The 230,686-nt window shown below is 65.6% G+C and carries 197 protein-coding genes, 4 tRNA genes, 2 rRNA genes and 5 pseudogenes (2 of these 208 running past the window's edge); 134 read left to right on the forward strand and 74 right to left on the reverse strand.

The window, feature by feature from the left end; translation table 11 throughout:
- The 5 genes from JYG32_RS01355 to JYG32_RS01375 form a co-directional block, all read left to right on the forward strand.
- Window positions 1-1,379 (forward strand): 23S ribosomal RNA (locus tag JYG32_RS01355) (it extends 1,503 nt beyond the left edge of the window).
- A gap of 152 nt (window positions 1,380-1,531) precedes the next feature.
- Window positions 1,532-1,644 (forward strand): 5S ribosomal RNA (gene rrf, locus JYG32_RS01360).
- Between the two features lie 248 nt (window positions 1,645-1,892).
- Entirely contained in the window at window positions 1,893-2,297 is a 405-nt protein-coding gene (gene cueR / locus JYG32_RS01365; RefSeq protein WP_174382325.1) for a Cu(I)-responsive transcriptional regulator, read from the forward strand.
- A 217-nt stretch (window positions 2,298-2,514) separates the two neighbouring features.
- Window positions 2,515-2,661 (forward strand): DUF3563 family protein, encoded by a 147-nt coding sequence (locus tag JYG32_RS01370; protein WP_072445473.1) that lies wholly within the window; start codon window positions 2,515-2,517, stop codon window positions 2,659-2,661.
- 113 nt (window positions 2,662-2,774) lie between these two features.
- Window positions 2,775-3,143 carry a hypothetical protein gene (locus tag JYG32_RS01375; protein WP_174382352.1) on the forward strand — a complete coding sequence of 123 codons (369 nt, stop codon included), beginning with the start codon at window positions 2,775-2,777 and terminating at the stop codon, window positions 3,141-3,143.
- Window positions 3,144-3,158: 15 nt separating this feature from the next.
- On the opposite strand, the gene JYG32_RS01380 is transcribed toward JYG32_RS01375, so the two are convergent.
- Together JYG32_RS01380 and JYG32_RS01385 are read right to left on the reverse strand one after the other, a co-directional pair.
- On the reverse strand, window positions 3,159-4,004 hold the full coding sequence (locus JYG32_RS01380) for a 23S rRNA (adenine(2030)-N(6))-methyltransferase RlmJ (protein ID WP_174382326.1): 846 nt from the start codon (window positions 4,002-4,004) through the stop codon (window positions 3,159-3,161).
- A 111-nt stretch (window positions 4,005-4,115) separates the two neighbouring features.
- Complete coding sequence (locus tag JYG32_RS01385) at window positions 4,116-5,087, reverse strand: potassium channel beta subunit family protein (protein WP_213264421.1); 972 nt, start codon at window positions 5,085-5,087, stop codon at window positions 4,116-4,118.
- A gap of 164 nt (window positions 5,088-5,251) precedes the next feature.
- Here JYG32_RS01385 and JYG32_RS01390 point away from each other — a divergent pair, with 164 nt between their 5' ends.
- Window positions 5,252-6,040: a 3-hydroxybutyrate dehydrogenase gene (locus tag JYG32_RS01390; protein WP_213264422.1), complete on the forward strand. Its 789-nt coding sequence runs from the start codon at window positions 5,252-5,254 to the stop codon at window positions 6,038-6,040.
- A gap of 122 nt (window positions 6,041-6,162) precedes the next feature.
- Here JYG32_RS01390 and JYG32_RS01395 read toward each other — a convergent pair whose 3' ends face one another.
- A complete protein-coding gene (locus tag JYG32_RS01395; protein WP_213264423.1) occupies window positions 6,163-7,362 on the reverse strand; it encodes an amino acid aminotransferase in 1,200 nt (399 codons plus the stop codon).
- Between the two features lie 251 nt (window positions 7,363-7,613).
- Between JYG32_RS01395 and uvrB the strand changes: the two genes are divergently transcribed.
- The 5 genes from uvrB (at window position 7,614) to JYG32_RS01420 (ending at window position 13,156) form a co-directional block, all read left to right on the forward strand.
- Window positions 7,614-9,704, forward strand: a complete 2,091-nt coding sequence (gene uvrB, locus JYG32_RS01400) for an excinuclease ABC subunit UvrB (RefSeq protein ID WP_174382330.1) — start codon at window positions 7,614-7,616, stop codon at window positions 9,702-9,704.
- A 218-nt stretch (window positions 9,705-9,922) separates the two neighbouring features.
- A complete protein-coding gene (locus JYG32_RS01405) occupies window positions 9,923-10,474 on the forward strand; it encodes an iron transporter (RefSeq protein ID WP_213264424.1) in 552 nt (183 codons plus the stop codon).
- Window positions 10,475-10,529: 55 nt separating this feature from the next.
- Entirely contained in the window at window positions 10,530-10,862 is a 333-nt protein-coding gene (locus tag JYG32_RS01410) for a cupredoxin domain-containing protein (RefSeq protein WP_047898577.1), read from the forward strand.
- Between the two features lie 57 nt (window positions 10,863-10,919).
- The gene (locus JYG32_RS01415; RefSeq protein ID WP_174382333.1) at window positions 10,920-11,762 is read left to right on the forward strand and encodes an FTR1 family iron permease; all 843 of its coding nucleotides are present in this window, start codon (window positions 10,920-10,922) and stop codon (window positions 11,760-11,762) included.
- Entirely contained in the window at window positions 11,759-13,156 is a 1,398-nt protein-coding gene (locus JYG32_RS01420) for a 4Fe-4S binding protein (RefSeq protein WP_213264425.1), read from the forward strand. Before JYG32_RS01415 ends, JYG32_RS01420 begins: the two co-directional genes overlap by 4 nt.
- 314 nt (window positions 13,157-13,470) lie before the next feature.
- Here the strand turns inward: JYG32_RS01420 and hemP are convergent, their stop codons facing one another.
- From hemP to JYG32_RS01435, 3 genes are all read right to left on the reverse strand, one after another.
- Window positions 13,471-13,716 carry a hemin uptake protein HemP gene (gene hemP, locus JYG32_RS01425; RefSeq protein ID WP_174382335.1) on the reverse strand — a complete coding sequence of 82 codons (246 nt, stop codon included), beginning with the start codon at window positions 13,714-13,716 and terminating at the stop codon, window positions 13,471-13,473.
- 138 nt (window positions 13,717-13,854) lie between these two features.
- A complete protein-coding gene (locus JYG32_RS01430) occupies window positions 13,855-14,340 on the reverse strand; it encodes an SRPBCC family protein (RefSeq protein ID WP_174382336.1) in 486 nt (161 codons plus the stop codon).
- A 100-nt stretch (window positions 14,341-14,440) separates the two neighbouring features.
- Window positions 14,441-15,313, reverse strand: a complete 873-nt coding sequence (locus JYG32_RS01435) for a pirin family protein (RefSeq protein ID WP_174382337.1) — start codon at window positions 15,311-15,313, stop codon at window positions 14,441-14,443.
- Between the two features lie 122 nt (window positions 15,314-15,435).
- Between JYG32_RS01435 and JYG32_RS01440 the strand changes: the two genes are divergently transcribed.
- Window positions 15,436-16,410, forward strand: coding sequence for a LysR family transcriptional regulator (locus JYG32_RS01440; RefSeq protein ID WP_174382338.1), 975 nt, complete (start codon window positions 15,436-15,438; stop codon window positions 16,408-16,410).
- A 396-nt stretch (window positions 16,411-16,806) separates the two neighbouring features.
- On the opposite strand, the gene JYG32_RS01445 is transcribed toward JYG32_RS01440, so the two are convergent.
- The 9 genes from JYG32_RS01445 to JYG32_RS01485 form a co-directional block, all read right to left on the reverse strand.
- Window positions 16,807-17,235, reverse strand: coding sequence for an ExbD/TolR family protein (locus tag JYG32_RS01445; protein ID WP_006478310.1), 429 nt, complete (start codon window positions 17,233-17,235; stop codon window positions 16,807-16,809).
- Window positions 17,236-17,248: 13 nt separating this feature from the next.
- On the reverse strand, window positions 17,249-17,980 hold the full coding sequence (locus tag JYG32_RS01450; RefSeq protein ID WP_174382339.1) for a MotA/TolQ/ExbB proton channel family protein: 732 nt from the start codon (window positions 17,978-17,980) through the stop codon (window positions 17,249-17,251).
- A 36-nt stretch (window positions 17,981-18,016) separates the two neighbouring features.
- The gene (locus tag JYG32_RS01455) at window positions 18,017-18,751 is read right to left on the reverse strand and encodes an energy transducer TonB (protein WP_174382340.1); all 735 of its coding nucleotides are present in this window, start codon (window positions 18,749-18,751) and stop codon (window positions 18,017-18,019) included.
- Window positions 18,752-18,969: 218 nt separating this feature from the next.
- A complete protein-coding gene (locus JYG32_RS01460) occupies window positions 18,970-19,206 on the reverse strand; it encodes a (2Fe-2S)-binding protein (protein ID WP_039370093.1) in 237 nt (78 codons plus the stop codon).
- 150 nt (window positions 19,207-19,356) lie between these two features.
- Window positions 19,357-20,220 carry a glutamate racemase gene (gene murI / locus JYG32_RS01465; protein WP_213264426.1) on the reverse strand — a complete coding sequence of 288 codons (864 nt, stop codon included), beginning with the start codon at window positions 20,218-20,220 and terminating at the stop codon, window positions 19,357-19,359.
- A 28-nt stretch (window positions 20,221-20,248) separates the two neighbouring features.
- Window positions 20,249-20,725 (reverse strand): bacterioferritin, encoded by a 477-nt coding sequence (bfr, locus tag JYG32_RS01470; RefSeq protein ID WP_174382342.1) that lies wholly within the window; start codon window positions 20,723-20,725, stop codon window positions 20,249-20,251.
- 193 nt (window positions 20,726-20,918) lie between these two features.
- A complete protein-coding gene (locus tag JYG32_RS01475; protein WP_174382343.1) occupies window positions 20,919-22,442 on the reverse strand; it encodes a fumarate hydratase in 1,524 nt (507 codons plus the stop codon).
- Between the two features lie 34 nt (window positions 22,443-22,476).
- On the reverse strand, window positions 22,477-23,085 hold the full coding sequence (locus tag JYG32_RS01480; RefSeq protein WP_174382344.1) for a TIGR00645 family protein: 609 nt from the start codon (window positions 23,083-23,085) through the stop codon (window positions 22,477-22,479).
- 113 nt (window positions 23,086-23,198) lie between these two features.
- Window positions 23,199-24,107 (reverse strand): DMT family transporter, encoded by a 909-nt coding sequence (locus JYG32_RS01485; RefSeq protein ID WP_213264427.1) that lies wholly within the window; start codon window positions 24,105-24,107, stop codon window positions 23,199-23,201.
- 303 nt (window positions 24,108-24,410) lie between these two features.
- On the opposite strand from JYG32_RS01485, the gene acs reads away from it, so the two are divergent.
- From acs to JYG32_RS01500, 3 genes are all read left to right on the forward strand, one after another.
- Window positions 24,411-26,393 (forward strand): acetate--CoA ligase, encoded by a 1,983-nt coding sequence (gene acs / locus JYG32_RS01490; RefSeq protein ID WP_213264428.1) that lies wholly within the window; start codon window positions 24,411-24,413, stop codon window positions 26,391-26,393.
- Window positions 26,394-26,478: 85 nt separating this feature from the next.
- A complete protein-coding gene (locus JYG32_RS01495) occupies window positions 26,479-26,832 on the forward strand; it encodes a DUF4212 domain-containing protein (protein WP_174382347.1) in 354 nt (117 codons plus the stop codon).
- Window positions 26,826-28,841, forward strand: a complete 2,016-nt coding sequence (locus JYG32_RS01500; protein WP_213264429.1) for a sodium:solute symporter family protein — start codon at window positions 26,826-26,828, stop codon at window positions 28,839-28,841. Before JYG32_RS01495 ends, JYG32_RS01500 begins: the two co-directional genes overlap by 7 nt.
- A gap of 88 nt (window positions 28,842-28,929) precedes the next feature.
- On the opposite strand, the gene JYG32_RS01505 is transcribed toward JYG32_RS01500, so the two are convergent.
- Window positions 28,930-29,020: transfer RNA gene (locus JYG32_RS01505), tRNA-Ser, on the reverse strand.
- Between the two features lie 336 nt (window positions 29,021-29,356).
- On the opposite strand from JYG32_RS01505, the gene JYG32_RS01510 reads away from it, so the two are divergent.
- From JYG32_RS01510 to JYG32_RS01545, 8 genes are all read left to right on the forward strand, one after another.
- Window positions 29,357-29,986, forward strand: coding sequence for a LysE family translocator (locus JYG32_RS01510; RefSeq protein WP_213264430.1), 630 nt, complete (start codon window positions 29,357-29,359; stop codon window positions 29,984-29,986).
- A 45-nt stretch (window positions 29,987-30,031) separates the two neighbouring features.
- Entirely contained in the window at window positions 30,032-30,448 is a 417-nt protein-coding gene (locus tag JYG32_RS01515) for a hypothetical protein (protein WP_213264431.1), read from the forward strand.
- A gap of 353 nt (window positions 30,449-30,801) precedes the next feature.
- The gene (locus JYG32_RS01520) at window positions 30,802-31,890 is read left to right on the forward strand and encodes a toxic anion resistance protein (RefSeq protein ID WP_213264432.1); all 1,089 of its coding nucleotides are present in this window, start codon (window positions 30,802-30,804) and stop codon (window positions 31,888-31,890) included.
- 10 nt (window positions 31,891-31,900) lie between these two features.
- Window positions 31,901-32,647: a VWA domain-containing protein gene (locus tag JYG32_RS01525; RefSeq protein WP_174384518.1), complete on the forward strand. Its 747-nt coding sequence runs from the start codon at window positions 31,901-31,903 to the stop codon at window positions 32,645-32,647.
- 44 nt (window positions 32,648-32,691) lie between these two features.
- Window positions 32,692-33,708 (forward strand): DUF475 domain-containing protein, encoded by a 1,017-nt coding sequence (locus JYG32_RS01530; protein ID WP_174384519.1) that lies wholly within the window; start codon window positions 32,692-32,694, stop codon window positions 33,706-33,708.
- A gap of 100 nt (window positions 33,709-33,808) precedes the next feature.
- Window positions 33,809-34,465, forward strand: coding sequence for a TerD family protein (locus JYG32_RS01535; protein ID WP_213264433.1), 657 nt, complete (start codon window positions 33,809-33,811; stop codon window positions 34,463-34,465).
- Window positions 34,466-34,516: 51 nt separating this feature from the next.
- Window positions 34,517-35,383: a hypothetical protein gene (locus JYG32_RS01540; protein ID WP_213264434.1), complete on the forward strand. Its 867-nt coding sequence runs from the start codon at window positions 34,517-34,519 to the stop codon at window positions 35,381-35,383.
- A 136-nt stretch (window positions 35,384-35,519) separates the two neighbouring features.
- Window positions 35,520-36,140 carry an HAD family hydrolase gene (locus JYG32_RS01545; protein ID WP_213264435.1) on the forward strand — a complete coding sequence of 207 codons (621 nt, stop codon included), beginning with the start codon at window positions 35,520-35,522 and terminating at the stop codon, window positions 36,138-36,140.
- Between the two features lie 49 nt (window positions 36,141-36,189).
- Here the strand turns inward: JYG32_RS01545 and JYG32_RS01550 are convergent, their stop codons facing one another.
- On the reverse strand, window positions 36,190-37,299 hold the full coding sequence (locus JYG32_RS01550; protein ID WP_213264436.1) for a fatty acid desaturase: 1,110 nt from the start codon (window positions 37,297-37,299) through the stop codon (window positions 36,190-36,192).
- Window positions 37,300-37,502: 203 nt separating this feature from the next.
- On the opposite strand from JYG32_RS01550, the pseudogene JYG32_RS01555 reads away from it, so the two are divergent.
- Window positions 37,503-38,541, forward strand: a pseudogene (locus tag JYG32_RS01555) (AraC family transcriptional regulator).
- 61 nt (window positions 38,542-38,602) lie between these two features.
- Here the strand turns inward: JYG32_RS01555 and JYG32_RS01560 are convergent.
- The 5 genes from JYG32_RS01560 to cysD all read right to left on the reverse strand — a co-directional run bounded on the left by JYG32_RS01560 (window position 38,603) and on the right by cysD (window position 45,407).
- Complete coding sequence (locus JYG32_RS01560) at window positions 38,603-39,652, reverse strand: lactonase family protein (protein ID WP_213264437.1); 1,050 nt, start codon at window positions 39,650-39,652, stop codon at window positions 38,603-38,605.
- The gene (locus JYG32_RS01565) at window positions 39,639-41,006 is read right to left on the reverse strand and encodes an MFS transporter (protein ID WP_213264438.1); all 1,368 of its coding nucleotides are present in this window, start codon (window positions 41,004-41,006) and stop codon (window positions 39,639-39,641) included. Before JYG32_RS01565 ends, JYG32_RS01560 begins: the two co-directional genes overlap by 14 nt.
- Window positions 41,007-41,300: 294 nt before the next feature.
- Entirely contained in the window at window positions 41,301-42,488 is a 1,188-nt protein-coding gene (locus JYG32_RS01570) for a helix-turn-helix transcriptional regulator (protein WP_213264439.1), read from the reverse strand.
- 130 nt (window positions 42,489-42,618) lie between these two features.
- Window positions 42,619-44,511: a sulfate adenylyltransferase subunit CysN gene (cysN, locus tag JYG32_RS01575; RefSeq protein ID WP_213264440.1), complete on the reverse strand. Its 1,893-nt coding sequence runs from the start codon at window positions 44,509-44,511 to the stop codon at window positions 42,619-42,621.
- Window positions 44,511-45,407, reverse strand: coding sequence for a sulfate adenylyltransferase subunit CysD (cysD, locus tag JYG32_RS01580; protein ID WP_213264441.1), 897 nt, complete (start codon window positions 45,405-45,407; stop codon window positions 44,511-44,513). The genes cysN and cysD overlap by 1 nt, the downstream gene beginning before the upstream one ends.
- Window positions 45,408-45,621: 214 nt before the next feature.
- Between cysD and JYG32_RS01585 the strand changes: the two genes are divergently transcribed.
- The 4 genes from JYG32_RS01585 to JYG32_RS01600 are packed head-to-tail and all read left to right on the forward strand — an operon-like array spanning window position 45,622 to window position 49,752.
- Entirely contained in the window at window positions 45,622-46,731 is a 1,110-nt protein-coding gene (locus JYG32_RS01585; protein WP_213264442.1) for a DUF1214 domain-containing protein, read from the forward strand.
- The gene (locus JYG32_RS01590; RefSeq protein ID WP_213264443.1) at window positions 46,728-47,921 is read left to right on the forward strand and encodes a sulfotransferase family protein; all 1,194 of its coding nucleotides are present in this window, start codon (window positions 46,728-46,730) and stop codon (window positions 47,919-47,921) included. The genes JYG32_RS01585 and JYG32_RS01590 overlap by 4 nt, the downstream gene beginning before the upstream one ends.
- 41 nt (window positions 47,922-47,962) lie before the next feature.
- Window positions 47,963-48,754, forward strand: a complete 792-nt coding sequence (locus JYG32_RS01595) for an SDR family oxidoreductase (RefSeq protein WP_213264444.1) — start codon at window positions 47,963-47,965, stop codon at window positions 48,752-48,754.
- Window positions 48,755-48,771: 17 nt separating this feature from the next.
- Window positions 48,772-49,752, forward strand: a complete 981-nt coding sequence (locus JYG32_RS01600; RefSeq protein ID WP_213264445.1) for an acetyltransferase — start codon at window positions 48,772-48,774, stop codon at window positions 49,750-49,752.
- A gap of 103 nt (window positions 49,753-49,855) precedes the next feature.
- On the opposite strand, the gene JYG32_RS01605 is transcribed toward JYG32_RS01600, so the two are convergent.
- From JYG32_RS01605 to JYG32_RS01620, 5 genes are all read right to left on the reverse strand, one after another.
- On the reverse strand, window positions 49,856-50,308 hold the full coding sequence (locus tag JYG32_RS01605) for a nuclear transport factor 2 family protein (RefSeq protein WP_213264446.1): 453 nt from the start codon (window positions 50,306-50,308) through the stop codon (window positions 49,856-49,858).
- 13 nt (window positions 50,309-50,321) lie between these two features.
- Window positions 50,322-50,801 (reverse strand): SRPBCC domain-containing protein, encoded by a 480-nt coding sequence (locus tag JYG32_RS01610; protein ID WP_213264447.1) that lies wholly within the window; start codon window positions 50,799-50,801, stop codon window positions 50,322-50,324.
- Between the two features lie 293 nt (window positions 50,802-51,094).
- Window positions 51,095-51,217 (reverse strand): hypothetical protein, encoded by a 123-nt coding sequence (locus JYG32_RS39425; protein ID WP_006478335.1) that lies wholly within the window; start codon window positions 51,215-51,217, stop codon window positions 51,095-51,097.
- Window positions 51,208-52,440 (reverse strand): MFS transporter, encoded by a 1,233-nt coding sequence (locus tag JYG32_RS01615; protein ID WP_213264448.1) that lies wholly within the window; start codon window positions 52,438-52,440, stop codon window positions 51,208-51,210. Before JYG32_RS01615 ends, JYG32_RS39425 begins: the two co-directional genes overlap by 10 nt.
- A gap of 186 nt (window positions 52,441-52,626) precedes the next feature.
- Window positions 52,627-53,568, reverse strand: a complete 942-nt coding sequence (locus JYG32_RS01620) for a LysR substrate-binding domain-containing protein (RefSeq protein ID WP_174384321.1) — start codon at window positions 53,566-53,568, stop codon at window positions 52,627-52,629.
- A 169-nt stretch (window positions 53,569-53,737) separates the two neighbouring features.
- Here JYG32_RS01620 and JYG32_RS01625 point away from each other — a divergent pair, with 169 nt between their 5' ends.
- Together JYG32_RS01625 and JYG32_RS01630 are read left to right on the forward strand one after the other, a co-directional pair.
- Complete coding sequence (locus JYG32_RS01625; protein ID WP_213264449.1) at window positions 53,738-54,778, forward strand: alpha/beta hydrolase family protein; 1,041 nt, start codon at window positions 53,738-53,740, stop codon at window positions 54,776-54,778.
- 183 nt (window positions 54,779-54,961) lie between these two features.
- On the forward strand, window positions 54,962-55,717 hold the full coding sequence (locus JYG32_RS01630) for a 4'-phosphopantetheinyl transferase family protein (protein ID WP_213264450.1): 756 nt from the start codon (window positions 54,962-54,964) through the stop codon (window positions 55,715-55,717).
- A gap of 21 nt (window positions 55,718-55,738) precedes the next feature.
- On the opposite strand, the gene JYG32_RS01635 is transcribed toward JYG32_RS01630, so the two are convergent.
- A complete protein-coding gene (locus JYG32_RS01635; RefSeq protein WP_213264451.1) occupies window positions 55,739-56,659 on the reverse strand; it encodes a glutamate/aspartate ABC transporter substrate-binding protein in 921 nt (306 codons plus the stop codon).
- A gap of 215 nt (window positions 56,660-56,874) precedes the next feature.
- Here JYG32_RS01635 and hutH point away from each other — a divergent pair, with 215 nt between their 5' ends.
- From hutH to JYG32_RS01685, 10 genes are all read left to right on the forward strand, one after another.
- Window positions 56,875-58,398, forward strand: coding sequence for a histidine ammonia-lyase (gene hutH / locus JYG32_RS01640; RefSeq protein ID WP_174382892.1), 1,524 nt, complete (start codon window positions 56,875-56,877; stop codon window positions 58,396-58,398).
- Between the two features lie 4 nt (window positions 58,399-58,402).
- Window positions 58,403-59,098: a histidine utilization repressor gene (gene hutC / locus JYG32_RS01645; RefSeq protein WP_047898531.1), complete on the forward strand. Its 696-nt coding sequence runs from the start codon at window positions 58,403-58,405 to the stop codon at window positions 59,096-59,098.
- 39 nt (window positions 59,099-59,137) lie between these two features.
- Window positions 59,138-60,826, forward strand: coding sequence for a urocanate hydratase (gene hutU, locus JYG32_RS01650; RefSeq protein ID WP_213264452.1), 1,689 nt, complete (start codon window positions 59,138-59,140; stop codon window positions 60,824-60,826).
- Window positions 60,827-60,828: 2 nt separating this feature from the next.
- Window positions 60,829-61,452 carry a HutD/Ves family protein gene (locus JYG32_RS01655; protein WP_213264453.1) on the forward strand — a complete coding sequence of 208 codons (624 nt, stop codon included), beginning with the start codon at window positions 60,829-60,831 and terminating at the stop codon, window positions 61,450-61,452.
- Window positions 61,453-61,456: 4 nt separating this feature from the next.
- A complete protein-coding gene (hutI, locus tag JYG32_RS01660) occupies window positions 61,457-62,680 on the forward strand; it encodes an imidazolonepropionase (protein ID WP_213264454.1) in 1,224 nt (407 codons plus the stop codon).
- A 153-nt stretch (window positions 62,681-62,833) separates the two neighbouring features.
- Window positions 62,834-64,210 carry a formimidoylglutamate deiminase gene (locus JYG32_RS01665; protein WP_213264455.1) on the forward strand — a complete coding sequence of 459 codons (1,377 nt, stop codon included), beginning with the start codon at window positions 62,834-62,836 and terminating at the stop codon, window positions 64,208-64,210.
- 59 nt (window positions 64,211-64,269) lie between these two features.
- Window positions 64,270-65,067: an N-formylglutamate deformylase gene (hutG, locus tag JYG32_RS01670; RefSeq protein ID WP_174382887.1), complete on the forward strand. Its 798-nt coding sequence runs from the start codon at window positions 64,270-64,272 to the stop codon at window positions 65,065-65,067.
- Window positions 65,068-65,817: 750 nt separating this feature from the next.
- On the forward strand, window positions 65,818-66,624 hold the full coding sequence (locus JYG32_RS01675) for a gamma-glutamyl-gamma-aminobutyrate hydrolase family protein (protein ID WP_213264456.1): 807 nt from the start codon (window positions 65,818-65,820) through the stop codon (window positions 66,622-66,624).
- Window positions 66,625-66,636: 12 nt separating this feature from the next.
- Window positions 66,637-67,974 (forward strand): glutamine synthetase family protein, encoded by a 1,338-nt coding sequence (locus tag JYG32_RS01680; RefSeq protein WP_213264457.1) that lies wholly within the window; start codon window positions 66,637-66,639, stop codon window positions 67,972-67,974.
- A gap of 28 nt (window positions 67,975-68,002) precedes the next feature.
- Window positions 68,003-69,409, forward strand: coding sequence for an aspartate aminotransferase family protein (locus tag JYG32_RS01685; protein WP_213264458.1), 1,407 nt, complete (start codon window positions 68,003-68,005; stop codon window positions 69,407-69,409).
- A 126-nt stretch (window positions 69,410-69,535) separates the two neighbouring features.
- On the opposite strand, the gene JYG32_RS01690 is transcribed toward JYG32_RS01685, so the two are convergent.
- Window positions 69,536-69,610 (reverse strand) — tRNA-Val (locus JYG32_RS01690).
- Window positions 69,611-69,692: 82 nt separating this feature from the next.
- Window positions 69,693-70,175, reverse strand: coding sequence for an Lrp/AsnC family transcriptional regulator (locus tag JYG32_RS01695; protein ID WP_174382883.1), 483 nt, complete (start codon window positions 70,173-70,175; stop codon window positions 69,693-69,695).
- A gap of 191 nt (window positions 70,176-70,366) precedes the next feature.
- Between JYG32_RS01695 and JYG32_RS01700 the strand changes: the two genes are divergently transcribed.
- The 4 genes from JYG32_RS01700 to JYG32_RS01715 all read left to right on the forward strand — a co-directional run bounded on the left by JYG32_RS01700 (window position 70,367) and on the right by JYG32_RS01715 (window position 74,651).
- Complete coding sequence (locus tag JYG32_RS01700; protein WP_213265353.1) at window positions 70,367-71,581, forward strand: amino acid aminotransferase; 1,215 nt, start codon at window positions 70,367-70,369, stop codon at window positions 71,579-71,581.
- A 31-nt stretch (window positions 71,582-71,612) separates the two neighbouring features.
- Entirely contained in the window at window positions 71,613-71,999 is a 387-nt protein-coding gene (locus JYG32_RS01705; RefSeq protein ID WP_213264459.1) for a RidA family protein, read from the forward strand.
- Window positions 72,000-72,070: 71 nt separating this feature from the next.
- Window positions 72,071-73,141, forward strand: coding sequence for a porin (locus JYG32_RS01710; protein ID WP_433960838.1), 1,071 nt, complete (start codon window positions 72,071-72,073; stop codon window positions 73,139-73,141).
- Window positions 73,142-73,232: 91 nt separating this feature from the next.
- On the forward strand, window positions 73,233-74,651 hold the full coding sequence (locus tag JYG32_RS01715; protein WP_213264460.1) for an amino acid permease: 1,419 nt from the start codon (window positions 73,233-73,235) through the stop codon (window positions 74,649-74,651).
- A gap of 18 nt (window positions 74,652-74,669) precedes the next feature.
- Here the strand turns inward: JYG32_RS01715 and JYG32_RS01720 are convergent, their stop codons facing one another.
- On the reverse strand, window positions 74,670-75,572 hold the full coding sequence (locus tag JYG32_RS01720; protein WP_213264461.1) for a LysR family transcriptional regulator: 903 nt from the start codon (window positions 75,570-75,572) through the stop codon (window positions 74,670-74,672).
- Between the two features lie 179 nt (window positions 75,573-75,751).
- On the opposite strand from JYG32_RS01720, the gene JYG32_RS01725 reads away from it, so the two are divergent.
- The 3 genes from JYG32_RS01725 to JYG32_RS01735 all read left to right on the forward strand — a co-directional run bounded on the left by JYG32_RS01725 (window position 75,752) and on the right by JYG32_RS01735 (window position 80,223).
- Window positions 75,752-77,503, forward strand: a complete 1,752-nt coding sequence (locus tag JYG32_RS01725) for an acyl-CoA dehydrogenase family protein (protein ID WP_213264462.1) — start codon at window positions 75,752-75,754, stop codon at window positions 77,501-77,503.
- Window positions 77,500-78,708 carry a CaiB/BaiF CoA transferase family protein gene (locus JYG32_RS01730; RefSeq protein ID WP_213264463.1) on the forward strand — a complete coding sequence of 403 codons (1,209 nt, stop codon included), beginning with the start codon at window positions 77,500-77,502 and terminating at the stop codon, window positions 78,706-78,708. Before JYG32_RS01725 ends, JYG32_RS01730 begins: the two co-directional genes overlap by 4 nt.
- 102 nt (window positions 78,709-78,810) lie before the next feature.
- A complete protein-coding gene (locus JYG32_RS01735; protein ID WP_213264464.1) occupies window positions 78,811-80,223 on the forward strand; it encodes an MFS transporter in 1,413 nt (470 codons plus the stop codon).
- Between the two features lie 108 nt (window positions 80,224-80,331).
- Here JYG32_RS01735 and JYG32_RS01740 read toward each other — a convergent pair whose 3' ends face one another.
- The gene (locus JYG32_RS01740; protein ID WP_006478357.1) at window positions 80,332-80,607 is read right to left on the reverse strand and encodes an oxidative damage protection protein; all 276 of its coding nucleotides are present in this window, start codon (window positions 80,605-80,607) and stop codon (window positions 80,332-80,334) included.
- A 51-nt stretch (window positions 80,608-80,658) separates the two neighbouring features.
- The gene (gene argA / locus JYG32_RS01745) at window positions 80,659-82,038 is read right to left on the reverse strand and encodes an amino-acid N-acetyltransferase (RefSeq protein WP_174384374.1); all 1,380 of its coding nucleotides are present in this window, start codon (window positions 82,036-82,038) and stop codon (window positions 80,659-80,661) included.
- A 23-nt stretch (window positions 82,039-82,061) separates the two neighbouring features.
- Between argA and hrpA the strand changes: the two genes are divergently transcribed.
- From hrpA to JYG32_RS01770, 5 genes are all read left to right on the forward strand, one after another.
- A complete protein-coding gene (hrpA, locus tag JYG32_RS01750; RefSeq protein WP_213264465.1) occupies window positions 82,062-86,264 on the forward strand; it encodes an ATP-dependent RNA helicase HrpA in 4,203 nt (1,400 codons plus the stop codon).
- Window positions 86,265-86,444: 180 nt separating this feature from the next.
- Window positions 86,445-87,434, forward strand: a complete 990-nt coding sequence (locus JYG32_RS01755; RefSeq protein WP_174383350.1) for a beta-propeller fold lactonase family protein — start codon at window positions 86,445-86,447, stop codon at window positions 87,432-87,434.
- A gap of 16 nt (window positions 87,435-87,450) precedes the next feature.
- A complete protein-coding gene (locus tag JYG32_RS01760) occupies window positions 87,451-88,425 on the forward strand; it encodes a sterol desaturase family protein (protein WP_174383349.1) in 975 nt (324 codons plus the stop codon).
- A gap of 111 nt (window positions 88,426-88,536) precedes the next feature.
- A complete protein-coding gene (locus tag JYG32_RS01765; protein ID WP_174383348.1) occupies window positions 88,537-89,364 on the forward strand; it encodes an EI24 domain-containing protein in 828 nt (275 codons plus the stop codon).
- Window positions 89,361-90,176, forward strand: a complete 816-nt coding sequence (locus JYG32_RS01770) for a competence/damage-inducible protein A (RefSeq protein ID WP_213264466.1) — start codon at window positions 89,361-89,363, stop codon at window positions 90,174-90,176. Before JYG32_RS01765 ends, JYG32_RS01770 begins: the two co-directional genes overlap by 4 nt.
- A gap of 103 nt (window positions 90,177-90,279) precedes the next feature.
- Here JYG32_RS01770 and JYG32_RS01775 read toward each other — a convergent pair whose 3' ends face one another.
- The gene (locus JYG32_RS01775; protein ID WP_174383346.1) at window positions 90,280-90,744 is read right to left on the reverse strand and encodes a rhodanese-like domain-containing protein; all 465 of its coding nucleotides are present in this window, start codon (window positions 90,742-90,744) and stop codon (window positions 90,280-90,282) included.
- A 406-nt stretch (window positions 90,745-91,150) separates the two neighbouring features.
- Here JYG32_RS01775 and glnA point away from each other — a divergent pair, with 406 nt between their 5' ends.
- From glnA to JYG32_RS01795, 4 genes are all read left to right on the forward strand, one after another.
- Complete coding sequence (gene glnA / locus JYG32_RS01780) at window positions 91,151-92,566, forward strand: type I glutamate--ammonia ligase (protein ID WP_047898511.1); 1,416 nt, start codon at window positions 91,151-91,153, stop codon at window positions 92,564-92,566.
- 161 nt (window positions 92,567-92,727) lie between these two features.
- On the forward strand, window positions 92,728-93,870 hold the full coding sequence (gene glnL, locus JYG32_RS01785) for a nitrogen regulation protein NR(II) (RefSeq protein ID WP_034183539.1): 1,143 nt from the start codon (window positions 92,728-92,730) through the stop codon (window positions 93,868-93,870).
- Between the two features lie 46 nt (window positions 93,871-93,916).
- The gene (ntrC, locus tag JYG32_RS01790; protein ID WP_213264467.1) at window positions 93,917-95,434 is read left to right on the forward strand and encodes a nitrogen regulation protein NR(I); all 1,518 of its coding nucleotides are present in this window, start codon (window positions 93,917-93,919) and stop codon (window positions 95,432-95,434) included.
- An 89-nt stretch (window positions 95,435-95,523) separates the two neighbouring features.
- Entirely contained in the window at window positions 95,524-97,641 is a 2,118-nt protein-coding gene (locus JYG32_RS01795; RefSeq protein WP_213264468.1) for a prolyl oligopeptidase family serine peptidase, read from the forward strand.
- Between the two features lie 19 nt (window positions 97,642-97,660).
- On the opposite strand, the gene xth is transcribed toward JYG32_RS01795, so the two are convergent.
- Complete coding sequence (gene xth, locus JYG32_RS01800) at window positions 97,661-98,437, reverse strand: exodeoxyribonuclease III (RefSeq protein ID WP_213264469.1); 777 nt, start codon at window positions 98,435-98,437, stop codon at window positions 97,661-97,663.
- Window positions 98,438-98,620: 183 nt separating this feature from the next.
- Here xth and JYG32_RS01805 point away from each other — a divergent pair.
- A tRNA-Met gene (locus JYG32_RS01805) sits at window positions 98,621-98,697 on the forward strand.
- Window positions 98,698-98,804: 107 nt separating this feature from the next.
- On the opposite strand, the gene JYG32_RS01810 is transcribed toward JYG32_RS01805, so the two are convergent.
- The gene (locus tag JYG32_RS01810; protein ID WP_174383342.1) at window positions 98,805-99,497 is read right to left on the reverse strand and encodes an aspartate/glutamate racemase family protein; all 693 of its coding nucleotides are present in this window, start codon (window positions 99,495-99,497) and stop codon (window positions 98,805-98,807) included.
- 150 nt (window positions 99,498-99,647) lie between these two features.
- Here JYG32_RS01810 and dinB point away from each other — a divergent pair, with 150 nt between their 5' ends.
- Window positions 99,648-100,811, forward strand: coding sequence for a DNA polymerase IV (gene dinB / locus JYG32_RS01815; protein ID WP_213264470.1), 1,164 nt, complete (start codon window positions 99,648-99,650; stop codon window positions 100,809-100,811).
- Between the two features lie 63 nt (window positions 100,812-100,874).
- Here the strand turns inward: dinB and JYG32_RS01820 are convergent, their stop codons facing one another.
- The 4 genes from JYG32_RS01820 to fixL form a co-directional block, all read right to left on the reverse strand.
- A complete protein-coding gene (locus tag JYG32_RS01820) occupies window positions 100,875-102,962 on the reverse strand; it encodes a M3 family metallopeptidase (protein WP_213264471.1) in 2,088 nt (695 codons plus the stop codon).
- A 256-nt stretch (window positions 102,963-103,218) separates the two neighbouring features.
- On the reverse strand, window positions 103,219-104,079 hold the full coding sequence (folD, locus tag JYG32_RS01825) for a bifunctional methylenetetrahydrofolate dehydrogenase/methenyltetrahydrofolate cyclohydrolase FolD (protein WP_213264472.1): 861 nt from the start codon (window positions 104,077-104,079) through the stop codon (window positions 103,219-103,221).
- Window positions 104,080-104,306: 227 nt separating this feature from the next.
- Window positions 104,307-104,945, reverse strand: a complete 639-nt coding sequence (gene fixJ / locus JYG32_RS01830) for an oxygen response regulator transcription factor FixJ (RefSeq protein ID WP_006493245.1) — start codon at window positions 104,943-104,945, stop codon at window positions 104,307-104,309.
- A complete protein-coding gene (gene fixL / locus JYG32_RS01835; protein ID WP_174384035.1) occupies window positions 104,942-107,458 on the reverse strand; it encodes an oxygen sensor histidine kinase FixL in 2,517 nt (838 codons plus the stop codon). Before fixL ends, fixJ begins: the two co-directional genes overlap by 4 nt.
- Here fixL and JYG32_RS39555 point away from each other — a divergent pair.
- From JYG32_RS39555 to lpdA, 4 genes and pseudogenes are all read left to right on the forward strand, one after another.
- A pseudogene (locus JYG32_RS39555) lies at window positions 107,378-107,595 on the forward strand (hypothetical protein); the annotation flags it as partial. The gene fixL and the pseudogene JYG32_RS39555 sit on opposite strands and share 81 nt — an antisense overlap.
- A gap of 136 nt (window positions 107,596-107,731) precedes the next feature.
- Entirely contained in the window at window positions 107,732-110,428 is a 2,697-nt protein-coding gene (aceE, locus tag JYG32_RS01840; protein ID WP_174384036.1) for a pyruvate dehydrogenase (acetyl-transferring), homodimeric type, read from the forward strand.
- A gap of 68 nt (window positions 110,429-110,496) precedes the next feature.
- Window positions 110,497-112,146 (forward strand): dihydrolipoyllysine-residue acetyltransferase, encoded by a 1,650-nt coding sequence (gene aceF, locus JYG32_RS01845; protein WP_213264473.1) that lies wholly within the window; start codon window positions 110,497-110,499, stop codon window positions 112,144-112,146.
- Window positions 112,147-112,420: 274 nt separating this feature from the next.
- The gene (gene lpdA, locus JYG32_RS01850; protein WP_213264474.1) at window positions 112,421-114,169 is read left to right on the forward strand and encodes a dihydrolipoyl dehydrogenase; all 1,749 of its coding nucleotides are present in this window, start codon (window positions 112,421-112,423) and stop codon (window positions 114,167-114,169) included.
- A gap of 201 nt (window positions 114,170-114,370) precedes the next feature.
- Here lpdA and JYG32_RS01855 read toward each other — a convergent pair whose 3' ends face one another.
- Window positions 114,371-114,937, reverse strand: coding sequence for a phasin family protein (locus JYG32_RS01855; protein WP_174384400.1), 567 nt, complete (start codon window positions 114,935-114,937; stop codon window positions 114,371-114,373).
- Window positions 114,938-115,590: 653 nt separating this feature from the next.
- On the opposite strand from JYG32_RS01855, the gene pbpG reads away from it, so the two are divergent.
- Complete coding sequence (gene pbpG, locus JYG32_RS01860) at window positions 115,591-116,757, forward strand: D-alanyl-D-alanine endopeptidase (protein ID WP_213264475.1); 1,167 nt, start codon at window positions 115,591-115,593, stop codon at window positions 116,755-116,757.
- A gap of 102 nt (window positions 116,758-116,859) precedes the next feature.
- On the opposite strand, the gene JYG32_RS01865 is transcribed toward pbpG, so the two are convergent.
- Entirely contained in the window at window positions 116,860-117,669 is an 810-nt protein-coding gene (locus tag JYG32_RS01865) for an IclR family transcriptional regulator (protein WP_166960293.1), read from the reverse strand.
- 183 nt (window positions 117,670-117,852) lie between these two features.
- Here JYG32_RS01865 and JYG32_RS01870 point away from each other — a divergent pair, with 183 nt between their 5' ends.
- The 12 genes from JYG32_RS01870 to iscX all read left to right on the forward strand — a co-directional run bounded on the left by JYG32_RS01870 (window position 117,853) and on the right by iscX (window position 127,079).
- Complete coding sequence (locus JYG32_RS01870) at window positions 117,853-118,575, forward strand: (Fe-S)-binding protein (protein ID WP_213264476.1); 723 nt, start codon at window positions 117,853-117,855, stop codon at window positions 118,573-118,575.
- A gap of 35 nt (window positions 118,576-118,610) precedes the next feature.
- The gene (locus JYG32_RS01875) at window positions 118,611-120,023 is read left to right on the forward strand and encodes a lactate utilization protein B (RefSeq protein ID WP_213264477.1); all 1,413 of its coding nucleotides are present in this window, start codon (window positions 118,611-118,613) and stop codon (window positions 120,021-120,023) included.
- A 129-nt stretch (window positions 120,024-120,152) separates the two neighbouring features.
- Entirely contained in the window at window positions 120,153-120,380 is a 228-nt protein-coding gene (locus tag JYG32_RS01880; protein WP_043190346.1) for a hypothetical protein, read from the forward strand.
- A gap of 101 nt (window positions 120,381-120,481) precedes the next feature.
- Complete coding sequence (locus tag JYG32_RS01885) at window positions 120,482-120,964, forward strand: low molecular weight protein-tyrosine-phosphatase (protein ID WP_213264478.1); 483 nt, start codon at window positions 120,482-120,484, stop codon at window positions 120,962-120,964.
- Window positions 120,965-121,078: 114 nt separating this feature from the next.
- Complete coding sequence (gene iscR, locus JYG32_RS01890) at window positions 121,079-121,618, forward strand: Fe-S cluster assembly transcriptional regulator IscR (RefSeq protein ID WP_122945788.1); 540 nt, start codon at window positions 121,079-121,081, stop codon at window positions 121,616-121,618.
- A gap of 65 nt (window positions 121,619-121,683) precedes the next feature.
- On the forward strand, window positions 121,684-122,907 hold the full coding sequence (locus JYG32_RS01895) for an IscS subfamily cysteine desulfurase (RefSeq protein ID WP_213264479.1): 1,224 nt from the start codon (window positions 121,684-121,686) through the stop codon (window positions 122,905-122,907).
- A 68-nt stretch (window positions 122,908-122,975) separates the two neighbouring features.
- A complete protein-coding gene (iscU, locus tag JYG32_RS01900) occupies window positions 122,976-123,383 on the forward strand; it encodes a Fe-S cluster assembly scaffold IscU (protein ID WP_006481982.1) in 408 nt (135 codons plus the stop codon).
- A 170-nt stretch (window positions 123,384-123,553) separates the two neighbouring features.
- A complete protein-coding gene (gene iscA / locus JYG32_RS01905) occupies window positions 123,554-123,877 on the forward strand; it encodes an iron-sulfur cluster assembly protein IscA (protein WP_011885413.1) in 324 nt (107 codons plus the stop codon).
- A gap of 94 nt (window positions 123,878-123,971) precedes the next feature.
- Complete coding sequence (hscB, locus tag JYG32_RS01910) at window positions 123,972-124,499, forward strand: Fe-S protein assembly co-chaperone HscB (protein ID WP_213265355.1); 528 nt, start codon at window positions 123,972-123,974, stop codon at window positions 124,497-124,499.
- A gap of 54 nt (window positions 124,500-124,553) precedes the next feature.
- Window positions 124,554-126,422, forward strand: a complete 1,869-nt coding sequence (gene hscA, locus JYG32_RS01915) for a Fe-S protein assembly chaperone HscA (RefSeq protein WP_213264480.1) — start codon at window positions 124,554-124,556, stop codon at window positions 126,420-126,422.
- A gap of 88 nt (window positions 126,423-126,510) precedes the next feature.
- Complete coding sequence (fdx, locus tag JYG32_RS01920; RefSeq protein WP_047898490.1) at window positions 126,511-126,852, forward strand: ISC system 2Fe-2S type ferredoxin; 342 nt, start codon at window positions 126,511-126,513, stop codon at window positions 126,850-126,852.
- A 17-nt stretch (window positions 126,853-126,869) separates the two neighbouring features.
- A complete protein-coding gene (gene iscX / locus JYG32_RS01925) occupies window positions 126,870-127,079 on the forward strand; it encodes a Fe-S cluster assembly protein IscX (protein ID WP_175961247.1) in 210 nt (69 codons plus the stop codon).
- 123 nt (window positions 127,080-127,202) lie between these two features.
- Here the strand turns inward: iscX and JYG32_RS01930 are convergent, their stop codons facing one another.
- The 5 genes from JYG32_RS01930 to JYG32_RS01950 form a co-directional block, all read right to left on the reverse strand.
- Window positions 127,203-127,928, reverse strand: a complete 726-nt coding sequence (locus JYG32_RS01930; RefSeq protein ID WP_213264481.1) for a glycine zipper 2TM domain-containing protein — start codon at window positions 127,926-127,928, stop codon at window positions 127,203-127,205.
- Between the two features lie 348 nt (window positions 127,929-128,276).
- A complete protein-coding gene (gene lysS, locus JYG32_RS01935) occupies window positions 128,277-129,803 on the reverse strand; it encodes a lysine--tRNA ligase (RefSeq protein WP_174383418.1) in 1,527 nt (508 codons plus the stop codon).
- Between the two features lie 72 nt (window positions 129,804-129,875).
- A protein-coding gene (prfB, locus tag JYG32_RS01940) for a peptide chain release factor 2 (protein ID WP_174383417.1) occupies window positions 129,876-130,980 on the reverse strand; the annotation gives its coding sequence in 2 pieces (ribosomal slippage) (window positions 129,876-130,898 and window positions 130,900-130,980; 1,104 coding nt in all).
- Window positions 130,981-131,132: 152 nt separating this feature from the next.
- Complete coding sequence (recJ, locus tag JYG32_RS01945) at window positions 131,133-132,830, reverse strand: single-stranded-DNA-specific exonuclease RecJ (protein WP_213264482.1); 1,698 nt, start codon at window positions 132,828-132,830, stop codon at window positions 131,133-131,135.
- A 14-nt stretch (window positions 132,831-132,844) separates the two neighbouring features.
- Window positions 132,845-133,921: a regulator gene (locus JYG32_RS01950; RefSeq protein WP_213264483.1), complete on the reverse strand. Its 1,077-nt coding sequence runs from the start codon at window positions 133,919-133,921 to the stop codon at window positions 132,845-132,847.
- 150 nt (window positions 133,922-134,071) lie between these two features.
- Between JYG32_RS01950 and JYG32_RS01955 the strand changes: the two genes are divergently transcribed.
- The 9 genes from JYG32_RS01955 (at window position 134,072) to ftsB (ending at window position 144,993) form a co-directional block, all read left to right on the forward strand.
- Window positions 134,072-135,325: a lipoprotein-releasing ABC transporter permease subunit gene (locus tag JYG32_RS01955; RefSeq protein ID WP_174384444.1), complete on the forward strand. Its 1,254-nt coding sequence runs from the start codon at window positions 134,072-134,074 to the stop codon at window positions 135,323-135,325.
- Complete coding sequence (lolD, locus tag JYG32_RS01960; protein ID WP_371287048.1) at window positions 135,318-136,076, forward strand: lipoprotein-releasing ABC transporter ATP-binding protein LolD; 759 nt, start codon at window positions 135,318-135,320, stop codon at window positions 136,074-136,076. Before JYG32_RS01955 ends, lolD begins: the two co-directional genes overlap by 8 nt.
- A 64-nt stretch (window positions 136,077-136,140) precedes the next feature.
- The gene (locus JYG32_RS01965; protein ID WP_213264484.1) at window positions 136,141-136,929 is read left to right on the forward strand and encodes a TatD family hydrolase; all 789 of its coding nucleotides are present in this window, start codon (window positions 136,141-136,143) and stop codon (window positions 136,927-136,929) included.
- 57 nt (window positions 136,930-136,986) lie between these two features.
- Window positions 136,987-139,470 carry a DNA internalization-related competence protein ComEC/Rec2 gene (locus JYG32_RS01970; RefSeq protein WP_213264485.1) on the forward strand — a complete coding sequence of 828 codons (2,484 nt, stop codon included), beginning with the start codon at window positions 136,987-136,989 and terminating at the stop codon, window positions 139,468-139,470.
- Between the two features lie 88 nt (window positions 139,471-139,558).
- Window positions 139,559-140,404 (forward strand): alpha/beta fold hydrolase, encoded by an 846-nt coding sequence (locus tag JYG32_RS01975; protein ID WP_213264486.1) that lies wholly within the window; start codon window positions 139,559-139,561, stop codon window positions 140,402-140,404.
- A gap of 182 nt (window positions 140,405-140,586) precedes the next feature.
- Window positions 140,587-142,245, forward strand: a complete 1,659-nt coding sequence (locus JYG32_RS01980; protein ID WP_174383859.1) for a CTP synthase — start codon at window positions 140,587-140,589, stop codon at window positions 142,243-142,245.
- Window positions 142,242-143,096: a 3-deoxy-8-phosphooctulonate synthase gene (gene kdsA / locus JYG32_RS01985; protein WP_174383860.1), complete on the forward strand. Its 855-nt coding sequence runs from the start codon at window positions 142,242-142,244 to the stop codon at window positions 143,094-143,096. The genes JYG32_RS01980 and kdsA overlap by 4 nt, the downstream gene beginning before the upstream one ends.
- A gap of 106 nt (window positions 143,097-143,202) precedes the next feature.
- The gene (gene eno / locus JYG32_RS01990) at window positions 143,203-144,486 is read left to right on the forward strand and encodes a phosphopyruvate hydratase (protein ID WP_011352544.1); all 1,284 of its coding nucleotides are present in this window, start codon (window positions 143,203-143,205) and stop codon (window positions 144,484-144,486) included.
- Between the two features lie 81 nt (window positions 144,487-144,567).
- On the forward strand, window positions 144,568-144,993 hold the full coding sequence (gene ftsB / locus JYG32_RS01995) for a cell division protein FtsB (RefSeq protein WP_174383861.1): 426 nt from the start codon (window positions 144,568-144,570) through the stop codon (window positions 144,991-144,993).
- An 86-nt stretch (window positions 144,994-145,079) separates the two neighbouring features.
- Here the strand turns inward: ftsB and JYG32_RS02000 are convergent, their stop codons facing one another.
- From JYG32_RS02000 to JYG32_RS02010, 3 genes are all read right to left on the reverse strand, one after another.
- Window positions 145,080-145,430, reverse strand: coding sequence for a hypothetical protein (locus JYG32_RS02000; RefSeq protein WP_174383862.1), 351 nt, complete (start codon window positions 145,428-145,430; stop codon window positions 145,080-145,082).
- Window positions 145,431-145,565: 135 nt separating this feature from the next.
- Window positions 145,566-146,516, reverse strand: coding sequence for an Hsp33 family molecular chaperone HslO (gene hslO / locus JYG32_RS02005; protein ID WP_213264487.1), 951 nt, complete (start codon window positions 146,514-146,516; stop codon window positions 145,566-145,568).
- Between the two features lie 25 nt (window positions 146,517-146,541).
- Window positions 146,542-147,066, reverse strand: a complete 525-nt coding sequence (locus JYG32_RS02010; RefSeq protein WP_034183575.1) for a gamma carbonic anhydrase family protein — start codon at window positions 147,064-147,066, stop codon at window positions 146,542-146,544.
- Between the two features lie 143 nt (window positions 147,067-147,209).
- Between JYG32_RS02010 and JYG32_RS02015 the strand changes: the two genes are divergently transcribed.
- From JYG32_RS02015 to JYG32_RS02060, 10 genes are all read left to right on the forward strand, one after another.
- A complete protein-coding gene (locus JYG32_RS02015; RefSeq protein ID WP_213264488.1) occupies window positions 147,210-148,067 on the forward strand; it encodes a ferritin-like domain-containing protein in 858 nt (285 codons plus the stop codon).
- A 186-nt stretch (window positions 148,068-148,253) separates the two neighbouring features.
- Window positions 148,254-149,144: an alpha/beta fold hydrolase gene (locus JYG32_RS02020; protein ID WP_213264489.1), complete on the forward strand. Its 891-nt coding sequence runs from the start codon at window positions 148,254-148,256 to the stop codon at window positions 149,142-149,144.
- 82 nt (window positions 149,145-149,226) lie between these two features.
- The gene (locus tag JYG32_RS02025; protein ID WP_213264490.1) at window positions 149,227-150,057 is read left to right on the forward strand and encodes a 3',5'-nucleoside bisphosphate phosphatase; all 831 of its coding nucleotides are present in this window, start codon (window positions 149,227-149,229) and stop codon (window positions 150,055-150,057) included.
- Between the two features lie 72 nt (window positions 150,058-150,129).
- Window positions 150,130-150,762: an L-threonylcarbamoyladenylate synthase gene (locus JYG32_RS02030; RefSeq protein ID WP_174383867.1), complete on the forward strand. Its 633-nt coding sequence runs from the start codon at window positions 150,130-150,132 to the stop codon at window positions 150,760-150,762.
- A 48-nt stretch (window positions 150,763-150,810) separates the two neighbouring features.
- Window positions 150,811-151,473 (forward strand): site-2 protease family protein, encoded by a 663-nt coding sequence (locus tag JYG32_RS02035; RefSeq protein WP_174383868.1) that lies wholly within the window; start codon window positions 150,811-150,813, stop codon window positions 151,471-151,473.
- 8 nt (window positions 151,474-151,481) lie between these two features.
- Window positions 151,482-152,684, forward strand: a complete 1,203-nt coding sequence (locus JYG32_RS02040; protein ID WP_174383869.1) for a tryptophan--tRNA ligase — start codon at window positions 151,482-151,484, stop codon at window positions 152,682-152,684.
- A 9-nt stretch (window positions 152,685-152,693) separates the two neighbouring features.
- Window positions 152,694-153,296: a class I SAM-dependent methyltransferase gene (locus JYG32_RS02045; RefSeq protein WP_213264491.1), complete on the forward strand. Its 603-nt coding sequence runs from the start codon at window positions 152,694-152,696 to the stop codon at window positions 153,294-153,296.
- 46 nt (window positions 153,297-153,342) lie between these two features.
- Entirely contained in the window at window positions 153,343-154,248 is a 906-nt protein-coding gene (gene dapA, locus JYG32_RS02050; RefSeq protein ID WP_213264492.1) for a 4-hydroxy-tetrahydrodipicolinate synthase, read from the forward strand.
- A gap of 111 nt (window positions 154,249-154,359) precedes the next feature.
- A complete protein-coding gene (gene bamC / locus JYG32_RS02055; RefSeq protein WP_174380464.1) occupies window positions 154,360-155,502 on the forward strand; it encodes an outer membrane protein assembly factor BamC in 1,143 nt (380 codons plus the stop codon).
- A gap of 4 nt (window positions 155,503-155,506) precedes the next feature.
- On the forward strand, window positions 155,507-156,283 hold the full coding sequence (locus tag JYG32_RS02060; protein ID WP_174380463.1) for an MBL fold metallo-hydrolase: 777 nt from the start codon (window positions 155,507-155,509) through the stop codon (window positions 156,281-156,283).
- Window positions 156,284-156,397: 114 nt separating this feature from the next.
- On the opposite strand, the gene JYG32_RS02065 is transcribed toward JYG32_RS02060, so the two are convergent.
- The 3 genes from JYG32_RS02065 to JYG32_RS02070 are packed head-to-tail and all read right to left on the reverse strand — an operon-like array spanning window position 156,398 to window position 158,113.
- Window positions 156,398-156,661: a hypothetical protein gene (locus JYG32_RS02065; RefSeq protein ID WP_174380462.1), complete on the reverse strand. Its 264-nt coding sequence runs from the start codon at window positions 156,659-156,661 to the stop codon at window positions 156,398-156,400.
- A complete protein-coding gene (locus JYG32_RS39655) occupies window positions 156,591-156,836 on the reverse strand; it encodes a hypothetical protein (RefSeq protein ID WP_011657350.1) in 246 nt (81 codons plus the stop codon). Before JYG32_RS39655 ends, JYG32_RS02065 begins: the two co-directional genes overlap by 71 nt.
- A gap of 56 nt (window positions 156,837-156,892) precedes the next feature.
- Window positions 156,893-158,113, reverse strand: a complete 1,221-nt coding sequence (locus JYG32_RS02070; RefSeq protein WP_213264493.1) for a cupin domain-containing protein — start codon at window positions 158,111-158,113, stop codon at window positions 156,893-156,895.
- 32 nt (window positions 158,114-158,145) lie between these two features.
- Between JYG32_RS02070 and JYG32_RS02075 the strand changes: the two genes are divergently transcribed.
- On the forward strand, window positions 158,146-158,688 hold the full coding sequence (locus tag JYG32_RS02075) for an FKBP-type peptidyl-prolyl cis-trans isomerase (RefSeq protein WP_213264494.1): 543 nt from the start codon (window positions 158,146-158,148) through the stop codon (window positions 158,686-158,688).
- On the opposite strand, the gene JYG32_RS02080 is transcribed toward JYG32_RS02075, so the two are convergent.
- The 5 genes and pseudogenes from JYG32_RS02080 to JYG32_RS02100 all read right to left on the reverse strand — a co-directional run bounded on the left by JYG32_RS02080 (window position 158,668) and on the right by JYG32_RS02100 (window position 166,707).
- Window positions 158,668-159,939 (reverse strand): hypothetical protein, encoded by a 1,272-nt coding sequence (locus tag JYG32_RS02080; RefSeq protein ID WP_213265356.1) that lies wholly within the window; start codon window positions 159,937-159,939, stop codon window positions 158,668-158,670. The two genes, JYG32_RS02075 and JYG32_RS02080, sit on opposite strands and share 21 nt — an antisense overlap.
- On the reverse strand, window positions 159,920-162,577 hold the full coding sequence (mutS, locus tag JYG32_RS02085) for a DNA mismatch repair protein MutS (RefSeq protein ID WP_213264495.1): 2,658 nt from the start codon (window positions 162,575-162,577) through the stop codon (window positions 159,920-159,922). Before mutS ends, JYG32_RS02080 begins: the two co-directional genes overlap by 20 nt.
- Window positions 162,578-162,640: 63 nt before the next feature.
- A pseudogene (locus JYG32_RS02090) lies at window positions 162,641-162,991 on the reverse strand (IS110 family transposase); the annotation flags it as partial.
- A 318-nt stretch (window positions 162,992-163,309) separates the two neighbouring features.
- Window positions 163,310-164,467 carry a DUF4382 domain-containing protein gene (locus tag JYG32_RS02095; protein ID WP_213264496.1) on the reverse strand — a complete coding sequence of 386 codons (1,158 nt, stop codon included), beginning with the start codon at window positions 164,465-164,467 and terminating at the stop codon, window positions 163,310-163,312.
- 617 nt (window positions 164,468-165,084) lie between these two features.
- On the reverse strand, window positions 165,085-166,707 hold the full coding sequence (locus JYG32_RS02100) for an NAD(P)/FAD-dependent oxidoreductase (RefSeq protein ID WP_213264497.1): 1,623 nt from the start codon (window positions 166,705-166,707) through the stop codon (window positions 165,085-165,087).
- Window positions 166,708-166,717: 10 nt separating this feature from the next.
- On the opposite strand from JYG32_RS02100, the gene JYG32_RS02105 reads away from it, so the two are divergent.
- Complete coding sequence (locus JYG32_RS02105) at window positions 166,718-167,014, forward strand: hypothetical protein (protein ID WP_213264498.1); 297 nt, start codon at window positions 166,718-166,720, stop codon at window positions 167,012-167,014.
- Window positions 167,015-167,193: 179 nt separating this feature from the next.
- Here JYG32_RS02105 and JYG32_RS02110 read toward each other — a convergent pair whose 3' ends face one another.
- A complete protein-coding gene (locus JYG32_RS02110; protein WP_174380458.1) occupies window positions 167,194-167,997 on the reverse strand; it encodes an inositol monophosphatase family protein in 804 nt (267 codons plus the stop codon).
- A gap of 280 nt (window positions 167,998-168,277) precedes the next feature.
- Here JYG32_RS02110 and JYG32_RS02115 point away from each other — a divergent pair, with 280 nt between their 5' ends.
- A complete protein-coding gene (locus JYG32_RS02115) occupies window positions 168,278-169,102 on the forward strand; it encodes an RNA methyltransferase (protein ID WP_213264499.1) in 825 nt (274 codons plus the stop codon).
- Between the two features lie 295 nt (window positions 169,103-169,397).
- Window positions 169,398-170,171, forward strand: coding sequence for a serine O-acetyltransferase (gene cysE, locus JYG32_RS02120; RefSeq protein ID WP_174380456.1), 774 nt, complete (start codon window positions 169,398-169,400; stop codon window positions 170,169-170,171).
- A 48-nt stretch (window positions 170,172-170,219) separates the two neighbouring features.
- Here the strand turns inward: cysE and JYG32_RS02125 are convergent, their stop codons facing one another.
- The 4 genes from JYG32_RS02125 to JYG32_RS02140 form a co-directional block, all read right to left on the reverse strand.
- Window positions 170,220-171,020 carry a UDP-2,3-diacylglucosamine diphosphatase gene (locus tag JYG32_RS02125; RefSeq protein ID WP_213264500.1) on the reverse strand — a complete coding sequence of 267 codons (801 nt, stop codon included), beginning with the start codon at window positions 171,018-171,020 and terminating at the stop codon, window positions 170,220-170,222.
- Window positions 171,021-171,043: 23 nt separating this feature from the next.
- Entirely contained in the window at window positions 171,044-171,535 is a 492-nt protein-coding gene (locus JYG32_RS02130) for a peptidylprolyl isomerase (protein WP_006478428.1), read from the reverse strand.
- 88 nt (window positions 171,536-171,623) lie between these two features.
- A complete protein-coding gene (locus JYG32_RS02135; RefSeq protein WP_213264501.1) occupies window positions 171,624-172,199 on the reverse strand; it encodes a peptidylprolyl isomerase in 576 nt (191 codons plus the stop codon).
- A 39-nt stretch (window positions 172,200-172,238) separates the two neighbouring features.
- Window positions 172,239-172,961 (reverse strand): tetratricopeptide repeat protein, encoded by a 723-nt coding sequence (locus JYG32_RS02140; protein WP_213264502.1) that lies wholly within the window; start codon window positions 172,959-172,961, stop codon window positions 172,239-172,241.
- A 234-nt stretch (window positions 172,962-173,195) separates the two neighbouring features.
- Here JYG32_RS02140 and cysS point away from each other — a divergent pair, with 234 nt between their 5' ends.
- The 6 genes from cysS (at window position 173,196) to JYG32_RS02170 (ending at window position 179,808) form a co-directional block, all read left to right on the forward strand.
- Window positions 173,196-174,593 carry a cysteine--tRNA ligase gene (gene cysS, locus JYG32_RS02145; protein ID WP_213264503.1) on the forward strand — a complete coding sequence of 466 codons (1,398 nt, stop codon included), beginning with the start codon at window positions 173,196-173,198 and terminating at the stop codon, window positions 174,591-174,593.
- A gap of 43 nt (window positions 174,594-174,636) precedes the next feature.
- Complete coding sequence (locus JYG32_RS02150) at window positions 174,637-175,464, forward strand: DNA-3-methyladenine glycosylase family protein (RefSeq protein ID WP_174380451.1); 828 nt, start codon at window positions 174,637-174,639, stop codon at window positions 175,462-175,464.
- 103 nt (window positions 175,465-175,567) lie between these two features.
- Entirely contained in the window at window positions 175,568-176,539 is a 972-nt protein-coding gene (locus JYG32_RS02155) for an acetyl-CoA carboxylase carboxyltransferase subunit alpha (RefSeq protein ID WP_006478433.1), read from the forward strand.
- A gap of 46 nt (window positions 176,540-176,585) precedes the next feature.
- Entirely contained in the window at window positions 176,586-178,007 is a 1,422-nt protein-coding gene (tilS, locus tag JYG32_RS02160) for a tRNA lysidine(34) synthetase TilS (RefSeq protein WP_213264504.1), read from the forward strand.
- Between the two features lie 343 nt (window positions 178,008-178,350).
- Window positions 178,351-179,601 carry an aspartate kinase gene (locus JYG32_RS02165; RefSeq protein WP_174380449.1) on the forward strand — a complete coding sequence of 417 codons (1,251 nt, stop codon included), beginning with the start codon at window positions 178,351-178,353 and terminating at the stop codon, window positions 179,599-179,601.
- A gap of 113 nt (window positions 179,602-179,714) precedes the next feature.
- Window positions 179,715-179,808, forward strand: a tRNA-Ser gene (locus tag JYG32_RS02170).
- A 203-nt stretch (window positions 179,809-180,011) separates the two neighbouring features.
- Here the strand turns inward: JYG32_RS02170 and JYG32_RS02175 are convergent.
- The 5 genes and pseudogenes from JYG32_RS02175 to JYG32_RS02190 form a co-directional block, all read right to left on the reverse strand.
- Window positions 180,012-180,338: a hypothetical protein gene (locus tag JYG32_RS02175; protein WP_433960839.1), complete on the reverse strand. Its 327-nt coding sequence runs from the start codon at window positions 180,336-180,338 to the stop codon at window positions 180,012-180,014.
- A gap of 74 nt (window positions 180,339-180,412) precedes the next feature.
- Window positions 180,413-180,871 (reverse strand): annotated as a pseudogene (locus JYG32_RS02180) (DUF4942 domain-containing protein); the annotation flags it as partial.
- Window positions 180,868-181,287: pseudogene (locus JYG32_RS02185) on the reverse strand (DUF932 domain-containing protein); the annotation flags it as partial. The pseudogenes JYG32_RS02180 and JYG32_RS02185, both read right to left, overlap by 4 nt.
- Window positions 181,288-181,805: 518 nt before the next feature.
- Complete coding sequence (locus tag JYG32_RS39430; RefSeq protein ID WP_283842723.1) at window positions 181,806-181,934, reverse strand: hypothetical protein; 129 nt, start codon at window positions 181,932-181,934, stop codon at window positions 181,806-181,808.
- A 119-nt stretch (window positions 181,935-182,053) separates the two neighbouring features.
- A complete protein-coding gene (locus tag JYG32_RS02190; RefSeq protein WP_249744568.1) occupies window positions 182,054-182,779 on the reverse strand; it encodes a complement resistance protein TraT in 726 nt (241 codons plus the stop codon).
- 787 nt (window positions 182,780-183,566) lie between these two features.
- On the opposite strand from JYG32_RS02190, the gene JYG32_RS02195 reads away from it, so the two are divergent.
- The 21 genes from JYG32_RS02195 to JYG32_RS02295 all read left to right on the forward strand — a co-directional run bounded on the left by JYG32_RS02195 (window position 183,567) and on the right by JYG32_RS02295 (window position 214,756).
- Window positions 183,567-192,974, forward strand: a complete 9,408-nt coding sequence (locus tag JYG32_RS02195; protein ID WP_213264505.1) for a hemagglutinin repeat-containing protein — start codon at window positions 183,567-183,569, stop codon at window positions 192,972-192,974.
- Entirely contained in the window at window positions 192,975-193,334 is a 360-nt protein-coding gene (locus JYG32_RS02200; RefSeq protein ID WP_249744569.1) for a hypothetical protein, read from the forward strand. It abuts the gene before it with no gap.
- 18 nt (window positions 193,335-193,352) lie between these two features.
- Entirely contained in the window at window positions 193,353-193,577 is a 225-nt protein-coding gene (bcpO, locus tag JYG32_RS02205) for a CDI system lipoprotein BcpO (protein WP_213264506.1), read from the forward strand.
- A gap of 24 nt (window positions 193,578-193,601) precedes the next feature.
- Window positions 193,602-195,362: a ShlB/FhaC/HecB family hemolysin secretion/activation protein gene (locus tag JYG32_RS02210; RefSeq protein WP_213264507.1), complete on the forward strand. Its 1,761-nt coding sequence runs from the start codon at window positions 193,602-193,604 to the stop codon at window positions 195,360-195,362.
- A 405-nt stretch (window positions 195,363-195,767) separates the two neighbouring features.
- Window positions 195,768-196,352 (forward strand): hypothetical protein, encoded by a 585-nt coding sequence (locus tag JYG32_RS02215; RefSeq protein WP_213264508.1) that lies wholly within the window; start codon window positions 195,768-195,770, stop codon window positions 196,350-196,352.
- Between the two features lie 87 nt (window positions 196,353-196,439).
- On the forward strand, window positions 196,440-196,826 hold the full coding sequence (locus JYG32_RS02220; protein ID WP_213264509.1) for a hypothetical protein: 387 nt from the start codon (window positions 196,440-196,442) through the stop codon (window positions 196,824-196,826).
- Between the two features lie 121 nt (window positions 196,827-196,947).
- Window positions 196,948-197,577, forward strand: a complete 630-nt coding sequence (locus JYG32_RS02225) for a CsgG/HfaB family protein (protein WP_213265361.1) — start codon at window positions 196,948-196,950, stop codon at window positions 197,575-197,577.
- A gap of 45 nt (window positions 197,578-197,622) precedes the next feature.
- Window positions 197,623-197,994, forward strand: coding sequence for a DUF4810 domain-containing protein (locus tag JYG32_RS02230; protein WP_213264510.1), 372 nt, complete (start codon window positions 197,623-197,625; stop codon window positions 197,992-197,994).
- A gap of 10 nt (window positions 197,995-198,004) precedes the next feature.
- Window positions 198,005-198,673 (forward strand): DUF799 domain-containing protein, encoded by a 669-nt coding sequence (locus tag JYG32_RS02235; RefSeq protein WP_213264511.1) that lies wholly within the window; start codon window positions 198,005-198,007, stop codon window positions 198,671-198,673.
- 247 nt (window positions 198,674-198,920) lie between these two features.
- Window positions 198,921-199,757 carry a CPBP family intramembrane glutamic endopeptidase gene (locus JYG32_RS02240; protein ID WP_213264512.1) on the forward strand — a complete coding sequence of 279 codons (837 nt, stop codon included), beginning with the start codon at window positions 198,921-198,923 and terminating at the stop codon, window positions 199,755-199,757.
- Window positions 199,758-199,851: 94 nt separating this feature from the next.
- Window positions 199,852-200,103 (forward strand): hypothetical protein, encoded by a 252-nt coding sequence (locus JYG32_RS02245; protein WP_213264513.1) that lies wholly within the window; start codon window positions 199,852-199,854, stop codon window positions 200,101-200,103.
- A 1,242-nt stretch (window positions 200,104-201,345) separates the two neighbouring features.
- A protein-coding gene (locus tag JYG32_RS02250) for an IS3 family transposase (protein ID WP_213264349.1) occupies window positions 201,346-202,556 on the forward strand; the annotation gives its coding sequence in 2 pieces (ribosomal slippage) (window positions 201,346-201,661 and window positions 201,661-202,556; 1,212 coding nt in all).
- A gap of 109 nt (window positions 202,557-202,665) precedes the next feature.
- Entirely contained in the window at window positions 202,666-204,036 is a 1,371-nt protein-coding gene (locus JYG32_RS02255) for an SWIM zinc finger family protein (protein WP_249744570.1), read from the forward strand.
- Window positions 204,033-205,616: a DUF5691 domain-containing protein gene (locus tag JYG32_RS02260; protein ID WP_213264514.1), complete on the forward strand. Its 1,584-nt coding sequence runs from the start codon at window positions 204,033-204,035 to the stop codon at window positions 205,614-205,616. The genes JYG32_RS02255 and JYG32_RS02260 overlap by 4 nt, the downstream gene beginning before the upstream one ends.
- 8 nt (window positions 205,617-205,624) lie before the next feature.
- Complete coding sequence (locus JYG32_RS02265) at window positions 205,625-206,704, forward strand: ATP-binding protein (RefSeq protein WP_213265363.1); 1,080 nt, start codon at window positions 205,625-205,627, stop codon at window positions 206,702-206,704.
- The gene (locus tag JYG32_RS02270) at window positions 206,704-208,989 is read left to right on the forward strand and encodes a DUF5682 family protein (protein WP_249744571.1); all 2,286 of its coding nucleotides are present in this window, start codon (window positions 206,704-206,706) and stop codon (window positions 208,987-208,989) included. Before JYG32_RS02265 ends, JYG32_RS02270 begins: the two co-directional genes overlap by 1 nt.
- Before the next feature lies 1 nt (window position 208,990).
- Window positions 208,991-210,154, forward strand: coding sequence for a vWA domain-containing protein (locus tag JYG32_RS02275; protein ID WP_213264515.1), 1,164 nt, complete (start codon window positions 208,991-208,993; stop codon window positions 210,152-210,154).
- Window positions 210,155-210,316: 162 nt separating this feature from the next.
- Entirely contained in the window at window positions 210,317-210,724 is a 408-nt protein-coding gene (locus tag JYG32_RS02280) for a hypothetical protein (RefSeq protein ID WP_213264516.1), read from the forward strand.
- Between the two features lie 198 nt (window positions 210,725-210,922).
- Window positions 210,923-211,498, forward strand: a complete 576-nt coding sequence (locus JYG32_RS02285) for a hypothetical protein (RefSeq protein WP_213264517.1) — start codon at window positions 210,923-210,925, stop codon at window positions 211,496-211,498.
- Between the two features lie 510 nt (window positions 211,499-212,008).
- Entirely contained in the window at window positions 212,009-212,512 is a 504-nt protein-coding gene (locus JYG32_RS02290) for a GNAT family N-acetyltransferase (protein WP_213264518.1), read from the forward strand.
- 291 nt (window positions 212,513-212,803) lie between these two features.
- Window positions 212,804-214,756 (forward strand): ATP-dependent nuclease, encoded by a 1,953-nt coding sequence (locus JYG32_RS02295; RefSeq protein WP_213264519.1) that lies wholly within the window; start codon window positions 212,804-212,806, stop codon window positions 214,754-214,756.
- 126 nt (window positions 214,757-214,882) lie between these two features.
- Here the strand turns inward: JYG32_RS02295 and JYG32_RS02300 are convergent, their stop codons facing one another.
- A complete protein-coding gene (locus JYG32_RS02300; RefSeq protein ID WP_213264520.1) occupies window positions 214,883-216,073 on the reverse strand; it encodes a tyrosine-type recombinase/integrase in 1,191 nt (396 codons plus the stop codon).
- A 364-nt stretch (window positions 216,074-216,437) separates the two neighbouring features.
- Between JYG32_RS02300 and JYG32_RS02305 the strand changes: the two genes are divergently transcribed.
- The 6 genes from JYG32_RS02305 to cyoD all read left to right on the forward strand — a co-directional run bounded on the left by JYG32_RS02305 (window position 216,438) and on the right by cyoD (window position 223,962).
- Window positions 216,438-217,826 carry a hypothetical protein gene (locus JYG32_RS02305; protein WP_213264521.1) on the forward strand — a complete coding sequence of 463 codons (1,389 nt, stop codon included), beginning with the start codon at window positions 216,438-216,440 and terminating at the stop codon, window positions 217,824-217,826.
- 497 nt (window positions 217,827-218,323) lie between these two features.
- Window positions 218,324-219,853: a complex I subunit 4 family protein gene (locus JYG32_RS02310; RefSeq protein WP_213264522.1), complete on the forward strand. Its 1,530-nt coding sequence runs from the start codon at window positions 218,324-218,326 to the stop codon at window positions 219,851-219,853.
- Between the two features lie 270 nt (window positions 219,854-220,123).
- Window positions 220,124-221,011 carry a ubiquinol oxidase subunit II gene (gene cyoA / locus JYG32_RS02315; RefSeq protein WP_213264523.1) on the forward strand — a complete coding sequence of 296 codons (888 nt, stop codon included), beginning with the start codon at window positions 220,124-220,126 and terminating at the stop codon, window positions 221,009-221,011.
- Between the two features lie 3 nt (window positions 221,012-221,014).
- Window positions 221,015-223,021: a cytochrome o ubiquinol oxidase subunit I gene (gene cyoB / locus JYG32_RS02320; RefSeq protein ID WP_213264524.1), complete on the forward strand. Its 2,007-nt coding sequence runs from the start codon at window positions 221,015-221,017 to the stop codon at window positions 223,019-223,021.
- A complete protein-coding gene (gene cyoC, locus JYG32_RS02325) occupies window positions 223,021-223,629 on the forward strand; it encodes a cytochrome o ubiquinol oxidase subunit III (protein ID WP_048248698.1) in 609 nt (202 codons plus the stop codon). Before cyoB ends, cyoC begins: the two co-directional genes overlap by 1 nt.
- Window positions 223,630-223,962 (forward strand): cytochrome o ubiquinol oxidase subunit IV, encoded by a 333-nt coding sequence (cyoD, locus tag JYG32_RS02330; RefSeq protein WP_011352504.1) that lies wholly within the window; start codon window positions 223,630-223,632, stop codon window positions 223,960-223,962.
- Between the two features lie 100 nt (window positions 223,963-224,062).
- Here the strand turns inward: cyoD and JYG32_RS02335 are convergent, their stop codons facing one another.
- On the reverse strand, window positions 224,063-224,359 hold the full coding sequence (locus JYG32_RS02335; RefSeq protein WP_072437048.1) for a DUF4148 domain-containing protein: 297 nt from the start codon (window positions 224,357-224,359) through the stop codon (window positions 224,063-224,065).
- Between the two features lie 217 nt (window positions 224,360-224,576).
- Between JYG32_RS02335 and JYG32_RS02340 the strand changes: the two genes are divergently transcribed.
- From JYG32_RS02340 to JYG32_RS02350, 3 genes are read left to right on the forward strand one after another with little or no spacing between them, the layout of a single operon-like run.
- Window positions 224,577-225,251 (forward strand): response regulator transcription factor, encoded by a 675-nt coding sequence (locus JYG32_RS02340; protein ID WP_072437049.1) that lies wholly within the window; start codon window positions 224,577-224,579, stop codon window positions 225,249-225,251.
- 11 nt (window positions 225,252-225,262) lie between these two features.
- Window positions 225,263-226,654 carry a sensor histidine kinase gene (locus JYG32_RS02345; protein WP_213264525.1) on the forward strand — a complete coding sequence of 464 codons (1,392 nt, stop codon included), beginning with the start codon at window positions 225,263-225,265 and terminating at the stop codon, window positions 226,652-226,654.
- A gap of 19 nt (window positions 226,655-226,673) precedes the next feature.
- Window positions 226,674-227,339 carry a response regulator transcription factor gene (locus JYG32_RS02350; protein WP_213264526.1) on the forward strand — a complete coding sequence of 222 codons (666 nt, stop codon included), beginning with the start codon at window positions 226,674-226,676 and terminating at the stop codon, window positions 227,337-227,339.
- 73 nt (window positions 227,340-227,412) lie between these two features.
- Here the strand turns inward: JYG32_RS02350 and JYG32_RS02355 are convergent, their stop codons facing one another.
- The 4 genes from JYG32_RS02355 to JYG32_RS02370 all read right to left on the reverse strand — a co-directional run.
- Window positions 227,413-227,658 (reverse strand): DUF4148 domain-containing protein, encoded by a 246-nt coding sequence (locus JYG32_RS02355; protein ID WP_433960840.1) that lies wholly within the window; start codon window positions 227,656-227,658, stop codon window positions 227,413-227,415.
- A 122-nt stretch (window positions 227,659-227,780) separates the two neighbouring features.
- Complete coding sequence (locus JYG32_RS02360) at window positions 227,781-229,196, reverse strand: efflux transporter outer membrane subunit (RefSeq protein WP_213264528.1); 1,416 nt, start codon at window positions 229,194-229,196, stop codon at window positions 227,781-227,783.
- Entirely contained in the window at window positions 229,189-230,364 is a 1,176-nt protein-coding gene (locus tag JYG32_RS02365) for an efflux RND transporter periplasmic adaptor subunit (protein WP_213264529.1), read from the reverse strand. The genes JYG32_RS02360 and JYG32_RS02365 overlap by 8 nt, the downstream gene beginning before the upstream one ends.
- Window positions 230,354-230,686, reverse strand: partial view of an efflux RND transporter permease subunit gene (locus tag JYG32_RS02370; protein ID WP_213264530.1) — the 3' portion only. 2,886 nt of this gene lie beyond the right edge of the window; the window shows 333 of its 3,219 coding nt (coding positions 2,887-3,219); its start codon lies beyond the right edge, outside the window — the gene reads right to left on this strand; the stop codon is at window positions 230,354-230,356. Before JYG32_RS02370 ends, JYG32_RS02365 begins: the two co-directional genes overlap by 11 nt.

Genomic DNA, 230,686 nt, shown 5'->3' on the forward strand with positions numbered 1-230,686 from the left:
CAAGGGTGTGGCGCGAGCTCCTTAGGGAGCGAAGCAATTGGAAGTGGTTCCAAGAAAAGCCTCTAAGCTTCAGTCTAACGATGACCGTACCGCAAACCGACACAGGTGGGCGAGATGAGTATTCTAAGGCGCTTGAGAGAACTCGGGAGAAGGAACTCGGCAAATTGGTACCGTAACTTCGGGATAAGGTACGCCCTTGTAGCTTGATGCCCCTGCGGGCAAAGGGTGAAGGGGTTGCAATAAACTGGTGGCTGCGACTGTTTAATAAAAACACAGCACTCTGCAAACACGAAAGTGGACGTATAGGGTGTGACGCCTGCCCGGTGCCGGAAGATTAAATGATGGGGTGCAAGCTCTTGATTGAAGTCCCGGTAAACGGCGGCCGTAACTATAACGGTCCTAAGGTAGCGAAATTCCTTGTCGGGTAAGTTCCGACCTGCACGAATGGCGTAACGATGGCCACACTGTCTCCTCCCGAGACTCAGCGAAGTTGAAGTGTTTGTGATGATGCAATCTACCCGCGGCTAGACGGAAAGACCCCATGAACCTTTACTGTAGCTTTGCATTGGACTTTGAACCGATCTGTGTAGGATAGGTGGGAGGCTATGAAACCGGAACGCTAGTTTCGGTGGAGCCGTCCTTGAAATACCACCCTGGTTTGTTTGAGGTTCTAACCTTGGCCCGTGATCCGGGTCGGGGACAGTGCATGGTAGGCAGTTTGACTGGGGCGGTCTCCTCCCAAAGCGTAACGGAGGAGTACGAAGGTACGCTAGGTACGGTCGGAAATCGTGCTGATAGTGCAATGGCATAAGCGTGCTTAACTGCGAGACCGACAAGTCGAGCAGGTGCGAAAGCAGGTCATAGTGATCCGGTGGTTCTGTATGGAAGGGCCATCGCTCAACGGATAAAAGGTACTCTGGGGATAACAGGCTGATACCGCCCAAGAGTTCATATCGACGGCGGTGTTTGGCACCTCGATGTCGGCTCATCTCATCCTGGGGCTGTAGCCGGTCCCAAGGGTATGGCTGTTCGCCATTTAAAGAGGTACGTGAGCTGGGTTTAAAACGTCGTGAGACAGTTTGGTCCCTATCTGCCGTGGGCGTTGGATATTTGAAGGGGGCTGCTCCTAGTACGAGAGGACCGGAGTGGACGAACCTCTGGTGTACCGGTTGTCACGCCAGTGGCATCGCCGGGTAGCTATGTTCGGAAGAGATAACCGCTGAAAGCATCTAAGCGGGAAACTCGCCTTAAGATGAGATATCCCTGGGGACTAGATCCCCTTGAAGGGTCGTTCGAGACCAGGACGTTGATAGGTCAGGTGTGTAAGCGCAGTAATGCGTTCAGCTAACTGATACTAATTGCCCGTAAGGCTTGATCCTATAACAAGTCTGCCTTGTAGATGAGCGCCGTGCGATGCACGTGCTGCCATCCGAGAGAGACGGGTTGGATTCTCGTGTGTGATACACACAACCCAAGATTACTGCTTCTTCCCGATTGGTCGCGCTGCGAAGCCGCGCGACACCCCTCTTTGCCTGATGACCATAGCGAGTCGGTCCCACCCCTTCCCATCCCGAACAGGACCGTGAAACGACTCTACGCCGATGATAGTGCGGATTCCCGTGTGAAAGTAGGTAATCGTCAGGCTCCCTAAGCCAAGAACCCCCGCCCGACCAGGCGGGGGTTTTTGCATTGGCGCGGCCAAATTGTAATCGAACCAAGTGGAGCACCGCGCTCAATCGTCGCATCCCGCCGGCACACGCCAGATCAGCTGTCTTTCATCCCGCGGCTCACCGCGGAACGAAACCGCGTGATTTGATACGATCGAAATGTCGTCGGCGATTGTGTTCGTCGACGTTCATGTTCGAAACCGGGGCTTGATGGAGGGGCGGGGAATGAATATCGGCGACGCGTCGCGCGAATCCGGAGTCAGCGCAAAAATGATCCGCTACTACGAGCAGGTCGGCCTTCTTGCGCCGAGCAAGCGTACCGACGCCGGCTACCGGATCTACGGTGCGGACGAAATCCACATCCTGCGCTTCATTCGTCAGGCGCGACGGCTTGGCTTTCTCGTCGAGGACATCCGCAAGCTGCTGATGCTCTGGCAAGACCGCTCCCGCGCCAGCGCCGAGGTGAAGTCGATCGCCCTCGAGCACGTGGCCGAACTCGACAAGCGCATCGCTGAACTGAGCGACATGCGCGATACGCTGGCCGACCTGGCCGCGCACTGCCATGGCGACGGACGGCCCGAATGCCCGATTTTGGCGCGCCTGGCCGACCCCGTCGGTGAACCAGATTAGTGCGTTTACTCAAGGCCCGAAATGGGCGCCCGATTCAACCTCTATACAAATCAATAGGTTACGCGAGATCGGCGCGCGTTCATTCCGGATTGGAATGGCTTCCATGCAAGCATTTCACTGGCATCTTGGTGCGGCGTCGTTATAATTCGGGAATACCCTATACGGGAAATCCCTGAATCTCGATTCGCCCAGGGGTCCCCCTTCCTTGGAGAACATCATGATCGCCTACATCGTCGAAAAGCTGAGCAACTGGTTCGAATCTGCAGAACGTGAGCGCCGTGAGGCTTACCTCGCCACGTCGTCGGACATCGTCCAGCTCGAGCACCGCATCCGCTCGCTCGAAACCAACGGCTACTCGCTGTAATCGGAGTCACCGTCAGGTGCTGTGTGGCACCGAACGACAAGCAAGCCCCGTATTGACGGGGCTTTGTTTTTTGTGCGCCGGATCTGGCGAAATCGTCGACGCGGCGTTATGGTATGGGCCTGTTTTTCATCGTGAAGGACACGATCATGCGTTTGCGTCTCGATGTGCGTCGCAGTACCCGCGCGCGTCTCGCTCTGGGCGCGGCCGTGCTTGTCCATGGCCTCGCGGCCGGTGCCGCGACTTCGTCCAAACCGCTGATTCTCGATACGCAACGCGGTATCCAGGACGGCAAGGGCGGGTTGGTGCTGCAGACAGCACCTTTGTCTTCCGAGCCGATCGTCGAGCCGGCGGGCATGCGGGCTCCGGCCGGGCAAGCGCCGAACACGTCGGTTCCGCTGTTCGTCGCGCCGTATATCAATGTGCCCGGCTGGGGCACGCCGCCGGCCAACCAGCCGAAACTCGCGCCGAGGCCGCAGCCGTAACGGCCGGTTGCCCGATCAGTTTCCGCGCTGCTCGATCTGGCAGCGGGCGCCGCTATCCTGCCCCAGCATCTCGACCAGATAGGGCAGTGCCTCATTCATGCTCTGCGCGAGCGTATACGGCGGATTCAGGATGAACATCCCGCTGCCGTAGAGGCCCAGTCCATCGTCAGGCGGATTCGATACCGTCAGCGTCAGGTGCAGCCAGTTGTTCGGTTGCAGGCGCTTCAACTGCTCGGGAAAGCGCTGCGATTCCGTTCGCGTGACCTGCGGATACCAGATCGCGTAGCAACCCGTCGCGAAACGCTTCAGGCATTCCGTCACGCAGCTTACCGTGCGCGCGTAATCCTTCTTGTCCTCGTAGGACGGGTCGATCAGCACGAGTGCGCGTCGCGGCGGCGGCGGCAGCAGCGCCTTGATGCCTTCGAAGCCGTCACCGGCGAAGATCATCGCGCGTCGCCCCGCGTCGCGGAAGTTGTGGCGCAGCACGTCGATTTCCGTCGTGTGCATTTCGAACAGGCGCATCCGGTCCTGCTCGCGCATCGATCGCCAAGCGATATACGGGGAACCCGGGTAGAAGCGCAGTTCGCCGTCGTCGTTCAGTGCGCGTACTTCGTCCACATAATCGCCCAGCGCTTCCGGCAGGTTCTTGTCGTTCCACAGCCGGCCGATGCCGGTGTCGAATTCTGCCGTCTTTGCCGCGTAGCCATCGCGCAGCGAGTACACGCCGGCACCGGCATGCGTGTCGATGTACCAGTACGACTTGTCTTTCTTGTTCAGGTAGCGCAGCAGTTGGACGACGACGGCGTGCTTGAGCACGTCCGCGTGGTTGCCTGCGTGAAAACCGTGACGATAACTGAGCATGGCGGGCTGCCTGAAACAGAAGGTGAATCGATGAAAGCGGTCGATCGGGCGCGGCCGTCAGGCCGGGTGCCGATGCGGCCGCGTATTGTACGCGAGTGGCCGTGAGTCGCCTTACTCGTATGCGTTGCCGACTACCTCCTCGATGCGTTGCTTCACATCCGGCGTCAGCATCGCGGCGACGTCGAGCGCGCGCATGTTGTCGCCGATCTGCTCGATCCGCGATGCGCCGGTGATAACCGAACTCACGCGCGGATTCGCGAGCACCCACGCGATCGCGAGCTGGCCGGTGCTGCAGCCGAGGTCGGCTGCGATCCCGCCGAGCCGTTCGACGATGTCGTTGCTGGCCTGATCGGTCAACCGGGCGCGCATCCAGTCGTAACCCTGCAACTGCGCGCGGCTGCCGGGCGGCACGCCGTTGCGGTACTTGCCGGTAAGCAGGCCCGAGGCCAGCGGGCTCCAGGTCGTGAGGCCGAGGCCGTAGTCGTCGTAGAGCCGCGCATATTCCTGTTCGACTCGCGTGCGGTGGAACAGGTTGTACTGAGGTTGCTCGACGACCGGCTTGTGCAGGTGATGCCGGTCGGCGATCTCGCACGCGGCGCGGATCTCGTCGGCGCTCCATTCCGACGTGCCCCAGTACAGCGCCTTGCCGCGCGCGATCATGTCGCTCATTGCCCAGACGGTTTCCTCGATCGGTGTGTTCGGATCGGGGCGATGGCAATAGACGAGGTCGACATAGTCGAGCTGCAGCCGGCGCAGCGAGCCGTCGATCGCGTTCAGCAGGTATTTCCGGTTCAGCGTGTGATACTGGTTCGGTGCTTCCGCGAGCCCCCAGAAGAACTTCGTGGACACGATATAACTGATGCGCGGCCAGTCGAGCGACTTGAGCGCCTGGCCCATGATTTCCTCGGATTTGCCGCCGGCGTACACCTCGGCGTTGTCGAAGAAATTGACACCCGCGTCGCGTGCCGCGGCGAGGCATTCGCGTGCGACCCGCTGGTCGACCTGGTTGCCGTAGGTGACCCACGAGCCGAGCGAGAGCGCGCTGATCTGCAGGCCGGAACGGCCTAGCCGTCGATAGTGCATGCGAATCTCCTGCGTGACAGAGCCGACCTTAAGCTTAGACGTTTTGCGCGCGAACGGCGGCGCCGATCGTGCACAATGACGGCTGGCCCGCCGGTACGGTCACGCGATGAAAGCGGATGCGGCGGGCGCGTGTTTTATCGATCCGATAACGGGAGGAGACGGACATGGCAGCAGATCTGAGCGGCAAGACCGCAGTCGTCACGGGCGCCGCGAGCGGCATCGGCAAGGAAATCGCACTCGAGCTCGCGAAGGCGGGCGCGGCCGTCGCGATCGCCGACCTGAACCAGGACGGTGCCAATGCGGTCGCCGACGAGATCAACAAGGCAGGCGGCAAGGCGATCGGCGTCGCGATGGACGTGACGAACGAGGAAGCCGTGAACGCAGGCATCGACAAGGTTGCCGACACGTTCGGCTCGGTCGACATCCTCGTGTCGAACGCGGGCATCCAGATCGTCAACCCGATCGAGAACTACTCGTTCTCCGACTGGAAGAAGATGCAGGCAATCCACGTCGACGGCGCGTTCCTGACGACGAAGGCCGCGCTCAAGCACATGTACAAGGACGATCGCGGCGGCGTCGTGATCTACATGGGTTCGGTGCACTCGCACGAAGCGTCGCCGCTGAAGTCGGCGTACGTGACGGCCAAGCACGGTTTGCTCGGCCTCGCACGCGTGCTGGCGAAGGAAGGCGCGAAGCACAACGTGCGCTCGCACGTCGTGTGTCCGGGCTTCGTGCGCACGCCGCTGGTCGACAAGCAGATTCCGGAGCAGGCGAAGGAGCTCGGGATCAGCGAAGACGAAGTGGTGAAGAAGGTGATGCTTGGCAACACGGTCGACGGCGTGTTCACGACGGTGCAGGACGTCGCGCAGACGGTGCTGTTCCTGTCGGCATTCCCGAGCGCCGCGCTCACCGGCCAGTCGGTCGTCGTCAGTCACGGCTGGTTCATGCAGTAACGCGGGGGCGCGGGCGGTGTAGCCTCCCGCCGCCGAACGGTACAAAAAAACGCGCTCCGGGGAGCGCGTTTTTCATTTCGGCAGGGCGGGGCCGGTGACGGCTGCCGCCCGCTGGCGCCGGGTTACTTCAGCACGGTTGCGATTGCGTTGGCGACCACGTCGAGGTTGCGCGTGTTCAGCGCTGCGACGCAGATCCGGCCCGTGCCGACCGCATAGATGCCGAACTCGTCGCGCAGGCGATCGACTTGCGCCGAGGTCAAGCCCGAATACGAGAACATCCCGCGCTGCGCGTTGATGAAGCTGAAGTCGCGATCGACGCCGCTTGCCTTCAGGCGCTCGACGAGACCGTTGCGCATTGCGCGGATGCGATCGCGCATTTCGCCGAGTTCCTGCACCCACGAAGCGTGCAGTTCCGGCGATGCGAGCACCGCTGCGACCACCGCGCCGCCATGGGTCGGCGGGTTCGAGTAGTTCGTGCGGATCACGCGCTTCAGTTGCGACAGCACGCGCGTGGCTTCTTCCTTGCTCGACGTGATGATCGACAGCGCGCCGACGCGCTCGCCGTACAGCGAGAACGACTTCGAGAACGACGACGACACGAACGCGTTCAGGTCGGCCGCGGCAAACAGCCGCACGGCGGCCGCGTCGGCCTCGATGTTCTCGCCGAAGCCCTGGTATGCCATGTCGAGGAACGGCACGAGGTTGCGCGCCTTCACGACGTCGACGATCTGTTGCCATTGCGCTTCGGTGAGGTCCACGCCGGTCGGGTTGTGGCAGCACGCGTGCAGCACGACAACCGTGCCTGCCGCATAGCCGGTCAGCGCCGACAGCATGCCTTCGAAGTTCACGCCGTTGGTGGCGGCGTCGTAATACGGGTACGCGACGACTTCGAAGCCGGCCGCTTCGAACAGCGCGCGGTGGTTTTCCCAGCTCGGATCGCTGATCGCGACCTTCACGTTCGGGTTCACGGTGCGCAGGAAATCGGCGCCGATCTTCAGTGCGCCCGTGCCACCCAGTGCCTGGGCCGTGACCACGCGGCCCGCTGCGATCAGCGGCGAATCGTTGCCGAGCAGCAGCTTCTGCACCGCCGCATCGTAGGCGGCGATCCCGTCGATCGGCAGGTAGCCGCGCGGCAGGCCAGCCTCGACACGCGCCTTCTCCGCTTCGCGAACCGCGCGCAGCAGCGGAATCTTGCCTTCTTCGTTCGTGTACACGCCGACGCCGAGGTTGACCTTGGTCGGACGCGCATCGGCGTTGAAGGCTTCGTTCAGGCCCAGGATCGGGTCGCGGGGAGCAAGCTGGACAGCGGAGAAGAGCGACATGATGATTCGGCAGTAGTGAAAATAGGGTCAGGCTTTCAGCCGGCGGGGCGGGCGCAGCGAACCGCGTGCCAACGGGCGCGACGCCGGAAAGCGCAGCAGCCCGATATTGTAGCGAATTCGCGCTGGCGGGGGTGGGCGATTCGGCGGCGAATCGCGATTTCGGGCGGCCGTCGCGCGGCAGGAGCCGACAGCAGTTCGCGCGGCCGCGAAGCGCTAGAATGCTTTCTTTGCCCTCGCTCCGGCCGCATTCCATGTCCGAACATCATGCCGAAGTCGGCGACGCGCTCGACGAATCCAAATTCGTCACCTTCGAAGGCTCGCCGTTCCAGTTGTACCAGCCGTATCCGCCCGCGGGCGACCAGCCGACCGCAATCGACACGCTCGTCGAAGGCATCGGCGACGGCCTTGCCTTCCAGACGCTGCTCGGCGTGACGGGTTCGGGCAAGACCTTCACGATGGCGAACACGATCGCGCGGCTCGGCCGCCCGGCGATCGTGTTCGCGCCGAACAAGACGCTCGCGGCCCAGCTTTATGCCGAGTTCCGCGAGTTCTTCCCGCGCAACGCGGTCGAGTACTTCGTCTCGTACTACGACTACTACCAGCCTGAGGCCTACGTGCCGCAGCGCGACCTGTTCATCGAGAAGGACTCGTCGATCAACGAGCACATCGAGCAGATGCGGCTGTCGGCGACGAAGAGCCTGATGGAGCGCCGCGACGTGGTGATCGTCGCGACGGTGTCGGCGATCTACGGTATCGGCAACCCGTCCGAATACCACCAGATGATCCTGACGCTGCGCACCGGCGACAAGCTCGGCCAGCGCGACGTGATCGCGCGGCTGATCGCGATGCAATACACGCGCAACGAGCAGGACTTCCAGCGCGGCACGTTCCGCGTGCGCGGCGACACGATCGACATCTTCCCGGCCGAACACGCGGAAATGGCGGTGCGCGTCGAACTGTTCGACGACGAGGTCGAGACGCTGCATCTGTTCGATCCGTTGACCGGGCGCGTGCGACAGAAGATTCCGCGCTTCACCGTGTATCCGTCGTCGCACTACGTGACGCCGCGCGACACCGTGATGCGCGCGGTCGAGACGATCAAGGACGAATTGCGCGAACGCCTCGAGTTCTTCCATCGCGACGGCAAGCTCGTCGAGGCGCAGCGCCTCGAGCAGCGCACGCGCTTCGATCTCGAGATGCTGCAGGAGCTCGGCTTCTGCAAGGGCATCGAGAACTACTCGCGGCATTTCTCGGGCGCGGCGCCCGGCGACCCGCCGCCGACGCTCGTCGACTACCTGCCGCCCGATGCGCTGATGCTGCTCGACGAATCGCACGTGCTGATCGGCCAGTTGAACGGCATGTACAACGGCGACCGCGCGCGCAAGGAAAACCTCGTCAATTACGGGTTTCGCTTGCCGTCGGCGCTCGACAACCGGCCGCTCAAGTTCCCCGAGTTCGAACGCAAGATGCGCCAGGTCGTGTTCGTGTCGGCCACGCCGGCCGACTACGAGAAGCGCGTGACGGGGCAGATCGCAGAACAGGTCGTGCGGCCGACGGGGCTCGTCGATCCGGAAATCGAAGTGCGGCCGGCGAGCTCGCAGGTCGACGACGTGCTGACCGAGATCAACGCGCGCGTGAAGGCCGGCGAGCGCGTACTGATCACCGTGCTGACGAAGCGCATGGCCGAACAGCTCACCGAGTTTCTGGCCGACCATGGCGTCAAGGTGCGTTACCTGCACAGCGACATCGACACGGTCGAGCGCGTCGAGATCATCCGCGACCTGCGGCTCGGCACGTTCGACGTGCTGGTCGGGATCAACCTGCTGCGCGAGGGTCTCGACATCCCCGAAGTGTCGCTCGTCGCGATCCTCGATGCGGACAAGGAAGGTTTCCTGCGCGCCGAGCGCTCGCTGATCCAGACGATCGGCCGCGCCGCGCGGAACGTGAACGGCAAGGCGATTCTCTATGCCGACACGATGACCGAGTCGATGAAGCGCGCGATCGGCGAAACCGAGCGGCGCCGCGCGAAGCAGATCGCGCACAACGAGCGAATGGGCATCACGCCGCGCGGCGTCGTGAAGCGCATCAAGGACATCATCGACGGCGTCTACAACGCCGACGAGGCGCGCGCGGAGCTGAAGGAGGCGCAGCAGCGCGCCAAGTTCGAGGACATGTCGGAAAAGCAGCTTGCGAAGGAAATCAAGCGTCTCGAGAAGCAGATGGCCGATTACGCAAAGAACCTCGAGTTCGAGAAGGCGGCCGCGACGCGCGACCAGCTTGCGCTGCTGCGCGAGCGCGTGTTCGGCGCGAACGTCGGCGACCACATCAGCGGCGGCCGGTAAATCTTTCCAAAAGTCACCCAACCTGTCTGTAACGGGTCTGTAAGCCTTGTCGGATCAGGGGTTTACACGGCATCCGGTTTGTTCCGGAACAGGTTAGGTGCTAAACTCCGCAATTATTGAGAATTGTTCGCATTAACGTTCGTCATTGCGTTAGTGTTTTCAGCGAGCCGTCCCGGTGGCGGCTCGGATGGTGTCAGATCAAATAACAAGGAGTGTCCATGTTGGGTTCTTCGTTCATCCGCACGACGGTTGCGGTAGCGGCGGCGCTTGCCGTGATGTCGGCCACGGCTGCCGAATATCCGATCGGCAAGCAGCAGATCCAGGGCGGCATGGAAATCGGCGTGGTGTACCTGCAGCCGATCACGATGGACCCGGAAGGGATGATGCGCAAGGCGTCGGATTCCGACATCCACCTCGAGGCCGACATCCATGCGGTCAAGAACAACCCGACGGGTTTCGCGGAAGGCGACTGGATGCCGTACCTGCAGGTCACGTACAAGCTGACGAAGCAGGGCGACACGAAGTGGAAGTCGGAAGGCGACCTGATGGGCATGGTTGCGAGCGACGGTCCGCACTACGGCGACAACGTGAAGCTGAACGGCCCGGGCAAGTACCACCTGACGATGGTCGTCAAGGCGCCGATGCAGTCGGGCCACATGGCATTCGGCCGTCACATCGACAAGGAAACGGGCGTGGGCGCGTGGTTCAAGCCCATTACGCTCGAGTACGACTTCCCGTTCGCCGGTATCGGCAAGAAGGGCGGTTACTGATCGGTGGCATCACGAACGGCGCGCTTCGGCGCGCCGTCGGCGTAGAGAACCCAGAATGAAAATTCCCCAGAAAATCGTTGCCGCAGCCGCTGCGTTGTGGCTTGCCGGCGCTGCGTACGCTGCCGATCTGCCGACGTTCAAGCTCGAGATGGCGGACGGCAAGCTGAATCCCGCCCGCATCGAAGTGCCGGCCGGCCAGCGTTTCAAGATCGAGATCAAGAACACCGGCAAGGGCGCCGCCGAATTCGAGAGCGTGCAACTGCGCAAGGAGAAGGTGCTTGCGCCGGGCGCCGATTCGTTCGTGGTCGTTGCTCCGCTGTCGCCGGGCGAATACAAGTTTTTCGACGATTTCCACCAGCAGGCACAGGGCGTGATCGTCGCGAAGTAACGCGTTTTATCTGCGTGCGGGCACATCTGTCCGTTGCCCGCGCGTCAGGAGGTATCGATGGGTCAGATCTTGTTCATCGTCTGGCGGGAGAGCGTCGAAGCGCTGCTCGTCGTCGGCATTCTCTACGCATGGCTGAAAAACGGCGACGACGACGCGCGCCGCGGCCTGCCGTTTCTCTGGGCCGGCGTCGGTGTCGGCTTGCTGATGGCGGTCGGCCTCGGTGCCGCGCTGGTCGGTTTCACCGAAGTGCTGTCCGGCGACGCGCAGGACTACTTCCAGACTGCCATGGTGCTGATCGCATGCGTGCTGATCGTGCAGATGGTGCTGTGGATGCGCCGGCACGGCCGCACGCTGAAGCGCGACATGGAGCAATCGCTGCAGCAGAGCACGCGCGATTCGAACTGGTGGGGCGTCGCCGTGCTGGTCGCGCTCGCGATCGCACGCGAAGGCAGCGAGACGGTGATCTTCCTGTACGGTCTCGGTTTCGGCCAGTCGGGCCACGTCGACGGCAACCAGATGCTCGCGGTGGTGATCGGCCTCGGTCTTGCGTTCCTCACGTTCTATTTGCTGCAGCTGGGCGGCAAGGTCTTCTCGTGGCGGCATTTCTTCCGGGTCACCGAAGTGATGCTGCTGTTCCTCGGCGCGGGCCTGTTCCAGACCGGCGTCGACAAGCTGATCGACAAGGAAATCCTGCCGCTCGGCATTTCGCAGGTGTGGGACACGTCCTCGATCCTCGATGACTCGGGCACGTTCGGCTCGCTCGTCGCGACGCTGACCGGCTATCGCGCACACCCGGCACTGACCAACCTGGTCGCCTATGCGGTGTACTGGGCGGTGGTCTGGCTGCTGATGAAGCGCGCAAGCCGTCGTCCGGCCATTGCCGCGGGCCGCGCGGCATGAGCGTTGTCGCCGCAGCCAAGCCGGGCTGGCTCGCGCAGGCCGGCCAGTGGATGCAGCGCCACGGTGCGCTGATCCGCGGCATCCAGTGGATCGTCGTCGCCGTCTACGCGTTCCTGATCATCGTGCCGGCGGTGTTGCCGCTGCCGGACGATTCCGCGCATCTGTGGAGCAACCTCACGCTGATCGCGCAATTCGCGTTCTGGGGCATCTGGTGGCCGTTCGTGCTGCTGTCGATGGTGATGCTCGGCCGCGTCTGGTGCGGCGTGCTGTGTCCGGAAGGCGCGCTCACCGAATATGCGAGCAAGTTCGGCCGCGGCGGCCCGATTCCGCGCTGGATCCGGTGGGGCGGCTGGCCGTTCGTCGCGTTCGGGATTACAACGATCTACGGGCAGATGGTGAGCGTGTACCAGTACCCGCTCGCGGTGCTGTTCGTACTCGGCGGCTCGACCGTCGGCGCGATCGTGATCGGCGTGCTGTACGGCCGCGAGAAGCGCGTGTGGTGCAAGTACCTGTGTCCGGTCAACGGCGTGTTCGGGCTGCTCGCGCGGCTCGCGCCGATGCGCTACAAGGTCGACGAGGATGCGTGGCGCCGTTCGTACAAGAACGGCGAGCACGGCCATCGCGTGATTCCGATCAACTGCGCGCCGCTCGTGCCGTTGCGCAGCATGAAGGGCGCAGCATCGTGCCATATGTGCGGCCGCTGCAGCGGGCACCGCGACGCGATCTCGCTGTCGTTGCGCTCGCCGTCCGACGAAGTCGTGAACCTCGGCGCGCAGCAGGCGAGCCCGTGGGATACCGCGCTGATCCTGTACGGCCTGCTCGGCGTCGCGATCGGTGCGTTCCACTGGACCGTCAGTCCGTGGTTCGTGCAGATCAAGCAATGGCTCGCGGGCTGGCTGATCGACCGCGACATCACGTGGCTGCTCGAAACCAATGCGCCGTGGTTCCTGCTCACGCATTATCCGGATCGCAACGACGTGTTTTCCTGGCTCGACGGCGGGTTGATCGTCAGCTACATCGTCGGCACGGGGCTCGTGTATGGCACGGCACTGCTGGTGCTGCTGGCCGGCGCCACGCTGATGCTCGGCCGCTTCGATCGCGTGCGGCTGCATCACCTCGCGCAGGCGTTGATCCCGATCGCGGGCGCGGGCGTGTTCCTCGGGCTGTCGGCGACGACGCTGTCGTTGCTGCGCGCCGAGCATGTGCCGCTCGGCTGGGCGACCGACGTGCGCATCGTGATCCTGGTCGGCGCCAACGCATGGAGTGCGTGGCTCGCATGGAAAGTGACCGGGCGCTATGCGGCCTGGCCGCGTCGGCTCGCGGCATTCGCGTGGTTCGCCGTCGGGCTTGCGGTCGTCGACAGCGCATGGTGGTTGATGTTCTGGGGTTTCTGAGGCGGCTTGTGTGCGGCTTCGGCTGCCGTGCGAGGCCGCGAGGAAACCAGCGAGGTTCAGCTTCCGGCATGCATTGAGCGACAATGAACGCGGGTGGCATGCTTCACGTATTGGCCGCCCAAACAAAAAGCGACACGTCGCTCGACGTGTCGCTTTTTTCTTCCTTGTGCGAGAACCAAAAAAAGTGGCTTGGCTTGCTGCAACGGCTGCTTGAGTGTGTTTGCACGAAGGGGTCTAGATCTCGCGTGCAAGCCGTTACGCTGGCTAATGCCCAACACCTCTCAGGGAGGTGGTCCCCACAATACTCTGTGTCGTTACTTCGTCAGGATCAGTTTGCCGAGCCGGGTGGCACGCAACTGATAGGTTTCTCCGTTATGTGCGATGCTGATGTGGCTGTGGCCTTGCAGCAGCGCATCGCTGTTGACGACCCGCGTGCCTGCATCGCGGTTGCCGGCGGGTTTCGCCGGCGTCGTGACCGCTGCCGTTTTCTGACGGCTGCTGCCTGCGGTGCCGGTTGTGTGGCGCAAGGTCAGCGTGGTCGGGCGCATGGTGTCGGTCATTCGGTTGATCGGTGACTGTCGATACGATGGAATGAATTCTAAATGATAACCATTCCCATTCGCAAAAACTCTTTATCGATCGAGATGACAGGCTTGATAGCTTGAGTCAAAGGGGCGGCCCGCAGGCCGCCGCCGGGTTCAGTGCAACGGATCGGGATCCTTGCGGCCCTGCGCGTATTCGCGGATCAGGCGGACCGTGTCGATATCCGACGTGCGGTACGCTTCCTTGACGATCCCGTGCGTCTGCCGGGCATCTTCGCTGTCGTCCGTGACGGTCAGCGTCGTGCGGTATTCGAAACGCAGGAACAGCTGGTGGTCGTCGTCGCGTTCCTCGATCGTCATCGTCAGCGAGCCGCCGATCTCGCCGTCGGCCGCGAGGATGTCGTAGCGGACCTGCTGGTTCGGCGTGAACGTGACGTGGTCGCGCACGGTCGCGTGGCCGTAGTGCAGTTCACGTTCGAGCGTCGTGTCCGTCCGTTCGTGGACGACGCAGCTGTCGAGGCCGAGCACGAACAGTTGCGGCTGTTCGGCGCGCAGCACGAGGCCTTCCCAGAGCTGGTCGCGGGTGAGGGTCGGCACGGCCGGATCGTCGGAGTTGATCTGGATCAGGTGTTCGAAGTTCAAGGGGACGGGTTCCTTCTGGTGGTGGGCGGCCACATGGTTCAAGAAGTTATTGTGACGCAAAACCATCCGTTTCGCGGTACCTGCCGCCCCCGATCGGGCATCACGCTTCGATGCGTCCCATGCGGCCGGTCTGGTAGTCGACGACGGCCTGCCGGATCTCTTCCTCGGTATTCATCACGAACGGGCCGTAGCGGACGATCGGCTCGTTGAGCGGCACGCCGCCGATCAGCAGCAGGTCGAGCGGCGTGTCGCCGGCGGCGAACGTGACCGTGTCGCCGTCGTCGCCGTAGACGATCATGTGCCGTGCGTCGACAGCCTGCCTGTCGGGCCCGTAGAGGCCCGTTCCGTCGATCGGATAGGCAAACACGCGATAGCCGGCCGGCACGGGCTGCGTGACCGTTGCGCCGGGTTCCAGCGTGAAATGCTGGTAGAGGATCGGCGTGCGCGTCTCGATCGCGGCCCGGACGCCGAACGCTTCGCCGGCGATGACGCGCACGCGCGCGCGGCCGTCCGGCGACGTCGCGGTCGGGATGCGGTCGGCCGGGATCTCCTGGTAGCGCGGCGCGATCAGCTTGTCGCGGCGCGGCAGGTTGACCCATAGCTGGAAGCCGTGGGAGCGGCCGCCCGCCTGCGCGAACGCCGGATCGGGCATCTCGCTGTGCACGACGCCCGCGCCGGCCGTCATCCACTGCACGTCGCCGGGGCCGAGCGTGCCGGCATGGCCGGACGAGTCGCGATGGCAGAAGCGCCCGTCGAGTGCGTAGGTCACGGTCTCGAAGCCGCGATGCGGATGGTCGGGCGCGCCCACGGCCTCGCCGGGGGCGTAGTCGACGGGGCCCATTTCGTCGAGCAGCAGGAACGGATCGAAATCCATCAGCAGCCGGGTCGGGAACGGGCGGTGAACCACGAAGCCGCCGCCTTCGGTCGTGCGAAGCGCGGGGTAGGTGCGGTCAAGCGAGCGAGCGGTCGTCATGGGGAAGCCCTCGAAATCATCGGAATAGCGTCATTTTTGAAACATAGGGCTATTATATTGGGCGTTTTCCCGTTCGATTTGCGACGGTTCGCAATGGATTGTTCTGAAATTGGAACGATGAGATGAATATCGATGCACATAACCTGAACGACCTCATGTACTTTTCGCAGGTCGTCGAACATGGCGGTTTCTCGGCTGCGGAGCGCGTGCTGGGCATCTCGAAATCGCGCCTGTCGCGGCGCCTGACCGAACTCGAGGCGGCGCTCGGCGTGCGCCTGCTGCAGCGCTCGACGCGCAAGCTCGCGCTGACCGAGGCGGGGGAACTGTTCTACCAGCATTGCCAGGCGATGCTCGCCGAGGCACAGGCCGCGATGAATGCGGTGCAGCAGTTGCGCGCGTCGCCGCGCGGCTCGGTGCGCGTCAGTGTGCCCGTCACGCTGTCGCAGACGATGCTGTCGCGCATCCTGCCCGAATTCCTGCGCCGCTATCCCGAGGTGAAGGTGCACGTGCGCGTGACGAACCGTGTGATCGACCTGTTCGAGGATTCGATCGACGTCGCGTTGCGCGTGCGCTCGGAGCCACCGCAGAACGCCAACATCGTCGTGCGGCCGCTGTGGCGCACCGAGCAGATGCTGGTCGGCGCGCCGAGCCTGCTGAGCCAGAATGCGCCGCCGCTGGTGCCGGACGACCTGACTTATTTCGAGACGCTCGATACGCCGAGCGTCGACGGGCGGCACGTATTCAACCTGATCGCGCCGGACGGCACGCGTCATGTGCACGAGCACGATCCGCGGCTCGTGACGGCCGACCTGATGACGATCCGCGAGGCCGTGCTCGACGGCCTCGGGATCGCGGCACTGCCGGAGATGATGTACGGCAACGCGCTGCGCGCGGGCCAACTATCGCCCGTGATGCCGGGCTGGACGCTGCCGGTACCGCAACTGTATGCGGTGTTCGTGTCGCGGCAGGGGATGCCGCCCGCGGTGCGTGCGTTCGTCGACTACCTGGTCGAGAAACTCGATCACGGCGCCTACAAGGAGCCGGGGTGCCCCGAGCGTGCGAAGAAGGAGGCGGCGACCGATGCTTCGGCGACCTGAACACAGCGTGCGCGACGACGCAAATTTGTTTTGTCATTGAAGCGTCGCCTGCAATCGCAAGTTTCAATCGCCGGAACCTTGAATGCGCGGGCGGGCGGGCCTATATTGAAATCCCATTTCGTGAAGGAAGTTCTGAGCGAAATCAGGTGGCCGCATATATTGTGAGCCAGATAGGGCAGAACGCGCAGTCCGTGCAGACCACGGTAGCCGCATTTGCGTTGCTCGAGGCGCAACCGATACCGCCGAAGAGCCCGCCGCCCGAAGGCGCCCGCGTGCGCATGAAAAAAGGCCTTCATCTGGCGATGAAGGCCTTTTACTTTGTGGACGCCCGGTTAGGGGCGGCCGGCTAGGTACGCCCGCTTAGGGGCGCCCGGCAAGGTGCGAAACGCGCGTGCGTTATTTCGCTTTCGCGCCCGGTTCCGTCACGAAACCGAGTTTGGTCAGGCCGCCGGCCTGCGCATCCGACATCACTTCGGCCACATGTTCGTATGCAACCTTGCGGTCTGCGCGCAGGTGCAACTCCGGCTGCGGCGTGCGTTTCGCGGCTTCCGCGATGCGCGCCTGCAACTGTTCACGCGTGACCGTGTGGTCGTCCCACAGGATCGTGCCGTCGCCCTGGATCGCGACGTCGACCGTCTGCGGCTTTTCATCGACGGGCTGGCTGCTGGCGTGCGGCAGGTCGATCTTCACCGCATGCTGCATCGCCGGGATCGTCACGAGAAAAATGATCAGGAGTACGAGCATGACGTCGACGAGCGGCGTCATGTTGATCTCGCTCATCACGGCATCGTCGTCATCGTCGCTGAAACCGGTGTTCATTGCCATGGTTCACCCCGTCTCAGCTGGCGCGCGTCGCGAGACGCAGGCCGTCGCGCGTCGACGACGATGCGAGGCTCGCACCGGTCACGAAGTAGGCGTGCAGGCCATGCGCGAAGCGGCGCAGCTTGCTGACGACACCCTTGTTTGCGCGGGTCAGTGCGTTGTAGCCGAGCACGGCCGGGATTGCGACGAACAGGCCGAAGGCCGTCATGATCAGCGATTCGCCGACCGGGCCCGCGACCTGGTCGATCGACGTCTGGCCGGTTGCGCCGATCACGAGCAGCGCGTGGTAGATCCCCCAGACCGTGCCGAACAGGCCGACGAACGGTGCCGTGCTGCCGATCGACGCGAGGATCGCGAGGCCGCTCTGCATGCGCGAGATGCCTTCGTCCATCGTGTCCTTCAGGCAGCGCGTGACCCAGTCCGACACGTCCATGCGGTCGTGCAGGTGCGGTTGCGTCTGGTGGTGATGGTCGGCTGCTTCCTTGCCCGACAGCGCGAGCGCGAGGAACGGGTTGTCGTTCGGCGTCGATGCGGTGAGCCCGAGCTTCTTGATGCCGTCGTCGAAATCGTCCGAATGCCAGAATGCCTGTTCGGCGTTCTTCGTGAGGCGGTTCAGGCGAACCACGTTCCAGCCCTTGATGACAATCACGATCCACGACAGGACCGACATCACGAGCAGCGTGATCGCAATGGCGCGCGTGACGAAATCACCTTGCGCCCAGACGTGCGCGATACCGTAGCTTTGCATTTTTTTGTTTCCTTTGAATCTTCCGGATGAGGCAGGTTAGTCGGTGAGCCCGAAGCTGTAGGGCTGTGTGCGGGCGGCGCGGATCGCCTGGCCGTTCTCGATGTACGGACGGCAGGTGGTCGAACGCATCGCGTCGAGTGCGGCATCGTCGAGGCGCGGGTAGCCGCTGCTCTTCTGCAGATCGATGCTTTCGATCTTGCCGGTCACGCCGACGACGAAATGAACATAGGCCGTGCCCGATTCGCCGCGGCGGCGCGACATCGACGGGTAGTCGGGCTTCACGAAGTTGCACTGCAGCGTCGGCACGTTCTTCGGCGCGCTGACCTGCATCGTTTCGCGCGCGGGGCCGGGCGTGGCGGCTGGTGCCGCGGGAGCGGGCGCGGCGGGTGCGGGCGTCGGATCGGCGGCTGCCGGCGCGGGCGTCGGCGACGGGGTCTGCGATTGTGCAACCGGCTGAGGTGTCGGCTTCGCCGTTTTCGGCACCGGCTTCGGCTCGACCTTCGGCTTCACGCGCGGCGTAGGCTTCGGCGGCGCCGGCTGCGGGATCGATTCTGCCGCGACCTGCTGGGCGATCGGCGCAGGCGTGATGAGCTGTGCGGTGATCGTCTGGACCTCGACCGATTTCGGCGGCGGCGCGTTGCGATGGAGCCAGGCGGCCGTCAGCATGATCGCGTGTGCGGCAAGCACACCGACCGCAACGACGATCACTCGGGGATTCATACGTGGTGCAGCCGGCAAGGCGCCGGCAGGAGCGAAATGCGAAGCCTGCATGTTAGCTTGAAAGATCGATGTCGCACCCGGGGCGCGGCGGGTGAATCGGCATCACTTGCGGAAGATCAGCAGCGAGATGCAAACGGTGGTCACAAATCCGATCAGCAATTCCATCACTGGCTCCTTGGCAGGTAAGCCGTTGGCTCGCGTAGACGGTGGCTTGCTGACGGTCAATACAAAAAATGCGGCCTGGGCCGCATGCGCACACTCGGCGCCGGTCAGGCGGCCTTGCGTTCGTAGAACGTGACCGGGATCGGGTGAGCGTGATGCTCGACGCCGCACCGGCTCGCGCAGACGCCTTGCTCGGCCATGAGGTCGCGTACGGACTCCTCGCACTTGCCGCAGCACGTGGCCACGCCGAGCTCGAACTGGAGTTCATCGAAAGAATTCACGCCCTCTGCGAGGGACGCGCGGATCTTGCGATCGGAAACAGACTTGCACACGCAGACGATCATGATGAGTTGCGATAGCTAACGTTAATGCGAATTATTATCATTAATTTTGCGGACGTTGACAAGCCTGGGTCGGGCTTTTTTTAAGGTCATCGGACCCTTGAAACGGCGGGCGCGGCGGAGCCGCGTCGGGATAGCGCGTGCCGGCCCGCGTCAGGCGGTCGCGCAGGCGCGCGCGTTGGGCGAGGAAATGGTGACGGATTCGACCGGCGCATCGAGGCCGAGCAGCGTCGACGCGAGTGCCTGCAATTGGCGGCCGTCGCCGGTCGAGCAGAAGCGGGGCGGTGCGACAGGCGTGCCGGCGGGCGCGCGCAGGCCGTGCTGGTCGAGCACGCGCACGAGCTGGTGCGCGATCGCATCGCTCGTGTCGATGATCGCCATGCGGTCGCCGACAATGTCACGAATCGTTGCGGTGAGGAACGGGTAGTGCGTGCAGCCGAGGACGACCGTATCGGCGCCGTCGTCGAGCATCGGCTGCAGATAGCTGTCGAGCAGCGCACGCAGCGCGGGCGAGCCCGTGTCGCCGCTCTCGATCGCCTGCACGAGCCCGTGGCCCGGCTGGCAGATGAAGCGGCAGCCGGCGCCATGACGTTCGAGCAGCGCCTGGAATCGCGCGCTGCGCAGCGTCGCCTGGGTGGCGAGCACGCCGGCGACACCGCTCGCGGACTGCTGGACGGCCGGCTTGATGCCCGGCTCGACGCCGACGAGCGGGATCGCGAGATGTTCGCGTACCGCCGCGATCGACTGGGCTGTCGCCGTATTGCAGGCGACGACGAGCGCCTTCGCACCCTGCCGGACGAACCATTCGCCGATCGCGAGCGTGCGTTCGGTGATGAATGCGTCGTCGCGTTCGCCGTACGGGATGTAGCGCGTATCGGCCGTATAGACGAACGACTCGCCGGGCAGGTGCGCGTTCACGGCGCGCAGCACCGACAGGCCGCCGAGCCCCGAATCGAAGATTCCGACAGGGGCGGCGGCGCGCATCGCGGTAGCGGCTGGCTGGTTCGTCATCGTCATGGGGACGGCGCGGCGGCGCGTGGGGCGATTACTCGGCGGAACCCATCATCGATTGCTGGTAGTTCTGCAGGCCGACCTTGCCGATCAGGTCGATCTGCGTTTCCAGCCAGTCGATGTGCTCTTCGGTGTCGTCGAGGATCTTTTCGAAGATCTCGCGCGACACATAGTCGCGAACCGATTCGCAGTAGGCGATCGCTTCCTTGCACGTGGCCTGCGAGATCTGCTCGAGCTTCAGGTCGCACTTCAGGATTTCTTCCGTTTCCTCGCCGACGAGCAGCTTGTGCAGGTCCTGCAGGTTCGGCAGGCCGTCGAGCATGAACACGCGCTCGATCAGCCAGTCGGCGTGCTTCATTTCGCCGATCGACTCGTCGTACTCGTGCTTGCCGAGCTTGTCGAGGCCCCAGTGCTTGTACATGCGCGCATGCAGGAAGTACTGGTTGATCGCCGTGAGTTCATTCTTCAGTTGGGCGTTCAGATATTCGATGACTTTCTTGTCGCCTTGCATGGCTGTTCCTTGTTCAGTGGGGCTTCAGAAACCGAACGATAATCGCTCGAACGAGAAAAGCCAAGCCTCGAAGCCTTGTCGGGCCTGCCTTTTGCGTGTAATGAGAATCAGCCTTGAATAACCGGCCGCGCACGATAACGAGAACGAGAAGCAAAAAGGCCGGACTCCCGTCCGGCCTTTCGTTCGATCGCGCTTAAGCGGTTGCGACCGGGATCTTGCCGATCTTCGCCTGCCACTCCTTCGGACCGGTCTGGTGCACCGACGTGCCCGACGAATCGACGGCGACCGTCACCGGCATGTCCTGCACGTCGAACTCGTAGATCGCTTCCATGCCGAGGTCTTCGAATGCGAGCACCTTCGCGCCGCGGATCGCCTTCGACACGAGGTAGGCCGCGCCGCCGACCGCCATCAGGTACGCCGCCTTGTGCTTCTTGATCGCGTCGATCGCGACGGGGCCGCGCTCGGCCTTGCCGACCATCGAGATCAGGCCCGTTTGCGCGAGCATCGTCTCGGTGAACTTGTCCATGCGCGTGGCCGTCGTCGGGCCGGCCGGGCCGACCACTTCGTCGCGCACCGGGTCGACCGGGCCGACGTAGTAGATCACGCGGTTCGTGAAGTCGACCGGCAGCTTTTCGCCCTTCGCGAGCATGTCGGCGATGCGCTTGTGCGCGGCGTCGCGGCCGGTGAGCATCTTGCCCGACAGCAGCAGCGTCTGGCCCGGCGTCCAGCTCGCGACTTGTTCCGGCGTCAGCGTGTTCAGGTCGACGCGCTTGCTGGTTTCCGTGTTCGGTTCCCACTGGACCTTCGGCCAGGCGTCGAGCGACGGCGCTTCAAGCTTGGCCGGGCCCGAACCGTCGAGCACGAAGTGCGCGTGGCGCGTGGCCGCGCAGTTCGGGATCAGCGCGACCGGCTTCGATGCCGCGTGCGTCGGTGCGGCCATGATCTTCACGTCGAGTACGGTCGCCAGGCCGCCGAGGCCCTGCGCGCCGATGCCGAGCGCGTTGACCTTCTCGTGCAGCTCGACGCGCAGTTCCTCGACCCAGTCCTGCGGGCCGCGTGCGATGATTTCCTGGATGTCGATCGGCTCCATCAGCGATTCCTTCGCCATCAGCATCGCCTTCTCGGCCGTGCCGCCGATGCCGATCCCGAGCATGCCGGGCGGGCACCAGCCCGCGCCCATCGTCGGGACCGTCTTCAGCACCCAGTCGACGATCGAGTCGGACGGGTTCAGCATCACGAACTTCGACTTGTTCTCCGAGCCGCCGCCCTTCGCCGCGACCTGCACGTCGACCTTGTCGCCCGGCACGATCTCGTAGTGGATCACGGCCGGCGTGTTGTCCTTCGTGTTCTTGCGGCCACCTTCCGGCGGGTTGACGATCGACGCGCGCAGCACGTTGTCCGGGTGCGTGTAACCGCGACGCACGCCCTCGTTGATCATGTCGGTGAGGCCCATCGTCGCGCCGTCCCAGCGCACGTCCATGCCGACCTTCACGAAGATCGTGACGATGCCGGTGTCCTGGCAGATCGGGCGCTTGCCTTCCGCGCACATGCGGCTGTTCGTGAGGATCTGCGCGATCGCGTCCTTCGCGGCCGGGCTCTCTTCCAGCTCGTACGCGCGGCCGAGTGCCTGGATGTAGTCGAGCGGGTGGTAGTAGCTGATGTACTGCAGCGAATCCGCGATGCTCTGGATCAGGTCTTCCTGTTTGATGACGGTCATGGCTGAGACTCTGTGGGGACAGTGGGGAATGCGTTTATGCGTTGACGGCTGCTTCGGCCGGCTTGCGGGACGCGGCCGCGGCGGGCGCATGCGTCTCGTGGAAATGGGCGGGATGCGTGTGCGTCGTCAGGCGGTCGACCCACGCCATCACGAGCGCCGACACGAGGAACGACACGTGGATGATCACCTGCCACATGATCGCGTGCATCGTGTGCTGGTCGGGGTTGATGAAGGTCTTCAGCAGGTGGATCGACGAAATGCTGATCAGCGCCATCGACAGCTTGACCTTCAGCACGCCCGCGTTCACATGGTCGAGCCATTCGGGTTCGTCGGGGTGGCCCTCGATGCCGAGGCGCGACACGAACGTTTCGTAACCGCCGACGATCACCATGATCAGCAGGTTCGAGATCATCACCACGTCGATCAGGCCGAGCACCGCGAGCATCACGCTGACTTCGTCGAGGCCGGCCGCATGCGACAGCAGGTGCCAGACTTCCTTCAGGAACAGGAACACGTAGACGGCCTGCGCGACGATCAGGCCCAGGTAAAGCGGAACCTGGAGCCAGCGGCTCATGAAAATCAGCGCGGGAAGCGGGCGAAGCGGGCGACGCGCGGGGCGGCCGGGCGAATGCGGGGCGGACATGATGGAGGGTCGGGCGCGGGGCGCAGGTATCGAGGGTAATCTTGAAAAGGCGCGCTATTGTAACGCGTCGGCCAGCGCGACTGCAGCGACGCGCCGGCACGGCCGGGGACCGATCAGGATGCGGCCGCCGGCACGCTTTTCACGCGCAGGCTCGCGAGCACGATGCCGGCGACGACGCACGCGAGCGCGATGCCGTGTGCCAGCGTCGGGCGCTCGCCGAGGAACGCGATCCCGTACGCGGCCGCGGCGATCGGCAGCACCGCGCTGAATACCCCGGCGAGGCTGCCCGGCACGTGCCGGATGCCCTTCATCCACAGCCAGAACGAGAAGATGCTGGCCGACAGGCCATACCAGACGACGAGCGCCCACGTGCCGGCCGGCACGCTCGCGTAATCGAAGTGCCACAGCGCCGTCGCGCCGAGCGGCAGCATCAGGAACAGGCCGAACAGGTGCGTGTATGCGCAGATGTCGATCGGCGCGAGCGTCTGCGTGAGCCGGCGCGACAGGATCACGTAGATCGATTCGCAGCACACGGCACCGAGGATCAGCAGGTTGCCGGTCAGCGAGCCGGACGCGTCGCCGTGCGCGCCATGCGCGGTTGCGCTGCCGTTGGCGAGGTTGATCGTCACGACGCCGGCGATCGCGAGTGCGATGGACACGAGCGCACGGCCGTTCGGTTTTTCGCGCAGGATCAGCCACGCGAACAGCGCGACGATCGCCGGGATCGTGCTCGTGATGACGCCGGCCGCCACCGCGCTCGTGCGCTGCACGCCGTTGAGCATCAGCAGCGTGAACATGAAGGTGCCGAAGAATGCCTGCAGGAACAGGTTCAGCCACTCGCCGCGCTTGACCGCGCGCATCTTCACGGGGCTGAACAGCGGCCACAGCACGACGATCGCGATCACGAAGCGCAGCGTGGCGAGGATGGCGACGGGAACGATTGCAACGATGGATTTACCGATACCGACGTTGCTGCCGACGAACAGCATCGACAGGATGAGGAAGAGGGCGTAGCGATTCAAGCTGGAATCCGGGAGGCGAGTTCAGTTAGGATTGTAGGGTCGCGGTTGTTACAGCGTAAAGCGCCGCCCGGCGGGCGAAACGGCCATGCCGCGTAAGTGACGGGTAAGTTGGAGCGCTTATCGTGGGAACCGCCGGGCCGCACGTTCACCGTCGCGTGACGTGGTGCGGTGCAGCATCGCGCGCAGCCTTCGTGGTCGTGCGCGGGTGGGTGGGAGACAGCGGCGCATATGCGCCGGCCAAGACGCGCGGCGCGCACGATCGCGCCGCCATGCAGAGGATTCATGTTCACCAAGGGGTAGTCGATGTCTGCGATTGAATCGGTTCTTCACGAAACCCGCCAGTTTGCGCCGCCCGCGGCGCTCGAACAGGCGGCGACCATTTCCGGCATGCCGGCCTATCGCGCGCTCGCCGCCGAGGCCGAGCGCGATTACGAAGGCTTCTGGGCGCGTCTCGCGCGCGAGGGCCTCGCGTGGCACAAGCCGTTCACGAACGTGCTCGACGAGTCCAACGCGCCGTTCTACAAGTGGTTCGACGACGGCGAGCTGAACGCGTCCTACAACTGCCTCGACCGTCACGTCGAAGCCGGCAACGGCGAGCGCGTCGCGGTGATCTTCGAGGCCGACGACGGCACCGTCACGCGCATCACCTATGCCGATCTGCTGGCGCGCGTATCGCGCTTCGCGAACGCGCTGAAGAAACGCGGGATCGGCAAGGGCGATCGCGTCGTCATCTACATCCCGATGTCGATCGAAGGCATCGTCGCGATGCAGGCCTGCGCGCGCATCGGCGCGACGCACTCGGTCGTGTTCGGCGGCTTCTCCGCGAAATCGCTGAACGAGCGGCTCGTCGACGTCGGCGCGGTCGCGCTCGTCACGGCCGACGAGCAGGCGCGCGGCGGCAAGACGCTGCCGCTCAAGAGCATCGCCGACGAGGCGATCGCGATGGGCGGCTGCGAAGCGGTGAAGAGCGTGATCGTCTATCGCCGCACCGGCGGCAAGATCGACTGGCATGCAGGGCGCGACCTGTGGATGCATGAGATCGCGGACGGCGAGTCCGACACGTGCGAGCCGGAATGGGTCGGCGCCGAGCATCCGCTGTTCATCCTGTATACGTCGGGCTCGACCGGCAAGCCGAAGGGCGTGCAGCACAGCACGGGCGGCTACCTGCTGTGGGCCGCGCAGACGATGAAGTGGACCTTCGACTGGAAGCCGACCGACGTGTTCTGGTGCACGGCGGACATCGGCTGGGTCACCGGTCACACGTACATCACGTATGGCCCGCTCGCGTGCGGCGGCACGCAGGTCGTGTTCGAGGGCGTGCCGACCTACCCGGATGCCGGCCGCTTCTGGAAGATGATCGGCGATCACAAGGTCAGCGTGTTCTACACCGCGCCGACCGCGATCCGTTCGCTGATCAAGGCCGCCGAAGCCGACGACAAGGTGCATCCGAAGAGCTACGACCTGTCGAGCCTGCGCATCATCGGCACCGTCGGCGAGCCGATCAATCCGGAAGCGTGGATGTGGTATCACAAGCACGTCGGCCAGGAGCGCTGCCCGATCGTCGATACGTGGTGGCAGACCGAGACGGGCGGGCACATGATCACGCCGCTGCCGGGCGCGACGCCGACCGTACCCGGTTCGTGCACGCTGCCGCTGCCGGGCATCATGGCTGCGGTGGTCGACGAGACGGGCCAGGACGTGCCGAACGGGCAAGGCGGCATCCTCGTCGTCAAGCGCCCGTGGCCGGCGATGATCCGCACGATCTGGGGCGACCCGGAGCGTTTCAAGAAGAGTTATTACCCGGAAGAACTCGGCGGCACGCTCTACCTTGCCGGCGACGGCACCGTGCGCGACAAGGACACCGGCTACTTCACGATCATGGGCCGGATCGACGACGTGCTGAACGTGTCGGGCCACCGGCTCGGCACGATGGAGATCGAGTCGGCGCTGGTGTCGCACGAGCTCGTTGCCGAGGCGGCCGTGGTCGGCCGCCCGGACGATACGACGGGCGAGGCGGTCGTCGCGTTCGTCGTGCTGAAGCGTTCGCGTCCGGAAGGCGAAGAGGCCGCGGCGCTCGCGAAGACGCTGCGCGACTGGGTCGGCAAGCAGATCGGGCCGATCGCGAAGCCGAAGGACATCCGTTTCGGCGACAACCTGCCGAAGACGCGCTCGGGCAAGATCATGCGGCGCCTGCTGCGCTCGCTCGCGAAGGGCGAGGCGATCACGCAGGACACGTCCACGCTCGAGAACCCGGCCATCCTCGACCAACTCGCCGAAGTGCGCTGATCGTACCTGTCGTGCATCACGCGCGCATGAGCCCCTGCGCGGCAATCCCGATTGCCCGCGCAGGGGCTTTTTGCTAAATAACGGCATGACCGTTCCGACCCGTCCGGCGCCTGTCGCGCCGCCGCCCGTTCCCGCGCCGCTCGCGCGTGCCCACGCGCGCTACTGGCGCTTCAACGTCGCGCTGATCGCGGTGCTGATGGCGATCGGCTTCTCGGTGTCGTTCATCGTGCCGTTCTTCGGGCCCGCGCTCGCCGGGGTCCGGTTCGCCGGCTTCAGCCTGCCGTTCTATGTCGGCGCGCAGGGCGCGATTCTCGTGTATCTCGTGCTGATCGTCGTCTACATCGGGCTGATGCAACGCGCGGACCGCACGCTGCGCCGCGCGTACGACGACCATGCGGCGCGCACGGCAATGCGCACGGCGGGCGCTGATTCATGCTGACGCATCGACTGATACGCGCATACGCGCTCTACACGCTGGGTTTTCTCGGGTTCGTGCTGCTGATGTGGCGGATCGAGCGCGCGACCGGCTCCGGTGTCTGGATCGGCTACGTGTTCCTGTTCGTGCCGATCGCCGTGTACGCGGTGATCGGGCTGCTGTCGCGCACGTCCGATCTCGTCGAGTACTACGTGGCCGGGCGGCGCGTGCCGTCTGCGTTCAACGGGATGGCGACCGCGGCCGACTGGCTGTCGGCCGCGTCGTTCATCGGCCTGGCCGGATCGCTCTACTCGACCGGCTACGACGCGCTGGCGTACGTGATGGGCTGGACGGGCGGGTTCTGCCTCGTCGCGTTCCTGCTCGCGCCTTATGTGCGCAAGCTCGCGCGCTACACGATTCCCGACTTTCTCGGTACGCGCTTCTCGAGCACGGCCGTGCGCGCGCTGGCGGCCGGCGCGGCGATCCTGTGTTCGTTCGTGTATCTGGTCGCGCAGATCCAGGGGATCGGCTTGATCGCGACGCGCTTCATCGGCGTCGATTTCGCGATCGGGATCTTCTGCGGGCTCGCGGGCATTCTCGTGTGCTCGTTTCTCGGCGGGATGCGCGCAGTCACGTGGACGCAGGTCGCGCAGTACATCATCCTGATCAGCGCGATCCTGATTCCGGTGTCGCTGATCGCGATGAAGAACGGGCTCGGCCCCGTGCCGCAGTTCAATTACGGCAAGCTGATGGAGCGTGTCGCGGCGCGCGAGGCGCAGGTGCGCGACGCGGCCGACGAGCAAAAGGTGCGCGACGCGTACCGTCGGCAAGCCGCGGACATCCAGACGCGGCTCGACCGCTTGCCGGCGTCCTATGCGGACGCGCGCAGGCATCTCGTCGACCAGCTCGCCGACTTGCGGCGCCACAACGGGCCGCTGCGCGAGATCAGCCAGCGCGAGCGCGAGCTGGCCGACTTCCCGCGCGATCCGGCGGCGGCGCGCGTCGCGTGGACGCAGGCGCGCGACGACATGCTTGCGCGCGCGGAGCCGCCCGTGCCGATGCACGAGCCGTTTCCCGCCGCGAGCGACGACGAACGCAAGCCGCGCGAGCGGAATTTCCTCGCGCTGCTGCTATGCCTGTCGCTCGGCACCGCGAGCCTGCCGCACATCCTGACGCGCTACAACACGACCACGTCGGTCGCGTCGGCGCGGCGCTCGGTCGGCTGGACGCTGTTCTTCATCGCGCTGTTCTACCTGAGCGTGCCGGTGCTCGCGGTGCTGATCAAGTACGAGATCCTCGCGAACCTCGTCGGGCGGCCGTTCGCCGAATTGCCTGCGTGGGTCACGCAATGGCATCACTTCGAACCCGATCTGATCAGCGTCGTCGAGGTGATTCGAGACGGCATCGTGCACTGGTCGGAAATCCAGATGCAGCCGGACATGGTCGTGCTGGCCGCGCCGGAGATCGCGGGGCTGCCATATGTCGTGTCGGGGCTGATCGCGGCCGGTGCGCTTGCCGCCGCGCTGTCGACCGCGGACGGGCTGCTGCTGACGATCGCGAACGCGCTGTCGCACGACGTCTATTACTGCATGGTCGCGCCTGACGCGTCGAGCCAGCGGCGCGTGACGATCTCGAAGGTGCTGCTGCTCGGTGTCGCGCTGTTCGCGTCGTATGTCGCGTCGCTCAATACGGGGAAGATCCTGTTTCTTGTCGGCGCCGCGTTCTCGCTGGCGGCATCGAGCTTCTTTCCGGTGCTCGTGCTCGGCGTGTTCTGGAAGCGCACGACGACGCGCGGCGCGATCGCCGGGATGGTGACGGGGCTCGCGGTGTGCGTGTACTACATCGTGTCGACCTATCCGTACTTCACGCAGTTGACGGGGTTCGCGGGGCGCACGTGGTTCGGGATCGAGCCGATCAGTTCGGGTGTGTTCGGCGTGCCGGCGGGGTTTGCGGTGGCGATTGCGGTGAGCTTGTGCGATCAGCGGCCGGATGAATATACGCGGGCGCTGGTGGATTACATTCGGCATCCGTGACGCGGAAGGCGGGCGGATGCGGGGCGTGTCGGTGCGCCAAAGGAAAAGCCCCTTGATTTATCGGGAAATCAAGGGGCTTCAGGCATTCTGGCGGAGAGAGGGGGATTCGAACCCCCGATAGGCGATTAACCTATACACGCTTTCCAGGCGTGCGACTTAAACCACTCATCCATCTCTCCGGAAGACCGAGAGTATAGCAAACTCTGACGGCGGCCCGCCACTCCCTTGCACGTCGGTCGGAAATCCGTCGTCATCGACAGCCACACCGACCGCGGATCGCCCTGCGTCAGATACCCGCCGATCGTCGACGACCGGTACGACTTGTTTGCGACATTACGCACGGTCGCGCGCCTGTACCGACGTTGCACAGCCGCCGAGCGGGCATCGGAATGAATGTGCGATCATCGACCGTCCGTATTCGTCGCAACAAATCGAGGGTGCCGGTTGCGACCCGCATAGCCGATGGAGACGATGCAATCCGTACGCACCGCTCCCTTCAGAAGGAACGCCCCGCCATGTCGCTCTCCGCCTTGTTCGCATTTGCCCTGATCCTGTCCGTCGGCGTCGCGACGCCCGGCCCGACGGTGTTGCTCGCGATGAGCAACGGGTCGCGGTACGGCTTGCGTCACGCGATGGTCGGCATGCTCGGCGCCGTCACGGCCGATGTCGTGCTCGTCGCCCTGGTCGGGCTCGGCCTTGGCGTGCTGCTCGACGCGTCGGAAACGGCGTTCGTGACGCTGAAGCTGCTCGGCGCGGCGTGGCTCGCGTATGTCGGCATCCGGATGCTGATGTCCAGCGGCCGTTCCACTGCAGCGCAGGAGTTCGAGCACGCGACGCCCGATCGCCGGACTGCGTTCCTGAAGAGCTTTTTCGTCGCGATGAGCAACCCGAAGTACTACCTGTTCATGTCCGCGCTGCTGCCGCAGTTCGTCGACCGGTCGCACGCGATCGCGCCGCAATACGCGATCCTCGCGGCGACGATCGTCGCGATCGACGTCATCGGGATGACCGGCTACGCGCTGCTCGGCGTGCATTCGGTGCGCGTATGGAAAGCGGCCGGGGAGAAGTGGCTGAACCGGGTCAGCGGGTCGCTGCTGCTGATGCTCGCGGGGTATGTCGCGCTGTATCGCAAGACCGCGAACTGACGCGGCGATGCATCGGGAAAGCGGCACGCCGACACCGGCGCGGCGATGAAACCGGTCGATCGCTTTACGCTCGAAACGCACGACGGTCCGTACGAATCGTGGCCGTCACGCACGCATGTGCTCGTGGGCGGCGTGCGCTCCGGTCTCGCCGTTTCCGGCTACGTGCTGCTGCGCCAGTTCGAGATGCCGGCCGCGTATCTGCTCGTCACCGACTATGACTGCCCGTTCGAGGAAGCCGTCACGTTCACGCTCGTGTCGAAGGATCCGCTGAAGGTGCGCGCGCAGCGCACGGTCGGCGCGATGTACGCGTCGTGCCATCTGGACGACATCACGTGGTCCGACGACCGGCATTTCAGCGCAACGTTCGTGGATATCGACGGGCGATGGGATTTCACGATTCGTAACCGATCCGTGCCGTTCATCCTGCCTCGGCTTGGCATGAATCGCGTGCAGGATCGGTAACGCGCGATCGGCGATCGTGAGTGTCTCGTCCGCGTGTGCGCGGCGCCTGAAATCCGTAAATACCGGCGATTTCATTTTTCTTTCGCATTGATCAGACATGTAAGTTTGGATGTGTCCGGATCTTGCGTGGCCAAGGCGCATGGCGGCAGGAGCGGCGACGTCCGTGCATCGCGTTCACACACTTCATTACAAAATGAATGGAAATTGAAAGAATTCCGTCCCTTGACGCACTGCACCGTCGCCATTTATTGTCCGTCTGCCGTCCGTGAGAGAGCACGGCGGTAATCGCGGATGCGCGCCTCGCGCGCACGACAACACGCAGCAAAAAGCAGAAAAGGAAACGTGGTAGCCACATGAAGCCGCTATTCGATGACAAGAAATCCGATGCGGTCAGCGATCGTCCTTCCACCCCGTCTTTGTCACCCGTCGCAGTGCCTGCCGACGCTGTCGTGCCGGCCGTGCAGCCGACGGAGCATGCGCGCCTGATCACCGTCGACGAGATCGACCAGCTCGGCGTGGCCCAAAGTACGCGCATCGCCGCCTTCTCCCAGCAGATTCTCGCCAGCGTCCGCGCGTCGGATGCCGACCAGTTCGGCGACAAGCTCAACGAACTGATTGCAACCGCGAAGGGGCTCGACCCGCGCGGCGCCGACAAGGGCGGGCTGCTCACGCAGGTCACGCGGCTGTTCCGCTCGACCAAGGAGAAGCTGCTGTCGCAGTACGAGTCCGTGAGCAAGCGGATGGACGCGCTCGTCGTCGAGCTGGAAAACCATGCGCAGCGCCAGAAGGCCGGCATCGACGAGCTCGAGCGGATGTACAACGACAACTACGCGCTGCACCAAGCGCTCGCGCAGTCGAAGGCGCATGGCGAAACGGCGCTCGCGACGCTGCGCGCGCATCTCGCGGCCGGCCAGCAGCAGCCGGACGACGCGTTCGGCGCGCAGCGCCTGCTCGACGTGAAGCGCAAGGTCGACGCGCTCGAGAGCAAGCTCGACGACCTCGACCGCGCGATGCTGATGTCGAAGCAGCTCGCGCCGCAGATCCGGATGGAGCAGGACCAGAAACGCACGCTGACGTCGAAATTCATGACGATCAAGACCGTGCTGATCCCCGCGTGGACCAACGCGTTCGCGCTCTACCTCGAGCAGCTCAGCACGAAGCGCGCGGCGGCGCTCGCGAACGCGACGTACGACGCGGCCGACGAGGCGATCCGCGCGCAGGCCGACCTGAATCGCCAGAACGCGCAGGAAGTCGCGAAGCTCGGCCAGCGCCCGGTGATCTCGACCGACACGTTCGAATATGCGCAGCAGCAGTTGTTCGGCGCGTTCGACGACATCACGCAGATCATCGCCGACGGCAAGCGCCAGCGCGAGCAGGACGCACCGCGCCTGCGCCAGCTCGAACAGGACCTGATCACCCGATTCGCTCCGAAGCACCATTGAGGAACACCGCATGATTACGCTTGAGAAACGCGCGGCGAAGGTCGCGATCGTCCTCGAAAAACGCCAGATCCTGAAGCCGCCCGTCGTGCGCGTCGGCGCGGCGCTCGACATCTCGGGCTCCGCGAAGCCGCTTTACCAGTCGGGCGTGATCCAGGAGACGCACGACCGGATCCTCGGCATTGCACTGAAGTTCGACGACAACGGCGAAGTCGACACGTGGACCTTCACCGAAGGCTACGACCGCCTGCCGACCGCGACGCCGGACAACTACGGCTCGTACATCTCCGACTACGTGCTCGAAGCGCGGATCGACAAGTGGGGCGGCACGCAGTACGCGCCGGTGATGAACGACATCGTCGACTTCTTCTTCCGCGCGCCGGAGCCGGCGCCGAAGCGCGAGGAAAAGCGCGGCTTCCTGAGCCGGCTGTTCGGCGGCGCGGACGAAACGCCCGCGCCGGCCGCATCCGCGCCGGCGAACGGCCATCTGCCCGCATGGGTGCTGTTCGTCACCGACGGCCAGAACCCGAAGAACGACCGCAAGCGCGTGCGCCAGTTGCTGGCCGAGTCGCAGCACTTCCCGCTGTACTGGTCGCTCGTCGGCGTCGGCGATCCGAGCGAATTCGGCTTCCTCGCGGAAGTCGCGGACGAGATGCCGAACGTCGGCTTCCTGCATCTCGAATCGCTCGACGTCAGCGACGAACAGATCTACGAGCAGTTGATCACGCAGGAATTCTGCGACTGGGTGCGCGCGAAGTAAGCGCGGCCCACACGCCCATTTTTCAGAACTCGATTACCCCCATCATGTTGAAAGATTTCAAGATCCCGCTGTCGCTCACGGTGCTCGCGCTGGTCGCGGCCTATCTCCTCGGCGGCGTGAAGGACATGCTGATCGTCGCGGTCCTGTGTGTGCTCGAAATTTCACTGTCGCTGGACAACGCGGTCGTCAACGCATCGGTGCTCAAGAACTGGTCGGAGAAGTGGCGCAACCGCTTCATGGTGTTCGGCCTGCCGGTTGCCGTGTTCGGCATGCGGCTCGTGTTCCCGCTGCTGATCGTCGCGGTGATCGGCCACATCGGCCTGTGGGACGCGCTGACGCTCGCGGTCGAATCGCCGGAGAAGTACGCGGCGGTGCTGACGTCCGCGCATCACGAGGTGTCGGCGTTCGGCGGCGCGTTCCTGCTGATGGTGTTCTTCAAGTTCATGCTCGACACCGAGAAGGACGAGCACTGGATCGGTTTCCTCGAAGGCCCGATGCGCCATCTCGGCCGCATCACGGCGCTGGAAGTGGCGCTGACGCTCGCGATCGTGATCGTCGCGTCGTTCCATGTGCCGGCGGCCGAGCAGGTCAGCTTCCTGCTCGCAGGCGCGTTCGGCGTGATCGGTTTCGTGATCGCGCACGGCGTGGGCGACCTGGTCGGCGGCGAGGAGACGGGCACGCGCGTGGTACGCGAAGGCGTCGCGGGGTTCATGTATCTCGAAGTGCTCGATTCGTCGTTCAGCTTCGACGGCGTGATCGGTGCGTTCGCGCTGTCGAACAACATCTTCCTGATCGCGCTCGGTCTCGGCGTCGGCGCGGCCTACATCCGGGAGATGACGCTCGTGCTGCTGAAGAAGGGCACGCTCGCGCAGTACCGCTATCTCGAACACGGCGCGTTCTGGGCGATCGGTGCGCTCGCAACGATCATGTTCCTCGGCGTGAAGTTCGACGTGCCCGAAGTCGTCACGGGCCTGATCGGCGCGGCGATGATCGCCGCGGCCGTGTGGTCGTCGATCGTCGTTCAGCGCAAGGAAGACCGGACTGCGGTGGCGGGCGAATAACCGCGCGTCAGGCGCGGCACGGAAACCATCAACGAGGGGCCGCACCGTGCGGCCCGGCATTGCCGCCGGCGCAACGGCGGTTCCAGCAGAAGAGGTTCAGATGATCAATTTGTCGAAAGGCGGTCGCGTCAACCTGTCGAAGGAAGCGCCCGGCACGCAGAAATTCCGTATCGGTCTCGGTTGGGACGCGAACGCGACGGACACGGGCACGGATTTCGATCTCGACGTGTCGGTGTTCCTGTGCAAGTACGATGCGCAGACCAATCCGAAGCTGATCTCCGATCAGCACTTCGTGTTCTACAACAGCGAAGTGCGTACGATGGACCGCAAGGAAACCTTCATCCAGCCGGGCGACGATTTCCCGAAGCGCGGGATGCCGGCCTCGAAGTGCATGGGCGTCGTGCATAGCGGCGACAACCGTACGGGCAGCGGCGACGGTGACGACGAGGTGATCTTCATCGACGTGACGAAGCTCGCGGCCGATGTCGAGGAAATCTCGGTGGTCGTGACGATCGACCAGGCCGAAGCGCGCCGCCAGAATTTCGGGCAGGTTCGCAACAGCTACATCCAGATTGCCGACGAGGTGTCGGGCGCGGTGATCGCGAAGTACGCGCTCGAGGAAGACTTCTCGATGGAGACGTCGGTGCAGGTCGGCAGCTTCTATCGCCGCGACGGCCACTTCATGTTCAAGGCGGTCGGTGCCGGCTACAACCGTGGCCTCGGCGACTTCGTGCTCGCGTACGGCGGCGCGGTCTGATTGGCGGCAGCCCGGCGTACGGGAAACCGCCGCGCCGGGCAGGATGCAGCGATGACGAATCCGTCCGACGAGCCGAAGCGGCTCGAATTCGATACGACGCCCGAGCGCACGCCCGGGCGTCTTGCGTTCGACGCGCCGCCCGCGGCCGGTGCGCCGGCTGCACGCGCGCCCGACCGGCCGGCGCCGCAGGCGCTCGACTTCGGGCCGGCGGTCGACCAGGCCATGCGCACAGCGCCCGCCGATGCGGTCGGCCGCGCGCTGTTCGGCGAATCGAACCACCCGCTGCTCGAATCGTGCTTCCGCGCCGCGCAGGCCAGCTTCCCGAATCTCTATCCCGACTACGCGCCGCGCATCGAGCGGCACATCCGGCAACTGGTGCCGCTCAAGCTCGCGACGGTCGCGACGATCGGCGACGGCGCGCTGGAGACGGCGGGCAACCTCGTCGAAGCCGTCGCGGCGACGACCCGCGAATTCAACGAACTCGGCGCGGCCGACATGATGGCCGGCATGCTCGCGCAGGCGACGCGCAAGGCCGGCATGTTCGAACGCTGGTTCGGCGCGGCGTCGGGCCATGTCGACTACCGTGCGGCGCTCGGCGCGCTCAAGCAGTCGCTCGGCTTCTTCCCGCGCCGCACCGAGGAGCTTGCCGCGAAGGTCCGCCATGCGGAAGAGAACCTCGTGGTCGTACTCGCGGCGCTGAGCGCGGTGGCGGACGTCGTGCGCGTGCCGGACGACGCGGGCGTCGAGCGCACGCTGTTCGACCGCCGCAACATCGTCGGGCAGGCCGTCCAGCAGATCCGGATGCAACCCGCGCAACTGCGCGGGCTCGACGAGCGCGTGACCGATCTGCTGTCGCGTGCCGATCACCTGATGAACGTCGTGCTGCCGGCAGCGCTGGCGGCGCGGCCGCAGCGCTGAGAGCACGGCACGACGACCACGTGCGCTGCGGCGCGCGTGGTCGCTGCCCGGGTCAAGCTTCGTCACGCCGTTTCGCGCGCACTGGCACGAGTCTGCTATCTTCCCGGGCATCTCATCGCTTTCCCGCCGATTCTCCATGACTGACCGCATCGTCGCCGCGTTCGATTTCGACGGCACCATCACGACTACCGACAGCTTCCGCCACTTCGTCCGCTACGCGGTCGGTACGCCGCGCTTTGCGTGGGCCGGGCTGCGCGCGCTGCCGTGGATCGCCGCGATGAAGGCCGGGCTGTTGTCGCGCGGCGACGCGAAGGCGAAGTTCGCGTGGTTCGCGTTCGGGCCGATCCGCGAGGACGCGCTCGACGTGCTGGCGCGCACGTTCGTCGACACGTATCTGCCGAACTTCGTACGTCCGGAAATGCTCGAGCGCATGCGCGAGCACCAGGCGCGCGGGCACGAAGTCGTGCTGGTCAGCGCGTCGCCGTCGCTGTATCTGGAGAAGTGGGCGAAGACGGTCGGCTTCGACACCGTGCTCGCGACGCGGCTCGCGTTCGAGCGCGGCACATTCGCCGGACGGCTCGACGGCGAGAACTGCTGGGGGCCGCAGAAGGTCGTGCGGCTGCGCGGGTGGTGGGGCAACCGGCCGCCGAAGCAGTTGTTCGCATACGGCGACAGCCGCGGCGACAAGGAAATGGCCGAACTCGCAAACTGGTCGTGGATCCGCGGCAAGGGAGCGATGCCGCCGATCGGCGACTGATGGCCGATGATCGGGCGGCGCGGCGCAGTGCGCCGCCCCGGCGCCGGCGTTACGCGTCGGCCTGCGCGTGGCGCGCGCTGCGCGACGCACGATACGCGCCCCAGCGATTCGCACGCGCAAACGTGCCGACGTCGTTGAAGCGCACACCGACTTCGCGCAATGCCGCATGCGCGGTTCGCGCGGTCAGTTGCCGGATATAGAACGGGTCGCGCACCACGAAGTGATGGATCGCATGCGTGCTGCCGAAATTGAAGCAGAACAACTGGAACGGCACCATCCACCACGGGTTGAGCACCTGCGTCTGCTGGATCACGTTGCGCGAATCGATGTCGCCGAAGTAATGCATGTTCGAGCTGACGAAGTTGATGCAGAAGCTGCGCACGAAGTTCGGCCCGAGCCACACTACCGCGAGAAAATCGACGACGTTCATCGCGCGCTCGACGATCGCCGGCACCGTCACCGCGTAGCCGAACGCATGCAGTGCGAACAGGCCGACGTGATAGACGATGAACGCGTGCCACAGCGCGTAATACACGTGACCGACCGGCATGTACGACGACACCTGCTCGACGCGCAACTGCATGCGTTCGGCCGGATCCTGCACCGGCTGCGCGGCCACATACTGCTGCACCTTGCGGCGCATCGCGGCCGGCCGCAGCACGACGGCGAGCATCCCGTCCGCGATCATCAGCAGGCGCTTCACGCCCCAGCGCTCGCCGTTGGTGATGCCGAATTCCTCGAGATCCGATTCGCCGCCCGACACCTTGTGGTGATGCAGGTGCATGCGCCGCCGCGTCCACGGGTTGATCGTGCCGGGCCGCGTGAGCCAGCACAGCGCCATCATCAGGTGATAGGCCCACGGTGTCTTCTTGAAGTACATCAGGTGAATCAGGTCGTGCTCGAGCTCGTGGATCAGCGACGTGACGAACGCGGCGAGCGGCAGCGCGACGTACCACGCGATCGTGCCGCGCGCATACAGCCACGCGATCGCGAGCATCGCGGCGACCGACGCGGCCATCACGGTCGCGCCGACCAGGTTCTGGTTGTGGAGCAGCGGAAAGCGCGCGCGGATCGCGTCGCTCGCGGCGTTGACCTCGCGGCGGACGTACGCGACCTTGTCTGCGTCGTGGCGAAAGACGGTTCGTGCGGGTTGGCTCATCGACCGGAATCCGTGCGGAAAGAGTGGGGCGTTATGCCGATGTGACAAGCATAGGCGCGCGCCGCACCGCACGCGAGGGCCGCCGGTGCCAATGGTGGTGTCATTCCAGGCCACGACGGCCGGCGAGCGGCTAGAGTGCCGCTGCGGTGTCATTGCGGGCCAGCGACGCTACAATCCGCCGAAACCGCTCTGGAGTCCCCCGCATGGCCCTGTCCGTCCCGGATGCCGCGCGCCAGTTGAACAAGGCGACGGTGTCGTCCGCGTATGCGCTGTTCATGCTGATGCTGGCCGAGGAGCGCGGCATCGATGGCGGCCGCATTCTCGCCGGCTCGGGCGTCGAGCGCGAGCGGCTCGCGCAGCCCGATGTGCGCATCACGCCGCTGCAGCAGGCGGCGATCGTGTTCAACCTGCTCGACGCGACGGACGACCCGTCGATCGCGATCGAGATCGGCCTGCGCAGCAGCCTGACGAAAGCGGGGCTGATCGGCTTCGGGCTGATGAGCTGCGCGACGCTCGGCGAGGCGATCGCGCTCGGCATCCGCTACCTGCCGACGCGCGTGCCGTTCTTCTCGGTGCGGCTCGCACAGCTCGACGGGATCGTCGACATCGACGTGCTCGAAGCGTTTCCGCTCGGCCGGCTGCGCCAGTTCGCGGTCGAGAACTTCCTGGTCGAAACGGCGATCCTGTTCAATTCGCTGCTGTATCCGGCGCCGGGACGCACGCTGCAGTCGCGCAGCCGAGCTGCACTTCGCGTGGCCCGAGCCGCCGTGGTTCGAGCGTTATCGCGCGCGGCTGCCGCGCTGCCATTTCGACGCGAGCGCGAACCGCATCCGCTGCGACGCCGAGCTGCTCGACGAGCCGATCGGCACCGCGAACGCGCAGACCGCGCAGATGATCGTCCAGCAATGCGAGGCCGAACTCGCGCGGCTCGGTTATGCGGAGAGCATCGTCGAGCGCGTGCGCAACCTGCTGATCTGCGGCGATGGCGGTTATCCGTCGGTCGACGACGTCGCGCGCGAGCTGCATGTGTCGGCGCGCACGCTCAAGCGTAAGCTCGCCGAGTACGGCGCGACCTATTCGACGCTGCTCGACGAGATCCGGCTGCGCGACGCGCTGCGCCTGCTCGAGGGCACGCGGCTGCCGGTCGACGAGATCGCGGCGCGCGTCGGTTATACGGACCGCGCCAACTTCACGCGCGCGTTCAAGCGCTGGACGGGCGTCGCGCCGAGCGAGCGGCGCTGAACGCAGGGGCGAACGGGCCTGTGCTGCCGGCCTGCCGGATCCTGCGCGCGGCGTTGTTTCGTCAGACGATCGCGACCCAGTTCGCGCCGCGCCCGCCCGGCGCCCGCGCATGCAGCGACAGCGTGCCGTCGTCCGGCGCGATCGCATAGACCGCCACGTGTTCCGACTGCTCGCCGCACGCGACGAGCCAGCGTCCCGACGGGTCGATCGCGAAGCCGCGCGGCTGCGTCTCGGTGGCCGTCGCGTGCGCGGGCTCGAACGTACCGTCGGCGGTGCGGCGATAGCAGAGCAACCGGCTCGACGTGCGTTCGCTGACATACGCGAAGCGCTCGTCGGGCGTCAGGTGCAGGTCGGCGGCCCAGACGGACGGTTCGGCGGGCGCGGGCGGCCGAGCATGGCCTTGCGCGAGTTCGGCGATGGCCGGGTGGCGCGCGCTGACGTGCGCGTCGCCGAGCCGGCCGGTGTCGAGGGCGCGCGCGAAGGTCGCGAGCGTGGCCTGGAATTCGCTGACGACGACGAGCGCGCGGCCGTCACGCGCGAATTGCAAGTGGCGCGGGCCGAAGCCGGCCGGCACGCGCGTTTCGCCGTGTTCGAGCGCACGCAGGCCGGCTGCGTCCTCGACGAGCGCGAAGCTGAACACGCGGTCCGAGCCGAGCGAACTGACGTACGCGAAACGATTGTCCGGCGACACGATCACCGCGTGCGCGTTCGCGATGCCGCCGGCCACCTGCAGCGGTGCGCCGTCGCCGTCGCGCACGCGCGCGGCGTCGTAGAGGCTCAGCGAATTCCCGCCGTACGACGCGCCGAGCAGCCAGCGGCCGCTGCGGTCGAGCGACAGGTACGCGTGGCTCGCGTCGATCGCCGTCGTGCCGATGCGTGCGAGCGCGCCCGTGGCAGGGGCGACCCGGAACGCGACGATCGTCGGCTGTTCGCCGCGCGTCGCGACGTAGAGCCGCGCGCGGTCGGCCTGTACGGCGATCGGCATCGCGACGTCGGCGGCCGGGTAGCGGGCGAGCGGCGCGAGCGTGCCGTCGCCCGTGAGGGAGAACGTGGCGAGATCGCCGTCGGCGGCATTCGAGACGACGACGGTCAGGCGGTCAGTGTTCGGCATGGCGGAGCATCGTAGCGTTCGTGAAGGACTCGTCGGCCGGCAGGCCGCGCGGCGGATCGCTGCGCCGGTGCGTGCGCGCGAACAGCGCGGCGCCCGCGGCGACGAGGGACGCGATCGCGAGCGCATACAGCCCGCCCGTGATCGAACCCGTATGTTGCTTCAGATAGCCGAATGCCGTCGGCGCGACGAAGCCGCCGAGGTTGCCGACCGAGTTGATCAGCGCGATCACGGCCGCGGCCACGCGCGTGTCGAGATAGCCTTGCGGGATCGGCCAGAACAGCGACGACGCAGCCTTGAAGCCCAGCGCGGCGAAGCAGATCGACGCGAACGACCAGACGGGATCGTGCGACGTCGACGCGAACAACCCGCATGCGGCGAGCACGAGCGCGAATGCGAGCCAGCGCTGCGGATGCTTCCACTTCGACGACAGCACCGCGAAGCAGTACATCGCGCCGATCGCGATCATCCACGGGATCGTGTTGTACAGGCCGACCTGGAAATCGGTGAGGCCGCCCATCTTGCGGATGATCGTCGGCAGCCAGAACGTGGCCGCGTAGATCGTCAACTGGATCGAGAAATACAGGAAGCAGAACAGCATGATCTGCGGATCGCGCAGCAGCGCGGCGGCGCGCACGGGCACGTTCGAGCGCACGTCGCGTGTCGCGCGTTCCGCGTCGAGCGCATTTTCGAGCGCCGCGCGCTCTTCGGCCGTGAGCCACGTCGCGTCGCGGATGTACGATTTCAGCAGCAGCCAGCTCGCGCCGCACAGCGCGACCGAGAACAGCCCTTCGATCAGGAACATCCATTGCCAGCCTTCGAGGCCGAAGCCGTGGATCGACAGCAGCGCGCCGGTGACGGGCCCGGACAGCACCGACGCGAACGCGGAGCCGCCGAGGAAGATCGCCATCGCCTTGCCGCGCTCCTGCGGCGGCAGCCATTGCGACAGGTACAGCACGACGCCGGGGAAGAAGCCGGCCTCGGCCGCGCCGAGCAGGAAGCGCAGCACATAGAACGACGTGTCGTTCCACACGAACGCCATCGCGGCCGCGACGATGCCCCACGTCGCCATGATCCGCGCGAGCCACACGCGTGCGCCGTAGCGCTGCATCAGCAGGTTCGACGGCACTTCGAACAGCGCATAGCCGACGAAGAACAGCCCGGCGCCGAGCCCGTACGCGGCCGCGCCGATACCGATCGACGCTTCGAGGTGGCGATCGACGAAACCGACGTTCACGCGGTCGATGTAGTTCGCAATGAACATGATTAGCACGAGCGGCAGCACATGCCACTTCACTTTCGAGACGGCGGACGCGAGCGGGTCGCGGCCTGGCAGGGCGGGCGAGGGCGGGTTCAACGGTGTCTCCGGTCGGGCGGCGGCGGACGGGGCGGCAGCCCGCATCGGCGTCGGTGTGGCGGTCTATGTAGTATGTCGTCGTATGACATGGTACGCCTGAGCACCGATGATGGCGTCGCGGGTATACCCGGAAATTTCCTAAATATTGGAGAATGTCATGAGGCTGGCGGGTTATTCGATCATGTCTGATGACGTATGACGTCAAATGAGATTGCGTCGATCGCCGGGTGCCCGGTCGCGACCCGCGTCGTGCGTCGGCCGCGCAGGCTCTCCGGCGGCCGCCGTGACGGCCCGCTACGCCATCGACACGACGCTGTTGAGCAGCGTCTTGACGAGCACGGCCTGTCGCGTCGCGCCCGTTTTCGCGAAGATGCCGCGCAGGTGCGCGCGCGCCGTGTTCTTCGTGATGCCCGTCGCGGCGGCCGCCTCGTCGAGCGTGAGCCCGTCGACGAGCAGCAGCGCGATTTCGGTCTCCATCGGCGTGAGCCGAAACAGCCGGTGCAGCATGTCGCGCGACGTTTGCGGCGACGACGCGGGATCGCGGACGAAGACCGCGACGGCCGGCCGGTGCTGGCGGTCCTCGGCGCCGCGATAGGGCGCGAGCGGGCGCAGCAGCACGCTCAACGGCATCGCGCCGCCGGGGCGCGACAGCGTGGTGGCTTCGATGCGCGCGAGCGCGCCCGCGCGGAAATGCTCGAGCGCGGCCTGCAGCGCCTTCTGCAGCCGGCGCTCGTCGAGCGGGCACGACGCGTGGAGCCGCTCCTGGCGCATGCACAGCCCGTCCTGCTGCTCGATCAGCCGCTCGGCGATGCGGTTGCGCTTGATCACGCGGCCGTCCTCGTCGACGATCGCGGTGCCGACATCGAGCCGGTCGACGGTGCCCGCGTACAGCGCGCGTTCGGCATCGAGCACGTCGAACGCCGCGTGCAGCTCGACCGCGCGCTGCAGGTGCGGCAGCAGCGTCGCGACCTGTGCGCACTCGGCCGCGTCGAAATCGCGGCCGCCGTGCGCGCGGCTCACGAAGAAAGCGCACTCGACGCCGCGTTCGCCGCGCAGGTTCGCGCCGAGGATGTAGCGCAGGTCGAGCGGCTGCAGGTACTGCCGGTAGAAATCGTGTGCGCGCCACGCGGTTTCGCCGAACAGCCGGTCGGCCGTGAAGACCTGGCCGGGCGGGTGATCGAGAAATGGGCACAGTGCATAGAACTGCTCGCTGTACGACGGCTCGCCGGGCAGCAGCGGGCCATGCGTCGACGCATTGATGATGAGCCCGTGCCGCGAGCCGCCCGGATTGCGCAGCACGAGCGTCGTGAAGCTCGCGTCGAGCCGCACGCGGACCGCTTCGAGAAAACCGGCCCACGGGGTCGCTTCCGACGGGCCCTGGTAGACGAGCCCGAGCCACGCGCTGAGTTCGCGTGCCGTCCACGCCGCGTCGTCGAAACCGTCGTGCGTGGCCGTGTCGCCGGGCGCCAGCGCGATCCGCATGCTCGTGTTCTCCTGGGTCGGGGTGAAGTGTTCCCGAACCAGCATACCGGCCGGCCGGCGGCCCGCGTCATCCGAACGGAGTAGATGACGCGGGCATGCGGGCAACCGCCGGGTTGCCCGTACACCGCGCTTACGCCGCGCGCTCGCGCAGCAGGTGCGCGACGATGCGGTCCGCCGCTTGTTCCGGCGACTCGGCCACCGTGTCGACGCGCAGCTCGGGCTGCGCGGGCGGCTCGTACGGCGAGTCGATGCCCGTGAAGTGCTTCAGCTCGCCGCGCCGCGCCTTCTTGTACAGGCCCTTCGGATCGCGTTCCTCGGCGACCGCGAGCGGCGTGTCGACGAACACTTCGACGAACTCGTCGGGGCCGACCAGCGCGCGCGCCATGTCGCGCTCCGCACGGAACGGCGAGATGAACGACACGAGCGTGATGAGCCCCGCGTCGAGCATCAGCCGCGCCACTTCGGCGACGCGCCGGATGTTCTCCACGCGATCGGCCTCGGTGAAGCCGAGATCGCGATTGAGCCCGTGCCGCACGTTGTCGCCGTCGAGCAGGTACGTGTGCCTGCCGAGCGCATGCAGCCGCTTTTCGACGAGGTTCGCGATCGTCGATTTGCCGGCGCCCGACAGCCCGGTCAGCCACACGATGCGCGGCGTCTGCGCCTTCTGCACCGCGCGCGCGTCGCGATCGACGTCGACGGCCTGCCAGTGCACGTTGTGCGCGCGGCGCAGCGCGAAGTGCAGCATCCCGGCACCGACCGTGTCGTTGGTGAAGCGGTCGATCACGATGAAGCCGCCGGTATGGCGGTTCCGGTCGTACGGATCGAACGCGACGGGCCGGTCGAAGCTCAGGTTGCACACGCCGATCTCGTTGAGCGCGAGCGTGCGCGCGGCGAGATGCTCGCGCGTGTTCACGTCGATCTTGTACTTCGGCGTCGCGCAGGACGCGCCGACCGTCTGCGTGCCGAGTTTCACGAGATACGGCCGGCCGGGCAGCAGCGGCTCGTCGTGCATCCACACGATGGTCGCCTCGAACTGGTCGGCCACTTCCGGCGGCGCGTCCGCGCGCGCGATCAGGTCGCCGCGGCTGACGTCGATCTCGTCGGCGAGCGTGAGCGTCACAGCGTCGCCGGCGCGCGCGATGTCGCTTTCGCCGCGCTGCGTGATCACCGACGCCACACGGCTCTCCTTGCCGGACGGCAGCACGCGCACGCGCTCGCCGACACGGATCTCGCCCGATGCGATGCTGCCCGCGTAGCCGCGGAAGTTCAGGTGCGGGCGGTTGACCCACTGCACGGGCAGCCGGAACGGCTCGTCGCGCGTCACACGCGCGGCGAGCGGCAGGCGGTCGAGATGCTGCATCAGCGTCGGGCCCGCGTACCACGGCATCTGCGCGCTCGGCACGATCACGTTGTCGCCGCGCAGCGCCGACATCGGGATGCTGACGATCTCCGCCAGCCCGAGCTCGGCCGCGAACGCGCGATAGTCGGCATCGATGCGCTCGAACACGGCCTGGTCGTAGTCGACGAGATCCATCTTGTTGATCGCGAGCACGACGCGCTTGATGCCGATCAGCGCGACGAGATGGCTGTGGCGGCGCGTCTGCGTGAGCACGCCCTTGCGCGCGTCGATCAGGATCACCGCGAGATCGGCGGTCGATGCGCCGGTGATCATGTTGCGCGTGTACTGTTCGTGGCCGGGCGTATCGGCGACGATGAACTTGCGTCGCGCGGTCGCGAAGAAGCGGTATGCGACGTCGATCGTGATCCCTTGCTCGCGCTCGGCCGACAGGCCGTCGACGAGCAGCGCGAAATCGAGTTCGCCGCCCTGCGTGCCGACCTTCTTCGAATCGGCCTCGAGCTGCGTGAGCTGGTCGTCGAACAGCATGTTCGATTCGTAGAGCAGGCGGCCGATCAGCGTGCTCTTGCCGTCGTCGACGCTGCCGCACGTGATGAAGCGCAGCAGGTCCCTGGTTTGCGCGTCGTCGTCGGCGCGCGCGTCGGGAGCGGTGAGTACGTGTGCCATCAGAAATATCCCTCCTGTTTCTTCTTTTCCATCGAGCCGGCCGAATCGCTGTCGATCAGGCGCCCCTGGCGCTCGGACGTGCGCGTCTCGCGCATCTCCTGCAGGACGTCGTCGAGCGTCGTCGCATCGCTGTCGATCGCACCCGTCAGCGGATAACAGCCGAGCGTGCGAAAGCGCACCTTGCGCATCCGCGGCACTTCGCCTTCGCGCAATGGCAAACGTTCGTCGTCGACCATGATCAGCGCGCCGTCGCGTTCGACGACAGGGCGTTCCTTCGCGAAGTAGAGCGGCACGATCGGGATGTCGTGAAGCTGGATGTACTGCCAGATGTCGAGTTCGGTCCAGTTCGAGATCGGGAACACGCGCAGGCTTTCGCCTTTGCGCTTGCGCGCGTTGTACAGCGACCAGAGTTCGGGACGCTGGCGCTTCGGGTCCCAGCGGTGCTGTTCGGAGCGCAGCGACACGATGCGTTCCTTCGCGCGCGATTTCTCCTCGTCGCGGCGCGCGCCGCCGAACGCGGCGTCGAAGCCGTAGTGATCGAGCGCCTGCTTGAGCCCCTGCGTCTTCCACACGTCGGTGTGCACGGCCGAGCCGTGCGTGAACGGATTGACGTAGTTCGCGACGCCTTCGGGGTTGATGTGCACGCGCAGGTCGAGGCCGAGGCGCTCGGCCGTCTCGTCGCGAAACGCGATCATCTCGCGGAATTTCCACGTCGTATCGACGTGCAGCAGCGGAAAGGGCGGCTTCGCCGGGTAGAACGCCTTCATCGCGAGATGCAGCATGACCGAGCTGTCCTTGCCGATCGAATACAGCATCACCGGGTTCTCGCTCTCCGCGACCACCTCGCGCATGATGTGGATGCTTTCGGCCTCCAGCCGCTCCAAGTGGGTCAACATCGTTCGTCTCCTTGTTTCATGCCGGCGCCGCGCGACATGTGCGGCGTTTCGTGCATGACGCCAACGGTATCGAGCAGGGGGCGTACTGCTCTTCGTCCGGGTGGACTAAGAGGCGACCTGGCGGCACAGCGGATCTTTCCTTAGTCCACCCGGACGAAGTGGCGCGCGACGCAGGCGCTTAAGGTGAGCGCTCGACCATCGGCGGAGACGACACATGACGGACGACACACGTGCCACGCAATTGCTTTCGGGCCAGACCTGGGCCGATTTCTGCGACACCCTGAAACGCAGCGGACAACAGATCCTGCGCGCCGACGCGCCGGACGATCCGCTGACGCGCGCGGAAGGGTTCCGCTACCTGAGCCGGCTGATGCGCATCGCGCTGGAAATGCACGTCGAATTCGCGGACGGCGCATGGCCGGGCTTCTTCTCGCCGTCGCACGAGACCGCGAAGATCGGCGCCGACAATCCCGACAACCTGTACCAGTACGCACGCCTCGACGGCCGCTGCGAATACCGCGTGACGGGGCGGCGCGGCACGGTCGCGTACTTGAGCTTCGGCACGCAGAAGGGCGGCTACGAGACCGACGGCAAGATGCTGCAGACGGGCTTTCTCGATGCGAAGCAGCTCGCGCTCGCGCCGGACGGCAGCTTCGAGATCGTGCTGAGCGAAACGCCGCGCGCGGGCAACTGGGTGCGCATGGAGCCCGGCACCAACGCGCTGCTGGTGCGCCAGACCTTCCTCGACCGGCGTGCGGAGACGCCCGCGCAACTGAAGATCGAGCGTATCGGCGCCGAGGATCGGCCGGCGCCGCTCGACCCGGTCGTGCTGCAGGGTGGCCTCACGCGCGCCGCGCAGTTCGTCGAGCAGACGTCGAAGCTGTTCGCCGACTGGGCCGCGAGCTACCGGTCGCACGTGAACGCGCTGCCGCCCGCCGACCAAGCGCTGTGCCAGTCGGTCGGCGGCGACCCGAACATCTACTACTACCACTCGAGCTGGTCGCTGGCCGACGACGAAGCGCTCGTGATCGACGTCGACACGATGCCCGACTGCGATTTCTGGAACGTACAGCTCAACAACTACTGGATGGAGTCGCTCGACTACCGGCACTTCGACGTCTGCGTGAACAAGCACAGCGCGCGGCTGAATGCCGACGGCGGCGTGACGGTGGTCGTCGCGGCAGCACGGCCGGGCGATGCGAACTGGCTCGATACGGCCGGGCACCGGGCGGGCACGATCTGCTGGCGCTGGGTCGGCGCCGCGCGACCCGTGCATCCGCGCACGCGCGTCGTCAAGCTCGCCACGCTGAAGGAGGCTGCATGAACGCGCCGCTCGACCGGATCCGCACGCTGCTCGCCGCGGACGGGCTGATCGCCGAGGCCGTGTCGCGCACGGGCGGGCTCACCGCGTTCGGCGACGGGCCGTATCGCGAGGCGCTCGACGTGATGTGCGCGTCGCTGATCGACGAAGCGAGGCTGTCCGCGCGCGGCGCGGAGATGATGCGCGAGAAGCTCGTCGGCCAGCTCGTGAACCGGCTCGTCGTCGAGGATTACTTCCGGCGTCATCCGGAGATCGCGGACATTGCGATCGACGATCCGCTCGTGATCGTCGGCCTGCCGCGCACGGGCACGACGCTGCTGCAGCGGCTGCTGGCCGTCGACCGGCGCTTTCATTCGGCGGCGTGGTGGGAGACGCGCTATCCGGCGCCGCTCGCCGGCGAGACGCTCGACGCGCCGACCGTGCGCATCGCGCGTGCGCAGGCCGAGGTCGCGACGATGATCGACTGCATCCCGCAGATCCTGGCGATCCATCCGCTCGACGCGATGCTCGCCGACGAGGAGTTCATGCTGATGGAGCACTCGTTCGTGTGCGCGATGGATTCGTACGCGAACGTGCCGTGCTATACGGCGTGGCTCGCGCAGCAGGATCTCACGCCGGTCTACACGTACCTGAAGCGGATGCTGCAGTTCCTGCAGTGGCAGAAGGCGCGGCGCGGCGTTGCGCCGGCCGAGCGCTGGCTGCTGAAGACGCCGCAGCACCTGCATGCGCTCGACGTGCTGTGCCGCGTGTTTCCGCGTGCGCGGGTCGTGCTCACGCACCGCGACCCGGCGCAGACGATTCCGTCGATGGCGAGCATGGCGCACACGCTGTGGCAGATGTATGCGGACGACCCGGATCCGCTCGCCGTCGGCGCGCAGTGGAACGCGGGGATGGCGCGTGCGATAGGCGCGGCGATGGCCGCGCGCGACGCGCTGCCGGCCGACCGGTTCCTCGACGTGCGTTTCGAGGACACCGTAGCGAATCCGCTCGGCGTTGCGCAAGCCGTGTACCGCTTCGCCGGCATGTCGCTCGATGCGCGGCAGCGTGCGGCGATGACGGACTGGATGGCGCGCAACGGCCGCGACAAGCGCGCCGCGCACGACTATTCGATCGCGCGCTTCGGCTTCACCGATGCGCAGCTCGCGCGCGACTTCGCCGCGTATCGCACGCGGCACCTGCGGGCGGCCGGTTGACGGCCGCACCCGCGACACGAACGACAACCAGGAGACAACCCATGTTGCTGAAAGACAAGATCGTCGTGATTTCCGGGATTGGCCCGGGGCTTGGCGTGAAGCTCGCCATCGAGGCCGCGCGCGAGGGGGCGCGCGGCGTGGTCGTCGCGGCGCGTACGATGGAGAAGCTCGACGACGCCGACGCGCGGATTCGCTCACTCGGCGTCGACTGCGACGTGCTGAAGGTGAAGACCGACATCACCGATCGCGCGCAATGCCGGCAGCTCGCGACGCAGGCCGTCGAGCGCTTCGGCCGGATCGATGCGCTCGTGAACAGCGCGTTCGTGCACGGCACGTTTCCAGAGCCGGTCGAGGAAGCCGATCTCGACGGCTGGCGTGCGGTGTTCGACACCAACGTGTTCGGCACGATGGCGCTCACGCAGGAGGTCGTGCCGCACATGAAGCGCGAGAAGCGCGGCGCGATCGTGATGATCAACACGCAGGCGACTCGCAAGCCTTTTGCAGGGGAAGGCGGCTACGCTGTATCGAAGGGAGCGCTCGCGGTTGCGGCAAAATACCTGGCGCGCGAACTCGGCGTGCACGGCATCCGCGCGAACAGCATCCACATGGGCTGGATGTGGGGCGTGCCGACGCAGGCGTATTTCCGGCAGGCGGCTGCGGAATACGGGTTGACGGAAGAACAGATCATCGCGCCGATCGCGTCGAACATCGCGCTCGCGAAGCTGCCGACCGACGACGATTGCGCGCGTGCGGCGCTGTTTCTCGCGTCGGACTACGCGAACGCGGTGACGGGCGCGACGCTCGACGCGAACGGCGGCGATTTCATGCCCTGACGATGGAGCAAAGGATCATGCAGGACAACCATGACGCGCGGCATTTCTTTGCGTTCAACGGCGACGCGGACGGCCTGTGCGCGCTTCAGCAACTGCGGCTCGCGGAAGGCGTGCGCGGCACGCTCGTGACCGGCGTGAAACGCGATATCAAGCTGCTCGAGCGGATCGATGCACGTGCGGGCGACATCGTGACCGTCCTCGACGTATCGCACGACCAGAACCGCGACGCGTGCGCACGGCTGCTGCGCGAAGGCGCGACGGTCCGCTATTTCGACCACCACTTCGCGGGCGAGCTGCCCGACGATCCGCGCTTCGACGCGCATATCGACACGGCGGCCGACGTCTGCACGAGCGCGCTCGTGAACCGCTATCTCGGCGGCCGGTACGTGCGCTGGGCGATCGTCGCGGCATTCGGCGACGAATTGCCGGCACTTGGCAACGCACTTGCGCGCGAGCACGGGATCGACGAGGCCGGGCGCTGCACGCTCGCGGAACTCGGGCTCTACCTGAACTACAACGCGTACGGCGATTGCGTCGGCGATCTGCACTTCGATCCGGCGGTGCTCGCCGACGCGATGCTGCCGTGCGTCGATCCGCTCGATTTCGTGCGCGAGACCGCCGTGTTTGCCGCGCTGCGCGACGGCTACCGCGACGACATGGCGCGCGCGTGCGCGCTCGCGCCGCTGCGCGAGGTGCCGGGCGCGACGCTGGTGCGGATGCCCGATCAACCGTGGGCGCGGCGTGCGACGGGGATGCTCGCGAACGAGCGGATGCGCAACGCGCCGCATGCTGCGCTCGCGGTGCTGTCGCCGCGCGCCGACGGCGGGCTCGTCGTCAGCGTGCGCGTGCCCGACGGGCGGCCGCTCGGCGCCGACGAGTTCTGCCGCGGCTTTGCGACCGGTGGCGGGCGCAAGCGCGCGGGCGGCATCAACCATCTGCCGGAAACCGAGTTCGACGCGTTCGCCGAGCGATTCGAAGCGGCGTTCCGGCTCGATTGACGCAGCGATGGCGACGCGCGCGCCGTGCAGCAATCGCACGGCGCGTGTCGTGGCCAGATCAACCGGATCAACCGGATCAACCGGATCAACCGGATCAACCGGATCAGCCGGTCGCGCCCGCGAGCGCGGCCGGCACGTTGTGGCTGTAGCAGCGCTCCTCGACGCGCTCGGCGATGCGCCAGCCCTGCGCGGTCCGCACGAACCGGTCGACGTACCACAGCCCGAGAAACATCACCTGTGTGCCGCCGTCGGGCAGCGCGACTTCCATCGGATTGAAGCAGATCGTGCGGCCGCGCGCGGTGTCGCCGTCGAGCCGGATCGACAGGTTGCCGACCATGTGCTGGTACTGCGGAAACTGCGGCAGCACGGCGCGCAGCCACGCCTTCACGTCCGGATAACCGCCGGCGATGCCGCCCATCGCGCGATAGTCGATCGCCGCGTCGGGTGTGAACACCGCATCGAGCGCGTCGAAGTCTCGCATGTCGATCGCGTTCGAATACGCGACGATCAGTTCGCGGATGTCGTGATGGTCGGACAGTGTTTGCAGATCGGGCATTCGCCGCTCCCGGTCACGCACTGTTGCGCCGGCGTGCCGCATGCAGCGCTTCGGCGCGCTGCTTCACGTCGCGCGCACACTGGTCGAAGCCCTGTTTCACCCACGCGCCGTGGTTCTGCATGATCGTGTCCGCATTGACGCCGAGGAACTGGTCGGTCGTGAAGTAACGGCAGCGTTCCGGGCCGTTCGCGTCGATGTACTGGTCGCGGCGCGCGGCGTCCCTGTTGTCGTCGGTCGGGCGCTGCTCCCACGACAGCAGGCGCTCGGGCTCATAGGCGACGAGGATCTCGTTGACGGGAATCACGGTCTCCGTGCCCGGGATGCGAACCTGCATGTGCACGAAATCGCCGAGCTTGCCGGTCGTTTCGAAGCCGACGCAGAACGTGTTCCATTCGCCGTAGCGCGGGAAGTCGGTCAGCACTTCCCACACGACGGAAGCCGGCGCGTCGATGTCGACGGTGATCGAGGTGACGAGATTCGAGGGTTTGGTCATGGCGGCGTATCGGGTGAGGCTGCGGCACCCGGGTGGCCGGGCGCCGCAGCGGTCGGAAGGATTCGCGCCGGCATCGGCCGGCGCGCGTGATGGGTGCGGAGCGGGACGCGCGGTGCCGGTCGCGGTCGGCACGTGCCGCGCAGCGCGGTGCACCCGACATCGAGCGTAGGCCGGCGGACGCGACGAAGAATCGTCGGAACGGACTAAGGCGTTTCACCGGGCGCGCGCTCGATGCGCTGGCCGCATTGCCGAAGCGTCGCTGACGGTCGGCCCGCGCGGCGCGGTTCGCTGCGTCAGTTGCAGAACGCAACGTGTTCGAGCAGCGCGTACGCAACGCCCGAATCGAAGTAGGCCGCGCCGCACCACGCGACGAACGCGAGCGTGCCGGCCGCCAGCGCCGCGCGGATCATGCCCATGCCGCGTTGCCCGACGCTGGACGCACAACGCGCGCGTCGTCGATCGGCAGGTGCAGGAGCGCCGCAAGCACGCCGAGCGCGATCGAGCCGATCCACAGCGGCAGGTACGAATGCGTCGCGTCGTACACGATCGCACCGAGCCACACGCCGAAGAAACTGCCGAGCTGGTGTCCGAAGAACACGAAACCGAACAGCGTCGCGATGTAGCGCACGCCGAACACCTGCGAGATCACGCCGTTCGTCAGTGGCACCGTGCCGAGCCACGTGAATCCCATCACGGCCGCGAACACATGGACGCTCGCGGGCGACAGCGGCGCGGCGACGAACGCAGCCATCGCGAGCGCACGCACGAGGTACAGCACCGACAGCACGTACTTGCGCCGCAGCAGCCCGCCGAGGTGGCCGCACGCATAGGTGCCGGCCACGTTGGTCAATGCGATCAGCGCGAGCGCGACGCTCGCGTGGCGCGCCGGCAGCCCGTGGTCGAGCAGGTACGCGGGCAGGTGTGTCGCGATGAACGCGAGCTGGAAGCCGCACGCGAAGAAGCCGGCGTTCAGCAGCCAGAAACCGCGATGCGCGAACGCCTCGCGCACCGCTTCGCCGATCGACTGGTCGGGGCCGGCGGCGGCGCCGGCCGCGTGCGCGGGTCGGTCGCGCAGCAGTACGGCGAGCGGCGCGAGCAGCGCCGCGACGAGCGCCAGCGTGATGAACGCATGCCGCCAGCCGACACCGCCGATCTGTTCCTGCGCCACGGGCACCATGCAGAACTGGCCGAGCCCGCCGATCGCGCCGGCGACGCCGAGCGCCCAGCCGCGCCGGTCAGGCGGAAACAGGCGACTCAGCGCGCCGTAGATCGATGCGAACGCCGAGCCCGACAGTGCGATGCCGATCACGAGCCCGGCGCCGACCGTGAACATGCCGGTCGACGCCGCGTGCGCCATCGTGACGAGCCCGGCCGCATACAGCAGCATCCCGGCGACGATCACGCGCACCGAACCGAAGCGGTCGGCGACCATCCCCGTGAACGGCTGCGCGACACCCCAGACCAGGTTTTGCAGCGCCAGTGCGAGCCCGAACGCTTCGCGCGACCAGCCGTGGTCGAGCGACACGGGCGCGAGGAACAGGCCCTGCACGTGGCGGATGCCGAGCGCGGCGCCCATGATCAGGCCGCCCGCCAGCACGGGCAGCCAGCGGCGTCGGACTTCCTGCTCGATCGGGGTCATGCGTGTCTCCGGATGAAGGCGCGCGGCGAAACGGCCGCGCTCGATCCGATTAGACGATCGGGCCCGGCGTCGCTCAAGCGATCATTCGGTCAGGTTGGCATGCGCGCGGGGAATGCGACGGGGTGTGAACGGGCGGTGCGGCCGTGGCCGGCCGTGATCCGGTTCATCCGGAAAGCAGGCACTGGCTTATGCCGACGCCGTGTCGTGCGCGCGCATCGCGGTATCGCATTCGGCCGCTTCGGCGAGCATCCAGTCGCGCACGTCGGCGACTTCGCGGCGCGGGGCCGGATCGTGCTGGAACAGCCAGTAGCCGTACGCATCCGACAGCGCCTGCGTGTGCGGCCCGAGCACCGCGAGCCGCCCGTCCGCGAGCATCGGTGCGACCAGCGCGAGCCGGCCGAGCGCGACACCCTGGCCCGCGATCGCGGCCTGGATCACCTGGTCGTACTGGTTGAAGCGCAGCACGCCTTTCGGGCGCGCGTCGCCGAGCCCGGCCGCGTGCAGGTGCGCGCGCCATTGCAATTGCGGTTGCGGCGGCCCGTCGAATTCGAGCAGCACGTGCTCGGCGATCGCGGCCGCGCTCGTGACCGGCCGCGCGGCGAGCGCGGGATGCGCGACCGGCACGACGATCTCGTCGAACAGGCGCAGCGCGCCGGCCGGCGCACGGTCGCGCGGGCAATAGCGGATGCCGAGGTCGATGCCTTCGGCGCGCAAATCGAGTACCTTGTCGTTCGCGGCGACGCGCAGGTCGATCTCGGGCAGGCGCGCCTGCAGCCGCCCGAGCCGCGGCAGCAGCCACAGCGCGGTGACGCCGATGCTCGCGGTGATCGTGACCGGCTGGCGTTCGCGCGCGGCGGCGAGCGACGCGACGGTGTCCTGCAGGCTGTGCAGCGCCGCATCCGCGACGCGGAACAGCCGCTCGCCTTCCGGCGTGAACGCGATCTTCCGGTAGCCGCGCTGCAGCAGCGCGACGCCGAGATGCGCTTCGAGCGCATGTACCTGGCGGCTGACCGCCGACTGCGTGACGCACAGGTCCTGCGCGGCGAGCGTGATGCTCATGCGGCGGCCGACCGCGACGAAACCGCGGACGAGGTCGAGCGACGGGAGACGGACGAGAGGCGTTGACATGCGCGTGACTCATGCGAACGGAGCAGCAAGATTGGTTGAGATCGCGACACGCGTCAAGTTCAATGGAGGCTGGCCGATGGGCGCGGGCGGCGGCTCGCGCCGGCCCGGAGCGCGAAGCATGGGGCCGGAGTAAGTGCTAAAGCGCTAACTCTGGCCGACAGGAGACAGGATGACGAGTTCGAACGAAGGAAGCGGGGCGGCACAGGGCAGTCGCACGGCGGGTGCATTGCCGCCCGAGCCCGTGACGCTGCGCGCTGCCGACGGTTATGCATTGCGCGGCCATGTGTGGCGCCATCGCGGCGGCGGTGCGGTGCGGCCCGTGACGGTCGTCAATTGCGCGACGTCGGTGCGCTGCGACTATTACTTCCGTTTCGCGGCCTGGCTGTTCGCGCAGGGGCGCGACGTGCTCGTCTACGACTATCGCGGCATCGGCGGGTCGCGTCCGGCGCAGCTCGCGAAGCTGCGCGCGAGCTGGCTCGACTGGGGGCGGCTCGACTGCGAAGCCGCGCTGCAGTACGCGCGCGACGCGTTTCCAGGGCAGCCGCTCGACGTCGTTGCGCACAGCATCGGCGGCTGCGTGCTCGGGCTCGCGGCATCGAACGTGCATGTGCGGCACGCGGTGACCGTCGGTGCGCAGTATGCGTACTGGCGCGATTACCTGCCGGCCGAGCGGCGCAGCATGTGGTGGAAGTGGCACGTTGCGATGCCGGCGCTTGCGGCCGTGTTCGGCTACGTGCCCGCGAAGCGGTTCGGCTGGATGGAAGACACGCCGCGCGGCGTCGCGCTGTCGTGGGCGCGTTCGCAGCCGCGTTTCGAGGATGGCTACATCGGCGGCGTGCTCGACCAAAGCGCCGTGAGCCGTGCGGCGCTGCCGGCGTGCTTCGCGGGGTTGTCTGCGCCGATGCTCGCGATCGGCGTCGACGACGACGCGTTCGGCACGGTCGACGCGATCGAGCGGCTGGTCGGCTACTACACGGGCAGTGACGTCACGCACCTGCGGATCGCGCCGGCCGACATCGGCGTCGACGCGATCGGCCATTTCGCGTTTTTCCACAGCCGCTTCACCGACACGCTGTGGCCCGTCGCGCTGTACTGGCTGCAACACGGCGTGCTGCCGGCCGATGCGCCGGGCAGCGTGCACGCGCTGCATCCGGCGTCGCGCACCCGGGTGACGGACAGCGGCGTGCCGGGCGTTGCCGCGAACGGGTGACGCGGGGCGACCGCGCAACGCGGCACATGTGCGGCACGTTACGGTGCGCGGCCTTCGAATGTCGTTCGTGAAGAATCCCTCATTCGATGCGTGCGCGGCAAGACGCACACACGCCGGTTCGTGCGCCGGCGCGATCGATTAACATCGGACGTTTCATTCCACAGCACAGGTCGCCGCGTGCCGATGTCCATTCCGTTCGATTCCGCTTCCCCGGCCGAAACACCCCGTGCGTGGCGCATGCATGCGCTCGACGTGCCGGCCGCCGCGTCCCGTGCCGGCGTGCGGATCGCGCGCGTCGATTTCGACTGGCGCGTGCCGCTGGCGTCGCCCGCGTATGCGGCGCTCAGCGATGACGAACGGGCGCGTGCCGCACGCTTCATGCGGCACGAGGATGCGGTGCGCAGCGCCGCGACGCGCGCCGCGCTGCGCGACGTGCTCGGCGCGGCCCTCGGTGTCGCGCCGCACGCGGTCGCGATCGTCGTCGACGAAGCGGGGCGGCCGTCGCCGGACCCCGCGCATCGCATGACGCTCGATTTCAACGTGTCGCACGCGGGCGATCACGCGCTGCTCGCGTGGGCGCCCGCGGGCCGCGTCGGCGTCGACATCGAATCCTGCAGCCGCACGGCCGACTGGCGTGCGCTGACGCGCGAAGTCTGCGCGCCGGCCGAGGCCGCGTATCTCGACGGCGTGCCGCCCGACGCGCGCGCACGCGAATTCATGCGGGTCTGGGCCGCGAAGGAGGCGCTGCTCAAGGCGCTCGGCACCGGCATCGTCGGCGGGCTGCGCGCGTTCGCGGTCGTGCCGCCGCGCGATGCGGCGACCCCCGCGACGACGATCGTCGAGCCGGCCGCGCCCGCCGCCGGCGTCGCGGCGTTCGATGCCGCGTGGCTCGACGCGGCGCCCGGCTACGCGGCGTGCGTCGCGTGGACGCGCGTGTGAGCCGGCGTCAGCGCGCGGCGTTCATTCGAGCGGCGTGTCGTTCGGCGCCGCGTAGCGCGTCCTGATCACGTCGCTCATCGGGAAGTCGAACGACAGCCCCTTCGGCGGCACCGGCTTCATGAACCACTTGTCGTACAGCGCGTTGATCTCGCCGCTCTTCATCAGTTGCACGAGCACGCCGTCGACGAGCGCCTTGAACTGCGGATCGTCCTTGCGCAGCATGAACCCGTAGGCTTCCGACGACTGCGGCGTGCCGGCGATCTGCCAGTCGGCCGGCTTCGCGGCGAGCTGGCGCGCGCCCGCGAGCAGCACGTCGTCCATCATGTACGCGGCCGCGCGGCCCGATTCGAGCGTGAGGCGTCCCTCGCCGTAGTCCTTCGCGCTGATGATCTGCATGTTCATCTTCCTTTCCTCGTTCATCTTGCGCAGCAGGCGTTCGGACGTCGTGCCCTGGTTCGTCACGACCGTCTTGCCGGCGAGGTCGGGGAAATCGCGGATGCCCGACGTCGTGCGCGTGAGGAGGCGCGTCGTCGCGACGAAGAAAGTCGTCGAGAACGCGACCTGCGCATGGCGCGCGGCGAGGTTGGTCGTCACGCCGCATTCGAGATCGACGGTGCCGTTCTGCACGAGCGGGATGCGGTTCTGCGACGTGACGGGGATGAAGCGCACCTGCAGCTCGGGCTTGCCGGTGCGCGCCTTCACCGCGGCGATCACGCGATCGCACAGGTCCTGCGAGAAGCCGACCACCTTGCCGCTCGCGTCGACATAGGAGAACGGCACCGACGTCTCGCGATGGCCGATCGAGATCAGGTTGGCCTGCCGGATCTTGTCGAGCGTGCCCGACAGCGGCTCGGCGGCGAGCGACGCGCCGCACGCGAGCGCGCACGTGGCGACGAGCAGGCTGCGGCTGAGCAGGGCGGCGAACCGCGGCGGGAAGTTCATGACGGGATCTCCTTGTCGAAGTGTGATCCGTATGTTGCCAAAGACAAAATAATTGCAACATATGTTAATGCTCGGACCCCGCCGGCCGGTCCGGCGGGCCGCGCCGGGCATCAGGGAAACTCCCGAGTCGAAATCGGTGAAAAACGGGTTGTCTAGACAAGTTCGGGTGGCTACACTTCAATCCATTCCGAACTTGTCTAGACAGGATTGCTCACATGATTACGTTGACCCCCGGCCACCTGACCCTCCCGCAACTGCGCCAGATCGCACGCGAATCCGTGCAGCTGACGCTCGACCCGGCCAGCTTCGCGAAGATCGACGCCGGCGCGAAGGCCGTCGCCGACATCGCCGCGAAGGGCGAGCCGGCCTACGGCATCAACACGGGCTTCGGCCGCCTGGCCAGCACGCACATCCCGCACGACCAGCTCGAGCTGCTGCAGAAGAACCTCGTGCTGTCGCACGCGGTCGGCGTCGGCGAGCCGATGGCACGTTCGTCGGTGCGCCTGCTGATGGCGCTGAAGCTGTCGAGCCTCGGCCGTGGCCACTCGGGCATCCGCCGCGAAGTGATGGACGCGCTGATCAAGCTGTTCAACGCGGACGTGCTGCCGCTGATCCCGGTGAAGGGCTCGGTCGGCGCGTCGGGCGACCTCGCGCCGCTCGCGCACATGTCGGCCGTGCTGCTTGGCGTCGGCGAAGTGTTCATCCGCGGCGAACGTGCCAGCGCGCTCGACGGTCTGCGCGTCGCGGGCCTCGCGCCGCTGACGCTGCAGGCGAAGGAAGGCCTCGCGCTGCTGAACGGCACGCAGGCGTCGACCGCGCTGGCGCTCGACAACATGTTCTCGATCGAAGACCTGTACCGCACCGCGATCGTCGCGGGCGCGCTGTCGGTCGACGCGGCAGCCGGCTCGGTGAAGCCGTTCGACGCGCGCATCCACGAACTTCGCGGCCATCAAGGCCAGATCGATGCGGCCGCGTCCTATCGCGAACTGCTCGAAGGCTCGCCGATCAACCAGTCGCACCGCGACTGCGACAAGGTGCAGGATCCGTACAGCCTGCGCTGCCAGCCGCAGGTGATGGGCGCGTGCCTGGACCAGATGCGCCATGCGGCCGACGTGCTGCTGATCGAAGCGAACGCCGTGTCGGACAACCCGCTGATTTTCCCGGACACCGGCGAAGTGCTGTCGGGCGGCAACTTCCACGCGGAACCCGTCGCGTTCGCGGCCGACAATCTCGCGCTCGCCGCAGCGGAAATCGGCGCGCTGGCCGAACGCCGCATCGCGCTCCTGATCGACGCGACGCTGTCGGGCCTGCCCCCGTTCCTCGTGCGGGACGGCGGCGTGAACTCGGGCTTCATGATCGCGCACGTGACGGCTGCCGCGCTGGCGTCGGAAAACAAGACGCTCGCCCACCCGGCGTCGGTCGATTCGCTGCCGACCTCGGCGAACCAGGAAGACCACGTGTCGATGGCGACGTTCGCTGCACGCAAGCTCGCCGACATCGCGGACAACACGAAGCACATCCTCGCGATCGAACTGCTGGCTGCTGCGCAGGGCGTCGACCTGCGCGCGCCGTATCACACGAGCCCGAAGCTGGCGCCCGTGATGGAAACGATTCGCGGCAAGGTCGCGCACTACGAACTCGACCACTATTTCGCACCGGACATCGCGGCGATCGCGAAGCTGGTCGGCGAGCGCGCGTTCGCGACGGTCAGCCCGTTCTCGTTCGCGTCGGAACAGTAAGCCCATGAGCGCGCCGGTCTACCAGGAGATCAAGGATTTCATCCTGGGCCGCATCCACGCCGGCGAGTGGGAGGAGGGCGACCAGGTGCCGTCCGAGAACGAGCTGGCACGCGAGTTCAAGGTCGCGCGCATGACCGTCAACCGCGCGCTGCGCGAGTTGACGGCCGAGCAGGTGCTCACGCGCATGAAGGGCGCCGGCACCTACGTCGCGCGGCCGAAGTACGAGTCGACGCTGGTGGCGATCCGCAGCATCTCGGAGGAGGTCGGCGCACGCGGGCATGCGTATCACGCCAGCGTGCTCGGCCTCGACACGATCCGCGCCGACGAGGCGCTCGCCGACGAGATGCAGGTGGCCGTGCGCGCGAAGCTGTTTCATTCGCAGGTGCTGCACTTCGAGAACGACGAGCCGGTGCAGCTTGAAGAACGATGGGTGAATCCGGCGGTCGCGCCGGATTACGCCGAGCAGGATTTCACGAACACGACGCCGAACCTGTACCTGATGCGCGCAGCCCCGCTGCAGCGCGTCGAGTACCGGATCGAAGCGGCGGCCCCGGCGCCGGAGCGGCGCGAGCAGCTGCGGATGGACGACGTCGAGCCGTGTCTGGTTTTACATCGGCGCACCTGGTCGCAGGGCGTCGTCGCCTCGGTGGCGAATCTGTGGCATCCCGGCAGCCGTTATCGCTTCACCGGGCATTTCTGATTCCTATTTGATAGTCATTTTCCTTCGGGAGCAGTCGTCATGAACCATCCGAAACACATCGATCCCCGTCTCGATCCGACGCGCACGATCCGCGCGCCGCGCGGCAGCGAGAAGACCTGCAAGACCTGGCTGGCCGAAGCGGCGTACCGGATGATCCAGAACAACCTGGATCCGGAAGTCGCCGAGCACCCGCACGCGCTCGTCGTGTACGGCGGCATCGGCCGCGCGGCGCGCAACTGGGAATGCTACGACCAGATCCTCGCGTCGCTGAAGGATCTCGAAGAGAACGAGACGCTGCTGATTCAATCGGGCAAGCCGGTCGGTGTGTTCCGCACGCACAAGGATGCGCCGCGCGTGCTGCTCGCGAACTCGAACCTCGTGCCGCACTGGGCGACGTGGGACCACTTCCACGAGCTCGACCGCAAGGGCCTGATGATGTACGGCCAGATGACGGCCGGCAGCTGGATCTACATCGGCAGCCAGGGCATCGTGCAGGGCACCTATGAAACGTTCTTCTCGGTCGCGAACCAGCACTTCAACGGCGATCCGTCGCGCCGCTGGATCCTGACGGGCGGCCTCGGCGGGATGGGCGGTGCGCAGCCGCTCGCCGCGACGATGGCAGGCTTTTCGATGATCGCGGTCGAATGCGACGAGACGCGCATCGACTTCCGCCTGAAGACGCGTTATGTCGACAAGAAGGCGACGACGCTCGACGAGGCGCTCGGCATGATCGAGGAAGCGAAGCGCACGGGCAAGCCCGTGTCGATCGGCCTGCTCGGCAACGCGGCCGACGTGTTCGCGGAACTCGTCGAGCGCGGCATCACGCCGGACTGCGTGACCGACCAGACGAGCGCGCACGACCCGATCAACGGCTACCTGCCGCAGGGCTGGACCGTCGCGCAATGGCGCGAAGCGCAGAAGGTCGATCCGCAGAGCATCGTGAAGGTCGCGAAGCAGTCGATGGCCGTCCAGGTGCGTGCGATGCTGGCGCTGCAGGACCGCGGCGCGGCGACGCTCGACTACGGCAACAACATCCGCCAGATGGCGCTGGAAATGGGCGTCGAGAACGCGTTCGACTTCCCGGGCTTCGTGCCAGCATACATCCGCCCGCTGTTCTGCGAAGGCAAGGGCCCGTTCCGCTGGGTCGCGCTGTCCGGCGATCCGGAAGACATCTACAAGACCGACCAGAAGGTGAAGGAGCTGATCCCCGACGATCCGCACCTGCACAACTGGCTCGACATGGCACGCGAGCGCATCGCGTTCCAGGGCCTGCCGGCGCGGATCTGCTGGGTCGGCGTGAAGGATCGCTACCGCCTCGGCCAGGCGTTCAACGAGATGGTGAAGAACGGCGAACTGAAGGCACCGATCGTGATCGGCCGCGACCACCTCGACACGGGTTCGGTCGCGAGCCCGAACCGCGAGACGGAATCGATGAAGGACGGTTCGGACGCGGTCAGCGACTGGCCGCTGCTGAACGCACTGCTGAACACGGCAGGCGGCGCATCGTGGGTGTCGCTGCACCATGGCGGTGGCGTCGGCATGGGCTTCTCCCAGCACTCGGGCGTCGTGATCGTCGCCGACGGTACGGCTGAAGCGCACGAGCGTCTCGGTCGCGTGCTGCTGAACGACCCGGCAACGGGCGTGATGCGCCATGCGGATGCCGGCTACGAACTCGCGCAGCAGACGGCCCGCGAAGCCGGCCTGAAGCTGCCGATGCTCGGCCGCTGAGCATGACGGCGCTCGACCAGGCGCCGGTGAACGCGACGCTGGCCGCCGCGATGATCCGCGCCGCGGATCTCGTCGCGTCGCCGTGGAAGAACGGCGGCGGCGTGACGCGCGAGATCGGCGCTTTCCCTCCCGGCGCCGCGCTCGACGCATTCGCGTGGCGCGTGAGCGTCGCGGACGTCGGCACGGCCGGGCCGTTCTCGCGTTTCGATGGTGTCGACCGCACGCTCGTGCTGCTGTCCGGCGCGGGCATGACGCTCGCCGAAGCGGACGGCACGCGCCACGAACTCGACGCGCCGCTGGCCCGTGCGGATTTCGCGGGCGAGACGGCGATCGACGCGACGCTGCATGACGGTGCGACGCGCGACTTCAACCTGATGACGCGCCGGTCGGCCGCGCGCGGCGCGCTCGACGTGTGGCGCGCAGGCGCGCACCGCATCGAGCGCGCCGATACCGTGCTGCTGTTTTGCGCGGCCGGTGCGGTCGGCGTCGAGATCGACGGCACGCATTACGCACTGGAAGAAATGGACACGCTGCGGCTCGACGGGCCGCGGCGTGCATTTGACGTCGTCGTGAGCGGGGGCGGCGCGCTGCTTGCCGTATCGCTCGCCATCGGCGAACGAGACTGAACGCATGAAACCGACTGTCTGGCATCACCTGAGGCTGTGTCCGCACGGCCATCCCGACGAGACGATCGACGATGCGGCGATCGTCGTCGACGAAACCGGCACGATCGTCTGGCTCGGCGCGTTCTCCGCGCTGCCGCACGGTTATGCGCACTGGCAGCGCGAGGATCTGCACGGCGCGTGGGTGACGCCGGGCCTCGTCGATTGCCATACGCACCTCGTGTACGGCGGCACGCGTGCCGACGAATTCGCGCAGCGCCTCGCGGGCGTCAGCTACGAGGAAATCGCGCGGCAGGGCGGCGGGATCGTGTCGACGGTGCGCGCGACGCGCGCGGCCGACGAGACGACGCTGTTCGTGCAGGCCGCCGCGCGCCTGCAGCCGCTGCTTGCCGAAGGCGTGACCGCGATCGAGATCAAGTCGGGTTACGGGCTCGACCTCGCGAGCGAACGCAAGATGCTGCGCGTCGCGCGCCAGCTCGGCGAGCGCTTCCCGGTCACCGTCTACACGACCTTCCTCGGTGCGCATGCGCTGCCGCCCGAATACGCGGGCCGTGCGGATGCGTATATCGACGAAGTGTGCGAGCGGATGCTGCCGGCGCTGGCCGGCGAGGGCCTCGTCGACGCGGTCGACGTGTTCTGCGAACGCATCGGCTTTTCGCTCGCGCAGACCGAGCGGGTGTTCGAGGTCGCGACGCGGCGCGGACTGCCCGTGAAGCTGCATGCGGAGCAACTGTCGAACGCGGGCGGCACGGCGCTCGCCGCGCGCTACCGCGCACTGTCCGCCGATCACCTCGAATTTCTCGACGAAGCCGGCATCGAGGCGATGAAGGCGGCCGGCACGGTCGCCGTGCTGTTGCCCGGCGCGTACTACTTCATCCGCGAAACGCAACTGCCGCCGATCGAGCTGCTGCGCAAGCACGGCGTGCCGATCGCGCTCGCGACCGATCACAACCCCGGCACGTCGCCGCTCGAATCGTTGCTGCTGACGTTGAACCTTGGCTGCACGCTGTTCCGCATGACGGTGCCCGAGGTGCTGCAGGGCGTGACGCGCCACGCGGCCGCGGCGCTCGGCCGCGCGGATCGCCACGGCGCGCTCGAGGTCGGCCGTCAGGCCGACTTCGCCGCATGGTCGGTCGGCTCGCTGTCGGAGCTCGCTTACTGGATCGGCCGGCCGCTGTGCGAGCAGGTCGTACGCGGCGGCACGACCGTGTTTCGCCGGATCAACGGATAGTTTTGCATGGGACCGGACCGAGCGCTGAAGCGTGTTGCGGTCTGGTCGACTGCAGCGGGGCACGAGCAAGCGCGGAAGCACCGGCCCCTGCCAACCGTGGAATGGGACCAGACCAAACGCCGGGGCGTCGATTCTGGTCGATAAGGACTCGCAATGACCAATTCAATGTTGTTCGCGGACCACGCCTACCTGCCCGATGGCTGGCGCCGCAATGTGCTGCTGCGCTGGGACGCGGCCGGCACGCTGACCGACGTGACGCCCGACACCGACGCGCCGGCAGGCGTCGCACGTGCGGCCGGGCCGGTGCTGCCCGGCATGCCGAACCTGCATTCGCACGCGTTCCAGCGCGCGATGGCCGGGCTCACCGAATACCGCGCGAATCCCGCCGACAGCTTCTGGAGCTGGCGCGACCTGATGTACCGCTTCGCGCTGAAGATCACGCCCGACGCGCTCGCGGCGATCGCACGCTGGCTGTATGTCGAGATGCTCAAGTGCGGCTACACGTCGGTGTGCGAATTCCACTACGTGCATCACGCGCAGGACGGTTCCCGTTATCCGCAGATCGCGGAACTCGGCACGCGCGTGGTCGATGCCGCGCGCTCGGCCGGCATCGGCATCACGATGCTGCCCGTGTCGTACCAGTTCGCGGGCTTCGGCAACAAGCCGCCGCGCGACGACCAGCGCCGCTTCATCAACACGCCCGAAGGCCTGCTCGAACTGCTCGACGTCATGCGTCGCGCCGCACCCGAGCACGGCGGGCTGCGCTACGGCGTCGCGCCGCATTCGCTGCGCGCAGTGTCCGAGAACGGGCTGCGCGCGCTGATCGACGGGCTGCCCGACGACGCGCCCGTGCATATCCATATCGCCGAGCAGACGGCCGAAGTCGACGACTGCGTTCGTGCATACGGCGCACGGCCCGTACAATGGCTGCTCGATCGTTTCGACGTCGATGCGCGCTGGTGCCTCGTGCACGCGACGCATGTCGACGCGGCCGAAACCGCCGCGCTCGCGCAGCGGCGCGCGGTCGCCGGCCTGTGCCTGACGACCGAAGCGAACCTCGGCGACGGCGTGTTCCCGGCGGTCGACTATCTCGCGCAGGGCGGCGTGATCGGTGTCGGCTCCGACAGCCACGCGTCGGTCGACTGGCGCGCGGAGCTGCGCCTGCTCGAATACGGGCAGCGGCTCGTGCATCGCGCGCGCAACGTGCTGGCGAGCGACACGCAGGCGCATGTCGCCGATCGCCTGTTCGATGCATCGCTCGCGGGCGGCGCGCAGGCCAGCGGGCGGCGCGTCGGTGCGCTGCGCGAAGGCTGCCGCGCCGACTGGCTCGTGCTCGATCCCGATCATCCGGCGATCGCCGAACACGGCAGCGCGTCCTGGCTGTCGGGCATCGTGTTCGCCGAGCACGGCGAGACGCCCGTGCTCGACGTCTACACGGGCGGCGAGCGTGTCGTGAGCGGCCGCCGCCATCGCGACGAAGCCGCCGCGTATGCCGACTACCGCGCCGCGCTGGCGCAACTGCTGCGCTGACGCGCGGCAACCGGCACACGCCGCCCGCGTGCGCCGGCAGACTCTAACGGTGATGCGACATGACTGAACAACCGGCTGTATTCACGCTGAAGCAGGGCACGCTGCCGCTGCTGATCTCGATTCCGCACGCAGGCACGCACATCCCCGACGACATCGCCGCGACGATGACGCCCGACGCGCGCTTCGTCGACGATTGCGACTGGCATCTCGAGCGGCTGTACGGGTTCGCGGCAGGCCTCGGCGCATCGATCCTCGTGCCGTCGCATGCGCGTTACGTCGTCGACCTGAACCGACCGCCCGACAACGAGAACCTGTATCCGGGGCAGGACACGACAGGGCTCGTGCCGGTCGATACGTTCGACAAGGCGCCGCTGTATCCGGCGAACGCGCTGCCCGGCGACGACGAGATCATGCGTCGCCGCGACCGCTACTGGCGTCCGTATCACGACGCACTGCAACGCGAGGTCGCGCGCCTGAAGCGCGAGCACGGCCGCGTGCTCGTGTGGGAAGCGCATTCGATCCGCTCGCACGTGCCGCGCTTCTTCGAAGGCCGCCTGCCGGACTTCAACTTCGGCACGTCGAGCGGCGCGAGCGCGGCACCGGGTCTCGCGGAGGCACTGGCGGCGCGCGTGCTCGCACATGGCGGCTATACGGCCGCCGCGAACGGGCGCTTCAAGGGCGGCTACATCACGCGTCACTACGGCGTGCCCGACACCGGTGTCGAAGCCGTGCAGCTCGAGCTGTCGCAGATCACCTACATGGAAGAGACGCGTCCTTACGCGTACGACGAAGCCCGTGCAGCGCGGATTGTGCCGTTGCTGCAGACGCTCGTCGAAACCGCGCTCGCGCATCGCTGAGCACGGGCCGCCCGTTGCGGCGGCGCGGCGCAGCAACGGGCGGCAGCCCCGCGGCGCACAGCGTGTGCGCCGACGCAATGCACGACACGGCATCGATCCCGGCGATCGATGCCATTTTTTTCGTCTGATCGATATCGATATCGTCATCGGCACCTGAAAATTTGACGCAATTTTTAGGTGATATAAGCTGAATGTCAGGAAGTCGTCACGCGCGCACCGGCGGCGGAGCCATCGATCACGGCCGCACCGCGCCGGAATCCGTTGCGAGACACCTTGCCGACGTGTCGCCGCGCGGCTTTGCCGCATGCGCTTCATCGCGACACGTATCCTGCATTCATCAGTCAGTCGAGTACGATCGTGAAAGCCGTCAGCCCTTCGATACGCCGGACGCGAAGTCCGTCGGCGGGCGCGCCGCCTCAGGCCGGGCCGATCCGGCACGCTGATCGCGGCACGCGTGCCGCCCCTTTACGCGAGTCTCGTTTCTTCGCCATTTCCCATCGCGGCCTGCGCCGCTTCAACCTCGTGACCGCGCACGTGTTCAGCGCGGTGCAGTGCGACGGCAGCGCATCCTTGTTGCCCTAGCGTCCTTTTCCGCTTCCGTCCCGGGCCGCACCGCCTGTTGCCGCATCGTCCGCGCGGCGGGATCGCGCATGCCCATGCGTCGCGTCGTGGTGCGCGCGTGCGGCGCAACCGCGGACCTTCATCGTCCAGCGCGCGAACGTGCCGCGCGCGATCACCGGAGAGACGCCCATGCGTGCGCGCCCGATCGTAGCCGTCACCGCCGACCGCATCCTGCTCGGTGCGCATCCGAACCACACGGCGGGCGAGAAGTACCTGGCCGCGCTCGTCGACGGCGCCGGCGCGCTTGCGTTCGTGCTGCCCGCGCTCGGCGCGCGCCAGCCGGCCGACGCGCTCGTCGCGGCGGTCGACGGGCTGCTGTTTACCGGCAGCTACTCGAACGTCGAGCCGCATCATTACGGCGGTGCCGAGAGCGCGCCCGACACGCTGCACGATCCCGCGCGCGATGCGACTGCGTTGCCGCTGATCCGCGCGGCGATCGACGCGGGCGTGCCGGTGCTCGCGATCTGTCGCGGCATGCAGGAGCTGAACGTCGCGTACGGCGGCACGCTGCATCAGCGGCTGCACGCGACGACCGGCTTCGACGACCATCGCGAGCGGTCGGCCGATTCGCTCGAACGGCAGTACGGCCCCGCGCACGTCGTGCAGCTCGCGCCGGGCGGCCTGCTGCAGCGGGTCGCGCGCGGCGCAAACGAAGCGACGGTCAATTCGCTGCACGACCAGGGCATCGCGCATCTTGGCGCGGGGCTCGTCGTCGAAGCGAGCGCGCCCGACGGACTGGTCGAGGCCGTCAGCGTGCGCGGCGCGCGCGCGTTCGCGCTCGGCGTGCAGTGGCATCCCGAATGGCGCTTCGCGGAACAGCCGCTGTCGCGCGACATCTTCGCGGCATTCGGCGCGGCGTGCCGCGCGCGCATGACGCACCGCATTCATGCGGCCTGCGGCGCGATGCCGTCGCCGGCCGCATCCGACGTCGACTGAAAGAGGCCGATCATGCAACCCGAACTGAGCGAATTCCTGCGCCAGCACCGCATCACCGAGGTCGAGGCGATCATTCCCGACATGGCCGGCATTGCGCGCGGCAAGATCATTCCGCGCAACAAATTCGAGTCCGGCGAATCGATGCGCCTGCCGCAGGCCGTGATGGTTCAGACCGTCACCGGCGACTATCCGGAGGACGGCTCGCTGACCGGCGTGACCGATCCCGACATGGTGTGCGTGCCCGATCCGTCGACGATCTGCCTGATCCCGTGGGCCGTCGATCCGACCGCGCAGGTGATCCACGACTGCGTGCACTTCGACGGCTCGCCGGTCGAGATCTCGCCGCGCTACGTGCTGCGCCGCGTGCTCGACCTGTACCAGGCGAAGGGCTGGAAGCCCGTGGTCGCGCCCGAACTCGAGTTCTATCTGGTCGACATGAACGCCGATCCCGACCTGCCGCTGCGTCCACCCGTCGGCCGCACGGGGCGTGCGGAGACCGGCCGCCAGTCGTATTCGATCGAGGCCGTCAACGAGTTCGATCCGCTGTTCGAGGACATCTACGAGTACTGCGAGATGCAGGGCCTCGATATCGAGACGCTGATCCACGAAGTCGGCGCCGCACAGATGGAGATCAATTTCGTGCACGGCGATGCGCTGCCGCTGGCCGACCAGGTGTTCCTGTTCAAGCGCACGGTGCGCGAGGCCGCGCTGCGGCACAACATGTATGCGACGTTCATGGCGAAGCCGATGGAGGGCGAGCCGGGGTCCGCGATGCACATCCACCAGAGCCTCGCCGATGCGCGCACGGGGCGTAACCTGTTCGCCGAACAAGACGGCGCCGTGTCGCCGCTGTTCCACAGCTATCTCGCGGGGCTGCAGAAGTACACGCCGGCGCTGATGCCGATCTTCGCGCCGTACATCAACTCGTACCGCCGGCTGTCGCGCTTCATGGCCGCGCCGATCAACGTGCAGTGGGGCTACGACAACCGCACGGTCGGCTTCCGCATCCCGCAGTCGAGCCCCGTGGCGCGTCGCATCGAGAACCGGATTCCGGGCGTCGACTGCAACCCGTACCTCGCGTTCGCGGCGACGCTCGCGGCCGGCTATCTCGGGATGACGCAGCAGCTCGCGCCGACCGAGCCGATCGCATCGGACGGCTACGACCTGCCGTACCAGTTGCCGCGCAACCTCGAGGAAGGCATCTCGCTGATGGCCGCGTGCGAGCCGCTCGCCGGCATCCTCGGCGACAAGTTCGTGAAGGCCTACCTGGCGCTGAAGGAAACCGAATACGAAGCGTTCTTCCGCGTGATCAGCTCGTGGGAACGCAGGCATCTGCTGCTGCACGTATGAGCGTGCGGCACGGTTTTACGGAGGAAACATGACCGATCGAAACGAAGCCGTCTCATCACGACCGGCCGCGCACGCGACCGCCGAATACCGCGCGCTCGACGCCGCGCACCACATCCACCCGTTCTCGGACATGGGTGCGCTGAACCGCGCGGGCAGCCGCGTGATCGTGAAGGCCGACGGCGTCTACCTGTGGGACTCGGACGGCAACAAGGTCATCGACGGGATGGCCGGCCTCTGGTGCGTGAACGTCGGCTACGGCCGCAAGGAACTCGCCGATGCCGCGTATCGCCAGCTGCAGGAGCTGCCGTTCTACAACACGTTCTTCAAGACGACGCACCCGCCGGTGATCGAGCTTTCCGCGATGCTCGCGGAAGTGACGCCCGCCGGCTTCAACCACTTCTTCTATTGCAACAGCGGCTCGGAAGGCAACGACACCGTGCTGCGCCTCGTGCACCAGTACTGGCGCGTGCAGGGCAAGCCGCAGAAGAAGTACGTGATCTCGCGCAAGAACGGTTACCACGGCTCGACGATCGCGGGCGGCACGCTCGGCGGGATGGGCTACATGCACGAGCAGATGCCGTCGAAGGTCGAGCACATCGTGCACATCGACCAGCCGTATTTCTTCGGCGAAGCGCAGCCGGGCGAAACGCCGGAAGCGTTCGGCCTCGCTCGCGCGCAGCAGCTCGAAGCGAAGATTCTCGAACTCGGCGCGGAGAACGTCGCGGCGTTCATCGGCGAGCCGTTCCAGGGCGCGGGCGGCGTGATCTTCCCGCCGTCGACGTACTGGCCGGAAATCCAGCGGATCTGCCGCAAGTACGACATCCTGCTCGTCGCCGACGAGGTGATCGGCGGCTTCGGCCGTACCGGCGAATGGTTCGCACACCAGCACTTCGGCTTCGAGCCCGACCTGATCACGATGGCGAAGGGCCTCACGTCGGGTTATGTGCCGATGGGCGCGGTCGGGATTCACGAACGGGTTGCGCGGCCGATCATCGACAACGGCGAATTCAACCACGGCCTCACGTACTCGGGCCATCCGGTCGCCGCGGCCGTCGCGGTCGCGAACCTGAAAGTGCTGCGCGACGAAGGGATCGTCGAGCGCGTGAAGAACGACATCGGGCCGTATTTCCAGCGCCGGCTGCGCGACGCGCTGGGCGACCATCCGATCGTCGGGGAGATTGCGGGAGTGGGGCTGGTCGCCGGTGTTCAACTTGCGAGCGACCGCGGCCGGCGCGAGCGGTTCGGCGCGGATGTCGATATCGGCACGATCTGCCGCGACTTCTGCTTCAACGGCAACCTGATCATGCGTGCGACCGGCGACCGGATGCTGTTGTCGCCGCCGCTCGTGATCCGCGAGGCGGAGGTCGACGAGATCGTCGACAAGGCGACGCGCGCGTTCGACGCGACGGCGGAGCGGGTGGCGCGCGCGCGGTAAGCCGGCGCTGTGTGCGGATGCGGTGTCGCGTGGCGTCGGCACCGCTGGCCGGATGCGCGCGATTCGACGCGTGCAACGCCAAAACGAAAAGGGCCTGCGTCGTGAGACGCAGGCCCTTGAATTCTTTGGTGGGCGGTACTGGGATCGAACCAGTGACCCCTGCCGTGTGAAGGCAGTGCTCTACCGCTGAGCTAACCGCCCAAAGAAGCTAAAATTATGTCAGAGCTTTTGGGCTTCGTAAAGCCCTTTCTGCAAATTTTTTTCAGGTCCGCGCAACGATCGGTCAGCCGGCCGTCGACGGCTCGACGAGATCGAGGATCGATCCGTCGCGCTTGAGCGTCGCGAGCACGATGCTCGAATTGATCGACATCACGCCCGCGGCGCGGTGCAGCCGGTTGATCACGAAGTCCGAGTAGTGATCGAGGTCGCGCGCGCGCACCGTCAGCACGTAGTTCGATCCGCCCGTCACGATCTGCGCCGCGATGACTTCCGGCCACTGCTGGATCGCCTCCACGAACCGGTCGTGCCACTCGGGCACGTCCGGCCGCATCGACACATGCACGAGCGCCTCGAACGCGACGCCGACCTTCTTCGGCTCGATCGTGCAGCGATACCCCGAAATTTCGCCGCGCTCCTCCAGCAGCTTCACGCGCCGCAGGCACGCCGACGGCGACAGTGCGACCGCGTTCGCGAGGTCCTGATTGCTGATCCGTCCGTCACGTTCGAGGTGCCGGAGGATCCGCATGTCGGTTCGATCCAGAGCCATTTCGCAGAATCCGGTGAATTTGGAGATAGGAATCGCAGACTCTACTGCAATCGCGCCGGCTCGTCATCGAAAAGTGAAGCTCATTCTATTTCGTCCTCGATAACATGCGCCCCATGTCTCGACCGCACGGCCTGACGCAACGCGATGCCGCCGGTCGTGCCGCCGCCTTCAACCTTTACCGTCATTCCGCCATGTACGAACACATTCCCGCCTATCCGGGCGATCCGATCCTGTCGCTGTTCCAGGCGTTCCAGCAGGATGCGCATCCGCACAAGGTCAACCTGAGCATCGGCCTCTACTACGACGACGCGGGCCGGATTCCGGTGCTCGACAGCACGCGCATCGCGGCCGGGCGCTTGCGCGAAGCCGGCGCGCCGCATACGTATCTGCCGATGGAAGGGCTCGCCGCGTACCGGCAGGGCGTACAGCGTCTCGTGTTCGGCGCCGATTGCGCGGCGCTCGAGGAAGGGCGCATCGCGACGCTGCAGACGCTCGGCGGATCGGGCGCGATCCGGCTCGGCGCGGAATTCGTGAAGCGCTATTTCCCCGACAGCGCGATCTGGATCAGCGACCCGACGTGGGACAACCACCGCGTGATCTTCTCGGCGGCCGGCCTCGACGTGCACACGTATCCGTATTACGACGAAGCGCGCAACGACATCCGCGTCGACGCGATGCTCGCGACGCTCGACGCGTTGCCGGCGCGCAGCGTCGTGCTGCTGCAGCCGTGCTGCCACAACCCGACGGGGCTCGACCTGAACCGCGACGCGTGGCGCGCGGTGATCGACGTGCTCGCGCGGCGCGGGCTGATTCCGTTCCTCGACATGGCGTACCAGGGTTTCGGCGACGGGCTCGCCGACGACGCATGGGCCGTGCGCGCGATCGTCGATGCGGGGCTGCCCGCGATCGTCGGCAACTCGTTCTCGAAGAATTTCTCGCTGTACGGCGAGCGCGTCGGCGGGCTGTCGATCGTCTGCGCGAGCGCGGGCGAGGCCGCGACGGTGCTGAGCCAGTTGCAGGCCGGCGTGCGCCGCACCTATTCGAGCCCGCCGCTGTTCGGTGCGCAGCTCGTGTCGACGGTGCTGAACGACGACGCGCTGCGTGCGGGCTGGGAAGACGAGGTCGCACAGGTGCGCAAGCGCATCAAGCGGATGCGCGGCGAACTGAAGGCGCGGCTCGATGCGCGCCTGCCGGGCCGCGCGTTCGACGCACTCGTCGCGCAGCGCGGGATGTTCAGCTACACGGGCATCGCTGCAGCCGACGTCGACCGGCTGCGCGCATCGCACGGCGTCTATCTGCTGCGCTCGGGCCGCATGTGCATCGCGGGCCTGAACGACGCGAACGTCGACCATGTCGCGAACGCGATCGCCGACGTGCTCGGCGGTGCGTCGCGCCAGGCCGCCTGAGCTTCCCGATCCCGATCCGAAGGAGGACACGATGGCTGAAACGATTCCGGTCGACTTGCCGCAGCTCGCGCAACCGTTCTCGTGGGCGACCCGCGCGTGCGGGCTGATGTTTACCGGTCACGGGCCGGTCGATGCGTCCGGCGCGATCGTCGGCGACACGATGGCCGCGCAGGCGCGCATCACGCTCGCGAATCTCGCGAAGGCCGTCGCGGCGGCCGGCGCGACGATGGACGATGTCGCGCAGGTGCTCGTCTACCTGTCCGACGTGAAGGCGATGCCCGAATTCGACGCCGAATACCGGCGTCACTTCCGCGAACCGTATCCGAACCGGACGTGCGTCGGCGTGCAGGGCTTCGCGCATCCGGCGATGCGCGTCGAGCTCGTCGCGTACGTCGCGCTGCCGGCGGTGCGCACCTAGCAGGAACGCCGCGTTGCGCGGTGGGCAGTTACCACAATCATCAAGAAACGAGAACAGGACTGGAGGAGAACATGATGAAAATCTTTCGATTCGCACTGCCAATGATGGCGGGCGCGCTCGCCGCAAGCAGCGCGATGGCGCAGGGCAGCGTGACGCTGTACGGCATCGTCGACCAGAGCATCCGCTACACGACACATGCCGACGCATCGAACGATGCGGTCGTGCAGATGACCAACGGCGCGATCACGAACAGCCGCTGGGGGCTGAAGGGCAGCGAAGCGCTCGGCGGCGGGCTGAAGGCGATCTTCCGGTTGGAGAGCGGCTTCGAGCCGCAGAACGGGCAGCTCGACGGCGCGCTGTTCGGCCGCTACGCATACGTCGGCCTCGCGAGCGACTGGGGTACCGTGAAGCTCGGCCGCCAGGCGACCGAGGCGTTCAACCTGTTCGGCGATCTCGATCCGCTGACGGTCGGCAACTACACGGCCAACATGTGGCCGTACTTCCTCACGCAAGGCCGCGCGAGCAACGTCGTCAGCTACGACGGCACGTTCGGCGGGCTGAACGTCGGCGCGAGCTACGGCTTCGGCGGCGTTGCGGGCAGCCTCGGCGCGAACGCATACTGGGGCACGCACGTGTCGTACACGCAGGGCGGGCTGATGGTCGGCGCGACGTACCAGCAGGTGCGCGACCTGAACAGCCGCGCGCAGCAGGCCTGGGGCGCGGGCGCGCGCTACGCGTTCGGCGCGGCGACGCTGTACGCGGGTTATCTCGGCGGCATCGACCGCACGGGCGTGCTTGACGAGGCGCTGTTGAACGCGTCGGGCCGCCAGGTGAGCTACGGTTCGTTCGCGGACAACCCGCGCCGCGACGCGATCTTCTACACGGGCGCGAGCGTCAAGGTCACGCCGGCCGTGTCGGTGACGGGCGTCGCGTATTACGACGACATCCGCAACGTCAACGGGATCGCCGGCAACGGCGGCAAGCGCTATACGGGCGTGATCGAGGCGGAGTACGCGCTGTCGAAGGCGACCCAGGTCTACGCGACGGTCGACTACAACCGCGTGACTGGCGGCGCGTTCACCGAAATGCCCGGGCGCGGCAACCAGACGGGCGTCGCGGCCGGCCTGCGCCATCTGTTCTGAACCCGCGGCGCGCGGCGGCCGGCCGGTCCGGCGCCGGCCCGCGCGCCGCCGACGTTTCGACCGGACAATCGCTTTCGAACGAGGTCACTCGATGCAACCAGAAGGGCAATTCCAGCATATCGCGGCGCGCGAGCAAGGCCTGCGCCGCACGCTTTCCGCACGGCAGATGGCGATGATCGCGATCGGCGGCGCCATCGGCACCGGCCTCTTTCTCGGCAGCGGCTTCGCGATCGGCTTCGCGGGTCCGAGCGTGCTCGTCAGCTATGCGATCGGCGCGTTCATCTCGCTGCTGCTGATGGGCTGTCTCGCCGAGATGACGGTCGCGCACCCGACATCCGGTTCGTTCGGCGCATACGCCGAACATTACGTGAGCCCGTGGGCCGGGTTCCTCGTGCGCTACGCGTACTGGGCGTGCATCGTGCTCGCGGTCGGCACCGAGGTCACCGCGATCGCGCTGTACATGAAGTACTGGCTCCCCGGCGTGCCGGGCTGGCTGTGGATCGTCGGTTTCTCGGCGCTGCTGGTATTCGTCAACGCGCGCAGCGTCGACGTGTTCGGCGCGGTCGAATACGGCTTCTCGGTCGTGAAGATCGCGGCGATCGTCGGCTTCATCGTGCTCGGCGCGTATGTCGTGTTCGGCAATCCGGGGCTGGTCGGCGACGGCACGGCACGCGCGGGCTTCCACCATTACACGGATCGCGGCGGCTTCTTTCCGAAGGGCCTGTGGGGGACGTGGGTTGCGGTGATCGTGTCGATCTTCAGCTACCTGAGCATCGAGATGATCGCGGTCGCGGCCGGCGAAGCGGAGGATCCCGAGCGTGCGGTCACGCGTGCGTTCCGCTCGACCATCGTGCGGCTCGTGCTGTTCTACCTCGTCACGCTCGCGCTGATGCTCGCGATCGTCCCGTGGACGGCGGCGGGGCGCGACGAAAGCCCGTTCGTGAAGGTGATGGAGGCGATCCACCTGCCGGGCGCGGCCGGGCTGATCAACTTCGTCGTGCTGGTTGCCGCGCTGTCCGCGATGAACAGCCAGCTCTACATCACGACGCGGATGATGTTCAGCCTGTCGCGCGCGGGGCACGCGCCGAAGGCGCTCGGCGAAGTGAACGCGCGCGGCGTGCCGTTCGGCGCGCTGATGCTGTCGACGCTCGGCATCGCGCTCGCGACGGTGCTGAGCGTGCTGTATCCGGACGCGTCGTTCACGATCATGATGGCGGTGTCGATGTTCGGCGCGCTGTTCACGTGGATGATGATCTTCGTCACGCATTACTGCTTCCGGCGGCGCCGCGCGGCGCTCGGCCTGCCGGCGCCCGCGTTCCGGATGCGCGGCTTCCCGCTGCTGACGCTGCTCGGTGCGGGCCTGATGCTCGCGGTGATGGTGACGACCTACTTCACGGCCGAATTCCACATGACGCTGATCTTCGGCATCCCGTTCCTGGTCGCGCTGTCGGTCGTGTACGCGGTGTGGTATCGGCGTGCGCGGCCGGTGCTGCAGCCCGAAGCGAAATAGCGAAGGGCGGCCGCCTGCTCAGCCCGCGAGCGCGGGCAGCGCGTCGATCGATGCGCGCACGTAGTCGGCGAAGCGCAGCGCCACCGGTTCGGCGGTGCCGCTGCGCTTCAGTGCGAGCGTGCGCGATTCGAGCGATGCGTCCTTCAGCGGCCGGAACGCGAGCCGGTCGCTTTTCACCTGCTGCAGCACGCGCGGCACCAGCGCGACGCCCATCCCGAACTCGATCATCGACAGGATCGTCTGCCACAGCCGCGCCTCGTGGCGGATCAGCGGGCTGAATCCCGCGTTCACGCACTGCGCGATGATCAGGTCGTGATAGTGCGGCGCGGCTTCGCGCGGGAACAGGATGAACGGTTCCGCCGCGAGCGCGGCGAGCGCGACCTGCCTGCGCCGCGCGAGCGGATGCGCGGCCGGCAGGCAGCACACGAACGGTTCCGCGTAGACGGGCACCGATTCGACCTCGGGCGGGAAGTGGCCCCAGTGCGCATAGCCGAGATCGATCTGGCCGCGCTGGATCGCCTGCACCTGCGCCTGCGTGTTCATCTCGCTCAGCACGACCTCCACGCCCGGGTAGTCGGCCTCGAAGCGCCGCACCGCATCGGGCAGCCCGCGATACAGCATCGAATGGACGAAGCCGATTCGCAGCCGGCCCGCGAGGCCGGACGCGGAGCGCACCGTCAGGCGCTCGGCCTCGGCCGCCTGCAGCAGCAGCCGGCGCGCTTCGCCGAGCAGCACCTCGCCCGCGTTGGTCAGCGCGACGGTCTTGTTGGTGCGCGAGAAAAGCTGCACGCCGAGTGCGTCCTCGAACTTGCGGATGTCGAAACTCAGCGCTGGCTGCGAGATGAACAGGCGCTTCGCCGCGCGCCCGAAATGCAGTTCCTCGGCGACCGCCACGAAGTAGCGCAATTGCCTCAGTTCCATGGTGTCTCCTCCCGGCGTCGGCGTCGGCATCGATAAGCGATATCTATCGTACCGGATAAATCCTGTATTGGACGCTTATCGATCGCGCGCCTACGCTCTGCGGAAGCCTTTGCACAGGACTGGCCGGACGCCGCGGCGCCAGGTCCGGCCGGCGTGCAGGCAACCCAGGAGACGCACGCATGAACGACACCGCCCGCACGCCGGATACCGGCGCATCCAATATCCCCGACAGCCGGGGCATCGATTTCTTCACCGCCGATCCCGATCTCGGCGCGTTGCTGAAGCTGCATCTCGGCGACGCGCACTATGCCGAACTCGAGCCGCAGCTCCGTGCGCTCGGCGCGCGCGTGTCCGGCGAGCTCGACGAATGGGCATCGCGCGCGGACAAGCACCCGCCCGTGCTCGAGCACCGCAACCGGCGCGGCGAGGCCGTGCAGCGGATCGACAAGGATCCCGCGTATGTCGCGCTCGAACGCGTCGCATATGCGGAGCTCGGGCTCGCGTCGTTGAGCCACGGTTCCGCATCCGTACCGCCGCTCGTCAAGTACGCGCTGACGTTCCTGTTCGTACAGGCGGAATTCGGGCTGTGCTGCCCGGTCAGCATGACCGATTCGCTGACGCGCACGCTGCGCCGCTTCGGCGATCCGGCGCTCGTCGCGCGCTACCTGCCGATGCTCGCGTCGCGCGACTTCGACACGCTGTACCAGGGCGCGATGTTCATGACCGAACAGGCGGCCGGCTCCGACGTCGGCCGCATCGCGACGCGCGCGTCGCGCGAGACCGACGCGCACGGCGAGACCGTCTGGCGCCTGAGCGGCGACAAGTGGTTCTGCTCGAACGCGGACGCCGATCTCGCGATGGTGCTCGCGCGGCCTGACGGCGCACCGGACGGCATCAAGGGCCTCGCGCTGTTCCTGCTGCCGAAGACGCTGCCGGACGGCACGCGCAACCGCTACCGGATCGTGCGATTGAAGGACAAGCTCGGCAGCCGTTCGATGGCGAGCGGCGAGATCGCGCTCGAAGGCGCGCAGGCCTACCTGATCGGCGAGATCGGCCGCGGTTTTCACCAGATGGCCGACATGATCAACATGTCGCGTTTGTCGAACGGCGTGCGTGCGGCCGGGCTGATGCGGCGCGCGCTGAACGAGGCGCTGCATGTCGCCGCGCACCGCGAGGCGTTCGGCCGCAAGCTGATCGAGATGCCGCTGATGCAGCGCCAGTTGATGAAGATGCTGTTGCCCGCCGAGGCCGCGCGCGCGATGTTCATGCAGATCGCGCTGCTGCTGCCGCAGGCCGATGCGGGCGACGAGCAGGCCGCGCGCTGTGTGCGGATCCTGACGCCATTGATCAAGTTCCGCGCGTGCCGCGATGCGCGCCGCGTGACGGGCGATGCGATGGAAGTGCGCGGCGGCATCGGCTACATCGAGGAATGGAGCGACGCGCGGGTCGTGCGCGATGCGCATCTCGGCTCGATCTGGGAAGGCACGAGCAACATCGTCGCGCTTGACGTCGCGCGTGCCGCGCAGCGCGAGCATGCGCTCGACGCGCTGCGCGCGTTCCTCGGCGACCGGCTCGGCGCGGCGCCGCTGCCCGACGCGAGCCGCGCGGCGCTGCGGCGCATTCTCGCGCGTGCATGCGACGCGCTCGAGCGCGTCGCAGCGGAAGGCGACGACGCGCGCGTGCGGCAGGCCGCCTCCGCGCTGTACTACGCGAGCGCGGCCGTGCTGATGGCTTGCGAGGGGGCACGGCTCGCACCGGATTTCCGGCGCCTCGCGCTCGCGCACCTGGTCGTGCGCCACAAGCTGCTGCCGGTCGATCCGCTCGCGCCGGCCTCGCGCGACGACGAATCGGCCGCATTCGACGCGCTGCTGCGCGGCACGCCGATCGCGCTCGACACGGCGCTCGACCTGCTGCCGGAGGTCGAGCGATGAACGCGACGCGAGGCGCACTGGACGGCCTGAAGGTGGTCGACCTGAGCCGCGTGCTCGGCGGCCCGTACTGCACGCAGGCGCTCGCCGACCACGGTGCGACGGTGGTCAAGATCGAGCCGCCGGCCGGCGACGAGACGCGCGGCTGGGGGCCGCCGTTCCTTGGCGACACGGCGTGGTACTTCATGGGCGTCAACCGCAACAAGGAAGGGCTCGCGCTCGACCTGTCGCGCGACGAAGGGCGCGCGATCCTGTGGCGCCTGCTCGAAGAGGCCGACGTGCTCGTCGAGAACTTCAAGCCCGGCACGCTCGCGCGCTGGGGGATGGACTATGCGCGCGACCTGCAGCCGCGCTTCCCGCGCCTGATCCACTGCGCGGTGACGGGCTTCGGTGAAGATGGCCCGCTCGGCGGGCTGCCCGGCTACGACGCGGTGATCCAGGCGATGGCGGGCCTGATGAGCGTCAACGGCGAACACGACGGCGATGCGACGCGCATCGGCTTGCCGATCGTCGACATGGTCACGGGGCTCAACGCGCTCGCAGGCATCCTGCTGGCGCTCGCGGAGCGCGAGAAGAGCGGGCGCGGGCAGTCGATCGACATCGCGCTGTACGACTGCGGCGTGTCGCTGCTGCATCCGCACCTGCCGAACTTCTTCGGCTCGGGGCGCGTGCCGGCGCGCAGCGGCAACGCGCATCCGAACATCGCGCCGTACGACAGCTACCGCACGGCGACCGTGCCGATCTTCCTCGCGGTCGGCAACGACCGGCAGTTCGCGCGGCTCGTCGCGCATCTCGGCGCGCCGGCGCTAGCGGGCGATCCGCGCTTCGTCGACAACCGCAGCCGCTGCGCGCACCGGCCCGAGCTGAAGGCCGAACTGGAGGCGCGACTCGCCGCGCACGCCTGCGAGCCGCTCGCGCGCGACCTGATGGCGGCCGGCGTGCCGTGCGGGCCGGTGCGAACGGTGGCCGACGTCGCGCACGATCCGCATGCGCTGCACCGGAACCTGTTCGTCGAGATCGGCGCGTATCGCGGCACCGCGTCGCCGGTGAAGCTGTCGCGCACGCCGGCCACCTACCGAACGCCGCCGCCCGCGCTCGGCCGCGACACGCGCGCGGTGCTCGATCGGCTCGGCGTCGATCGCGCGCTGCAGCAGCAACTGCTCGAGGCCGGCGTGCTGAAAACGGCACCCGGCCAGGCGCCCGACTAGGCGCTGCCGACTGACACAACGCCGCCGGCCGGCGGCGCAATGCCGGCCACCCGGGAAAGGCGCGCGCCAGTCGCGCCCCCGATCACCAACCTGGAGACATCGATGAGCCGTCCGCAATCCCCGCCCGCCGCGCAGCCGCGGCCCGGCCGCGCCGCCTTCGCGGCGTTCGTCGGCACCACGATCGAGTGGTACGACTTCTACATCTACGGCACGGCCGCGGCGCTCGTGTTCGGCAAGGTGTTCTTTTCGAGCACGATGGACCCCGGCATCGCGACGCTGCTCGCGTTCGTCACGTTCTGGGCCGGCTTCGCCGCGCGGCCGCTCGGCGGGATCGTGTTCGGGCATCTCGGCGATCGCGTCGGCCGCAAGACCGCGCTCGTGATCACGCTGGTGATGATGGGCCTCGCGACGACCGGCATCGGCCTGTTGCCCGGCTATGCGCAGATCGGCGTATGGGCGCCGGCCGGCCTCGTCGTGCTGCGCGTGCTGCAGGGCATCGCGGTCGGCGGCGAGTGGGGCGGTGCGGTGCTGATCGCGAGCGAGAACGCGCCGAAGCACAAGCGCATCCTGTACGCGGCGTTCGCGCAGCAGGGCTCGCCCACCGGCAACCTGCTCGCGACGGCCGCGTTCTTCGCGCTGAGCGCGCTGCCGACGCCGTCCTTCCTGATGTGGGGCTGGCGCATTCCGTTCCTGCTGTCGGCCGTGCTCGTGATCATCGGCATGGTGATCCGGCTGAAGCTCGAGGAATCGGCCGACATGCAGCGCGTGCTCGCGCGCAAGCGCACGGTGAAGCTGCCGCTGCGCGACGTCGTGCGCGATCACTGGGTGGTCGTGCTGCTCGCGGCCGGCACGCTGCCGGTGATCAACGTCACGTATTTCCGCAGCACGTTCGCGCTGTCGTGGGCGACGAAGGAGCTCGGCTACGCGCAGGGCACGTTTCTCGGCATCCTGTCGATTTCGCTCGTCGTGCAGTTCCTGCTGCAGCCGGTCGGCGCGTGGTTCGTGTCGAAGATCGACATGCGTCGCGCGATGTGCTGGATCCTGATTCCGGAAATCGTGCTGATGCCCGTGATGTTCCATGCGCTCGCAACGCGCTCGTACTGGGTGGCCGTCGCGGGGATGTGCATCTCGACGATTCCGTCCGCGATGTTCTACGGTGCGGTCGGCGGCGTGCTCGCGCGCGTGTTTCCGGCGAATATCCGCTATACGGGCTTGTCGCTCGCGTATCAACTGAGCGCGCTCGTCGTCGGCGGCGGCACGCCCGTGCTCGCGCAGGCGATCCTCAACGCGACGGGCAGCATCGTCGGCGTCGCGGTCGCGTCGGGGCTTTATGCGTTCGTGTCGCTCGTATGCATGCTGGCGCTGCTGAACCGCACCGGGTATCGCGCGGACGAACTGTCGAGCGCCGAACGCAGCGATGCTGCGGAATGGGGCACCGAAGGCGAAAGCGCTGAAAACGCGAGCGGCGGGCCGCAGCAGCCGGGAGACGGCGGTGCGCTGAAACCGGCGGGTTGAGTCGTCCCGGTCGCGCGACCCCAAATGAAAAACGGCACCGTGCGATACGCGGTGCCGTTTTCTCTGGATCACGCGGCCGGCAGGCTGCCGATTCCGCGCCTCACGTCATCAGCCTTCCGTCGGCGGCACGTAGCCGGACGCCTGGTCCGCGCCGTCGCCGAAGAAGTACTTCTCGGTCTGCTTCATCAGGTACTGGCGCGCACGCGGGTCGGCCATGTTCAGGCGGTTTTCGTTGATCAGCATCGTCTGCTGCTTGAGCCAGCCCTGCCATGCTTCCTTCGAGACGCTTTCATAGATGCGCTTGCCGAGTTCGCCCGGCAGCGGCGGGAAATCGAGACCTTCGGCTTCCTTGCCGAGCTTCGCGCATTGAATCATACGGGCCATCGTGTACTTCTCCTGTAATCGGACTGGGGGAGGGCGGGCGTCTTGCGCCGCTCAGAGCTGTTTCATCAGCACGAGCGACTTGCGCTGCCAGTTATAGAGTTTGCGGCGGTCTTCCGGCAGGTCGTCGACGCTGACCTTGACGAAGCCGCGCTTGAGGAACCAGTGCTCGGTGCGCGTCGTGAGCACGAAGATGTGCGTGAGGCCGCGCGCGCGTGCGCGCTGCTCGATGCGCTTGAGCAGGCGCTCGCCGTCGCCCGAGCCCTGCGCTTCGGGCGCGACGGTCAGGCACGCCATCTCGCCGATCTTCTCCAGCGGGTACGGATAGAGTGCCGCGCAGCCGAACAGCACGCCATCGTGCTCGATCACCGAGAAGTGGTCGATGTCGCGCTCGATCTGGTGGCGGCCGCGCCGCACCAGCGTGCCGTCCGTCTCGAGCGGCTCGATCAGCGACAGGATGCCGCCGACGTCGTCCGGCGTCGCTTCGCGCAGGCTCTCGAGGTTCTCGTACGAGATCATCGTGCCGACGCCGTCGTGCAGGAACAGTTCCAGCAGCATGCTGCCGTCGAGCGATTGCGGGATCAGGTGCGCACGGGTCACGCCGCCACGGCAAGCGCGGATCGCATGCTTCAGGAAGAACGCGTCGTCGCCTTGCAGGTCACCGGAGTCGAGCAGGTCGGCGGCCGAATCGAGCGACATTTCGCGGATCAGCTCGCCTTCGTCATCGACGATGCCGGGGCCGTCGGTCAGGAACACGATCTTGTCGGCACGCAGCGCGATCGCGGCAGCCGACGCGACGTCTTCCATCGACAGGTTGAACGCCTCGCCGGTCGGCGAGAAACCGAGCGGCGACAGCAGCACGAGCTTGCGGCTCGCGAGCGAATGGCGGATCGATTCGGCGTCGATCTTGCGCACGATGCCCGTATGCGCGAAATCGACCCCGTCGAGAATCCCCACCGGCCGCGCGGTCACGAAGTTGCCCGACACGACGCTGATGTGCGCGTGCGCCATCGGCGAGTTCGGCAGCCCCTGGCTGATCGCGGCCTCGATGTCGAGACGCACTTCGCCGGCCGCTTCCTTCGCGGATTCGAGCGCGCGCGCATCGGTGATGCGCAGGCCGTGCGAAAACTCGGATTCGACACCATGCAGGCTCAACTGCTCCTCGACCTGCGGGCGCGAGCCGTGCACGAGCACGATCTGGATGCCCATCGCCTGCAGCAGCGCGATGTCGGACACGAGCGCGTTCAGCAGCCCCTGCTGCACCACCTCGCCGCCGAACCCCACGACGAACGTGCTGTTGCGGAACTTGTGGATATAGGGCGCGACGGAGCGCATCCAGTCGACAAACTGCGCGTGGCTGGCAGCCGTATCGTCGGCGGCCGGCGGCGTCGCGGCGCCGGTCTGGGCGGGGGGGAGGTCGGTTTGGGAATTCATGGGCGGGATTATAATGCGCCCCCATGTCGAATGTACCTAAAAGTCCCGCGCCGACGCGGGCCAAAGCGCCGTCGGCCCGGCACCCGGATGGTGCGGCCGATGCGCGCGAGCAGCAGGGCCAGCCGCCGCGCCAGCAGCAGGAAAAGCCGGCGGGCCAGCCGTCGCGCGGGCCGCGCGGCGACGCACGGCGCGGCGATGCGCGCCAGCCGGCTGCGGCGGCGGATGCACCGCGGGCAGCGGATGCACGCACCCCGCGCCGCGAGCGTCCGCCGCGCGCCGCCGTCGCACCGAATCCCGTCCCGCCGATCAGGTACCCGGAAAGCCTGCCGGTGTCGGGCAAGCGCGACGAAATCGCGCGCGCGATCGCGGGTCATCAGGTTGTCATCGTCTGCGGCGAAACCGGCTCGGGCAAGACCACGCAGTTGCCGAAGATCTGTCTCGATCTCGGTCGCGGCCTCGGCGCCGGCGGCACGGGCCTGATCGGCCATACGCAGCCTCGGCGCCTCGCTGCGTCGTCGACCGGCCGCCGGATTGCCGAGGAGCTCGGCACGCCGTTCGGCGAGGTGGTCGGCTACAAGGTGCGCTTTACCGACAACCTCTCGCCGGGCGCGTCCGTGAAGCTGATGACGGACGGCATCCTGCTCGCCGAAACGCAGACCGACCCGCTGCTGAAGGCGTACGACACGCTGATCATCGACGAGGCGCACGAGCGCAGCCTGAACATCGACTTCCTGCTCGGCTACCTGAAGGAAATCCTGCCGAGGCGGCCGGACCTGAAGCTGATCGTGACGTCCGCGACGATCGACGCCGATCGCTTCGCACGCCACTTCGGCACCGACGAGCGCCCGGCGCCCGTGATCGAGGTGAGCGGGCGGCTGTATCCGGTCGAGATGCGCTATCGCCCGGTGGCCGAGGATCGCCCGGCCGTGAAGCATGCCGAAGGCACGGCCGGGCGCGACCGCGTGAAGACCGCGCGCGAGGCCGAGCGCGACCTGATGGACGCGATCGTCGACGCAGTCGACGAGCTGTGCCGCGAAGGCCCCGGCGACGTGCTGGTGTTCCTGCCCGGCGAGCGCGAGATTCGCGAGGCGGCCGAGGCGCTGCGCAAGCACCATCCGCCGCACACCGAGATCCTGCCGCTGTTCGCGCGGCTCTCGGCGGCCGACCAGGACAAGGTGTTCAAGGCGTCGAACGCGCGCCGGATCGTGCTTGCGACCAACGTCGCCGAGACGTCGCTGACGGTGCCGGGCATCCGCTACGTCGTCGACACCGGTCTTGCGCGCGTGAAGCGCTATTCGTACCGGAACAAGGTCGAGCAATTGCAGGTCGAGTCGATCTCGCAGGCTGCGGCGAACCAGCGCGCGGGCCGTTGCGGCCGCGTGGCCGACGGCGTCTGCATCCGTTTGTACGAGGAAAGCGACTACCAGGCGCGCGCGCGCTTCACCGATCCGGAAATCCTGCGCTCGTCGCTCGCGTCGGTGATCCTGCGGATGAAATCGCTGCACCTGACGGCGATCGAATCGTTCCCGTTCCTCGAACCGCCGCCCGGCCGCGCGATCGCGGACGGCTACCAGTTGCTCAACGAGCTCGGCGCGGTCGACGACGACAACGCGCTGACGCCGCTCGGCCGCGAACTCGCGCGGCTTCCGCTCGACCCGCGCGTCGGCCGGATGATTCTCGCCGCGCGCGACCAGCAGTCGCTGCGCGAGGTGCTGATCATCGCGAGCGCGCTGTCCGTGCAGGACCCGCGCGACCGGCCGATCGAAGCGCAGGAACAGGCCGACCAGGCGCACCGCCGGTTCGCCGACGAGCGTTCCGAATTCCTGCAGTGGCTGAAGATCTGGGCGTGGTTCGAGGAGGCCGTCGCGCACAAGAAGTCGAATCGCCAGCTCGTCGACGCATGCCGGCAGAACTTCCTGTCGCACCTGCGGCTGCGCGAGTGGCGCGACGTCCATTCGCAGTTGCTGACCGTCGTGCGCGAGCACGGCTGGCGGCTCAACGAAGTCGAGGCGACCTACGAGCAGGTCCATCTGGCCCTGTTGACGGGCCTGCTCGGCAACCTCGGCCTGAAGGCCGACGACGATCCGCACTATCTCGGCGCGCGCGGGATCAAGTTCTATCTGTGGCCGGGTTCCGTGCTCGCGAAGAAGGCCGGCCGCTGGGTGATGGCGGCCGAGCTCGTCGAGACGAGCCGGCTGTACGCGCGCTGCCTCGCGAAGATCGAGCCCGAATGGGTCGAGAAGATCGGCGCGCACCTGCTGAAGAAATCGCTGTCGGAGCCGCACTGGGAAAAGCGCCCGGCGCAGGTCAGCGCGTACGAGCGCGCGACGCTGTACGGGCTGCCGATCTACCACCGCCGGCGCGTCGCGTTCGGCAGGCAGGATCCGGCCCGCGCGCGGGAGCTGTTCATCCGCGGCGCGCTGGTCGACGGCGAGTTCGACACGAAGCTCGCGTTCTTCGCGCACAACCGCAAGCTGCTCGCCGACATCGAGCAGCTCGAGCACAAGTCGCGCCGGCAGGACGTGCTGGTCGACGACGAGCTGATCTACGCGTTCTACGACCAGGCGATCCCGGAAGGCATCCACACGGGCGTCGCGTTCGAGCGCTGGTATCGCGACGAGGTGAAGCAGGGCGGCCAGCCCGAGGACAAGCGGCGGCTGCTGTACCTGTCGCGCGACGACCTGATGCGCCACGAGGCGGCCGGCGTGACGACCGAGCTGTTCCCGAAGCGCGCGACGATGGCCGGCGTCGAGATGGCGCTCACGTACCACTTCGAGCCCGGCACGCCGCGCGACGGCGTGACGCTCGCGGTGCCGCTGTACGCGCTGAACCAGGTCGACGCGCGCCGCTGCGAATGGCTCGTGCCGGGGATGCTGAAGGAAAAGGTGCAGTTGCTGCTGAAGTCGCTGCCGCAGAAGCTGCGCCGGCACTGCGTGCCGCTGCCCGAGTACGCGGCCGGCTTCGTCGAGCGGATGGGCCGCGAGCGCTTCGGCGCGGGCGGGCTCGTCGAGGCGCTGATCGCCGACGTGCGCGGCGAGACGCAGGTCGCGATGAAGACGGCCGACTTCAAGCTCGAGACGCTGCCCGCGCACCTGTTCATGAACTTCAAGGTGATCGACGAGCACGGCCGCCAGCTCGCGATGGGGCGCAATCTCGCGCAGCTTCGCCAGGAGCTCGGCGCGCAGGCGCAGCAGCAGTTCCAGAAGATCGCGGCGGCGTCGACGATCGCGACCGGCGGCGAGGCCGATGCCGGCCCGGCAGCCGGCACGGCGCCGGCGCCTGCCGCCACGGCCGGTGCTGCCGGGCGCGGTGCGAAGGGCGGCAAGGGCGCGGCGCCGCAGACGGCCGCCCCGGCGGAAACCGGCGCGACGGCGCTGTACGAGAATCTGACGACCTGGAATTTCGGCAAGCTTCCCGAGCTGCTGGAGATCCGCCGGCGCGGCCAGACGCTGTACGGCTACCCGGCGCTCGTCGACCGCGGTACGCATTGCGACGTCGAGGTGTTCGATTCGCCGGAGGAGGCCGCGCGCATCCACCGGGCCGGCTTGCGGCGGCTGTTCGCGCTGCAACTGAAGGAGCCGATCAAGTTCCTCGAGAAGAACCTGCCGGGCCTGCGCGAGATGGCGATGCAGTACATGTCGTTCGGCTCGCAGGACGAGCTGCGCGACCAGCTGATCGACACGGCGCTCGACCGCGCGTGCCTGCAGGATCCGCTGCCCGACGACGACGCCAGCTTCCACGCGCGGCGCGACGAGGGCCGCAGCCGCCTGAACCTGCTCGCGCAGGAAATCGCGCGACTCGTCGGGCAGATCCTTGCCGAATACGCGGGGCTCGTGAAGAAACTCGCGCAGGCGAAGCCGTTTGCGCAGGCGCATGCGGATCTGCAGCAGCAGCTCGCCGCGCTGGTCGGCAAGCGCTTCGTGATCGACACGCCTTACGTGCAGCTTGCGCACTTCCCGCGCTACCTGAAGGGCATCGCACTGCGGATCGACAAGCTGAAGGCCGATCCGGCGCGCGACGCGAAGCAGTCCGCCGACCTGCTGCCGCTCGGCCAGCAGTACCAGCGCGCGGTGTCGCAGCGCGGCGGCGTCGCCGACCCGCGGCTCGCGGAATTCCGCTGGCTGCTCGAGGAACTGCGAATTTCGCTGTTCGCGCAGGAACTGCGCACGCCGATGCCGGTCTCTGTCAAGCGTCTGCACAAGGTCTGGGAGTCGATGCAGCGCTAGCGCAACATCGGGTTCCCGGGCCCGCACCGGCGGCCGGCCCCGGCCGGCCGCGCGGAGTATGCCGCGCCGGCCCATCCGGCCGCCGCGGCGTGCGTCGAAGTGGCGCAATGCCGGCTTCGGTCAACCGGCGGGGCCGGTTGAACGTTTTACAATGACGGTTGTTCCACGACGTGAGTCTTCATGCGCACTTTCCTTTCCCTCGGCCGCACGCTCGCGCTGGCCGCCGCCGTGCTGGCGCCTGCCGCACACGCGAATAACGTGATCGTCCTCAATTCGGCCGAAGCGACGCTTTCCCTGATCGACCAGCAGACCCGCCAGGTCGTCGGCACGATGCCGACCGGCAAGGAACCGCATCACCTGATGGCGACGCCGGACAATTCGTCGCTGATCGTCGCGAATTCGATCTCGAACAGCCTGATGTTCCTCGATCCGAAGACGGGCAAGCTGCAGCGCACCGTCGAAGGGATCGACGACCCCTACCAGCTCGGCTTCTCGCCCGACCGCAAATGGTTCGCGGCCGCCGGCCTGCGGCTCGACCGCGTCGACATCTACGGCTACGACGGCCAGAACCTGAAGCTCGTGAAGCGCGTGCCGCTTGCGGTGATGCCGAGCCACCTCGCGTTCACCAAGGACAGCAAGACGCTGCTCGTGTCGCTGCAGGTGTCCGGCGAGATTGCAGCGATCGACCTGCCGACGCAGACGGTCAAGTGGAAGATGAAGGTCGGCAACGTGCCGGCGGGCCTGTGGCTGACGCCGGACGACAAATACCTGCTCGTCGGGATGACGGGCGCGGATTACGTCGCGGTGGTCGACTGGCGCACCCAGAAGGTCGTCAAGCAGATCTACACCGGCAAGGGCGCGCACAACTTCCGTTCGCTCGCCGACGGCACGCACGTCGCGGTGACGAACCGGGTCGCGAACACGATCAGCATCATCGACGAGAACACGCTCACCAACGTCGGCGACATCACCGGCCTGCTGCCGGGCCCCGACGACATGGAGCTGTCCGCCGACAAGAAGACGCTGTGGGTGACGTTCCGCTTCGCGAAGAAGGTCGGGATCATCGATCTGGCGTCGCGCAAGCTGGTGCAGACGATCGCCGTCGGCCGCTCGCCGCACGGCATCTACTTCTACGACCGCGCGCCGTGGAAGGCGGCGAACGGCGCGTGACGGACGGAGGCGAACGATGCTGCACCTGATCGATGCGTTCGTGTCGGACATCCAGACCTGGCTGTACGTCGACGTCGTGCAGCCGCTCCTCTTCAAGTTCAACCTGATGGACTATGACGAGGACACCTACGACGCGTTGTACTGGGTGATCATCGGCGCGCTGCAGATGGTGCTGATGTTCGCGCTGCTGCGCCCGCTCGAGGCGCTGCTGCCGGTCGAGCGCTGGAAGAACCGCCGCGCCGTGCGGGTCGACGTGATCTACACGGCGATCTCGAAGCTCGGCATCTATGCGCTGTTCTTCTTCTTCGCGCTGCAGCCGGTGTTCGACAACTTCCAGGCATGGCTGCGCCTGCACGGCGTCGCGAACTTCAACCTCGACTATCTGTGGCCGGGCGTGACCTCGCAGCCGATCGTCGCGTTCGCGATCTATCTCGTCGTGCTCGACTTCGCCGGCTACTGGTATCACCGCTGGCAGCACAAGTTCGGCATCTGGTGGGAACTGCACGCCGTGCATCACAGCCAGCGGCAGATGTCGCTGTGGTGCGACGACCGCAACCACCTGCTCGACGACGTGATCCAGTCGTGCTTCTTCGCGGCGATCGCGCTGGTGATCGGCGTGACGCCGTCGCAGTTCGTCGTGCTGACTGCGTTCACGAACTTCATGCAGAGCATCCAGCATACGAATGCGCGGCTGTCGTTCGGCCGGCTCGGCGAGCGCCTGCTCGTCAGCCCGATCTTCCACCGGCGCCACCATGCGGTCGGTTATGGTCACGAAGGCACCAAGTACGGCTGCAACTTCGGCGTGCTGTTCCCGTGGTGGGACATGATGTTCGGCACCGCGTCGTGGAACCGCACGGTCGAGCCGACCGGCATCCGCGAGCAGGTCGAGGGCGTGTCCTACGGCGAAGGCTTCTGGTCGCAGCACGGCCTCGCGTTCGTGCGGATCTTCCGGCGGCTGTTCCCCGCGAAGCGCAGCGCGGCGTCGGCCTGACCTGGCCACCCTCCCGTTGAGCGACTCTCCCACGCGGCCCGCATGCGCTTTGGCGCATGCGGGCCGCGTGGTTTATCCTTTCCCCGTTTTTCTTCGTCGATACAGGCTCGCATGAACGATTTGCTGCGTTCCTTCGTCCGCGCATTGGCGAGCGCATTGCATCCGCGCATGCTCTGGCTCACCCTGATGCCGTTCCTCGTCTCGGCCGTCCTGTGGGGCGTCCTGCTGTGGTTCTCGTGGCAGACGCTGCTGGACCTCGCGCGCGGCGCGCTCGACGGCTTCGTGCTGACGGCCGCGCTGTATCGCGCGTTCGACGCGATCGGCATGTCGCAACTGCATGCGGTCGTCGCGCCGTTCGTGGTCGTGTCGCTCGCGATCCCGCTGATCGTGCTGACCGTGCTGCTGCTGATCGCGACGATTTCGATGCCGGTCGTGATCAAGCACCTGTCGAACCGGCAGTTCGCGGCACTCGAGCCGAAGCGGGGCGGCACCTTCTTCGGCAGCGCGTTCAATTCGCTGTGGGCGGCACTGGTCGGCGTCGTCGTGCTCGTCGTCACGATCCCGCTGTGGCTGATCCCGCCGTTCTTCGCGCTGCTGCCGCCGGTGATCTGGGGCTGGCTCACGTACCGCGTGATGACCTACGACGCGCTCGCGCTGCATGCGAGCCGCGACGAGCGCCGCGCGCTCGTGCGGCAGCACCGCTGGCCGCTGATCGGCATCGGCGTCGCAACCGGGCTGCTCGGTACCGTGCCGACCTTCGTGTGGGTATCGTCGGTCTGGATGATGGTGCTGTTTCCGTTCGTCGCGGCGGCCATGATCTGGGTTTACGCTTTCATCCTCGTGTTCTCGGCGCTGTGGTTCGGGCACTATTGCCTGCGCGCGCTGGAGGACCTGCGCGCGAGCGCGCGCGCCACCGCAATCGACATGGGGCAGGCATGAGCATCGGCATCATCATCATCGGCGACGAAATCCTTTCGGGCCGGCGGCAGGACAAGCATCTGGCGAAGGTCATCGAACTGCTCGGCGCGCGCGGCCTCGCGCTCGACTGGGCCGAATACGTCGGCGACGATCCGGCGCGCATCACGGCGACGCTCGCGCGCGCGATCGCGTCCGGCGACATCGTGTTCTCGACGGGCGGCATCGGCGCGACGCCGGACGACCACACGCGCCAGTGTGCGGCCGCCGCGTTCGGCGTGCCGCTCGAACTGCATCCGGAGGCGAAGGTGCTGATCTCGGAGCGGATCCGGGAAACGCACGGCGATCCGGCCAAACCGGTCGACTTCGACTCGCCGGAGAACCAGCACCGCTTCAACATGGGCGTGTTCCCGGTGGGCGCGACGATCATCCCGAACGGCTATAACCGGATTCCCGGCTTCTCGGTCGGCGATCTGCACTTCGTGCCGGGTTTCCCGGTGATGGCCTGGCCGATGATCGAATGGGTGCTCGATACGCAATACGCGCATCTGCATCATGCGACGCCGCACGCGGAACGCTCGCTGTACGTGTTCGAACTGCCGGAATCGACGCTCACGCCGCTGATGGAGCGCATCGAGCGCGATTTCCCGGGCGTGCGCGTGTTCAGCCTGCCGAGCGTGGGCGACGCGGAGCGCGGCGGCATCTATGCGCGCCGTCACATCGACCTCGGCGTGAAGGGGGAGCCGGAAGCGGTCGCGGCCGCGTTCGTGAAGCTGCGCGAAGGCGTGCACCTGCTCGGCGGCGACGTCGTCGAGCCCGACACGCCGCGCGCCTGACCCGCTGCACAAAAGCCACGGGCCGCGCAACGCGGCCCGTCATCGGCATGTCATCGCCCGGCTCGACGATGAGGTTGTCGCAACCGGTCGGGCGCGCGCGCCGTCAGGCGCCGATCCACGGCAGTTTGCGGAAGCACCAGCCGTCGACCGTCTTGCGGTGGCCCTCGGCGTCCTTGGCACCCTCGAAGCCTTCGAGCAGGTCGAACGCCTTCGTGAAGCCGGCCTGCGACGACGCGACCGCGGCGAGCTTCGAGCGCGCGGCGCTGCGGCACAGGAACAGCACGGGCGTATCGGGCGTGATGGCCGCCTTCAGTTCGTTGACGAATTCGGCGTTCGGCACGCCGCCCGGGTAGCGCGTCCATTCGAGGTGCAGGTACTGGCCGTCTCCGACGAGCGGACGGCCGATCCAGTCGAGCTCGGCGCGGGTGCGCACGTCGACGAGGCGCGCCGACGGGTCGAGTTGCAGCAGTTCGAACGCCTCGACCGGCAGCAGCGCGCCGGCGTAGTTGAGCGCGCCTTGTGCGCGGCGTTCGTCGGCCTTCGCGTAAAGTTGGTCGAGCGTACTCATGGCGGGGAGTCTCCTTATCGGTCAAACAAACATTCTAGCGCGGCGTCGCGGCACGGACGTCCGCATGCGGCACGGTGCACGCACTGCACATGCGCTCACCAAAAGAGTGCAGAATGGCTGGTCTGCACCAGAATGATTCCGCGGGCGCAGCGCATCGCGACGATTGCACCATCTCGGTGCTTCTGGTCGGCGGTGGGTACGGCGCCGGGCCCCGGAATCGCGCAGCACAGCCCCGTCGCGGCGAGCGCCGGCGCGATTCGCGCCAGTCTTGCACATGGGTGGCACGGAAGCTGCTTTATAGAATTCGGTCGAATCGGGGCGCGCTGCGCCAAAGCAAGACCCCGATCAGCTCGATAAACGAGGCGGTTCCCAGTCCGCCGGAATTGTTCAATCAGGAGAAGAGGTTATGAGTAAAACCGTCGCCGACGTCATGCAGCTCGTGAAGGACGAGGACGTCAAGTTTGTCGATTTCCGCTTCACGGATACGCGCGGCAAGGAACAGCACGTGTCGGTGCCGGTTTCGGCGTTTGACGAAGACAAGTTCGAAAGCGGTCATGCATTCGACGGTTCGTCGATCGCGGGCTGGAAGGGCATCGAGGCGTCGGACATGCTGCTCATGCCGGACCCGACCGCCGCATTCATCGACCCGTTCTATGAAGAGTCGACCCTCGTGCTGACCTGCGACGTGGTCGAACCGGCCGACGGCAAGGGCTACGAGCGCGATCCGCGTTCGCTCGCGAAGCGCGGCGAGGCGTACCTGAAGAGCACGGGCATCGGCGACACGGCGTACTTCGGTCCGGAGCCGGAATTCTTCATTTTCGACTCGGTCCAGTGGAACACCGACATGTCGGGCTGCTTCGTGAAGATCAACTCGGAAGAAGCACCGTGGTCGGCAGGCAAGGAGTTCGAAGGCGGCAACACGGGCCACCGTCCGGGCACGAAGGGCGGCTACTTCCCGGTCGCGCCGGTCGACACGTTCCAGGACATCCGTTCGGAAATGTGCCTGCTGCTCGAACAGCTCGGCATCCCGGTCGAAGTGCACCACCACGAAGTGGCGGGCCAGGGCCAGAACGAAATCGGCACGAAGTTCTCGACGCTCGTGCAGCGCGCCGACTGGACGCAATGGTCGAAGTACATCATCCATAACGTCGCGCACTCGTACGGCAAGACGGCGACGTTCATGCCGAAGCCGGTCGTCGGCGACAACGGTTCGGGCATGCACGTTCACCAGTCGATCTGGAAGGACGGCCAGAACCTGTTCGCGGGCAACGGCTACGCCGGCCTGTCGGAACTGGCGCTGTTCTACATCGGCGGCATCATCAAGCACGCTCGTGCACTGAACGCGATCACGAACCCGACGACGAACTCGTACAAGCGTCTGGTCCCGCACTTCGAAGCACCGGTCAAGCTCGCTTACTCGGCGCGCAACCGTTCGGCATCGATCCGCATTCCGCACGTGTCGAACCCGAAGGGCCGCCGTATCGAAACGCGCTTCCCGGATCCGATGGCGAACCCGTACCTGTGCTTCACGGCGCTGATGATGGCCGGCCTCGACGGGATCCAGAACAAGATCCATCCGGGCGAAGCCGCGGACAAGAACCTGTACGACCTGCCGCCGGAAGAGGATGCAAAGATCCCGACCGTCTGCGCGGGCCTCGACCAGGCACTCGAAGCACTCGACAAGGATCGCGAGTTCCTGACGCGCGGCGGCGTGTTCACGGACGGCATGATCGACGCGTACCTCGCGCTGAAGGAGCAGGAGCTGGCGAAGTTCCGCATGACGACGCACCCGATCGAGTTCGAGATGTACTACTCGCTGTAATCGGCGATGGCGCTTCGATTCAGCGCCGTCATGCCGGTTCGTTCCCGTCGCGCAGCCTGCGGCGGGAACGGCGGAGTCTGAAAGGGGACGGCGTCCAGCCGTCCCTTTTTTGTTCCGACGATTTTCATTTTCCGGCCCGTTGAGGCGCGACAAGCACGCAGATGGTTCTGAAGAATCTGATCAAGGCGAAGACGGGGCAGCCCGAGCGACTGACGGACGACGAGCGGCTCGCGCGCTCGGGCCTGCTTGCGGGACTGGAAGCGCTGCCGACGGTCGTGATCGTGCTCGACCGCAAGACGCTGCGGATCGCGTTCGCGAACCCGTCTGCGGAAGCGATGCTCGACATCTCGCGCCGGCAACTCGCGCAGCGGCCGTGGGGCGAGATTTTTCCGAACGCGAACGAGCTCGCGTCGACGATCACCGCGATCGGCGAGGAGCGCTTTCACGCGACGCACCTCGATACCGTGCTCGACCGGCCCGGCCGCGAACCGCTGCACGTGCACGCGATCGTCGGCTTTCTCGAGACCGCGCCCGATTTCGTGCTCGTCGAGCTGTTCGAGAACGAGCGGCAGTCGCGCACCGATCGCGAGGAGCGCATCCACGACCTGACCGCGGTCAACAAGCAACTGATCCGCAACCTCGCGCACGAGATCAAGAACCCGCTCGGCGGCATTCGCGGCGCAGCCCAGCTTCTCGAATTCGAGCTTGGCGAGCGCGAGCGCGGCGAGTTGCGCGAATACACGCAGGTGATCATCAAGGAGTCCGACCGCCTGCAGACGCTCGTCGACCGGTTGCTGGAGCCGCACCGGCATCCGCACATCGTCGGCGACGTGAACATTCATGAAGTGTGCGAACGCGTGCGCGCGGTGATGCTCGCGGAATTCCCGCGCGGGCTCACGATCGAGCGCGACTACGACGTGAGCGTGCCGGATCTGCGCGGCGACAAGGAGCAACTGATCCAGGCGCTGCTCAACATCGTGCGCAACGCCGCGCAGGCGCTGCGCGAACGGATCGCGCAAGGCGACGCGAAGATCGAACTGCGCACCCGCATCGCGCGCAAGATCACGATCGCGAAGCGCCTGTACAAGCTGGCACTGGACTTGCACGTGATCGACAACGGGCCCGGCATTCCGGAAGAGATCCGCGACCGGATCTTCTATCCGCTCGTGTCCGGGCGCGACGATGGCAGCGGCTTGGGACTCACGCTCGCGCAGACGTTCGTGCAGCAGCACGACGGGATGATCGAGGTCGAGAGCCGGCCCGGACGTACCGAATTTCAGATTCTGCTGCCGCTCGACCATTGAGCGGCGACAGTGCGATTCACCGGATTCACCCATACCTGACCGACCTATGAAGCCGATCTGGATAGTAGACGACGACCAATCGATCCGTTGGGTGCTCGAAAAGGCACTCGCCCGGGACAGCTTCGCGACGAAGAGCTTCGCGAACGTGCGCGACGCGCTGGCCGCGCTCGACCACGAGACGCCGCAGGTGCTCGTGTCCGACATCCGGATGCCGGGCGGCTCGGGCCTCGAGTTGCTGCAGGCGATGCACGAGCGGCTGCCTGGCCTGCCCGTCATCATCATGACCGCGTTCTCCGATCTCGACAGCGCCGTCGCGGCGTTCCAGGGCGGCGCGTTCGAATATCTCGCGAAGCCGTTCGACGTCGACAAGGCGGTCGAGCTGATCCGCCGCGCGGTCGAGGAAAGCCTGCGCGGCGGCGCGCCGCAGGACGAGCGCGTGGCCGAGGCGCCGGAGATGCTCGGCCAGGCGCCCGCGATGCAGGACATGTTCCGCGCGATCGGTCGCCTGTCGCACTCGGCCGCGACCGTGCTGATCACGGGCGAGTCGGGCACCGGCAAGGAGCTCGTCGCGCGTGCGCTGCACCGTCACAGCCCGCGCGCGAACGGGCCGTTCATCGCGCTGAACACCGCGGCAATTCCGAAGGACCTGCTCGAATCCGAGCTGTTCGGCCATGAGCGCGGCGCGTTCACCGGCGCGCAGACGACCCGGCAGGGCCGCTTCGAGCAGGCCGAGAACGGCACGCTGTTCCTCGACGAAATCGGCGACATGCCGTTCGACCTGCAGACGCGCCTGCTGCGCGTGCTGTCGGACGGGCAGTTCTATCGGGTAGGCGGGCATAACCCGCTGCGCGCGAACGTGCGCGTGATCGCCGCGACGCACCAGAATCTCGAATCGCGCGTGCGGCAGGGGCTGTTCCGCGAGGATCTTTACCACCGGCTCAACGTGATCCGGCTGCGCCTGCCGCCGCTGCGCGAACGCAGCGAGGACATCGCGCTGCTCACGCGCCACTTCCTGCAGAAGAGCGCGCGCGATCTCGGCGTCGAGCCGAAGCGCGTATCCGACGATGCGCTGGCCTACCTGACGTCGCTCGCGTTTCCCGGCAACGTGCGGCAGCTCGAGAACCTCGCGAACTGGCTGACCGTGATGGCGCCCGCGCAGACGGTCGAGATCAAGGACCTGCCGCCCGATCTCGTGCCGGCCGGTGCGCCGGTCGTCGCGACGGGCGACGGCGCGGATGCCCACGGCAGCAGCGGCAATGCGGCGAGCGCACAACCGGCGATCGGCGCGGCACCGGTGGCGTCGGCGCCTGTCGCTGCCGCGCCGAACGGCGGCGCGCCGGCCGGCTATCCGCTGTGGGAGCACGGGCTGCGCACCGAAGTCGCGCGGCTGTTGCGCGAGAACTCGGCCGACGTGATGGACGAGCTCGCGCGCCGCTTCGAAGCCGCCGTGATCCGCGAGGCGCTCGACTTCACGCGCGGCCGCAAGGTCGAGGCCGCGGAGCGGCTCGGCATCGGCCGCAACACGATCACGCGCAAGATCCAGGAACTGCATCTGGAGCCCTGAGCACGATTTGCGGCATGCGCGGGCATCGCGCATGCCGCGATCGGACATAATCGCGGTTTGCCCGCAGTTTCCCAATCCGCCGATCCGCAATGTCCGATTCCTTCCGCTGGCCCGCCGGGGCCGATCCGTTCCGTTTCCTCGAAGCGCTCGACAGCAAGCGTGCCCGCACGTGGGTCGACGAGCAGAATGCGCGCACGCGCGCCGCGCTGCGCGACGACGACGCGTATCGTGCGCTCACGGCGCGTTTGGCAAAAGCGTATCTGCCGCGCGAACGCCCGGTGATTCCGACCCGCTGGCGCGACTGGGCCTACGACCTGTGGCAGGACGACCTTCATCCGAAGGGGCTGTGGCGTCGCACGCGCTGGGACGACTGGCGCGCCGGCCAGCCGGCGTGGGAAACGCTGCTCGACGTCGACGCGCTCGGCGCCGAGGAGGGCGAGTCGTGGGTGTTCGAGCAGGACGCGATCCTCTATCCGGACGGCGATCGCGCGCTGCTGTCGCTGTCGCCGGGCGGTGCCGACGCGGTCGTCGTGCGCGAATTCGATCTCGTCGAGCGCCGTTTCGTCGACGGCGGTTTCACGATCGACGAGCCGGGCCATCACACGATCGGCTGGATCGACCGCGATACCGTCTACGTGAGCTGGGATCGCGGCGAAGCGCATGCGACCGCGGCCGGGTATCCGTATGAAGCGCGGCGCTGGGTGCGCGGCACGCCGCTCGCCGATGCGCCTGTCGTGTTTCGCGGCGAACCCGACGACATCAGCGCGGGCGCGGGGTTCGATCCGATCGACAACCGCCACGTCGCGTGGCGCAGCGTCGATTTCTTCGACGCGCATGCGTACCGGCGCACGGACGCGGGCGAGTGGGCGCGCTACGACGTGCCGACGCATGTCGAGGTCGGGTTCTGGGAAGGCTGGCTCGTGCTGGAGCCGCGCCTCGACTGGGACTGCGGCGGCGTGCACCATGCGGGCGGCTCGCTGCTCGCGATCCGCGAGCAGGCGTTCCTGGCCGGGGCGCGCGAACTCACGACGCTGTTCGCGCCGCAACCGTCGACGTCCGCCTGCACGTGGACGAACACGCGCACGACGCTGATCGCGAGCTGGCTCGACGACGTGCACAACCGCACGATGCTGTGGCAGCCGCGGCAGGTCGACGACGGCACGTGGACGTGGGACGCGCGGCCGTTCGACTGGCCGGGCGACGCGCAGATCGACGTCGAGCCCGTCGAGTCGACGCTGAACGACGAGGTCTACGTGGACGTCGATACCTATCTCGATCCGCCCGAATGCTGGCTGGCCGATCTTGCCGATCGGGCGGCCGACGCGCCGTCGCGCCGGGTGCTGCTCGACCGGCCGCCGGTGCAGTTCGATGCGGCCGGGCTCGTCGTGCGTCGTGCCAGCGCGCGCTCGCGCGACGGCACGGTGGTGCCGTACACGCTGATCGGGCCGCGCGATGCGCTGGACGCACTCGATGCGCCCGACGGCGCCGCGCGCGTTGCCCGGCCGTGCCTGCTGTCGGGCTACGGCGGCTTTGCGATCCCGAACCTGCCGGGCTACAGCGATGCGTTCGGCATCGGGTGGCTCGAACGCGGCGGCGTCATGGCGTTCGCGCACATCCGCGGCGGCGGCGAATTCGGGCCGCGCTGGCATGTCGACGCGCAGCGCGAACATCGGCAGCGCTCGTTCGACGACTTCATCGCGGTGGCCGAGGATCTGGTCGCGACCGGCGTGACGACCGCCGCACAGCTCGGGATCGAGGGCGGCAGCAACGGCGGGCTGCTGGTTGCCGCGTGCATGGCGCAGCGGCCTGAGCTGTTCGGCGCGGTGCTGTGCCGCGTGCCGCTGCTCGATATGCGGCGCTATCCGAAGCTGCACGCAGGCGCCGCGTGGCTCGACGAATACGGCGACCCGGACGATCCGCGCGAGGGCGCGGCGCTGGCCGCGTATTCGCCGTATCACCACGTTCGCGAAGGCGTCGCGTATCCGCCGCTGCTGCTGACGACGTCGACGCGCGACGACCGCGTGCATCCCGCGCATGCGCGCAAGATGGCCGCGCGCATGCATGCGCTCGGTCACGAACGGGTGTGGTACTGGGAGAACACCGACGGCGGCCACGGCAGCGCCGACGATCTGGAACGCGCCGAATCCGACGCGGCCGAATTCGGGTTCCTGTGGGCCCATCTCGGGCCGGCGCCCGCGCGGCGCTGAACGCGCGCGGGCGCTGCGATCAGCCGACGACCGCGACGACCGGCGTGTGGTCGGACGGCTGTTCCCACGTGCGCGGCGTGCGGTCGACCTCGCACGACGTGCAGGTAGCGGCGAGCGCCGGCGACAGCAGGATGTGGTCGATGCGCAGCCCCGCGTTGCGGCGGAACGCCATCATCCGGTAGTCCCACCACGTGAAGGTCTTTTCGGGCTGTTCGAAGCTGCGGAACGCATCGACGAAGCCGAGCTCGATCAGCTTCGCGAAGTGCGCGCGCTCCTGCGGCGACACGAGGTTCTGGCCTTCCCATTTCGCGGGATCGTGCACGTCGCGGTCTTCCGGCGCGATGTTGTAGTCGCCGAGCAGCGCGAGCTTCGGGTAGCGCTGCAGCTCGGTGCTCAGCCATGCGTGCAGCGCGTCGAGCCACTGCATCTTGTAGACGAACTTGTCGGAGTCGGGCGCCTGGCCGTTCGGGAAATAGGCGGACACGATGCGCACGCCGTCGACCGTCGCGGCGACCACGCGCTGCTGCGGATCGTCGAAGCCCGGGATGTTGCGCACGACGTCCGCTTCGTCGATGGACAGCGTATCGCGCGCGAGGATCGCGACGCCGTTGTAGGTCTTCTGGCCCGTGAACCAGCTACGGTAGCCGGCCGCTTCGAGATCGGCGCGCGGGAATTTCTCGTCCGGCAGCTTCAGTTCCTGCAGGCACAGCACGTCGGTGCCGCTTTGCGCGAGCCAGTCGAGCACGTGCTGCTTGCGGACGTTGAGCGAGTTGACGTTCCAGGTGGCGATTTTCATGAACGGGAGTGTGCGTGCGGGGTGAATGCGAAGGCCGCCATCTTACCGCGAGCACGCGGCGCGAACGCGTGCGATGGACGACGCGGCGAAGCTGTCGCGCGTCGCAGCCTCGAGGAGGGGAAAAGAAATTGTGATAAAAGTGTTGACGTGAGTACTTCATCACCCTATAATTTATTTCTCTGACGCGGGGTGGAGCAGTCTGGCAGCTCGTCGGGCTCATAACCCGAAGGTCGTAGGTTCAAATCCTACCCCCGCAACCAAGCACACCAGACGATGTGCAGCGCATATGACCGATGCGCGCTTCGTCGACAGGAACCCGGCCTCGTGCCGGGTTTTTTGTTTTCTGCGCGCGTGTCGCTGCGTATCGCTATTGCGCAGCCCATTCCACGGCCGCCTTCGCATGCAGCGCGGTCGTATCGAATACCGGCAGCGGCGAGTCGTCCGCACCGATCAGCAGCGTGATTTCAGTGCAGCCGAGGATCACGGCCTGCGCGCCGCGCTTCGCCAGTCCTTCGATGATCGTCACGTACGTCGCGCGCGATTCGGGCGAGATGATGCCGTGACACAGCTCGTCGTAGATGATCCGGTGCACGTCGTCGCGCCCGCGTTCGTCGGGCACGAGCACGTCCATCCCGAACTTCCCGCGCAGTCGTTCCGCATAGAACGGCAACTCCATCGTGTAGCGCGTGCCGAGCAGTGCGACGCGCTCGACGCCGGCGTCGCGCAGCGCGGTGCCCGTCGGATCGGCGATGTGCAGGAACGGCAGCGTCACCGCGGCTTCGATCGCGTCGTGCACGCGGTGCATCGTATTGGTCGTCAGCACGACGAGATCGGCGCCGGCCGCTTCGAGTTGTCGCGCGGCGCCCGCCATCCGTTCGCCGAGTGCCGCCCAGTCGTGCGTGCGCTGCAGCGCTTCGATCTCCGCGAAATCGACCGTCACCAGCACGCTCTTCGCGTTGTGGTGCCCGCCATGCAGCGCCTTCGAGTGCCGGTTGATCATCCGGTAGTACTCGGCCGACGATTCCCAGCTCATTCCACCGATCAATCCGATCGTCTTCATCCGTCACCTTTGCGTTTTGTGTGCTGTGGCAGACGAGTATAGGGGCCGCTGCCCGCGCGCGGCCGGTACGATCCGCGCAAAGCGGGCCGGTACGGCGCAGCCGGGCCGGGCGGCCGATGGCGGGCGCACGCGACAGTTGAAACCGACACTGTGTTTTTGTACAGTATCGGCACCGTGAACCCGACCACCATTCCGCCTGCCGATCCGCACGCGCCGCCGCCGGGCGACGCGCTGCCGCGCATGCGCAAGATCATTCACTGCGATTGCGACTGCTTCTACGCGTCGGTCGAGATGCGCGACGACCCGTCGCTGCGCAACCGGCCGCTCGCGGTCGGCGGCCGGCCCGACCAGCGCGGCGTGATCGCGACCTGCAACTACGAGGCGCGGCGCTACGGCGTGCATTCGGCGATGTCGTCGGCGCTGGCGATGCGCAAGTGTCCGGACCTGCTGATCCTGCCGACCGCGATGGACAAGTACCGCGCGGCGTCGCGGCAGATCATGGCGATCTATCGCGACTACACGCCCGACGTCGAGCCGCTGTCGCTCGACGAGGCGTACCTCGACGTCAGCGGGTCCGAGCGGTGCCAGGGCAGCGCGACGCTGATTGCGCGCGAGATCCGCCAGCGCGTGCACGACACGGTCGGCGTGACCGTGTCGGCCGGCGTCGCGCCGAACAAGTTCATCGCGAAGATCGCATCCGACTGGAACAAGCCCGACGGCCTGTTCGTCGTGCGGCCGCACGAGATCGACGCGTTCGTCGCGGCGCTGCCGGTGCGCAAGCTGCACGGCGTCGGCAAGGTGACGGCCACGCGGCTCGACCGGCTCGGCATCCAGACCTGCGCGCAATTGCGCGACTGGCCGCTGATCGACCTGCACCGCGAATTCGGCGCGTTCGGTCGGCGGCTGTACGAACTGTCGCGCGGGATCGACGAGCGGCCCGTGCAGGCCGACCAGGAGCGCAAGTCGGTCAGCGTCGAGACGACCTACGTGACCGACCTGGCGACGCTCGAGCAATGCGCGGAGGAAATCCGCCGCCTCGTCGTGCAGCTCGACGCGCGCGTCGCGCGCGCCGGCGCCGCGCGCTCGATCCGCAAGCTGTACGTGAAGATCCGCTTCGCCGATTTCCAGCGCACGACGGTCGAGTGCGTGGCCGACGCGACGAATGCCGATACTGCCGTCACGCTGCTCGCGAAGGGGCTGCAGCGGCGCGCGCAGGCCGTGCGGCTGCTCGGCGTCGGCGTGCGCATCGACGAGGACACGGCCGAGCGTCACGGGCAGTTCTCGCTGTTCGACGACGAATCGCCCGCACCATGAAAAAAGGCACCGCCGCAGCGGTGCCTTTCGATGCAGCCCGAAGGGCCGGGCCGTGCGGTGTGCTCAGTGCGTGGGCGCGGCCATCCCGTTGTGGCGCAGCAGCGCATCGATTTCCGGCTCGCGGCCGCGGAACGCCTTGAACGAATCCATCGCCGGGCGGCTGCCGCCGACCTCGAGGATTTCACGGCGATAGCGCGTGCCGGTCGCCGCGTCGAGCACGCTGCCGCCGGCGGCGGCCGCTTCCTCGAATGCCGCGTACGCGTCGGCCGACAGCACCTCGGCCCACTTGTAGCTGTAGTAGCCGGCCGCATAACCGCCCGCGAAGATATGGCTGAACGTGTTCGGCCAGCGCGAGAACGCCGCCTGCGGGATCACGTGATAGCGCTCGTTGATCTCGCGCGCGAACGCGGTCACGCCGGTTGCGCCCGCCGGGTCGAAGTCGACGTGCAGCAGCATGTCGAACATCGAGAACACGATCTGGCGCAGCGTGCCGAGCCCGCTCTGGAAATTCTTCGCGGCGATCATCTTGTCGAACAGTTCGCGCGGCAGCGTGGCGCCCGTGTCGATGTGCGACGACATCGACGACAGCACGTCCCATTCCCAGCAGAAGTTTTCCATGAACTGCGACGGCAGCTCGACCGCATCCCATTCGACGCCGTTGATGCCCGACACGCCGAGTTCGTCGACACGCGTGAGCATGTGATGCAGCCCGTGGCCGAACTCATGGAACAGCGTGATCACTTCGTCGTGCGTGAAGCACGCGGGCTTGCCGCCGACCGGTGCCGAGAAGTTGCAGGTCAGGTACGCGACCGGCGTCTGCACGGTGCTGCCGCGCTTCGCGCGCGAACGCGCGTCGTCCATCCATGCGCCGCCGCGCTTGCCTTCGCGCGCGTACAGGTCGAGATAGAACTGCGCGACGAGCGAGCCGTCGCGGTTCTCGACGCGGAAGAAGCGCACGTCCTTGTGCCACACCGGCGCGTCGTCCGGCTTGATCCGCACGCCGAACAGCGTCTCGGTGACGGTGAACAGGCCCTTCAGCACGGCCGGCTCCGGGAAGTACTGCTTGACCTCGTTTTCCGAGAACGCGTAGCGCTGCTCGCGCAGCTTTTCGGCCGCGTACGCGACGTCCCACGATGCGAGCTCGGCGAGGCCGAGTTCCTTCGCGCCGAACGCGCGCAGTTCGTCCCAGTCCTTGTCCGCGTGCGGGCGCGCGCGCGTCGCGAGATCCTCGAGGAACGCGATCACCTGCTGCGGGGATTCGGCCATCTTCGGCGCGAGCGACACTTCGGCGAAGTTGCGGTAGCCGAGCATCTGCGCCTCTTCGCGGCGCAGCTTCAGCTCGTCGGCGACGATTGCCGTGTTGTCCCATTCGGTCTTGCCGTCGCCGTACTGCGGCCCGAGTTCCGACGCGCGCGTCGCATAGGCGCGGTAGAGCGTCTCGCGCAGTGCGCGGTTGTCCGCGTACTGCAGCACCGGGAAGTACGACGGGAAGTGCAGCGTGAATTTCCAGCCGTCCTTGCCGTCCTTCTGCGCGGCTTCGCGGGCGGCCTCGGTCGCGTCGCCGGGCAGGCCGGCCAGCTCGGCCTCGTCCTGCACGAAGTACCCGTACGCGTTGGTCGCATCGAGCACGTGGTCGGAGAATGCCTTCGACAGCGCGGCCTGCTGTTCCTGCAGTTCCGCGAAGCGCGGTTTCCGGTCCTCGGGCAGCTCGGCGCCCGACAGGCGGAAATCGCGCAGCGCGTTGTCGAGGATCTTCTTGCGCTCGGCGGACAGCGTCGCGTATTCGGCGCTCGCGGCGATCGCCTTGTACTTCTCGTACAGCGCGAGATTCTGGCCGACGCTCGACCAGAACTCGGTCACGCGCGGCAGGTTCTCGCCGTAGGCGGCACGCAGTTCGGGCGTATCGGCGACCGCGTTCAGGTGGCCGACAACGCCCCACGCACGGCCAAGCGGCTCCGTCGCCTGCTCGACCGTCTCGACGACGTCGGCCCAGGTCGACGGCGTCGCGGGCGCGCTCGCGGCCTCGACCGCGCGGTTGGCGGCGTCGAGCAGCGTATCGAGCGCGGGCGTCACGTGTTCCGGGCGGATTTCGCCGAAGCGGGGCAGGTCGGAGAAGTCGAGGAGCGGATTGGTGTTGGCGCTGGCGGACATAAGACTCCCTGTCTGTTGCCGGATGAACCGGGATGAAAAGGGTAACGACGGCTAGGCGCGATGGCGCCCGATACCGACATTATTGGGGCGCATCGTGCGCTTTCCAATCGTTAGTTTCTAACGGCGCGATTGACGCAGGGCCGGATGCGGGGCAGCGGACCGTCCGGCGACGTGCGGCTGGCGATGTGCAGCCGGCGCGGTGCGGCTGGCGAGACGCCGGCGCACGGAATCGCGCGCCGGCTGAACGGGCAGGGGGTCAGGCGGCCGCAGCGGCGGCGCGCTCGGCGGCTTCGATCGTGTTGATCAGCAGCATCGTGATGGTCATCGGACCGACGCCGCCCGGCACCGGCGTGATGTGGCCGGCGACTTCCTTCACGCCCGCAAAGTCGACGTCGCCGCACAGCTTGCCCGCGTCGTCGCGGTTCATGCCGACGTCGATCACCGTCGCGCCGGGCTTCACCATGTCGGCCGTCAGGATGTTGCGCTTGCCGACCGCGGCGACCACGATGTCGGCCTGCCGCGTGTGCGCGGCGAGGTCGCGCGTCTTGCTGTGGCAGATCGTCACGGTCGCGCCGGCTTCGAGCAGCAGCATCGCCATCGGCTTGCCGACGATGTTCGAGCGGCCGATCACGACCGCGTTCGCGCCTTGCAGTGCGATGTCGTGTGCGTCGAACATCTTCATCACGCCGTACGGCGTGCACGGGCGGAACAGCGGCTTGCCGGTCATCAGCGCGCCCGCGTTCGCGACGTGAAAGCCGTCGACGTCCTTCTCCGGCGCGATCGCCTCGAGCACCTTGTGGCTTTCGATGTGCGCGGGCAGCGGCAACTGGACGAGGATGCCGTGAATCTTCGGGTCGCGGTTCAGTTCGTCGATGCGCGCGAGCAGGTCGGCTTCCGACAGCGTGGCCGGGTACGCATCCTTCAGCGAGAAGAAGCCGTTGTCCTCGCACGCCTTGATCTTGTTGCGCACGTAGACTTCGCTCGCCGGGTTTTCGCCGACGAGGATCACCGCGAGACCGGGCTGGTGGCCGCGAGCGGTCAGGGCGGCGGCGCGTTCGGCGGCCTGCGCGCGCAGGGTCTTCGAAAGGGCGTTGCCGTCGATGAGGAGGGCTGTCATGGTGGTGGGTTCTGCCGGGAAGTTGGAATGCGGGCGTACGGCGCCTGAAGCGCCGCAGCAAAGCACGCAATTATACCGTTCGCCTGCTGTCGTCCGACAGCGAATCAGCAGGAAGCGTCATGACCGCGGCGCACGCGCCGGGAGGAAAGGCCGCCGCCGCGCGAATGGGCAGCATCGCGCGGGGCGGTTGGGGTCGGGCGGGCAGTGCCGCCGCGGCCGGGCGGCGCTCAGGCCTGTTTCTTCGACAGCGCGAGGCGCAGCAGGTCGGCTACCGTGTTGACGTTGAGCTTTTCCATGATGTTCGCGCGGTGCGCTTCGACCGTCTTGATGCTGATGCCGAGGTCGTCGGCGATCTGCTTGTTCAGGCGGCCCGCGATGATCCGTTCGAGTACCTGCTGCTCGCGCGCGGTGAGTTTCGACAGGCGTTCGCTCGCGGCACGCTGTTCCTGGACGCTCTTGCTTTCGCTTCGGGCCTTGTCGAGCATCCGCTCGACGAGCTTGCGCAGCTCCGCTTCGTCGAACGGTTTCTCGATAAAGTCCATCGCACCCTTTTTCATCGTCGACACGGCCATCGGCACGTCGCCGTGACCCGTGACGAAGATGATCGGCAGCGCGGCATTGTCGGCGATCAGGCGCTCCTGCAGTTCGAGGCCGCTCATGCCCGACATCCGCACGTCGAGGATCAGGCACGCGATCTGGCCGGCCTGTTGCGCAGGCTGGTATGCATCGAGGAATTGCTCGGCGCTCGAGAAGCATTGCACGCGATAGCCGTTCGCCTCCAGCAGCCAGCGCAGCGAGTCCCGTACGGCCTCGTCGTCGTCGACGACAAAGACGGTTTCCTGAGTGGTGGTGACAGGGCTATTCATAATTCTCCCGTAACGGTATGTGATGCCGATGCCTCGCGCCCCCCTCGGCCGAGATCAGCGGGTTCCCCAATGGGCAGGCTGCAGTGGAACGTCGCGCCGGAAATGCGGCCATCCGGCTCGACGTTGTTGACCACCCACAGACGCCCCCGATGCGATTCGATGATCGAACGGCAGATGTTCAGCCCCATGCCCATGCCATCGGACTTGGTGCTGTAAAACGGTTCGAACAGGCGTTCGGCGGTCGCTTCGTCGACGCCCGGGCCCTGGTCGATCACGCGGATGTCGACGAATCCCGCATCGATGTCGGCGACGACGCGGATCACGCCGTCCGCCGACGCCGGCTTCACGTCGGCCATCGCCTCGGCCGCGTTCTTCATCAGGTTCATCAGCACCTGCTCGATCAGCACGGGGTCGACATAAATAATAGGCATTCTTGCGAGGATTTCCGTGGCGATCCGGATCCTGCGCTTCCTGGCCTCGATTTCGGCGAGCCCGACCGCGTCGGCGACGATGTCCGCGACGCGCGCCGGCTGGCGCTTCGGCTCGCTGCGCTTCACGAATTCGCGGATCCGCTTGACGATCATCCCCGCGCGCAGCGCCTGCTGCGCGGTCTTTTCCAGCGCGGGCTGCAGCGTCTCGGGCGTGCCGCGGCCGCTCTTGACCAGCGCGAGCGTGCCCGAGCAGTAGTTGTTGATCGCGGCGAGCGGCTGATTCAATTCGTGAGCAATCGACGACGCCATTTCACCCATCGTCATCAATCGGCTCGTGAACTGCAGCTTCTCTTCCTGCTGGTGCGCGAGTTCCTGTGCCTTCTTGCGAGTCGTGATGTCGGTCGCGATCTGCATCTGCGCGAGGTGGCCGTCCACCCACTGAATGTACTGGCGGCGCACCTCGAACCATTTCTGGATGCTCTCGACGTACACCTCCTGCGCATCCGCGGTGCTGCTCGTCAGCGCGGCGGCCGGCAGGCCCGCGAACGCGTCAACCATGTCGATCGAGTCGGACGATGCCTGCGCGCGGTCGAAGCCGCCGCCCGACAGCTCGAGATGGCCGTCCGGGCGGATCCCGAACAGGTGGCGGTAGTAGCGGTTCGCGAACAGCAGCTCGGCCTCGTCGGCGGCCAGCACCGACACCGCGGCGTCGAGGCTTTCGAGCACCGTCGTGAAACGCTCGTGCGCGGCCGCGAGTTCCTCGCGCGCGCGCTTCGGCTCGGTGATGTCGGTCATCGACGACATCCAGCCGGTCTGGCGGCCGGAACTGTCGATCAGCGGCGATACGTACAGGCGCGCATGGAACAACGTGCCGTTCTTGCGCCGCACGCGCAACTCGAAGCCCGAGCTCGGCGCCTTGCCGCGCAGCGTCATGTCGAGCTGGCGCTGCATTTCCGGGTAAGCGTCGCGCGGCCAGTACGGGAACGGCGCGACCTTGCCGACGAGGTCGCTCTCGTCCCAGCCGGTCATCCGGCAGAACGCGGGGTTCACGTGCGTGATGCGGCCGTGCATGTCGAGCACGCGCATGCCGATCAGCACCGAGTTTTCCATCGCGCGGCGGAAGAACGCTTCCGCGTACAGCGCCTGCTGCGCCTCGAAGCGCTGGCGCGTGTGCTTCCACAGGCTCCAGAGGCTCCACAGCACGAAGCACGACAGCCCCGCGACGAGCCACACGAGCGTATTGTTGGTCAGGTTCGTGAGCTGCGGGAACGCGTACACGCGCACGGTCAGCCCCTGGCCGGGCGGATCGAGCGGCAGGTCGTAGTGCGAATCGCGCGGCAGGCGCGGGCGCGTCGACGTGGACGACAGCTCGCGGTTGTTCGCGTCGGTGATCGAGATCTTGTACTTCGACGACAGCTCCTGCGGGATGTCGTGCTTCAGGACGCCTTCGACCGAGAACACCGCGGCGATCGAGCCGAGATATTCGCGGTCGCCGCGCATCACGGGCGTCTGCAGCGTGATGAAGCCGTTGCCGAAGTCATCGTAGATCAGCGGCGAATAGGCCTGGCGGCGCGTGCTGCGCGCTTCGTCGTAGGCGCCGCGCACGGCGTCCTGCATCTGCGCGTCGCCGGGCTTCGCGAGCCGCTGGCCGAGCAGCGGCGGATGCACCGTCGGCCAGCGCTGCACGCCGGGCGCCGTGTACCAGTTCAGGTAGAGGATTTCCGGATGCGTCTGCATCACGTCCGCGACGGCCATCTGGAACGCGTTCTGGTCGAGGCGGCCCGACGCGAGATCGCGCGACAGTGCCTGGAGTTGTTCCTGCGCGCCCGTCATCGACAGGCGGATCTGCTGCTGCGCCCACGCGACGTTACGGAACAGGGTGTCTTCCTGCTGCTGCTGTTCGCGGCGATTGAGGCTCCACAGGATGAGGCTCATGACCACGAGGAACACCAGGATCGACAGCAGCGGCGTCAGCAAATAGGAATTGGACCACCACGGTCCGTGGTGCCAACGGGACGGCTGCGACTCCGCCGGCGGGCCTGGCGGTCGCGCCGAGCGTGCGAAAAGCCGATCGGTCAACATGGCAGGATTGTAGCGCAGCGCAATACATGGAAAACCTGTACCGGATATGTTGAACGGAAACGGATTTGTGCCGCCGGGATGCGCCGGAGCGCCCCGAAACATGGGTGCGGCGCAGCAATATTCCGCATTACGAGAAAAGATCTCACGATTTGAAAATATTGTTGCGCAGGCCCGCGCACGCTCATTACAATCCGCTGGAGCTTGCCCGCAGCCGGCCGCGTCGCGTCGTCTGCACGAGAGCGATCCTCACATTCCAGGACCCAGGAGACGAGAATGTCCGCTGTACCGAACGAAGTGATGAAATATGTCGCCGCCGAACGTGACGACGACCCGCAAGAAACCGTTGAGTGGCTGGAGTCGCTCGACGGCGTGATCTCCTCCGTGGGCACCGGCCGCGCGCACTACCTGATCGAAAAGCAGATCGAGTTCGCTCGCATGCACGGCGAACACCTGCCGTTCTCCGCGAATACCCCGTACATCAACACGATCCCGGTCGAAGCCCAGGCGAAGATCCCGGGCGATCAGGACCTCGAGCACCGCATCCGTTCGTACACGCGCTGGAACGCGCTGGCGATGGTGCTGCGCGCGGGCAAGGACACCAACGTCGGCGGCCACATCGCGTCGTTCGCATCGGCCGCGACGCTTTATGACGTCGGCTACAACCACTTCTGGCATGCGCCGTCCGAGAACCACGGCGGCGATCTCGTGTTCGTGCAGGGCCACTCGTCGCCGGGCGTGTACTCGCGCGCGTTCCTGCTCGGCCGCCTGACCGAGAACCAGCTCGACAACTTCCGCCAGGAAGTCGGCGGCAACGGCATCTCGTCGTATCCGCACCCGTGGCTGATGCCGGACTTCTGGCAATTCCCGACCGTGTCGATGGGCCTGGGCCCGATCATGGCGATCTACCAGGCGCGCTTCATGAAGTACATCGAAGCGCGCGGCATCGCGAAGACGCAGGGCCGCAAGGTGTGGGCGTTCCTCGGCGACGGCGAGACGGACGAGCCGGAATCGCTCGGCGCGATCGGGATGGCGAGCCGCGAGAAGCTCGACAACCTCGTGTTCGTGATCAACTGCAACCTGCAGCGTCTCGACGGCCCGGTGCGCGGCAACGGCAAGATCATCCAGGAACTGGAATCGGAATTCCGCGGCGCCGGCTGGAACGTGATCAAGGTCATCTGGGGCAGCCGCTGGGACGCGCTGTTCGCGCGCGACAAGACGGGCGCGCTGATGCGCCGCATGATGGAAGTCGTCGACGGCGAATACCAGACGTACAAGTCGGAATCGGGCGCGTTCGTCCGCGAGCACTTCTTCAACACGCCTGAGCTGAAGGCGCTGGTCGCCGACTGGTCGGACGACGACATCTGGGCGCTGAACCGCGGCGGCCACGATCCGCACAAGATCTACGCGGCGTTCCACGAGGCCAGCAACACGAAGGACGCGCCGACCGTCATCCTCGCGAAGACCATCAAGGGCTACGGGATGGGCGAGTCGGGCCAGGCGATGAACATCACGCACCAGCAGAAGAAGCTGCCGGTCGAGCAACTGAAGAAGTTCCGCGACCAGTTCCGCCTGCCGATCACCGACGAACAGATCGCCGACGTGCCGTACCTCAAGTTCGACGAAGGCTCGAAGGAACTCGAATACATGCGCAAGCAGCGCATGGACCTCGGCGGCTACCTGCCGCAGCGTCGCGAGAAGGCGACCTCGCTGCCGGTGCCGGCGCTCGACGCGTTCGAGCCGCTGCTGAAGGGCACGGGCGAAGGCCGCGAGATCTCGACGACGATGGCGTTCGTGCGGATCCTGAATATCCTGCTGAAGGACAAGGCGCTCGGCAAGCGCGTCGTGCCGATCGTCCCGGACGAATCGCGCACGTTCGGCATGGAAGGCCTGTTCCGCCAGATCGGCATCTGGAACCAGCAGGGCCAGAAGTACGTGCCGGAAGACTCCGACCAGCTGATGTTCTACAAGGAATCGGAAACCGGCCAGATCCTGCAGGAAGGCATCAACGAAGCGGGCGGCATGTGCGACTGGATCGCGGCGGCGACGTCGTACTCGACGCACGGCGAGATCATGGTGCCGTTCTACATCTTCTACTCGATGTTCGGCTTCCAGCGGATCGGCGACCTCGCATGGGCCGCGGGCGACATGCGCTCGCGCGGCTTCCTGCTCGGCGGTACCGCGGGCCGCACGACGCTGAACGGCGAAGGCCTGCAGCACGAAGACGGCCACTCGCTCCTGTGGGCGGCATCGGTGCCGAACTGCGTGAGCTACGACCCGACCTTCGGCTATGAACTGGCCGTGATCATCCAGGACGGCCTGCGCCGCATGGTTCAGGACCAGGAAGACGTGTACTACTACATCACGGTGATGAACGAGAACTACGAGCACCCGGCGATTCCGCAGGGCGAGCACGTGGCCGCCGACATCATCAAGGGCATGTACGCGTTCAAGCAGGCCGACGCCGACCAGAAGGCGCCGCGCGTCCAGCTGCTCGGCGCGGGCACGATCTTCAATGAAGTGATCGCTGCCGCCGACCTGCTGAAGAACGACTGGGGCGTCGCCGCCGACCTGTGGAGCGTGCCGAGCTTCACCGAGCTCGCGCGCGAAGGCCACGAAATCGAGCGCTGGAACCTGCTCCATCCGACCGAGGAACGTCGCCTGTCGCACGTGCAGAAGTGCCTGAAGGACACGCAGGGCCCGGTCATCGCATCGACCGACTACGTCCGTGCGCTGGTCGACCAGATCCGCGGCCAGATCGATCGCCGCTTCGTCGTGCTGGGCACGGACGGCTTCGGCCGCTCGGATACCCGCGAGAAGCTGCGTCACTTCTTCGAGGTCGACCGTCACTGGGTCACCGTTGCCGCGCTCAACGCGCTGGCCGACGAAGGCACGATCGAGCGCAAGGTGGTCGCGGACGCGATCGCCAAGTACAACCTCGATCCGTCCAAGCCCAACCCGATGACCGTTTAACGCACACGCCGTGTGATGCCGCGCGCCGCTTCCGCGAGGAGGGCGCGCGGCCATGGAGACAGAAACAGATGAGTCAAGCGATCGAAGTGAAGGTGCCGGATATCGGCGATTACAAGGACGTACCCGTCATCGAGGTGCTCGTGAAGGCGGGCGATACGGTCGAGCCCGAGCAGTCGCTCGTCACGCTCGAATCCGACAAGGCGACGATGGATGTCCCGAGCCCGACTGCGGGCACGGTCAAGGAAGTGAAGGTGAAGGTGGGCGATTCGGTGTCGGAAGGCACGCTGATCATCCTGCTCGAAGGCGGCGCAGCCGCACAGCCGAACGGCGCGGCAGCGCCGGCAGCAGCCCCGGCTCCGGCGGCAGCGCCGGCACCGGCCGCGGCCGCGGCCGCGGCCGCACCGGCAGCCGCCGGCGGCACGCTCGAAGTGAAGGTGCCCGACATCGGCGACTACAAGGACGTCCCGGTGATCGAGATCGGCGTGAAGGTCGGCGATACGGTCGAGAAGGAGCAGTCGCTCGTCACGCTCGAATCGGACAAGGCGACGATGGACGTGCCGAGCCCGGCTGCCGGCGTCGTGAAGGACATCAAGGTGAAGGTCGGCGATTCGGTGTCGGAAGGCACGCTGATCGTGCTGCTCGAAGCCGCTGGCGCACCGGCTGCCGCACCGCAGGCGAGCGCGCCGGCTCCGGCCACTGCCGCGCCGGCTCCGGCACCTGCCGCCGCACCCGCGCAGGCTGCACCGGCACCGGCTGCTGCCGCTGTGCCGGCCGCAGCGCCGTCGGGCGAATACCGCGCCAGCCACGCATCGCCGTCGGTGCGCAAGTTCGCGCGCGAACTCGGCGTCGAAGTCGCACGCGTGCAGGGTTCGGGTCCGAAGGGCCGCATCACGAAGGACGACGTCACGGGTTTCGTGAAGGGCGTGATGACGGGCCAGCGCGCAGCGCCGGGCACGGCGGCGGCCGCGCCGGCAGGCGGCGGCGAGCTCAACCTGCTGCCGTGGCCGAAGGTCGACTTCTCGAAGTTCGGCCCGTTCGAGGCGAAGCCGCTGTCGCGCATCAAGAAGATCTCGGGCGCGAACCTGCATCGCAACTGGGTGATGATCCCGCACGTCACGAACAACGACGAAGCGGACATCACCGATCTCGAGGCGCTGCGCGTCCAGTTGAACAAGGAACACGAGAAGGCGGGCGTGAAGTTCACGATGCTCGCGTTCGTGATCAAGGCGGTCGTCGCTGCGCTGAAGAAATTCCCGACCTTCAACGCGAGCCTCGACGGCGACAACCTCGTGTTCAAGCAGTACTTCCACGTCGGTTTCGCTGCCGATACGCCGAACGGCCTCGTCGTGCCGGTGATCCGCGATGCGGACAAGAAGGGGCTCGTCGACATCGCGAAGGAAATGAGCGATCTGTCGAAGGCCGCGCGCGAGGGCAAGCTGAAGCCGGATCAGATGCAGGGCGGCTGCTTCTCGATCTCGTCGCTCGGCGGGATCGGCGGCACGAACTTCACGCCGATCATCAACGCGCCGGAAGTGGCGATCCTCGGGTTGTCGCGCGGCCAGACGAAGCCGGTGTGGGACGGCAAGCAGTTCGTGCCGCGTCTCATGCTGCCGCTGTCGCTGTCGTATGACCATCGCGTGATCGATGGCGCGGAAGCCGCGCGGTTCAATGCGTATCTCGGGGCGTTGCTCGGCGATTTCCGTCGCATCATTCTTTGATGAGCGGGGAGGTGCTCGCGGGGGCGTGGGTTTCTTGTCGGTTATCCATGCTTCGTCGTTGAACTGGCTTTCTTGACGGTCTGCCGGCGTCGCCCCTGCGCGGGGCGGCGGTCACTTTTCTTTGTCTTCCAAAGAAAAGTAACCAAAAGAAAGGCGCGTCCTTGGGCGGACGGCAAAGGTGGTTCTGCCCCAAGTCGCCGTTCTTTTGTCAGGCCGTAGTTCGCTCGCGAGTTTCTCCCCCCTCTGTCTGCAGCTAATCAAGAAGGGGACAGTAATGAGTCTCATCGAAGTCAAGGTTCCGGATATCGGCGATTTCAGCGGCGTCGATGTCATCGAAGTCAACGTGAAGCCCGGCGACGTGATCGAAAAAGAGCAAACGCTCATCACGCTCGAATCGGACAAAGCCTCCATGGAAGTGCCCAGCGACGTCGCCGGCACAGTCAAGGAAATCAAGGTCAAGGCCGGCGAGAAAGTCTCGCAAGGCACCGTCATCGCCATCGTCGAAGCATCGGCCGCCGCCGCACCCGCGAAAGCACCCGAACCGGCCAAGCCCGCAGCGGCTGCAGCCGCCCCGGCCCCCGCGCCGCAGGCAGGCAGCTACGCCGGCGCAGTCGACATCGAGTGCGACATGCTCGTGCTCGGCGCCGGCCCCGGCGGCTACTCGGCCGCGTTCCGCGCAGCCGATCTCGGCATGAAGACGGTGCTCGTCGAACGCTACCCGACGCTCGGCGGCGTGTGCCTGAACGTGGGCTGCATCCCGTCGAAGGCGCTGCTGCACACGGCGCTCGTCATCGACGAAGCCGAGGCGCTCGCGTCGCACGGCATCACGTTCGGCAAGCCGCAGGTCGACCTCGACAAGCTGCGCGACTTCAAGGGCGGCGTCGTCAGGAAGCTGACGACGGGCCTCGCCGGCATGGCGAAGGCGCGCAAGGTCGAAGTCGTCACGGGCGTCGGCGCATTCGTCGATCCGTATCACATGGAAGTGCAGGGCGAAAACGGCAAGAAGGTCGTCAAGTTCAAGCAGGCGATCATCGCCGCGGGATCGCAGGCCGTGAAGCTGCCGTTCATGCCGGAAGACCCGCGCGTCGTCGATTCGACGGGCGCGCTCGAACTGCGCCAGCTGCCCAAGCGCATGCTCGTGATCGGCGGCGGCATCATCGGCCTCGAAATGGCGACGGTGTACGCAACGCTCGGCGCCGAAATCGATGTCGTCGAAATGATGGACGGCCTGATGATGGGCGCGGACCGCGATCTCGTGAAGGTCTGGGAAAAGTACAACGCGAAGCGCTTCGGCAACGTGATGCTGAAGACCAAGACGGTCGGCGCGGAAGCGAAGGAAGACGGCATCTACGTGAAGTTCGAGGGAGAGAAGGCGCCGGCGGAAGCGCAGCGCTACGACCTCGTGCTCGTCGCGGTGGGCCGCAGCCCGAACGGCAACAAGATCGGCGCCGACAAGGCAGGCGTGGCCGTCACGGATCGCGGTTTCATCGACGTCGACAAGCAGATGCGCACGAACGTCCCGCACATCTTCGCGATCGGCGATGTCGTCGGCCAGCCGATGCTCGCGCACAAGGCCGTGCATGAAGGCCACGTCGCTGCGGAAGCGGCGCACGGCGAGAAGGCGTACTTCGACGCACTGCAGATCCCGTCGGTGGCGTACACCGATCCGGAAGTGGCATGGGCGGGCAAGACGGAAGACCAGTGCAAGGCCGAAGGCATCAAGTACGGCAAGGCCGTGTTCCCGTGGGCCGCTTCGGGCCGCGCGATCGCGAACGGCCGCGACGAAGGCTTCACGAAGCTGATCTTCGACGAGGAAACCCATCGCGTGATCGGTGGTGCGATTGTCGGCCTGAACGCGGGCGACCTGATCAGCGAAGTGTGCCTCGCCGTCGAGATGGGCGCGGACGCGGAAGACATCGGCAAGACGATCCATCCGCATCCGACGCTCGGCGAATCGGTCGGCATGGCCGCCGAGCTGTACGAAGGCGTCTGTACGGACCTGCCGCCGCAACGCAAGAAGTAACGCGACCGGCACGGCCGGTCCTGCACCGGCCATGAAAAAACGCCGCCGCCCGGGCAAGCCGGGCGGCGGCGTTTTCTTTTGCTCGCGACCGTCGATCAAACGACCGTTCGAAACCGGCGAGCGACTGCCGGTTCGCGCGTATTCCGGCGCCAGAAACGAAAAAGCCGCGCTGGGCGCGGCTCTTTCAGGAGCAGGGGACGCTTACGCGGCCGGCTTGCTCGAACGACGTGCAGCAGCGGCGGTGGCAGCCTTCGTTGCGACGGCAGCAGCGGCGTTGAAGTTCGTTTCGGCGATCTCGACGGCTTGCTTCGCGGCCTTCTGAACCGTTTCGTACGTGGTGTTCGCAGCGTTCAGTGCCGACTTCAGCGCGGCGACAGCCGTTTCCGAACCGGCCGGGGCGTTCTTCGCGACGTTGTCGACGAGTGCCTGGACCTTCTTGTTCTGCTCTTCGAATTGCGCTTCAGCAACCTTCGCGAACTCGGCTTGCGTCGACGATGCGATTTCGTACAGGTGACGGCCGTACGACAGCACCTTTTCCGCGACCGGCTGCGACAGGCTTGCCTGCAGGGCGATCAGTTCCTGAGCGTCCTTCACCGACAGCAGGCGCTGTGCGTTTTCCTGGCCTTCGGCCAGCGTCGACTTCACGACCTGCAGGTTCAGTTCGATCAGCTTTTCGACGCCTTCGAACGCCTTGGTCGTCAGACCGAACAGGCTTTCGAGGTTGGCTTTCTGTGCAGCGGCGATTTGCTCGGGGGTCAGCAAGGACATGTCAAGCTCCTGAAAAGCGATCGCGTCGATCGCAGGGTAAAGGGCACTACGCTGGGGAATCTCGGATGCGCGTGCTTTGTGCAACGCAGCAATGAAGCCTATTTTAGGGCAGAGAACACGGATGTCAAGTATTTTTTGTGCGTTGCACAATCGCGACAAATTATCGATAAAACAATGAGTTATCGTGACCGTTCGGAATCGGTTTCACGCGCGATCCCAGATGGTGCGCACGGCAGTGGGGCATACGCCGTGCATCGTGATCACGCACAGGTAAACCTGACAGGCCCATGGAACGTTATCCTTCTGTTCCTGTCGAAAACGCGCCGTTTTGATGCGCGTGCCGTGGCGACGTGCCGCTGCTACGGTCGAGACCGGCGCCCCTGGCACGCCGAGCGTCGGATACGTAGTTTCCCCGCTTTAAAATGCCCCGAAAGTGACGTTATCTCAATTAACCGTGTGGTAATCGGGAGACGGGTGCTGTCGGGCAGTGCTTCCCATGGTTTTTTTCGATGGGGGCGGGAGGGTCGATTGGTCTGAGGTTGGCCGACCCTTACATTCCGGTTTAACGACGATCGGTAAGTGCCTAATATTGCTCTTTTTTTCAGCTTTAACTACACTTGCGGAAACCTCCCGCCCGCTTTGTCCAGACCCCAATGAAAGCCGAATCGTTTTCACCGCGCAGATTGTTGCAGAGCATGACGCTCGGCGCCGCTGTGTCGGTCGCCGTCGCCTTGCTGGCGACCGCCGCGTCCGTCGCGCCCGCTGACGCCTTTGCCGCCACTGCGAAGACTCAACAAGCCGCCAAGAAAAAGGCCGCCGCTCCTGCTTCGTCCGCGAAGAAGAAGTCGGTCAAGGCAGCATCCAGCCAATCCGCCAAGGTCGCCGCGGCCGATGCGCCGCGCGCGAAAGCGTCGCGCAAGCGCGTGACGCTCGCGGCGGGCGTGCACGGCGGCCACCGCGGCGCGGTGCGCCAGGTCGCGTTCCAGCCGCGCCGGCCGACGGTCGGCCAGGCGTTCGGCCTGCACGACACGCCGGACGCGCTCGCGCTGCGTTCGAGCGTCGCGTACGTCGTCGACCAGAATTCCGGCGAGCCGCTGTTCGACAAGAATTCGCACGCCGTCGTACCGATCGCGTCGATCTCGAAGCTGATGACGGCAATGGTCGTGCTCGATTCGAAGACGCCGATGACCGACCAGATCGAAGTCACCGACGAAGACCGCGACTACGAGAAGGGCACGGGCTCGCGTCTGTCGGTGGGCTCGGTGCTGTCGCGCGAGGACATGCTGCATATCGCGCTGATGGCGTCGGAAAACCGCGCGGCCGCCGCGCTGTCGCGTTACTACCCGGGTGGCCGTCCGGCGTTCATCGCCGCGATGAACGCGAAGGCGAAGTCGCTCGGCATGGCCGATACTCACTTCGAGAATTCGACGGGCCTGTCGAGCTCGAACGTGTCGAGCGCGCGCGATCTGGTGAAGATGGTCAATGCGGCGTACCAATACCCGACGATCCGCCAGTTCTCGACCGATCGCAGCTACGAGGTGTACACGGGCAAGCGCAATCTCGCCTACAACAGCACGAACGCGCTGATCCGCGGCAACGGCTCGTGGGACATCGGCCTGCAGAAGACGGGCTTCATCAACGAAGCGGGCGAGTGCCTCGTGATGCAGGCAACGATCCACGGCCGGCCGATGGTGATGGTGCTGCTCGATTCGTTCGGCAAGTATTCGCGCTTCGCCGACGCGGCACGCCTGCGCAACTGGCTCGATGCCGGCGGCGGCGAGCGCCTGACGGCGGCCAACACGCCGAACGGCGGCACCTGAGCGCGCCTGCGGCGGTCGCCGTCGCGCCGATTGGCTGCAAGAAAAAAGCCCCGCAATCGCGGGGCTTTTTCGTTCCGGGGAACCGGGGCCGGTGAAGGCGGCTTACGCCTGCCGCTGCAGCCCGTCCGCATCTTTCGCGGGCGCCGGCCGGTAGCCGAGCGATTCCGAGATGGTGAGGGCCGTACGGCTCAACTGGCCGAGCCACGCATCCTGCAGGCGATCGGCCGGTGCCGACAGCGACAGGCCCGCGACGAGCTTGCCCGAATCGTCGTAGATGCCGGCCGCGATGCAGCGCACGCCGAGTTCCAGCTCCTCGTTGTCGCGTGCGCACGATTGCTGGCGGACGATCGTCAGCTCGCGCTCGAGCTTCGCGATGTCGGTGATGCTGTTCTGCGTATGGCCGGACAGCCCCGTGCGCGTCGCATAGGCGCGCACGCGCGACGTTTCGTCGGCCGCGAGGAACAGCTTGCCGACCGACGTGAGGTGCAGCGGCGCGCGGCCGCCGATCGCACGGACGACCTGCATCCCGGAACGCTCCGAATACGCGCGCTCGATATAGACGATCTCGTCGCCCTGGCGCACCGACAGGTTCACGGTCTGCCCGGTGAGGCGGTGCAGCTCGCGCATCGGCATCAGCGCCGCGTCGCGTACCGACAGGCGTGCCTTCACGAGGTTGCCGAGCTCGAGCAGCCGCATGCCGAGGCGGTACGTGCCGGGATCGGAGCGGTCGACGAGACGGCAGGTCACCATGTCGTTGAGGATGCGGTGCGCGGTCGACGGATGCAGCTCCGTCCGCTGCGCAAGTTCCTTCAGGCTGACGGGGTCACTGTGCGCGGCGAGCGCGTCCAGCAACCGCATCATGCGTTCGATCACCTGGATCGACGTTTTTGAATCCGGGGTGGATTGGCTCATGTCGGGGGAGAAATCGGTTGACGCGTCAAGCGAGGTTGCAACGATTGTATCTCGTATCGTGAAAAAAGCGAACGCCGTTCGAGGAAGTCCTCGTTTCGCGCAGCGTGGGCTTGCGCGTGAGCCGGCGTTGGTCTTGCTGGCCAAACGGCGGATAATGAGAGCCGTTTTCTCGAAGGAGCACGTATGCGAGTCGGTTTGTTCGTGACCTGCCTGGTCGATCTGATGCGCCCCGAAATCGGTTTCTCGGCGCTCAAGCTGATTCGCGACGCCGGCTACGAGGTGATCGTGCCGCCCGCGCAAACCTGCTGCGGCCAGCCGGCCTACAACTCGGGCGATCGCGCGCTCGCGCGCGATCTCGCGGAGAAGACGCTGCGCGAGTTCGAGCAGTTCGATTACGTCGTCGCGCCGTCGGGTTCGTGCGGCGGGATGATCCGCACGCACTACGGCGACCTGTTCCGCGACGACCCCGAACTGATGGGGCGCTACGCGCGGTTCCAGCAGAAAGTCTACGAACTGACCGATTTCCTCGCGAACGTCGCCAAGGTGTCGCTCGAGCCGGGCGAGTTCGCCGGGCCCGTCACCTATCACGACTCGTGCTCGGGCCTGCGCGAACTCGGCGTGAAGGCGCAGCCGCGCGCGCTGCTCGCGCAGCGCGGCATCGCGGTCACCGAGATGAAGGACTGCGAGCACTGCTGCGGCTTCGGCGGCACGTTCGCGGTCAAGTACGGCGACATTTCGGCGGCCATCGCGGACGAGAAATGCGCGAACGTGCGCGCATCGGGCGCGGGCGCCGTCGTGCTCGGCGATCTCGGCTGCATGCTGAACATCGAAGGGCGGTTGCGCCGCACCGGCGACCGCGACACGCGCGTGCTGCACGTCGCGCAGGTGCTGGCGGGCGACGTCTGACGCCCGTTTCCGCTCACTTTTCCCCCGATACCGCGATGCAAGTCCAATCGATGCATTTCAAGGCGCGCGCCGGCCAGAAGCTGGCCGACCAGCGCCTGCAGCAGAACCTGAAGAAGCTGTCGACGAAGTTCGTGTCCGCGCGCGCCGACGCGATGACCGCGATCGACTTCCAGGCCACGCGCGCCGCGCTCAAGGCGCGCCGCAACCGCGCGCTGGAGAACCTCGACGTGTGGCTCGAGGCGTTCGAGCGCGAGGCGACGCGACGCGGCACGACGGTGCTGTTCGCCGAAACGACCGCGGATGCCGCGCGGCTCGTGGCCGACATCGCGCGCCGGCACGACGTGAAGAAGGTGATCAAGACCAAGTCGATGGTGTCCGAGGAAATGAGCCTGAACGCGGTGCTCGCGGAGATGGGCGTGCAGTCGATCGAAACGGATCTCGGCGAATACATCCTGCAGATCAACGACAACGAGCCGCCGAGCCACATCATTGCGCCCGTCGTGCACAAGGACAAGGACGAGATTGCCGACCTGTTCGCGCGCACGCACCACCGCGAGCGGCTCACCGAGATTCCGGACATGACGCGCGAGGCGCGCGAGGTGCTGCGCCCGCATTTCATGTCGGCCGACATGGGCGTGACGGGCGGCAACTTCGTGATCGCCGAGACGGGTTCGGTCGCGATCGTGACGAACGAAGGGAACGAGGGGATGTGCACGGTGATGCCGCGCGTGCATGTCGCGGTGACGGGCATCGAGAAGGTGCTGCCGACACTCGAGGATCTGGCGACCGCGATGCGCCTGTTGCCGCGCTCGGCGACGGGGCAGAAGACGTCGAACTATTTCTCGCTGCTGACCGGGCCGCGCGGGCCGGGCGACGAGGACGGCCCCGAACACAACTACGTGGTACTCGTCGACGGCGGCCGCACGGGCCTGATCGGCGGCGCGTTCCAGGAGATGCTGCGCTGCATCCGCTGCGGCGCGTGCATGAACCACTGCCCGGTTTACCAGAAGGTCGGCGGCCACGCGTACGGCTGGGTCTACCCGGGGCCGATGGGGTCGGTGCTGACGCCGAGCTACGTCGGGCTCGAGCGCACGCTCGACTTGCCGCAGGCCGCGACGCTGTGCGGCGAATGCGACAGCGTGTGCCCGGTCGGGATTCCGTTGTCGCACCTGTTGCGCACGCTGCGCGAGAAGCAGGTCGAGCGGCACCTGCGGCCGTGGCGCGAGCGGGCAGCGCTTGCCGCGTGGGGCTTCGTCGCGCGGCGGCCGATGCTGTACGCGCTGACGACCAAGCTCGCGGTGCGTGTCCTCGAGCGGCTGGGCGGCAACGGCGGCACGCTGCGGCGCCTGCCGATGATGGGCGGCTGGATGGACACGCGCGACATGCCGACGCCGACCGGGCGCACGTTCCGTGAACTGTACGCGGCCTCGCAAAGCCACCTCGGCTGACGACTGTTCATCGGGCGGCAACAGTGCGTTCGCTATTTGCATATTTATCTCGATAGATGCGGTCTATAGAATCCTGTCTGTAGTCCCCGGAATTGGGTTTCGGGGAACGAGGTCAAGGAGGTCCGCATCATGAGAAAGACAATATCGATGTACTGGCCGCTGGCAATCGTCGTCCCGCTGGCTGCGGCTGCCTATCTGCATGCAATGGCCGATGCGCCGTCGCGCGGCCCGCTCGCGGTTCACCAGGCGTCTGCCGAGCTGGCGCGCGCGGTGTCGTTCGGGCTGGTCGGCGACGCGGCGAAGCCGCTGCCGGCGGCATCCGGCGACGTCGTGCTCGCTGCGCCGAAGGCGCTGTAATGCACGGCGCCGTCGTTTTGCGCGGCGGCGCGATTTCGGGCGCCTTTGTATAATGGCGCGTTCTTCTCCGACGCGGTTCGCCGCGGCTTTCCGATAGTGCGATGACCCGCGTTGCGATCTGTTTCGTCTGTCTCGGCAACATCTGCCGTTCGCCCACCGCGGAAGGCGTGATGCGTCATCAGGTCGACGCTGCCGCGCTGGCGGACCGGATCGCGATCGATTCGGCCGGCACCGGCGACTGGCACGTGGGCGAGCCGCCCGATACGCGTGCGCAGGCTGCCGCGCGCGGCCGCGGCTACGATCTGTCGGCGCTGCGCGCGCGGCAGGTGAGTGCAGCGGACTTCGAGCGTTTCGACCTGCTGCTGGCGATGGACGAAGCGAATCTCGCGGAACTGCATCGCCGCTGCCCGCCGCAGCATCGCGACAAGGTGCGCCTGCTGATGGAATTCGCGCCGGACTCGGCCGAAACCGAAGTGGCCGATCCCTATTTCGGCGGTGCGCAGGGCTTCGAGCAGGTGCTCGATCAGGTCGAACGCGCGTGCGCGGGCCTGCTGGACGCGCTTCGGGCCCGCACGGAGCGCTGATCGCGCGGTATTCAGCGATCTGCGAATACCCTATCAAAGGCATGGATACTTGACTAAATTCGTCAAATATTTATACTTGACCAAAATCGTCAAGATTGTAGTCCCCTAGACACCATGAGACTCACCACCAAAGGCCGTTTCGCCGTCACGGCGATGATTGACTTGGCACTGCGCCAGGAGCAGGGCCCGGTGACGCTTGCAGGCATCAGCCAGCGCCAGCGGATTTCGCTCTCGTATCTCGAACAGCTGTTCGGCAAGCTGCGCAGGCATGAAATCGTCGAATCCGTGCGCGGTCCGGGCGGCGGCTACAACCTCGCACGTCGCGCGCAGGACGTCACCGTTGCCGACATCATCATCGCGGTCGATGAACCGCTCGACGCCACGCAGTGCGGCGGCAAAGGCACGTGCGACGGCTCGAAGCAGCCCGACGGCCATTGCATGACGCACGAGCTGTGGTCGACCCTGAACCAGAAGATGGTCGAATACCTCGATTCCGTGTCGCTGCAGGATCTCGTCGATCAGCAGCGCGCACGCGAGGGCGCACCCGCGGTGCTGCGCGACCGGCGCACGCCGGAGCCCGCCGCCGCACCGGCCGAGCCCGTGCGCACGATGCCGCTCGGCCCCAATTCGGTGTTCAACATCGCGAGTTCGTGAGCGCGAAGGCGCCCGCCATACCCCATAACGCACATAGTCCCTGCACAGAATACCCGGAGCGACAGATGACCCAAGAGACTCTCCACCTGCCCATCTATATGGATTACAGCGCGACGACGCCGGTCGACCCGCGCGTGGTCGACAAGATGGTGCCGTACCTGCGCGAGCAGTTCGGCAACCCGGCGTCGCGCAGCCACGCTTACGGCTGGGACGCTGAGCGTGCGGTCGAGGAGGCGCGCGAGCAGGTGGCCGCGCTCGTGAACGCGGATCCGCGCGAGATCATCTGGACGTCCGGCGCAACGGAATCGGACAACCTCGCGATCAAGGGTGCCGCGAACTTCTACAAGGGCAAGGGCAAGCACATCATCACGGTGAAAACCGAGCACAAGGCCGTGCTCGATACGTGCCGCGAGCTCGAGCGCGACGGTTTCGAAGTTACCTACCTCGACGTGAAGGACGACGGCCTGATCGACCTCGACGTGTTCAAGGCCGCGCTGCGCCCCGACACGATCCTCGTGTCGGTGATGCACGTGAACAACGAGATCGGCGTGATCCAGGACATCGAGACGATCGGTGAGATCTGCCGCGAGAAGGGCATCATCTTCCACGTCGACGCCGCGCAATCGACCGGCAAGGTCAGGATCGATCTTGCGAAGCTGAAGGTCGACCTGATGTCGTTCTCGGCGCACAAGACCTACGGCCCGAAGGGCATCGGCGCGCTGTACGTGCGCCGCAAGCCGCGCGTGCGCATCGAGGCGCAGATGCACGGCGGCGGCCACGAGCGCGGGATGCGTTCGGGCACGCTGGCGACGCACCAGATCGTCGGGATAGGCGAAGCGTTCCGCATCGCGCGCGAAGAAATGGCGACCGAGAACGAGCGCGTCCGCATGCTGCGCGACAAGCTGCTGCGCGGCCTGTCGCAGATCGAGGAAACGTACGTGAACGGCGACATGGAGCACCGTGTCCCGCACAACCTCAACATCAGTTTCAACTTCGTCGAAGGCGAGTCGCTGATCATGGCGATCAAGGACGTCGCGGTGTCGTCGGGCTCCGCTTGCACGTCGGCGTCGCTGGAGCCGTCGTACGTGCTGCGTGCGCTCGGCCGCAACGACGAGCTCGCACACAGCTCGATCCGCTTCACGGTCGGCCGCTTCACGACGGAGCAGGAAGTCGACTTCGTGATCAATCTGCTGAACGGCAAGATCGCGAAGCTGCGCGAACTGTCGCCGCTCTGGGAAATGCACCAGGAAGGCATCGATCTGTCGACGATCGAATGGGCCGCACACTGAACACCGCATTGAATGCACCCGCGGGCGGATTGGCGCACGCAGACGTAACGAGTCAAGGAGTCTGAGTCATGTCTTACAGCAACAAGGTTCTGGATCACTACGAAAACCCGCGCAACGTCGGTTCGTTCGCGAAGGACGACGACACGGTCGGCACGGGCATGGTCGGCGCGCCCGCCTGCGGCGACGTGATGAAGCTGCAGATCCGCGTCGGTGCGGACGGCGTGATCGAAGACGCGAAGTTCAAGACCTACGGTTGCGGTTCGGCAATCGCGTCGAGCTCGCTCGTGACCGAATGGGTGAAGGGCAAGACGCTCGACGAGGCACTGTCGATCAAGAACACGCAGATCGCCGAAGAGCTCGCACTGCCGCCGGTGAAGATTCACTGCTCGATCCTCGCGGAAGACGCGATCAAGGCAGCCGTGGCCGACTACAAGAAGCGCCACGACACGAAGGAAGGCGATCAGGCAGCAGCCTGAGCGGCATCGAGCGGCTTCGCAAGAAAACGCCGGGCCGCCCCGAGTTTTCCGCCCCGCAGGAAGTCCCCTTGGGGGATGACCCCCTCGGGGGCCTGGGCGCGAAGCGACAGGTTGGGGGGCGCTTAGACGGAACGCGGCGGGCCCCGGTGGCGCGCCGCGGCAAGGACATCATGGCAATTACACTGACCGAAAAAGCAGCACAGCACGTCCAGAAATACCTCGTCCGTCGCGGCAAGGGTGTGGGCCTGCGGCTTGGCGTTCGCACGACCGGGTGCTCGGGGCTCGCGTACAAGCTCGAGTATGTCGACGAGCTGGCTCCCGAGGATCAGGTGTTCGAGAGCCATGGCGTGAAGGTCGTCGTCGATCCGAAGAGCCTCGCGTACATCGACGGCACCGAGCTCGACTTCGCCCGCGAAGGCCTGAACGAAGGGTTCAAGTTCAACAACCCGAACGTGAAGGACGAGTGCGGCTGCGGCGAATCGTTCCGCGTGTGACGCGGATCTCCGCGCGAAGCGGGCAAGAGGCGGCACGGGCCGCCTTTTTAATGCGCGGCGTTTGCCGCGCGACGAACCGGAATTGAACGCGACGATGGTCTCGCTGAAAGACAGCCATTTCGACCTGTTTCACCTGCCGGCGCAATTTGCGCTCGACCAGACGGCACTCGATGTCGCCTACCGGACGGTGCAGACGCAGGTGCATCCGGACCGCTTCGCGGCGGCCGGCGACGCGCAGAAGCGCATCGCGATGCAATGGGCAACCCGCGCGAACGAGGCGTACCGCACGCTGCGCGATCCGTTGAAGCGCGCGTCCTATCTGCTGTCGCTGCGCGGCGTCGACATCGGCGCGGAAAACAACACCGCGATGGAACCTGCGTTCCTGATGCAGCAGATGGAGTGGCGCGAGGGCATCGAGGATGCCGCGGCCGCCCGCAATGTCGACGCACTCGACGCGCTGCTCGCCGAGTTGCGCGACGAGAAGCGCGTGCGGGTCGAACGCCTCGGCACGCTGCTCGACAGCGGTGCCGATCAGGCGGCCGCCGAGGCCGTGCGCCAGTTGATGTTCATCGAACGGGTCGCGTCGGAAGTGGGCACGCAGATCGAGCGGCTCGAAACTTAACCGCGTGCCTTGCGGCACGCGCAGCAAACGGGCCGAGCGCCCGAACGAACCAAGATGGCTTTACTGCAAATTTCCGAACCGGGCATGGCGCCGGCGCCGCACCAGCGGCGACTCGCCGTCGGGATCGATCTCGGCACGACGAACTCGCTGGTCGCGGCCGTGCGCAACAGCGTGCCTGAAGTACTGCCGGACGAAGCGGGCCGCGTGCTGCTGCCGTCGGTGGTCCGTTATCTCGAGAAGGGCGGCCGCCGCATCGGCCACGAAGCGAAGGAACAGGCCGCGACCGATCCGCGCAACACGATCGTGTCGGTCAAGCGCTTCATGGGTCGCGGCAAGTCCGAGGTCGAAGGCGCGGCGAACGCGCCGTACGAATTCGTCGATGCGCCGGGCATGGTACAGATCCGTACCGTCGACGGCGTGAAGAGCCCGGTCGAAGTGTCGGCCGAGATTCTCGCGACGCTGCGCTATCGCGCCGAGGATTCGCTCGGCGACGATCTGGTCGGCGCCGTGATCACGGTGCCCGCGTATTTCGACGAAGCGCAGCGCCAGGCGACCAAGGATGCCGCGCGCCTCGCGGGCCTCAACGTGCTGCGCCTGCTGAACGAACCGACCGCCGCGGCGATTGCCTACGGCCTCGACAATGCGGCCGAAGGCCTCTACGCGGTGTACGACCTCGGCGGCGGCACGTTCGACCTGTCGATCCTGAAACTGACGAAGGGCGTGTTCGAAGTGCTGGCCGCGGGCGGCGATTCCGCGCTCGGCGGCGACGACTTCGACCACGCGCTGTTCGGTCACGTGCTCGCGCAGGCCGGCATCGACGCGAAGACGCTCGCGCCCGAGGACGTGCGCCTGCTGCTCGACCGTGTGCGCGAACTGAAGGAAGCGTTGTCGTCCGCGCCGCAGGCGTTGCTCGACGTGACGCTGTCGGGCGGCGCGCACCTCGCGCAGACGATTTCGCACGACACGTTCGCATCGCTCGTCGAGCCGCTCGTGCAGCGTACGCTCGCACCGACCCGCAAGGCGCTGCGCGACGCGCAGGTCACGCCGGCCGACATCAAGGGCGTCGTGCTCGTCGGCGGCGCGACGCGCATGCCGGTGATCCGCGACGCGGTCGCGAAGTATTTCGGCCAGCCGCCGCTCGTGAATCTCGATCCGGATCAGGTCGTCGCACTCGGCGCGGCGATCCAGGCCGACCTGCTCGCGGGCAACCGCGGCACCGGCGACGACTGGCTGCTGCTCGACGTGATTCCGCTGTCGCTCGGCGTCGAGACGATGGGTGGCCTGGTCGAGAAGATCATTCCGCGCAACTCGACGATTCCGATCGCACGCGCGCAGGAATTCACGACCTTCAAGGACGGCCAGACCGCGATGGCGATCCACGTCGTGCAGGGCGAGCGCGAGCTCGTCGCCGACTGCCGGTCGCTCGCGCGCTTCGAGCTGCGCGGCATTCCGCCGATGACGGCCGGCGCCGCGCGCATTCGCGTGACCTATCAGGTCGACGCGGACGGCCTGCTGTCGGTGTTCGCACGCGAACAACTGTCGGGCGTCGAGGCGTCGGTCGTCGTGAAGCCGTCGTACGGCCTCGCCGACGACGATATCGCGAAGATGCTCGAGGACAGCTTCAAGACCGCCGAAATCGACATGCGCGCGCGCGCGCTGCGCGAAGCGCAGGTCGAGGCCCAGCGGATGCTCGAGGCGACGCAGGCCGCGCTGGCGGCCGACAGCGAACTGCTCGATGCGGACGAACGCACGCAGGTCGATGCGCTCGCCGCGGCGCTGCGCGCGGTCGCGCAAGGCGACGATACGAATGCGATCGAAGCCGCGACCAAGATGCTGGCCGACGGCACCGACGAATTCGCGGCGCGCCGGATGGACAAGAGCATCAAGCGCGCGCTGTCGGGCCGACGGCTCGACGAGATCTGAATCCACGAACTGCGCATCGGCCGGTGACGGCCCGCGCGATAATGAACCGTGCGGCGCCAGTCGCCGCACCCTGACTGACGGAACGGACATGCCTCAACTGGTGGTGCTGCCGCACGTCGAACTGTGCCCGGATGGCGCAGTGATCGACGCGACGCCCGGCAAGAGTATCTGCGACAACCTGCTCGACCACGGGATCGAGATCGAGCATGCATGCGAGAAGTCGTGCGCGTGCACGACGTGCCACGTGGTGATCCGCGAAGGCTTCAACGATCTGACGCCGTCCGAGGAGGACGAGGACGATCTGCTGGACAAGGCGTGGGGCCTCGAGCCGACGTCGCGCCTGTCGTGCCAGGCGATCGTGAACGAGGATTCCGACCTGGTGGTCGAGATTCCGAAGTACTCGATCAACCACGCGAAGGAAAACCACTGACAAACCGGAGGCAGGCGATGAAATGGACCGAATCGCGCGAAATTGCCATTGCGCTGGCGGACAAGTACCCGGACATCGACCCGCAGCGGATCAACTTCGTCGACCTGCGCCAGTGGGTGCTCGAGCTCGACGGTTTCGACGACGATCCGAAGCATTCCGGCGAGAAGATCCTCGAAGCGATCCAGGCGCACTGGATCGACGAATCGGATTTCGACGACGAGGACTGAGCACGGCGTGCGCCGCAATGGCGCATACGGCCCGAATGAGAAAACGGCTCGTGAGCATATCGCTCACGAGCCGTTTTTGTTGTCAGGTCGCTTACCCGCGCACGACACGCGGGCAGGGGACGCTTACGCGCCGACCAGCGTGCCGTTCTCGACCCGCACGCGCTGGCCCTGGCCGAACGGCGGCGCGTTGTGGTATGTGAACGTGCGCGTCGCGCCGCTTTCCATTTGCACTTGCACCTGATAGTCGGTTTCCGCGCGCACCTGCTTCTCGACCTGGTTGCCGGCGAGACCGCCGCCCAGCGCGCCGATGATCGTCATCGCGGTGCGGCCGTTACCGTGGCCGAACTGGTTGCCGAGCAGGCCGCCGGCCGCTGCACCGCCAACGGCGCCGATCCCCGAGCTCTGGCCCGGCGTGCGCGTCTGCGTGATCGCGACGACCGTGCCGCAGCTCTGGCAGTAGGTCTGGGCAGGTGCCGACGGCTGCTGCGCATATTGCGGCGGCTGCGGTGCCGCCGTGTGACGGCGGTGCGTCGTCGCCGGGCGCGGCGCGGGCTTCGGTTCGGCCTGCGCGATCGCCTTCTGCTGGGCGGCGGCCTGTTCGGCTGCCTGCTGCTGCGCTTGCGCGGCCAGCGCGGCGCTGGCGGCTGCGGCCGTATCGACGGCCGGCTGCGACGCGATCAGCGCGGCCTGGGTCTGGCCGTTCTGTTCGTTGCTGCTGCTGGCCTTCGGGAACACGCCCGTGATCGCTGCCGTCGCCGCGAGGCTGGCGACGATGACGGCGCCGGCTGCAGTGGCGATGAGCGGGTGGAGGCGTTGCTTTTGCGGCGTGGTCTGATTCTGGTTGTCCATTTTTTTCTCCGATGTCGATCCGGATCGGCACGTTGGTGCCGGGCCGGATCCCACGCTTCGGGATCGAGCAGACTCGGCGTTCCGGCGCCTTGTTCTGGTCCCGTGGTCATGCGTGGTGACGCAAACGGAGTGTCGTCCACCGGCGAGGCGCGCGCCGTATCAAGGTGTAACGAATTGCAGCGAGGTGCCGGCGATTTTTCCCGGGAAAACCGGGGGAAAGCCGTCGCGACGAGGGAGTAAAACGGGGGAGGATCGATGGCCGGCGGACGCCGGCTGACGGGATTTACGCGTCGTTACAAAGCCGACGCGTGCGCGCCGCAGGGCGCGGCGCACACGCGGGCGCGGCCGTCAGTCTTCGCGGCGCAGATGGGGGAACAGCAGCACGTCGCGGATCGTCGGGCTGTCGGTCAGCAGCATCACGAGACGGTCGATGCCGATCCCGCAGCCGCCGGTCGGGGGCATCCCGTATTCGAGCGCGCGGATGTAATCGGCGTCGAAGAACATCGCTTCCTCGTCGCCTGCATCCTTCTGCTCGACCTGCTTCTTGAAGCGCGCGGCCTGATCTTCCGGATCGTTCAGCTCCGAGAAGCCGTTCGCGATCTCGCGGCCGGTCATGAACAGCTCGAAACGCTCGGTGATGCCCGGCACCGTATCCGATGCGCGTGCGAGCGGCGACACCTCGACCGGGTAGTCGATGATGAACGTCGGTTCCCAGAGGTGCGCTTCGGCCGTTTCCTCGAACAGCGCGAGCTGCAGCGCGCCGGTGCCTGCGTTCAGGAACGCCGGCTGCGTGACGTCGACGCCGAAGCGCTTCAGTTCGGTGCGCAGGAACGCATCGTCCGACAGTTGGCCGGCGGTGTAATCCGGCGCGTACTTCTGGATCGCCTGCGTGATCGTCAGGCGATGGAACGGCTTCGCGAGGTCGAGCTCGCGGCCTTGATACTGGATCGTCGCGGTGCCGAGCGCATCGATCGCCGCCTGGCGGATCAGTTGCTCGGTGAAGTCCATCAGCCAGCGGTAGTCGGTGTACGCGGCGTAGAACTCCATCATCGTGAATTCCGGGTTGTGACGCGGCGACACGCCTTCATTCCGGAAGTTGCGGTTGATTTCGAACACGCGCTCAAAGCCGCCGACGATCAGGCGCTTCAGGTACAGCTCCGGCGCGATGCGCAGGAACATCTGCATGTCGAGCGCATTGTGATGCGTGACGAACGGCTTCGCGGCCGCGCCGCCCGGGATCGGGTGCAGCATCGGCGTCTCGACTTCCATGAAGTCGGCCGAATCCATGAACTTGCGGATCGACGCGATCGTCTTGGTCCGCGCGCGGAACGTGTCGCGCGTTTCCGGCGTGACGATCAGGTCGACGTAGCGCTGGCGATAGCGCATTTCCTGGTCGGCGAGGCCGTGGAACTTGTCCGGCAGCGGCCGCAGCGCCTTCGACAGCAGGCGCAGTTCCTTGCACTGGACCGACAGCTCGCCCTTGTTGGTGCGGAACAGCACGCCGCGCGCGGCGACGATGTCGCCGAGATCCCACTTCTTGAATGCGTCGTAGGTTTCCGCGCCGACGTCGTTCGGCGTCACGAAGAACTGGATCTGGCCCGACCCGTCCTGCACCGTCGCGAAGCTCGCCTTGCCCATCACGCGCTTGAGCATCATGCGGCCGGCGACCGACACCTCGACCGGGTTCGCTTCGAGCGCGGCCTTGTCCGAGTCGGCGAATTTCACCTGCAGATCGGCTGCGTGATGCGTCGGCCGGAAATCGTTCGGGTAGGCGACGCCTTGCTCGCGCAAGGCGCGCAGCTTCTCGCGGCGCTCGGAGATGATCTGGTTTTCGTCCGCTGCGACGGCGGGCTGCGTTTGGGTCGGTTCGGTCATGTTGGTCGGAATTCGGAGTGGGTGCGGCAACGCAAACGGGAAGGGCGGCGCGGCCTGGCCGCGCCGCGGCGCTTACACGCCCTGTTTGAGGCTCGCGCTGATGAAGTCGTCGAGATCGCCGTCGAGCACCGCGCGCGTGTTGCTCATTTCGACGTTCGTGCGCAGGTCCTTCACGCGGCTCTGGTCGAGCACGTACGAGCGGATCTGGTGGCCCCAGCCCACGTCGGTCTTGCTCGATTCGAGCTTGTCCTGTTCGGCCTGGCGCTTGCGCATCTCGACTTCGTACAGGCGCGACTTCAGCATCGCCATCGCTTCCGCGCGGTTGCGGTGCTGCGAGCGGTCGTTCTGGCACTGCACGACGATACCGGTCGGCATGTGCGTGATCCGCACCGCGGAGTCGGTCTTGTTGATGTGCTGACCACCGGCGCCCGATGCGCGGTACGTGTCGATGCGCAGGTCGGCCGGGTTGATCTCGACTTCGATCGAGTCGTCGATTTCCGGATAGACGAACACCGACGAGAACGACGTGTGGCGGCCTCCCGACGAATCGAACGGCGACTTGCGCACGAGACGGTGGATGCCCGTTTCGGTGCGCAGGAAGCCGTATGCGTATTCGCCCGAGACCTTGACCGTCGCGTTCTTGATGCCGGCGACGTCGCCGTCGGATTCTTCGAGCACCTCGGCCTTGAAGCCCTTGCGTTCGCAGTAGCGCAGGTACTGGCGCAGCAGCATCGACGCCCAGTCGCACGCCTCGGTGCCGCCGGCGCCGGCCTGGATGTCGATGAAGCAGTTGTTCGGGTCGGCCGGGTTCGAGAACATCCGGCGGAACTCGATGTCGCCGACGCGCGCCTCGAGCTTCGCTGCGTCGTCTTCCGACGCGACGAGCGTGTCCTCGTCACCTTCCTCGCGGGCCAGCTCGAACAGGTCGAGCGCGTCGCGCAGGTCGCCATCGAGCGCCGTCAGCGTCGTGACGACGCCTTCGAGCAGCTTCTTCTCGCGACCGAGCGCCTGGGCGTTCTTCGAATCGTTCCAGACGTTCGGGTCTTCGAGTTCCTTGTTGACTTCGATCAGACGCGCAGCTTTGGCGTCGTAGTCAAAGATACCCCCGAAGCTCGCCCGCGCGGTTGCGCAGGTCGAGCAGGGAGCTTTCGATCGCGTTGAGACGTTCCGCTTCCATGATCGTTCGCTATTCTTGCTTCGTAAAAAAGCGGAATTATAGCCGATCGGCAGGGTTGCCCGGTGACGCGAATGGTGCTCGCACGCGCGCCGCGACCCCGTCCGGTGCGGCGTGCATGCATCGGCGTGCACCGCGAGCCGGGCCGCCCGCGCTCAGCCGGCCGCGTGTTCGACGATCAACTGGACGCGCGTGACGCCGTTCCACGTGTCGGCGACGAGGCGGTACGCGATCAGCGCGCTCGCCGGCAGCGGCTCGGTATGGTTGAACCAGATCGCGTTGAAGCGCTGGCGGCCGCGCGCCAGCTGCAGCTTCAGGTGCTTTTCCTTCACGAGCGACTGCGATACGACGTCGAATTCGCCCGAGAAAAGCGGGGCCGGAAACCCTTGCCCCCAGACGGCCTCGTCGAGCAGCCCGACGAACTGCGGCGTGAAGTACGCGTCCTCGAGTTCGCCGTCGGTCTCGATCACGCGGGCGAGCGCGTCGTCGGACAGCCATTCGCGCGCGACGGCCTCGAACGCGGCCGCGAAGCGCGGCACGTTCTCGGTGTCGAGCGTGAGGCCGGCCGCCATCGCGTGGCCGCCGAACGCGACGATCAGGTCCGGTTCGCGTTTCGACACGAGGTCGAGCGCGTCGCGCAGGTGGAAGCCGGCGATCGACCGGCCCGACCCCTTGACCCGCTTGCCTTCGTCGTCGGCGTGCGCGAACGTGAACGACGGGCGGTGGAATTTTTCCTTGAGCCGCCCGGCGACGATGCCGATCACGCCCTGGTGCCACTCGGGGTTGAACAGCGTGATCGTGCACGCGTCGGCCGGATCGATGTCGGCGAGATCGGCGAGCGCCTGCTGCTGCATGCCGGCCTCGATCTCGCGGCGCTCGCGGTTCATCACGTCGAGCTGCTGCGCGAGATCCCACGCGCGGCCGATGTCATCGGTGATCAGGCACTCGATGCCGAGCGACATGTCGGACAGCCGCCCGGCGGCGTTGAGCCGCGGGCCGAGGCCGAAGCCGAGGTCGAAACCCGACGCCGCGCGCGCTTCGCGGGCAGCGGCGCGGAACAGCGCGGCGATGCCCGGCTGCATGCGGCCGTTGCGGATGCGCTGCAGCCCCTGTGCGACGAGCACGCGGTTGTTGCCGTCGAGCCGCACGACGTCGGCGACGGTGCCGAGCGCGACGAGGTCGAGCAGGCCGTCGAGGCGCGGCTCGGCTTCCTTGCTCGCGAATGCGCCGCGGCGGCGCAGTTCGGCGCGCAGCGCGAGCAGCACGTAGAACATCACGCCGACGCCGGCGAGGTGCTTGCTCGGGAACGCGCAGCCGGGCTGGTTCGGGTTGACGATCGCACGGGCGGCGGGCAGCGCGTCGCCGGGCAGATGGTGGTCGGTCACGAGCACGTCGATGCCGCGCGCGTTTGCGGCTTCGACGCCCGCGACGCTCGCGATCCCGTTGTCGACGGTGATCAGCAGGTCGGGCTTGCGCGCGGCCGCGAGCTCGACGATCTCGGGCGTGAGGCCGTAGCCGTATTCGAAGCGGTTCGGCACCAGGTAGTCGATCTGCGCGCCGAACATCCGCAGGCCGCGCACTGCGACCGCGCATGCGGTCGCGCCGTCGCAGTCGTAGTCGGCGACGACGAGCAGGCGTCGCTTGTCGGCGATCGCGTCGGCAAGCAGCGACGCCGCGTCGGCGCAGCCTTTCAGCTCGGTGGGCGGGACGAGGCGCGCAAGCGCGGTCTCGATGTCGGTCGGCGACTGCACGCCGCGCGACGCGTACAGGCGCGCGATGACGGGGTGCAGGCCGTGGCGCGCGAGCACTTCGGCGTCGGCGGGCGCGACGGGGCGGGTAACGATCCGGGTCATTCGGGGTCTGCTGGTTATTCGAACAGGGAGGCGAGCGCACGGCGGCGCCAGAACTTGCGCAGGTCGCCGCGCGTCGCGTGCAGCGTCACGGAGCTCGTATCGCCGCACAGCGTGAAGTCGACGCGCGCGAGCGCGCCGTTCTGCAGCGCGGCGAGGGCCGGCGCGAACCAGTCGCGCTCGAGTGCGGCGAGCCCGTCGTGCCAGCGTGCCCAGTCCTGTTCGATGAATGGGGTGGTCAGCACCGGCAGTTCGACGAGCGTCGCGCCGTCGGTAGCGGACAGCGCGCCGAACGTGGCGGGCGGGGTGCCGGCTTCGGCTTGCGCGGCGCGCGCGAGGCCGAGCGCGGCGGGCGACGCGGACAGCACGCGCGCGAACGGCTTGCCGACCGGCTTCAGCGTGCCCTGCGCATGGAACCAGATCGAATTGACGGTCGGCAGGCCACGCGCCTCGCGGGCTTCGTTGACCGGATGCTCGAACCACGCCATCTGCACTTCGTTCTGCAGTTTCATCCACATCCGCGAGCGTTCGCCCGTGTGCGCCTCGTGCGGCAGCCAGATCTCGATGTTGCGGCCGCTTGCGCGCAGCGGCGCGGCGCCGGCGAGCCGCGCGAGCTGTTCGCTCGACAGGTACCAGCGCGCCGGGTTCGGCGCTTCGAGCCGTACGCCGAGTTCCTCGATCAGCGGCCGCGCGACCGCGAGCAGCGCTGCGGCGTCGCCGTCGTCGAGCGCGAGGGCCGCCGGGTCGACGAGCACCAGGTGATCGTGCGCGATTTCGACGTGCACGGGTTCGACGCATGCCCAGGCTTGCGCGCCGGGTTCGCCGCCGTCCGCCAGCAACATGTAGGGCGCGAGCGGCGCCTCGTCCGCGGCGTTGCCCCGGGTCGCGCCGAACTGGCGGGCCAGCCAGCGCTCGTGCGGCAGCGTGCGCTGGAAGTCTTCGCCGGCCACGCGCTCGACGAGGCTCGCGCGGGCGAGCAACTTTTCGAGCGCGGGGCTGTCCAGCGTGTGCAGGGACGAGGCCGCATCGGCCGCCGACGGCAGCGCGAACGGAACGAGAAAATGGAGGCGTCGGTCGTGCATGATGGTGCGCATTGTATGGCAAACTGCGCGCGTGATCGGGCCGGCAGACGGCCCGTTCGCGTCCGGCGGCCGTTTTTCGACCGTGCCCGGGCCGGTGGCCGCCGCCGGGCGGCGGTCCGGCCGCGGGGCGCCTCCCCGCCGTAACCAGCAGAAAGGATTCGCTTGAAACTTCCGTACGAATGGCAGATCGGCTGGCGCTATACGCGCGCCGGCAAACGCACGACCGGCAACGGCTTCATTTCCTTCATCGCCCTCGTGTCGATGCTCGGGATCGCGCTTGGCGTCGCGGCGCTGATCGTCGTGCTGTCGGTGATGAACGGCTTCCAGAAGGAAGTGCGCGACCGCATGCTGTCGGTGCTCGCGCACGTCGAGGTGTTCTCGCCGACGGGCTCGATGCCCGACTGGCAACTGACCGCGCAGGAAGCGCGCCGCAATCCGTCGGTGATCGGCGCGGCGCCGTACGTCGACGCGCAGGCGCTGCTCACGCGCCAGGACGCGGTGAGCGGCGTGATGCTGCGCGGCGTCGAGCCGACGCTCGAGCCGCAGGTGTCGGACATCGGCAAGGACATGAAGGCCGGGCAGCTCGGCGCGCTCGTGCCGGGCCAGTTCGGCATCGTGCTCGGTGACGCGCTCGCCGGCAACCTCGGCGTGACGGTCGGCGACAAGGTCACGCTCGTCGCGCCCGAAGGCTCGATCACGCCGGCCGGCATGATGCCGCGCCTGAAGCAGTTCACGGTCGTAGGCGTGTTCGAGTCGGGCCACTACGAATACGACAGCACGCTCGCGATGATCAACATCCGCGACGCCGAGGCGCTGTTCCGGATGGCCGCGCCGACCGGCGTGCGGCTGCGGCTGCAGGACATGCAGAAGGCGCCGCAGGTCGCGGTCGAGCTGTCGCATACGCTGTCGGGCAGCCTGTACATCCGCGACTGGACCCAGCAGAACAAGACGTGGTTCTCGGCCGTGCAGATCGAGAAGCGGATGATGTTCATCATCCTGACGCTGATCATCGCGGTGGCCGCGTTCAACCTTGTGTCGTCGCTCGTGATGACGGTGACCAACAAGCAGGCCGACATCGCGATCCTGCGCACGCTCGGCGCGCAGCCGGGGTCGATCATGAAGATCTTCGTCGTGCAGGGCGTGACGATCGGTTTCGTCGGCACGGCGTCGGGCGTCGCGCTCGGCTGCCTGATCGCCTGGAGCATTCCGTGGCTGATCCCGATGATCGAGCACCTGTTCGGCGTGCAGTTCCTGCCGCCGTCCGTGTACTTCATCAGCGAGCTGCCGTCCGAGCTCGTCGCGGGCGACGTGATCCGGATCGGGCTGATCGCGTTTGCGCTGTCGGCCGTCGCGACGCTCTATCCGAGCTGGCGCGGTGCGAAGGTGAAGCCGGCGGAGGCGCTCCGCTATGAATGACCGCGCGACCGCATTTGCGGATTCAGAACAACACAACAGACAGGATTCGGCAGGTATGCAGGAATACGTGCTTCAGGCGCGCGGGATCACGAAGGCGTTCGTGCAGGGCGGCTTCAACGTGCAGGTGCTCAACAATACCGAGCTGACGGTGCGGCGCGGCGAGAAGCTCGCGGTCGTCGGCGCGTCGGGTTCCGGCAAGAGCACGCTGCTGCACGTGCTGGGCGGGCTCGACGAGCCGAGCGCCGGCGAGGTGTCGCTGCTCGGCAAGCCGTTTACGCAACTCGCCGAACGCGAGCGCAACGAATTGCGCAACCGCGCGCTCGGCTTCGTCTACCAGTTTCATCACCTGCTGCCCGAGTTCACCGCGCTCGACAACGTCGCGATGCCGCTGCGCATCCGCCGGATGACGACCGAGGACGCGCGCGCGCAGGCCCAGGCGATGCTCGAACGCGTCGGTCTCGGCCCGCGCGCGAAGCACCGGCCGGGCGAGCTGTCGGGCGGCGAGCGGCAGCGTGTCGCGATCGCGCGCGCACTGGTCACGAAGCCTGCGTGCGTGCTCGCCGACGAGCCGACCGGCAACCTCGACGGCACGACGGCCGATACGGTGTTCAACCTGATGCTCGAACTGTCCGAGACGCTCGAAACAAGCTTCGTGATCGTCACGCACGATCCCGATCTCGCCGCGCGCTGCGACCGCATCATGCGGCTGCGCGACGGCGTGCTGCACGAGGAGCCGGCGCTGCCGGTGTGAACGCACGCCCTTCGCGAGGTGCCGGGTTCGTCCCGGCACGGCGCAAGGGTGCAGGAATGCCGCCATGTGGATCGATACGCACTGTCATCTCGATGCCGCCGAATTCGACGCCGACCGCGATGCGGTTGCACGGGCGGCGCGCGCGGCCGGCGTGTCGCGCATCGTGATCCCGAGCATCGGGCGCGACAACTTCACGACGGTGCGCGAACTCGCGCAGCGCACGCCGGGCGCGGTCTATGCGCTCGGCATCCATCCGATGTATACGCCGCACGCGCGCGACGAGGATCTCGACCGGCTGCGCATGGAGATCGAGGCGAGCCTCGACGATCCGCGCTTCGTCGCGATCGGCGAGATCGGCCTCGACTATTTCGTGCCGGGGCTCGACGAAGACCGGCAGCAGTTCTTCTACCAGGGGCAGCTCAAGCTGGCGCGCGAATTCGACCTGCCCGTGCTGTGCCACGTGCGCAAGTCGCAGGACCGCGTGCTCGCGGGGCTGCGCCGTTTCAACGTGCGGCGCGGCATCGCGCATGCATTCAACGGCAGTTTCCAGCAGGCCGAAGCGTATCTCGCGCAGGGGCTGCATCTCGGCTTCGGCGGCAACGTGACGTTCACGCGCGCGTTGCAGATCCGCCGGCTCGCCACGGAATTGCCGCTCGACGCGATCGTCGTCGAGACGGACGCGCCCGACATCGCGCCCGAATGGGCGTACAGATCCCGCAACACGCCCGACCAGGTGCCGCGCATCGGCGACGTGCTCGCCGAACTGCGCGGTCTCGACGCCGGCGTGCTGTCCCTATGCACTTCGGCTAACGCGCTCGCCGCGCTGCCGCGACTCGCACTTTCGTCCGCATAATCGTTACCGGAAGGCGCCGTGTTTGCCACGGCGGCGCCAGGTCGACGAGGAGGCGGGATGCGCGTGTGGTGGATCGCGTTCGCGCTCGGCGTCGTCGTGCTGCAGCGGCAGGCGGCGTTGCCGGGCGCGATCGCATGGACGATCGGTGCGGTCGTGTTCTCGGGCTGTGCGGCGCTGGGTGTGTGGTGCATGCGCCGCCGGCGCCCGCGCACGATCGTCGCGCTCGGATGGATGCTGTGCGCGCTCGCGGCCTGCGCGGCGGGGTTCGGCTATGCGGCGGCGCGGGCCGAATGGCGGCTGCGCGACAGCTTGCCCGTCGAGTGGGAGGGGCGCGATATCGTCGTCACCGGCGTGATCCGGGGGCTGCCTGTCGTCGACGAGACGGGCGCGCGGCTGCTGCTCGCGGTCGAGTCGAACGATGCGGGGCTGGCCCGTTTTCCGCCATTGATCCGGCTGTCGTGGCGCGCGTATGGCGCGCCCGCGACCCGCGACCCGCTTCCCGACCTGCGTGCCGCGCAGCGCTGGCGCTTTGTCGCGCGCCTGAAGCGCCCGCACGCCGAGGCCAATGCCGGCGTGCGCGACAGCGAGGCGGCGTGGCTTGCCGCAGGCATTCGCGCGATCGGCTACGTCAGCGCGCCGCGGCGGTCGGTATTGCTCGATGCGCACGTATCGGGTTGGCGTGCATCGATCGATCGGCTGCGCGATGCGCTGCGGGCGCGCATCGGCGAGACGCTCGGGGTCGGCGCCGGCCATCGCGGCATCGTCGCGGCGCTCGCGATCGGCGACCAGTCCGGCATCGGCGACGACAATTGGCACGTGCTGCGCAACACGGGTACGAGCCACCTGGTCGCGATCTCCGGCCTGCACGTCGGGCTGGTTGGCGCGATTGCGGGCGGGCTCGTATCGATGGTCTGGCGCCGGCTGCGCTGGCGCGCGCGGGCCGCGACGCTCGTGTTGCCGGCACCGTACGCGGCATCGCTTGCCGCGCTGGCGGCCGCGGCCGGCTATGCGGCGCTGGCAGGCTTCAACGTGCCGGCGCAGCGCGCGTGGTGGATGATCGCGGCCGGCGGCATCGCGTATCTGGCCGGGCGCAGCGTGCCGACGTCGGCGGTGCTGTGCGCGGCGCTCGGCGGCGTGCTGCTCGCCGATCCGTGGGCGGTGCTGTCGGCCGGGTTCTGGCTGTCGTTCGGGGCGGTCGCCGTCATCCTGCTGACCGTCGCGGGCTGGCGCGCGGCGCGTGAGGTCGACGCGGCGGGCGTAGAGCGGGACGATACGCCCGAGCCGTCGAGCCGGTTGCACGCGTGGGGCACGCGCGCCGCGCGCCGTATCGCCGAGGCCACGCGCGTGCAGTACGCGGTGACGATCGGTCTCGCGCCGCTGACGGCAGCGTGGTTCGCGCAGATTTCCCTGTCGGGCCCGTTCGGCAATGCGTTCGCGATTCCCTGGGTGAGCACGGTCGTGACGCCGATCGTGCTGGCCGGCATCGCGCTGCCCGCACCGCTCGATGGGGTTGCGTTCCGGCTCGCGCACGCGGCGCTCGAACCGATGATGGCGCTGCTCGGGCACCTCGCCGACTGGCCGGCAGGCGTGTTCTGGCTGCGCATGCCCGACTGGCCGGTGCTGGCGCTTGCGTGCGTGGGCGTCGCATGGGCGCTGATGCCGCGCGGCTGGCCGTTGCGCTGGGCGGCGCCGCTCACGTGGCTGCCGCTCGTCGCGCCGGCAGCCGATACACCGCCGCCGGGCGGCTTCCGGCTGACCGTGCTCGACGTCGGGCAGGGCGCGTCGGTGCTGGTGGAGACCGCGCGCCGAACCTTGCTGTTCGATGCGGGGCCGGGAGCGGAGTCGACGCATGCCGGTGCGCGGATCGTCGCGCCGGCGTTGCGCTCGCGCGGCATCGCGGTGATCGATTCGCTGGTGCTCAGTCACGCGGACGCCGATCACGCGGGCGGCGCACCGGCCGTCTATGCGGCAGCCGACGTGCGCCAGCTGCTGGCCGGCATTCCGCCGAAGAGCCCGCTGTGGCACGACGCGACGGCCGCCGGCGTCGCCGATCGGCTGCCGTGCGCGGCCGGGCAGCGCTGGACCTGGGACGGCGTCGTTTTCACGATGCTCTGGCCATCGGGCGGCCCGGGCGCGGGCGCATCGAACGGGCAGTCGTGCGTGCTGCGCATCGACGCGGGCGGCACGTCCGCGCTGCTGACGGGCGACATCGAAGCACGCGCCGAACGCCAGCTCGTGGACACCGCGCGCGACGCGCTGGCCGCACAGATCCTGGTCGTTCCGCACCACGGCAGTCGCACGTCGTCGGTCGAGCCTTTCCTCGATTCGGTCGGGCCGCGCGTCGCGGTATTTCCTGTAGGCTATCGCAATCGTTTCGGACATCCGCACCGGACCGTCCTCGCGCGCTACGAGGCGCGCAGGATTCCGCTGCCGCGCACCGATCGCGACGGCGCCGTGCGGTTCGACGTCGCGCCGGCCGACGGAGGGTTTGCATTCGAGCGGTATCGCGACGTACGGCGACGGTACTGGATGGACCGTTGACCGGGGCGAGGGCCGGTTTATAAAGAATGCATGGGGCCCGCGCAAAGTGCCGGAGCACCGGCCCGATAGAACAAGGAGACATCGGCGTTTGAAGGACATCCTCCATTTCTCGCATGCGAACGGCTTTCCGGCGTCGACATACCGGACGATCTTCGCCGAACTGGCCGACGACTACGAGCTGCGCTACATCGAACGGATCGGCCACGACCGTCGCTACCCGGTGACGCGCGACTGGCCGCATCTCGTCGAGCAGCTGCTCGACGACATCGGCAGCCGCTACGAGCGTCCCGTGTGGCTCGTCGGCCATTCGCTCGGCGGCTACCTGTCGCTGATGGCTGCGCTGAAGAAGCCGCAATGGGTGCGCGGCGTCGTGATGATCGATTCGCCGATCATCGCGGGCTGGCGTGCCGGCGCGTTGCGCGCGAGCCAGTGGGCGGGGCTCGACGAGCGGCTGTCGCCGGCTGCCGCGACGCGCAACCGGCGCACGCACTGGCTGAGCCGAGACGAAGTCTGGCGACACTTCCGCGAGAAGCCCGCGTTCGCGCGCTGGGACGAACGGATGCTGGCCGACTACATCGACTACGGCATTCCGCAGGCCGGTGCCGACGGCGAGCGCGCGCTCGCGTTCGATCGGCAGGTCGAATACCTGATCTACCGGACGCTGCCGCACACGCTCGGCCCGCGGCTCGCGCACGGCGCGCCGGTGCCGCTCGGTTTTCTCGCCGGTACGCGTTCGCGCGAGGTACGGCAGGTCGGTCTCGACGCGACGCGCCGTGCGGCGCACGGCCGCGTCGAGTGGCTCGAGGGCAGCCACCTGTTCCCGATGGAGCGGCCGCTCGAGACCGCCCGCGCATTGCAGCGGATGCTGAATTCGCTGAAGGCGGAAGAGGGCGGGGTGTCGCAGGGCGGCGCGCCGCTCGCGAAGCGCGCCTGACGCGCCGTCCGGCGGCCCGGCATGCGCTGCGGCGCGTGCGGTCGCGCCGACCAGTCGACCGGTGCGCCCCCGGGCGCGCACGGCCGGCGCGGGTCCGCCCGAAAGGGCGCGATCATCGCGTCAGTTGCTGAGAAAAGGGCGGGCTTTACGGTATAATCCGTTTTTCCCGCGAGCATCCAGCGATGACCAAATATGTTTTCGTCACCGGCGGCGTAGTTTCTTCCCTTGGCAAGGGTATTGCCGCCGCTTCCCTCGCCGCGATCCTCGAATCGCGCGGTCTGAAAGTCACCCTCCTCAAGCTCGATCCCTACATCAACGTCGACCCCGGCACGATGAGCCCGTTCCAGCACGGCGAAGTGTTCGTGACGGAAGACGGAGCGGAGACCGACCTCGACCTCGGCCACTATGAGCGCTTCATCAGCACGAAGATGCGCAAGGCCAACAACTTCACGACCGGCCAGATCTACGAATCGGTGATCCGCAAGGAACGCCGCGGCGACTATCTCGGCAAGACCGTGCAGGTCATTCCGCACATCACGAACGAGATCCAGGCGTTCATCGAGCGCGGGGCCGCATCGGCCACCTGCGGCGAGCCGGATGTCGCGATCGTCGAGATCGGCGGCACGGTCGGCGACATCGAGTCGCTGCCGTTCCTCGAGGCCGCGCGCCAGATGAGCCTGCGCCTCGGCCGCAACAGCGCGTGCTTCGTGCACCTGACGCTGGTGCCGTACATCGCGACGGCCGGCGAACTGAAGACGAAACCGACCCAGCACAGCGTGCAGAAGCTGCGCGAGATCGGCATCCTGCCGCACGTGCTGCTGTGCCGCGCGGATCGCCGCATCCCCGACGACGAATCGAAGAAGATCTCGATGTTCTCGAACGTGCCGGAAGACGCCGTGATCTCGGTGTGGGACGCCGACAGCATCTACAAGATTCCGCAGATGCTGCACGACCAGGGCCTCGACCGCATCATCTGCGAGGAACTGAAGCTGTCGCCGAAGGATGCCGACCTGCGCATGTGGTCGGAACTCGTCGAGAAGCTCGAGAACCCGAAGCACGAAGTGACGATCGGCATGGTCGGCAAGTATGTCGACCTGACCGAGTCGTACAAGTCGCTGATCGAGGCGCTGCGCCACGCATCGCTGCACACGTCGACCAAGGTCAACATCGAGTACATCGACTCGGAAGAGATCGAGGCGAATGGTGTCGACAGCCTGAAGCACCTCGACGCCGTGCTGGTGCCGGGTGGGTTCGGCCGTCGCGGCACGGAAGGCAAGATCGCGGCGATCCGCCATGCGCGCGAAGCGCAGGTGCCGTATCTCGGCATCTGCCTCGGCATGCAGCTTGCGGTGATCGAGTTCGCGCGCGACGTCGTCGGCATGAAGCAGGCGAACAGCACGGAATTCGATCCCGAGACGCCGGAACGCGTGGTCGCGCTGATCACCGAATGGTACGACCGCGAAGGGAAGGTCGAGACGCGCACCGAGGAATCCGATCTCGGCGGCACGATGCGCCTCGGCTCGCAGCGTTGCCCGGTCAAGCCGGGCACGCTGGCGGAAGAAATCTACGGCAAGGACGTGAACGAACGCCATCGCCACCGTTATGAAGTCAATAACCGCTTCGTGCCCCAGCTCGAAGCCGGCGGCCTTATCATCAGCGCCCGTACCCCGAGCGAGGATCTGCCGGAAATGATGGAGCTGCCGCGCTCGATGCACCCGTGGTTCGTCGGCGTCCAGTTCCACCCGGAATTCACGTCCACGCCGCGTGACGGTCATCCCCTCTTCAAGTCGTTCGTCGAAGCCGCGCTCGCCAACAAGCAAGCGCGCGGAGTGAAAGCATGAAGCTGTGCGATTTCGAGGTCGGTCTCGACAAGCCTTTCTTCCTGATCGCGGGTACCTGCGTCGTCGAATCGGAGCAAATGACGATCGACACGGCGGGCCGCCTGAAGGAGATCTGCGAGAAGCTGAACGTGCCGTTCATCTACAAGTCGTCGTACGACAAGGCGAACCGCAGCTCGGGCAAGTCGTTTCGCGGCCTCGGAATGGACGAGGGCCTGCGGATCCTGTCCGAGGTGAAGCGCCAGCTCGGCCTGCCGGTGCTGACCGACGTGCATTCGATCGAAGAGATCGAGCAGGTCGCGTCGGTCGTCGACGTGCTGCAGACGCCTGCGTTCCTGTGCCGCCAGACCGATTTCATCCATGCGTGCGCGCGCTCGGGCAAGCCCGTCAACATCAAGAAGGGCCAGTTCCTCGCGCCGCACGACATGAAGAACGTGATCGACAAGGCGCGCGACGCGGCACGTGAAGCGGGGCTGTCGGAAGACCGCTTCATGGCGTGCGAGCGCGGCGTCTCGTTCGGCTACAACAATCTCGTGTCGGACATGCGTTCGCTCGCGATCATGCGCGAAACGAACGCGCCGGTCGTGTTCGATGCGACCCACTCGGTGCAGCTGCCGGGCGGGCAGGGCACGAGCTCGGGCGGCCAGCGCGAATTCGTGCCGGTGCTCGCGCGTGCGGCGGTCGCGACGGGTGTCGCCGGCCTCTTCATGGAAACGCACCCGAATCCGGCCGAGGCGAAGTCGGACGGCCCGAACGCGGTGCCGCTGAACCGGATGGGCGCGCTGCTGGAGACGCTCGTCACGCTCGACCAGGCGGTGAAGCGCAATCCGTTCCTGGAAAACGATTTCAATTAAAGATCGAATGAACCTTGCGACGGCTTCGCGCGTCAGTAGCGAAAGCGGTTCCGGCACGTACGCCGTCGCAGTTTGAAGAATCCATCGTCATTCTCAGAGGAAACCCATGAGTGCAATCGTAGATATCATCGGCCGCGAGATTCTGGATTCGCGCGGCAATCCCACCGTCGAATGCGACGTGCTGCTCGAATCAGGCACGATGGGCCGCGCGGCGGTGCCGTCGGGCGCGTCCACGGGCTCGCGTGAAGCGATCGAACTGCGCGACGGCGAAGCCGGCCGCTACAACGGCAAGGGCGTGCTGAAGGCAGTCGAGCACATCAACACCGAAATCTCCGAAGCGATCATGGGCCTCGACGCGTCGGAACAGGCGTTCCTCGACAAGACGCTGCTCGAGCTGGACGGCACCGACAACAAGTCGCGCCTCGGCGCGAACGCGATGCTGGCCGTGTCGATGGCCGTCGCGAAGGCTGCCGCCGAAGAGGCAGGCCTGCCGCTGTACCGCTACTTCGGCGGTTCGGGCGCGATGCAACTGCCGGTGCCGATGATGAACATCGTCAACGGCGGCGCGCACGCGAACAACAGCCTCGACATCCAGGAATTCATGATCGTCCCGGTCAGTCAGCCGACGTTCCGTGAAGCCCTGCGTTGCGGCGCGGAAGTGTTCCACGCACTGAAGAAGATCCTGAGCGATCGCGGCATGAGCACGGCGGTCGGCGACGAAGGCGGCTTCGCGCCGAACTTCGGCAGCAACGACGAGTGCCTGTCGACGATCCTGCAGGCGATCGAGAAGGCCGGCTACCGTGCGGGCGAAGACGTGCTGCTCGCGCTCGACTGCGCGGCATCCGAGTTCTACCACGACGGCAAGTACCAGCTCGCGGGCGAAGGCCTGCAACTGTCGTCGGCCGAATTCACCGACTACCTCGCGACGCTCGCCGACAAGTTCCCGATCGTGTCGATCGAGGACGGCATGCACGAAAGCGACTGGGAAGGCTGGAAGCTGCTGACCGACCGCCTCGGCAAGAAGGTGCAGCTCGTCGGCGACGACCTGTTCGTCACGAACACGCGCATCCTGAAGGAAGGCATCGAGAAGGGCATCGCGAACTCGATCCTCATCAAGATCAACCAGATCGGTACGCTGACCGAAACGTTCGCGGCGATCGAAATGGCGAAGCGCGCGGGCTACACGGCCGTGATCTCGCACCGCTCGGGCGAAACGGAAGATTCGACGATCGCGGACATCGCGGTCGGCCTGAACGCCGGTCAGATCAAGACGGGTTCGCTGTCGCGCAGCGACCGCATCTCGAAGTACAACCAGCTGCTGCGTATCGAGGAAGATCTCGGCGACATCGCGAGCTACCCGGGTAAATCGGCTTTCTATAACCTGCGCTAACGCGCTACTATCGGGTTCGTCATCTCGACGCCGCTCTGTGCATGTGCACGGAGCGGCGCTTCTTATATCTGCGTCTCTTACATGCGGCTTGTCACTGTCGTCCTGATTGCCTTGCTGGCGCTCATTCAGTACCCCCTGTGGTGGGGACACGGCGGCTGGCTGCGGGTGCATGAATTGCGTCAGCAGCTCGACGACCAGCTCCAGAAGAATGCGGACGAGAAGCTGCGCAACGAGCGCACCGCAGGCGAAGTGCAGGATCTGCAGAGCGGCACCGCGGCCATCGAGGAGCGCGCGCGCTACGAGATGGGCATGGTGAAGGACGGCGAAGTATTCGTGCAGTTCGTGTCGCCGAATGCACCGGCGGTGCCGCTGAACAACACGCCGTCGAACACGTCGACGCGCGGTGCCGTGTCGGCGGCACCGGTGCGTGTCGTGCCGAATCCGCAGTCGATGGCGAAGCCGTCGCGGCATCATGGCGGCGACAAGGGCAAGGCCGCGCATCACTGAGCGCGGCAGCTCGGACCCATTGAAAAAGCGCGGGAAATGCCGCGCTTTTTTATTTCCTGCCAGTCATCAATCGGCCGGGCGACCGCTTACCACCACCAGCCCGGGTAGCCGTAGCCGATACCCGTTCCCCAGCGATTTCCCCATCCGCCGTAATACCCGCCGTAAACCGTTACGGGCGGCGGCGAGTAATAGGCCCACGCGCGCGCGGCCGCCTCGGCTGCCATCGCGCTGTTCTGTTCGCGCAGCACCTGCTGGTCGATCTCGTCATAGCGTTTGCGTTCGGCGCTCGACAGCGCGGGCGGCTGGCCGCCCGACGCGCCCGGTTCGGGCAGGCGGCTCAGGATCGTGGAGGGCGGCGGCGGCATCGCGCAGCCGGCAAGCGCGAGCGTGCCGGCGGCAACGCTCGTCAGGACGATGATGCGAAACGGGCGATTCATGTGTTTCTCCTGCAGCGCGCCGACGGCGGGAAGCGGCTTGCGCCGAAGGCCGAGCCTCCGGCGCCTGAACCGTGCGTGCGACGCTCGTGCGTCATTATGCGCCCGTGCCCGGACGGCGGGCATCGGGCGTGCCGTTCAGTGACGCTGGTCGGTCGCCGGCGCGATGCCGGTCTCGACGCCGGGTGCCGCGAACAACTGCGCGACGTCGACGGGATCGAATTCGTAGCGCTGGTTGCAGAACTCGCAGTGGATCTCGACGTGGCCGCGCTCGACGATCACGCTGTCGACTTCGTCGTGGCCGAGCATGCGCAGCATCGCACCGACCTTCTCGCGCGAGCACGAGCACTGGAAGCGCGTGCCGGCCGGTTCGAAGTGCTGCACGTTCTCCTGCCAGAACAGCCGGCGGAACACGACTTCCGGTTCGATCTCGAGCAGTTCCTGCGCGGACAGCGTGCCGCCGAGCGTGCAGACGCGCTCCCACGTGTCGATATCGGTTTCGGCGTTGCGCGGCACGATGCCGCCGTCGCCCGGCAGCTTCTGCAGCAGCATGCCGACCGCGCGGTCGCGATCGGCCGCGAGCCACAGCCGCGTGTCGAGTTGCTCCGAGTGATGCATGTAGTGCTCGAGCACCTGCGACACCGATTCGAGCGGGCCGTCGACGCCGTTCAGTGGCACGATACCCTGGTACGGCTGCTGGCCCGGCAGCTTGTCGGCCGGGTCGAGCGTGATCACGCAGCGGCCGTGGCCGCTCGCGTTGACGAGCGACGCGAAACTCGTGTCGTCGCCGATCGTCGCTGCCGCGTCGCCGGAGAACTTCGCGGTGGCCCGCATCGACAGATCCGAACCGCACTGGACGACCAGCATCTGGACCGGCCCGTCGCCGAAGATCTGCATGATGAGGGTGCCGTGAAATTTCAGGTTCGCGGACAGCAGCGCGCACGCGGCCATCATCTCGCCGAGCACCGTGCGCACGGGGGCAGGGTAGTCGCGGCGGGCGAGCACTTCCTGCCACGTATTGCGCAGCGAGACGATCTCGCCGCGCACGGGCGCCGCATTGAACATGAATTTCTGTAACTGGTCGCTCACTCTTCTTCCTTGAAATCCGCGCGAATCACCCGATCCGCACGAGTTGCTCCTTGAAATGCGCACGCCGCTCGACATACGTCTTCGCGTTCGCGCGCAGCCGCGCGATGTCTTCTGCCGACAACTCGCGCACGACTTTCGCCGGTGCGCCGAGAATCAGCGAGTTGTCCGGGAACGTCTTGCCTTCCGTCACGACCGCGCCGGCACCAACCAGACAGTTGCGGCCGATGACCGCTCCATTCAAGACCACCGCCTGAATACCGATCAGCGAGCCTTCGCCGATCGTGCAGCCGTGCAGCATCGCCTGGTGCCCGATCGTCACGTTTTCGGCAATCGTCAGCGGAAAGCCGGGGTCCGTGTGCAGTACCGCGCCCTCCTGGACGTTGCTGCCGGCGCCCACCGCAATCGTCTCGTTGTCGCCGCGAATCGTCGCGCCGAACCAGACGCTCGCGTTTTCCTCGAGCACGACCTTGCCGATGATGGCCGCCGTATCGGCGACGAATACGCTTTCGTGGATCGTCGGGGCCGTATCGCCCAGCTTGTAGATCGTCACGGAGTCTCCTTGTCTCTTCGGTGATGGGCGCCGGTAGAATGGCGCGTCTGGTTTGCCCGGCGCATTGCGCCGCGGAACAATCGCATATTGTAAACCGTCGCGTGCATGTGCTCCCGCGATGCGCACGCAGGGTGTCCCCGTTTATGAGCATGGAGTCTTCTTCTTTCCGTCATGCGCCGGCCTGTGTGCGTCGCGTTGCGCTCGACGCGCTGCGTGCATCCGAACCTGCGGCCAAGGCCGCGCAGGTGCGTTCGCTGTACGACGCGCTGCTGGCCGGACAGGCCGCGATCGCGCCGTCGCTCGAATTAAATGAACCGGCCGATCTGCCCGGGCGCCCGGCACGCCCGACGCTCGTCGAGCCGCGCCAGCTCGAGCGACGCAGCATGCGTTCGCCCGAAGGGCGCGCGGTGCTGCTGCACGCGCTCGCCCATATCGAATTCAATGCGATCAATCTGGCGCTCGACGCGGTCTGGCGCTTCGCGGGCCTGCCGGACGCGTTTTATGCGGACTGGCTGAAGGTCGCGGCCGAGGAGGCCTATCACTTCACGCTGCTGTCCGACCGGCTGGCGGCATTCGGGCATGCGTACGGCGATTTTCCCGCACACAACGGGCTGTGGGAGATGTGCGAGCGGACCAAGGGCGATGCGCTTGCGCGCATGGCGCTCGTGCCGCGCACGCTCGAGGCCCGCGGGCTCGATGCATCGCCGCCGATCCGCGCGCGGCTCGTGCAGGCGGGCGACGATGCGTCGGCCGCGATCCTCGACGTGCTTCTGCGCGACGAGGTCGGTCATGTCGCGATCGGCAACCGCTGGTTCCGGCATCTGTGCGACGAAGCCGGCCGCGATCCGGTGCCGGCCTATCGTCAGCTCGCCGAGCAATACCATGCGCCGCGGCTGCGCGGCCCGTTCAACTTCGACGCGCGTCGCGATGCCGGGTTCGAGCAGGCCGAACTCGACGAACTGGCCGCGCAGGACGCAGCGGACGGAAACGCGGGGCGGTAGCCGGATCGTGTTCGGTTGTGTGTCCGCCGCCGCCGGCCCGCCCGCGTGCCCGGCTGACAGCGTTTCCCGGCCGTTTCGGCGGACCCTCGAGCCGCCGCACCGCTAGAGCGGTGCCTCGATTGCCGACCGCCTGAACGGAGGCGCCGCCGCTATAATCGAACGACCATTCTTTTTTGGGCGGCTGCAATGAGTGCCTCGAGTTCTGCTTCCGATTTCGTCACGGTGCGCGGCGTGAAGCTGCATGTGCGGCGCTGGGGCCGGCCCGATGCGCCGACGCTGTTCATGCTGCACGGCTGGATGGACGTCGCGGCGTCGTTCCAGTTCGTCGTCGACGCGCTCGCGGGCGACTGGCAGGTGATCGCGCCCGATGCGCGCGGCTTCGGGCTGTCCGACTGGCCGGTCGCGCGACAGGGCGGCGGCCACTACTGGTTCCACGAATACCTGGGCGACCTCGATGCGCTCGTCGACCACTATGCGCCGACCGGCGAAGTCAACCTGGTCGGGCACAGCATGGGCGCGAACGTCGTGTGCCTGTACGCGGGCGCACGGCCGGAACGTGTGCGGCGCGTGGTCGACCTCGAGGGTTTCGGGCTCGCGCCCGCGCGGGCCGAGCAGGCGCCGCGCCGGCTGCGCGGCTGGCTGGACGAGCTGCGCGAGCCGCCCGCGCTGCGGCCTTACGCGTCCCTCGACGAGGTGGCGGCGCGCCTGACCAAGACCAATCCGCGGCTCGACCCGCACCGCGCCGCATTTCTCGCCGCGCACTGGTCGAAGCGCGGCGACGACGGCCTCTACCACCTGCTCGCGGACCCCGCGCACAAGATGCCGGGCCCGCTGCTGTACCGGCTCGACGAGGTGATGGCCACCTGGACGCAGGTACGCGCGAAGGTGCTGCACGTCGAGGCCGTCAATTCGCCGACGCTCGCGCACCTCGCCGGCGACATCCCGCTGCCGGAATTCAAGGCGCGTTTCAACGCGTTCCCCGACTGGCGCGAGAAGCTCGTCGAGGATGCCGGCCACATGGTGCATCACGACCAGCCCGAGCAGGTCGCGGCGCTGATCGAGGCGTTCTGCGCATAGGCGCGCGACGGCGGCGGCGGGGCAGGCGGGCGGCGCAATTGCCGCGTTGCAGTAGAATGAGGCCTTACCTGCCATGCCTACAATGAACGCTGATCTCCACTGCCATTCGAATGTTTCCGACGGGTTGCTGTCGCCTGCCGACGTCGCACGCCGTGCCCATGCCGGCGGTGTGACCCTGTGGGCGCTGACCGACCACGACGAGATCGGCGGCCAGGCGGTGGCGCGCAGCGAGGCGGAAGCGCTCGGCATGCGCTACCTGGCCGGCGTCGAGATTTCGGTCACGTGGGCGTCGCGCACCGTGCACATCGTCGGCCTGAACATCGATCCCGCGAACCCGGTGCTCGTCGACGGCCTGTACCGCACGCGCCACGGCCGCGCGGCACGCGCGCTGGCGATCGGCGCGCAGCTCGCGACGCTCGGCATCCCCGATGCGTACGAAGGCGCGCTGAAGTACGTATCGAATCCCGACCTGATCTCGCGCACGCACTTCGCGCGCTTTCTCGTCGAGAACGGCCACGCCGAATCGACGTCCGACGTGTTCGACCGCCTGCTCGGCGACGGCAAGCCCGGGTTCGTCCCGCATCGCTGGGCGGCGCTGTCCGATGCGGTCGGGTGGATCCGCGCGGCGGGCGGCGAAGCCGTGGTCGCGCATCCGGGCCGTTATCGCTATACGCCCGTCGAATTCGACGCGTTCTTCGGCGAGTTCATCGATCTGGGCGGTCGCGCGATCGAGGTCGTCACGGGCAGTCACACGCCCGATCAGTACCGCGAATACGCGGACGTTGCCCGCCGCTTCGGCTTCGAAGTGTCGCGCGGCTCGGATTTCCATGCGCCGGGCGAGGGCCGCGTCGAGCTCGGCGGTCTGCCGCCGTTGCCGTCCGACCTGACACCGGTCTGGGAGCGCTGGCTCTGACACCGGGCGGCCGCCCGCCGCCCGCGTTGTGGCCGACGTGCGCATCCGACTCCCCCCTCTTTACGTGCTTCCATGTCCCAGTTCTTCAGGATTCATCCGGATAATCCGCAGCCGCGCCTGATCAAGCAGGCCGTGGAGATCATCAACAAGGGCGGCGTGATCGCGATGCCGACCGATTCGAGCTATGCGCTCGCGTGCCATCTCGACGACAAGGATGCGGTCGAGCGGGTGCGCCGGATTCGCGGCCTCGACGAGAAACAGCACCTGTCGCTGCTCGTGCGCGACCTGTCGGAGCTCGCCAACTTCGCGATGGTCGACAACCGCCAGTACCGGCAGATCAAGTCGGTCACGCCCGGCCCGTACGTATTCATCCTGCAGGCGACGAAGGAAGTGCCGCGCCGGCTGTCGCACCCGTCGCGCAAGACGATCGGGCTGCGCGTGCCCGATCACGCGATCACGCTCGCGCTGCTGGAATCGCTCGGCCAACCGTTGCTCGGCACGACGCTGATCCTGCCGCCGGACGACGAACCGCTGAACGATCCCGACGACATCCGTGCGCGGCTCGAGAAGCAGGTCGACCTCGTGATCGACGGCGGCGCGTGCCCGCGCGAACCGTCGACGGTGATCGACCTGACCGGCAACGAGCCGGAACTCGTGCGCGCAGGCCGCGGCGCGCTCGAACCGTTCGGACTCTCGGCCGCGTAAGCGCGCCGTTCCATTTTTGCGCGAGTGCGCTTGTTACAATAACGCGATATGGATGCTTCCCTGATACAGACCATCGCCGTCTACGCGCTGCCCGTGATCTTCGCGATCACGTTGCACGAGGCCGCGCACGGCTACGCCGCCCGCCTGCTCGGCGACAACACCGCCTACGTGATGGGGCGCGTGTCGTTCAATCCGATGCGCCACATCGATCCGATCGGCACGATCGCGATCCCGCTCGCGATGTATTTCCTGACGGGCGGCGCGTTCCTGTTCGGCTATGCGAAACCGGTGCCGGTTTCGTTCGGCAACCTGCGCAACCCGCGCTGGGGCAGCCTGTGGGTAGCGTTCGCGGGCCCGGCGTGCAATTTCGTGCAGGCGCTGATCTGGGGCCTGCTGACCCTCGTGCTGCCCGCGGTCGGCATCGACGAACCGTTCTTCACGCGGATGGCGTTTGCCGGCGTCAGCGCGAACCTCGTGCTCGGCGTGCTGAACCTGTTTCCGCTGCCGCCGCTCGACGGCGGCCGCATCCTGGCGGCGCTGCTGCCCCCGAAGCAATCGATCGCGCTGTCGCGCATCGAGCCGTACGGTTTCATCATCGTCCTCGTGCTGGTCGCGACGGGCGTGCTGACGAACTTCTGGCTGCGCCCGCTCGTCAACGTCGGCTATGCCGTGCTGAGCGCCATCCTGTCTCCATTCGCCTCGCTTTTCTAACGACAATCATGTTCCCAGAACGTATTTTCTCCGGCATGCGACCCACCGGGTCGCTGCACCTCGGTCATTACCACGGCGTGCTGAAAAACTGGGTGAAACTGCAGTCCGAGTACCCGTGCTTCTTCTGCGTCGTCGACTGGCATGCGCTGACGACGCACTACGAGACTCCCGAGGTCATCGAGAAGAACGTGTGGGACGTGCTGATCGACTGGCTCGCGTCCGGCATCGACCCGGCGCAGGCGACGCTGTTCATCCAGAGCAAGGTGCCCGAGCACGCGGAACTCGCGCTGCTGCTCGGCATGAGCACGCCGCTCGGCTGGCTCGAACGCGTGCCGACCTACAAGGAGCAGATGGAGAAGCTGAAGGACAAGGATCTGTCGACCTACGGCTTCCTGGGCTACCCGGTGCTGATGGCGGCCGACATCCTGCTGTATCGCGGCTCGCTCGTGCCGGTCGGCGAGGATCAGGTGCCGCACGTCGAGATGACGCGCGAGATCGCGCGCCGCTTCAACTACCTGTACGGCCGCGAGCCGGGTTTCGAGGAGAAGGCGCTCGAAGCCGCGAAGAAGCTCGGCGGCAAGCGCGCGAAGCTCTATCACGAGCTGCGCAACGCGTATCAACAGGAAGGCGACGACGAGGCGCTCGAACAGGCGCGTGCGATGCTGCAGGAATCGCAGAGCCTGTCGATGAGCGACCGCGAGCGCCTGTTCGGTTATCTCGAAGGCGCGCGCAAGATCATCCTCGTCGAGCCGCAGGCGCTGTTGACCGAAGCGTCCCGGATGCCGGGCCTCGACGGCCAGAAGATGTCCAAGTCGTACGGCAACACGATCGGCCTGCGTGAAGACGCCGAGACGATCACGAAGAAGGTCCGCACGATGCCGACCGATCCCGCGCGCGTGCGCCGCACCGATCCGGGCGACCCCGACAAGTGCCCGGTGTGGCAACTGCACCAGGTCTATACGGACGAAGCGACGCACGAGTGGGTCCAGAAGGGCTGCCGCTCGGCGGGCATCGGCTGCCTCGACTGCAAGCAGCCGGTCGTCGAAGGCATCCTGCGCGAGCAGCAGCCGATGCTCGAGCGCGCACAGAAGTACATGGACGATCCGTCGCTGCTGCGCGCGATCGTCGCGGACGGTTGCGACAAGGCGCGCAAGTACGCGGTGGAAACGATGCGCGACGTGCGCGACGCGATGGGCCTGTCGTACAACTGATCCGACTGCATGAGCGAATCCCTCATCGCCGCCGCGGGCGGCCACGTCGCACCGGCCGAGCCGTCGCGCTGGGTCGCCCGGTGGTCGCGGCTCGTTCCAGCCGGCGGCGCGGTGCTTGACGTCGCCGCGGGCGGCGGCCGCCATGCGCGCTGGTTCGCGTCGCACGGGCATCCGGTCGTCGCGCTCGACCGCGACCCGGCCGCGCTGGCCGCGTTGCGCGCGATCGCGGGCGTCGATGCCCGCGCCGCGGACCTCGAAGGCGCGCCGTGGCCGCTGCCGGCCGGCGAGCGGTTTTCGGCCGTGATCGTCGCTCATTATCTGCATCGTCCGCTCTGGCCCCATCTGCTCGATGCGGTGGCCCCGGGCGGCGTGCTCATCTACGAAACTTTCGCGCAAGGAAACGAAACGGTCGGCAAACCGTCCAACCCCGCGTTCCTGCTCGCCCCGGGCGAACTGCTGGACGCCGTGCACGGCCGCCTGCGGGTGGTCGCGTACGAGGACGGTTTCGTCGCCGCGCCGCGCGAGGCGTTCGTCCAGCGGCTCTGCGCAGTGCGCGAGGGCGCGACCCCGAAGGCGGGGGCGGGAATTCCACGTTACGAACTGCCCGGCTAATCCGCTACAATCTCAACGTTTACCGGTACACAATCAATCGCGTTTCATGGCTAACGGCACCCAAGACGGCACTCAAATCCGCGGCAGCATCCCCGCGATCGTCACCCCGATGCTCGAAGACGGCAGTCTCGACCTGCCGGCGTTTCGCAAACTGATCGACTGGCACATCGCGGAAGGCACCGATGCGCTCGTCGTGGTCGGTACGAGCGGCGAGTCGGCAACGCTCAACGTCGAAGAGCACATCCTGATGATCCGCACGGCGGTCGAGCATGCGGCGAAACGCATCCCGATCATCGCGGGCGCGGGCGGCAACTCGACCGCCGAGGCGATCGAGCTGACGAAGCACGCCAAGGCTGTCGGCGCGGACGCGACGCTGCAGGTCGTGCCGTACTACAACAAGCCGACGCAGGAAGGCATGTACCGTCACTTCAAGGCGATCGCCGAAGCGGTCGACCTGCCGGTGATCCTGTACAACGTGCCGGGCCGCACGGTCGCGGACATGGCGAACGAGACGATGCTGCGTCTCGCGCAAGTGCCGGGCATCATCGGCGTGAAGGAAGCGACGGGCAACATCGATCGTGCCGCGCACCTGATCAAGGCCGCGCCGAAGCACTTCGCGATTTACAGCGGCGACGATCCGACCGCGATCGCGCTGATGCTGCTCGGCGGCCACGGCAACATCTCGGTGACGGCGAACGTTGCGCCGCGCGCGATGAGCGAGCTGTGCCGCGCGGCGCTGGCCGGCGACGTGCAGACGGCCCGCGAGTTGCACATGAAGCTGCTGTCGCTGCACAAGAATTTGTTCATCGAAGCGAACCCGATTCCGGTGAAGTGGGCGCTGCAGGCGATGGGCAAGATGCAGGGCGGCATTCGGCTGCCGCTCACGGCGCTCGACGAGCGCTGCCACGATGCCGTGCGTTCGGCCCTCGTCGAGGCCGGCGTCCTCGCCTGATGCCGACGCGGCCGTGTCCTGCGGCCGCCGGCTCGACCCCTGATCAACCCGCACCGGCCGGCTCCGTCCGGCGCCGCTCCTGACGAGCGTTCAAGCAAGACGAAGGATTTCATGAAACGTTTCGCCATTTCCTCTCGCGCCATCCAGATGTCGGTGGTGGCGCTGGCGCTGGGCGCGCTCGCCGGCTGCGATACGCTGAACGACTATCTGGCCCCCGACCGGGTCAACTACAAGAACACCGGTTCGGCGCCGCCGCTCGCGGTGCCGAGCGACCTGAAGCCGGTGCCGACGACCCAGCAGTTCGTCGCGCCGCCGACCAACGCCGGGCTCGGCACGCTGCCGCCGCGGGTCACGACGCAGGCCGGCAATGCGACCGACGGCATTCCGAGCGCGCAGGATCCGCTCGGCATGCACATCGAGCGTGACGGCGATCGCCGCTGGCTCGTCGTCGATGGCCGGACGCCCGAGCAGTTGTGGCCGATCCTGAAGGACTTCTGGCAGGAGAACGGCTTCTCGCTGAAGACCGACGCGCCGTCGACGGGCATCATGGCCACCGACTGGGCCGAGAACCGCGCGAACATTCCCGACGACTGGTTCCGCCGCACGATCGGCAAGGTCATCGATTTCGCGTACTCGTCCGGCACGCGCGACCGTTTCCGTACGCTCGTGAACCGCACGTCGGAAGGCAACACCGACATCTCCATCACGCATAGCGCGATGGAAGAAATGATGGTCGGTCCGCAGGGCGGCACGTCGTCGCGCTGGGAAGAGCGTCCGCGCAACCCGGTGCTCGAAGCCGTGTTCCTGTCGAAGCTGATGCAGAAGTTCGGCCTGACCGACGCGCAGGCGAAGCAACTGCTGACCGATGCGCGTCCCGCGACGGCACCGGCGCAGGTGAGCGACACGAGCAGCGGCGCAACGCTGCAACTGGCCGAGTCGTTCGACCGTGCGTGGCTGCGCGTGGGCCTTGCGCTCGACCGTACCAACTTCACGGTCGACAATCGCGACCGCGAGAAGGGCGTGTACACCGTGCGTTATGCGAATTCGATGGAAGAGCTCAAGCGCGACGGCCTGTTCGGCAAGCTGTTCTACGGCGGTCCGGCGGCGGCAAAGCCGGGCAGGGAATTCCTGGTCAACGTGCGCGCGCAAGGCAACGGCGGCACGCAGGTCGCGGTGGTCGGCGCAAACGGCCAGGTCGACAACTCGTCGGACGCGCAGCGGATCATTTCGCTGCTGCACGCGCAGTTGAACTGAGCGCGTGCGATTCGCCAGCCTCGGAAGCGGCAGCGAAGGCAACGCGCTGGTCGTCGAGGCCTCGAGCGGCACGACGACCACCCGCGTGCTGCTCGACTGCGGCTTTTCTGCCAAGGAGGTCGAGCGCCGGCTCGGCCGACTGAATCTCGGCATCGACGATCTCGATGCGATTCTCATCACCCATGAACACAGCGACCACGTCGGCAGTGCGCTGACGCTCGCCCGGCGCGCGTCGCTGCCGCTCTACATGAGCTGGGGCACCGCGCGCGCGGTAGGCGCGGACGAGGCCGATGTCGATCTCCACGTGCTGTGGGGCGACGAGACGGCCTCGATACGCGATCTGGCCGTGATGCCCTATACGGTCCCTCACGATGCGCGGGAACCGCTCCAATTCGTCTTTATGGACGGCTGCCGCCGGCTCGGCGTGCTGACGGACGTCGGGATGGCCACGTCGCACATCACGGCCGTCCTGAGCGGCTGTGACGCGCTGGTGCTCGAATCCAACCACGACACCGCGATGCTGGCCGCGAGCCGCTATCCGCAGTCGCTGAAGGCGCGGATCGGCGGCAACCACGGTCACCTGAGCAACGACGCGGCGGCCGACATCCTCGCGTCGCTCGAACGCAGCCGCCTCCAGCACCTGGTCGCGGCGCACCTGAGCCAGCAGAACAACCTGCCGGAACTGGCCCGCCAGGCGTTTGCCGGCGTGCTGGGGACGAGTGGGGATGAGGTGGTCGTGGCCACGCAGGACGCGGGGTTCGACTGGCTGATGCTCGGCTGAGCCGGGCAGGGCCGCTGCGGCGGCCCGGTGCGACTGCCGGGCGATCGATCCGGAAGCCGCGGACGTAAAAAAACCGGCCCTCGGGCCGGTTTTTTTTCAGCTGATGCTGAAGGCTTACTGGCTTGCGCCCGAAGCCGGAGCAGCCGTCGCTGCCGAAGCAGCCGACGCCACTGCAGCAGCAGCGTCGCTCGCAGCAGCAACTGCCGACGATGCAGCAGCCGAAGCGTCGCTCGCAGCACCAGCAACTGCCGAAGCAGCCGTCGAAGCAGCAGCAGCCGCGTCGCTTGCAGCCGACGAAGCAGCTTGATCAGCGCTCTTGTTGCAAGCAGCCAGTGCAACAGCAGCCAACAGGGAAGCTACGAGGAGGGATTTCTTCATGATCACGTCCTTTTATGGTTAAAGGTAAGCAACAGCGCGAAACAATACCGGTAATGTGCTCCAACACCGACCTGGGCCGCTGGTGGAGACGCACTTCTAGAGCGTGAATCTTCCCTACGGCTTGGGCGGAAATTATATGCACTTTCCTATCGACCGTCGACAAATGCGGGGTCAATACGTTGTCTTTCCCATACAGAATTTGATCCGTACGGGCATACGGGGCGACTCACACTAATTCCGGTCTCCGACCCGTATCCAGCCCGCACGATACCACTCGTGCAACAAGGCTGTCATTGAGGGAACCCGGGATAGTGTTACAAACCGTTTCGCCTCCATCTGGCGTTGATTGGCCAATTCGGGCAGCCATTCGCCGGCTTGCTCGAGCGGTCCTTCCTCGCCATTAATGAAGTACGAGCGCGCGTTATACATCAATGCGGCCCTTCTGTCGAGACTCACGCCACGGCGCGATGCGTGCGTGACGAACGCGGCCTCGGACAGCGGGCGCGCGGGCGGGTCGAATACGACGCTCGGCTTGGGCTCGCTCAGGTAGCAGCCGAGGAATTCGGCGACGTCGCGCTTGCGCCAGCGGATGGCGTCGACGATCTCGGCAACGCGCTCGACCATCGCCGGCGGCAGTTGCGCGGGCGTGTCGACGGCCGGCTGCTTCGGATCGCGGTAGAGGTCGTCGCCGCCGCCGTCGCGCAGGCCGCCACGCTCCGCGAGATAGTACAGGAATTGGGCGCCCAGTTCGCCGGCGGACGGGGCCCGGAAGCCGATCGAGCAGGTCATGCATTCGCCTTCGGCGACGCCGTCGTGCGCGATGTGGGGCGGCAGGTACAGCATGTCGCCGGGCTCCAGCACCCATTCGTCGCTCGGCTCGAAGTTTTCGAGGATCTTCAGCGGCACGTCCGGCTGCAGCGACAGATCCTTCTGCGCACCGACGCGCCAGCGGCGCCGGCCATCGACCTGCAACAGGAATACATCATACGAATCGAAGTGCGGGCCGACGCCGCCGCCGTCGGTCGCATACGAGATCATCAGGTCGTCCAGGCGCGCGTCGGGGACGAAGCGGAAGCGGTCGAGCAACGCGCGTGCCGCATCGACGTGCAGGTCGAGCCCCTGCACGAGCAGGGTCCAGGCCTTGCGCGTGACGGCGGGCAGCGAGCCCGGCTCGAACGGCCCGTGCGCCAGTTGCCACTTGTTACGAAAATGGGTGATCAGTCGCGATTCCGCGTCATAGTCGGATGCGAGTTCGAACAGCGCATCGCGCGTGACCGGCGACGCGACGCCGGGGATAGCCTGGCGGATCAGGAGCGGCTTCTTCTGCCAGTAGTCGCGCATGAATTGCGACGGCGTGAGACCGCCGAGCAGCGGTGTGGGAAGATCGGAAGGCGGCGCGCCGAACGGGGCGGCAGCGGCATCCCGCGGTTCGGCTTGAGACCGGTTGCGCATCGTATAATGAGACTTGTATTTGGGAGAATTGGATGAAAATCGCAAAAAACACCGTCGTGTCGGTCACTTACAAGCTGTCGGATGCACAGGGCAATCTGATCGAGGAAAGCGACGAGCCGATGGTCTATCTGCACGGCGGCTATGATGGCACGTTCCCCAAGATCGAGGAACAGCTCGACGGGCAGGAGCCGGGTTACCAGGCGCAGATTCAGCTCGAGCCGCAGGACGCGTTCGGCGACTACGATCCCGAACTCGTGAAGGTCGAGCCGCGCGATCGTTTCCCCGAGCCGCTCGAAGTGGGCATGCAGTTCGAAGGCACGCCGGAAGACGGCGACGAGGAAGTCGATTCGCTGATCTATACGGTCACCGACGTCGCCGAAGACAAGGTCGTGCTCGACGGCAATCACCCGCTGGCAGGCATGGCGCTGCGTTTCGCACTCACGGTGAAGGACGTTCGCGAAGCAACCGAAGACGAAATCGAGCATGAGCACGCGCATGGCGCGGAAGGGCTCGAGATCGTCGACGAGGACGAAGACGAAGACGGCGAAGCGCCGTCAGGGCGCACCCTGCACTGAGCTCGCAGGCTGGCCGGGCGCCGGCCCCGATGCAGGGGGCGGTGCCGGCCACGACGCGCCGCCGGGTGCGGCGCCGTCACCCTGCAGCGGCGGCGCGACCGACGACGAGTCGGGCAGCGCCGGCAACGCGGGGATTTCCGGCATCTGCGGCAGCGGGACATCGTCGTGCGGCACGAGCGGCAGCGCGGGCGGCACCGGCAGGTTCTTCGGCACCTCCTGCAGGCTCACGTTGAAGATCGTCTGCCGGGCCGGCGACACGCTCACCTTGACCCACTGATTCGCCGGATGACGCGGTCCGATCGCGACGCGCGTCACGTTCCCTACCAGTTCACCGTCGTCGGCCCGCAGCGGACGATCGATCAGAAAGCCGTTCGCAAGCGGTTCGCCGCTTGCGTGCATCACCAGTATCGGGCCGCGGAACGTCGCCGCCGCCTTCACCAGCGTTCGTTTCAACTCACGGAAGCCGTCACGCACGCGCGGCCGGTTGAAACGCAGCCATGCGAACCGCTCCGAGCGTTCATGGCGTTCGAATTGCGGATCGCCCTCGAAAATCACCACCATCGCACGCGCTTCGCGCCGCTTCGCGTATTCGGCCGCGTGGTCGATCCAGAAGCCGTTCGCGATGACGCGGTCCTCGAATTCGCCGTTGCGGCCGCCGGCCGTCAGGAAGTGATTGTTCGGCGCCGGTGCGTTGAGTGCGACATAGACGATGTCGTCGCGCATCCAGCGCGCGTTTTCGCGATACGGCCGGAACCGCGCGATTTCGCTTTCCCGCGTGATCTGCAGCGCGCCGGGGTCGGGCAGCGCCGAATCGGCGAGCAGCGTCTGCCGCAGGAAGTCGAGCCGCTCGACCGGATCGTAGCTGCCGCCGGCCACGGTGTTGCACGTCGCCCAGTCGTCGTGGCCGGGGATGAATACGAGCGGCACGCGTGCGGCGTCCAGGATCGCGCCGCGCTGCGAATACAACGCATCGCGGCATGCTTCCTTCGAGCCCTTGAGATCGCCTGCATAGACGACGAAAGCGAGGTTGCGCTCGCGCGCGATCGCATCGAGCAGCCGCTGGGCCGCCGGTTCGTCCGCCGGGACGTTGATCACGCCCGACACGACCGCGAACGAGTAGGGCGCGGTGGCGCGCTTCGGCGGTGCTGCCAGCGCGCCGGCCTGCGCGAGCGCGAGCGCCGCCGAAGCGAGCGCGGCGGCAGCGCGGGCAGGCAGGCGCCGCGGGATGCGCTTACGCGTGCCCGTCGGCATCGTGCGACCGGACCAGCGTGCGCAGCTCATACAGCAGGTCGAGCGCCTCGCGCGGCTTGAGATCGTCGGGGTCGATGTCGCGCAGCTTGTCGAGCGCCGGATGCGGCCTGGCGGGCAGCGCCGGCGCGTCCGCGCATTCGAGATCGTCGGCGACCACCGGCTGCGCGCTGAACAAGTCGAGTTGCGGCGTGTGCTGTGCCGCCGACTGTTGTTCGAGATAGGCGAGATGCTTGCGCGCGGCGCGGATCACGGGCGCCGGGACACCCGCGAGCTGCGCGACCTGCAGGCCGTAGCTCTGGTTGGCCGGGCCTTCGTTGACCGCATGCAGGAACACGATGCCGTGGCCGTGCTCGACGGCCGACAGGTGGACGTTGGCCGCTTGCGGGAATTCGGCCGGCAGTTGCGTCAGCTCGAAGTAGTGCGTCGCGAACAGCGTGTAGCAGGTGTTGTGCGCAAGCAGGTGGCGCGCGATGGCCCATGCGAGCGCGAGGCCGTCGAACGTCGACGTGCCGCGCCCGATCTCGTCCATCAGCACGAGGCTTTGCGGGGTCGCGTCGTTGAGGATCGCCGCAGCCTCGGTCATCTCGACCATGAACGTCGAGCGGCCGCCCGCGAGATCGTCGGCGGCGCCGATGCGCGTGAAGATCCGGTCGATCGGACCGAAGCATGCCGACTTTGCCGGCACGTAGCTGCCGACGTAAGCCATCAGCGCGATCAGCGCGGTCTGCCGCATGAACGTCGATTTACCGCCCATGTTCGGACCGGTGATCAGCAGCAGCTTGCGCTCGGTGCCGAACCGGCAGTCGTTCGCGATGAACTGTTCGACCTGCGCTTCGACGACCGGGTGGCGGCCCTGTTCGATTTCGATGCCGATCTCGTCGGTGAAGGTCGGCGCGACCCAGTCGAGCGCGCGCGCGCGTTCGGCGAATGCGGCGAGCAGGTCGAGTTCGGCGAGTGCCGATGCGACGCGCTGGCACTCGGGGATGAACGGCAGCAGCGCCTGCAGCACCGCATCGTACAGCGCGCGCTCGCGCGCCAGCGCGCGTTCCTGCGCGGACAGTGCCTTGTCCTCGAAGGTTTTCAGTTCGGGCGTGATATAGCGCTCGGCGTTCTTCAGCGTCTGGCGGCGGCGATAATCGTCGGGCACCTTGTCGGTCTGGCCGCGCGTGACCTCGATGTAGAAGCCGTGCACCTTGTTGTATTCGACGCGCAGGTTCGCGATGCCGGTGCGCGTGCGCTCGCGCGCTTCGAGATCGATCAGGAACTGCCCGCAGTTCTCCGAGATGTCGCGTAGCTCGTCGAGCTCGGCGTCGTAGCCGCGTGCGATCACGCCGCCGTCGCGCACCATGGCAGCCGGCTCGGGCGCAATCGCGCTCGTCAGCAGGTCGAGGCATTCGGCGGGCGGCGCGAGTGCTGCATCGACGCGGGTGAGCGCGTCCGCATTCGCGACGATCGCACTGATGCGCTCGCGCAGCGCCGGCAGCGCGGCGAACGTGTCGCGCAGGCTCGACAGGTCGCGCGGACGCGCGGACAGCAGCGCGAGACGCCCGGTGATCCGCTCGACGTCGGCGATCTGGCGCAGCGCGCTGCGCAGCGCATCGAGGCTTGCATTCGCCGGCGCATCGAGCAGCGCGCCGATCGCCTGCTGGCGCGACTGCGCGGCGACCGACGCGCGCGGCGGATGATGCAGCCAGTGACGCAGCAGGCGGCTGCCCATCGTCGTGCAGCAGGTGTCCAGCAGCGAATACAGCGTCGGCGACTCGGTGCCGCGCAGCGTCTCGGTCAGTTCGAGGTTGCGACGGGTGGCCGGATCGAGCCCGATGTATTCGGTTTCGTTCTCGACCTTCAGGCTGCGCACGTGCCGCAGTTGCTGGCCTTGCGTGGCCGCTGCGTAGAGCAGCAGCGCGCCCGCGGCGCCGCAGGCGCTCGTCAAGGAATGCGCACCGAAACCGTCGAGGCTCGCGACATCGAGCTGGTCGCACAGGCGTTGCGTGCCGGATGCGATGTCGAAGTGCCACGCCGGCACGCGCTTGGTTGCGCCGGTGCCTGCCGGTACGGCGTCGGTCGCGCCGTCCGCCGTCAGGATTTCGGCCGGCCGGATACGCTCGAGCGCGGCGCCGAGCTGCTCGGGTTCGATTTCGGCGAGCCGCAGCGCGCCGCTTGCGAGGTTCAGCCACGCGAGGCCGATGTTGACCGCGACGCCGCGCTTGTTGTGGCCCGTGCACATCGCGAGCAGGTAGACGTCGTTCTTGTCGGACAGCAGCGCGGCATCGGTCAGCGTGCCGGGCGTGACGACGCGCACGACCTTGCGCTCGACGGGGCCTTTCGACGTGGCCGGATCGCCGATCTGCTCGCAGATCGCGACCGATTCGCCCATCTTCACGAGCTTCGCAAGATACTGCTCGACTGCGTGATGCGGCACGCCGGCCATCTTGATCGGCGTGCCGGCCGAGGCGCCGCGCTGCGTGAGGGTCAGGTCGAGCAGGCGCGAGGCCTTTTCCGCATCTTCGAAAAATAGCTCGTAAAAGTCGCCCATCCGGTAGAAGACGAGCGTGTCGGGATGGTCGGCCTTGATGCGCAGATACTGCTGCATCATTGGGGTATGGCCGGCGAAGGCTTCGGGCGACAGCGTGGTCATAGGTCAGGCATCTGGTTTGTTGCTTGGGTTGCGCGAGTTTACCAGTGCGACTGGTGTTCAGGCCTGATCCTGGCCGTTTGGCTGGCTCACGAAGCGCATGCCCGGACGCGGCGCGGCTTCGCAGATGGTCTGTGCATCCGCAAAGTCGTTCTTGTTGCCTTGCCGGAAAGGTTTGACGAATTGACGGGAGATCAGCCGGGCTTCATGGCCCAGCGACTGGACTCGCCGCGCGATCCGGTGGGCACGCGCGCAAGCCTCCATCACCACGGTGCAGCTCGATAAATTGGCCTGCAGTACAAGCATCTGTTGGCGCGTGAGCTTCTTGCGGAACACCATCCTGCCCAACGCATCCTGCGCGTGCAGGTGGAGGCAATGCTTGCCCAGGTCAATGCCGATCAACGAAACCGTGTCCACGATGGTCCTCAAAAAGAACGATCCCCACTCAGCGTAGTCTGCTGGGTGGGGATCGGGCTGACCATCTCATCAAGGCCCGCGATGTGCGGGCCTTCCATCAGCAGTTGCCTTTCTTGGCTTGTCCGGGTGGGCAGAAACCGTTCCCCGGGCCACCTTGCGGCGCGACCACAACCGGTGCACCGGGAACGTATGCGACGCACCCGCCGAGCACGCCAACCATGCTTGCCGCTGCGAGCAGCGCGATCACCCCTTTCTTCACTTCGTTCTCCCGTTGGAAGGAAAGGGCCGTTCGACCCTTTCCGTTATGTCGTTGGACCGTCAGAAACTGAAATTGACGTTCGTCTGGCTCGTCGTTGCATTGACGTTCGTCGATTGCGTTGCCCCCGACGCTGCGTCCGCTTCGATCGTATATTGGCCTGCCGCCGCCGGCGCGGCAGCCAGCGCGACCGGCAGCGAACCCGAGTACGTGCCGACGATCGGCGCGGCCGTCGGCACCGACAGCGCGTACGCGCCCGTGTCCAGGTTCGCGTTGACCGACGTAATCTCGTATGCGTTTGCATCGACCGTCTGCAGCGCGCGCACCAGCGCGTTCGCGCTCGCCGTCACCGTGCCGCTGACCGTGCTCATCGCCGAGGCCGGCAGCGCGATCGGCACGTTCGACGTCGACACGGCCGTGCTTGTGTTCACGACAACCGGCACCGAGCGCACGACACCCGACGCGACGTTGTTCTGCACGATCACGACGTCGTAGTTGCCCTGCGTCGAGCTTTGGATCAGCGGCGACAGCACGAACTTACCGGTGCTATCGGCCACCGTGCCGCGCACGACCTTGCCACCCTGTTCGGCGTAGACCGTCGCGCCCGCTTCGGCCTGCGCGACGTAGCCCGATATCGCGCCGCTCACGACGGTCGGTGTCGCCGTCACGACGGGCTTGAGTGCATAGGCGCCGTTCCCGCGCTGCACGATCGACTTGCACGCATTGAAATCGAGCACAAGGTCGACGAGCGTGTTCGGCTGGACCGTGAAGGGCGTGATGATCTTGTAGCCGCTTTGCGTCGCGCTCGGTGTCGCGAGCGCCTGCTCGGTGCCGCCCGTCGGCACGACCGAGTTCGCGAGCGTGTTGCCCTGGTTCTGCGCGAGCACGAGGCGGACCTGCTGGTACTGGCCGGCCGGCAGCGCGGTCTGGCCGAGATCAGCGAGCGTACCGTTGGTCAGCGACAGCAAGTCGATCTTCTGCGGCGTCGGCAGCGTGATCGTCGACCAGCCCGCGTCGTTGTCGCCGGCGTTCGAGCTGGCGTTCACGCGCACCTGCGACACGGTGACGAACACATGATCGAAGCCGCACGACGGTGCATCGGTCATCGCGACGTGCAGCGTGCCGTTCTGCACGCTGCCGCCGCCGTCTCCGCCGCCGCAACCGGCAAGAACGAAGGGCACGAATGCAGCGCAAAGCGCACTTTTAAAAAAATTATTCATATGTCACCCCCCACGGGCGTTGTTGTTGGTGACCGAAGAATAGCGCCGCGTCAGCTTACTATTTGGGCATCTTTGAAACGAACGGTAACTTTTGGTTCGGTCGGTAAATTGTGTTCGAGATTGAGGCTGCTTCAGGAGGGGTGAAGCGGAACAGGGTGACGATTGCTGCGTCGGCGTATGCAATGCGGGCCCGTGGGGCGAGCGACTGCGACGCGAAAATGGTGCGAATGCGGCAGATGCCGCACGGCGATCGATCAGATCGGAGGTCTTTCGTAGGTGATGCTGCTTAGCTTCTGGCGTAGGTTACCTTCCGATGCCTTATGCCACTGCCCGAAGGTACTGCTGCGTCATCGGGGTGTGGCCTGCAAAGGCGTCGGGCGACAGCGCGGTCATGGGTCAGGCATGAAGTTGTGGTTCTGGTGCCCGAGTCTTTTGTCAGCGGCCCCGACATGCAAGCTCGAAGTTCGCTGTTCTGCCAGCCGCCGGAAATCACGGATAGGTCCGGTGGCGGCCCTATCCGGTTATTCGCCCTCGCTCTCGGGCGGGAATTCGAAAGTCGGCTTGATTCGGCGTCACTCGGCTCAAGGAGCTTCGCGCGCCGATCCCCGTCCGGCATCTCAGGACGCGTGCGCCGACGTCAGACTGAGTGCCACCGCTTGCGCGACTTCGATGCCGTCGATGGCTGCCGAATAGATGCCACCCGCATACCCCGCGCCTTCGCCGGCCGGATACAGCCCTTCGACGTTCATGCTTTGGTAATCGTCTTTGCGTCGAATCCGGATCGGTGACGAAGTGCGCGTCTCCACGCCGGTGAGCACGGCATCGTGCATCGCGAAGCCCGCGATCTTCTTGTCGATCTGGGGCAATGCTTCACGGATTGCTTCGATCACGTAGTCCGGGAGTGCGGTGCTGAGATCGGTCGGGTTCACGCCGGGCTTGTACGATGGCTCGACGGAGCCAAGCGACGTTGACGGCCGGCCTGCGATGAAATCCCCGACCAGTTGGCCCGGCGCGCGGTAATCGCCGCCGCCGAGTTCGAATGCGCGCTCTTCCCATTTGCGCTGGAACGCGATACCCGCCAGCGGACCGCCGGGATAGTCATCCGGCGTGATGCCGACGACGATGCCCGCATTCGCGTTGCGCTCGGCCCGGGAATACTGGCTCATGCCATTGGTGACCACGCGGCCCGGCTCGGAGGTCGCCGCGACCACCGTGCCTCCGGGGCACATGCAGAAGCTGTAGACGGCCCGTCCATTGCTGCAGTGGTGGACCACCTTGTAGTCGGCCGCACCGAGTTGCTTGTGGCCCGCAAACTTGCCGAAGCGGCTGCGATCGATCAGCCCCTGCGGATGTTCGATGCGAAAACCCAGCGAAAACGGCTTGGCTTCGATATACACACCGCGATCGTGCAGCATCTCGAAGGTATCGCGCGCGCTGTGACCCACGGCCAGCACCACGTGGTCGCACCGGAGCGTTTCCCCGTTCGAGAGCGTGAGCGACCGTACCTTGCCCTGATCGATTTCGATGTCGTCGACCCGGGTTTCGAAGCGCACTTCACCACCCAGTTCGTGGATGGACGCGCGCATCTTTTCGACCATGCTGACGAGGCGGAACGTGCCGATGTGCGGCCGGCTCAAATACAGGATGTCTTCCGGCGCGCCTGCCTTGACGAATTCGTCCAGCACCTTGCGGCCATAGTGGTTGGGATCCTTGATCTGGCTGTACAGCTTGCCGTCGGAAAACGTCCCGGCCCCGCCTTCGCCGAACTGCACGTTGGATTCGGGGTTGAGCACGCTCTTGCGCCACAGGCCGAAGGTGTCCTTGGTGCGCTCGCGCACGGCCTTGCCACGTTCGAGGATGATCGGGCGGAAGCCCATCTGCGCGAGGATCAGTCCTGCAAACAGGCCGCACGGCCCCATGCCGATGACAACCGGGCGCAGGAAGGCGGTGTGCTCGGGGGCCTTCGCGACAAAGCGGTACGCCATGTCAGGCGTCACGCCGCAATGCGGCTTGCCGGCGAGTCGCTTGAGCGCGGCCGCTTCGTCCTTGACTTCGACATCGACGATATACGTCAGCTTGATGTCGGAGCGCTTGCGGGCATCGTGCGCACGGCGGAACACGGTGTAACGGAGCAGCCCGTCTGCCGCCACGCCAAGCTCCGCGAGGCGCGCGCGAATCGCGGCTTCGAGCGCGCTTTCGGGATGGTCGAGGGGGAGTTTAACTTCGCTTAGCCGTAACATGGGTACTCGGATGCTGTCGCCACGGCGTCGTGGCGGTGTTGAAACGGGCGGGGCCGACATGCGGGTGGTGGCGTTGTTCGCCACGCGGGCATCCCGGATGCAAACCATTCATCGCTGGAACAAGCGGTACGAGCGGCTGCACACTGACCAGGCCGGACAACTCGGGCAACTTCAGGGCGCGAGCATGAAGCGCCCCTTGTTGCGTGGGGAAGATTTTTTCGTCCCCGAACAATCGAAAGGCGAACGTCGCTCCATCATGACGGTGCTGGCGAGTGGTTGCTGCGAAAGCCACGCCAGGCGGGCGTAGCCGCCGTTGTCGTTCATGCTGGCCAACATAGCACATCGATATCGATGCCACGCAAAAATGCGGCCGCCAGAGCGAAAAGGGTGGTAGCGACGCACGCAGCATCGCCTTGCCGACGGCCCGTGCCGCACGCAGCGGACAAGGGCCGTCGAAGGCACCGCACAGGCGGGCGCGGTCGGGGCTTACTCGGCCGCCGGATGCACGCGGCTGTAGCGATTCAGGATCGGGATCATCTGCGCGTAGATCTTCGGGTTCGCGGCGACGATCTCATGGCGATGCAGGAAATCGGCGTCGCCCGTGTAGTTGCCGACGAGGCCGCCGGCCTCGGTGATCAGCAGGCTGCCCGCCGCCATATCCCACACGTTGATGCCCTGTTCGAAGAACGCGTCGAGGCGGCCGGCCGCGACGTTCGCGAGATCGAGTGCCGCCGCGCCCGGGCGGCGCAGGCCCGTGCAGGCCTGCGTCATTTCGGTGAAGAGGCGCGCGTACGCGTCGAGGCCGTCCTTCTCGCGGAACGGGAAGCCCGTGCCGACCAGCGCGTCGGAGAGGCGGTCGCGGCGGCCGACGCGGATGCGGCGGTCGTTCAGGTACGCGCCGCGGCCACGCGTGGCCGTGAACAGGTCGTTCTTGTTCGGATCGTAGACGACGGCCTGCGTGACGACGCCCTTGTGTTCGAGCGCGATCGATACGCAGTAGTACGGGAAGCCGTGGATGAAGTTGGTCGTGCCGTCGAGCGGATCGATGATCCACTTGAATTCGGATTCGTTCTCCGATTCGCCCGATTCCTCCGCGAGGATCGCGTGATCGGGGTAGGCGGTCTTCAGCGTCTCGATGATCGCGTCTTCGGCGGCCTTGTCCACTTCGGTGACGAAGTCGTTCTGCTGCTTCCTGCGAATTTCGATCAGGTCGAGATCGAGTGACGCGCGGTTGATGATCTGTCCGGCGCGGCGCGCAGCCTTGACAGCAATGTTGAGCATGGGATGCATGAGCCTGGATCCTGTAGCCGGCGGCACGGGCCGCCACGAAGTGGAACAACCGCCCGGAACGGCGCAAGCGTGCCGGGCGAGGTGAGACGCGAATTGACAAAGAGCGGGGTACGACCCGCGCCGCACGGCGTGCGACGCGTAAAGGCATGATTTTACCCGATTTTTGGCGGTTTCAGGCGACCGGGATGCGGGGAAACCCCTGCTGACCGTCCGGAGGAGTGGGTTTGCCGGGGCGATGGCGATACCATACGGCCATTCTGATGAACCGAGTCGTATCGTAGTGGAAACCCCGCAGAACACCGCCGCGCCGTCCGAGTCGGGCGCGGCCACATCCCGGCCGCTGTCCGGCGGCTTTACGTCCACCCGCTTCGTGCTTGTCGAGCCGAGCCATCCCGGCAATGTCGGGGCGGCCGCCCGCGCGCTGAAGACGATGGGCTTCTCGCGTCTCGTGCTGGTCGCGCCGCGCGTGCCGCACGTGCAGAGCGACCCCGAGGCGATCGCGATGGCCAGCGGCGCGGACGACGTCCTCGCGTCCGCGCATGTCGTGCCGACGCTCGGCGACGCGCTGTCCGGCGCTCACTGGTCGATCGCGCTGACCGCGCGCACGCGCGAATACGGGCCGCCGCGCCTTGCGCCGCGTGCGGCCGCCGCGCAGGCGTGCGCGCAGGTCGGCACGGGCGACATCGCGCTCGTGTTCGGCAACGAGCGCACGGGCCTGGCGAACGAGCATGTCGAACAGTGCAGCGCGCTCGCGCACATCCCGGCGAACCCGGCCTACAGTTCGCTGAATCTCGCGCAGGCCGTGCAGGTGCTTGCGTACGAGCTCCGCGTCGCGTTTCTCGAGCAGGCGAGCGAGCCGTCGCCGCAACCATCGTCCGAGGCGGGCACGCTCGCGCAGAGCGACGAGATCGAACGGATGTACGTGCACCTCGAGAACGCGCTGATCGCGCTCGACTTCCTCGATCCGCGCAATCCGAAGAAACTGATGCCGCGGCTGCGACGCCTGTTCGCGCGCACGGGCCTCGAGCGCGAGGAGGTCAACATCCTGCGCGGCGTCGCGAAGCACATCCTGCTGAAATCGGGCAAGCCCGACGGCGACGCGTAAGCGGCCGACGGACCGGCAACCGGGCGTTCGGGTGCAGCGTCCCGGCCGGGCGGGCGCTTGGTCGGCCTTCGGAGGCGCCAGGCCCCGCGCGCGTCCGACCGGCCGAACCTCCCGCGAACACCGCCACAGCGAGCCTCCTGCCCGAATACCCGCGCCGGCGGCGGGGTGAACGCGCGACCTCGTGCGGCCGTGCGCGACTGGCCCTACAATCGCCGGACGTCATAAGCAAATTACCCGGCGCGATAACGGCCGGTCATAGCCGGCGGTGCGCGCCGGCCCTTTCCCCGATCAGATCATGTTCACGAGACTGCGCGAAGACGTTGCAACGATTCGCGAGCGGGATCCCGCCGCTCGCAGTGCCTGGGAAGTGCTGACCTGTTATCCGGGGCTGCATGCGCTCGTGCTGCACCGTTTCGCGCACGCCTGCTGGTGCGCGAAGCGCTACTGGCTCGCACGTTTCGCGTCGCAGGCCGGGCGTTTCCTGACGGGTATCGAGATCCACCCCGGTGCGACGATCGGCCGGCGCGTATTCATCGATCACGGCATGGGTGTCGTGATCGGCGAGACGGCGATCATCGGCGACGATTGCACGATCTATCAGGGCGTGACGCTCGGCGGCACGTCGCTCACGCGCGGCGCGAAGCGCCACCCGACGCTCGAGGCCGGCGTGATCGTCGGCGCGGGCGCGAAGGTGCTCGGCGGGTTCACGGTCGGCGCGGGCGCGAAGATCGGTTCGAACGCGGTCGTCGTGAAGCCGGTGCCGGCGGGCGGCACGGCGGTCGGCAATCCGGCGCGCATCGTGATGCCGGCGCAGCCGAAGCCGCAGCCGGAACGCGCGGCGTTCTGCGCCTACGGGATCACGCCGAACGCCGACGATCCGATGTCGCTCGCGATTCACGGCCTGATCGATCATGCGGCCAAGGAAAGCCGCCGCGTCGACGAGATCGTCGCGGCGCTCGAGCGGCTCGGCACGCATCTGGAAACGCTGCAGGGCGCCGATGCGGCGCGCCTCGACCTGCGCAGGCTGTCGGCGGTGCTGGAAGGAAAGACGGTCGAGCGCCAGGCGTAATGCGATGGGCGCCGACGGCTGCCGGTCGGTGAGGCGGCGGTGGCGCCGTCAGTCGAGCGGCATCGCGTGGATGCCTTCCGCGTCGACGCGCAGGTAGCCGCCGCGGCGCGTACCGTGGTCGAGATCCCAGTCGGGCAGCACCCAGCGGACGCCGCCCGGTTCGGCGTGGCGCGCGGGGCGGTGCGTGTGGCCGTGAATGATCACGCTCGCGCGGCTCTTTCGGAACAGCGCTGCCACGCCTTCACGCGTGACATCGTAGATCGCCGAAACGGGGCGCATCCGGCCTGCTTCGCTGTTCGAGCGCATGCGTTGCGCGAGCGCGCGGCGCCAGCGGAGCGGCCACGCGAGAAACAGCCATTGCGCGACGCGGTTGCGTGCGAAGCGGCGGAACACCTGATAGCCGCGGTCGGCCGTGCATTGCGCGTCGCCGTGCGCGAGCACGATGCGCTGGCCGAACGCCGTGATCAGCGAAGGGTCGGGCAGCAGCATCGCGCCGGCGGCCTTCATGAAGCGCCGGCCGAGCAGGAAATCGCGGTTGCCGTGCATCACGTAGAGCGCGATCCCGCGTTCCGAGAACGTGTGCATCAGCGCGGCCATGCGTGCCGCGAACGGATCGTCGTCGAGGATGTCGTCGCCGATCCAGTATTCGAACAGGTCGCCGAGGATGAACACCGAGTCGGCGCTGTCGGCGGTGTATTTCACGAAATGCTCGAACGCGGCGACCGTCTTCGGAATCGCTACGCTCAGGTGCAGATCGGAGAGAAACAGGAACGGGCGTGCGGCTTGCGCGTATTCGCGCTCGCCCGGCACGCCCGCGGAGACGCTTCGCGGCGGACTCTCCTGCAACATCGAAGTGCCTCCGTTACCGTGCGTCAGACCACGACGGCCTTCTCGATCACGACGTCGTCGGTCGGCACGTCCTGGTGGAAGCCAGCGTTGCCCGTCTTGACGCCCTTGATCTTGTCGACCACGTCCTGGCCTTCGACGACCTTGCCGAACACCGCGTAGCCCCAGCCCTGCGGCGTCGGCGACGAGTGGTTCAGGAAGTCGTTGTCGTTCACGTTGATGAAGAACTGGGCGGTTGCCGAGTGCGGATCGTTCGTGCGCGCCATCGCGACCGTGTAGTTGTCGTTCTTCAGGCCGTTGTTCGCCTCGTTGTCGATCGGCGCGTCGGTCGGCTTCTGCTTCAGGCCCGGCTCGAAGCCGCCGCCCTGGATCATGAAGCCGTTGATCACGCGATGGAACACGGTGCCGTCGTAGTGGCCCTTCTTCACATAGTTCAGGAAGTTCTCGACCGTCTTCGGTGCCTTCGCGGCGTCGAGCTCGAGCTTGATCACGCCGTGGTTCGTATGCAGTTCAACCATGATGAATTCCTTCGGTGAGGCGGTTTAAATGGCACGCGGCCGGTCGTACGACGCGGCCGCGTGGTGCGCCGGACGTGCCGGCAGGTTCTTACTTCGAGACGATGCTGGCCGATTCGATCAGGATCGGTTGCGCGGGCACGTCCTGCATCGGGCCGCGCGAAGTCGTCGCCACGCCTTCGATCTTCTTCACGACGTCGAGACCCGACACGACCTTGCCGAACACCGCATAGCCGTTGCCGTCCGGGTTCGGGTAGTCGAGGCCGCTGTTGTCGACCGTATTGATGAAGAACTGCGCGGTGGCCGAGTTCGGATCGCTCGTGCGTGCCATCGCGATCGTGCCCGTCAGGTTCTTCAGACCATTGCGGCTTTCCAGCGGGATCGGCGCGCGGGTCGGCTTCTCCTCGAAGTTGGTCTTGTAGCCGCCACCCTGGATCATGAAGCCCTTGATCACGCGATGGAAGATCGTGCCGTTGTACTGGCCGGCCTTCACGTAATCGAGGAAGTTGGCGACCGACTTCGGCGCCTTCTCCGGGTAGAGCTCGACGCGGATGTCGCCCTGCGAGGTCTTGAGCTGCACGACGGGGTGCGCTGTGGCCGTTTGTGCGAACGCGGGCGCGGTCGCGAGAAGGGCGGCGCCGCCAAGCGCCAGCAACAGACGTTTCATTGCGATCCTCAGGTTGGGAGGGAAAGGGGGCCGCGCCGCTTACTGCGACGGCGCGACGTACGGCGCCGCCAGTGCGCCCGACGGACCGCTGAACTGGAACGTCGGCGACATCGGCAGCGTGGTGGTGCTCACGTTCGCAGCTGCGCGGTCGGTGTAGTCGCGCGTGGCCGGCGCGACGGCACGCGCGTTCGGCGCGGCCTTCGGCGGCGACACGATCTTCTGCAGGTCGGCGAGGCGCTGCGCGGTCGCGCCGCTCGTGCGGCCGAGCGATTGCGCACGCTTGTACGATTCGGCCGCGAGGCGCAGGTACAGGTCGCCGAGGTTCTCGTACGCGAGCGAGTAGCTCGGGTTCGATTGCGTCGCGGTGACGAGCGCGGTGCGCGCTTCGTCGTAGCGGCCGTGCTTCGCGTAGAGTGCCGCGAGGTTGTTGTACGGCTCGGGCAGTTCGGGGTACGCCTGCGTGATCGCGACGAACTGCTGGATCGCGTCGTCGTCGCGGTTCAGGCGGGCCAGCACGGTGCCGCGCTTGAACTGCGCCTGCACGTCGTGCGGGTTCGACGCGATGCGCGCGTCGAGCTGCGCGAGCGCCTGCTTCCACTGCTTGCCGGCGATCGACGCGTCGATTTCGGGGGTGCCGTCGGCGGTTGCCGGGGCCTTCTGCGCATGCGCTGCGGGGGCCGCGAACAGCGTCAGCGCGACGCCCATGACGGTGGTCGCAACGAGGGTCGCAGCGCTCGGCGCGCGGCCGCGATGAGGTTTCATAGGCGTAAATCGGAATGTTATACTCCGAGCCATTCTAACAAAACGTCTGCGCGTTCCGGCGAGCCGCAGACAGTCTTTCTTAGCCTCTCGTGGCCGTCACCGCTGTGCTTGCAGCCTGACCGCCCCATGTGATAGCGAGGACGCTCGGCCTGGCGCCGCAGCAGATGGTCCGTCCGCTTCGCATGCTGGGCGAGCTTCGCCAGGGCGGTTTCCTTCGGCTCACGGTTCATCTCTATGGAATCACTGCGCATCTACAACACGCTCGCGCGTGACAAGCAAGTTTTCGTGCCGCGCCAGCCCGGCGAAGTGCGGATGTACGTATGCGGGATCACCGTCTACGACTATTGTCACGTGGGCCACGCGCGCATGCTGGTCGTGTTCGACCTCGTCCAGCGCTGGCTGCGTGCGATCGGCTACCGGGTCACGTATGTGCGCAACATCACCGACATCGACGACAAGATCATCCGCCGCGCGGTCGAGAACGGCGAGACGATCAAGTCGCTGACCGACCGGTTCATCGGTGCGATGCACGAGGATGAAGGCGCGCTCGGCATCCAGCGGCCCGACATCGAGCCGCGCGCGACGCAATTCATTCCGCAGATGCTCGGCATGATCGAGACGCTCGAGACGAACGGCTACGCGTACCAGGCGACCGACGGCGACGTCAATTATTCGGTGCGCAAGTTCGCGAACTACGGGAAGCTGTCGGGCAAATCGCTCGACGATCTCCGCGCGGGCGAGCGCGTCGCCGCGAACGACGCGAAGGAAGATCCGCTCGATTTCGTGCTGTGGAAACGCGCGAAGCCGGAAGATCCCGAAGGCGCGTCGTGGGCATCGAAGTACGGGATGGGCCGCCCGGGCTGGCACATCGAATGCTCGGCGATGGGCTGCACGCTGCTCGGCGATCATTTCGACATCCATGGTGGCGGGCAGGATCTGCAGTTCCCGCACCACGAGAACGAGATCGCGCAGAGCGAAGGCGCGACCGGCCAGACGTTCGTCAATTACTGGATGCACAACGGCTTCGTGCAGGTCGACAACGAGAAGATGTCGAAATCGCTCGGCAACTTCTTCACGATCCGCGAAGTGCTCGAACGATACGACGCCGAAGTCATGCGCTTCTTCATCGTTCGCACGCACTACCGGTCGCAGCTCAATTACAGCGACGTGCATCTCGACGATGCGCGCGCGTCGCTCACGCGCCTCTACACCGCGCTGAAGGATGTCGAGGCCGACACGCTCGCGCTCGACTGGAACGAGCCGCACGCGCAGCGTTTCGCGGCCGCGATGAACGACGATTTCAACACGCCCGTCGCGGTGGCAACGCTGTTTGAGCTGGCCGGCGAGGTGAATCGCACGGGCGACGCATCGCTCGCGCGGCAACTGAAACAGCTGGCGGGCCTGCTCGGCCTGCTGGGCCGCGAACCGCGCGCGTTCCTGCAGCAGGCGTCCGGCGCCGCGCAGGCGGGCGGGCTCGCTGCCGACGAGATCGAAGCGAAGATCGCCGCGCGTGTCGCGGCGAAGCAAGCGAAGGACTATGCCGAAGCGGACCGGATTCGGGCGGAACTGCTCGAGGCCGGCATCGCACTTGAAGACAAACCGGGCGGATCGACCGAATGGCGTCGCGTATGAGCGCGGTGCGTTCCACTGACCGATCCGTCAGGTAGGAGGCAAGATGGCAACGGCCAGAAAAGCGCCGGTCAGGCGCGCGACCCCGGTCGCCGCGCGTCCGGCAGCCAAGCGCGTGCCCGCGGCGAAGGCGGACGCGACGCGCGCCGCGCCGAACGGCGCGCTCAACGGTCATGTGCAGCCGGCGGCCGCGCTGCCGGCCGCCGACGCGGCCCGCAAGACGCGTGCGTCCGAAGTGGACGGCGTGGAGGTCGTCGTGCGTCCTGCATACTGGGACAAGGCATGCGCCGACCTCGTCAAGCGCGACAGGATCCTGAAGAAACTGATTCCGAAGTTCGGTCCCGCGCATCTCGTGAAGCGCGGCGACCCGTTCGTCACGCTCGCGCGTTCGGTCGTCGGCCAGCAGATTTCGGTGCCGTCCGCGCAGTCGCTGTGGGCGCGCATCGAGGACGCCTGTCCGAAACTCGCACCACAGCCGGTGATCCGCCTCGGCGCGGACAAGCTGATCGCGTGCGGGTTGTCGAAGCGCAAGACGGAATACATCCTCGATCTCGCGCAGCATTTCGTGTCGGGTGCGCTGCACGTCGACAAATGGACGTCGATGGACGACGAGGACGTGATCGCCGAACTCACGCAGATCCGCGGCATCAGCCGCTGGACGGCCGAGATGTTCCTGATCTTCAACCTGTCGCGGCCGGACGTGCTGCCGCTCGACGACCCGGGCCTGATCCGCGCGATCAGCGTCAATTACTTCAGCGGGGAACCTGTCACGCGCAGCGAGGCGCGCGAGGTCGCGGCCAACTGGGAACCGTGGCGCACCGTCGCGACCTGGTACATGTGGCGCAGCCTCGATGCGCCCGACGCCGACGCCTGAGTGCCGGCTATCGGGTTTTAAACATCAATAGTTGAGAGTCGGTTTTGTGCGTCGCCCGCGCGGGTAGAATACGCGCTGCCGCAAGACCCAAGGATTCGAACACATGAAGACCACGTTTCTGGATTTCGAACAGCCGATCGCCGAACTCGAGGCCAAGATCGAAGAGCTGCGATTCGTGCAGGACGACTCGGCTGTCGATATTTCGGAAGAAATCGAGCGGCTGTCGAAGAAAAGCCAGCAACTGACGAAAGACCTCTACGCGAACCTGTCGCCGTGGCAGGTTTCGCAGATCGCGCGGCACCCGCAGCGTCCGTACACGCTCGATTACGTTGCGGAACTGTTTACCGATTTTCACGAGTTGCACGGCGACCGTGCATTCGCGGACGATCTGTCGATCGTCGGCGGTCTCGCGCGCTTCGGCGGCCATCCGTGCATGGTGATCGGTCACCAGAAGGGCCGCGACACGAAGGAGCGCGCCGCGCGCAACTTCGGGATGCCGCGTCCGGAGGGCTATCGCAAGGCCGAACGCCTGATGCGTCTCGCCGAGAAGTTCGGGTTGCCGATCTTCACGTTCGTCGACACGCCGGGCGCGTACCCGGGCATCGGCGCGGAAGAGCGCGGCCAGTCGGAGGCGATCGGCCGCAACCTGTACGTGATGGCCGAGCTGAAGACGCCGATCATCACGACGGTGATCGGCGAGGGCGGTTCGGGCGGCGCGCTCGCGATCGCCGTGGCCGACACCGTGATGATGCTGCAGTTCTCGACGTACTCGGTGATCTCGCCGGAAGGCTGCGCGTCGATCCTGTGGAAGAGCGCCGCGAAGGCGCCGGAAGCCGCGGAAGCGCTGGGCCTGACCGCGCACCGCCTGAAGGCGCTCGGCCTGATCGACAAGATCATCAACGAGCCGCTCGGCGGCGCGCATCGCGATCCGAAGGGCATGGCTGCGCTGTTGCGCCGCGCGCTCGCCGATTCGCTGCGCCAGTTCCAGGGCATGAGCATCGATGCGTTGCGCGAGCGTCGCTTCGAACGCCTGATGGCCTACGGCAAGTTCAAGGAAACCACGCCGGGCGCATGACCGGCCGCGTGTTCAATACGCGCGCCGCTGCGCGCGCGTCCCTCTCGTGATCCCACCGACCGAATTCTCCGCCGACCGCGTCGTACTCGACGCGGTCGGCGTTGCGCTTTCCGGCATGCCGTCCGATGCACGCATCGCGATCGCCTACAGCGGCGGCCTCGATTCGACGGTGCTGCTCGACGCGGCCGTGCGTGTCGCGGGCGCGTCGCGTTGCGTCGCGCTGCACGTGCATCACGGCCTGAGCGCGAACGCCGACGCGTGGGTCGCGCATGCCGAAGGGCAAGCGGCCCGGCTCGGCGTCGAATTCGAATCGATGCGCGTCGACGTGCCGCGCGACAGCGGCCTCGGTATCGAGGCGACTGCGCGCGAGCGACGCTATGCCGCGCTCGATGCGATGTGCGAGCGCCATGGCGCGGCCACGCTATGGCTCGCGCAGCATGCGGACGACCAGGCCGAGACCGTGCTGCTGCAACTGTTGCGCGGCGCGGGGATCGCGGGGCTCGCCGCCATGGCGCCGCGCTACCGTCCCGACGGCGTGAGCGTCGAGCGTGTGCGCCCGTTGCTGAGATTGTTGCGCGCGCAACTTGAGCGCTATGCGGCACAGCACGCGCTTGAATGGATCGACGACGAATCGAACAGCGACACGCGCTACGCGCGCAATGCGCTGCGCATCGACGTGCTGCCGGCACTGGCCGTGCATTTCCCGGGCTTTCGCGACGCGCTCGGTCGCGCGGCCCAGCATGCGGCCGCCGCGCAGCGGCTGCTCGACGATCTGGCCGAACTGGATTTCGCCGCCGCCGCGCGCGATGACGGGCGGGCGCTGTCGCGCGAATCGCTGGTTGCATTCGACGACACGCGCGGCGCGAACCTGCTGCGCTTCTGGATGCGCCAGCTTGGTTTGCCGGGCGCGTCGGCCGCCCGGCTCGCCAACATGATGCGGCAGTTGCGCGCCGCGCACGACGCGCATGCGCTGCGCGTCGATCACGCGCGGCAGTGCCTGCGGCTCTATCGCGATGTCGTCTACTGGGAAGCGGGCGACAGCGCCGACCCGGCCGACGACGGCACTGGCACGCCGCACCCGGAAGCGGCGCTTGTGTGGGACGGGCAGGAAGTCTGGCACCTGCCCGGATGGCGCGGCACGTTCGTGTTCGCGCCGGCCGACGCGGGAAGCGCCGGCGCGGTGCCGGAGGCGCTGCTGCGCGGCGCGCGGCTCGCCGCGCGCGCCCGGGCGGGCGGCGAACGGATGCGCACCTCGCCGGGCGGGCCGGGCCGGACGCTGAAGAACCTGTTCCAGGAGCGCGGCGTGCCGGCATGGCAGCGCGATGTGCCGCTGCTGTTCGCGGGCGACCGGCTGATCTACGTGCCGCGGCTTGGCGTGAACCGCGACGGCGAGTTGCCCGACGGCGGGCCGTCCGGCGGCGGCGCGTGGCGCCGGATCGAATGGCGTCCCGACCTGCTGATCGCGTAACGGCGGGCAGGCTTTTGGCGGCGCGATGGCGCGCCCATTTTCACCATTTGGTAAACAGCGCCGGAACGGCCACAGACACGGCGCGCGGCTTGTCAAGCGGGCTTCTATCGGGTACGCTCGGACGTTTGCTCGGCTCGATTTTTGAGCGATTTGTGCAGGTTTCCCGCGTGACGTACCCGGTTTGCGCGGCCTGATCGGCCTTCCGGGCAAAATCCGTCACGCTTGCGCGTTGCGTCCCAGCCGTCTCCCTCGTCGTCCGTCCACAGCCACAAGCCGCGTGACCGAACGGCAACGCGGCCTGCCCAGCGCACCCGTGCGGTCTTTCCTCCAGTTCAGAACGACAATGGCACTCATCGTACACAAATACGGCGGCACTTCGATGGGCTCGGTCGAGCGCATCAAGAACGTCGCGAAACGCGTCGCAAAATGGCATCAGGCCGGGCACCAGTTGGTGGTCGTGCCTTCGGCGATGTCCGGCGAAACCAACCGTCTGCTCGGTCTTGCGAAAGAGATTTCGAGCCAGCCGAGCCCGCGTGAGCTCGACATGATCGCGTCGACCGGCGAGCAGGTCAGCGTCGGCCTGCTGTCGATCGCGCTGCAGGAAATCGGCGTCGAGGCCGTGAGCTACGCCGGCTGGCAAGTACCGATCAAGACCGACAGCGCGTTCACGAAAGCGCGCATCCACTCGATCGACGACGAGCGCGTCAAGGCCGACCTGAACGCAGGCAAGGTCGTGATCATCACAGGCTTCCAGGGCGTCGATCCGGACGGCCACATCACGACGCTGGGCCGGGGCGGCTCGGACACGTCGGCGGTGGCGGTCGCGGCTGCGCTGGGTGCCGAAGAGTGCCTGATCTACACGGACGTCGATGGCGTCTACACGACCGATCCGCGTGTCGTCGAAGAGGCGCGACGCCTCGATCGCGTGACGTTCGAGGAGATGCTGGAAATGGCCAGCCTCGGCTCGAAGGTCCTGCAGATCCGCTCGGTCGAATTCGCCGGCAAATACCAGGTGAAGACGCGCGTGCTGTCGAGCCTGACCGATCCGCTGATTGCGCTCGACGAAGAAATGCGCTCGGGCACCCTGATTACTTTTGAAGAAGACGAGACCATGGAAAAGGCAGTCATTTCCGGCATCGCGTTCCAGCGCGACGAAGCACGCATTGCTGTGATGGGCGTGCCCGACAAGCCGGGCATCGCGTATCAGATCCTCGGCCCGGTTGCCGACGCGAACGTCGACGTCGACATGATCATCCAGAACCAGAGCGTCGAAGGCAAAACCGACTTCACGTTCACGGTCGGCCGTGGCGATTACCAGAAGGCGATGGACATCCTCACCAACCAGGTGAAGGGCCATGTGAACGCCGAGCAGGTGCAGGGCGACCCGAAGGTGTCGAAGGTGTCGGTCGTCGGCGTCGGCATGCGTTCGCACGTGGGCGTCGCGAGCAAGATGTTCCGCACGCTGTCGGAAGAGGGCATCAACATCCAGATGATCTCGACGTCCGAAATCAAGATTTCGGTGCTGATCGACGAGAAATACATGGAGCTGGCCGTCCGCGCGCTGCACAAGGCATTCGAACTCGACCAGGCATGATGAAATTTTCGTGATGCGTTGACGAAAATGCATCACGGAAATTGACGCGCGGTTCGAAACCCTATACTATCTCGTTCTCGTCGCACTGCCTCCCTGGTGCGAGCGAAAGTTTGGGAGACGTGGCCGAGAGGTCGAAGGCACTCCCCTGCTAAGGGAGCATCTGGGCCAAAACCTGGATCGAGGGTTCGAATCCCTCCGTCTCCGCCAAAAGCGGTGAGAAAGCCCCGTAAGTTCAAGGACTTACGGGGCTTTTTGTTTTTCAGCCCATCAGTAGGCCCATCATCGAGCGTTGACTGGATTGTTGTCGTTCAGCACATCATCCAAACCTTCGGGCAGGGTTGGATGCCGATCCCCATGCATTCATCGACGCACTGCTGAACCAGCCGCTTTCTTCCTTGCCGCGTTGACGGCTAGTAGTCGCCCGGCAACAGAAAGGTCGTTGCCGACCTGTCCGATTCCGTGATGACCCAGACGGTTTGTCCGTTCGGGAGGACGTAGCTGGACAGCAGGCGCAGGCCGGCGTCGACCGATCGCTCGTTTTGCTGGCGATCCGACTCGGGGAGATCACCCCAATCGCCACGAATGTGGCGGATCAGCAGGTCAATGGTCGAGACGCGTGCGGCGTTCATGACATCCACGGCGGCGGGTGTGGCGAAGATCCGACCGAGCTTGAAGCGCGGGCCGGCACGGTGAGTAGACGGCAGATTCACGAAATACTCCTGGTAATAGACGAGCACGGGCCTCCGGATGAACCGGATACCGATTTCGTTGAATGGGTGGGGAAAGACGAGACGCAGGACGCGTCCCGGAATTACCGGACTTCGGAGGCGAGCGCGTTCGGGTAGTGCTTCGCGAGGATCTTGTTCATTTGGTCGACCAGATCCGCGCGCTTGAAGGTCAGATGGCCGTTGCCATTTTTGAACCAGCGTAAATGGAAATAGTCGTGCTCGACCTCGGTTCGTCGGGCTTGCCAGGTGTCGGAGATGAGGCAGTACGCGCCGTTGCGGTGATCCGGTTCCGGCTTACTGTCGAGGATGCAGAACACTCGGATTAGATCGTCCAGCTCGTTCGTGACGCGGAAATTTGGGGAACCGGAACTGAGCAGGTAGCGCACGATGATGCGCTTGCCGAACTTGAAGGGCTGATTCGTTTTGTAATTCCACGACAGCCGCTTGAAGCACTGAAGCACGCCGCGTTCGAACATGTCGCCGCGTGCGCCATAGAGCTGCGCGAATGTCGCTTCGATGTTGGCGGCCGTCAGTTCGGGTAACCGTTGATCTGATCCTTGCCCTTGAGCGTGCCGGATTGCCCGGTGCGCGCGAGCGCCCACAGCTTGCGCCCTTCCTTCAGTACGCCGGCCGTCTCGAGCTGGAACCCGCCGATCTCCGTCAGATCGCGATAAAACTCCAGGATCTCTTCGGGTTGCACGACCTGATAGCGTGCGCTCACAACGGACAGCGGTGCCTTGTTGTCCGAGCGGTACAGCACCTTCTGTTCAGGAAACGCGTGGATCGAGCCGAGATTGCGGTTGCCAGCCGCGACGAAGCGTACTTCGGCCTCTTCGATCCGCCAGTCCATCCCGGCGGCGCGCGCCCAGACTTCGAGCGGTTGTTTCGGGGCGAGCTTGTTGCCAAGACCGTGCCACGGTTCGGCGCCCACGTAGGCCATCGATTGAACGAGATGCATAAGAAAACTCCTATTGAAAAATCACAGTGCATAAAGCCCGGCCGAGGCCGAGCGGAACGAAATCAATGAAGGAAATGAGACGGGAAGCGGGCTAGCGTGGTTGAACGCTGAAGGTGCGTCCGCAGGCGAGGCATCGCCAGTTGTCGAGAATTTTTTGGTCGACGGCTTCGCCAAAGGCGGCACCGGTTGCACAACCAGCGGCGCCAGCGATCAGACCAGCGAGGATCGCGCCTGCTACGCCACCGCAGGCCGAGCCGATCGGACCGGCGATCAATCCGGCCGTTGCGCCGGCCTCCGCGCCAGACAATGCAAGCGCGACAGCACTGGTCGCGCCGGCCGCTGCACCAACGGTTCCGCCAATACGGCGTACGACGTGGCGCGGTTCCGTACGGGGCGATTGACATTGCGGACACGGATAAATTGGCCCCGAGCCGGGACGGTAATGGGTGGATTCAGCGGTATCCGATCGAGACGGGCCAGTGGACCAGGACGCTTCGTCGTCATCGAACGGGCGGTGATCATGCATGAGTTGTAGCCTCCCTGCGAATCTTGCCGACGTACTTGCAGTGGCATGCGGCCACCAGTATCCCGCCGACGAACGCGAGCGCGAACGCGGCGAGGTAATTGAGGGGAGAGGGATAGAGCATGGCTGGTTTCCTGAGAATGGACCAAAGCGATCTGATGTGACGGTTGGCCGATGCTGATGGGGCGTCCGGCAATTGAGCGCTTTCGACCTTTTGCGCGAATCAGACGACACGGACCGGGCTCAGTGAAATGCCGAGCCGAAGCTGTGGCCGCACGTCAGACACCGATGGTTGTCGAATACGTTGTCGTCGAGCACGGCGCCGACAGCGGAGCCGGCGACAGAACCGGCTGCGCTGCCGAGCAGGCCGGCTACGACCGCACCCGCCAGTCCGCCGAATACAGCGCCGACCGGTCCGCCGATCGCGCCAACGGCTGCGCCGGCTTCGGCGCCGGACAACGCCATCGCAAAACCACCGGTCGCGCCGGCGACACTGCCGATCGTGCTACCGGTTCTGCGACCGACATTGAGCGTTTCAATACGAGCCGAGCCGCAATGCGGGCAGCCATGTGTGTCCGCCGGGGACGCGGCAGCTTCCGTCAGCCGCTGCGGCGCGTAGGAGAAGTAGTCAGGAGGCGGCGCATGGCGTGCCTCCGAAGTGGGCGACGCGGTTTCGAAAAGCGGTTCGTCAAACTCGGGCGGTGCGAACGACGAGCGAGCGGATGCTGCGTGGCTTGACGATACTGAAGCTGGGCGGCGTAGAGCGTCCAGCGCATGATCGGGATACGGGGCCTGCGCTTCCCATTCATCGTGTTCGTCGATCGCGCAGGACGATGGAGAGGACGGAGCGGGGGTTTTAGGGGAAGTCGGACGATCTTTGGTTGCGAGCCAGTAGAACCCGAACGCGAACATCGCAACGAGCAAGAGTGCCAGGCCGATCAGCACGGCGGTATAGAGAGTGGAATTCACGAAGTCTCCTGAACGAAGTGCGTCGATGCGGAAGTGCATCGGCGGAGCGGCCGTAGCTGGCCGTGTTCGGGAAAGTGATATGTGGTTCAAAAATTCTGCATTCCGGCGGCGAGCAGGGCGTCCGGCGAAAGTCGTGTTGCAAACTGGAGACAGGCTGCATCGCACGGGCGTCTACTTTCGCTAGTGGATGATCCGTGGATTAACGGCGGCGAGAAATGTCAAACCATCCTATTTGAGATAGTGGGCGTTTAAATAATTTAGATGGTTTTCTGGATTTGCGAAAAAGCGACGCGATTCTGATTGCTCTCTTACGATGGCGCGTAGACGACGATGTCTGCATGCGCGCAGCCTCAATAAATCAACGATTCGCTCGCATCGGACGCGGAGGCGATGCCCCGCAGTGTCCGTTACCTCGTGGTCCACACCTCAGGCTTTCAGGCTCATCATTTCTTATCAAATAGCGTATTCAAGTGTCAATTTTTTATTTTCAAGATTTATGAAGGGTGGCGCGTATTCGATCTTGAATGTGTCGTGATTCTGTTCATGTGGTGATGCGTGCTGGCTTTACCCACGGGCACCCCTGACGAGGCCTTGCAATTTCTGACAGTGCGGTAGAGCACATTTCGATACATTCGCGGCGAGAGACCAATCATTCCGCAGCCAGCACGAGTGAAAAGGAATCGAGAGACTTCGGCAACGTCGAATCGACGTTGAGAAGCGTTTCCGTACTTGCGCAGCGTGTTCAGCCACCGTTCTTTGACGTTCGACATGAGCGTTTGCCGCAGCCATGAATAAGAACCAATATCGTCTGGTATTCAGCCGCGTGCGCGGCATGTTGATTGCAGTCGAAGAGACTGCCAGCTCGTCGGGGAAAGCGAGCGCGGGTGAAACCGCGCGGGCCACAGGAAGCGGTGGGCTGCATGCCCTCGCGCAGTTCGGAATGCGTCACGCGGCGTTCGCCGCGTTGCTTGCGGCAGGCATGACGCCGATGTGGTCGAGTGCGCAGGTCGTGGGTGCAGGTGCGAATGCACCGTCGGTGATCCAGACGCAGAACGGCCTCCAACAAGTCAACATCACCAAGCCGAGCGGCGCGGGTGTGTCGCTGAACACCTATTCGCAATTCGACGTACCCAAACAAGGCGTTATCGTCAATAACTCGCCTGTTTTGACGAACACACAGCAAGCGGGATACGTCAACGGCAACCCGAACCTCAGCCCGAACGGTTCGGCCAGGATCATCATCAACCAGGTCAACAGCTCGAACCCTTCACAACTGAAAGGTTTCGTTGAGATCGCAGGCCAACGTGCGGAGATGATCATTTCCAATCCGTCTGGTTTGGTGGTCGATGGTGGCGGCTTTATCAATACCTCGCGTGCAATCCTGACGACCGGCACGCCGAATCTGAATGCGGACGGATCGCTGGCGGGTTTCAACGTTACACGCGGCCTCATCACCGTTCAAGGCGCTGGCCTGAATGCCACAAATGTGGATCAGGTCGATCTGATAGCGAGAGCCGTACAAGCCAATGCAGCCATTTATGCGACGAACCTGAATGTGGTCGCAGGCGCGAATCAGGTCAATCACGACACGCTCCAGGCAACACGAATCCAGGGGGACGGTGCGGCGCCGGCCGTCGCGATCGACGTGGGCCAACTGGGCGGTATGTACAGTAATCGCATTTTTTTGGTCGGAGCAGAAGGGGGCGTCGGTGTCCGGAACGCGGGGACGATCGCGGCGGACGCGATGGGTCTGACGCTGACCACCGACGGGCGGCTGATTCAGTCGGGAAAGATTTCGTCGACCGGTAACGTCGCCATTTCGGCGGCAGGTGGAGTCGAGAACAGCGGCACGACCTATGGTCAGCAGTCGGTTTCAGTGAATACCGGCGCGGATGTGGTCAATACCGGCACGCTCGCCGCGCAACACAACGTCGGCGTGACGGCGGGTTCGCTGAATTCGACGGGACTGCTTGGCGCAGGCGTGGACAGCAACGGCACCGTCACGCAAGCTGGCGACTTGCAACTCGCGACGACCAGCCAATTGAGCGCCACCGGTAAAAACGTTGCGGGTGGCAACGTGACGGCGAAAGGCTACGGCGTGAATCTCGCCGGCAGCACGACCGCCGCGAACGGCAACCTGTCGTTGACCGCGACCAACGGCGACGTGAATCTCACGAATGCAACGACGAGCGCGCAAGGGGCGGTGACGGCGAACGCGGCGGGCACGGTCATCAATGACCACGGTAACCTGACGAGCGGTGGCAGCACGACGCTGACGGGCGGCAACGTATCGAACCAAGGCGGCAATGTGTCGTCGCAGGGACCGCTGTCGGTGACGGCGGCGGGGCAACTCGCCAACCAGTCCGGCGTGCTCGTTTCGCAGAGCACGATGGCGTTGCGTGGCGGCGCCATCGCGAACAATCAAGGCACGATCCAGAGTGCGGGGCACGCCGATGTCAATGGGACGACGATCGACAATACCGCCGGTCGAGTCACGTCTCTCGGTACTGACGGCCTGGTATTGACGGCGACCGGTCAGCTCGTGAATGCGGCCGGCACGACGGCGAACGGCGTGCAAGGCGGCGTGATCGGCGGCAATGGCGACGTGGCCGTGCAGGGCGGCAATATCGCCAACCACGGCACGATCACGTCCAATACGAATCTCCACGTTTCCGGCCAGTCGGTCGACAACACCAGCGGGTCCTTGCAGGCTGCTCAGAATGTGGTCGTCGACGCCGGCGCACACCTGACCAACAGCGGCGGCACGATTGCCGGGCAGAGCGCGACATTGAGCGGTGCGACCCTCGACAACAGCTTGGGCACCGTGCAGGCTGGGCAGGTTGCGTTGAACGCATCCACTGTTGTGAACCATGGCGGCACGATCACGCAGACCGGCACTGGCGCGATGGCCGTCAATGTCTCGGGCACGCTCGACAATTCGAGCGGCGGCACGCTGCAAACCAACAGTACGGACGTGACGCTGGCTCCGGCTGCGCTGGTTAATGATGGCGGCACGATCGTCCACGCGGGTACCGGCACGCTGACACTGGGCAACGGCACGGGCTCGGTATCGAACGTAGGCGGCAAGATCGCGAGCAACGGTCAGGTTATTGCTAAAGCCGGCAGCCTGAACAACACGTCGGGATCGATCAACGCTCAAACCGGGCTGACGGCGGCGGTCAGCGGTGCGTTGAACAATACGAACGGCAAGCTGTTATCCAACACGGCCGTCGGCTTGACGAGCGCCACGCTGACGAACGACGGCGGCCAGATCGGTGCGAGCACGAATGCGACGATTCACACAGGGTCGATGACGAACCAGGGCGGCTCGATCGTTGCCCCGAGCCTGTCGGTGACCGCCGATTCGACGCTCGACAACAGCGGCGGCACGCTCGAAGCGAACCAAATGGCGCTGACCACGCCGAACCTGACGAACCACGGCGGGACGATCACGCAGTATGGATCGTCGGCGATGGGCGTCAACGTGAGCGGCTCGCTGGACAACTCCGCAGGCGGCGTGATCCAGACGAACAGCACGGACCTGACGCTTGCCCCGGCCCAACTGAACAATGCCGGCGGGACGATCACGCATGCCGGCACGGGCACGTTGACGATTGAACCTGGCAATGGTGCGAGCGCGTTGAACAACGCAGCAGGGACTATCGTCACCAAGGGTCAAGCGGTGGTCGACGCGAGCACGTGGGACAACTCGGGCGGTATCCTCGCGGCGCAAGGCGGCATCAACGCAACGATCGCGGGTGACGTGAACAACGCGCAAGGGCTGATTCGTTCTGGCGCGTCCCTGTCGCTCACCAATGGTGGCGCGCTAGTGAACCAGGCCGGCCACATTCAGGCTGGCCAGTCGACGGCGGGCGACACGAGCACGCTCAGCATCCAGTCGGCATCGATCAACAATGCCGATGGCTCGATTGCCGATCTTGGCGCCGGCAAGATGACCGTGCAAGGCGGCAGCCAGATCACCAATAGTCACGCGGGCGGTGTGTCGGGCATGGGCGCGATCACCGGTAACGGCGACGTGACGGTCAGCGCGGCATCGATTTCCAACACGCAGGGCGGACAACTGAGCGGCGCGAGCCTCCACGTTCGAGGGACGGCCCTGGACAACAGCGGCGGGCAGATCGGCAACGTCGCGAATTCGAGCGGCGACGTGGACGTGACGACGACCGGCGCGATCACGAACACGAACGGGCAGATCAGCTCGACGCATGACTTGACGGTAACGGCTCCGACGCTGCGGGGCGGCGGCACGTATAGCGCGGCTCACGATGCCAACGTGAACCTGCAGGGCGACTTCTCGGTAACGCCGGATTATCAGTTCAACGTCGGCCACGATCTTGCTTTCACGTTGCCTGGCACGTTCGACAACAGCGGCAACGTACAGTCGGTCAACAATCTGAGCGTCAACGCGGGCAACATCGTCAACTCCGGCGCACTGTCGGCCGGTGGGCTGCTGCATACGCAATCGACCAACCTGACCAACACGGGTGCGATCGTGGGCGGCAGTACGTCGCTCAACGCAACGGGCACGGTGTCGAACCTCGCGCCGACCGCGCTGATTGGTGCGTCGGACAGTAACGGCACGCTCGAAATCCTCGCCAACGACATTGAGAACCGTGACGACACCACGGCGACCGATACGATGGCGACGACGGCCATCTTCGGCATGGGCAAGGTCGTGCTCGCGGGCGGCAAGGATGCCAGCGGCAACTATACGAACGCAGCCCTGATCAACAACTCGTCGGCGCTGATCCAGTCAGGCGGCGATATGGAGCTGCACGCCAATCAGGTGACGAACACGCGTCGGGTGATGACGACCTCGACCGGTTCCGTTGATCCGGCGACGCTGGCGCAGTTCGGTATTCCGATCAAGGGGCAAACCGGCCAGGTGGGTGTGAAGGACCCGACCAGTATCGGCGGCGTGTATACCGATCCGCCCCATGGCGGTCAGTGGAACAGTACGTATCAATACACGACTTACTACGCGGATAGCGCGACGGCGACGACCGTGACGGGGATCAGCCCGGCCGCGCAAATCGCGTCGGGCGGCAACATCGATGCGTCCACGACCGGGAACCTGAAAAACTACTGGAGCAGTATCACGGCGGTCGGCAATATCAAGATGCCGCAGCATTACGATGGCGACGGTTGGGCCGCGACCGGCCAGCAGGCGCCGAGCGTGACCGTGTCGTATTCCGGGCAGTATCACTACAACAACTACGACAATAGCGAATACAACTGGCAGTTGCCGTTCGGCAACGCGCCGTTCGTCACGAGCCGCCCGGGCGGTTATACGCAGGCGGCGCCGGCGTCGGTCAAGCAATATTCGTTGCCGGACTACCATTCGACCTTGGGCTCGAACGGCACGATTTCCGGAACAGGCGTGAGCATCAATAATACGGCCGGCAACGCGTCGATTCCGTCGCTTGGCCTGCTGCCGGGGCAAGCCGTCCCGGGGTTGACGATCGGTGGCTTGAGCGGCAACGCGAGCGGCACGAAGTCGGGCGCGTCGGCGGTGCACGGTGGCGTCACGACCGTCGATCCGGTCATTGCCGGCGCGACGGCGTTGAATGTGCTGAACAACCTCACGATTCCGCAGGGCGGCTTGTACAGGCCGGACCCGTCGCCGAACGCGAACTACGTGATCGAGACGAACCCGGCGTTTACGAACCAGAAGAATTTCATTTCGAGCGACTACTTCTTCGGTCAGCTCGGCGTCGACCTCACCCATATTCCGAAGCGTCTGGGTGATGGCTTCTACGAACAGCAACTGGTACGCAATCAGGTCACGGCGCTGACCGGCCGTGCGGTGCTGGGTCCGTACACGGACCTGCAGGCGATGTACCAGTCGCTGTTGGCGGCGGGCGCGGCGTTGGACAAGCAGCTTGATTTGCCGATCGGTGCGAGTCTGTCCGCCGATCAGGTATCGAAGCTGACCGGTAACGTCATCATGATGGAAACGCGCGTGGTTGACGGCCAGTCGGTGCTGGTACCGGTCGTCTACCTCGCGAAGGCGAACCAGCAGAACGTCAACGGCCCGCTGATTACTGCAACCGACATCGATTTGAAGGACGCGCAGAACTTCACGAACAGCGGCACGGTGAAGGCGGACAACACGCTATCGATTCAGGGCAAGCAGATCGACAACGCGTTCGGCGCGCTGCAAAGCGGCGGGCTGATGTCGTTAACGACGACGGGCAATGTCGATTTGACGTCGGCGAAGGTCAAGGCAGGTGATCTGAACATCGACGCGGGCGGCAACTTGATTCTCGATACTGCGACGAAGGCCGATACGCGCGTGAGTCGCGACGGTGCGACGAGTGTCACGACCACGCTTGGGCCGATCGCTCAACTTGACGTGACCGGTGATGCTGCGATCAAGACGGGTGGAAATTTTCAGCAAAAGGCCGGCAACTTGTCGGTCGGCGGCGATCTTGGCATGAATGTCGGGGGTAACTGGGATCTCGGTGCGGTCCAAACGGGCGAACACAAGATCGTGCAGCGCGCAAACGGCGTGTCGAACACAGACATCAACAATGTAGTCGGCAGCGCGGTGAAGGTCGGCGGCGTATCGAGTATCGGTGTTGGTGGGAACATCACTGCGCAAGGTGCGCAAATTGAGTTCGGCCAGGGCGGCACGGTCGCGGCGAAGGGCAATATCTCGCTTGGCACTGCGAGTGCGACGTCGACCGTGAACAGCAACAGTTCCGGCAGCGACAGTCACGGCAGCTATGCGGAGACGCTGCATACGTCCGACCAGGCGCTGACCGGTACAACGCTCAACGGCGGCGACACGGTCACGCTTGCGTCGGGTAAGGATCTTACGATCATCGGCAGTACGATCAGCCTCGACAAAGGCAATGCGAACCTGTTGGCAGCAGGCGATGTGAACATCGGTGCGGCAACTGAAACACATGAGCTGAATTCGCACGAAACGCACAGCCACAGCAATGTCGTCAGTGGCGCGAAGATTGCGAGCGGCATTGACCAGACGGCAACGTACAGTCAGGGCAGCACGGTATCGGCCGATGGCGTCAACATCGTCAGCAACCGCGACATCAACGTGACGGGCAGCAATGTCGTCGGCACGAACGACGTCACGTTGCAGGCAAAGCGCGACGTCAACATCAAGACCTCGCAAGACACGACTCAATCGTCCAGCTATTACGAGAAGAAGGAATCGGGTCTGCTCACGAATGGCGGTCTGTCGGTGACGATGGGTTCGCGCTCGACCGCACAGCAAGATCAAGCAAGCTCGGTGACGAATCATGGCAGCGTGATTGGATCGTCGCAGGGTAACGTCACGATCCAGGCCGGGAAGGATGCGACGATTACGGGCAGCACGGTCGTTGCCGGCCAGGATGTTGGAATCACAGGCCAGAACGTGACCGTGAATGCTGCCTACGACACCTACAAAGATGCGCAATCGCAGCAGTTCAGCCAATCGGGTCTGAGCGTCGGATTGGGCGGCGGTCTGGTTGGACTCGGGCAGTCGATGGCGAGTGCGGTGCGCCAGGGCCAACAGTCGGGCGATTCGCGTCTCGCTGCGGTGCAGGCCGTGGCGGCGGCCGAGCAGGCTTACCAGAACCGTGGCGGCATCAAGGACGCGGCCAATGCCCTGTCGAACGGCAATGTGAGCGAGGCCGCCAAGGGCGTTCAGGTGCAGATCAGCATCGGTTCGAGCCATAGCAGCAGCAATTCAACAACATCGATCACGAACGCGAAAGGTTCGTCGGTCATCGGTAACGGCAACGTATCTATCACAGCGACTGGTACGCAGGACGCGAATGGCAACGCTCAGGCAGGAACTGGGAATATCGGGATGACTGGGGCGACGGTTCTCGGCAAGAATGTCGCGCTCGATGCGAACAACGCGATCACGCTGCAAAGCGCGCAGAGTACTGAGCAGGACACGAGTTCGAATAGTTCCAGCGGGTGGAACGCCGGAGTTGGGATTGGGGTTGGAAAAAATACCGGTATCAGCGTATTCGCGAACGGTACGAACTCGCACGGCCAAGGCAACGGCGACAGCGTCACGCAGTCCAATACGACTATTACGGCGGGCAACGCGCTAACGTTGCGATCGGGCGGCGATACGACGCTGACAGGTGCGCAGGTGTCGGGCGACAAAGTCAAGGCCGATGTCGGTGGCAATCTGACGATGACGAGCGTTCAGGATACGTCGAACTACACCAGCAACCAGCACAACAGTGGTGTCAGCGGCACCTTCACGTTCGGTTATGGCGGTGGGGTTGATGCGTCGATTGGCCATACCGGCATTGATGCGAATTATGCGTCGGTGAATCAGCAAACCGGGATCGTGGCTGGCAAGGGGGGCTTCGATGTAAATGTGGCGAACCATACGCAACTGAACGGTGCGCAGATTGCCAGTGCAGCACCGGCTGAAAGCAACAATCTGACGACTGGCAGTTTGGGTTTCTCGAATGTCCAGAATTCGATGTCGTATTCGGCGTCGACAGAAGGGTTCTCGACATCGAGTGGTCCGAGCTTTGCGCAGACAAGTGATCATGCGAGCGGGGTCACGCAGGCAGCGGTGAGTCCGGCGAAGATCGTTGTGAAGTCCGATCAACAGGACGGTACCGATAGCACGGCAGGTCTGTCGCGTGACACGGCGAGCGCGAATCAGACCGTGCAAAACACGTTTAATTTGCAGCAGGTTCAGAACGATCTGGCTTTCGCGCAAGCGTTCGGCAAGGCAGCAACCTTCGCGGTTGCGGAAGCCGCGACGCAACTGGAGAACAGTAGTCCGCAGATGAAGGCGCTGTTCGGTGAAGGCGGCGCAGGGCGTGATGTCCTGCATGCAGCGGTCGCTGCGATTGGCGCGGCGTTGTCGGGCGGGAATGTGGCTGGCGCGGTCGCCGGTTCGGTTGCTGGCGACGTATTGCAGTCACTGGCCCAGCCTATTATTGATCAGGCGGTTAGTCAGTTGCCGTTGGACGCGCAGGCGGCAGCGCGCAAGGCGTTGAACGAAGTTGTCGCCACGGCTGGCGGAGCGGCAGGTGGTGCGCTGGCGGGTGGTGGGTCGGGTACGCTCGCAGGTGCGGGTGCTGCCGCGAACAATGAGCTTTACAATCGTCAACTGCACCAAAGCGAGGCCGAAAAACTCCAGCAATTGCAGAAAAATCAGTCATCGGAGGAGCAATATCGGCTTGCTGCAGCGGAATGTGCGCTTGTGCATTGTGCGGACAATATCCCGGACAGTGACCCGAAGAAGGCGATACTGCAAAAAATGCAGAATGACGGTTCACAGTTTACCTACGAGAAGGATGTTCTGACGAAGGCTGGTGCATTCGATGGATACACCAAATTGGATCGCCTGAACGATGCCTACGATCGAAATCAGGTTTCGAATCGCCTTGTGGGGGCGGTGCAAGGCGTGACAGGTGTGGCGACCGGAACGGCGGCGGCATTAGGTGGTTGCTACACCCTGGTTGGTTGTATCGCGGGGGGGGCTGTTGCTGGTATAAGCTTCGATTATGCGAAAGCTGGTTTTACTCAGGCAGTAAACGGTAATCCGACGCCGACCTATGGTGAGCTCGCGCTGCAGAGTCTAGGGATGAGTCCGGGGGCGGCCGCGATGACGTACGCGGCATTGGGTCTCGGAGCAACGGTTGGCAGTGTGGCCGCAAATAATGCAGCGGTACAGGCGGCGTCGAAGGGGGTGCCCCAGTCGAACGAGTCGATTCAGGCTGGGATTAAGAATGATCTGGCGCAGCAGGTTGCTGATTTGCGGTCAACTTTGACGGGTAGCGCAAAAACGAGTGGAAACGTAGGTGTGGCGCAGATCAATATTCAGGGTATTCAGCCGACGATGGCAGCATCGAGTCAAATTTCTACTCCGACAGCAGAGCAACAAGCCTTGGGATTCGTAGGAAAGGTACCAGAGACGTTTCCCAGTTCCAACGTATGGACGTCGGGGAATGATCCAATTCTTCTTAATCGAAGTGCCGATTCTGAGGCTAAGATACTGAATAACATTGCTGCTCAGCTTGGGGACAATACGTCGGTTTCTGGGGCTATTAATCTACTTACAGAGCGTGCCCCGTGTGCAAGTTGCTCGAATGTGATTCAGCAATTCCAGGAAAAATATCCAAACATTAAAGTTAATGTGATGGATAATGGTGGTGTCATTAGGCCAACCAAATCGGGTAAGTGAATGAGCTCAAGAAGAGAAGATCGAGTGCCATATGAAACAATTAAGGCGTTGGCATTGGATGCATATTTCAATTTCTGCAGAGACAGCGCTCTTATGGAAAGAGCTTCTCACAGGGAGGTGTTGGGGCACGTCGATCTAAATTTCGAAGGCGTGTATGAATCTCAGATCGAAAATCTAATGCTTTGTGTTGTTCAATTGGTGCTGTCGGGTGGATGGTATCCGGACGCCGAGCGGAGTATGAGGAAGAAGATCGTCGACGAAATTTCGGTAAATGGGATCGATAAAGTTTTGCAAGGCGTACCGTCTGAAGAGGCTGAGTTGTTCAAGCATGATTTGAGAATTTTGAAATTCATTCAATGATGGGCTAGAGCGCGAACGATGGCGAAACTGACAGGAGGTTTTACGCTGGTATCGATCGTGGTAGCTGTGTCGCTTGCAGCATGCGAAACCGTGCCCCCAGATGCACCGCCGCGTCCGCCACTCAAGGCAGAGATGTCGCCAGTGCTCCCTTCTTGGTCGACAATGACGTGGGTCATGGGCTACTGGAAATGGAGTGGCACTGAGTGGGTCTGGATTCCGGGCCATCTTGCACCGAAACCATAGAACAAATTCAACAAACGTATCCGAATGAGAATCAGCCCGTCCGCTGTCCTGTTGTCGATTGCCTCCCTCGCGCCAATGACGGCATATACACAGCAGGTCCCATCTCCCGCCGACCAAGCCGCCGCCGGGCGTGCAAATGCGGAACAGGATCGGCAGGCGCAGCAGCAACGGGACGCGCAGCAGCGTGATGCAGCCGTGCGCGCTCCTTCCGTTCGCTCCGAAGTGCCGAAGGTCGAAGCGTATCCGGCCCTTCCTGTCGAATCGCCGTGCTTCCGCATTGACCGCTTTGCACTCGACGTGCCGGCCTCGCTGCCTGACGCGACGAGGGCGCAAGGCGCGTCCGCGTTGCCGATGGATCGCTTCGCGTTTGCGCGCGAGTGGTTGAATCGCTACGTCGGCCAATGCGTCGGCAGACAAGGCGTTGACGTGCTGGTTAAGGGGCTGTCTCAGGCGATTCTCGCGCGGGGCTATGTCACAACGCGCGTGCTCGTCCCTGAGCAAGACCTGTCGACCGGCACGCTGAAACTGTCGCTGATTCCCGGCACGATCCGTCATGTGCGCTTCGCCGACGAAAAACTGCGCGGCACATGGAAAACCGCCTTCCCGACCCGCGACGGCGAGGTGCTGAACCTGCGAGACCTCGAACAGGGTCTCGAGCAAATGAAGCGCGTGACGAGCCAGGACGTATCAATGCAGATCGTTCCAGGCGATCTGCCCGGCGAAAGCGACGTCGTCCTCGACGTAAAACGCGGCAAACCATGGACGGTCGTCGCATCGATCGACAACTCCGGTACGCGTGCCACCGGCAAGCTGCAAGGCAACCTGTCGGTTGGTATCGACAATCCGCTCGGTCTGAACGACATCTTGAACGTCGGCGTTAGCCAGGACCTCGAGTTCGGCGACAAGCGCCTCGGCTCGCACGGCTGGAACAGTTTCTATTCGATTCCGTGGGGCTATTGGACGGCCACGCTGTCCGCAAATACAAACACCTACTACCAGCAGATTGCGGGCGTGAACCAGACGTTCGTCGCGAGCGGCAACTCGAAGACGCTCGATTTCAAATTGGCCCGCGTGCTGGCACGCAGCCAGAACGACGTGTTCGGCGGATATTTCCGGCTGTCACGCCGTTTCGGACAAAGCTTCATCGAAGACACCGAGATTTCGCAGCAGCGCCGCAACAACACGATCATCGAACTGGGCCTGACCGATCGCCACTATTTCGATGGCGCGCAGTTTGACGGCTCGCTCGCATACCGGCAGGGCGTCGGCGGATTCGGCGCGCAGGATGACACGCTTGCGGCAGATGGTGGCCCGACGTATCGCTTCAAGATGGCCGTGCTCGACGCGAACCTGTTGGTGCCGTTCGCGATCGGCAAGCAGCAGCTCCGCTATGTCGGCACGTTTCACGGCCAGTACACGGGGAACACGCTGTACTACCTCGATGACATGACAATCGGCAGCCGTTACACCGTGCGCGGTTTCGACGGCGAAACGATGTTGGCGGCGGCGCGCGGATTCTACTGGCGCAACGAACTGCAGATGCCGATCGGTCAGACCGGGCAAGCGCTGTATGCGGGGCTCGACTACGGGCGCGTATGGGGGCCGCAGCCGATCGCGCTCGTCGGGACGCAATTGGCCGGCGCAGTCGTCGGCGTGAAGGGCAGCGTCGGCACGCGCTTCGGCACCTACGCGTATGACCTGTTTGCGGGCACGCCAGTCTATAAACCGGCTGGCTTCCCGACGGCGCGCGTTACGGTCGGGTTCCAGCTGACTTCGCAGTTTTGAGCGGGGAGTCCCTTGTGGTGGAAGACAGGCAGTTGGACGAACCGAATATATCGAACGACACGCAGCCAGTCTGGTTTCCACCGCGTCACCCGTGGTTAAACAGAAGGCGTCGCGCGATGGAGAAGGCGCGACAGGCGCATGTCGCGCAGCCTACACCCGAGCGGACGCCCGTGCCCACTGCCGAGCCACGCATCGTCGTGAAGCGGAGGCGACGATTGGTTCTCGATTGATATTTCGAGTTTGATTGGTCGCGTCTAGGCTCCCCCCGGGTCTAGATGCTTTGCGCGGTACGCAGTATCGCCGCGCCTTTTTATGCAGGGACCACGCCGGTAAGCTTGCGACAAGTTTCCTGGATGGTGTTTTGTATATTTTGTTAGTTATATTTAATAATTGAGAGAAAAGAAAATGAAGAAACTGGTTCTGGTCGGTCTGATGGGTTCGGCGGTTCTGCTGGCCGCATGTGGCGGCGGCGATGGTGATGGCAGCAGCGGCGCGTCGTCCGGAAATTCGGCGGGTTCGACCTCGCAAAGCTCGTCGACCACGGCAGCGGCATTTGCTTGCCCGTCCGACTACAAGAAGCTGTCGATCACGAACAGCAGTGTGGTCGCCAACGCGAATATCAACGTCGTAACCGACGACGGCATCGCGACGTTGACGCTCAAGACGCCGTCCAGCGGCATTACCGGCGATTTAACCGTGTGCCTTGGCAAGCCGAATCCGGTACCTGCTGGCGTAACGGCGGACTACATCTACGAGGTGAAGTCCTCGGGCGATCTCCATTCGATGGCGTCCTCGACGCTGACGCTGAACTTTACGACGAACGTCAAACCGACCCAGAACCCGCCGGTTATCGAGTACGCGAACGTGTCGGGTGGAACCGTAACCTACACATCCGTGCTTCAGGGCGCGTCGGTTTCGGTCGCGCCGAACTTCAGCCTGTCCGCAAACGCACAGGAAGCCGGCTACTACGTGGTGCGCCTTACGAAATAACGCGGCAATTGCGATTTGACGAACCTCGTTTAGGCGCTTGGAACGTAGAAGCCGCAGCGGCCACGTCCTTTTTAGGTATGGATTCCATTGAAGTACAACATCGTAATCGGAAGTCTGTTGCTGCTGTCGACTGCGTCGGCAGTCGCTGAGTATCGAGAGACTTGGGTGAGTCCAAGCGAGTTGAAAAGTTTGGATGCGGGACACAAGAACACACGAAGCAAGGTGCTACCGGCAAAGCAATTGAAGCCGCAAGCATCGTCTTCGCGATCCCATGATCAACAAGGTCGTGCGCCGCGTCAGGTGCCTTCAGATCCGATTGCAGCATTTGCCCGCGACGATCGCGAAGTTCACGAGTCGCAAAAATCCCGGCCAGTTTCGACGCGGCCTCGTAAGGCGCAGATCGTTCAGCAGAAGGGAAGAAAGGCTGTCGGTAACAGTCGCAGCATGAAGGCGGTAACCCCGAAGATGGCGTGATCGTGGGCGGCCCGCAAAAATGATCCATACGCGGTGCCGTATTTTTAAGCTTAACAAGGAGATCTGATTGAAAGCTTCCAATAACTTTCACGTGCTGGTGATTACAGCCGTGGCGGCTGCCATGAGCTTGAGCGGCTGCGCAACGGAATCGTCGCGTACGCTCGACGTGCCGGCCGTCAGCAGCGCGCAGAAGCCGTATGCCGGCAAGCCCGTTGCGATTGCAGTCGGCAAGTTCGACAACCGCTCGAGCTATATGCGCGGCATCTTCTCGGACGGCATCGATCGCCTCGGCGGACAGGCGAAGACGATCCTTGTTACGCGTCTGCAGCAGAGCCGGCGCTTCAACGTGCTCGATCGCGAGAACCTCGACGAGATCAAGCAGGAAGCCGGCTTCATGAAGAAGGCGCAGGCCGTGAAGGGTGCGAACTACGTGGTGACGGGCGACGTGACCGAGTTCGGCCGTAAGGACGTCGGAGATCAGCAACTGTTCGGCATCCTCGGTCAGGGCAAGACGCAAGTCGCATACGCGAAGGTCAACCTGAACATTGTCGATACTGCGACGTCGGAAGTCATCGCATCGAGCCAGGGCGCGGGCGAATACAGCCTGTCGAATCGCGAGATCATCGGCTTCGGCGGCACCGCGAGCTATGACTCGACGCTCAACGGCAAGGTGCTCGATCTCGCGATCCAGGAAGCGGTCAATCACCTGGTCGAGCAGGTCGACGCAGGTGCGCTCAAGACGGCTCAATAAGCGCTGCGAACTTTATCGATTCACACGTCAGAACAAGGAAGAACTATGAAACGGGGTATTGGGCTGTCCGCGATTGCGGCAGTCTTGCTGCTCGCGGGCTGCGCGGCGCCGACCACGCCGCCGCTCTATCAGTGGAATGGCTATCAGCCTCAGGTGTACGAATACTTCAAGGGGAAGACGTCGCCGCAGGAGCAGATCGATGCGCTCGAAAAGGCACTGCAGGAGATTCGTGCGAAGGGCAACACGCCACCGCCGGGCTTCCATGCGCATCTCGGGATGTTGTACGCGAGCATCGGTCAAGAGCAGCAGGCGGAACAAGCGTTCCAGGCCGAGAAGCAGCTGTTTCCGGAGTCCGCGGCGTATATGGATTTCCTGATGAAGAAAAAAACTGCCTCGCAGAAAACCGCCAAACAGTAATGGACCTGCCATGTTGAAAACACTCAAGTTGTTGTCCGTGTTGTCGATCGTCGTGCTGCTGGGTGCGTGCGCACAGCCTGTGAAACACGTCGACTACACGGCCTTCAAGAACAGCAAACCGCGCTCGATTCTTGTGTTGCCGCCGGTGAACGAGACCAACGATGTCACCGCGACCTACGGGATGTTGTCGCAGATGACGTTGCCGCTCGCCGAGGCCGGCTATTACGTCGTGCCGGTTGCCGTGATGGACGAGACTTTCAAGCAGAACGGTCTGACGAACGCTGCCGAGATCCAGGGTACGTCGCCGGCGAAGTTGCGCGAGATCTTTGGTGCAGACGCTGCACTGTATTCCAAGGTGACGAAGTATGGCTCCGTTTATCAGATCGTCGACAGCACGACCGTGGTGGCGGCATCGGCAAGGCTCGTCGACCTGAAGACAGGCGACGTACTTTGGCAAGGCCAAGGTCGAGCGACCGGCAAGGAACTCGGCAATAACGTCAACGTCGGGGCATTCGGCATTGTCGGTGTGCTGGTGCAGGCTGCCGTCAAGCAGGTCGCGCACTCGCTGACAGACGAGGGCCACGATGTCGCCGCGCTGACGAGCAATCGATTGCTGTCGGCCGGGCCGCCGAACGGCTTGCTGTACGGGCCGAGATCGCGGAAGTATGGAGCGGATTGATCGCGTTTCGTTCGGGAGGGCGCACGGATCGATTGACGTGCGCTCATCAATGGAGCCCGCGCTAGAAAAATCGGAAAGGGTGCGAGCGCCGGATAACGGTTTAGCAGCAAATATAGGCGTTCGCGCTTGAGATGCCGTCGCGAGCTTGGTGACCGGATGCCGCATGAAACGCGGAATCGAGCGTCGGGACGGAATGATCGAGATCGTCGTCGTCGCATATGCTAGTAGCGTAGGTGGATAGAGTTCGATGAATTCTGGCTCAAATAACTATCACTTCCCCAATCTGCTTGAGGCCTTTTTTATCGTTGTTGTGCTGAATATGGGCGAGTATTTGGCGAACGCGATCATTTGGTCCATCGGACGAAGTGCGGGGCTTCAACCTATAGCAATCGCAACCATCGGGCGCGTTCTTGCAAACGGACTCGCATTTTCGGTGTTGCTTCACCACAGCAAATTTACCTACCGGGAGCTGCTGCACGAGGGTGCGGAATCTTGGCGAGCCACGATCTGCCGATTCGCGGTCCCCATTGCGCTGATCACCCCGGGAGTCTTGGTGGTGGTGAGTGTGGTGGAACTCGGAGTGGGGCAGTTCTTCCCTTGGAACGGGAGTCGAGATGAGGCACGCGAAGCATACTTGAACGGTGGGTTAGGCCTGATCGTGTTGACGTGCATGGTTGCACCGTTACTCGAGGAAATGTTGTTTCGCGGAATCATGCTGCGCAGCTTTTTGCGGCAGTATCCGTCAGGCACGGCTATCGCGCATTCGGCTGCTGTGTTCGGGCTTGCCCATCTGAATGTGTACCAATTCGTTCTTGCTTTCGGGCTCGGACTGTTGATTGGGAGGTTGTACGTGGCCACCCGATCCCTATTGCCGGGCATGATCCTCCATGCTTGCTACAACACCGCCGTAGTGATCGTTGCACTAAAGACGCCCTTCGATTTGACCAGAGAGAGTCTGCTGGAGGTCTGGCCCCCATCGTGGTGGTTTGGTGCCCTCGCGATCGGCTGCGTTGGCGCATGGTGGCTAGCCCAAGCTGTTGATGCGACTGAATCCGGCGCATCAAATGCGAAAGGGTCCCATTGAGAGCGATACGGGACACATGTCCGGATTGCTCGGCATTTCGTGCGCTAACTTATGCGAGACACGAGAATTTTCAGTAAATAACGGGTAGGAAATCATGCAACAGACACCAGAAACCAGTTGGATCTCGTTCATTCCGCTTCTGATTGCCTGCATCGGTGTAGCCTTTGCCGGCCATTACCTTGCGAAGGATAAAGGTCGCCCGGTTCTTCGCTGGACGATTCTCTGCATCATCCCGTTCGTCAATTTCTACTGTCTTGCTTATCTTGTCGGTTGCACGAACCTTCGACTTGAGGCGAAGCTCGATGCGATTTTGAAGGGGCAAGTGCAGAGTGCCGGAACGGAGTAGTGTTGTCGATGAGCCGACGGACGATCATCGGGGAACGTTTGAGAATGACGCGCACTGCTACGCGAAGCGATGGATGAAGGTAGCCCACTGAAACGCAAACGCCGGAGTTCCAATGACGCATTCTCGGTTCTCGGCGAAATCGCCGCTAACCGTGGGCTCACGCTCCTCACCGAGCAGTGGAGCGGCGCGCATTCTTCCTACCTGTTTCGTTGTGCGCTTGGTCACGAGTTCACTCGCATTGGTACGGTCGCGATGCGCGGTACGATATCGTGTCTCGAGTGCGAGCGAAGCAGGGTGGAGCATCGATTTCAAGATGCACTACGTGCCCGCAGAATCACGTGTCAAGAGGGACGCTTTCTTGGTCAGAACGTGCGTCAGCACTTCAGGTGCGACCAAGGCCACGAATGGACGACAGAGGCCCGCAAGATTCTTGAGGGCCATAGTTGTCCGTCATGTGCATTGGCTTACCGCGCCGAACAACTTACGGACAGAAACGGACTGGTACGGCTTCAGGAGGCAGCTGCAATGCATGGTGGTCGATGCCTTGCCGATGCCTATCTGGGTATCAAGGAAAACTACCTTTGGGAATGCGCGAATGGTCACCGATGGCAGGCGTGCGGATACAGCGTAGTCAAAGGGGGCTGGTGTCGAAGCTGCTTCGCGCGCCGCAATGGGGATGCGCGCCTCAAGCCAGAACGCCTCTCCGAGATACATGCAAGGGCAGTCTCAAATGGAGGGGAGTGCCTCGACGAAACGTATCGCGGAAGTAATTCCAAGTACCGGTTCCGATGCGCACGTGGACATGAGTGGTTGGGATGGGGGCACCAGGTCTTAGAGGGCAAGTGGTGCAGACGCTGCGCTAACCTCGACAGGCGTCGAACGATTGAAGAGATGAGTGCAATTGCAAAGGCTCGGGGCGGCAGGTGCCTGAGTACGGAATACTCGGGCTATAACGTCAAGCTGACTTGGGAATGCCACCTCGGGCACGTCTGGTCATCGACGCCAAGCACCGTGATAAGTCGGGGTGCATGGTGCCCAAATTGTTTTCGATTGCGCGTAACCCGTGATCCAGCTTTGCGTCGACGCTACGATTACAGTGTTAAATAGGCGGGTCATGTGTTGTGCCGCAAGTGAACGAATGCGGCGAGTGGAGCAGCCCCCTGAAACGCCGGACACAGTCACCCACTTACAATAACGGGTAGGCATAAGACTGTGTTTTTGACTAACACCAGGCAGGAAGTGATGGAAGTGTTGACGGGCCCGGAGCGCCGGCGGCGCTGGACGGCGGAGCAGAAGCTGGCGATGGTTCGCGAGAGTTTGGAGCCGGGGAAATCGGTTTCGATGGTCGCGCGCCAGCACGGCGTGAATCCGAACCAACTGTTCCACTGGCGCAAGTTGTACCAGGATGGGAGCCTGTCAGCGGTCAAGGCTGGCGAGGAAGTAGTTCCGGCCTCGGAACTGGCCGACGCGCTCAAGCAGATTCGTGAGCTGCAACGGATGCTCGGCAAGAAGACCATGGAGAACGAGATTCTCCGCGAAGCAGTCGAGTACGGCCGGGCAAAAAAATGGATAGCGCACTCGCCCTCGCTGCCGGAGGACGACCAGTGAAACTGGTTTGTGAAGTTCTCGGCGTGTCGCGCTCGAACGTATCGGCACGACTGTCGCGTCCGGCGACGTGGCGCGATGGCCGTCAATCGAGGCAGACTGACGACGCGGTCGCGGTCGAGGAAATCCGCCGGGTCATCGGCGATTTGCCCAGCTATGGCTATCGCCGGGTTTGGGGCATATTGCGCAACGAGCGCGTCGCGGTTGGGCTGGTGCCGTTCAATGCCAAGCGCATCTATCGCGTCATGCGCACACATGGGTTGCTGATGCAGCGTCGACCGATTCCGCCTCGCCCCCAACGTCGACACGACGGCAAGGTGGCCGTAGCGCGCAGCAATCAGCGATGGTGCTCCGATGGATTCGAGTTTCGCTGTGACAACGGCGAGCCGCTGCGCGTGACGTTTGCGCTGGACTGCTGCGACCGCGAGGCGATGAGCTGGGCGGCCACGACGGCAGGCCACAGCGGTGACATCGTGCGCGACGTGATGCTGGCTGCAGTGGAAAATCGGTTTGGCAACGAACTGCATACCCCGTCCGAAATCGAGTGGCTGAGCGACAACGGTTCGGGCTACACGGCCGACGACACGCGTCGGTTCGCAGCGGCCATCGGCCTGAAGCCATTGACCACGCCGGTGTGCAGCCCACAAAGTAACGGGATGGCCGAGAGCTTCGTGAAGACGATGAAACGCGACTACGTCGCCTTCATGCCGAAGCCGGACGCAGCGACTGCTGCACGCAACTTGGCCATCGCGTTCGAGCATTACAACGAGAAACATCCCCATAGCGCGCTGAAATACCACTCGCCTCGCGAGTTCCGGCGCTCGATGGATTCAGCAACCTTAGTGTGACGCGGTGTCCGGTATTACAGGGGCAACTCCAGCGAGATCGAGTGCGAATAGCAGAGGAGAATGAAACTTCGTGTCGTTGGTTGCTTGAATCGAGCGACGCCTCTGCACGATGCTTTCGGCCGTTTCTTTGGAACTAGACAACAAAGACGTGTATATACAGCTCACCGAACAACAGGTTTTAGCGTTGGCACCAGATAGCAGTTCGGCTGCGAATGGCAAGAAGCTGGCGCAGCCGAAGCAGTGGCCGATGCTCGGGCGCAATGATCGCGTGGTGTGGGGAGAGTGCCAGGGGAGTGGCAAGAATCCCTATCAGGTCCGTGTAGACCTCGGAGACTTCGCGAGCAAATGTTCGTGTCCCAGCTTCAAGTTCCCGTGCAAGCATGCGCTTGGCTTATTGCTTCTAAGCGCCAACCAGCCGGACTTCGTTGAAGTTGCCGACGAGCCCGAATGGGTCAGCGAATGGCTGAACAAGCGGGCGGACAATGCGGCCAAAAAGGAGGCGCGGGCGGTCGCCAAGGCGGAAGCGCCGGTGGACGAAGTCGCGCAGCGAAGACGTGCCGAGAAGCGCGAAGCGCGCGTCATTGACGGCATGGCCGGCTTGCAAGTTTGGCTGGAGGATCTGGTACGCAACGGACTCGCGCGCTTGCCGGCGCAGGGCCCCGCGTTCTGGGAGCAGATGGCGGCACGACTGGTCGACGCGCAGGCAACCGGCCTGGCCGCGCGAGTGCGCGCGTTGGCGGACTTGCCGGGAAGTCATGAAGCATGGCCCGAACGATTGCTGGCCGAGCTCGGGCGCCTGGCGTTGGCGGTCCGTGCCCATGAGCGGTTCGATTCTCTCCCGCCGGATCTGCAGCAGCATCTTCGTCAACTGATCGGTTTCAGTCAACGTGAAGAAGACGTGCTGGCCGATGGCGAAGCATTGCGCGATCGTTGGCACGTGTTCGGACAGATCGTCGACGCAGACGAGCGCGTGCGTGTACAGCGGACTTGGCTTTTGGGCGAGATGAGCGGTCGACGTGCGCTGTTCCTGCGGTTTGCCGCAGGCAATCAGCCGTTTCCCGAGACCTGGTTGCCCGGCGCCAGGTTCGATGGCGAATTGGTTTTCTGGCCGGGTGCCGGATCGCAGCGTGCCATGCTGAAAGGCACAGCGGCGCCGTTGCCGTCGCCCGTTGCATTTTCGCGTACTCGGGATCAGCTCGGCATGCTCGACGATGCCGCGAACGCCCTGGCCGCCAACCCCTGGCATGATCGCCTTGCAACCGTGCTGGACGCAATCGTGCCGGTGCTCACCGGCGGGATGTGGCATGCGATCGATGCGACAGGCCATGGGTTGCCGCTTCACGGCAGCAACCACTGGACATGGCTGGCGATTGCCGGTGGTCGCCCTCGGGCCGTTGCGGTGGAGTGGGACGGTTGGGCGATTCGGCCACTGGGCCTGTATGCCGACGGACGCTATCAAAGCCTGACAGGAGTCGCATGATGCATGAACTCGTTCGCATCGCGCTCGTCGGAACGGCCAACGCGCCGCAGGACACGCCCACGCTCGCGGAGATCGACGCGTTGTTGCCCGACGGAAGCCGGGAACAACGCGTGTTATGGCAGGCCGGGAGCCTAGCTGTGTACAGCGATGCCGGACGGCTGCCGCATCCAACGAAACTGCCGTGCGCCGCGCCGGACGAAACGGTACCGGAAATGCCGGCAGCGCTCGTGCCCTTGGTCGCTGCCGCGATCTCGGACGAGATACCGGAACTCGGCGAATGGCTGGCGCCGCGCGTCGCGCAGGCCGGCTATCGCTTGCCGCCGGCACTGTTGCCGCGCGTGCTCGGCAAGGCCGCTGCGTTGACACATTGGCATGACGTCCTCGGTGAACGCGGTTGGTGGCTCGCATTGCAGAATCCGGACTGGGATGCGCGCCTGAGGAAGCTTCAGCCTCCGGAGCTGGATGAAGCGGCGTTGCTGCGTATCTGGGACGAGGGTGACACGACTGAACGTGCCAACGCGCTAGCGGCGTTGCATGGCATCGATGCCGCCAAGGCGCGCGATTTGCTGGTCGCCGTTCTGCCGCAGGAGAGGGCGGATCAGCGCCAGCAGTTCGTCAACGCGTTGGCGGCCCATCTGGGTGCGGAGGATGAGGCGCTCCTCGAAAGCCTGCTCGACGATCGTGCACAAACGGTACGGATCGCGGCGGCCGACCTGCTCGCCCGACTGCCAGCCTCGGCCTTCATGCGCCGGATGTCGGCGCGGGCCGATGCCTGTCTGCGCTGGCAAGCGGCGACACCCATCAATGGCGCCGTCGCCAAGTTTGCCGCGTTACTGGGTAAGCGCAACGACCCGGCGTTGTTCGTCGACATCCCCAGCGAACTGCCGAAAGATTGGGCGCGCGATGGCATTGTCGATGTGACGCATCACGGGGAGGGAAAGCGTGCGTCCTGGTTGCGGCAGGTGCTGTCGCTGATTCCACCCGCGCGCTGGACCGAAGCCGCAGGCACAGAAGCGCAAGAGTTGATTCCATTGATGGCCCGCAATGACTGGGCCGATGCGCTGTTGGCCGGATGTGCTACCGCGGCGTGTCGAGCAAGCGATCACGAGTGGTCGGCAGCCTTCCTGAGGTTTGCATTGGGAAGCGACGAACCGATGGCTCGATTGGGTGCGCTGATACCTGCCCTGTGGGAAGCTTCGCTTCCGGTCGTTTGCGAAAGCGAGCTGTGCCGCCAGCTTGCGTTGGGCGAGGTCGACTTGGCTTCGGCATTCGCTCGCCGGCTGGATGCGCCGTGGCCGACCGAGGTCATTCGCACCTTGTCTCGGACATTCTTCTCGGATGCCAAACAAACCCGCACGCCAACAGACCTGATGCTGCGCTACGACCTGGCCGCTCTGGTCAAGCTGGCGATATTGCGCGCGGCCGATGACGATCTGGCGCTACTGACACCGATCGTCGAACTGTATGGCAGCTGGCTCGGCAGCGAATTCGCCGGCCAATCACGAATGCTGGAGCAGGCGCGTGAAATCGTCACGCTCATGCAAGCCAAACACACCATAATCAAGGAGATGCCGCTATGAGCGACAACCTGAATACCGTGCTGCGCCAGCACGCCGAAACGCAATATGCCGAAGAGCTGGCTGAACTGGCGCGCGACGACAAGCGTACACGGCCAGCAAACTGGCGGTTGTCGCCGTGGGCAGTCAAGACTTACTTGCTGGGCGGCGAGCTGGACAATGGCTTCGAGGTGACGCCGAAATACATTGGTAGCGGTCGCCTGATCGAGATCGCCGTCGCCACGCTTGCAACCGACCGCGCGTTACTGCTTTACGGCGTCCCGGGCACGGCAAAGAGCTGGGTATCGGAACACTTGGCCGCGGCGATTAGCGGGGATTCCACGCTGTTGATTCAGGGCACGGCCGGCACGGATGAAACGGCATTGCGGTACGGCTGGAACTATGCGCGCCTGTTGTCGGAAGGTCCGTCCGAGCGCGCGCTGGTGCCCAGCCCGATGCTCAACGCGATGCGCGACGGCAAGCTGGCGCGGCTGGAGGAGATGACGCGTGTGCCGAGCGAGGTGCAGGACACGCTGATTACGCTCCTGTCGGAAAAGACCCTACCGGTGCCGGAACTCGGGATCGAAGTGCAGGCCCAGCGCGGCTTCAACGTGATAGCGACCGCGAACAATCGGGACCGTGGCGTCAACGAGATGTCGTCCGCCTTGATGCGCCGCTTCAACACCGTGATCCTGCCGACGCCGGAGACGTTCGACGAGGAAGTCGCGATCGTCAGCCGCCGCGTCGCCGAATTGGGCAGGGCGCTGGCGCTGCCGGCCGAGAAGCCTGCGCTGCAGGAAGTGCGTCGCGTGGTCGCTGTGTTCCGCGAATTGCGCAACGGCGTGACCGAAGACGGGAAGACCAAAATCAAGTCTCCGAGCGGCACATTGTCGACCGCGGAAGCGATTTCGGTGCTCGGCCACGGCATGGCCGTGGCCGGCTATTACAGCGATGGCGTATTGCGTGCCGCCGATCTGGCAGCTGGCCTGAGCGGAGCGATCGTCAAGGACCCGGTACAGGACAAGCTGGTCTGGATGGAGTACCTGAAGACGGTCGTCAAGGAGCGCGACGACTGGAAGGACCTGTACCGCGCTTGTATGGAAGTGGCCTGATGGCGGTTCGCTATTACGGCATCCGCCACCATGGCCCCGGTTGCGCACGCGCGCTGGCGGCGGCGCTGACGGTGCAACAGCCCGATATCGTATTGCTCGAAGGGCCGCCGGAAGCGGACGCCATCGTCGGATGGGCGGGCGATACTGCGATGCAGCCACCCGTGGCGCTACTGGTCTACCCGACCGAAGCGCCGCGGCTGGGGGTGTTTTATCCGTTTGCCGAGTTTTCGCCGGAATGGCAGGCAATGCGTCATGCCGTGGCACGCAACGTACCGCTGTGGTTCATGGACCTGCCGGCCGCGCATGGTTTCGCCGAGTCCATCGCCCGGGAACGGGAGGTGGCCGAAGCGATGCCAGAGGCCGCTGACGGTGCCGTCGATGCAGCGGGGGAAACCGAGGAATCCGGGAAACGCGGGTTGTCGGAGACGCCGGAAGAAGAATTGCCGCCGGCATGGCGGATGGACCCGATCGGTGAATTGTCTCGCGCCGCTGGCTACGACGATCACGAATTGTGGTGGGAGATCGAAGTCGAACAGCGCCGCGACGCAGGCGAGCTGTTCGCGGCCATCGAGGAGGCCATGGCCGCGTTGCGCGAACATGCGCCGGCGCCCTCGGTGCGCGAAGCGCGACGTGAAGCCCATATGCGCAAACAGATACGCGAAGCGCAAAAAGCCGGCTATCAAAACGTCGCTGTCGTGTGCGGTGCATGGCACATACCGGCATTGACCCAGGCCGCCAAGATCAAGGACGACACGGCGCTCCTCAAGGGTTTGCCGAAAACTCGGACCGAAGCGACCTGGGTACCGTGGAGTGACGACCGCCTGGCCTATACCGGAGGTTACGGTGCTGGCGTTGAATCGCCAGGCTGGTATCGTCACCTGTGGCAGAGCCCGGACTCAGCCGGCTTGCGTTGGGTAACGGAGAGCGCGCGACTGATGCGTGCTGAAGGTCTCGACGTGCCGTCTGCCAGCGTGATCGAAACGGTGCGCCTGGCAGACGCGCTTGCCGCCATGCGGGGGCTGCCGCTGCCGGGGCTCGCCGAGCACCGTGAAGCGATGATGACCGTACTCTGTCATGGACAGGTCGAACCGCTGGCCTTGATTCGCCACAATCTGGAAGTCGGCGATCGATTGGGCGCGGTGCCCGAATCCGTCGCCGCCGCACCGTTACAGCGCGACCTGGAGGCATGTCAAAAGCGCGTACGGCTCAAACCCACGACCGAGATCAAGCAGATCGATCTCGATCTGCGCGAAGAGGGCGGTCGACAGCGCAGTGTGTTGTTGCATCGTCTCAACTTGCTCGACGTGGGTTGGGGCACGCTGCTGCGAGACAACAACCGCACCGGCACGTTTCGCGAGGCGTGGGAACTGCGCTGGCGTCCGGACATGGTCGTTGCGCTCATTGCCACCAGTCGCTACGGCAACACGATCGTGGATGCGGCAACGCATCGGCTGTGCGAAATCGCGCGCTCGGGCGCCGACTTGCCGCGATTGACCGCGATGCTCGACCAGGCCGTGCTGGCGCGATTGCCCGTCGCAATCGATACCCTGCTGGCCTGCGTGCAGACGCAGGCGGCTGTCGCGGCCGATCTCGTGCATCTGATGACGGCACTGTTGCCGTTGGTGCGTGTGGTCCGATACGGCGACGTGCGGGGGACCACCGTCACTGATCTGCAGCCGATCATCGAAGCACTGGTCGAACGTATCGTCATCGGTCTCCCTGCCGCGACAAGCAACATCGACGAGGCCGCCGCCACAGGAATGCTGGTGCATATGGACGGCGTGCAGGACTCGCTCGATACCCTCGGCATTGCGGCATTACGGGACGAATGGCTCGATTGCCTGGTCAGGCTGACCGCGGATGGCACCGTTGCCCCGACAGTGCGCGGATTCGCACTGCGTCTCGCTTTCGACCGTCACCGTATCGACGCCGAGGAAGTTGCGCGCCAGGCAGGATTGGCGCTTGCCGCCGTCGTATCGCCGGCGGCATCCACCGGCTGGCTGACCGGACTTTTGCGCGGAAGCGGGCTGTTGCTGCTGCAACACGACGCACTCTGGCGTGTCATCGATACATGGCTTGCCGGTCTCGCTCACGACGTCTTTCTCGAGCGTTTGCCACTGTTGCGCCGCGCATTTGCCGATTTCCAGGCTGCCGAGCGGCGTGAAATGGGCGGCAAGGTCCGACGGCTCGATGCATCTGCCGTGGAGGCAGCCGCCGTCGTCGAACTTGACCGTGCGCGGGCCGTCCGTGTCCTGCCGGTGCTTGCCGCGATCCTTGGGAAATGACATGAGCATCAACACAGATCTCGAAACCGACCGCATGCAACGCTGGCGCCTGGTCCTGGGCGGTGATGCCCAGGACAGCTGCGGCGCGACACTCCCCACAGACCTGGTGCGTGCCGATAGTGCCCTTGGCGCGCTATATGACAGCGAGCGTCAGGGCGGTCTTGGTGCCAGCAACCCCAATATTGCCCGCTGGCTGGGCGACATTCGCGAGTTCTTTCCGACGCCCGTCGTCCAGGTCATGCAGCAGGATGCGCTGGAGCGTCTGAACTTGCGCAAGATGCTGCTGGAGCCGGAACTGCTCGAGTCGGTGGAGCCGGACGTTCATCTCGTTGCGAGCCTGATGTCATTGTCGCGCGTGATGCCGGCCAAAACCCGTGACACAGCGCGCAGGGTCGTGCGGCGCGTGGTCGAGGAACTAGAGCGACGACTGGCCGAGCCGATGCGCCAGGCAATACGAGGCAGTCTCAACCGCGCGGAACGCAACCACCGGCCGCGCCTGAGTGAAATCGACTGGCATCGCACCATCCGCGCGAATCTTTCGCGTTATCTGCCCGACCGGCGTACGGTGATTGCGGAAAAGCTGGTCGGTTATGCGCGAAAACGTTCGGCGTTGCGCGACGTCGTTCTCTGCGTCGATCAAAGTGGATCGATGGCTGCATCGGTGGTCTACGCGGGGGTGTTCGCGGCTGTAATGGCATCCCTGCGGGCCGTGCGTACCCGCATGGTCGTGTTCGACACCAATGTCGTCGATCTGACTGACGAAACGAGCGATCCCGTAGACCTGCTGTTCGGCGTACAGCTGGGTGGCGGCACCGACATCAACCGTGCACTGGGCTATTGCCAGCAGGTGATCAACCGTCCCGAGCAAACAATTCTGGTGCTGATCACCGATCTATACGAAGGCGGGAATCAACAACAGATGCTGCAACGTGCCGCGGCGCTCAAGGCTGCGGGCGTCAACGTCATCTGCCTGCTTGCGCTGGCCGACAATGGTGCGCCTGGCTACGATCATCAGAACGCGACCCGATTCGCCGCGCTGGGTATCCCCGCTTTTGCCTGCACGCCCGATCGATTTCCGGAGTTGATGGCTGCTGCGATCCAGAAGCAGGACATTGTGCTCTGGGCGGCTCAACAGGGTTTCGTCACCAATCGCGCAGATCGGTAAGAAAGCGCTGATGCGATCAGTGGTGCATGCGAGGATATGATTCGATATTTTGACTGACAAAATAGATCGCTATTGCAATGCGATATAGATTGTAAAGAGAAGGGAAACTCCGTGAAACGCTGCACAACACGGCACGGTGGTCGGCGAGCATTAACGAAAGAGATGTTGTTGCCGTTGTCCACTGAAAAGGTGCGATCGTTGTCGCTGGAGAACCATATGGCGCTAGCCGCGGTTCGGTCAGGAAACGGAAATTGCGATCAGGTCACTTGCCTGTTGCGCGTCGTCTACTTGGCGTTCTACATGCGTAGCGAGACTGCGTCTGGGTCGGATCTCGACCTCTACCGCCGAGCCGAGGCTGTGCTGGATGCCTGTATCGCACGGGCCGAGAGCGGCGAGGTGTGGACGCTCCAGGGTGACGAATTGGCAGGCGTGGAGCGCGTGTTGGTCGTGCATGACGAACAACTGGCCGCAATCCCCAAGCATCGCTATCTGGAAGCTTGGGATCGGCTACAACGTTTCATCAGTGGGACAGGGCGTTCGCCGATTCCGGAAGGGGAAGAGCTCGCATAATGGACGAGACAGACCGGTCCTTAGCCGCTGTCTTCAGCGAGAGAGAGGATGGCCTGCCCTGACATAAGAAGTGCGGTTACTTGCTCGCCGGCACCGGCTCGGATGGCGAACGAGTTGGTGCGATGCACAGCTTGATCGTTGGCCGGATGGCGACGCACAAGACATCCCGACCGAGTGTTTATATTGAAGGATTCTCGGATGCAAAGTTTGGTGCGATCGTTGGCGTTTCGGGCGCTCGCCTCTCCAGAAACCAATGATCATGAAGTGCGGATCGTCATTGATGGCGAGGACATCATTGATCGCCTAAGCCCAGCGATAGGACTCGATCCAATAGATTTCTTCGAGCAGCATGCTCTGCTTCAGGGTGGGCGCGCCGTGATTGCTCGCTGCGATTGCGGCGTCAGGGGTTGCGGTGATTGGACTGCCAAGATTACGGTTGGCGACACCTTTGTCGAATGGAATGCAGATGTTATCGGAACACTTCGGTTTCCATCTGACGCCTACCGCAGGTGGACAGTCGGAGCGGCAAACGACCGTGGGTGGGAAGACGCAAACCGCCGGGCTGAGCGACTTGTTAGTGAAGTTCTGGCCGGCATGCACTTGGATGACGGGAAGGTTTTTCAGTGGGCGAGCGCGCGCATTGCCCCTGGACAGATCAAGCTCTCGTTCTGGGGCGATGGAGAACAGTCGTTTCTGAGCATCGACTGGGATGCAGTACGAGTCGATACTGCGGTGGCTGCGGCCATGTCGTTTCGGCACGAACGAGGGCGCTGATTCGGCGCCCTGGAGGAGCGTATTTTTCGTGCCAGTAGTAGCCTGCGCTCCAGTCCGTGAAATCAAATTGGCAAACGGCGTCGACAGTCGGTTTATTGGGACTGTTGGACCAGAGTGGCGGTCCCGGAACCGGAGTCGAACCGGCACGCCTTAAGGTTGAGGATCTTAAATCCCATGCGCGGACCAATCTCGCCGTCTGAGCGGTAGTGGCGGGACTCCGATCAGTCGAACATGGCACCAACGGGTTATGTCCGATGCTCCAACCGGGCGTGAGCTAGAGGTCCAGTAAAGTGGGTGCAGACAGTGAAATCCATCAGCCCAAAATCTCTCATACGAACGATAGTCGACCCTTTCCGTTGCCTAAAAGTTGGGTAGTATGGGAAGGTAGTGGAATAGACCAAACTAACTCGTTTGGCGATGGAGAAACTCGTACGAACGTCGCTGAATCACCACGGGCGGAAGAGTTCTGGTGCCGAGTGAGTTGTATATTTTTAGAATCCGTCAAGAACGATGAATGTTACTATCCGTGAAGCAACGTTGGGTGATCTTTCATTTATCGTTCAGCAATATGATGAAGGAGTGTCAGGTGGCCATTTCTCTGGGCAGCCTCATGTATCTACATCGCGCATGTGGCAAGAGTGGCTGACAAAGCGTTGCATGGTTCGGCAGTGTTTTCGGCCGGATGGAACATACTTTGTTGAACCTGTTTCAATTACGACGTTGCTGGCAGAAGAAAACGGAAAGCCTGTCGGGCTATTGCTCTCGTCGCCAGAAACGCCTCCTGATACATCTAGTATCGAGATTTATATGCTCAGTGTATCTAAGTTCGCCCGGCAGCGTGGTGTCGCGTCGTCAATGATTCAGTTTGAAGAGGGGCGGCATGTGAAAGGAACCAGTTTTTATGCTCGATGCTATAGAAAATCAACGTGGGCAATTAATTTGTTTAGAAAGCATGGTTATCGTATCGAGCGTATATCCCTCAATTTGGGTATGCATTATCTAAAAAAACCTTGAATGGGAGGGGCGAGCCTAAGTGCGGAGAATTTTGGTGGTGTAAGGAAATCGTCAATCATCAATGAGAATCTCTCCGATCTTTTGTGTGCGAGGTATAAATTTATGACCGAGGAGGGCTTTTATGCCACGTAAGCGTGAGGATGAAGTGACGATCGAACCGAATCATGCTTGAGCATGGTTCTATGAGTGATCAAGTAACTGGTGTCTAGGATGCTGGCCTGAGAGACGAGCAACTCACTAGTAACCATCATTGCTCTTGACAATTGGCGGCGCCAGTTCGACCATGGCTGCTTGCTGAAAACGATGAACATTCCCGGGGGAAATGTGACCACGCGATCAAAGCTCGTGCGCATGACAGTGCGCAATATCGGTTGCATCGGAAACGAAGGCATCACGGTTGAACTCGACGACATTGTTTGTCTTGTTGGCCGGAACAATTCCGGAAAATCCACCATACTTCGAGCGTATGAGCTGGCGAAGGGAGCGCAGTCGTTTGATATAGCACGTGATCGATGTCAGTCCGCCGCTGATGATCAACCATCAGAGATAGAACTTGAGGCTCATATTCCTAAGAATATCGGGAATGTTCACGAGAAGTGGAAAATAGAAAGGGACGCGTTGCTGATAGTCCGAAGCCGCTGGCAATGGGCGGCGCCGGATTTTCAGCGCTCACGATCTACTTGGGACCCGGAGATTGACAATTGGGCAGAGGACGGAAAGGCCGGTGGTGCAGACCCGGTTTTCAACTCAAGGTTGCCACGTGTACTTCGGATTGGATCGTTGGACGACGCGGAGAGTACGGAAAGCAAGCTCTTGACTCTTGCATTGACACCTCTCCTTGCCGTTATTGAGCAAGAGCGAGCTGCCTCAGACTCGCCTTTGGCGAAGGCGCTTGCATCCGTGATTGCGCACATCAATGGATTGAGCGCCGATCATCAGGATCATTTCAACAAGATCGCCGAGAAGGTTACAGAAGGGTTTAAGGGGATTTTTCCGAAACTCGATGTGCGATTGAATATCGCTGCTGCACCTTGGGCACCCAAGATTGAAGGGCTAGTCAAGGAAGGATCTGGTCTCCGAATCAAGGACGGAAAAGCTGACACATCGTTGGTTCAGCAAGGCACTGGTGCACAGCGAGCACTTTTTTGGGCCATGCTTCAGGTGCATAACGAACTGACGAGAGATAGAGAGCTTCGAGAAGCACATGGTAAAAGGCTAGCAAAGGAACTCGCTGACGAAAAGAAGGCGCAGCAAAAGGCCGGAGCGAACCTCGATAAACTGGCTGAAATTGAAGCTCGGATAGCCGCCTTTAACGATGGCGGCGCTATCCCGGAAAGTCCGGACGATCCCGCATTTCCGGGCTATCTGTTGCTGATTGACGAGCCAGAGAACGCACTTCATCCAATGGCAGCCCGCGCAGCACAGCGACACCTTTATAAGCTTGCGGAGAGCGCGGACTGGCAGGTGATGATGACTACTCACTCCCCGTATTTTATTAACCCTCTCGTCGACCATACGACGATTATCCGACTGGAGCGTGGGGGGGAGGATAATGGGGGAGTGATCACCCCCAAGACCTACCGCTCGGACTTTATAGAGTTCCAAGGGGACGAAAAGAAGAGGCTGCAGGCGCTTCAACACGTGGACCCAAGCTTGGCCGAAATATTTTTCGGATCATATCCTATCGTCGTCGAGGGCGATACGGAGCACGCAGCCTTCATCGCGTCGATACTGGAACGTCAACATGACCATATCGATCGGGTTACCGTCGTGCGAGCGCGTGGGAAGGCGATTCTTGTGCCTCTTATTCGAGTTCTTACCCATTTCAAGATGGATTTCGGCGTCGTCCACGATGCTGATCCACCATTTAAACGCGACGGTACTGCAAACGGAATGTGGTCAGAAAACGCGAAGATTCGCGACGAGATTCTGAAGGCTCGTGCCGCCAACGTTGCTGTCCGACATCGGGTGAGTGTGCCAGATTTTGAGCGGTACCTGGGGGGAGACGAAGTTTCGAAAGATAAGCCACTCAATGCGTACCTTGCTATCAAAGAAGACGGCGCGCTTGGTGCAAAAGTTCAGGGCCTTTTGTCGGACCTGTTGAATAGCGCTCAGCATGAACCTTTTGCCAACGCCGTGTTCGCATCCAGTGACGAGTATATGGAGAGGTTGAAGGGTGCAGTGGACGCGTGGGCAACTGCCAATGGTTTGGCCGATCGGTCGCGCTTCAAAGGGACCGCATAGCTCGGTCCACAATGTGCGCAGTAAACAGTTACTTCTATATCGAAGCTGGCACCCATGGAGCATGTTGATGCTGCACGTGGCCAACGTGTCACGTACAGGTCGGTATGCCTACATCTTCCGGCAGTGTCAATTGGAATAAACGTGCTGCGCCCATGCTTCCATGAGTGGACGTCGCTGTTCTAACAGATCGGTGCGGTGGTACGCAGCTTCGACCTTGTTCGCAACGGTATGAGCGAGCGCGCGCTCGGCGAGGTCTCGTGCGTATCCGTGTTCGCTAGCCCAATCCCGAAAGCTGGACCGGAAGCCGTGGGCGGTTGCGAATCGGCTGGGAGTATCGCTCTCTGCTTTAACGCGGCGAAGCAGTGCCGTCAGCGTCATATCGCTCAATACCTTCTCGCGCGGGGACGGAAAGACGAGGGTATCGTGTAACTGATGCTCCCTGATGGTTTTGACGAGTAGCAGTGCGTATTGCGAAAGTGGAACCCGGTGCGGTTCTTTGGCCTTCATGCGAGCGGCCGGAATGTTCCAGATACCTGCATGCAAATCGAATTCATCCCAAATCGCACCTCGAACCTCGCCACTACGAGTCGCCGTTAGAATTAGAAATAGGAGGGCGGCACGGGTGCTGTCGCCGGCCTTGTGCTCGGCAAGATTGGTAGCGACGAATTTGGGCACTTGCTGCCACGGCATTGCTGGTTGGTGCTCCGGCTTTCCAGACTGTTTGGGCAGCAGATGATCCACGACGCTAATCGGATTGGCGGCAATATGACCGTGTGCCCACGCCCATTGCATGACGGCATGCATTCTCTGCCGGGTGCGGCTGGCCGTTTCCGCCTTCGTCAGCCAGATTGGGCGAAGCACGTCTGCACAGTTTCCCGGGGTGATTGCTTCGAGCTTGCGGTTTCCCAGTTTGGGGAAGACGTAAGTTTCGAGCGTGCTGATCCATTGAGCTGCGTGCTTCTCGTTCTTCCAGCCGGGCTTGAGTTCCTCATGAACCTTTCGCGCGGCTTTCTCGAACGTAAGGGCGGCTGCTGCGACTGTGGCAGCCTCACGCTCGCGGTTACGCTGATCGATCGGATCTTCGCCATTGTCGATGAGCTTCCGCATGGCAAGCGCCTTTTCGCGGGCTTCGGCGATCGACGTTTCGGGATAGGCGCCGAGGCCGGCGTCGCGTCGCTTGCCCGTCACCGGGCTGGTGAAGCGCAAGGTCCATTTGCATCCAGATTTGGACGGAGTCAGAAGCGGTCCTGTGACCTTTCCATCAAAGACTGGCTTGTCGTCCGGCTTCAGTGCTTTTGCTTGTTTGTCGGTTAGCATTGATTCTCTAGCCCATCATTCAGCCCATCAGCAAACGCTGGATGGGGTTGGAAGGTGCTAGCGTAAATTGGATGTCTGGATAGTGCAAGTGCTTGAATTTATGGAAGATGTTTGGATGGAAATGGATCGGCTTGGGCTTGGGTTTGGCAGCCTCCGTCTCCGCCAAAAGCGGTGACAAAGCCCCGCAAGTTCTCGGACTTGCGGGGCTTTTTCTTTTTCCGGCGCACCACGCGCAAAACATTCGATTCTGCCGGATCGCATCTGCGGACGGACTCGGTCGGGACAGCAAATCAAGCAATGAGTGCTCGACTTGAGCGGCGGTAATGCGCTACATATCGCGTATCGCTTGGCGCGACTCAAGGTGATGCTCTTGGCAAGCCCGCATTCCGTTCTGACTGTCCTCTCTCATCGACCTGTCGACGGACTGGTCGACAACCACGACCGTTACGCGCGGCTGCACGGCTACCGGCACGCGACGGTCGACGGCACGCACGTGTATGGCGAGCGCCAGCAGGTCCTGCACAAGTACCACGCGATCATCGCGCAACTCGTCGCGATGGAGCCGGGCGCATTGCTGCTCGTGCTCGATCCGTTCTCCGTCGTGTTCGACCCGCACACGCTGCCGGACGTCGCACGCGGTTACGATGCGATCGTCACCACGCAGACGCCGACGTCGGCGCTGCCCGCCGCAAGCGGGATGATCTTCCGCAACGTGCCCGACGTGCGGGAGCGGTTGCGCAAGCTGGTGGTCGAGTTCGGCGCGTGGGCGATGCGCCTTCCGGAGCGGCAACACGCGTGCGAGGCGACGCTGCTTGCGGAGTACTTCCCGCCGCTGCCGTTCGACGTGCCGCTCGCGAACGGCTATTTCGCATCAGCCCAGACGGTCTGGAGCGACGGGATCGCGATCGATTCGATCGCCGGCGCTCGGCCGCTCGTGGCGCACCAGGCGCCCGAGTGGCGGCAGGTGGAGGGCGTCTGGGCGCCGGCTGCCGACTACGACTTCCGCTATGTGGTGGCGCTCGTCGACGATGCCGAACGGTACCAGCGCGGCGATCGCCCGCACGCAATGGACGACTGGCGTGCCGCGCAGCAGCGAACGCGCGACGCGGAGCGGCATGTGAATCCGCAGGCGCGTGTTGCGTTCGTGAGCCTGCATACATCGCATATCGCGGGCTACGGCGACCTGCACGAGGAGAACTTCGTTCGCTACTGCACGCGGCACGGTTATGCGTACCACGGGTATCGCGAGGCGCCGGCATTCCTGCCGGGCGGCATCGATGCGAACTGGGCGAAGCTGCATCTGATTCGCGAACATCTGCCGCATCACGCGTTCGTGTTCTGGGTCGATGCGGACATCCTGGCGATCGATCAGAGTCAGTCCGTCGACAACACGATCGACGGCCGCGACTTCGTGATCGGGACCGATCACACGGCCTGGGCGATCAACTCGTGCATGATCGGCGTGCGCAACGTGGCGCCGATGCGCGATCTGGTCGAGCGCATCTGCGCGCGCATCGAGAGTTTCGGCGATCGTTCGTCGGTCTACGCGAGCGGTGGCGACCAGCAGGCGATCTATGTGGAGCTGCTGCAGTCCGGCATGATCGATGCGCGCCATATCGTCGATGCGATGACGCTCGCGTCATCGCCGGTCTATGCCACGCGCGACAGCCGCTTCGTCCATTTTCCCGCGCAACACGACCACTATCGCGCGGTGACGATGCGCGTATGGGACCGTCTGAGTCATCAGCGTTAGCGGCCGGGAACATGAAGGATGCGGCGCCTGCCGCGACGCCGAACGGCGGAGCGGTCATTCGCTCGACATGCATCGAGCAAGATCAATAGAAATACAAATGAAAGTATTGATGTAAGGCTGGAGGCACCGCGCGATCGCCATTCTGCACAGCATCAACCATCGTGCTCCGGCCCTCCGAAATGAAGCGCCGACGTCAAAATTGCGGCGCTGCGTCGATTTTGTCGGTGTTCCTCTCCGCGCAATACAAAAAATTACCCATAAAAATCAGCATTCTGCGCCTGCGCCGAAAATCGACGCTCTGCTGCGCTGCAGAAAATAATCAATCGCCTTATGCTGGTTAACCCGATTGCGCTTGAGCGGCATCAAGTTTTCCCGTGATGCCGTTTTACATTTTGCCGACACTAGCGATTCACGAAATCTATCTGTCGATTTGATTTCGTTCCTTTCGTCTCGCCTGTCCCCAATGCAGTGCGCGACCTCCTCAAGGCCTTGTTGACATGCATGATTTTCCCTTCCTGAGCCTGGCCATCTGGGTTCCGATCCTGTTTGGCGCGTGCCTGCTGCGCGCCGGTTCCGACCTTCATCCACGCCGGACGCGCCTGATTGCGCTTGTCGGCGCGCTCGCGGGGCTGGCCGTCGTCGTCCCGCTGGTCGCCGGTTTCGACGCGCATTCGGCCGCGATGCAGTTCGTCGAAAGCCGCAACTGGCTGGCGGCGTTCAATTCGGGATGGCGGGTCGGCATCGACGGCGCGTCGCTGTGGCTCGTTGTGCTGACCGCATTCACGACGCTCGTGGTGGTGGTCGCGTCGTGGGAGTCGGTCACGGTGCGCGTCGCGCAGTACTACGCGTCGTTCCTGATCCTGTCGGGGCTGATGGTCGGCGTGTTCGTCGCACAGGACGGGCTGCTGTTCTTCATCTTCTTCGAGGCGACGCTGATCCCGCTTTACCTGCTGATCGGCACGTGGGGGCGCGAGCGCCGCGTGTACGCGGCCGTGAAGTTCTTCTTCATCTCGTTCGCCGGCTCGCTGTTGCTGTTGATGGCGATGCTGTACCTGTACGCGCAATCGCATACGTTCGACATGGCCGTGTGGCGCACGCTGCAGCTCGGTTTCGCACCGCAGTTGCTGGTGTTCCTCGGCTTCTTCGCCGCGTTCGCGGTCAAGGTGCCGATGTGGCCGGTCCACACGTGGCTGAGCGACGTGTACACGGACGGCCCGACGGGCGCCGCGCTGATGCTCGCGATGCTCAAGCTCGGCGGCTACGGGTTCCTGCGCTTCGCGCTGCCGATCACGCCGGACGCAAGCCACTTCTTCGCGCCGGCCGTGATCGCGCTGTCGCTGTTCGCGATCGTCTATGCGAGCCTGATTGCGCTCGCGCAGACCGATCTCGGCAAGCTGCTCGCGTACTCGACGGTCGCGCACATGGGGATCGTCACGCTCGGGCTGTTCCTGTTCAACCGGATCGGCGTCGAAGGCGCGATCGTGCAGCTCGTGTCGTACGGCTTCGTCGCGGGCGCAATGCTGCTGTGCGTGAACGTGCTCGTCGATCGCACGAAGCAGCGCGAGATCGCCGCGTACGGCGGTGTGGCGGGCGTGATGCCGCGTTTCGCGACCTTCACGCTGCTGTTCGCGATGGCCAACGTCGGCCTGCCGGGCACGTCAGGGTTCGTCGGCGAGTTCATGGTGATCATGGGCGCGATCCGTTTCAACTTCTGGATCGGCGCAATCGCGGCGCTGACGCTGATCCTCAGCGCGTCGTACACGCTGTGGATGCTCAAGCGCGTCGTGTTCGGCAAGGTCGCGAGCCAGCGGATCGCGAAGCTCGCCGACCTGAACCGTCGCGAGATCGCGATGTTCGCGTCGCTCGCGCTGATCGTGCTGGCGGTCGGCATCGATCCGAAACCGTTCACCGACGCGATCGATCCGACCGTCGGCAAGCTGATCGACGAAGCCAGCCATTCGAAGGTGCCGGCAGCGGACGGCCCCGTGCAGGCGCAGCCGTCGTACATGGCCTCGACGCACGGCTGATCGCGGCACGCCGCGAGAGCGGGGCGCATCGCACGGCGATACGGTCGTTGCGCACACATCGATCGCGGTCCGGCGCATGCGGCGCCGGGTCCGCTTCCGGCTGCGTGAAATTGCCCCGCGACAATGTGTCTCACGGCAGATTTTGCAATGATGATTTGCCGCATCCACCGGTTTTTCATCGCACTTGCGCGACGTATGATTCGGCCAATTTCGTGGATCGAATGCGCATCGGGCATACGCAAACGGATTCAATGACCCTCGGGCTGTGTGATGAAAAGAAGAGCTTCAAGAGGCTGGTCGGCGCTGATGTCAATCGGCGCGGCACTGAGCCTGTCAGGCTGTAATTTAGATGTACTAAATCCGAAAGGAAGCGTGGGCGCTGCCGAAAAGGCGCTGATCGCGACGTCCACCTGGGCGATGCTGATCGTCGTCGTGCCGGTGATCCTGCTCACGCTATGGTTCGCGTGGCGTTACCGCGCATCGAACCGCAACGCAACCTACGCGCCGAACTGGTCGCATTCGACCGCGATCGAAGTCGTGATCTGGACTGTGCCGACGCTGATCATCCTGTTCCTCGGCGTGCTTACGTGGAAGACCACGCACGAACTCGACCCGTACAAGCCGCTCGAGTCGTCGGTAAAGCCGATCGACGTCGAGGTCGTCGCGCTCGACTGGAAGTGGCTGTTCATCTATCCGGAACTCGGCATCGCGTCGGTGAACCAGCTCGCGATTCCGGTGGGCACGCCGGTGAACTTCCGCATCACGTCGGATTCGGTGATGAACTCGTTCTTCATCCCGCAGCTCGGCGGCCAGGTTTACGCGATGGCCGGCATGCAGACGCGCCTGCACCTGATCGCCGACGAGCCCGGCAACTATGCGGGCACGTCCGCCAACTTCAGCGGCCGCGGTTTCTCCGACATGAAGTTCCGCACGCTCGCCGAGCCGCGCGAACAGTTCGACGCATGGGTGCAGAAGGTGAAGGCGTCGCCGGACCGGCTCGACGCGACCGTGTACGGCACCGTCGCGCAGCCGAGCGAGAAGGCGCCCGTGCGCTACTTCTCGTCGGTCGATCCGCGGCTCTTCCACAACATCATCGCGAAATACAACGATGGCCACGTCCTCGACCTGAAGGACGCCGCCTGCGGCACGAAGGGGTAACGCATGTTCGGCAAACTCACACTATCGGCGATCCCGTTCGATCAGCCCATCATCATGGTGGCCGGCGCCTTCATGGGGCTGGCCGTGCTGGGCATTCTCGCCGCACTGACGATCACCGGCCGGTGGAAATGGCTGTGGACGGAATGGCTGACGACAGTCGACCACAAGAAACTCGGCGTGATGTACATCATCGTCGCGCTGATCATGCTGCTGCGCGGCTTCGCCGACGCGATCATGATGCGCATGCAGCTCGCGCTCGCGTACAACGCGCCCGGCTACCTGCCGCCGCACCACTATGACCAGATCTTCACGGCACACGGCGTGATCATGATCTTCTTCATGGCGATGGTGTTCATGGTCGGCCTGATGAACCTGGTCGTGCCGCTGCAGATCGGTGCGCGCGACGTCGCATTCCCGTTCATCAACTCGCTGAGCTTCTGGATGACGGCGGTCAGCGCGATCCTGATCAACATCTCGCTCGTGATCGGCGAATTCGCGCAGACGGGCTGGCTCGCCTACCCGCCGCTGTCGGAGCTGCAGTTCAGCCCGGGGGTAGGGGTCGACTACTACCTGTGGGCACTGCAGATCTCGGGCGTCGGCACGCTGCTGACCGGCGTGAACTTCTTCGTGACGATCATCAAGATGCGCGCGCCGGGCATGACGCTGATGAAGATGCCGGTGTTCACGTGGACCGCGCTCTGCACGAACGTGCTGATCATGGCGTCGTTCCCGATCCTGACCGCGACGCTCGCGCTGCTCGGCCTCGACCGTTACCTCGGCATGCACTTCTTCACGAACGAAGCCGGCGGCAACGCGATGCTGTACCTGAACCTGATCTGGGCGTGGGGTCACCCGGAGGTGTACATCCTGATCCTGCCGGCGTTCGGCATCTTCTCGGAAGTCATCGCGACGTTCGCGAAGAAGCCGCTGTTCGGCTACAAGACGATGGTGTACGCGACCTGCGCGATCATGGTGCTCTCGTTCCTCGTGTGGCTGCATCACTTCTTCACGATGGGCTCGGGCGCGAACGTGAACGCGTTCTTCGGCATCGTGACGATGATCATCGCGATCCCGACCGGCGTGAAGGTGTTCAACTGGCTGTTCACGATGTATCGCGGCCGGATCGAATTCACGACACCCGTGCTGTGGACGATCGGCTTCATGGTCACGTTCACGCTCGGCGGCATGACCGGCGTGATGATGGCGATTCCCGGCGCGGACTTCGTGCTGCACAACAGCCTGTTCCTGATCGCGCACTTCCATAACGTGATCATCGGCGGCGTGCTGTTCGGCTATCTCGCGGGCTTCAACTACTGGTTCCCGAAGACGTTCGGCTTCAAGCTGAACGAGAAGCTCGGCAAGGCCGCGTTCTGGTTCTGGCAGGTCGGCTTCTACGTCGCGTTCGTGCCGCTCTACGTGCTCGGCTTCATGGGCATGACGCGCCGGCTCAATCACTACGACAACCCGGCCTGGCATCCGTGGCTGCTGGTTGCCGCGTTCGGCGCCGTGCTGATCGCGATCGGCATTGCGTGCCAGCTGCTGCAACTGGTGGTCAGCATCCGCAACCGCAACCTGCCCGAATACCGCGACACGACGGGCGACCCGTGGGGCGGTCGCACGCTGGAGTGGGCGACCTCGTCGCCGCCGGCCGACTACAACTTCGCGGTGATCCCGCAGGTGCGCACGCTCGACGCGTACGCGGACATGAAGGCGCGCGGCGAAGGCCGGCCGAACCCGGCGTCGATCCGCGATATCCACATGCCGTCGAATACCTGCGCGGGTCTCGTGGTCGCGATTTTCAGCCTGGTGCTCGGCTTCGCGCTGGTGTGGCACATCTGGTGGCTCGCGATCGCCGGGCTCGTCGGGATCGTCGCGACGCTGGTGATCTACAGCTCGCGCGACAACGACGGCTATTACATCCCCGCGTCGACGGTGCGGAAGATCGAAGACAAGCAGCCGACCAAGCGCGTGGCCGCGCGTGTCGACGACGTGGAACTGGAGGCCAACTGATGTTGCAGAAAACCTTGAGCGCAACCCTGCTCGAGCACGACGACCATCCGCCGTCGCATTCGGTGTTCGGTTTCTGGCTGTACCTGATGACCGACTGCGTGATCTTCGCGGCGCTGTTCGCGACGTTCGCGGTGCTCGGCCACCAGTATGCGGGCGGGCCGACCGCGAAAGACCTGTTCGACATTCCGGGCGTCGCGGTGGAAACCGCCGCGCTGCTGCTGTCGAGCATCACGTACGGTTTCGCGATGCTCGCTGCCTACAAGCAGCGGCGCGGCGCGCTGCTCGCGTGGCTCGCGGTGACGTTCGTGCTCGGCGCCGCGTTTCTCGCAATGGAGCTGCGCGAGTTCTCGCACCTGATCGCGGAAGGCGCCGGCCCGCAGCGCAGCGCGTTCCTGTCGGCGTTCTTCACGCTGGTCGGCACGCACGGGCTGCACGTGACGGCCGGCTTGCTGTGGATGATCGTGCTCGCCGGGCAGATCGTGTTCCGCGGCGGCGACCTGACCGATCGCGACCTGCGGCGCCTGACGTGCCTGAGCCTCTTCTGGCACTTCCTCGACATCGTGTGGATCTGCGTGTTTTCCTTTGTCTATCTCGCGAGCGTGATCTAAATGGCCCATTCGCATTCGTCTCAACTCGAAGAAGGGCACGGCAGTGTCGGCGGCTACGTCGCCGGTTTCATCCTGTCGGTGCTGCTCACGGCCGCGTCGTTCGGCCTCGTGATGGGCGGCGTGCTGTCGCCGCATGCGTCGCTGATCGCGCTCGCCGTGCTCGCGTTCGTGCAGATCGTCGTGCACCTCGTGTACTTCCTGCACATGAACGGTTCGTCGGGCCAGCGCTGGAACGTGATGGCATTCAGCTACACGGTGCTGACCGCGGCGATCCTGATCGTCGGCACGCTGTGGGTGATGCACAACGTCAGCATGAACATGATGTCGCGCTGAGCGGCGTCGCGGCGCAGTGGTCGATATCCATGTGCGTTCATGAAGAAAAGGCGGCACGCGAGTGCCGCCTTTTTTATTCCCGCCGCGTTGCGCGAGCCTGTCAGTGCGAGCCCGCGTCCGCCGTCAGCGCATGCGTGCAGTCCGTACGGTACTCGGCGGCGAGCCGATGCTTCGCGCCGTCGAGATCGTCGGGATAGTAGGGGCTCGCGTGCGCCGGATCGTAGCCGACCTGTTCGAGTTCGGTCAGCTCGCGCACGAGGTCCGCGCGCGTGACTTCGTGGCCCGTGTGAACGAACGGGTAGGCATTGCATTCCTGAGGCGTCAGGTGTGGCGCCGCGAACGCTGCGGTGCTCGCGCATGCGAGCAGCATGCAGGCGACGATAGTCGACAGTTTCATTCGGTGGCTCCTGTGTTCGCGGCCCGATGCCGCATGACGTCAGCGTAGGCGGAGCGCACGACGGGGTGGGCGACGCACGGATGAAACATGTTTCACGAGCGCGCGCCCGGCGCCGGATGAATCTATCTTCATGTAGCGCCGGACGGCGACCGCGCCGTCTACGATAGCCGCGGGCGCATGGCGTGCGCCCGTCATGAAGTTCATTGCGAGGACAGGCATGCGAGTACTGACGGTCGAGGACGATGTGGTGACCGCGAACGAAATCGTCGGCGAACTGACCGCGCGCGGGTTCGAGGTCGACTGGATCGACAACGGCCGCGAAGGGATGATGCGCGCGATGAGCGCATCGTACGACGCGATCACGCTTGACCGGATGCTGCCGGGCGCTGACGGCCTCGCGATTCTGACCGCGATGCGCACGGTCGGCATCGATACGCCGGTGCTGATGCTGAGCGCGCTCGGCGACGTCGACGAGCGCATCCGCGGGCTGCGCGCGGGCGGCGACGATTACCTGACGAAGCCATTCGATTCCGGCGAGCTGAGCGCACGCATCGAGGTGCTGCTGCGCCGCCGGCAGGCGTCGGGCGTGCCGCAGCAGACGCTGTTGAAGGTCGGTGCGCTCGAGCTCGACCTCATTTCGCGCTGCGCGCGCCGCGGCGCCGACGAGATTCCGTTGCTGCCGACCGAGTTTCGCGTGCTCGAATTCATGATGCGCAACGCCGGCCAGACGATCACGCGCACGATGCTGTTCGAGGCCGTGTGGGGCTATCACTTCGATCCCGGTACCAACCTGATCGACGTACACATGGGCCGGCTGCGCAAGAAGATCGATCCGCCCGGCGCGAACCCGATGATTCAGACGGTGCGCGGTTCGGGCTACATGCTCGCGTAACGGAGGCACGGATGGATGCGGCTCGCGCGGCGAACTTCACACGCCGCTGGCATACGACGACGTTTCGCTGGCTGTGCGCGTATGCGGCGATCTTCTCGGTTTCGCTGCTGCTGCTCGCGGGCGTGATCAGCTTCGCCGCGACACATACGATGACGCGCGACACTGACGAGGTGCTCGCGTGGCAACTGATCTATTTCGATTCGATTCCCGATGCCGAGTTGCCGCTCGCGATCCATCGGCGGCTCGAGCACGAACACATGCATACGAGTTTCTACGGGCTGTTCGACGCGGCCGGGCGCCGCGTTGCCGGCGACATCGCGACGCTGCCCGCGCTGCGTACGGATCGCGGCGGACGCACGCTGAACCGCACGCTCGTACCACTCGACGGTCAGCCCGCACGGATCACGCGCGCGATGGCCGTGCGCCGCGACAACGGAATGACGCTGGTCGTCGCGCGCGACCTGTCGCATTTCATCCAGATCCGCGATGTCGCGATTCGCGGGCTCGTGATCGGCGGCGTGATGATCCTGATCGCGGGCATCGCGGGCGGCAGCATGCTCGGCATGCGGCAGATGCGCCGCGTCGCCGCGATCCGGCGCGCCACGCGGCAGATTGCCGAGGGCGATCTCGGCAAGCGGTTGCCGGTCGGACGCCACGACGAGCTCGACCTGCTCGCGCACCTCGTGAATCACATGCTCGACGAAGTCGAGCGACTGATGGGCGAGGTGCGTCATACCTGCGACGGCATCGCGCACGATCTGCGCACGCCGCTGGCGCGCGTGCATACGATGCTGGCGCGACTCGCCGAGCAGCCGTTTTGTGCGGACGATCCCGCGTCGGCGGTACTCCTGGCGTCGGCGCGCGACGAGACCGACCGGTTGCTCGAGCGCTTTCGCGCGATGCTGCGCATCTCCGAGATCGGTACGCTGAGCCGGCGTGGCGGCTTTGCCGCGGTCGACGTCGCGGCATTGCTGCGCGACGTGTGCGAGCTCTACGAGCCGCTGGCCGAAGCCGTCGACGTGTCGTTCGAGCTCGACGCGGCACCGGTCGACGGTATTCATGGCGACCGCGCATTGCTGTTCGAGGCGTTCAGCAATCTCGCGGACAACGCAATCAAGTTCACGCCGCCGGGCGGTCGCGTTCGCGCCGTACTCCGCGCGACGCCGAGCGGCCCGCTCGTCCGGCTCGAGGACAGTGGGCCGGGCATCCCGCCCGGCGAGCGTGACGCGGTGCTCGAACGCTTCTATCGCGGCGAGCGCACGCGTCATGTGAAAGGCTCGGGGCTTGGGTTGAGCATCGTATCGGCGGTGATGCACGTGCACGGCTTCGCGCTGCGGATCGGCGATGCGGAGCCGGCCGGCGCGGCGATTACGGTCGAATGCTGGCCACGCTCGCTTGCATGACGGCACTGGGAAACGGTCGATGCGCATCCTGCTGATTTCTCCGCCGAATCCGGAGGCCGCGCGGCTCGACAAGGCCTTTCGCGAGAGCACACACGGCGTCGAGCGCGTCGAGGAATGGCGTGACGGCTGCTTCGCGGCGACGCAGGACCGGTTCGATGCAATCGTGATCGTTGCGCCCGACGCGGCTGCCGGTCCGGCGGTCCTCGATGCATTGCCGCGACTTGCCGTATCGGCCGCAGGCGCGACGATCGCCGCGATCGTCGCCGGTGCAACACCCGCACAGCGCGCGCGGATGCTGCAGGCCGGTTGTGATGTGTGCGTTGCCCATCCGTGTTCGTTCGTGGAATTGCACGAGCGTTTGCGCGCGCTGTGGCGCCGCGCGGGCGTCATCGAGATGCGTGAGTCGGTCAGGCTCGATACGGCAACACGCGCACTCGAAGAGCGTGGGCGGAGGCTGGCGCTCAGCGCGCGGGAATTCCGTCTCGTCGAATGCCTGCTGCGCGCCGCGGGGCGGCCGGTCGGGCGCGATGCCGTGCTGCGTTACGCGTGGGACGATGCCGACATCGAACCCGAAACGGTCAATGCGCTGGTCGTCCGGTTGCGGCGCAAGCTGGCCGCGCACGCCTTTTCCGCGCGCATCGAAACGGTCGCGCGATTCGGGTTCAGGTTCGACGCTGGCGCATGACGGTGCGGTAGTGCGCGATGGCGGCGGACGGCAGGCGTGCCGCGCGCCGCGCGGCACGCCCGGTTGCATGCGGTCAGTGCGAATAGAGTTCGCGATTGAGTTGCGCGAGTTGCCCGTCGCGTTCGGCGCGGACGAGTTCGTGATAGACCTGCGCACGCGTCAGCGGCGTTGTCTGCGGTGCATTCCATGCAGCGGGCGGCGACGACGGTGCGGGTGCAGCCGATGCGAGCGTCTGCGGCGCGGTGGCCGCCCCGGGTTGCATTGCGCTGGCCCGAACGGGCAGCGCGACGCAGAAGGCGGTGAGGAGGATGGTGAACATCGATGTCTTCATGGCGTGGTCCTTTTCGTGTGGCGGTGGCAGGTGCCGCGTGTGCGATGGCGGCCGGAAACACGTTATCGGGCGCGGACGTTCAGACGCCCGGCGCGCCGATGAAGAAACGTTCATGAACGCGCGTCGCGCCAGCCGCCGCCGAGCGCGCGCACGAGCCCGACGGATGCCTGCAGCCGTCGGGAATCGGCATCGAGCGACGCAATCTGCGTATCGAGCTCGGTCGTTTGAGCGGTGACCACGTCGAGATAGCTGACGGCACCGTCGCGATAGCGCGACATCGCAAGCGCAAGCGAATGCCGGGCCGCGACGAGCGCCGCGTCGTCCTGGCCGGATTCGTCGCCGAGGCGGTGCAGCAGCGCGAGATCGTCCTCGACTTCGCGAAACGCCTGCAGCACGACGGCGCGGTAGCGCGCGCCCTGTTCGGCAAACTGCGCACGGGCCTTGCGTACGCCGGCGGCACGCAGGCCGCCGTCGAACAGCGTCATCGCGAGACGCGGCCCGATCGACCAGATCTCGTTCGGCGCGGCGAGCCACGGCGAAAACGTATCGCTCTGGAAGCCCGCGTCGAGGCCGAGCGACAGGTCCGGGAACCAGGCGGCGCGCGCGACGCCGATCCTTGCGTTAGCGGCCGCAACGCGGCGTTCCGCGGCGGCGATGTCCGGGCGGCGTTCGAGCAGCGTCGACGCGAATCCGGTCGGAATCGACGGAACGCGCGGCAGCGCGGCGACGGGCGGCAGCGAGAACGTCGACGCGGATGCGCCGACAAGCGCGGCGATCGCGTGCTCGTCGAGCGCGCGGCGCGCGGCGATGTCGGACGCGCGCGCCTGTGCGAGCGCGAGCTGCGTTTGCGCACGCGATACGTCGAGCCCCGATGCCAGGCCACCGAGATGGCGGCTGACCGTCAGTCGCCATGCGCGACGGTACGTGTCGATCGTTTGCGCTAGCGTGTCCGCTTCGCGGTCTCGTCCCGCGAGATCGAAGTAGGTGCTGGCGACGGCGGCCTGCAGGCTGAGCCGGACGGAGGCGAGGTCGTCGCCGGCCGCCTGCGCGTCGTCACGGCCGGCCGCGACCGTGTTGCGGACCTTGCCCCACAGATCGATGTCGTAGCCGACTCCGGCTTCGAGCGTGTTCGACTCGTAGATGTCGGGCTGGCCGCTGCCGCGCAGCGGCCGGCGCGCCGATTGCCGGTCGCGGTCGGTCTCGGCATCGATGCCCAGGGTCGGCAGCAATGCCGCATGTGCTTCGTCGAACAGCGCAGCGGCTTCGTCGTGCCGCGCGACGGCGGCGGCGAGGTCGGGATTCGCGCGCGCGACGAGCGGCTCGAGCCGGTCGAGCGTCGCATCGCCGTATACACGCCACCAGCCGTCGCGCGGGAGGTGGTCGGCCGGCGCGGCATCGATCCACGGGCCCGTTTCGCGAAAGGCGGCCGGAACCTGAATGGCCGGCGCGTGATAGGTCGGCGCCAGCGAACAGCCGGCGAGCAGGGCGACGCCGCCCAGCAACGCAGCGAGCATGCGGTCAGCCATGCGCACGCTCCGTCGTCGCGGCGCCCGCGATGCGCACGGGGTCGCCGTCCGCGAGCGAATCGGGCGGATTGTCGATCACGCGGTCGCGGGCCGCGAGCCCCGACGCGATCTCGACGCGCGTACCGAGGTCGGTCGCGATCGATACGTTGCGCAGCCGCGCATGCCCGTTCGCGTCGAGCACGGCGACTTGCAACCCGTCATGGCGAAAGATCAGCGCGCTGGCCGGAACCGTCAGTGCATGCGCGGTATCGGCCACCGCGATGCGTACCTGCGCATATTCGCCCGGGAACAGCGTGCCTGCGGGGTTGGCGATCGAGAACTGCGCGAGCAGCGTGCCGGAAGCAGGATCGATCGACTGCGCGGAATCCGCGAGCGTGGCGTCGAACGTCGTGCCCGGGCGCTCGGGCACGGTCAGCGCGACGTGCATGCCCGCCCGGATCGCGCCCGCATCGTCTTGCGGCACGTGTACGTAGAGCCGCAGCCGCCGCGCGTCCGAGACAGTGAACAGTTCGGCGCCGTTGCCGCTGCCCGCGTCGATCAGTGCGCCAACGTCGGTCTTGCGGGCGGTCACGACACCGTCGAACGGCGCGGTGAGCCGCTTGAACGATTCGAGCGCCTGGAGCCGACGCACGTTGGCGGTGCTTGCCGCGACGGCCGCGCGTTTGGCGTCGAGGTCGCTGCGCTTCTCGTCGGCCTCCTGCCGCGAGACGGAGTCCTGCGCGAGCATCTCGGCCCAGCGTGCGGCCGTGACGGCCGCAAGGCGCTCGTTCGCGCTCGCGCTCCGCAGGTCGGCGCGTGCCTGCTGCAACTGCTGGTCGAGATCGGGCGTGTCGATCGACGCGAGCAGCTGGCCGGCCCTGACGTGCGCGCCGATATCGGCGTACCACGCGTGCAGGTAGCCGGGCACGCGCGCGTAGATCGGTGCGTCGACATATGCATCGAGGCGGCCGGGCAGCACGAGCGCGTCGGCGGCGGCAGGCTGCGGCGCAACCGTCGCGACGGTCGGGATCGCCTGCTGCGCGGTCCACGCGGCGACCGCGCGCGCATCGTGTGCGCGTGCGACGAGGCCGGCTGCCGCGGCGGCGAGCGCGGCGATCACGCCCGCGATCGCGAGCGGCTTCAGGTAGCGCGGCGTGCCGGAAGGACGGATTTCGAATTCAGTGGACATGTTGCTCTCCCGGAGTGAGGGACAAGGATTCGGAGCGGGGCGCGCGATCGCGCCGGTGGACGAGGCTGAACACGACGGGCACGAACACCAGCGTCGCGACGGTCGCGCAAAGCAGGCCGCCGATTACCGCACGGCCGAGCGGGGCGTTCTGTTCTCCGCCGTCGCCGAGACCGAGAGCCATCGGCGCCATGCCGATGATCATGGCGAGCGCCGTCATCATCACGGGCCGAAAGCGCGTGAAACCGGCCTCGAGCGCTGCGACGGCCGCGTCGGCCGTGTGTGCGAGCCGTTCGCGCGCGAAGGTCACGACGAGGATGCTGTT

It is taken from the genome of Burkholderia pyrrocinia (assembly GCF_018417535.1).
GTDB lineage: Bacteria > Pseudomonadota > Gammaproteobacteria > Burkholderiales > Burkholderiaceae > Burkholderia > Burkholderia pyrrocinia_E.

Bases quoted from the DNA above. Each gene is read 5' to 3' on its own strand.
- JYG32_RS01930 (WP_213264481.1), bottom strand. From the start codon at position 127,928: ATGGACAACCAGAATCAGACCACGCCGCAAAAGCAACGCCTCCACCCG.
- JYG32_RS01795 (WP_213264468.1), top strand. From the start codon at position 95,524: ATGTCCGATTCCTTCCGCTGGCCCGCCGGGGCCGATCCGTTCCGTTTC.
- JYG32_RS01700 (WP_213265353.1), top strand. From the start codon at position 70,367: ATGTACGAACACATTCCCGCCTATCCGGGCGATCCGATCCTGTCGCTG.
- JYG32_RS02310 (WP_213264522.1), top strand. From the start codon at position 218,324: ATGCATGATTTTCCCTTCCTGAGCCTGGCCATCTGGGTTCCGATCCTG.
- JYG32_RS02165 (WP_174380449.1), top strand. From the start codon at position 178,351: ATGGCACTCATCGTACACAAATACGGCGGCACTTCGATGGGCTCGGTC.
- JYG32_RS01475 (WP_174382343.1), bottom strand. From the start codon at position 22,442: ATGACCGTCATCAAACAGGAAGACCTGATCCAGAGCATCGCGGATTCG.
- JYG32_RS02130 (WP_006478428.1), bottom strand. From the start codon at position 171,535: ATGGTTGAACTGCATACGAACCACGGCGTGATCAAGCTCGAGCTCGAC.
- kdsA (WP_174383860.1), top strand. From the start codon at position 142,242: ATGAAGCTGTGCGATTTCGAGGTCGGTCTCGACAAGCCTTTCTTCCTG.
- JYG32_RS01370 (WP_072445473.1), top strand. From the start codon at position 2,515: ATGATCGCCTACATCGTCGAAAAGCTGAGCAACTGGTTCGAATCTGCA.
- JYG32_RS02255 (WP_249744570.1), top strand. From the start codon at position 202,666: ATGCTTTCGGCCGTTTCTTTGGAACTAGACAACAAAGACGTGTATATA.
- JYG32_RS39430 (WP_283842723.1), bottom strand. From the start codon at position 181,934: ATGCTCTATCCCTCTCCCCTCAATTACCTCGCCGCGTTCGCGCTCGCG.
- fixJ (WP_006493245.1), bottom strand. From the start codon at position 104,945: ATGAATAGCCCTGTCACCACCACTCAGGAAACCGTCTTTGTCGTCGAC.
- JYG32_RS01550 (WP_213264436.1), bottom strand. From the start codon at position 37,299: ATGAGCCAACCCGCACGAACCGTCTTTCGCCACGACGCAGACAAGGTC.
- iscX (WP_175961247.1), top strand. From the start codon at position 126,870: ATGAAATGGACCGAATCGCGCGAAATTGCCATTGCGCTGGCGGACAAG.
- JYG32_RS01870 (WP_213264476.1), top strand. From the start codon at position 117,853: ATGCGAGTCGGTTTGTTCGTGACCTGCCTGGTCGATCTGATGCGCCCC.
- JYG32_RS01765 (WP_174383348.1), top strand. From the start codon at position 88,537: ATGAACGATTTGCTGCGTTCCTTCGTCCGCGCATTGGCGAGCGCATTG.
- JYG32_RS01695 (WP_174382883.1), bottom strand. From the start codon at position 70,175: ATGGCTCTGGATCGAACCGACATGCGGATCCTCCGGCACCTCGAACGT.
- hrpA (WP_213264465.1), top strand. From the start codon at position 82,062: ATGTCGAATGTACCTAAAAGTCCCGCGCCGACGCGGGCCAAAGCGCCG.
- JYG32_RS01440 (WP_174382338.1), top strand. From the start codon at position 15,436: ATGAATATCGATGCACATAACCTGAACGACCTCATGTACTTTTCGCAG.
- JYG32_RS01755 (WP_174383350.1), top strand. From the start codon at position 86,445: ATGCGCACTTTCCTTTCCCTCGGCCGCACGCTCGCGCTGGCCGCCGCC.
- JYG32_RS02040 (WP_174383869.1), top strand. From the start codon at position 151,482: ATGTTCCCAGAACGTATTTTCTCCGGCATGCGACCCACCGGGTCGCTG.
- eno (WP_011352544.1), top strand. From the start codon at position 143,203: ATGAGTGCAATCGTAGATATCATCGGCCGCGAGATTCTGGATTCGCGC.
- JYG32_RS01775 (WP_174383346.1), bottom strand. From the start codon at position 90,744: ATGAGTACGCTCGACCAACTTTACGCGAAGGCCGACGAACGCCGCGCA.
- JYG32_RS02100 (WP_213264497.1), bottom strand. From the start codon at position 166,707: ATGTTACGGCTAAGCGAAGTTAAACTCCCCCTCGACCATCCCGAAAGC.
- JYG32_RS02300 (WP_213264520.1), bottom strand. From the start codon at position 216,073: ATGCTAACCGACAAACAAGCAAAAGCACTGAAGCCGGACGACAAGCCA.
- JYG32_RS02350 (WP_213264526.1), top strand. From the start codon at position 226,674: ATGCGCATCCTGCTGATTTCTCCGCCGAATCCGGAGGCCGCGCGGCTC.
- cysN (WP_213264440.1), bottom strand. From the start codon at position 44,511: ATGGCACACGTACTCACCGCTCCCGACGCGCGCGCCGACGACGACGCG.
- cyoD (WP_011352504.1), top strand. From the start codon at position 223,630: ATGGCCCATTCGCATTCGTCTCAACTCGAAGAAGGGCACGGCAGTGTC.
- JYG32_RS01655 (WP_213264453.1), top strand. From the start codon at position 60,829: ATGACGGCGCTCGACCAGGCGCCGGTGAACGCGACGCTGGCCGCCGCG.
- JYG32_RS01585 (WP_213264442.1), top strand. From the start codon at position 45,622: ATGACGGACGACACACGTGCCACGCAATTGCTTTCGGGCCAGACCTGG.
- JYG32_RS01570 (WP_213264439.1), bottom strand. From the start codon at position 42,488: ATGCGGATCGCGCTGGCGCCCGGCGACACGGCCACGCACGACGGTTTC.
- JYG32_RS01540 (WP_213264434.1), top strand. From the start codon at position 34,517: ATGACGAATCCGTCCGACGAGCCGAAGCGGCTCGAATTCGATACGACG.
- JYG32_RS02030 (WP_174383867.1), top strand. From the start codon at position 150,130: ATGTCCCAGTTCTTCAGGATTCATCCGGATAATCCGCAGCCGCGCCTG.
- JYG32_RS01375 (WP_174382352.1), top strand. From the start codon at position 2,775: ATGGGCCTGTTTTTCATCGTGAAGGACACGATCATGCGTTTGCGTCTC.
- cysS (WP_213264503.1), top strand. From the start codon at position 173,196: ATGGAATCACTGCGCATCTACAACACGCTCGCGCGTGACAAGCAAGTT.
- JYG32_RS01590 (WP_213264443.1), top strand. From the start codon at position 46,728: ATGAACGCGCCGCTCGACCGGATCCGCACGCTGCTCGCCGCGGACGGG.
- JYG32_RS02110 (WP_174380458.1), bottom strand. From the start codon at position 167,997: ATGCATCCCATGCTCAACATTGCTGTCAAGGCTGCGCGCCGCGCCGGA.
- JYG32_RS02355 (WP_433960840.1), bottom strand. From the start codon at position 227,658: ATGTTCACCATCCTCCTCACCGCCTTCTGCGTCGCGCTGCCCGTTCGG.
- JYG32_RS01460 (WP_039370093.1), bottom strand. From the start codon at position 19,206: ATGATCGTCTGCGTGTGCAAGTCTGTTTCCGATCGCAAGATCCGCGCG.
- JYG32_RS02270 (WP_249744571.1), top strand. From the start codon at position 206,704: ATGGCGGTTCGCTATTACGGCATCCGCCACCATGGCCCCGGTTGCGCA.
- JYG32_RS01710 (WP_433960838.1), top strand. From the start codon at position 72,071: ATGATGAAAATCTTTCGATTCGCACTGCCAATGATGGCGGGCGCGCTC.
- JYG32_RS02105 (WP_213264498.1), top strand. From the start codon at position 166,718: ATGCTGTCGCCACGGCGTCGTGGCGGTGTTGAAACGGGCGGGGCCGAC.
- JYG32_RS01560 (WP_213264437.1), bottom strand. From the start codon at position 39,652: ATGCCGAACACTGACCGCCTGACCGTCGTCGTCTCGAATGCCGCCGAC.
- cueR (WP_174382325.1), top strand. From the start codon at position 1,893: ATGAATATCGGCGACGCGTCGCGCGAATCCGGAGTCAGCGCAAAAATG.
- JYG32_RS01725 (WP_213264462.1), top strand. From the start codon at position 75,752: ATGAACGACACCGCCCGCACGCCGGATACCGGCGCATCCAATATCCCC.
- JYG32_RS01415 (WP_174382333.1), top strand. From the start codon at position 10,920: ATGGGTCAGATCTTGTTCATCGTCTGGCGGGAGAGCGTCGAAGCGCTG.
- cyoB (WP_213264524.1), top strand. From the start codon at position 221,015: ATGTTCGGCAAACTCACACTATCGGCGATCCCGTTCGATCAGCCCATC.
- JYG32_RS02235 (WP_213264511.1), top strand. From the start codon at position 198,005: ATGTTGAAAACACTCAAGTTGTTGTCCGTGTTGTCGATCGTCGTGCTG.
- JYG32_RS02045 (WP_213264491.1), top strand. From the start codon at position 152,694: ATGAGCGAATCCCTCATCGCCGCCGCGGGCGGCCACGTCGCACCGGCC.
- JYG32_RS01620 (WP_174384321.1), bottom strand. From the start codon at position 53,568: ATGTCAACGCCTCTCGTCCGTCTCCCGTCGCTCGACCTCGTCCGCGGT.
- JYG32_RS02225 (WP_213265361.1), top strand. From the start codon at position 196,948: ATGAGCTTGAGCGGCTGCGCAACGGAATCGTCGCGTACGCTCGACGTG.
- JYG32_RS02200 (WP_249744569.1), top strand. From the start codon at position 192,975: ATGAGCTCAAGAAGAGAAGATCGAGTGCCATATGAAACAATTAAGGCG.
- JYG32_RS01980 (WP_174383859.1), top strand. From the start codon at position 140,587: ATGACCAAATATGTTTTCGTCACCGGCGGCGTAGTTTCTTCCCTTGGC.
- hutG (WP_174382887.1), top strand. From the start codon at position 64,270: ATGACTGAACAACCGGCTGTATTCACGCTGAAGCAGGGCACGCTGCCG.
- JYG32_RS01720 (WP_213264461.1), bottom strand. From the start codon at position 75,572: ATGGAACTGAGGCAATTGCGCTACTTCGTGGCGGTCGCCGAGGAACTG.
- JYG32_RS01715 (WP_213264460.1), top strand. From the start codon at position 73,233: ATGCAACCAGAAGGGCAATTCCAGCATATCGCGGCGCGCGAGCAAGGC.
- JYG32_RS02135 (WP_213264501.1), bottom strand. From the start codon at position 172,199: ATGAAACGTCTGTTGCTGGCGCTTGGCGGCGCCGCCCTTCTCGCGACC.
- JYG32_RS01885 (WP_213264478.1), top strand. From the start codon at position 120,482: ATGACCCGCGTTGCGATCTGTTTCGTCTGTCTCGGCAACATCTGCCGT.
- iscR (WP_122945788.1), top strand. From the start codon at position 121,079: ATGAGACTCACCACCAAAGGCCGTTTCGCCGTCACGGCGATGATTGAC.
- JYG32_RS01500 (WP_213264429.1), top strand. From the start codon at position 26,826: ATGCTGACGCATCGACTGATACGCGCATACGCGCTCTACACGCTGGGT.
- JYG32_RS01875 (WP_213264477.1), top strand. From the start codon at position 118,611: ATGCAAGTCCAATCGATGCATTTCAAGGCGCGCGCCGGCCAGAAGCTG.
- JYG32_RS01610 (WP_213264447.1), bottom strand. From the start codon at position 50,801: ATGACCAAACCCTCGAATCTCGTCACCTCGATCACCGTCGACATCGAC.
- fdx (WP_047898490.1), top strand. From the start codon at position 126,511: ATGCCTCAACTGGTGGTGCTGCCGCACGTCGAACTGTGCCCGGATGGC.
- JYG32_RS01495 (WP_174382347.1), top strand. From the start codon at position 26,479: ATGACCGTTCCGACCCGTCCGGCGCCTGTCGCGCCGCCGCCCGTTCCC.
- JYG32_RS01740 (WP_006478357.1), bottom strand. From the start codon at position 80,607: ATGGCCCGTATGATTCAATGCGCGAAGCTCGGCAAGGAAGCCGAAGGT.
- JYG32_RS01535 (WP_213264433.1), top strand. From the start codon at position 33,809: ATGATCAATTTGTCGAAAGGCGGTCGCGTCAACCTGTCGAAGGAAGCG.
- JYG32_RS01385 (WP_213264421.1), bottom strand. From the start codon at position 5,087: ATGCACTATCGACGGCTAGGCCGTTCCGGCCTGCAGATCAGCGCGCTC.
- bcpO (WP_213264506.1), top strand. From the start codon at position 193,353: ATGGCGAAACTGACAGGAGGTTTTACGCTGGTATCGATCGTGGTAGCT.
- hutU (WP_213264452.1), top strand. From the start codon at position 59,138: ATGAACCATCCGAAACACATCGATCCCCGTCTCGATCCGACGCGCACG.
- JYG32_RS01625 (WP_213264449.1), top strand. From the start codon at position 53,738: ATGACGAGTTCGAACGAAGGAAGCGGGGCGGCACAGGGCAGTCGCACG.
- JYG32_RS01895 (WP_213264479.1), top strand. From the start codon at position 121,684: ATGACCCAAGAGACTCTCCACCTGCCCATCTATATGGATTACAGCGCG.
- JYG32_RS01770 (WP_213264466.1), top strand. From the start codon at position 89,361: ATGAGCATCGGCATCATCATCATCGGCGACGAAATCCTTTCGGGCCGG.
- ntrC (WP_213264467.1), top strand. From the start codon at position 93,917: ATGAAGCCGATCTGGATAGTAGACGACGACCAATCGATCCGTTGGGTG.
- JYG32_RS01965 (WP_213264484.1), top strand. From the start codon at position 136,141: ATGTGGATCGATACGCACTGTCATCTCGATGCCGCCGAATTCGACGCC.
- aceF (WP_213264473.1), top strand. From the start codon at position 110,497: ATGAGTCAAGCGATCGAAGTGAAGGTGCCGGATATCGGCGATTACAAG.
- ftsB (WP_174383861.1), top strand. From the start codon at position 144,568: ATGCGGCTTGTCACTGTCGTCCTGATTGCCTTGCTGGCGCTCATTCAG.
- iscU (WP_006481982.1), top strand. From the start codon at position 122,976: ATGTCTTACAGCAACAAGGTTCTGGATCACTACGAAAACCCGCGCAAC.
- JYG32_RS02305 (WP_213264521.1), top strand. From the start codon at position 216,438: ATGCTCTTGGCAAGCCCGCATTCCGTTCTGACTGTCCTCTCTCATCGA.
- hemP (WP_174382335.1), bottom strand. From the start codon at position 13,716: ATGACCGACACCATGCGCCCGACCACGCTGACCTTGCGCCACACAACC.
- uvrB (WP_174382330.1), top strand. From the start codon at position 7,614: ATGTCCGAACATCATGCCGAAGTCGGCGACGCGCTCGACGAATCCAAA.
- JYG32_RS39425 (WP_006478335.1), bottom strand. From the start codon at position 51,217: ATGGGCATGATCCGCGCGGCGCTGGCGGCCGGCACGCTCGCGTTCGTC.
- dapA (WP_213264492.1), top strand. From the start codon at position 153,343: ATGGCTAACGGCACCCAAGACGGCACTCAAATCCGCGGCAGCATCCCC.
- JYG32_RS01410 (WP_047898577.1), top strand. From the start codon at position 10,530: ATGAAAATTCCCCAGAAAATCGTTGCCGCAGCCGCTGCGTTGTGGCTT.
- JYG32_RS02290 (WP_213264518.1), top strand. From the start codon at position 212,009: ATGAATGTTACTATCCGTGAAGCAACGTTGGGTGATCTTTCATTTATC.
- JYG32_RS02245 (WP_213264513.1), top strand. From the start codon at position 199,852: ATGCAACAGACACCAGAAACCAGTTGGATCTCGTTCATTCCGCTTCTG.
- JYG32_RS01970 (WP_213264485.1), top strand. From the start codon at position 136,987: ATGCGCGTGTGGTGGATCGCGTTCGCGCTCGGCGTCGTCGTGCTGCAG.
- JYG32_RS01600 (WP_213264445.1), top strand. From the start codon at position 48,772: ATGCAGGACAACCATGACGCGCGGCATTTCTTTGCGTTCAACGGCGAC.
- JYG32_RS02275 (WP_213264515.1), top strand. From the start codon at position 208,991: ATGAGCATCAACACAGATCTCGAAACCGACCGCATGCAACGCTGGCGC.
- recJ (WP_213264482.1), bottom strand. From the start codon at position 132,830: ATGACCCGGATCGTTACCCGCCCCGTCGCGCCCGCCGACGCCGAAGTG.
- glnL (WP_034183539.1), top strand. From the start codon at position 92,728: ATGGTTCTGAAGAATCTGATCAAGGCGAAGACGGGGCAGCCCGAGCGA.
- JYG32_RS02095 (WP_213264496.1), bottom strand. From the start codon at position 164,467: ATGAATAATTTTTTTAAAAGTGCGCTTTGCGCTGCATTCGTGCCCTTC.
- JYG32_RS02340 (WP_072437049.1), top strand. From the start codon at position 224,577: ATGCGAGTACTGACGGTCGAGGACGATGTGGTGACCGCGAACGAAATC.
- JYG32_RS02075 (WP_213264494.1), top strand. From the start codon at position 158,146: ATGAAAATCGCAAAAAACACCGTCGTGTCGGTCACTTACAAGCTGTCG.
- JYG32_RS01685 (WP_213264458.1), top strand. From the start codon at position 68,003: ATGACCGATCGAAACGAAGCCGTCTCATCACGACCGGCCGCGCACGCG.
- hutC (WP_047898531.1), top strand. From the start codon at position 58,403: ATGAGCGCGCCGGTCTACCAGGAGATCAAGGATTTCATCCTGGGCCGC.
- JYG32_RS02360 (WP_213264528.1), bottom strand. From the start codon at position 229,196: ATGGCTGACCGCATGCTCGCTGCGTTGCTGGGCGGCGTCGCCCTGCTC.
- JYG32_RS01680 (WP_213264457.1), top strand. From the start codon at position 66,637: ATGCAACCCGAACTGAGCGAATTCCTGCGCCAGCACCGCATCACCGAG.
- JYG32_RS01530 (WP_174384519.1), top strand. From the start codon at position 32,692: ATGTTGAAAGATTTCAAGATCCCGCTGTCGCTCACGGTGCTCGCGCTG.
- bfr (WP_174382342.1), bottom strand. From the start codon at position 20,725: ATGCAAGGCGACAAGAAAGTCATCGAATATCTGAACGCCCAACTGAAG.
- JYG32_RS02365 (WP_213264529.1), bottom strand. From the start codon at position 230,364: ATGTCCACTGAATTCGAAATCCGTCCTTCCGGCACGCCGCGCTACCTG.
- JYG32_RS01515 (WP_213264431.1), top strand. From the start codon at position 30,032: ATGAAACCGGTCGATCGCTTTACGCTCGAAACGCACGACGGTCCGTAC.
- JYG32_RS01855 (WP_174384400.1), bottom strand. From the start codon at position 114,937: ATGTCCTTGCTGACCCCCGAGCAAATCGCCGCTGCACAGAAAGCCAAC.
- JYG32_RS01420 (WP_213264425.1), top strand. From the start codon at position 11,759: ATGAGCGTTGTCGCCGCAGCCAAGCCGGGCTGGCTCGCGCAGGCCGGC.
- JYG32_RS02195 (WP_213264505.1), top strand. From the start codon at position 183,567: ATGAATAAGAACCAATATCGTCTGGTATTCAGCCGCGTGCGCGGCATG.
- JYG32_RS01810 (WP_174383342.1), bottom strand. From the start codon at position 99,497: ATGAAGACGATCGGATTGATCGGTGGAATGAGCTGGGAATCGTCGGCC.
- argA (WP_174384374.1), bottom strand. From the start codon at position 82,038: ATGAATTCCCAAACCGACCTCCCCCCCGCCCAGACCGGCGCCGCGACG.
- xth (WP_213264469.1), bottom strand. From the start codon at position 98,437: ATGAAAATCGCCACCTGGAACGTCAACTCGCTCAACGTCCGCAAGCAG.
- hutH (WP_174382892.1), top strand. From the start codon at position 56,875: ATGATTACGTTGACCCCCGGCCACCTGACCCTCCCGCAACTGCGCCAG.
- acs (WP_213264428.1), top strand. From the start codon at position 24,411: ATGTCTGCGATTGAATCGGTTCTTCACGAAACCCGCCAGTTTGCGCCG.
- JYG32_RS02070 (WP_213264493.1), bottom strand. From the start codon at position 158,113: ATGCGCAACCGGTCTCAAGCCGAACCGCGGGATGCCGCTGCCGCCCCG.
- JYG32_RS01480 (WP_174382344.1), bottom strand. From the start codon at position 23,085: ATGTCCGCCCCGCATTCGCCCGGCCGCCCCGCGCGTCGCCCGCTTCGC.
- JYG32_RS02000 (WP_174383862.1), bottom strand. From the start codon at position 145,430: ATGAATCGCCCGTTTCGCATCATCGTCCTGACGAGCGTTGCCGCCGGC.
- JYG32_RS01630 (WP_213264450.1), top strand. From the start codon at position 54,962: ATGTCCATTCCGTTCGATTCCGCTTCCCCGGCCGAAACACCCCGTGCG.
- murI (WP_213264426.1), bottom strand. From the start codon at position 20,220: ATGACGATGACGAACCAGCCAGCCGCTACCGCGATGCGCGCCGCCGCC.
- JYG32_RS01595 (WP_213264444.1), top strand. From the start codon at position 47,963: ATGTTGCTGAAAGACAAGATCGTCGTGATTTCCGGGATTGGCCCGGGG.
- JYG32_RS01445 (WP_006478310.1), bottom strand. From the start codon at position 17,235: ATGGCAATGAACACCGGTTTCAGCGACGATGACGACGATGCCGTGATG.
- JYG32_RS01950 (WP_213264483.1), bottom strand. From the start codon at position 133,921: ATGCGCACCATCATGCACGACCGACGCCTCCATTTTCTCGTTCCGTTC.
- folD (WP_213264472.1), bottom strand. From the start codon at position 104,079: ATGACAGCCCTCCTCATCGACGGCAACGCCCTTTCGAAGACCCTGCGC.
- lolD (WP_371287048.1), top strand. From the start codon at position 135,318: ATGAATGACCGCGCGACCGCATTTGCGGATTCAGAACAACACAACAGA.
- cyoC (WP_048248698.1), top strand. From the start codon at position 223,021: ATGTTGCAGAAAACCTTGAGCGCAACCCTGCTCGAGCACGACGACCAT.
- hscA (WP_213264480.1), top strand. From the start codon at position 124,554: ATGGCTTTACTGCAAATTTCCGAACCGGGCATGGCGCCGGCGCCGCAC.
- JYG32_RS01665 (WP_213264455.1), top strand. From the start codon at position 62,834: ATGACCAATTCAATGTTGTTCGCGGACCACGCCTACCTGCCCGATGGC.
- JYG32_RS02065 (WP_174380462.1), bottom strand. From the start codon at position 156,661: ATGAAGAAATCCCTCCTCGTAGCTTCCCTGTTGGCTGCTGTTGCACTG.
- JYG32_RS02140 (WP_213264502.1), bottom strand. From the start codon at position 172,961: ATGAAACCTCATCGCGGCCGCGCGCCGAGCGCTGCGACCCTCGTTGCG.
- cysD (WP_213264441.1), bottom strand. From the start codon at position 45,407: ATGTTGACCCACTTGGAGCGGCTGGAGGCCGAAAGCATCCACATCATG.
- cysE (WP_174380456.1), top strand. From the start codon at position 169,398: ATGTTCACGAGACTGCGCGAAGACGTTGCAACGATTCGCGAGCGGGAT.
- JYG32_RS02125 (WP_213264500.1), bottom strand. From the start codon at position 171,020: ATGTTGCAGGAGAGTCCGCCGCGAAGCGTCTCCGCGGGCGTGCCGGGC.
- JYG32_RS02230 (WP_213264510.1), top strand. From the start codon at position 197,623: ATGAAACGGGGTATTGGGCTGTCCGCGATTGCGGCAGTCTTGCTGCTC.
- hscB (WP_213265355.1), top strand. From the start codon at position 123,972: ATGGTCTCGCTGAAAGACAGCCATTTCGACCTGTTTCACCTGCCGGCG.
- fixL (WP_174384035.1), bottom strand. From the start codon at position 107,458: ATGTTGACCGATCGGCTTTTCGCACGCTCGGCGCGACCGCCAGGCCCG.
- JYG32_RS01450 (WP_174382339.1), bottom strand. From the start codon at position 17,980: ATGCAAAGCTACGGTATCGCGCACGTCTGGGCGCAAGGTGATTTCGTC.
- cyoA (WP_213264523.1), top strand. From the start codon at position 220,124: ATGAAAAGAAGAGCTTCAAGAGGCTGGTCGGCGCTGATGTCAATCGGC.
- JYG32_RS01820 (WP_213264471.1), bottom strand. From the start codon at position 102,962: ATGTCCGCCAGCGCCAACACCAATCCGCTCCTCGACTTCTCCGACCTG.
- JYG32_RS01605 (WP_213264446.1), bottom strand. From the start codon at position 50,308: ATGCCCGATCTGCAAACACTGTCCGACCATCACGACATCCGCGAACTG.
- JYG32_RS01435 (WP_174382337.1), bottom strand. From the start codon at position 15,313: ATGACGACCGCTCGCTCGCTTGACCGCACCTACCCCGCGCTTCGCACG.
- iscA (WP_011885413.1), top strand. From the start codon at position 123,554: ATGGCAATTACACTGACCGAAAAAGCAGCACAGCACGTCCAGAAATAC.
- JYG32_RS02215 (WP_213264508.1), top strand. From the start codon at position 195,768: ATGAAGAAACTGGTTCTGGTCGGTCTGATGGGTTCGGCGGTTCTGCTG.
- JYG32_RS02020 (WP_213264489.1), top strand. From the start codon at position 148,254: ATGAGTGCCTCGAGTTCTGCTTCCGATTTCGTCACGGTGCGCGGCGTG.
- JYG32_RS01545 (WP_213264435.1), top strand. From the start codon at position 35,520: ATGACTGACCGCATCGTCGCCGCGTTCGATTTCGACGGCACCATCACG.
- JYG32_RS01525 (WP_174384518.1), top strand. From the start codon at position 31,901: ATGATTACGCTTGAGAAACGCGCGGCGAAGGTCGCGATCGTCCTCGAA.
- JYG32_RS01635 (WP_213264451.1), bottom strand. From the start codon at position 56,659: ATGAACTTCCCGCCGCGGTTCGCCGCCCTGCTCAGCCGCAGCCTGCTC.
- JYG32_RS02260 (WP_213264514.1), top strand. From the start codon at position 204,033: ATGATGCATGAACTCGTTCGCATCGCGCTCGTCGGAACGGCCAACGCG.
- JYG32_RS02150 (WP_174380451.1), top strand. From the start codon at position 174,637: ATGGCAACGGCCAGAAAAGCGCCGGTCAGGCGCGCGACCCCGGTCGCC.
- aceE (WP_174384036.1), top strand. From the start codon at position 107,732: ATGTCCGCTGTACCGAACGAAGTGATGAAATATGTCGCCGCCGAACGT.
- JYG32_RS02240 (WP_213264512.1), top strand. From the start codon at position 198,921: ATGAATTCTGGCTCAAATAACTATCACTTCCCCAATCTGCTTGAGGCC.
- JYG32_RS01760 (WP_174383349.1), top strand. From the start codon at position 87,451: ATGCTGCACCTGATCGATGCGTTCGTGTCGGACATCCAGACCTGGCTG.
- JYG32_RS02035 (WP_174383868.1), top strand. From the start codon at position 150,811: ATGGATGCTTCCCTGATACAGACCATCGCCGTCTACGCGCTGCCCGTG.
- JYG32_RS01730 (WP_213264463.1), top strand. From the start codon at position 77,500: ATGAACGCGACGCGAGGCGCACTGGACGGCCTGAAGGTGGTCGACCTG.
- JYG32_RS01455 (WP_174382340.1), bottom strand. From the start codon at position 18,751: ATGCAGGCTTCGCATTTCGCTCCTGCCGGCGCCTTGCCGGCTGCACCA.
- JYG32_RS02080 (WP_213265356.1), bottom strand. From the start codon at position 159,939: ATGCCGACGGGCACGCGTAAGCGCATCCCGCGGCGCCTGCCTGCCCGC.
- lysS (WP_174383418.1), bottom strand. From the start codon at position 129,803: ATGACCGAACCGACCCAAACGCAGCCCGCCGTCGCAGCGGACGAAAAC.
- JYG32_RS01405 (WP_213264424.1), top strand. From the start codon at position 9,923: ATGTTGGGTTCTTCGTTCATCCGCACGACGGTTGCGGTAGCGGCGGCG.
- JYG32_RS01735 (WP_213264464.1), top strand. From the start codon at position 78,811: ATGAGCCGTCCGCAATCCCCGCCCGCCGCGCAGCCGCGGCCCGGCCGC.
- JYG32_RS01520 (WP_213264432.1), top strand. From the start codon at position 30,802: ATGAAGCCGCTATTCGATGACAAGAAATCCGATGCGGTCAGCGATCGT.
- JYG32_RS02210 (WP_213264507.1), top strand. From the start codon at position 193,602: ATGAGAATCAGCCCGTCCGCTGTCCTGTTGTCGATTGCCTCCCTCGCG.
- JYG32_RS02280 (WP_213264516.1), top strand. From the start codon at position 210,317: ATGTTGTTGCCGTTGTCCACTGAAAAGGTGCGATCGTTGTCGCTGGAG.
- lpdA (WP_213264474.1), top strand. From the start codon at position 112,421: ATGAGTCTCATCGAAGTCAAGGTTCCGGATATCGGCGATTTCAGCGGC.
- JYG32_RS02025 (WP_213264490.1), top strand. From the start codon at position 149,227: ATGAACGCTGATCTCCACTGCCATTCGAATGTTTCCGACGGGTTGCTG.
- JYG32_RS02155 (WP_006478433.1), top strand. From the start codon at position 175,568: ATGAAGACCACGTTTCTGGATTTCGAACAGCCGATCGCCGAACTCGAG.
- JYG32_RS01390 (WP_213264422.1), top strand. From the start codon at position 5,252: ATGGCAGCAGATCTGAGCGGCAAGACCGCAGTCGTCACGGGCGCCGCG.
- hutI (WP_213264454.1), top strand. From the start codon at position 61,457: ATGAAACCGACTGTCTGGCATCACCTGAGGCTGTGTCCGCACGGCCAT.
- JYG32_RS01395 (WP_213264423.1), bottom strand. From the start codon at position 7,362: ATGTCGCTCTTCTCCGCTGTCCAGCTTGCTCCCCGCGACCCGATCCTG.
- JYG32_RS01675 (WP_213264456.1), top strand. From the start codon at position 65,818: ATGCGTGCGCGCCCGATCGTAGCCGTCACCGCCGACCGCATCCTGCTC.
- glnA (WP_047898511.1), top strand. From the start codon at position 91,151: ATGAGTAAAACCGTCGCCGACGTCATGCAGCTCGTGAAGGACGAGGAC.
- JYG32_RS01880 (WP_043190346.1), top strand. From the start codon at position 120,153: ATGAGAAAGACAATATCGATGTACTGGCCGCTGGCAATCGTCGTCCCG.
- JYG32_RS02345 (WP_213264525.1), top strand. From the start codon at position 225,263: ATGGATGCGGCTCGCGCGGCGAACTTCACACGCCGCTGGCATACGACG.
- JYG32_RS01380 (WP_174382326.1), bottom strand. From the start codon at position 4,004: ATGCTCAGTTATCGTCACGGTTTTCACGCAGGCAACCACGCGGACGTG.
- JYG32_RS01615 (WP_213264448.1), bottom strand. From the start codon at position 52,440: ATGACCCCGATCGAGCAGGAAGTCCGACGCCGCTGGCTGCCCGTGCTG.
- JYG32_RS02285 (WP_213264517.1), top strand. From the start codon at position 210,923: ATGCAAAGTTTGGTGCGATCGTTGGCGTTTCGGGCGCTCGCCTCTCCA.
- JYG32_RS02015 (WP_213264488.1), top strand. From the start codon at position 147,210: ATGAGCATGGAGTCTTCTTCTTTCCGTCATGCGCCGGCCTGTGTGCGT.
- JYG32_RS01510 (WP_213264430.1), top strand. From the start codon at position 29,357: ATGTCGCTCTCCGCCTTGTTCGCATTTGCCCTGATCCTGTCCGTCGGC.
- JYG32_RS02335 (WP_072437048.1), bottom strand. From the start codon at position 224,359: ATGAAACTGTCGACTATCGTCGCCTGCATGCTGCTCGCATGCGCGAGC.
- bamC (WP_174380464.1), top strand. From the start codon at position 154,360: ATGAAACGTTTCGCCATTTCCTCTCGCGCCATCCAGATGTCGGTGGTG.
- mutS (WP_213264495.1), bottom strand. From the start codon at position 162,577: ATGACCACGCTGTCGCCCGAAGCCTTCGCCGGCCATACCCCAATGATG.
- JYG32_RS01705 (WP_213264459.1), top strand. From the start codon at position 71,613: ATGGCTGAAACGATTCCGGTCGACTTGCCGCAGCTCGCGCAACCGTTC.
- JYG32_RS01865 (WP_166960293.1), bottom strand. From the start codon at position 117,669: ATGAGCCAATCCACCCCGGATTCAAAAACGTCGATCCAGGTGATCGAA.
- pbpG (WP_213264475.1), top strand. From the start codon at position 115,591: ATGAAAGCCGAATCGTTTTCACCGCGCAGATTGTTGCAGAGCATGACG.